The organism is Mesorhizobium sp. M7A.F.Ca.US.008.03.1.1 (genome assembly GCF_003997495.1).
Lineage (GTDB): Bacteria > Pseudomonadota > Alphaproteobacteria > Rhizobiales > Rhizobiaceae > Mesorhizobium.
Genome location: NZ_RZRU01000004.1, coordinates 169,148 through 359,497, shown reverse-complemented (window position 1 = coordinate 359,497; position 190,350 = coordinate 169,148). Strand labels below are relative to the sequence as shown.

The 190,350-nt window shown below is 62.0% G+C and carries 174 protein-coding genes, 2 tRNA genes and 1 pseudogene (1 of these 177 running past the window's edge); 82 read left to right on the top strand and 95 right to left on the bottom strand.

Features of this window, described 5'->3' with window-relative positions; genetic code table 11:
• On the bottom strand, nt 1-379 hold a 379-nt coding region (locus EOA16_RS09680; protein ID WP_164754191.1), incomplete at its 3' end, for an SOS response-associated peptidase.
• A gap of 128 nt (nt 380-507) precedes the next feature.
• On the opposite strand from EOA16_RS09680, the gene EOA16_RS09675 reads away from it, so the two are divergent.
• The 4 genes from EOA16_RS09675 (at nt 508) to EOA16_RS09660 (ending at nt 2,857) form a co-directional block, all read left to right on the top strand.
• Nucleotides 508-942 (top strand): NUDIX domain-containing protein, encoded by a 435-nt coding sequence (locus EOA16_RS09675; RefSeq protein ID WP_127257408.1) that lies wholly within the window; start codon nt 508-510, stop codon nt 940-942.
• Nucleotides 943-1,007: 65 nt separating this feature from the next.
• Nucleotides 1,008-1,385, top strand: coding sequence for a TIGR02301 family protein (locus tag EOA16_RS09670; RefSeq protein WP_127257407.1), 378 nt, complete (start codon nt 1,008-1,010; stop codon nt 1,383-1,385).
• Between the two features lie 355 nt (nt 1,386-1,740).
• Complete coding sequence (locus EOA16_RS09665; RefSeq protein WP_008874920.1) at nt 1,741-1,998, top strand: hypothetical protein; 258 nt, start codon at nt 1,741-1,743, stop codon at nt 1,996-1,998.
• Nucleotides 1,999-2,068: 70 nt separating this feature from the next.
• Nucleotides 2,069-2,857, top strand: a complete 789-nt coding sequence (locus EOA16_RS09660) for a hypothetical protein (protein WP_164754190.1) — start codon at nt 2,069-2,071, stop codon at nt 2,855-2,857.
• Between the two features lie 35 nt (nt 2,858-2,892).
• On the opposite strand, the gene EOA16_RS09655 is transcribed toward EOA16_RS09660, so the two are convergent.
• Complete coding sequence (locus EOA16_RS09655; RefSeq protein ID WP_245455894.1) at nt 2,893-4,224, bottom strand: dihydroorotase; 1,332 nt, start codon at nt 4,222-4,224, stop codon at nt 2,893-2,895.
• Nucleotides 4,225-4,299: 75 nt separating this feature from the next.
• Between EOA16_RS09655 and EOA16_RS09650 the strand changes: the two genes are divergently transcribed.
• The 3 genes from EOA16_RS09650 to EOA16_RS09640 all read left to right on the top strand — a co-directional run bounded on the left by EOA16_RS09650 (nt 4,300) and on the right by EOA16_RS09640 (nt 7,996).
• Nucleotides 4,300-5,157 carry a folate-binding protein YgfZ gene (locus EOA16_RS09650; RefSeq protein ID WP_127257404.1) on the top strand — a complete coding sequence of 286 codons (858 nt, stop codon included), beginning with the start codon at nt 4,300-4,302 and terminating at the stop codon, nt 5,155-5,157.
• Nucleotides 5,157-5,792 carry an HD family hydrolase gene (locus EOA16_RS09645; protein WP_127257402.1) on the top strand — a complete coding sequence of 212 codons (636 nt, stop codon included), beginning with the start codon at nt 5,157-5,159 and terminating at the stop codon, nt 5,790-5,792. Before EOA16_RS09650 ends, EOA16_RS09645 begins: the two co-directional genes overlap by 1 nt.
• Nucleotides 5,793-5,854: 62 nt before the next feature.
• Entirely contained in the window at nt 5,855-7,996 is a 2,142-nt protein-coding gene (locus EOA16_RS09640) for an EAL domain-containing protein (protein ID WP_127257400.1), read from the top strand.
• Nucleotides 7,997-8,008: 12 nt separating this feature from the next.
• Here EOA16_RS09640 and EOA16_RS09635 read toward each other — a convergent pair whose 3' ends face one another.
• Complete coding sequence (locus tag EOA16_RS09635) at nt 8,009-8,899, bottom strand: fatty acid desaturase family protein (RefSeq protein WP_127257442.1); 891 nt, start codon at nt 8,897-8,899, stop codon at nt 8,009-8,011.
• A gap of 111 nt (nt 8,900-9,010) precedes the next feature.
• Here EOA16_RS09635 and EOA16_RS09630 point away from each other — a divergent pair, with 111 nt between their 5' ends.
• A complete protein-coding gene (locus EOA16_RS09630) occupies nt 9,011-9,922 on the top strand; it encodes a LysR substrate-binding domain-containing protein (RefSeq protein ID WP_127257398.1) in 912 nt (303 codons plus the stop codon).
• Between the two features lie 18 nt (nt 9,923-9,940).
• On the opposite strand, the gene EOA16_RS09625 is transcribed toward EOA16_RS09630, so the two are convergent.
• From EOA16_RS09625 to rpoZ, 19 genes are all read right to left on the bottom strand, one after another.
• On the bottom strand, nt 9,941-10,213 hold the full coding sequence (locus tag EOA16_RS09625) for a DUF3303 family protein (RefSeq protein WP_127257396.1): 273 nt from the start codon (nt 10,211-10,213) through the stop codon (nt 9,941-9,943).
• 17 nt (nt 10,214-10,230) lie between these two features.
• On the bottom strand, nt 10,231-11,694 hold the full coding sequence (locus EOA16_RS09620) for a RimK family alpha-L-glutamate ligase (RefSeq protein WP_013532574.1): 1,464 nt from the start codon (nt 11,692-11,694) through the stop codon (nt 10,231-10,233).
• Nucleotides 11,694-12,797 carry a peptidase C39 family protein gene (locus EOA16_RS09615; RefSeq protein WP_127257394.1) on the bottom strand — a complete coding sequence of 368 codons (1,104 nt, stop codon included), beginning with the start codon at nt 12,795-12,797 and terminating at the stop codon, nt 11,694-11,696. The genes EOA16_RS09620 and EOA16_RS09615 overlap by 1 nt, the downstream gene beginning before the upstream one ends.
• A 310-nt stretch (nt 12,798-13,107) precedes the next feature.
• A complete protein-coding gene (locus EOA16_RS09610; RefSeq protein WP_127257393.1) occupies nt 13,108-13,899 on the bottom strand; it encodes an anti-sigma factor in 792 nt (263 codons plus the stop codon).
• The gene (locus tag EOA16_RS09605; RefSeq protein ID WP_013532577.1) at nt 13,896-14,414 is read right to left on the bottom strand and encodes an RNA polymerase sigma factor; all 519 of its coding nucleotides are present in this window, start codon (nt 14,412-14,414) and stop codon (nt 13,896-13,898) included. Before EOA16_RS09605 ends, EOA16_RS09610 begins: the two co-directional genes overlap by 4 nt.
• 161 nt (nt 14,415-14,575) lie before the next feature.
• The gene (locus EOA16_RS09600) at nt 14,576-17,359 is read right to left on the bottom strand and encodes a DUF2339 domain-containing protein (protein WP_127257391.1); all 2,784 of its coding nucleotides are present in this window, start codon (nt 17,357-17,359) and stop codon (nt 14,576-14,578) included.
• An 82-nt stretch (nt 17,360-17,441) separates the two neighbouring features.
• On the bottom strand, nt 17,442-17,960 hold the full coding sequence (locus EOA16_RS09595) for a PaaI family thioesterase (RefSeq protein ID WP_127257390.1): 519 nt from the start codon (nt 17,958-17,960) through the stop codon (nt 17,442-17,444).
• A complete protein-coding gene (gene recO, locus EOA16_RS09590; RefSeq protein ID WP_127257388.1) occupies nt 17,957-18,733 on the bottom strand; it encodes a DNA repair protein RecO in 777 nt (258 codons plus the stop codon). Before recO ends, EOA16_RS09595 begins: the two co-directional genes overlap by 4 nt.
• 133 nt (nt 18,734-18,866) lie before the next feature.
• Nucleotides 18,867-20,003 carry a porin gene (locus EOA16_RS09585; RefSeq protein ID WP_127257386.1) on the bottom strand — a complete coding sequence of 379 codons (1,137 nt, stop codon included), beginning with the start codon at nt 20,001-20,003 and terminating at the stop codon, nt 18,867-18,869.
• Nucleotides 20,004-20,253: 250 nt separating this feature from the next.
• A complete protein-coding gene (locus EOA16_RS33095; protein WP_245455893.1) occupies nt 20,254-20,952 on the bottom strand; it encodes a hypothetical protein in 699 nt (232 codons plus the stop codon).
• A 190-nt stretch (nt 20,953-21,142) separates the two neighbouring features.
• A complete protein-coding gene (gene era, locus EOA16_RS09575) occupies nt 21,143-22,069 on the bottom strand; it encodes a GTPase Era (protein ID WP_127257385.1) in 927 nt (308 codons plus the stop codon).
• The gene (rnc, locus tag EOA16_RS09570; RefSeq protein ID WP_127257441.1) at nt 22,066-22,821 is read right to left on the bottom strand and encodes a ribonuclease III; all 756 of its coding nucleotides are present in this window, start codon (nt 22,819-22,821) and stop codon (nt 22,066-22,068) included. Before rnc ends, era begins: the two co-directional genes overlap by 4 nt.
• Nucleotides 22,821-23,570: a signal peptidase I gene (gene lepB, locus EOA16_RS09565; RefSeq protein WP_013532585.1), complete on the bottom strand. Its 750-nt coding sequence runs from the start codon at nt 23,568-23,570 to the stop codon at nt 22,821-22,823. The genes rnc and lepB overlap by 1 nt, the downstream gene beginning before the upstream one ends.
• A gap of 78 nt (nt 23,571-23,648) precedes the next feature.
• Complete coding sequence (acpS, locus tag EOA16_RS09560; RefSeq protein ID WP_127257383.1) at nt 23,649-24,062, bottom strand: holo-ACP synthase; 414 nt, start codon at nt 24,060-24,062, stop codon at nt 23,649-23,651.
• Nucleotides 24,059-24,658, bottom strand: coding sequence for a DUF2062 domain-containing protein (locus EOA16_RS09555; RefSeq protein ID WP_127257382.1), 600 nt, complete (start codon nt 24,656-24,658; stop codon nt 24,059-24,061). Before EOA16_RS09555 ends, acpS begins: the two co-directional genes overlap by 4 nt.
• A gap of 255 nt (nt 24,659-24,913) precedes the next feature.
• The gene (locus tag EOA16_RS09550) at nt 24,914-25,315 is read right to left on the bottom strand and encodes a VOC family protein (protein ID WP_127257380.1); all 402 of its coding nucleotides are present in this window, start codon (nt 25,313-25,315) and stop codon (nt 24,914-24,916) included.
• Between the two features lie 47 nt (nt 25,316-25,362).
• A complete protein-coding gene (pyrE, locus tag EOA16_RS09545) occupies nt 25,363-25,941 on the bottom strand; it encodes an orotate phosphoribosyltransferase (protein ID WP_127257379.1) in 579 nt (192 codons plus the stop codon).
• Nucleotides 25,942-26,029: 88 nt separating this feature from the next.
• Entirely contained in the window at nt 26,030-28,258 is a 2,229-nt protein-coding gene (locus tag EOA16_RS09540) for a bifunctional (p)ppGpp synthetase/guanosine-3',5'-bis(diphosphate) 3'-pyrophosphohydrolase (RefSeq protein ID WP_013532590.1), read from the bottom strand.
• A 113-nt stretch (nt 28,259-28,371) separates the two neighbouring features.
• On the bottom strand, nt 28,372-28,773 hold the full coding sequence (gene rpoZ, locus EOA16_RS09535) for a DNA-directed RNA polymerase subunit omega (RefSeq protein WP_095086596.1): 402 nt from the start codon (nt 28,771-28,773) through the stop codon (nt 28,372-28,374).
• Nucleotides 28,774-29,096: 323 nt separating this feature from the next.
• Here rpoZ and EOA16_RS09530 point away from each other — a divergent pair, with 323 nt between their 5' ends.
• Nucleotides 29,097-29,678: an NYN domain-containing protein gene (locus EOA16_RS09530; protein ID WP_010915096.1), complete on the top strand. Its 582-nt coding sequence runs from the start codon at nt 29,097-29,099 to the stop codon at nt 29,676-29,678.
• 11 nt (nt 29,679-29,689) lie between these two features.
• Nucleotides 29,690-30,346, top strand: a complete 657-nt coding sequence (locus EOA16_RS09525) for a uracil-DNA glycosylase (protein ID WP_127257377.1) — start codon at nt 29,690-29,692, stop codon at nt 30,344-30,346.
• 42 nt (nt 30,347-30,388) lie between these two features.
• On the opposite strand, the gene EOA16_RS09520 is transcribed toward EOA16_RS09525, so the two are convergent.
• From EOA16_RS09520 to dapA, 3 genes are read right to left on the bottom strand one after another with little or no spacing between them, the layout of a single operon-like run.
• Nucleotides 30,389-31,099: a GH25 family lysozyme gene (locus tag EOA16_RS09520; RefSeq protein ID WP_127257376.1), complete on the bottom strand. Its 711-nt coding sequence runs from the start codon at nt 31,097-31,099 to the stop codon at nt 30,389-30,391.
• Nucleotides 31,100-31,114: 15 nt separating this feature from the next.
• Nucleotides 31,115-31,594, bottom strand: coding sequence for an SsrA-binding protein SmpB (gene smpB, locus EOA16_RS09515; RefSeq protein ID WP_013532594.1), 480 nt, complete (start codon nt 31,592-31,594; stop codon nt 31,115-31,117).
• Nucleotides 31,595-31,619: 25 nt separating this feature from the next.
• Nucleotides 31,620-32,501: a 4-hydroxy-tetrahydrodipicolinate synthase gene (gene dapA / locus EOA16_RS09510; protein WP_127257374.1), complete on the bottom strand. Its 882-nt coding sequence runs from the start codon at nt 32,499-32,501 to the stop codon at nt 31,620-31,622.
• Between the two features lie 247 nt (nt 32,502-32,748).
• Between dapA and EOA16_RS09505 the strand changes: the two genes are divergently transcribed.
• Nucleotides 32,749-34,800, top strand: coding sequence for a lytic transglycosylase domain-containing protein (locus tag EOA16_RS09505; protein ID WP_127257372.1), 2,052 nt, complete (start codon nt 32,749-32,751; stop codon nt 34,798-34,800).
• A 113-nt stretch (nt 34,801-34,913) separates the two neighbouring features.
• Nucleotides 34,914-35,813, top strand: coding sequence for an alpha/beta hydrolase (locus EOA16_RS09500; RefSeq protein WP_127257439.1), 900 nt, complete (start codon nt 34,914-34,916; stop codon nt 35,811-35,813).
• Between the two features lie 59 nt (nt 35,814-35,872).
• Here the strand turns inward: EOA16_RS09500 and EOA16_RS09495 are convergent, their stop codons facing one another.
• Both EOA16_RS09495 and EOA16_RS09490 read right to left on the bottom strand, forming a co-directional pair.
• A complete protein-coding gene (locus EOA16_RS09495; RefSeq protein ID WP_127257371.1) occupies nt 35,873-36,955 on the bottom strand; it encodes a site-specific integrase in 1,083 nt (360 codons plus the stop codon).
• Between the two features lie 238 nt (nt 36,956-37,193).
• The gene (locus EOA16_RS09490) at nt 37,194-38,360 is read right to left on the bottom strand and encodes a porin (RefSeq protein ID WP_127257369.1); all 1,167 of its coding nucleotides are present in this window, start codon (nt 38,358-38,360) and stop codon (nt 37,194-37,196) included.
• A gap of 450 nt (nt 38,361-38,810) precedes the next feature.
• Between EOA16_RS09490 and EOA16_RS09485 the strand changes: the two genes are divergently transcribed.
• Both EOA16_RS09485 and EOA16_RS09475 read left to right on the top strand, forming a co-directional pair.
• Nucleotides 38,811-38,901, top strand: a tRNA-Ser gene (locus EOA16_RS09485).
• A 597-nt stretch (nt 38,902-39,498) separates the two neighbouring features.
• Nucleotides 39,499-40,686, top strand: a complete 1,188-nt coding sequence (locus tag EOA16_RS09475) for a porin (RefSeq protein WP_127257438.1) — start codon at nt 39,499-39,501, stop codon at nt 40,684-40,686.
• Nucleotides 40,687-40,848: 162 nt separating this feature from the next.
• On the opposite strand, the gene EOA16_RS09470 is transcribed toward EOA16_RS09475, so the two are convergent.
• Nucleotides 40,849-42,528, bottom strand: a complete 1,680-nt coding sequence (locus EOA16_RS09470; protein ID WP_127257368.1) for a sulfotransferase — start codon at nt 42,526-42,528, stop codon at nt 40,849-40,851.
• A 107-nt stretch (nt 42,529-42,635) separates the two neighbouring features.
• Here EOA16_RS09470 and EOA16_RS09465 point away from each other — a divergent pair, with 107 nt between their 5' ends.
• Nucleotides 42,636-43,748: a pyridoxal phosphate-dependent aminotransferase gene (locus tag EOA16_RS09465; protein WP_127257366.1), complete on the top strand. Its 1,113-nt coding sequence runs from the start codon at nt 42,636-42,638 to the stop codon at nt 43,746-43,748.
• 34 nt (nt 43,749-43,782) lie between these two features.
• Here EOA16_RS09465 and EOA16_RS09460 read toward each other — a convergent pair whose 3' ends face one another.
• Nucleotides 43,783-44,775, bottom strand: coding sequence for a helix-turn-helix domain-containing GNAT family N-acetyltransferase (locus EOA16_RS09460; protein ID WP_127257365.1), 993 nt, complete (start codon nt 44,773-44,775; stop codon nt 43,783-43,785).
• Between the two features lie 163 nt (nt 44,776-44,938).
• On the opposite strand from EOA16_RS09460, the gene EOA16_RS09455 reads away from it, so the two are divergent.
• The 8 genes from EOA16_RS09455 (at nt 44,939) to EOA16_RS09420 (ending at nt 52,205) form a co-directional block, all read left to right on the top strand.
• On the top strand, nt 44,939-45,223 hold the full coding sequence (locus tag EOA16_RS09455; RefSeq protein WP_127257363.1) for an acylphosphatase: 285 nt from the start codon (nt 44,939-44,941) through the stop codon (nt 45,221-45,223).
• A gap of 71 nt (nt 45,224-45,294) precedes the next feature.
• On the top strand, nt 45,295-45,945 hold the full coding sequence (locus EOA16_RS09450; RefSeq protein ID WP_127257362.1) for a TetR/AcrR family transcriptional regulator: 651 nt from the start codon (nt 45,295-45,297) through the stop codon (nt 45,943-45,945).
• Between the two features lie 66 nt (nt 45,946-46,011).
• Complete coding sequence (locus tag EOA16_RS09445; protein ID WP_127257360.1) at nt 46,012-47,175, top strand: isovaleryl-CoA dehydrogenase; 1,164 nt, start codon at nt 46,012-46,014, stop codon at nt 47,173-47,175.
• A 1-nt stretch (nt 47,176) separates the two neighbouring features.
• Nucleotides 47,177-48,784, top strand: a complete 1,608-nt coding sequence (locus EOA16_RS09440; RefSeq protein WP_127257359.1) for a carboxyl transferase domain-containing protein — start codon at nt 47,177-47,179, stop codon at nt 48,782-48,784.
• Between the two features lie 195 nt (nt 48,785-48,979).
• On the top strand, nt 48,980-49,348 hold the full coding sequence (locus EOA16_RS09435) for a hypothetical protein (protein ID WP_127257357.1): 369 nt from the start codon (nt 48,980-48,982) through the stop codon (nt 49,346-49,348).
• Between the two features lie 39 nt (nt 49,349-49,387).
• A complete protein-coding gene (locus EOA16_RS09430; RefSeq protein ID WP_127257356.1) occupies nt 49,388-49,759 on the top strand; it encodes a hypothetical protein in 372 nt (123 codons plus the stop codon).
• Between the two features lie 39 nt (nt 49,760-49,798).
• The gene (locus tag EOA16_RS09425) at nt 49,799-50,173 is read left to right on the top strand and encodes a hypothetical protein (protein ID WP_164754189.1); all 375 of its coding nucleotides are present in this window, start codon (nt 49,799-49,801) and stop codon (nt 50,171-50,173) included.
• Nucleotides 50,174-50,222: 49 nt separating this feature from the next.
• Nucleotides 50,223-52,205, top strand: a complete 1,983-nt coding sequence (locus EOA16_RS09420) for an acetyl/propionyl/methylcrotonyl-CoA carboxylase subunit alpha (RefSeq protein WP_127257354.1) — start codon at nt 50,223-50,225, stop codon at nt 52,203-52,205.
• 77 nt (nt 52,206-52,282) lie between these two features.
• On the opposite strand, the gene EOA16_RS09415 is transcribed toward EOA16_RS09420, so the two are convergent.
• On the bottom strand, nt 52,283-53,404 hold the full coding sequence (locus EOA16_RS09415; protein ID WP_127257353.1) for an ABC transporter substrate-binding protein: 1,122 nt from the start codon (nt 53,402-53,404) through the stop codon (nt 52,283-52,285).
• A gap of 392 nt (nt 53,405-53,796) precedes the next feature.
• Entirely contained in the window at nt 53,797-54,063 is a 267-nt protein-coding gene (locus EOA16_RS09410) for a sel1 repeat family protein (protein ID WP_010915070.1), read from the bottom strand.
• 450 nt (nt 54,064-54,513) lie between these two features.
• On the opposite strand from EOA16_RS09410, the gene EOA16_RS09405 reads away from it, so the two are divergent.
• The 6 genes from EOA16_RS09405 (at nt 54,514) to EOA16_RS09380 (ending at nt 60,813) form a co-directional block, all read left to right on the top strand.
• Nucleotides 54,514-54,855, top strand: coding sequence for a DUF2147 domain-containing protein (locus EOA16_RS09405; RefSeq protein WP_127257351.1), 342 nt, complete (start codon nt 54,514-54,516; stop codon nt 54,853-54,855).
• 54 nt (nt 54,856-54,909) lie between these two features.
• Nucleotides 54,910-56,445 (top strand): recombinase family protein, encoded by a 1,536-nt coding sequence (locus EOA16_RS09400; RefSeq protein WP_127257350.1) that lies wholly within the window; start codon nt 54,910-54,912, stop codon nt 56,443-56,445.
• A 1,025-nt stretch (nt 56,446-57,470) separates the two neighbouring features.
• Nucleotides 57,471-58,388, top strand: a complete 918-nt coding sequence (locus EOA16_RS09395; RefSeq protein WP_127257348.1) for a ParB N-terminal domain-containing protein — start codon at nt 57,471-57,473, stop codon at nt 58,386-58,388.
• Nucleotides 58,389-58,839: 451 nt separating this feature from the next.
• The gene (locus tag EOA16_RS09390) at nt 58,840-59,415 is read left to right on the top strand and encodes a hypothetical protein (RefSeq protein WP_127257347.1); all 576 of its coding nucleotides are present in this window, start codon (nt 58,840-58,842) and stop codon (nt 59,413-59,415) included.
• Between the two features lie 31 nt (nt 59,416-59,446).
• The gene (locus tag EOA16_RS09385; protein ID WP_127257345.1) at nt 59,447-60,184 is read left to right on the top strand and encodes a hypothetical protein; all 738 of its coding nucleotides are present in this window, start codon (nt 59,447-59,449) and stop codon (nt 60,182-60,184) included.
• An 89-nt stretch (nt 60,185-60,273) separates the two neighbouring features.
• The gene (locus EOA16_RS09380) at nt 60,274-60,813 is read left to right on the top strand and encodes a hypothetical protein (protein WP_127257344.1); all 540 of its coding nucleotides are present in this window, start codon (nt 60,274-60,276) and stop codon (nt 60,811-60,813) included.
• 137 nt (nt 60,814-60,950) lie between these two features.
• Here EOA16_RS09380 and EOA16_RS09375 read toward each other — a convergent pair whose 3' ends face one another.
• Nucleotides 60,951-61,214: a hypothetical protein gene (locus EOA16_RS09375; protein WP_127257342.1), complete on the bottom strand. Its 264-nt coding sequence runs from the start codon at nt 61,212-61,214 to the stop codon at nt 60,951-60,953.
• Nucleotides 61,215-61,514: 300 nt separating this feature from the next.
• Between EOA16_RS09375 and EOA16_RS09370 the strand changes: the two genes are divergently transcribed.
• From EOA16_RS09370 to EOA16_RS09355, 3 genes are all read left to right on the top strand, one after another.
• Nucleotides 61,515-62,057 carry a hypothetical protein gene (locus tag EOA16_RS09370; protein ID WP_127257341.1) on the top strand — a complete coding sequence of 181 codons (543 nt, stop codon included), beginning with the start codon at nt 61,515-61,517 and terminating at the stop codon, nt 62,055-62,057.
• Complete coding sequence (locus EOA16_RS09365; RefSeq protein WP_127257339.1) at nt 62,047-62,610, top strand: hypothetical protein; 564 nt, start codon at nt 62,047-62,049, stop codon at nt 62,608-62,610. Before EOA16_RS09370 ends, EOA16_RS09365 begins: the two co-directional genes overlap by 11 nt.
• 451 nt (nt 62,611-63,061) lie before the next feature.
• Nucleotides 63,062-63,385 carry a helix-turn-helix transcriptional regulator gene (locus tag EOA16_RS09355; protein ID WP_127257338.1) on the top strand — a complete coding sequence of 108 codons (324 nt, stop codon included), beginning with the start codon at nt 63,062-63,064 and terminating at the stop codon, nt 63,383-63,385.
• 419 nt (nt 63,386-63,804) lie between these two features.
• Here the strand turns inward: EOA16_RS09355 and EOA16_RS09350 are convergent, their stop codons facing one another.
• From EOA16_RS09350 to EOA16_RS32855, 5 genes and pseudogenes are all read right to left on the bottom strand, one after another.
• Complete coding sequence (locus EOA16_RS09350) at nt 63,805-65,406, bottom strand: recombinase family protein (RefSeq protein ID WP_127257336.1); 1,602 nt, start codon at nt 65,404-65,406, stop codon at nt 63,805-63,807.
• 129 nt (nt 65,407-65,535) lie between these two features.
• Nucleotides 65,536-65,769 (bottom strand): annotated as a pseudogene (locus EOA16_RS33085) (SOS response-associated peptidase); the annotation flags it as partial.
• 147 nt (nt 65,770-65,916) lie between these two features.
• The gene (locus EOA16_RS33080; protein WP_127257335.1) at nt 65,917-66,141 is read right to left on the bottom strand and encodes a hypothetical protein; all 225 of its coding nucleotides are present in this window, start codon (nt 66,139-66,141) and stop codon (nt 65,917-65,919) included.
• Between the two features lie 337 nt (nt 66,142-66,478).
• A complete protein-coding gene (locus tag EOA16_RS32580) occupies nt 66,479-66,649 on the bottom strand; it encodes a hypothetical protein (protein ID WP_164754188.1) in 171 nt (56 codons plus the stop codon).
• Nucleotides 66,650-66,668: 19 nt separating this feature from the next.
• Nucleotides 66,669-66,839: a hypothetical protein gene (locus EOA16_RS32855; protein WP_206517323.1), complete on the bottom strand. Its 171-nt coding sequence runs from the start codon at nt 66,837-66,839 to the stop codon at nt 66,669-66,671.
• A gap of 461 nt (nt 66,840-67,300) precedes the next feature.
• On the opposite strand from EOA16_RS32855, the gene EOA16_RS09330 reads away from it, so the two are divergent.
• The 5 genes from EOA16_RS09330 (at nt 67,301) to EOA16_RS09315 (ending at nt 71,771) form a co-directional block, all read left to right on the top strand.
• Nucleotides 67,301-68,239, top strand: coding sequence for a DUF4145 domain-containing protein (locus EOA16_RS09330; protein ID WP_127257333.1), 939 nt, complete (start codon nt 67,301-67,303; stop codon nt 68,237-68,239).
• 447 nt (nt 68,240-68,686) lie between these two features.
• Nucleotides 68,687-68,839 (top strand): hypothetical protein, encoded by a 153-nt coding sequence (locus tag EOA16_RS32570; RefSeq protein ID WP_164754187.1) that lies wholly within the window; start codon nt 68,687-68,689, stop codon nt 68,837-68,839.
• Between the two features lie 40 nt (nt 68,840-68,879).
• A complete protein-coding gene (locus EOA16_RS09325) occupies nt 68,880-69,074 on the top strand; it encodes a hypothetical protein (RefSeq protein ID WP_127257332.1) in 195 nt (64 codons plus the stop codon).
• Between the two features lie 74 nt (nt 69,075-69,148).
• Nucleotides 69,149-70,654 (top strand): AMP nucleosidase, encoded by a 1,506-nt coding sequence (locus EOA16_RS09320; RefSeq protein WP_127257330.1) that lies wholly within the window; start codon nt 69,149-69,151, stop codon nt 70,652-70,654.
• 70 nt (nt 70,655-70,724) lie between these two features.
• Nucleotides 70,725-71,771 (top strand): endonuclease/exonuclease/phosphatase family protein, encoded by a 1,047-nt coding sequence (locus tag EOA16_RS09315; protein ID WP_127257328.1) that lies wholly within the window; start codon nt 70,725-70,727, stop codon nt 71,769-71,771.
• Nucleotides 71,772-71,775: 4 nt separating this feature from the next.
• Here the strand turns inward: EOA16_RS09315 and EOA16_RS09310 are convergent, their stop codons facing one another.
• From EOA16_RS09310 to EOA16_RS32565, 3 genes are all read right to left on the bottom strand, one after another.
• Nucleotides 71,776-72,375 carry a DUF922 domain-containing protein gene (locus tag EOA16_RS09310; RefSeq protein WP_127257327.1) on the bottom strand — a complete coding sequence of 200 codons (600 nt, stop codon included), beginning with the start codon at nt 72,373-72,375 and terminating at the stop codon, nt 71,776-71,778.
• Between the two features lie 122 nt (nt 72,376-72,497).
• Entirely contained in the window at nt 72,498-74,177 is a 1,680-nt protein-coding gene (locus EOA16_RS09305) for an electron transfer flavoprotein-ubiquinone oxidoreductase (protein ID WP_127257325.1), read from the bottom strand.
• A gap of 63 nt (nt 74,178-74,240) precedes the next feature.
• The gene (locus EOA16_RS32565) at nt 74,241-74,387 is read right to left on the bottom strand and encodes a hypothetical protein (RefSeq protein ID WP_164754186.1); all 147 of its coding nucleotides are present in this window, start codon (nt 74,385-74,387) and stop codon (nt 74,241-74,243) included.
• Nucleotides 74,388-74,397: 10 nt separating this feature from the next.
• Here EOA16_RS32565 and EOA16_RS09300 point away from each other — a divergent pair, with 10 nt between their 5' ends.
• From EOA16_RS09300 to EOA16_RS09290, 3 genes are all read left to right on the top strand, one after another.
• Nucleotides 74,398-75,042, top strand: a complete 645-nt coding sequence (locus tag EOA16_RS09300; protein ID WP_127257324.1) for a hypothetical protein — start codon at nt 74,398-74,400, stop codon at nt 75,040-75,042.
• Nucleotides 75,043-75,270: 228 nt separating this feature from the next.
• A complete protein-coding gene (locus EOA16_RS09295) occupies nt 75,271-76,149 on the top strand; it encodes a uracil-DNA glycosylase (protein WP_127257322.1) in 879 nt (292 codons plus the stop codon).
• Between the two features lie 54 nt (nt 76,150-76,203).
• A complete protein-coding gene (locus EOA16_RS09290) occupies nt 76,204-77,016 on the top strand; it encodes a helix-turn-helix transcriptional regulator (RefSeq protein ID WP_127257320.1) in 813 nt (270 codons plus the stop codon).
• Here EOA16_RS09290 and EOA16_RS09285 read toward each other — a convergent pair whose 3' ends face one another.
• Both EOA16_RS09285 and EOA16_RS09280 read right to left on the bottom strand, forming a co-directional pair.
• The gene (locus EOA16_RS09285) at nt 77,017-77,919 is read right to left on the bottom strand and encodes a DMT family transporter (protein WP_245455896.1); all 903 of its coding nucleotides are present in this window, start codon (nt 77,917-77,919) and stop codon (nt 77,017-77,019) included.
• Nucleotides 77,920-77,990: 71 nt separating this feature from the next.
• Complete coding sequence (locus tag EOA16_RS09280) at nt 77,991-80,297, bottom strand: xanthine dehydrogenase family protein molybdopterin-binding subunit (protein ID WP_127257317.1); 2,307 nt, start codon at nt 80,295-80,297, stop codon at nt 77,991-77,993.
• A gap of 156 nt (nt 80,298-80,453) precedes the next feature.
• Here EOA16_RS09280 and pepN point away from each other — a divergent pair, with 156 nt between their 5' ends.
• Both pepN and EOA16_RS09270 read left to right on the top strand, forming a co-directional pair.
• Nucleotides 80,454-83,099: an aminopeptidase N gene (gene pepN / locus EOA16_RS09275; protein WP_127257316.1), complete on the top strand. Its 2,646-nt coding sequence runs from the start codon at nt 80,454-80,456 to the stop codon at nt 83,097-83,099.
• 327 nt (nt 83,100-83,426) lie between these two features.
• Complete coding sequence (locus tag EOA16_RS09270) at nt 83,427-85,748, top strand: PAS domain-containing sensor histidine kinase (protein ID WP_127257314.1); 2,322 nt, start codon at nt 83,427-83,429, stop codon at nt 85,746-85,748.
• A gap of 125 nt (nt 85,749-85,873) precedes the next feature.
• Here the strand turns inward: EOA16_RS09270 and EOA16_RS09265 are convergent, their stop codons facing one another.
• The 3 genes from EOA16_RS09265 to EOA16_RS09255 all read right to left on the bottom strand — a co-directional run bounded on the left by EOA16_RS09265 (nt 85,874) and on the right by EOA16_RS09255 (nt 91,080).
• Nucleotides 85,874-88,822 carry a bifunctional [glutamine synthetase] adenylyltransferase/[glutamine synthetase]-adenylyl-L-tyrosine phosphorylase gene (locus EOA16_RS09265; protein ID WP_127257312.1) on the bottom strand — a complete coding sequence of 983 codons (2,949 nt, stop codon included), beginning with the start codon at nt 88,820-88,822 and terminating at the stop codon, nt 85,874-85,876.
• Nucleotides 88,822-90,300: a HAMP domain-containing sensor histidine kinase gene (locus EOA16_RS09260; RefSeq protein WP_127257311.1), complete on the bottom strand. Its 1,479-nt coding sequence runs from the start codon at nt 90,298-90,300 to the stop codon at nt 88,822-88,824. The genes EOA16_RS09265 and EOA16_RS09260 overlap by 1 nt, the downstream gene beginning before the upstream one ends.
• A gap of 105 nt (nt 90,301-90,405) precedes the next feature.
• On the bottom strand, nt 90,406-91,080 hold the full coding sequence (locus EOA16_RS09255) for a response regulator transcription factor (protein ID WP_023812818.1): 675 nt from the start codon (nt 91,078-91,080) through the stop codon (nt 90,406-90,408).
• A 34-nt stretch (nt 91,081-91,114) separates the two neighbouring features.
• Between EOA16_RS09255 and EOA16_RS33495 the strand changes: the two genes are divergently transcribed.
• Nucleotides 91,115-91,237 carry a hypothetical protein gene (locus tag EOA16_RS33495; protein WP_281035832.1) on the top strand — a complete coding sequence of 41 codons (123 nt, stop codon included), beginning with the start codon at nt 91,115-91,117 and terminating at the stop codon, nt 91,235-91,237.
• Between the two features lie 192 nt (nt 91,238-91,429).
• On the opposite strand, the gene EOA16_RS09250 is transcribed toward EOA16_RS33495, so the two are convergent.
• The gene (locus EOA16_RS09250) at nt 91,430-92,983 is read right to left on the bottom strand and encodes a Do family serine endopeptidase (RefSeq protein ID WP_127257309.1); all 1,554 of its coding nucleotides are present in this window, start codon (nt 92,981-92,983) and stop codon (nt 91,430-91,432) included.
• A gap of 199 nt (nt 92,984-93,182) precedes the next feature.
• On the opposite strand from EOA16_RS09250, the gene EOA16_RS09245 reads away from it, so the two are divergent.
• Both EOA16_RS09245 and EOA16_RS09240 read left to right on the top strand, forming a co-directional pair.
• Complete coding sequence (locus EOA16_RS09245) at nt 93,183-93,452, top strand: CopG family ribbon-helix-helix protein (protein ID WP_127257308.1); 270 nt, start codon at nt 93,183-93,185, stop codon at nt 93,450-93,452.
• The gene (locus tag EOA16_RS09240) at nt 93,449-93,757 is read left to right on the top strand and encodes a type II toxin-antitoxin system RelE/ParE family toxin (protein WP_127257306.1); all 309 of its coding nucleotides are present in this window, start codon (nt 93,449-93,451) and stop codon (nt 93,755-93,757) included. The genes EOA16_RS09245 and EOA16_RS09240 overlap by 4 nt, the downstream gene beginning before the upstream one ends.
• Here the strand turns inward: EOA16_RS09240 and EOA16_RS09235 are convergent.
• The 9 genes from EOA16_RS09235 to EOA16_RS09195 form a co-directional block, all read right to left on the bottom strand.
• Entirely contained in the window at nt 93,754-94,218 is a 465-nt protein-coding gene (locus EOA16_RS09235) for a cytochrome c-type biogenesis protein (protein WP_127257305.1), read from the bottom strand. The two genes, EOA16_RS09240 and EOA16_RS09235, sit on opposite strands and share 4 nt — an antisense overlap.
• Nucleotides 94,215-96,206, bottom strand: coding sequence for a heme lyase CcmF/NrfE family subunit (locus EOA16_RS09230; protein ID WP_127257303.1), 1,992 nt, complete (start codon nt 96,204-96,206; stop codon nt 94,215-94,217). Before EOA16_RS09230 ends, EOA16_RS09235 begins: the two co-directional genes overlap by 4 nt.
• Nucleotides 96,207-96,238: 32 nt before the next feature.
• Nucleotides 96,239-96,682, bottom strand: a complete 444-nt coding sequence (gene ccmE / locus EOA16_RS09225) for a cytochrome c maturation protein CcmE (RefSeq protein ID WP_127257301.1) — start codon at nt 96,680-96,682, stop codon at nt 96,239-96,241.
• 8 nt (nt 96,683-96,690) lie between these two features.
• Nucleotides 96,691-97,830: a c-type cytochrome biogenesis protein CcmI gene (ccmI, locus tag EOA16_RS09220; RefSeq protein WP_127257300.1), complete on the bottom strand. Its 1,140-nt coding sequence runs from the start codon at nt 97,828-97,830 to the stop codon at nt 96,691-96,693.
• Nucleotides 97,831-97,923: 93 nt separating this feature from the next.
• Entirely contained in the window at nt 97,924-98,361 is a 438-nt protein-coding gene (locus EOA16_RS09215) for a hypothetical protein (RefSeq protein WP_013532637.1), read from the bottom strand.
• A gap of 184 nt (nt 98,362-98,545) precedes the next feature.
• A complete protein-coding gene (locus tag EOA16_RS09210; protein WP_127257298.1) occupies nt 98,546-99,979 on the bottom strand; it encodes an ATP-binding protein in 1,434 nt (477 codons plus the stop codon).
• Complete coding sequence (locus tag EOA16_RS09205; protein ID WP_013532639.1) at nt 99,963-100,628, bottom strand: response regulator transcription factor; 666 nt, start codon at nt 100,626-100,628, stop codon at nt 99,963-99,965. The genes EOA16_RS09210 and EOA16_RS09205 overlap by 17 nt, the downstream gene beginning before the upstream one ends.
• A gap of 100 nt (nt 100,629-100,728) precedes the next feature.
• Nucleotides 100,729-101,031: a hypothetical protein gene (locus EOA16_RS09200; RefSeq protein ID WP_127257297.1), complete on the bottom strand. Its 303-nt coding sequence runs from the start codon at nt 101,029-101,031 to the stop codon at nt 100,729-100,731.
• A 175-nt stretch (nt 101,032-101,206) separates the two neighbouring features.
• On the bottom strand, nt 101,207-101,791 hold the full coding sequence (locus EOA16_RS09195) for a DUF3168 domain-containing protein (RefSeq protein WP_245455891.1): 585 nt from the start codon (nt 101,789-101,791) through the stop codon (nt 101,207-101,209).
• A gap of 116 nt (nt 101,792-101,907) precedes the next feature.
• Between EOA16_RS09195 and EOA16_RS09190 the strand changes: the two genes are divergently transcribed.
• Nucleotides 101,908-102,696, top strand: coding sequence for a fumarylacetoacetate hydrolase family protein (locus tag EOA16_RS09190; protein ID WP_127257295.1), 789 nt, complete (start codon nt 101,908-101,910; stop codon nt 102,694-102,696).
• Here EOA16_RS09190 and EOA16_RS09185 read toward each other — a convergent pair.
• The 5 genes from EOA16_RS09185 to EOA16_RS09165 form a co-directional block, all read right to left on the bottom strand.
• Nucleotides 102,693-103,496 carry an ABC transporter permease gene (locus EOA16_RS09185; protein WP_027162976.1) on the bottom strand — a complete coding sequence of 268 codons (804 nt, stop codon included), beginning with the start codon at nt 103,494-103,496 and terminating at the stop codon, nt 102,693-102,695. The two genes, EOA16_RS09190 and EOA16_RS09185, sit on opposite strands and share 4 nt — an antisense overlap.
• Nucleotides 103,496-104,329, bottom strand: a complete 834-nt coding sequence (locus EOA16_RS09180; RefSeq protein WP_013532644.1) for an ABC transporter permease — start codon at nt 104,327-104,329, stop codon at nt 103,496-103,498. Before EOA16_RS09180 ends, EOA16_RS09185 begins: the two co-directional genes overlap by 1 nt.
• A 25-nt stretch (nt 104,330-104,354) precedes the next feature.
• Nucleotides 104,355-105,470 carry an ABC transporter substrate-binding protein gene (locus EOA16_RS09175; protein ID WP_127257293.1) on the bottom strand — a complete coding sequence of 372 codons (1,116 nt, stop codon included), beginning with the start codon at nt 105,468-105,470 and terminating at the stop codon, nt 104,355-104,357.
• Between the two features lie 67 nt (nt 105,471-105,537).
• Nucleotides 105,538-106,632: an ABC transporter ATP-binding protein gene (locus tag EOA16_RS09170; protein WP_127257292.1), complete on the bottom strand. Its 1,095-nt coding sequence runs from the start codon at nt 106,630-106,632 to the stop codon at nt 105,538-105,540.
• A 120-nt stretch (nt 106,633-106,752) separates the two neighbouring features.
• Complete coding sequence (locus tag EOA16_RS09165; protein ID WP_127257290.1) at nt 106,753-107,649, bottom strand: LysR substrate-binding domain-containing protein; 897 nt, start codon at nt 107,647-107,649, stop codon at nt 106,753-106,755.
• A gap of 84 nt (nt 107,650-107,733) precedes the next feature.
• Between EOA16_RS09165 and EOA16_RS09160 the strand changes: the two genes are divergently transcribed.
• The 6 genes from EOA16_RS09160 (at nt 107,734) to EOA16_RS09135 (ending at nt 115,668) form a co-directional block, all read left to right on the top strand.
• Nucleotides 107,734-109,329, top strand: a complete 1,596-nt coding sequence (locus EOA16_RS09160; protein ID WP_164754184.1) for an amidohydrolase — start codon at nt 107,734-107,736, stop codon at nt 109,327-109,329.
• A 28-nt stretch (nt 109,330-109,357) separates the two neighbouring features.
• On the top strand, nt 109,358-110,290 hold the full coding sequence (locus EOA16_RS09155) for a dimethylarginine dimethylaminohydrolase family protein (protein ID WP_013532649.1): 933 nt from the start codon (nt 109,358-109,360) through the stop codon (nt 110,288-110,290).
• A 274-nt stretch (nt 110,291-110,564) separates the two neighbouring features.
• Nucleotides 110,565-112,004, top strand: coding sequence for an FAD-binding oxidoreductase (locus EOA16_RS09150; RefSeq protein ID WP_127257287.1), 1,440 nt, complete (start codon nt 110,565-110,567; stop codon nt 112,002-112,004).
• Between the two features lie 242 nt (nt 112,005-112,246).
• Complete coding sequence (locus tag EOA16_RS09145) at nt 112,247-114,400, top strand: penicillin-binding protein 1A (protein WP_127257286.1); 2,154 nt, start codon at nt 112,247-112,249, stop codon at nt 114,398-114,400.
• A 121-nt stretch (nt 114,401-114,521) separates the two neighbouring features.
• Nucleotides 114,522-115,106: a DUF1214 domain-containing protein gene (locus EOA16_RS09140; protein ID WP_127257284.1), complete on the top strand. Its 585-nt coding sequence runs from the start codon at nt 114,522-114,524 to the stop codon at nt 115,104-115,106.
• Complete coding sequence (locus EOA16_RS09135; protein WP_127257283.1) at nt 115,099-115,668, top strand: DUF1254 domain-containing protein; 570 nt, start codon at nt 115,099-115,101, stop codon at nt 115,666-115,668. Before EOA16_RS09140 ends, EOA16_RS09135 begins: the two co-directional genes overlap by 8 nt.
• Before the next feature lie 37 nt (nt 115,669-115,705).
• Here EOA16_RS09135 and EOA16_RS09130 read toward each other — a convergent pair whose 3' ends face one another.
• A complete protein-coding gene (locus EOA16_RS09130) occupies nt 115,706-115,894 on the bottom strand; it encodes a hypothetical protein (RefSeq protein ID WP_127257281.1) in 189 nt (62 codons plus the stop codon).
• A 209-nt stretch (nt 115,895-116,103) separates the two neighbouring features.
• On the opposite strand from EOA16_RS09130, the gene EOA16_RS09125 reads away from it, so the two are divergent.
• Nucleotides 116,104-117,141: a hypothetical protein gene (locus EOA16_RS09125; RefSeq protein WP_127257280.1), complete on the top strand. Its 1,038-nt coding sequence runs from the start codon at nt 116,104-116,106 to the stop codon at nt 117,139-117,141.
• Here the strand turns inward: EOA16_RS09125 and EOA16_RS09120 are convergent.
• The 3 genes from EOA16_RS09120 to EOA16_RS09110 form a co-directional block, all read right to left on the bottom strand.
• Nucleotides 117,119-117,466, bottom strand: coding sequence for a DUF1491 family protein (locus EOA16_RS09120; protein WP_127257278.1), 348 nt, complete (start codon nt 117,464-117,466; stop codon nt 117,119-117,121). The genes EOA16_RS09125 and EOA16_RS09120 overlap by 23 nt on opposite strands.
• A gap of 200 nt (nt 117,467-117,666) precedes the next feature.
• Entirely contained in the window at nt 117,667-118,464 is a 798-nt protein-coding gene (locus EOA16_RS09115) for a peptidoglycan-binding protein (protein ID WP_127257277.1), read from the bottom strand.
• Complete coding sequence (locus EOA16_RS09110; RefSeq protein ID WP_127257275.1) at nt 118,439-120,172, bottom strand: ATP-binding protein; 1,734 nt, start codon at nt 120,170-120,172, stop codon at nt 118,439-118,441. The genes EOA16_RS09115 and EOA16_RS09110 overlap by 26 nt, the downstream gene beginning before the upstream one ends.
• Before the next feature lie 535 nt (nt 120,173-120,707).
• Between EOA16_RS09110 and EOA16_RS09105 the strand changes: the two genes are divergently transcribed.
• Both EOA16_RS09105 and EOA16_RS09100 read left to right on the top strand, forming a co-directional pair.
• A complete protein-coding gene (locus EOA16_RS09105) occupies nt 120,708-121,061 on the top strand; it encodes a DUF5330 domain-containing protein (RefSeq protein WP_027035810.1) in 354 nt (117 codons plus the stop codon).
• A 101-nt stretch (nt 121,062-121,162) separates the two neighbouring features.
• Nucleotides 121,163-121,591, top strand: coding sequence for a SufE family protein (locus tag EOA16_RS09100; protein WP_127257435.1), 429 nt, complete (start codon nt 121,163-121,165; stop codon nt 121,589-121,591).
• A 188-nt stretch (nt 121,592-121,779) separates the two neighbouring features.
• Here the strand turns inward: EOA16_RS09100 and EOA16_RS09090 are convergent, their stop codons facing one another.
• Nucleotides 121,780-122,205 carry a MucR family transcriptional regulator gene (locus tag EOA16_RS09090; RefSeq protein WP_127257433.1) on the bottom strand — a complete coding sequence of 142 codons (426 nt, stop codon included), beginning with the start codon at nt 122,203-122,205 and terminating at the stop codon, nt 121,780-121,782.
• Nucleotides 122,206-122,650: 445 nt separating this feature from the next.
• Nucleotides 122,651-123,019 carry an SH3 domain-containing protein gene (locus tag EOA16_RS09085; protein WP_127257431.1) on the bottom strand — a complete coding sequence of 123 codons (369 nt, stop codon included), beginning with the start codon at nt 123,017-123,019 and terminating at the stop codon, nt 122,651-122,653.
• A 164-nt stretch (nt 123,020-123,183) separates the two neighbouring features.
• Between EOA16_RS09085 and EOA16_RS09080 the strand changes: the two genes are divergently transcribed.
• The 3 genes from EOA16_RS09080 to EOA16_RS09070 all read left to right on the top strand — a co-directional run bounded on the left by EOA16_RS09080 (nt 123,184) and on the right by EOA16_RS09070 (nt 126,495).
• Nucleotides 123,184-125,307 (top strand): S9 family peptidase, encoded by a 2,124-nt coding sequence (locus EOA16_RS09080; protein WP_127257272.1) that lies wholly within the window; start codon nt 123,184-123,186, stop codon nt 125,305-125,307.
• The gene (locus EOA16_RS09075; RefSeq protein WP_127257270.1) at nt 125,304-125,930 is read left to right on the top strand and encodes a LysE family translocator; all 627 of its coding nucleotides are present in this window, start codon (nt 125,304-125,306) and stop codon (nt 125,928-125,930) included. Before EOA16_RS09080 ends, EOA16_RS09075 begins: the two co-directional genes overlap by 4 nt.
• Before the next feature lie 157 nt (nt 125,931-126,087).
• Nucleotides 126,088-126,495: an SET domain-containing protein-lysine N-methyltransferase gene (locus EOA16_RS09070; RefSeq protein ID WP_127257269.1), complete on the top strand. Its 408-nt coding sequence runs from the start codon at nt 126,088-126,090 to the stop codon at nt 126,493-126,495.
• Here the strand turns inward: EOA16_RS09070 and EOA16_RS09065 are convergent.
• The 4 genes from EOA16_RS09065 to EOA16_RS09050 all read right to left on the bottom strand — a co-directional run bounded on the left by EOA16_RS09065 (nt 126,492) and on the right by EOA16_RS09050 (nt 129,632).
• Entirely contained in the window at nt 126,492-127,442 is a 951-nt protein-coding gene (locus tag EOA16_RS09065; protein ID WP_127257267.1) for a cytochrome c, read from the bottom strand. The genes EOA16_RS09070 and EOA16_RS09065 overlap by 4 nt on opposite strands.
• A 9-nt stretch (nt 127,443-127,451) precedes the next feature.
• Nucleotides 127,452-127,889, bottom strand: coding sequence for a cytochrome c (locus EOA16_RS09060; RefSeq protein WP_127257265.1), 438 nt, complete (start codon nt 127,887-127,889; stop codon nt 127,452-127,454).
• A 157-nt stretch (nt 127,890-128,046) separates the two neighbouring features.
• Complete coding sequence (locus tag EOA16_RS09055) at nt 128,047-128,646, bottom strand: superoxide dismutase (RefSeq protein WP_013532667.1); 600 nt, start codon at nt 128,644-128,646, stop codon at nt 128,047-128,049.
• Between the two features lie 107 nt (nt 128,647-128,753).
• Nucleotides 128,754-129,632, bottom strand: a complete 879-nt coding sequence (locus EOA16_RS09050) for a branched-chain amino acid aminotransferase (protein WP_164754182.1) — start codon at nt 129,630-129,632, stop codon at nt 128,754-128,756.
• 157 nt (nt 129,633-129,789) lie between these two features.
• Here EOA16_RS09050 and EOA16_RS09045 point away from each other — a divergent pair, with 157 nt between their 5' ends.
• Complete coding sequence (locus EOA16_RS09045; RefSeq protein ID WP_024505547.1) at nt 129,790-130,452, top strand: haloacid dehalogenase type II; 663 nt, start codon at nt 129,790-129,792, stop codon at nt 130,450-130,452.
• A gap of 168 nt (nt 130,453-130,620) precedes the next feature.
• Nucleotides 130,621-131,445 carry a L,D-transpeptidase gene (locus EOA16_RS09040; protein WP_127257262.1) on the top strand — a complete coding sequence of 275 codons (825 nt, stop codon included), beginning with the start codon at nt 130,621-130,623 and terminating at the stop codon, nt 131,443-131,445.
• 119 nt (nt 131,446-131,564) lie between these two features.
• Here the strand turns inward: EOA16_RS09040 and EOA16_RS09035 are convergent, their stop codons facing one another.
• Both EOA16_RS09035 and EOA16_RS09030 read right to left on the bottom strand, forming a co-directional pair.
• On the bottom strand, nt 131,565-132,407 hold the full coding sequence (locus tag EOA16_RS09035; RefSeq protein ID WP_127257260.1) for a hypothetical protein: 843 nt from the start codon (nt 132,405-132,407) through the stop codon (nt 131,565-131,567).
• A 160-nt stretch (nt 132,408-132,567) separates the two neighbouring features.
• A complete protein-coding gene (locus tag EOA16_RS09030; protein WP_127257258.1) occupies nt 132,568-134,115 on the bottom strand; it encodes a helicase HerA-like C-terminal domain-containing protein in 1,548 nt (515 codons plus the stop codon).
• A 308-nt stretch (nt 134,116-134,423) separates the two neighbouring features.
• Between EOA16_RS09030 and EOA16_RS09025 the strand changes: the two genes are divergently transcribed.
• From EOA16_RS09025 to EOA16_RS09015, 3 genes are all read left to right on the top strand, one after another.
• Nucleotides 134,424-135,866: a methylmalonyl-CoA mutase subunit beta gene (locus tag EOA16_RS09025; RefSeq protein ID WP_127257257.1), complete on the top strand. Its 1,443-nt coding sequence runs from the start codon at nt 134,424-134,426 to the stop codon at nt 135,864-135,866.
• Nucleotides 135,863-137,986, top strand: a complete 2,124-nt coding sequence (scpA, locus tag EOA16_RS09020; protein ID WP_127257255.1) for a methylmalonyl-CoA mutase — start codon at nt 135,863-135,865, stop codon at nt 137,984-137,986. The genes EOA16_RS09025 and scpA overlap by 4 nt, the downstream gene beginning before the upstream one ends.
• A 106-nt stretch (nt 137,987-138,092) precedes the next feature.
• Nucleotides 138,093-138,269 (top strand): AbrB/MazE/SpoVT family DNA-binding domain-containing protein, encoded by a 177-nt coding sequence (locus EOA16_RS09015; RefSeq protein ID WP_245455890.1) that lies wholly within the window; start codon nt 138,093-138,095, stop codon nt 138,267-138,269.
• Nucleotides 138,270-138,286: 17 nt separating this feature from the next.
• Here the strand turns inward: EOA16_RS09015 and greA are convergent, their stop codons facing one another.
• Nucleotides 138,287-138,760, bottom strand: coding sequence for a transcription elongation factor GreA (greA, locus tag EOA16_RS09010; protein WP_127257252.1), 474 nt, complete (start codon nt 138,758-138,760; stop codon nt 138,287-138,289).
• Between the two features lie 121 nt (nt 138,761-138,881).
• Between greA and EOA16_RS09005 the strand changes: the two genes are divergently transcribed.
• Nucleotides 138,882-140,258 (top strand): TIGR03808 family TAT-translocated repetitive protein, encoded by a 1,377-nt coding sequence (locus EOA16_RS09005; protein WP_127257251.1) that lies wholly within the window; start codon nt 138,882-138,884, stop codon nt 140,256-140,258.
• 7 nt (nt 140,259-140,265) lie between these two features.
• Here the strand turns inward: EOA16_RS09005 and EOA16_RS09000 are convergent, their stop codons facing one another.
• Together EOA16_RS09000 and EOA16_RS08995 are read right to left on the bottom strand one after the other, a co-directional pair.
• On the bottom strand, nt 140,266-141,270 hold the full coding sequence (locus tag EOA16_RS09000; protein WP_127257249.1) for an asparaginase: 1,005 nt from the start codon (nt 141,268-141,270) through the stop codon (nt 140,266-140,268).
• A 28-nt stretch (nt 141,271-141,298) separates the two neighbouring features.
• A complete protein-coding gene (locus EOA16_RS08995; RefSeq protein ID WP_127257248.1) occupies nt 141,299-142,471 on the bottom strand; it encodes an acetyl-CoA acetyltransferase in 1,173 nt (390 codons plus the stop codon).
• 200 nt (nt 142,472-142,671) lie between these two features.
• Here EOA16_RS08995 and betI point away from each other — a divergent pair, with 200 nt between their 5' ends.
• Genes betI through betB form a run of 5 tightly spaced genes read left to right on the top strand, consistent with a single transcriptional unit; the run spans nt 142,672 to nt 148,955 of the window.
• Nucleotides 142,672-143,262: a transcriptional regulator BetI gene (gene betI, locus EOA16_RS08990; RefSeq protein ID WP_127257246.1), complete on the top strand. Its 591-nt coding sequence runs from the start codon at nt 142,672-142,674 to the stop codon at nt 143,260-143,262.
• Nucleotides 143,259-144,788, top strand: a complete 1,530-nt coding sequence (betC, locus tag EOA16_RS08985; RefSeq protein ID WP_164754181.1) for a choline-sulfatase — start codon at nt 143,259-143,261, stop codon at nt 144,786-144,788. Before betI ends, betC begins: the two co-directional genes overlap by 4 nt.
• Nucleotides 144,788-145,789: a threonine/serine dehydratase gene (locus EOA16_RS08980; protein WP_127257244.1), complete on the top strand. Its 1,002-nt coding sequence runs from the start codon at nt 144,788-144,790 to the stop codon at nt 145,787-145,789. The genes betC and EOA16_RS08980 overlap by 1 nt, the downstream gene beginning before the upstream one ends.
• On the top strand, nt 145,782-147,434 hold the full coding sequence (gene betA, locus EOA16_RS08975) for a choline dehydrogenase (RefSeq protein ID WP_127257243.1): 1,653 nt from the start codon (nt 145,782-145,784) through the stop codon (nt 147,432-147,434). Before EOA16_RS08980 ends, betA begins: the two co-directional genes overlap by 8 nt.
• A 57-nt stretch (nt 147,435-147,491) precedes the next feature.
• On the top strand, nt 147,492-148,955 hold the full coding sequence (gene betB / locus EOA16_RS08970) for a betaine-aldehyde dehydrogenase (protein ID WP_127257241.1): 1,464 nt from the start codon (nt 147,492-147,494) through the stop codon (nt 148,953-148,955).
• A 9-nt stretch (nt 148,956-148,964) separates the two neighbouring features.
• Here betB and EOA16_RS08965 read toward each other — a convergent pair whose 3' ends face one another.
• Both EOA16_RS08965 and EOA16_RS08960 read right to left on the bottom strand, forming a co-directional pair.
• Nucleotides 148,965-151,205, bottom strand: coding sequence for a mannose-1-phosphate guanylyltransferase/mannose-6-phosphate isomerase (locus EOA16_RS08965; protein WP_127257240.1), 2,241 nt, complete (start codon nt 151,203-151,205; stop codon nt 148,965-148,967).
• Between the two features lie 11 nt (nt 151,206-151,216).
• Nucleotides 151,217-152,737: a phosphomannomutase/phosphoglucomutase gene (locus EOA16_RS08960; RefSeq protein WP_127257238.1), complete on the bottom strand. Its 1,521-nt coding sequence runs from the start codon at nt 152,735-152,737 to the stop codon at nt 151,217-151,219.
• Nucleotides 152,738-152,927: 190 nt separating this feature from the next.
• Between EOA16_RS08960 and EOA16_RS08955 the strand changes: the two genes are divergently transcribed.
• The 5 genes from EOA16_RS08955 to EOA16_RS08930 all read left to right on the top strand — a co-directional run bounded on the left by EOA16_RS08955 (nt 152,928) and on the right by EOA16_RS08930 (nt 155,316).
• Nucleotides 152,928-153,004: transfer RNA gene (locus tag EOA16_RS08955), tRNA-Pro, on the top strand.
• Between the two features lie 573 nt (nt 153,005-153,577).
• Nucleotides 153,578-153,868 (top strand): hypothetical protein, encoded by a 291-nt coding sequence (locus EOA16_RS08945; protein ID WP_127257235.1) that lies wholly within the window; start codon nt 153,578-153,580, stop codon nt 153,866-153,868.
• 213 nt (nt 153,869-154,081) lie between these two features.
• Nucleotides 154,082-154,297: a hypothetical protein gene (locus EOA16_RS08940; protein WP_127257234.1), complete on the top strand. Its 216-nt coding sequence runs from the start codon at nt 154,082-154,084 to the stop codon at nt 154,295-154,297.
• A gap of 6 nt (nt 154,298-154,303) precedes the next feature.
• Nucleotides 154,304-154,747, top strand: a complete 444-nt coding sequence (locus EOA16_RS33075) for a hypothetical protein (protein WP_245455889.1) — start codon at nt 154,304-154,306, stop codon at nt 154,745-154,747.
• Nucleotides 154,748-154,971: 224 nt separating this feature from the next.
• A complete protein-coding gene (locus EOA16_RS08930) occupies nt 154,972-155,316 on the top strand; it encodes a hypothetical protein (RefSeq protein WP_127257425.1) in 345 nt (114 codons plus the stop codon).
• A 33-nt stretch (nt 155,317-155,349) separates the two neighbouring features.
• Here the strand turns inward: EOA16_RS08930 and EOA16_RS08925 are convergent, their stop codons facing one another.
• The 4 genes from EOA16_RS08925 to EOA16_RS08910 all read right to left on the bottom strand — a co-directional run bounded on the left by EOA16_RS08925 (nt 155,350) and on the right by EOA16_RS08910 (nt 160,783).
• Entirely contained in the window at nt 155,350-156,969 is a 1,620-nt protein-coding gene (locus EOA16_RS08925) for an ABC transporter ATP-binding protein (protein ID WP_127257232.1), read from the bottom strand.
• 17 nt (nt 156,970-156,986) lie between these two features.
• Nucleotides 156,987-158,111, bottom strand: coding sequence for an ABC transporter permease subunit (locus EOA16_RS08920; RefSeq protein ID WP_127257230.1), 1,125 nt, complete (start codon nt 158,109-158,111; stop codon nt 156,987-156,989).
• Nucleotides 158,104-159,027 (bottom strand): ABC transporter permease subunit, encoded by a 924-nt coding sequence (locus EOA16_RS08915; protein ID WP_127257229.1) that lies wholly within the window; start codon nt 159,025-159,027, stop codon nt 158,104-158,106. Before EOA16_RS08915 ends, EOA16_RS08920 begins: the two co-directional genes overlap by 8 nt.
• A 163-nt stretch (nt 159,028-159,190) precedes the next feature.
• On the bottom strand, nt 159,191-160,783 hold the full coding sequence (locus tag EOA16_RS08910; protein WP_127257227.1) for a peptide ABC transporter substrate-binding protein: 1,593 nt from the start codon (nt 160,781-160,783) through the stop codon (nt 159,191-159,193).
• 368 nt (nt 160,784-161,151) lie between these two features.
• Here EOA16_RS08910 and EOA16_RS08905 point away from each other — a divergent pair, with 368 nt between their 5' ends.
• Together EOA16_RS08905 and EOA16_RS08900 are read left to right on the top strand one after the other, a co-directional pair.
• Entirely contained in the window at nt 161,152-161,607 is a 456-nt protein-coding gene (locus EOA16_RS08905; protein ID WP_164754179.1) for a TadE/TadG family type IV pilus assembly protein, read from the top strand.
• Complete coding sequence (locus tag EOA16_RS08900) at nt 161,608-163,389, top strand: TadG family pilus assembly protein (protein ID WP_127257226.1); 1,782 nt, start codon at nt 161,608-161,610, stop codon at nt 163,387-163,389.
• Between the two features lie 11 nt (nt 163,390-163,400).
• Here EOA16_RS08900 and EOA16_RS08895 read toward each other — a convergent pair whose 3' ends face one another.
• The 10 genes from EOA16_RS08895 to EOA16_RS08850 all read right to left on the bottom strand — a co-directional run bounded on the left by EOA16_RS08895 (nt 163,401) and on the right by EOA16_RS08850 (nt 179,620).
• Nucleotides 163,401-165,023: an alpha-glucosidase family protein gene (locus EOA16_RS08895; protein WP_127257224.1), complete on the bottom strand. Its 1,623-nt coding sequence runs from the start codon at nt 165,021-165,023 to the stop codon at nt 163,401-163,403.
• Nucleotides 165,010-167,019 carry a glycogen debranching protein GlgX gene (gene glgX, locus EOA16_RS08890; protein WP_127257223.1) on the bottom strand — a complete coding sequence of 670 codons (2,010 nt, stop codon included), beginning with the start codon at nt 167,017-167,019 and terminating at the stop codon, nt 165,010-165,012. Before glgX ends, EOA16_RS08895 begins: the two co-directional genes overlap by 14 nt.
• A gap of 151 nt (nt 167,020-167,170) precedes the next feature.
• Entirely contained in the window at nt 167,171-168,799 is a 1,629-nt protein-coding gene (locus EOA16_RS08885) for an alpha-D-glucose phosphate-specific phosphoglucomutase (RefSeq protein WP_127257221.1), read from the bottom strand.
• Between the two features lie 3 nt (nt 168,800-168,802).
• Complete coding sequence (gene glgA, locus EOA16_RS08880; protein WP_127257220.1) at nt 168,803-170,248, bottom strand: glycogen synthase GlgA; 1,446 nt, start codon at nt 170,246-170,248, stop codon at nt 168,803-168,805.
• 3 nt (nt 170,249-170,251) lie between these two features.
• The gene (glgC, locus tag EOA16_RS08875; protein ID WP_127257218.1) at nt 170,252-171,517 is read right to left on the bottom strand and encodes a glucose-1-phosphate adenylyltransferase; all 1,266 of its coding nucleotides are present in this window, start codon (nt 171,515-171,517) and stop codon (nt 170,252-170,254) included.
• 52 nt (nt 171,518-171,569) lie between these two features.
• Nucleotides 171,570-173,783: a 1,4-alpha-glucan branching protein GlgB gene (glgB, locus tag EOA16_RS08870; RefSeq protein WP_127257216.1), complete on the bottom strand. Its 2,214-nt coding sequence runs from the start codon at nt 173,781-173,783 to the stop codon at nt 171,570-171,572.
• Nucleotides 173,784-173,890: 107 nt separating this feature from the next.
• Nucleotides 173,891-176,359, bottom strand: a complete 2,469-nt coding sequence (locus tag EOA16_RS08865; RefSeq protein WP_127257215.1) for a glycogen/starch/alpha-glucan phosphorylase — start codon at nt 176,357-176,359, stop codon at nt 173,891-173,893.
• 238 nt (nt 176,360-176,597) lie between these two features.
• Nucleotides 176,598-177,407 carry an ATP-binding cassette domain-containing protein gene (locus tag EOA16_RS08860; protein WP_224696644.1) on the bottom strand — a complete coding sequence of 270 codons (810 nt, stop codon included), beginning with the start codon at nt 177,405-177,407 and terminating at the stop codon, nt 176,598-176,600.
• Nucleotides 177,383-178,444, bottom strand: a complete 1,062-nt coding sequence (locus EOA16_RS08855; RefSeq protein WP_023808510.1) for an ABC transporter permease — start codon at nt 178,442-178,444, stop codon at nt 177,383-177,385. The genes EOA16_RS08860 and EOA16_RS08855 overlap by 25 nt, the downstream gene beginning before the upstream one ends.
• 159 nt (nt 178,445-178,603) lie before the next feature.
• Nucleotides 178,604-179,620, bottom strand: a complete 1,017-nt coding sequence (locus EOA16_RS08850; protein WP_024503693.1) for a sugar ABC transporter substrate-binding protein — start codon at nt 179,618-179,620, stop codon at nt 178,604-178,606.
• Between the two features lie 228 nt (nt 179,621-179,848).
• Here EOA16_RS08850 and EOA16_RS08845 point away from each other — a divergent pair, with 228 nt between their 5' ends.
• The 4 genes from EOA16_RS08845 (at nt 179,849) to EOA16_RS08830 (ending at nt 183,844) form a co-directional block, all read left to right on the top strand.
• The gene (locus tag EOA16_RS08845) at nt 179,849-181,075 is read left to right on the top strand and encodes an ROK family transcriptional regulator (RefSeq protein ID WP_127257213.1); all 1,227 of its coding nucleotides are present in this window, start codon (nt 179,849-179,851) and stop codon (nt 181,073-181,075) included.
• A complete protein-coding gene (locus tag EOA16_RS08840; RefSeq protein WP_127257211.1) occupies nt 181,075-181,521 on the top strand; it encodes an RbsD/FucU domain-containing protein in 447 nt (148 codons plus the stop codon). Before EOA16_RS08845 ends, EOA16_RS08840 begins: the two co-directional genes overlap by 1 nt.
• Nucleotides 181,518-182,441, top strand: a complete 924-nt coding sequence (locus EOA16_RS08835) for a carbohydrate kinase (protein ID WP_127257209.1) — start codon at nt 181,518-181,520, stop codon at nt 182,439-182,441. Before EOA16_RS08840 ends, EOA16_RS08835 begins: the two co-directional genes overlap by 4 nt.
• Before the next feature lie 260 nt (nt 182,442-182,701).
• Complete coding sequence (locus EOA16_RS08830) at nt 182,702-183,844, top strand: DegT/DnrJ/EryC1/StrS aminotransferase family protein (RefSeq protein ID WP_127257208.1); 1,143 nt, start codon at nt 182,702-182,704, stop codon at nt 183,842-183,844.
• 14 nt (nt 183,845-183,858) lie between these two features.
• Here the strand turns inward: EOA16_RS08830 and cysQ are convergent, their stop codons facing one another.
• The 3 genes from cysQ to cysD are packed head-to-tail and all read right to left on the bottom strand — an operon-like array spanning nt 183,859 to nt 187,506.
• Nucleotides 183,859-184,650: a 3'(2'),5'-bisphosphate nucleotidase CysQ gene (gene cysQ / locus EOA16_RS08825; protein ID WP_164754193.1), complete on the bottom strand. Its 792-nt coding sequence runs from the start codon at nt 184,648-184,650 to the stop codon at nt 183,859-183,861.
• Between the two features lie 10 nt (nt 184,651-184,660).
• Nucleotides 184,661-186,598, bottom strand: a complete 1,938-nt coding sequence (gene cysN, locus EOA16_RS08820; RefSeq protein WP_164754178.1) for a sulfate adenylyltransferase subunit CysN — start codon at nt 186,596-186,598, stop codon at nt 184,661-184,663.
• A 2-nt stretch (nt 186,599-186,600) separates the two neighbouring features.
• The gene (cysD, locus tag EOA16_RS08815; protein ID WP_027035869.1) at nt 186,601-187,506 is read right to left on the bottom strand and encodes a sulfate adenylyltransferase subunit CysD; all 906 of its coding nucleotides are present in this window, start codon (nt 187,504-187,506) and stop codon (nt 186,601-186,603) included.
• 513 nt (nt 187,507-188,019) lie between these two features.
• Here cysD and EOA16_RS08810 point away from each other — a divergent pair.
• Together EOA16_RS08810 and EOA16_RS08805 are read left to right on the top strand one after the other, a co-directional pair.
• Nucleotides 188,020-189,345 (top strand): O-antigen ligase, encoded by a 1,326-nt coding sequence (locus tag EOA16_RS08810; RefSeq protein ID WP_127257422.1) that lies wholly within the window; start codon nt 188,020-188,022, stop codon nt 189,343-189,345.
• The gene (locus tag EOA16_RS08805) at nt 189,342-190,277 is read left to right on the top strand and encodes an NAD-dependent epimerase/dehydratase family protein (RefSeq protein ID WP_127257203.1); all 936 of its coding nucleotides are present in this window, start codon (nt 189,342-189,344) and stop codon (nt 190,275-190,277) included. Before EOA16_RS08810 ends, EOA16_RS08805 begins: the two co-directional genes overlap by 4 nt.
• Before the next feature lie 32 nt (nt 190,278-190,309).
• Here EOA16_RS08805 and EOA16_RS08800 read toward each other — a convergent pair whose 3' ends face one another.
• A protein-coding gene (locus EOA16_RS08800) for a sugar transferase (RefSeq protein ID WP_127257201.1) crosses the window boundary here: on the bottom strand, nt 190,310-190,350 show its 3' end. 499 nt of this gene lie beyond the right edge of the window; the window shows 41 of its 540 coding nt (coding positions 500-540); its start codon lies off the right edge, out of view; the stop codon is at nt 190,310-190,312.

Genomic DNA, 190,350 nt, shown 5'->3' with positions numbered 1-190,350 from the left:
GGCGTATCCAATAGGGCTGCCCCTTCTTGCCACCGGTTTGCCGCCATTCATAAAAGCCGGACGCCGGCACCAAAGCGCGGCGATGACGCATCGCCGCTTTGAACGAGGCCTTTTCGGCAGCGCCCTCAGAGCGCGCGTTGAACAGCAGTGGAAACTCCCTGGTATCCTTCACCCAAGTCGGGATCAGTCCCCAGCGCACCAGCATCGGCTGCCGGTCCGGCAGATTCGAGCCCGGCAACCGCGGAGGGCCGGCGATCGCCATCAGGATCGGCTGCGTCGGGGCGATGTTGTAGCGCGCCGGGAAATCTTCCAGTTCGGCCAAGCCTAGCAAGGCGGCAGTCTGGTCCGGCGTCGCGGTCAAGGCAAAACGTCCGCACATGGTCGATTGGCGCCCTTCGAATGGTTCAGCTTGAAAGTGGCGATGCAACCGACGTTGCGCAACCGCTAAAGCTTGCCCATGCTTGGGTGGTCCACAACAGACCTGCCTACACGCTTGATCGGAAACCCATGAACGAAGCGCGCAAGACACTTCCGGCAGTATCGGTCGCAGTCGTGCGGGCAGACACCGTGCTTCTGGTCAAGCGAGCCCGGCAACCCTCGCAAGGGCTCTATGCCTTCCCCGGTGGCAAGGTCGAACCCGGCGAGACGCTGGAGGCAGCGGCAGAGCGCGAACTTCTGGAAGAAACCGGTTTACGCGCCACAAATTATCGCCCGCTGCGGGAAATCCACATCGACGGCAAGGACGACAGCCACCCGGTCGATTATCGCCTCACGGTCTTCGGCGCCGCCTATGCCGGCGGCGAGGCGGTGGCCAACGACGACGCCGAGACGGCCGCCTTCTATACGCTCAGCGAGATGGCGGCACTGCCGCTCGCCGGCGCGGTGTTCGCGGTCGCCGAAGACTTGTTGGGCGCCGGCGGAACCCCCGGGGCGCGGTCCTGAAAATCGCCTTGCGGGCGACAAATTGTTTCGCCACAAAGGCTTATGCTATTTTGCCAAGAGCGCCTATGAACCGTCCATCCATGCTCCTCGCCATGTGTCTTGCCGTCAGCGCAGCCGTCTCGGCACGGCCGGTGTTCAGCGCCGAATCACCGTTCGAGCCGGGGCTGATGCGGCTGGCGGAGGTTCTGGGGTCGCTGCATTTCCTGCGCAATTTGTGCGGCGAGAAGGGCGACCAGTGGCGTGTCGAGATGACAAAACTGCTTGATTCGGAAAATCCGGACGCCGAGCGGCGCGCTCGCTTCATCGCCAGCTTCAATCGCGGCTACCGCTCCTTCGGCGGCACCTATACGCGGTGCACGCCGTCGGCGACCGAAGCCATCAGCCGCTACATGAAGGAAGGCGAGACGCTGTCGCGCGATATCGCCTCGCGTTACGGCAACTAGGCACCCGCTCATCAACAACTATCCGGATCATTGCTGGGCACAGCCGATATATCGGCTTGTGCCAGGCGACATCTTGGTGCAATCCTGATGTTGCACTTCTGCAACAGTATTAACGAAACCTTACCGCGCGAAAGCGGAATTAACTCAAACTGAAGGTTTTCGCCCCGCAGGCCGCCCCAATCGGCTAAGTTTGACTCGAGCTGAACGCAGCTTCGCACAAGGCAATCAAGCTTTGTAAAAGACGATCAAAAAAATGTCGTATTTACAAATACTTAATTGTCCCTGCGTGTGAAATGAACAGATCAGGCCTGGTCCACATCGATGGATCGCAGCTTGAAAGGGTGGACATTCGCTTATGGAACATGGTGTCAACGACATCGACGCGCTGGTCAGGGAAGAAAAACGCCTGACCGCCGTGGAAAGCCACAGCGAGGCCTGGGCGGAAGGTCTCTCCGCCGGGATAGAGCCCGAGATCATTGCCGAAGCAGCGCTCGAAACAGCCTTCGGCGAGATGTTGCGTGCCAATGGCGAGACCTCGGCCCTTGCCCTGCTCGACCGTATGCGTGAAAAGGTGATTGCTGGCGCCTTCGAACCTGAACGGCTGCGGCACTGAACCGACGTCCGGTTCTTTGACGGCAAAATGCCGCTCGGGCGTCATGCCCGGAAGCAGGGAGAAACGGGCAGTGAGTTTTTCGATGTCAGGCAAGCCGCGTGGCTTTGTCCTCTGCATCTCCTTCGCCGCTTGCTGTGCCGCGATCCCCCTGGTTGTGTGTCTCGCGAGCGGCCCCGCCTACGCGCTGAGCGAGATCAAGCGCGAAGAGCTCCCGCCAACAGTCACGCCGCCGGCGGACGATGACATGTCGCCTCCGGGAAGCACCGTGCCAATGCCCAACCCGGTCGGAACGCCGCCGCCGACCACTGAACCGGCTGCTCCCAATGAAGCCGAGCCGGACAGCCCGGCGGATGGCGGCGTGACCAGACCGCGCGTCGATCCGGACACGCCGGTGCCCGAGGTTGTCTACGATCTCGCCAAGCTGCCGGAGCCGGTACTGCGCATGCACGACCTGATCGTCGAAGCCTGCAAGGGCGGCGACATCGAAAAGCTGCGGCCCTTGATCGGCAAGGGCGACAGCGCCACGCAGATATCGCTGACCGACATAGACGGCGACGCCATCGCCTTCCTCAAGGGGCTCTCCGGCGACCCGGACGGCCAGGAGATCCTGGCCATCCTGGAGGAGGTGCTCGATGCCGGCTACGTCCACCTCGATGCCGGCACGCCACAAGAGCTCTATGTGTGGCCGTATTTCTTCGCCCTGCCGCTGGACAAGCTGGACGCCAAGCAGCGGGTCGAACTGTTCAAGATCGTCACCGCTGGCGATTTCGACGACATGAAGCAGTTCGGCGCCTATATTTTCTATCGCGTCGGTATCACCCCTAGCGGACAGTGGTCGTTCTTCGTCGCGGGGGATTGAGTGCGGCTCTTCCCACCCTACGGGGGGTGGGGAGCCTAGCGGGGCAAAGCCTCAGAAAACTCCACCGCCCTACCCTGGCTTGGCGTGGCGATCTCGCCTTCCCACATCACGCGGCGGCCGCGAATGACGGTGCCGACCGGCCAGCCGATCACTTCTCTCCCGTCATAAGGCGTCCAGCCGGCTTTCGAACCGGCCTGCGCATTGGTGATGGTCTGGCGCCGCTTCATATCGACGATGGTGAAGTCGGCGTCGTAGCCGGCAGCGATGCGGCCCTTTCTCGCCATGCCGAAGATGCGTTGCGGGCCGTGGCTCGAGAGGTCGACAAAGCGCTGCAAGGTCAGCCGGCCGGCATTGACGTGGTCGAGCATGAGCGGCACCAGAGTCTGAACGCCGGTCATTCCCGACGGTGAGGCCGGATAGGGCTTTGCCTTCTCGGCCAGCGTGTGCGGCGCGTGGTCGGAGCCGAGCACATCGACGATGCCTTGCGCAATGCCATGCCAGACGCCGTCGCGATGGCGCGCGGCACGCACCGGCGGGTTCATCTGGATCAGCGTGCCAAGCCGTGCATAGTCGTCGGCGTTCAGCGTCAAATGATGCGGCGTTGCCTCGCAGGTTGCGACATCCTTGTGCTGTTCGAGGAACAAGATCTCCTCGGCCGTCGAGATGTGGAGGACATGGATGCGGGCACGGGCGTTTCGCGCGATGCGTACCAGCCGTTCGGTACAGCGCAAGGCGGCGATTTCGTCGCGCCAGACCGGGTGCGATGACGGATCGCCCTCGATGCGCTCGCCAAGGCGCTCGCGCAGCCGGAATTCGTCTTCCGAATGAAAGGCGGCGCGCCGGCGCGTGTTTCGGAGGATCGACGCGACGCCCTCGTCATCCTCGACCAACAGGTCGCCAGTGGACGAGCCCATGAAAACCTTGATCCCGGCCGCACCTGGCAGCCGCTCGAGGTCTCCGACATCCCCGGCGTTTTCGCGCGTGCCGCCGATCCAGAAGGCAAAATCGCAATGCATGCGCCCCGTGCCGCGCCGGACCTTGTCGGCAAGCGCTGCTTCGCTGGTGGTCAGCGGATTGGTGTTGGGCATCTCGAACACAGCGGTGACGCCGCCAAGAACGGCCGCGCGCGAACCCGTTTCAAGGTCTTCCTTGTGTTCCAGTCCCGGCTCGCGAAAGTGCACCTGGCTGTCGATGACACCCGGCAGGATATGCAGGCCGCGGCAGTCGATCGTCTCGCCGGCCGAGGCCTGGCGGAGATCGCCGATGGCAGCGATGCGCCCGTCCTTCACCCCGATGTCGCGAGCCCCTTCGCCGTCATGGTTGACCACTGTGCCGCCTGTCAGGATGAGGTCGTAGATCATGGCCATGCTCTCTTGCGGGGGGAGTGCCAGCGGCTTACGTAAAGGCCGACCGTTTTGCAAGATCAGGTTGCTTTTCCGCCCATGCCCTTTGCCCAGCTCAAAGACCGCGCCCTCATTTCCGTATCAGGTCCGGATGCCGAGCATTTTTTGCAGAACATCCTGACCACCGATCTCGACGTCCTGGCTCCCGGCGAAGCCAAGCCCGGCGCGCTGCTGACGCCGCAAGGCAAGATCCTGTTCGATTTCCTGATCTCGCGCGACGGCGAGACTGCATCCCGGCTCGAATGCCGGGCCGACATATCGGAGGATTTCGTACGCCGGCTGACGCTCTACAAACTGCGCGCCAAGGTCGAGATTGCCAAATCCGATCAGGCGTTTGTCACCGTCGCATGGGGACATGAATCAGCATCCTCACAATCCGATTCAACGGTGGCCGACACGCGCTTTCGCAACGACGCCGTTGAGCGTTCCTACGGCGAAACAGCTGAGCGCAGCGATCTTGCCGCGTGGCAAGCCTTCCGCATTGCCAGCGGCATTGCCGAAAGCGGCAGCGACTACCAACTCGGAGACGCCTTTCCCCATGACGTGCTGCTGGACGAAACCGGCGGCGTCGGCTTCAAGAAGGGCTGCTATGTCGGCCAGGAGGTCGTCTCGCGCATGCAGCATCGCGGCACGGCCAGGCGGCGCGTGCTGATCGCATCGGCCGACAGGCCCCTACCCGCGCCCGGCACCGAGCTGACCGTCGCAGGCAGGCCGGTTGGCACGCTCGGCTCGACCGTCGACACGACCGGTCTGGCCATTGCGCGCATCGACCGGGTCAAGGCGGCGCTCGACGCCGGCCAGCCGATCATGGCCGGGGACGCCACTGTTTCACTCGCCATCCCGGTCTGGGCAAAATTCGCCTTCCCGCAGGAAGCCTTCGGCGCGGAGGAAGCCTGATGGCCGCCGACCGCGTCGGCGCGCCGGCTCGCGCCTGGCAGCGCATGCTGTCGGGCCGCCGGCTCGACCTGCTCGATCCCTCGCCGCTCGATATCGAGATTTCAGACATTGCGCATGGGCTCGCCCGGGTTGCCCGCTGGAACGGCCAGACCAGCGGCGAACATGCTTTTTCGGTCGCCCAGCACTCGCTGCTGGTCGAAGCGCTGTTCTGCGACCTGGTGCCCGAGGCTTCGGCCGACGCCCGGTTGGCGGCCCTGCTGCACGACGCCCCCGAATATGTCATCGGCGACATGATCTCGCCGTTCAAATCGGTGATGGGCGGAAGCTATAAGGACTGTGAATTGCGGTTGCAGCGCGCCATCCATCTGCGCTTCTCGCTGCCGCCGGAACCCGCCGCTGCGCTGCGCAAGGAGATCAAGCGCGCCGACCAGATCGCCGCTTATTTCGAGGCAACGCTGCTCGCCGGGTTTTCGACCGCCGAGGCGACCGAGTTCTTCGGCCGTCCGCGCGGCTTCAATGCCGACCGCTTCGATTTCACGCCGCGATCGGTGACCTGGGCGCAGAATGCGTTCCTGAAGCAGTTTTCCGCGATCGAGAAGGCGCGGCATCAGGTTTCGGCGACCGCAATCGGCTAAAACGCTAAATTAACCGGCGGCGGCCACAGTAGCGCGTTCGATCACGGTTCGCAGGCGCGCTCATGCCCGTCGCTGATGCCAAGGATGGTTCGGCCGTCCCGAAACGGGAGGCCGAAGGCATGGACCGCTCCCGCCACATGGAAGACGAGCTGCGGGAGCAGAACCAACGCTTTTCGGCTGCGGTCGAGAACATGTCGCACGGCCTGTGCATGTTCGACGCCAACGAGCGGATGATCATCTGCAACGGCAACTACCTAAACATCTTTTGCCTCGACGCCAAGGTGATACGTCCCGGCATCCGGTTCCTCGACATTCTGCGCCACAGCGTCGACATCGGCGTCGCCTCGCAAACCGCCGACGAACTCTACGCCATCCGCAAGCCCTATATCGACCAGGCGAAACCCTCGACCTACGAGGAGATGCTGTCGGATGGCCGCATCGTCAGCATCTCGCACCGCCCTCTGGCTCTGGGCGGCTGGGTTTCGATCTATGAAGACATCACCGAGCAGCGCCGCGCGCAACAGGATCTCAAGGAGCAGCACCGCCGCTTCGACGCAGCGCTCGCCAACATGTCGCAAGGCCTGCTGATGTATGACGCCGACGGCAAGATGATCGTGCGCAACGGGCGTTTTCTAGAACTCTACAACGTCACCGCGGCGGACTTCCCGCTTGGAACCACGCACCGCGACGCGCTCGAACGATTGCTGGAACTCGGTATCTATACGAAGATCGATGTCGACAGCGAAGTCGCCAAGACCGAGGCCTGCCTGGTGGCGAAAAAAATGCATTCAGCCTATCGGCATCTTACCGACGGCAGGACGGTTCTGGTCACCCGCCAGCCGATGAGCGGCGGCGGTTGGGTGGCGACCTTTGACGATGTTACGGAGCGCCGCCGCACCGAAGAGCGCATGACCCATCTTGCGCATCACGATATGCTGACGGGACTGCCCAACCGCTCGATGTTTCGCGAGCGGCTCGACCTTGCGCTGGAGGACACGGCGGCCACGCCGCTGGCGATCTTCTCGCTCGATCTCGATCGCTTCAAGGCGGTCAACGACACTTGGGGACATCCGGCCGGCGACTGGCTGCTGAAGAGCGTGGCCGAGCGGCTGCAGCGCTGCCTACATAATGAAAACGACGTCGTTGCCCGCTTCGGCGGCGATGAATTCGTCATCATCCAGTTCAATTTCAAGGGCATTGCCAATGCTGAAAAACTCGCGAAGCGTATCGTCGAGACAATCGGAAAACCGTTCCGCGACAAGAGCCGCGAGATGCATATCGGCATCAGCCTGGGCATCGCGGTTTCCCCCGACGACGGCGGAGATGCCGACACGCTGCTGAGGAACGCCGATACAGCGCTTTACCGGGCGAAGAGCGAAGGGCGCAATCTGTATCGCTTCTTCGAACCCGGAATGGACGCAATGGTACAGGCACGGCGTGCGCTGGAGGTCGACCTTGAGACCGCGCTGCCGCGCCAGGAGTTCGACCTCGATTTCCAACCCATCATGAACATCGCCTCCGGCGAGATCGTCGGCGCGGAAGCCTTGATGCGCTGGCATTCCCCAGAACGCGGCATGGTGGCGCCGGACAGCTTCATTCCGGTCGCCGAAGAAACCGGATTGATCGTGCCGCTTGGCGAATGGGCCCTGAGGAAAGCCTGCGCGGCGGCGGCACGCTGGCCCGCCGGCCTGCGCGTCGCGGTCAATGTCTCGGCCGTGCAACTTAAAAGCGGCAGCTTCGCCCGCAGCGTCATCTCGGCGCTGGCTTTCTCCGGCGTGCCAGCCGGTCGATTGGAACTGGAGATCACCGAAACCGTGCTGATGGATGAAAGCGAGGCGGTGCTAAGGACGCTGCGGCAGTTGCGCGAACTCGGCATCCGCATCGCGCTGGACGATTTCGGCACCGGCTATTCGTCGCTCGGCTACCTCAGGCGTTTTCCTGTCGACAAGATCAAGGTCGACCGTTCGTTCATCCACGACCTGGGCAATCGCGACACCGCGGCGATCGTGCGCACCGTCATCGGACTGGGTGCCGAGCTTGGCATCACTGTCACCGCCGAGGGTGTCGAGACCGAGGCGCAGCTCGACATCCTGCGCGGCAATGGCTGTACCGAGGCGCAGGGCTATCTGATCGGCGTGCCGTCAAATGCGGCCGATATTCAGCGTCTGTTGAAATCCCGAGTGCCGCACAGCCAGACTGGCTGAGGCCGGCCATCGTCAATGCAGCGTCTCGATGTACTTTTCGTGGAAGCTGACATAGCCCGGCTCGACCACCTTCAAATGCCGCTCGATCAGCGCATGAAACTGCGGCAGTTGATGAAACGGCACGCCGGGATAGGCGTGATGCTCGGCATGGAACGGCATGTTCCACGCCAGCTTGCGGACCAGCCAATTGGTGAGCGTGGTCCTGGTGTTCTCCAGCATGTTGGCGACGAACGGACAACGGCCGTGCTCGGCCAAGAGATAGAGGCGCAGAAACGGCTGGCCGAGCAAGGCCGGCAGTATCCAGACATAGAGAAGCACGGTGAGCCGGAAATAAACGGCCAGCAGAATGACCACGGCATAAAAGGCAATCATGGCGCGCGCCTCGATGCGCACCTTGTCGTGGCCTTTTAGCGGAACGTAGCTTTCCCGGCCGCGGTCCATCGCATTGGCATAAAGCGTCTTGAGGTGCCCCCACCACAACGGGATGCCAGAGACATGGACCAGATATTGCCGCCATGTCTCCGGTTTGGGGAAGGCCAGTTCAGGGTCGTTCTGCGGGTCCTGCGTGTATCGATGGTGGGCGAAGTGGAAGTAGCGAAACCAGTCCGCCGGCAGTGCGATCGCCAGGCTGCACACCCGTGCCACGGCATCGTTCAGCCATTGCGTTTCGAAAGCCGTACGATGAACCGTCTCGTGCAGCAGCGTGAACAGGAACACGATGAGGATACCTTGCGGCAGCATCAGCAGCGGCCAGTACGGCACCTTGGCGGCGATCAGCGATCCGAAGATCACGATCGCACCCCAATGGGCAGCAAGCTGAACGAGGCCCGCGACGTCCGATTTGGCGGTCAGGCGGTTGCGCTGTTCCTGCGTCAACGATGAAATTACGTCACGATGATCCACGGGCTTCGATCCAGGCTGGGATTTGATGAAATCCACTGTAGCCATGAAAAAACTTTCCAAAAACGATGATTTCTGCAATTTTGATAAGCTGAACTTATCTATCCGATAATCATGGTCACACTTCCATCTCTCAAAGGACTTCAGGCCTTCGAAGCAGCGGCGCGTGCAGGCAGCTTTGCCGCAGCGGCGGAAGAGCTTTCGGTGTCGGCCGCCGCCGTCAGCCAGCTCATCCGCGCCGTCGAGGAACAGATGGGCCGCAAGCTGTTCCACCGCGTCAACCGGCGCGTCGTCCTCACCGAGGCCGGCGTCGAGATGCTGCCCAGGCTGACCATGGCCTTCCAGGAGATCGGCAGCGTCGCGCGCCAGCTGGGCGGCGATGCGTTCCGCCCGCGCCTTGTGGTGTCGGTGCCGCCATCCATGGCCATGGGTTGGCTTTCGCAGCGTCTGGCGGGTTTTGTCGCAAGCCATGGCGCCGTCGACATATCGCTCAGAGGCGACGACGACCCGGTGCCGTTCGACCGTGAGTTGATCGACATCAGGCTCTCCTATGGGCCGCATTATCGCGAGCACCCGACCGAGGATATCGTCCAGGACGCGGTCTATCCCGTGTGTGTGCCCGGGCTGGCCGGCACGATCAAACCCGAAGGGCTCGCCAACCTGCCGCTCATCCACACTGGCTGGGGACCGACCGGTGCGTCCTTTCCGTCCTGGCACAACTGGTTCGAGGCGGCCGGCATCGAACCCGGCCGGGCAGCGCAGCGCGGCCTCTCGGCCAACTCATCGCGCGCCGCACTCGACCTTGCCATTTCGGGATTGGGCGTGGCGCTGGCGCAAGGGATCTACTGTGCCGAGGCGCTGGAAGATGGCCGGCTTGTCAGGCCCCTCGCCCAGGCACTGGAGCTGCGCCAGCCGTATTGCCTGACGATCCCTGAGCGCAGCGCCAGGCGCGATGTCGTGGGCGCGTTTCGCCAGTGGCTGATCGACGAGTGCAGGCGCGCAGTCGGCTCGCCGGCACTGCGTTGACGTAACACGCTGCAATGATCAGAGGTGCCCGCTCAATGCCTCTGCCATGTCCTTGTTTGTCGCCACTGGGATGATCTCGAATTCCACCAGATCCGCCCATTCGATGACCCAACGCTGCAGCAGCGTGACGTCATCGGCCTCCACCAGCAGGAAGCAGCGGCTCATGTCCGCCGCGATCCAGCTGTGGTGCACGAGAAGCTCGTCCGGCTTCAGGCGACCCCGGTCGCGAAAGCGACGGTAGATCTCCTTGCGATCGCAGCCGGTGAAATCCTCGATCACGATGAACAGCATCTTTTCCCCCGATCAAATTACCGCCCCGGCCGGTCCAGCCGCTCCAGGAACCACTGCGTCAGCCGCACCCAGACCTCGTCCTTCTCGCCGGAATCCTCCCAGCCATGGTCGAGGTTGGGATTGTCATTGACCTCGATGACGAAGACGCCGTCCTTGGTTTCCTTGAGGTCGACGCCATAGAGCCCATCACCGATGCAGCGCGCCGCCTTCACTGCCGTCTCGACGACATGCGCCGGCGTTTCCTTCAGCGTGAAGGTCTTGATACCGCCCTGGTCGGGCTTGCCGTTGGCCTTGTGGTTGACGATCTGCCAGTGCTTCTTGGCCATCAGATAGTGCACGGCAAACAGCGGCTGGCCGCCGAGCACGCCGACACGCCAGTCATATTCGGTCGGAATGAATTTCTGCGCGATCAGGAGGTCGGAATCTTCCAGCCATTCGGTGGCGAGCGTCTTCAGTTCCTCGAAGTTGGCGCATTTCTTGACGCCGCGCGAGAATGACGAATCCGGGATCTTCAGCACCAGCGGAAAGCCCAGTGTCTGCGCCGCCAGTTCGAGATCCGAGGTGCCGGCGATCATCACCGTCGGCGGCACCGGCACCTTGTTGTAGGCCATAAGCTCGTTGAGATAGACCTTGTTGGTGCAGCGGATCATCGACAGCGGATCGTCGATCACCGGCATGCCTTCCTGCTGGGCGCGGCGGGCGAAACGATAAGTGTGGTTGGAAATCGAAGTGGTCTCGCGGATGAACAGCGCATCGTAATTGGCGAGCTTGGCCAGGTCCCGCTTGGTGATCGGCTCGATTTCGACGCCCATCTTCTCGGCGATCTTGGCCCAATAGCGCAGCGACGAGATCTCCGAGGGTGGCAATTCCTCATGCGGGTCGACCAGCGTGGCGAAGGTGTAGCGCGCCGGCGTGCGGCCCTTGGTGTCGCGCCACTCGCGGTTGGTGTAGGTCTCCAGGCACTGGATGAAGCTTTTTTCCTCGTCCTCGGTCATGCGCGCCAGCGGATGGAAACCGATCTTGCGGATCGAGGCCCATTCGGCGCTGTCCTTGATGTGGACTTCGAGCGCCGGTGCGCGGAACCAGTCAAACAACAGCTTGGCGAAACGGTCCCAGATTTTCGACGGCCCGATGCCGAAGAAGATGCAGACCTTTTGCGGAAAGGCGCCGCCGAGATCCTTGCGGCATTTGTTGAGCGCCAGCTCCAGTTCCGGCAGCGCGTGCTCATAGAGCTTGCGCTCCGACAGGTCTATCATCGTCTCGACCGTCGGGATCACCTTGTGGCCGCGCGAGCTTGCCAGCAGCGACGCATAGTAGCCGCGGCTCTGGTAGGCGTAATTGTTCGACAGGTTGATGACCTTCGGCCGCTGGCCGCGAAACAATGACGGATGCGCGAGATAGTCGCGATTGGTGATGATCTTGTGCGGTGTCGCCACCTGATCGAGATCGCTCTGCCTGCCGGTAAGGATGACCCAGGTCATTATCTGTCACGCTTTCCCAGAGTGATGGCGGCACGCAATCCATCGCGACCGAACTGCGCCATGTTCATGAAGATGCCGTAAGGCACGGGAATGTTGGCTGCATCAAGGATGGTCTCCTGCCTTTCATCCTCGACCCAAGGGTCGTGGATCAGGATATGGTCGCCGTCATCGCCGATCGCCAGCACCCAGTGCGGCACCTTCTTGCCGAACATCAGGAATCCGCTGATCAGCACCAGCACCAGCTTTCCCCCAGCGATCGCAGCGCGGATATCGTCGATTGTGAATGCACGGTAATTCACCGGGATGCCGTAAAGTTCCGCGCGTCGGCGAAAGTCGACCTGGGCCAGTTCCATCACTCTGCGCTTGTCCTCACTACGCACCGATTGCAGGAACAGCGCGCCATAGAAGGAAACGTAGATCTCCACCGCGAGCCCGCTTTCGTAGCCCGAGACAGCGAGGCCGAATGGCTCGCACCCACCGGGACCCGACATCATGAAGACGGTCGTCGCTTCACGCCACAGGCGGATTTCCATGACCGGATCCGGCACGAAGCCGCGATCGAAATTGGCCATCGCCATCATCAGGCAGCACGGGCCGCAGGTGAATTCGCAGGTCTGCGGGTAGAACGGCACCTTGGTGGCGATCGGAATGTCGCCACGCAAGGTCTTTTCGTAGCGAAGTGCCGTTTCGCCATCCTCATAGTAGCCGGGCTCGCGGCCGATCTTGCGATAACCGGCCCGTTCGTAGATGCGGATCGCGCGGCTGTTGTCCTCGCGAACCTCGAGACGCAGCATCATGCGGTCGTGCTCGAAGGCGGCATCTTCGGCGGATCCGAGCAGCATGCGGCCGACACCCAGCCCGCCGAAAAACGGACTGGTCGCAATCGAGTAGAGGCGCGCCACGCCGCTGCCCTTGCGAAACAGCACGATCGCATAGCCGGCCACGCGGCCGTCGACTTCGGCGACCAGCGTCTCGGCGGTTTCACGCTCGATGAACAGTCGGAAGGAGCGGCGGGAAATACGGTCGCTTGAGAAAACAGCTTTCTCAATGGCGGCGAGATCATCGACGTCAGACGCGCGGGCCGTGCGGATCTCGGCAGGCATGCGGCTTCAGAAAACCTCGATTGATGGTGGAAATGGCCCTACTCGAACACGTCCTTGACGCCAACCAGGGCGTTGGGAAAACCGGCGTCCACCTGGGCGCACAAAGTCCGCTCCACCACCTTGAATCTTCGCCTCGTGTTTCCAAAAACCGTTTCCGATTTTCGGGGCGATGCGACGGCATTCATCAAGCGCTATCGCACCTCGATTAGGGCCGAATTGTGACAAATCCGACGCCGGCCCGACGGGCGCAAAAGGTCCTTCGGCCGGATCGGCATTCGCGGATCGACGGCACCGGTAAAAGCGATGCCGTTCAGCTTGCCAGCCCGTTCACAAGTTGCGTGTAGGCGCTCCTGGCGACCTCTGCCAGCCGCTCGCGCGGCAAGGAGCCGACCACGGCGCAGCCATAGCCCTTGTCCAGCCAGTAGACGGCCTCGGGTCCGTCTTGCGTGGCGGCGTAGGTGCCCTTGGCATTCTCCGTCGATTCCGTGGTGACGAACAGCGATATACGCTGCCCATTCCCGTCCTCGTAAAGCAGCATGGCGGCCTTGCTCTCGCCTGCCGGCAACAGCCGGCCGCCCACCAGCTGGAATCCGTCGGCGGTCAGGTCCGGCGCCACCAGCTTCAGCCCTACCCGGTTGGACAGCCAGGTCTGCAGATGGTCCTTGTCGCTGGCCGGCACCTCGACGGCATGCCGCTTTTCGGCGGCATAGATGACATGGGCCGCGATTGCCTGCTCAGCCAGCCGATCTTCCGCCGGATCCTCCAGGGCGATGCCGTCGATGCCGGCAAAATAGCCACCAAGTCCGCCTACGGCCAGAAGCACGGCGGCAGCAGCGGCAAACCACCAGCGTGAGCGTGGCACAACTGCCTTGACCGGCACCTCGCCAAGCACGACCTTGCGCAACCGCGCAGGCACGGCTTCGTCCAGCACGTCGGCGACGGCGGCGCGCAGCGCCGCCCGGTCGGCGGTGAAACGTGCGCTCTTGGCCTTCATCTCGGGATTGGCGTCGAGCCAGGCATCGTAGGCCGAGCGCTCATCGCTGGGCAGCTCGCCATCAAGCGCCATGTGGATGTCACGTTCGGAAAAGTCGCGGCGGATCATTTCTCGACGATCCTTATCGCGCGGCGGCGCGCCGTGTCGTCCAGCAATCCGCGCAATTCCTCACGCCCGCGCGCAATGCGCGACATCAGCGTGCCCGCAGGCACGCCCAGAATGTTGGCGGCTTCGGCATAGGAAAAACCTTCGATGGCAACCATGACAAGGGCTGCGCGGCGGTCGGGGCTGATCGCCTGCAATGCGTCGATGATCTCGCGCGAGGCGATGCTCTCCACCTGCTCGGCCGGCTGGGCAACAGCCTCGCCCGCCTCCAGCGGCAGCATTGCCGCCTCGCCGCGGCGGTTCACCTTGCGCATCTGGTCGATGAACAAATGATGCATGATCGTAAACAGCCACCTCCTGGGGCTTTCTCCCGTCTGCCAGTTGTCGAGCCGCACAAGTGCCCGCTCAAGGCAATCCTGGACGAGATCGTCGGCAGCGTCGCGGTCGCGCAAAAGCGAGCGTGCGTAGCGGCGCAGGCGCGGTATTTCGCCAAGGATTGCTGCCTTCTTTTCGTCCATGACCGCTGGTTTTCGAGGTCGCCCTGTTGATCCCAATTGAACGCGCCTTCCGGGCGCGGCGCAAGCGGCCAGCGCGAAGCGGTCCGCCGCCCCGGTCACCCAAGCAATGAGATAACGCTGGCTGATGCCGATTTATTCCCGGCCGGATCGAACTCCTGCCGTCATTGCTCGCCGACGGGTATTTTCGCCCTCGCCGCCCGTGTCAAAAGCCGCTGGTAGAACAGGCCGATGCCGATCAGCACGGCGCCAAGGCCGATGAACGACAGCGCCCTCAGCACGCCTTCCAACTCCGACATGTCGAAGATGAAGACTTTCAGTACGGCGATCGCGATCAGCGCGGCGGAGGCAATGCGCAGCACCTGGGATTTCAGCCAGACGCCGGCGGTGAGCAACGCCACGCCGATGACCAGCCAGAGTGCCGAGTAGGTGTAGGTTTCCAACTGGCCAAGCCCGCTCCACAGGCCGATGAACTCGCCCTTGAACAGGCGCCTCACCGACAGCGTGGCATAGGCGAAGGCAAGCACGGCAGCCACCACGGCCAGCATCTGCGCATACCATTTCGGCCGCTTGTCCCTGGCGTAGAGCGCCAGCCCGCCGGCGGCGACCGCCGGCAGGAGATAGGCGAGGAACAACAGGTTGAACACCGGGATCTGGCCGGTCGATTCGTCGGTAAGCAAAGGATTCAGCACCACGAAATGCCTGACAACGATGAAGGCGACCGAGGCCACGCCGGCGGCCATCGAACCATAGCGCAGCACCGAGCTTGGCGAGCGCATGTCGATGGCGACCAGGATGGCGCCGGCGCCGATGGCGATCAGAGTATAGATCGATTGTTCGGCGAGCGTCATGGCAGCCGTGTCGATGACGCCGCCGTGCATGGCGTGGCGCACCAGCATGGCGAGCGTGAGCAGCGCAAACAGCGCCGCAGCCGCTTCCATGGCAAGGCGCGGCCGGCCATTGCCAGCTACTGGCAGTGCGGGGGTGCGGGCGAGCTGCCAGGCGGCAAAGCCGAAGGCCAGTGCCGGCACGCCGTAGCCCGGCAGCAGCCAGTTGAACACCGGCGTCGTCGACAGGAACCCGGCGCCGACAATGGTCGGGTCGAAGGCGACGCGGCCAAGCACCGCGGTCACCGCGCCGACCGAAATCCAGCCGAGCACCGGATAGACGCGCCAGCGCGTGGCCAGCGCCGGCACGATGGCCGCCGCACCGAGCAGGATGGTGGTCCAGCCGGAATCGAAAGCCATATGCATGAGCAGGAGCCCGGCGATGGCCGCGCCGCCCAGGGCAAGCGACACCGCGACACCGCCCTTGAGCGGCGGTTCCTCGGCCCGCGCGATCCACTCGCCGCCGGCGGCGAAAATGACGACCTGCAGTGCCGCTGCGGCAGCGTAGACAAGGTCACGGTCGAGATTGCCGAAGGTGAACCAGAGTGCCAGCAGGATGACCAGCGGGACGACGACGCCCCACGCTGCCCATGAGGCCGCGCGGATTTGCATCCCGGCGGCAAACCTGCGCGCCGCCCAAAAGCCGGCGCCGATGAAGACCAGGCCGAGTACGATGCCGATGCGCAAGGTCAGCGCGTTGGACGTGGCCACCGGCAGTCCGTCGACGCCCAGGGCACCGCCCGGAAAATCGGAAGCGATCGAGGTTGGCGGGATGATACCGAGATAGATCAGCACCGTGACCAGTCCGGCCGCGTAGACGAGCGGCAGCGCCAGCGGGCGATAAAGCGCGACGGCCACCATCGCGGCAATCACCACGGCGCCCGGCAAGGCATAGCCGGCGGCGGCAAAGGCCGGGTCGACCGACAGGCCCAGCGCCGAGAATGCAACGAACAGGCCAGGCACGATGGACGGCCAGTCGAAAGCCCTGGCTGGCGCGGTTTCGTCGCCACGGCGAGCGAGCCAGACAAGGGCGAGCACGGCCAGCGTGACGGCGTCGACGAACAGGATGGCCGAGAGGTTCGCCCCCGGCGCATCGGTCATGTAGAGGATGGTCCAGACACCGGTGCCGAAAAAGGCGGCCGCCATCAGTAATTTCCAGTCTCGCATGCGGGCGATGACGCCGGTCGCGGCGAGCACGATCGCGAGATAGCCGAACAACGCCCAAGGATTGGGTGCCTGCGAGGCGACCAGCACCGGCGTCACCATGGCGCCGACGAGGCCGATGCCGGCCAGCGCCTGGCCATGGACAAGGGCTGCTGCGATCGTCGCCACGCCGATGATGCCGAGCAAAGTGAAGGCGAGTGCCGGGGCAATGAAGCCGTAAATGCCATGCGCGGCATAGACGGTGCCGAACAGGATGAAGGCACCGGCAGCAGTCAGGATCGCTGGGATATAAGCGCCGGCGGCCCCTTGCACCGGCACCTTGAAGCCGGTGCGGCGGATGAACTCGCCGCCGGCCACCAGCACCAGGCCGAGCACTCCGGCCATGGTCAGCCGCACGCCGGGGCCGAAAATGCCGGCCTCGATGGTGTAGCGGATCAGGAACAGGCCGCCCAGCGCCAGTGCGATGCCGCCAACCCAGACCGCCCAGCGGGTGCCGAGCGCGGTTTCGACATCGGACCGGCGGGCGGCTTTCGCCGCGGCAGCCGGCGCTGCAGATTCCGCTGCCTTCGGTGCCGACTCGCCTGGCGCCCATGGCCCGGACACGACCTCACCGATCGGGGCTTGCGCCTCTGGATCCGGCGCCTGTGCGGCGACCGGCTCGCTTATCGCTGGCGAGGGAATGTCGGCTGCTGCCGCAACGGGCGGAGCCACATCGGCGGGCGCGTCGACCGGCGCATCCTGTGCGGACGACTTGGCCACGGGCGGCACGGCGCCGGAAAGCACCAGGCTGCGCAGCGCGCCCAGCTCGCGCTCGACAAGGCCGATGCGGCTCTGCTGGCGCGAAATGATGACGAACAAGGCGATGATGGCGACAAGGCCGATCAGGCTTTCAAACATGGCGGTTCCCCCAAACCAGGCCAGTTTTCACTGACATTCGTCGTACTGACATTCAAATGCGGCGGCCAAACGGCCACAAAACTCAGCGCGCCGCCAGATTGGCGGCCGGAAAGATCGAGCATGTTTCGGTGCCGAAAGCCAGCAGCTTGCCGCCAGCATCCTTCAGCGTCGCTTCCGACACCGCCAACGTGCGGCCCTTGTGAATAACCCTGCCCTCGCAGACCACCTCGCCGGTCTTCGGCGTGATGGGCCGCGTCAAATTCACCTTGAACTCCGCCGTCGTATAGGCCTCGCCCTTGTCGAGCAGCGTCTGCACGGCACAGGCCAGTGCCGAATCGAGCAGCGTCGCCGCCCAGCCGCCATGCACGCTGCCCAGCGGATTGAGATGGCGCTCGCTCGGCATGCCACGAAAGACAGCGCGCCCTTCCGAGACTTCGGTGAGAGTGAAATTCAGCTGAAAGGAAATCGGCGGCGCCGGATACTTGCCGTCGACGATGCGCTGCAGCAATTCCAAACCAGTGTATTTCAGGATGTCGGCGTGCGGAATGGTGCCGAGGCCGAGCGGTGAGACCCGGCCAGGATAAAGTTCGACCTCGCTCATGTGATGATTTCTCTGGCTGCGTCCTCGCCAGCTATGGCCTTGCCGCGCGCGTGATGTTTGCGCAAGGCGGCGAGGAAGCCGGTACGAGCGTCCGGCGGCTCGATGCCGCGCGGCTCATAGACGTGACGGGTGAAAAAGAAGCCGGTCAGGCGGAAGGCGTCGTCGACATCAGCCGCATCGGCGCGCAGGCCGGAGCCGCGCTGCAGGAAGGCCGGCAGCGCCAGCATCTTGTCGCGCCATGGCAAACCGGCTTCGCGCGATACCGCGCGTCCCGACTTCGGCGAAACATAGGCCAGGTCCTGTCGCGTGCCGGTGGCGGCGCATTGGCTGAGATCGAGGCCGAAGCCGAGTTCGTCCAGCACCAGAAGCTCGAAGCGCGCCACCAGTTCTCCGGCAACGTCGGCGTCGTCGAGATGGACGATCATTACGGCAAGCGTTTCGTAAAGACCTTCATGTGCGTCGCGCTCTGGCAGCAGGCGCAGATGCGCGGCCATGGTCTGCAAGCCGTAGACGGCGACGGCGCTGTCCATCAACCGGGCCGCGTTCATCTCGATCGGTTCGGCCTGGAACGTGCCGAGATGTTCATCAAGGCGCGCACGCCACAACAGGTCGACGCGATTGCCGGGCTGGAGCACGGGCTGCTGCTTGCGCGAGCGGCCGCCGCGAACAAGGCCAAGATGACGGCCATGCGCGCGCGTCATCACCTCGAGGATGGCGCTGGTTTCGCCATGCTTGCGGGTGCCGAGAATGATTCCCTCGTCGCGCCATTCCATTTCAGGAGCTTTTCACCGATCGGGTGGCGAAATCAAGGTATGGGCTTGGCTCCTGGATAACTCTCACAACAATGCATAAAAAGCCGCCCGCAGCGATGTGCTGCGGGCGGGGCTGGTGAGGTCCGTCGGTCCGTTAGAAATTGCGCTGGAAGCGAACGATGCCGCCGACGCTGCTCTTCTTGTCGGCCTTGGTCCAGTTGTTGAAGTCGAAGTCGTCGAATTTTCCTGCATTGAGGTAATCGACTTCAGCCGTGATCGTGTAGCCGGGCACAATGGTGTAGGCAACGTTGGCCGCGACGCCGAGGTTCTTCCAGTCGTCATAGGAGACCTGGGCGTTGAACGAGGTCTTGTCGTTGAACTTGTAGGTGCCGCCGCCCCAGATCGCCCAGTTTCCGCCCCACGGCTTGTATTGGGTACGGCCTGTGCCGAAGTCGTTGATGTTGTCGTTGGTGCCGTAGCCGCCCATGACGAACAGCGTCAGTTCCTTGCTGACGTTGACGTCCAAACGGACCTTGCCGGACACTTCCTCGTAATTGCTGTCATAGGCCACGACGCCGGTGATCGCACCCCAGTCGCCCTTGTACTTCAAACCGCCGACGACATGCGGAACATAGCTGTCGATCGTGTTGACGCCGGTGCCTTCCTCGAGCGAGACCACGCCCGTGAAGCCGCTGCCTGCGTCGAAGTAGTAGCTGATGAGATTGGTATCCTTGACACCATAGGGGATGAGCGTGTCCTGGATGACATTGCCGGCATAACCGATGAATTGGTCGTATACCGTTTCGTCCTTACCGACGCGCAGGTCGCCGAGTTGGATCCAGGCGAAGTTGAGGGTGGTGGCCTTGTTGCCGGCCTGCCAGCCGGTGCCGTCACCGGTATAATCGCCGGAAGAGTTGCCGAACTGGAAGCGGGTCTCGGTAAAGGTCTTCAACGTGCCAAGTTCGGTTTCCTGGCCGGTATAAGTCCTCAGCGTGAAGCGCATGTTCTTGTAATAGGTGTCGTGCCTATCGCCATCCATGTGATCGGCCACGTTGTTGGCGCCATCGAGCGAGCCGGAATCGCCGACGCCCATGTCGTAGCGGAGATAGCCGCCGATGCGCAGGCAGGTCTCGGTGCCCGGAATATAGAAGTAGCCGGCGCCGTAGACGTCGCAGATCTTGACGTATTCGGCCGGTTCCGGTTCGGCGACGACGACAGCGTCGGCGGCGCGCGCGCCGCTGACCGCGATCAGGGCCGCGGCTGAGCCGAGAAGGAGGCTCTTGATGTTCATTTTCTGACCTCTCCAGTCATAGTTATAAATGGCTTCGGATTTGTGGCTGGCGGCAATGTTTTCCCGCCTCACCCCCACAACGAAAAAGGCTCACACCGCTCGCCCTTTTCAGCGGCGAACATACCCATCGATCATCTGCCTTCAATGACGATTTCCGAAATAATGCCAATTCCGTAAACAGATTAATGCTGTGTTGCACAAATAACACTTCCCATGACAACGAATGGCACGACTGGCACAACGTCATATATTAAATATATATGCTGATACTTTCGCGGCTAAATACACCTCTAAAATTATATATTTCTAAAATGATCGCATAATGCGGAATATCTACCTGATTTCGCCGAAATCGACCTGAATCTTGCCGCCCCCCTCTATCGTCAGATGAGGCACATCGCCAAACCCACTCTGACACCGAGGCGAAAAGCGGGATGACGCTTCCAAGCCTGTCTGCCTCTTCCAAAACGATCGAAATTCCCTGGAGCGCCGTCGCGTCGCTGATTGTGACAGCAGCCAACCGTTGGAAAACGATTCCTCCGTGACGCCTCTCAATCGACCTTGGCGACGCAGGCGACGTGATCGCCCGCCTCGATAGGCGGATTGGCACACATAGGTCCCTGGAAAGCATCACTTCGGCCAGAATGTCCCTGGTCCCGCCATGCGATGGCGGATGGTTCGGCGACAGGATCCGGGTTCTGGTTGGCTGGAGCGGCTTATCGTTCGGCGCTTCACGCCCGCGCGCGTGATCGGCAAGCACCGCATCGACTACGTGCCAGGATTTTTCAAACTCGACGAGGTTGATGCCGATGTGTCCGCCGACCGTGATCAGCGCTTTGCACATCATCGCTTCGACGGCGGGAAGGTCGGCGCAGAACGCTTCCCGGCTTTTGCCCTCGAAAAGCGTCCAGGCAATTACCAGATCACAGGCGGGATCGCCCTTTTTCATCTCATCTCGTCGCCAAGATAGAAGGCCTCAGCCGCCAATCTCGACCGGCCTGACCGCAAGATCACTCCTGCGTGGCGACCAGTCGGCTGACAAGCGCCGTGTCGATGTTCAATTGCTGACCATGGACCTGGAGCGATTTATTTGAACTCTCCGAAAACCGCTTGCCGCTGTCGCTACGCGGACCTTCGGTCTAGCGCGGAAACTCGAGCCCCATTTCGCGGTAGCGCTCGGGGTCGTCGCCCCAGTTCTCGCGCACCTTGACGAACAGGAACAGGTGCACCTTCTGTTCGAGGATGCCTGCTATCTCCATGCGCGCCGCCTGGCCGATGGCGCGGATGGTCTCGCCCTTGTGGCCGAGCACGATCTTCTTCTGGCTGTCGCGCTCGACATAGATGGTCTGGTCGATGCGCACCGAACCATCCGGCTTCTCTTCCCATTTCTCGGTCTCGATATGCGAGGAATAGGGCAATTCCTGATGCAGCCTGAGATAAAGCTTCTCGCGCGTAATCTCGGCCGCGAGCTGGCGCATCGGCAGGGCCGAGATCTGGTCTTCCGGATAGTACCAGGGACCGACCGGCAGAGCCTCGGCCAGATAATCGAGCACGTCCTTGCAGCCGGAACCAGTCAGCGCCGAAACCATGAAGGTGCGCTTGAACGGCACCCTTTCGTTCGCTGCCGCCGACAGAGCCAGCAGCGCTTCGTGCTTGACGCGGTCGACCTTGTTGAGGATCAGCACCATCGGCTGGCGCACATCCTTCAGCCGTTCGAGGATGGCGTCGGCGTCGCCCCTGATGCCGCGTTCGGCGTCGATCAAAAGCAGCACGATATCGGCGTCCTTGGCACCGCCCCAGGCGGTGGTCACCATCGCCGTGTCGAGCCGCCGCTTCGGCTTGAAAATGCCGGGCGTGTCGACGAAAACGATCTGCGCATTGTCATGCGTGGCGATGCCGCGCACGATGGCGCGGGTCGTCTGCACCTTGTGGGTAACGATCGACACCTTGGCGCCGACCAGTTGGTTGACCAGCGTCGACTTGCCCGCATTGGGCGCGCCGATCAGGGCGACGAAGCCGGAATGCGTCGGGGCAGCTTCCATTGCCGGCTCTTTGGTGGCGGTCATGCCGCGCTCCCTTCACTAGGGCGCCGCGCGCCTTCCGATTTTTGGGCCGATGTGGTGGCCCAGACGCCTTCGCGCAAAAGAAATGCCGAAGCCGCCGCTTCTTCGGCCACCCTGCGGGAGCCACCAGTACCGCTTATCGGCGCAAAGCCGCGGACCTGCAAGGATACGGTGAAGACGGGCTGGTGGTCCGGGCCTTCGCGTTTCTCGATCACATATTCGGGGCGCGCATCGCTGGCCTTGGCAATCCATTCCTGCAGATCGGATTTCGGATTGAGCGGCTTTGCGATCACCGTATGCGAGCGTGGTTCCCAGTAGCGCAGGACGAACCGCCGCGCGGCCTCGATGCCACCGTCGACGTAAACCGCCGCGATCAGGGCTTCTACCGCATCCGCCAGATAGTTTCCGCCCGAGCCACGCGACCGCATCTTCAAGGCAGAATCGGCGCGGACCAGATCCTCCAGCTGCATTTCGATGCCGATTTCGGAGCATGTCCGCGCATCGACCAGCGCATTGAAGCGCGGGGCGATTTCACCTTCCGGCGCATCAGGAAATTTCTCGAAAAGCATATCGGCGACGACAAGCCCGAGCACGCGATCGCCAAGGAATTCGAGACGCTGATTGTTGGTGGCCGCCTTGACCGCACTGGAATGCGTCAGGGCGGTCTCGAGCAAACGGACATCCTTGAAGACGTGGCCGGTCTTGGCCTTCACCAAACCGGCCAGAGTTTCGCCTGTCGGACGCTTCAAAGCCATCAATTGACGAAGTGGAACAGGCGCGAAGCGCGCATCAGCGACGGCCATTTCCAGATTTCGAGCGGGCTCGCCTTGCCGGCGATCGAGAAGAAAACAAGGTTGGCGCGGCCAACCAGATTTTCCGCGGGAACGTAGCCGACGGTGAAACGGCTGTCGGCGGAATTGTCCCGGTTGTCGCCCATCATGAAGTAGTGGCCGGGCGGCACGTCGAATTCGCGGGTGTTGTCGCCGATCGAATTCGAATTCAGGTCGAGCGTGTCGTAGCTGACGCCGTTGGGCAAGGTCTCACGATAGACATCAATCGGGCGCGATTCCTCGGTGATGTCGGGATTGTCGATCTGGCCTGTTTTCACGCGCGGCACGCCGACGCCGTTGATGAAAAGCTGACCGTCCTTGACCTGGATCTTGTCACCCGGCAGGCCGACAACGCGCTTGATATAGTCGACGGACGGATCAGGCGGGAACTTGAAAACCGCTACGTCGCCGCGCTTCGGCTCGGAGCCCCAGATGCGGCCCGAAAAAATATCGGGTCCGAAAGGCAGCGAATAGCGCGAATAGCCATAGGACCATTTGGTCACGAACAGATAGTCGCCTTCCAAAAGCGTCGGCCGCATCGATCCTGATGGGATCGAAAAAGGCTGGAACAGCAGCGTGCGGATGACCAGGGCGAGCAAAAGCGCCTGGACGATGACGCTGACGGTCTCGCCAAGCCCGCCGGATTTCTTCTCGGATTTTTCAGCCACGCTCATGTCGTCCTCGATTGTGCGTTGGATGGTATAGAGTCTCGGCGCGCGCTGGGCAACGTCAATGCCGGTCGTCAGAGGCAATCAATGTGGCGCTTCTTCGACGGGCAGCGCCTCGATGATCACAAAGGCTTGAGCGAGCGGGAAATCATCGGTGATGGTGAGGTGGATTGCCGCCCGATGGCCCTTTGGCAGGATTTTGTCCAGCCTGGCCTGCGCTCCTCCCGTCAGCGCCATGGTCGGCGCGCCACTGGACAGGTTGACGACCCCCATGTCGCGCCAGAACACCCCCTGCGCCAGGCCAGTGCCCAGCGCCTTGGCGCAGGCCTCCTTGGCAGCGAAGCGCTTGGCATAGGAGGCAGCACGCGCCCGCCGGTTTTCGGAGCGGGCCTGTTCGATCTCGGTGTAGATTCTCTGGATGAAACGCTGACCGTGACGCTCCAGCGATTTCTCGATGCGTCTGATGTCGATGAGGTCGCTGCCGATGCCGATGATCATCGCGCAGCGGAACCGATGCTTGCGCTGGGATGCGACGATTGCGCATGCCGGCTTGCGCGCTCGGCCAGACGTTTGCGCCGCTGTTCCCGGAAAGCGTTCATGCCCCAGCGCGTGATGGCGTAGAACAGCAGCCCGAAGACGAGCCCCAGCGGGACCGCGCCGATCAGCATCGGTTCAAGGACCGGTTTCCACAATTGCGCGAAGGAGAGGTTGTGCAGCATCTCGCCCAGATGTGCCGGCGGCCCATGCGTCGGCAAGCGGTCACGCAGGATGAGCTTGCCCGTTTCCCACGACGCGCCCCATAGCAATGGGAAGGTCAGCGGGTTGCCGAAAAAAACCGCGCCAAGCGCCGCCGCCACCAGATTGCCGGCGATCACCCAGCACAGGATGGCAGCGATGATGAAATGGAAACCGACGGGGAAGAATGAAGCGAAGACACCGGCCGCAACGCCGGCCGCCACCGCATGCGGTGTGGCCTTCAGCCGCAGGATGCGCTTGGAAAAATACTGAAGCGAGCGCGAAAACGAGCGGCGCGGCCAAAGGTAGGTACGCACCCGCTCATAAAGGCCATCAGGCTTGCGGCGTCGAAAAAGCACTCTGTTCCCGTTCCACAGCGCCCGCAACGGCACCTTCAGCCGGGCGTGGCAGCCACATCTTGCGCTTGACGATCACCCTATGGCAATCGCCACCTTATATAACGACGCGCTGGCGCAAGAACAACCAAACACCTTCTGTGCGCCGCGCTTGTTGCCGCCCTTCGGGGCGGCAGGTCTTGCTTCCAACATTGGACAATCGCGGCGAATTTAGGGAACAGGCAGTCGCATCGCCGAAAGGCGCAGCGTCGCAGGCGGCTACGGCAGATATTCGCTGACCTCGACCAGATTGCCGTCCGGGTCACGGAAATAAACCGACATCATCGGACCGCGGGCCCCGATACGTTCAACCGGGCCGAGTTCCACCGCCACACCATTGGCCGCGAGTCGGGCACGGACCTCATCCAGTGGCCGGTCGGTGATCAGGCAGAAATCACCTGATCCTGATGTCGGTGACTTCGCCTTGGGCTCGAAAGTGCGGCCGACCTCATGCACATTGATCTTATGGGTACCGAAAGCCAGCGCCGTCGGCCTATCCGCCGCGTCGATGCGCTGAAAACCCAGCACGCGCTGGTAAAACTCGCAGGTCTCTTCCAGCGAAGCGACCGTCAGCACGAAATGATCGATGCCGGCGATCATCTCCAGTTTGTCTTCACGCATGTCGTTTTCCCCAAAAACCGCCGCACACTTTTGGGCGACATGCCTCGTTAGATGTTGCGGCTGCCGGGCTTGATCGCCGGGATGGCGGCAAGGTCCGGCGGCAGCCGGTCGGCCGGATAGGCCGGGACCTCATACTCGGCAAGCGCGATGAGCGGCACGCCGACATCAGTCTTGCCGGCCGAACGGTCAATGATGCAGGCCGCGGCCACCACCTCGGCGCCAAGCTCGCGCAGGCACTCGATGGTCTCGCGGATCGACAGGCCGGTGGTGACGATGTCCTCGACGATGACGACACGCGAACCGCTGGCGATCTCGAAGCGGCGCAAGCGGAACTCGCCCCCTTCCCGCTCGACCCAGATCGCCGGGACGCGGAGATGACGCGAGGTCTCATAGGCCGGGATCAGCCCGCCGATCGCCGGGCCGACGACATAGTCGATCTTGCCGGGCACGCTTGCGCGGATCTTCTCCGCCAGCGCTTTGCACAGAAGCTCGGTCTTGTCGGCATGCATGAACACACGCGCCTTCTGCAGGAAGACCGGACTGCGCAGGCCCGAGGTCAAAATGAAATGCCCTTCCAGAACAGCACCCGCCTCGCGGAAAATGCCCAGCACTTCATCGGTGTTCATGTCTGCCTCTTTTTGATTGACCATGATCTCTGGACAAACGGTTCCCGTTTGTCCGAGAAAACCGGTCTCCGCTTTTCGGGGTCATGGTCTAGCCGTTCACGCGCCTCGCATCGCTGACGCTCGAATTGTCCTTGAGCTGCGACAGCAGCCGGTTGAGGTGCTTGAGATCCCAGACTTCGAGATCGATCAGCATTTCGGTGAAGTCGGGCGCGGTGCGCACCATCGACAGCGTATGGATGTTGGCATCGTTCGAGGCAACCACCTGCGCTATATCGGCGAGCGACCCCGGCGCGTTGATGGCGGTGACCGAGACGCGCGCCGGAAAGCGTTCCTTGGTGCGCTCGTCGATGTCCCAGCGCACGTCGATCCAGCGCTCGGGCTGATCGTCGAACGCCTGCAGCGCCGGCGACTGGATCGGATAGATGGTGATGCCGGTGCCCGGCTGAACGATGCCGACGATGCGGTCGCCGGGCACTGCCCCCTCAGGCGCGAAACGCACCGGCAGGTCGCCGCGCACGCCGCGGATCGGCACGGCGCCATCGCGCGGCTGGTCCTTGTCCTTGCGCGCGGCGCGACCCGGAATCTGGAACAGCATGCCGGCGGCATTGCGGATTTTCGACCAGCCCTCCTCGCGCGGCTTGGGGACGGCTGTGGTGACGCGCTCATCCTTGTAGTCGGGGAATACCGCCTTCATGACGTCGGTGGAGGCGAGTTCGCCACGCCCGACAGAGGCCAGCACATCCTCGATGTCCTTGCGCGCCAGCCGGTGCAGCACCTGCTTCAGGCTCTCCTTGGTGAAGGTCTTGCCGGCGCGCTCGAAGGCGCGTTCCAGGATGCGGATGCCGAGGCCCGAATACTGCTTGCGGATGGCGTTCTTGGTGGCCCGGCGGATGGCCGAGCGTGCCTTGCCGGTGACGACGACCGATTCCCACGCCGCCGGCGGCACCTGCGCCTTGGAGCGGATGATCTCGACCTCGTCGCCGTTCTTCAGTTCCGTCATCAGCGGCATGATGCGGCCGTTGACCTTGGCACCGACGCAGGTGTCGCCGACATCGGTGTGCACCGCGTAGGCGAAGTCGATCGGGGTCGCGCCACGCGGCAGCGCAATCAGCATGCCTTTCGGGGTGAAGCAGAACACCTGGTCCTGGAACAGCTCCAGCTTGGTGTTTTCGAGGAAATCCTCCGGATTGTCCCCCTCGGCAAGCTGCTCGATGGTGCGCCGGAGCCAGGCATAGGCGTTGGTCTCCTTCGAAATCGCGTGGGCGGCACCGTTGGTCTTGCCGCCGGTGTCCTTGTAGATCGAATGCGCGGCGACGCCGTATTCGGCGATCTTGTTCATCTCTCGGGTGCGGATCTGCAGCTCGACACGCTGGCGCGACGGGCCGACAATGGTGGTGTGGATCGACCGATAATCGTTCTGCTTCGGCGTCGAGATGTAGTCCTTGAAGCGGCCCGGCACCATCGACCACGCGGTGTGGATGGCGCCAAGCGCCCGGTAACAGTCCTCGACCGTGTCAACGACGACGCGGAAGCCGAAAATATCCGAGAGTTGCTCGAAGGACAGCGCCTTGGCCTCCATCTTGCGGAACACCGACCACGGCTTCTTCTGCCGGCTCTTCACGCTGGCGTTGATCGCATGCTTCTCGAACAGCGTGGACAGCGCCTTTTCGATGTCCGTCAGCACGCCCTTGTTGCGCTCGAAGATTTCGGCAAGCCGTGCGGTGACGGCGCGATAGGCTTCAGGATTGATGAAGCGGAAGGCGATCTCCTCCAGCTCCTCGCGCATGCCTTGCATGCCCATCCGCCCGGCCAGCGGCGCATAAATATCCATCGTCTCCTCGGCGATGCGCAGGCGCTTGGCCTCCGGCATGTGGTCGAGGGTGCGCATATTGTGCAAACGGTCGGCGAGCTTGACCAGCAGCACGCGGACATCTTCCGAAATCGCCAGCAGAAGCTTTCTCAGGTTTTCCGCTTGCTCGGCCTTCTTCGAGACGAGATCGAGCTTCTTCAGCTTGGTCAGGCCCTCGACAAGCTTGCCCATTTCGGGGCCGAACAGATCGTCGATCTCGGCCCGCGTGGCGGTCGTGTCCTCGATGGTGTCGTGCAGCAGGGCGACCGCGATCGTCGCCTCGTCCATATGCATTTCGGTGAGGATGGCGGCGACTTCGAGTGGATGCGAGAAATACGGATCGCCGGAAGCGCGCTTCTGGTGGCCATGCTTCTGCATGGCATAGACATAGGCCTTGTTGAGCAACGCCTCGTTGACGTCAGGCTTGTAGCGCTGGACGCGCTCGACAAGCTCATACTGACGCATCATGGGCGGAATCTCGCAGCGGTGAAATGGATCATGCGCCGCACTGCTGTACGGCGCATGTCATAGATAGCCACGAAACTGCCAGGACGGAAGGGCCGGATGCTTGATCCAGGCTCTTAGTAGTCGTCGCTCTTTTCCGGCGGCACCAGGCCCTCGATGCCGGCCAGGAGATCTTCCTCGGTCATGCGGTCGAAGGTGATGTTCTCCTCGGCGTCGTCGGCGTCGGTGGCAGCAACAGCGGCGCCGGTCTGATCGGCAATCGCCTCGCCGTCGGCCTCGGGCTCGTCGACCTCGACATGCTTCTGCAGCGAATGGATCAGATCTTCCTTGAGGTCGTCGGGCGACAGCGTCTCATCGGCGATCTCGCGCAGCGCCACGACCGGGTTCTTGTCGTTGTCACGCGGCACGGTGATCGGCGCGCCCTGGCTGATCTGCCGGGCACGATGGCCGGCCAGGAGCACCAACTCGAAGCGGTTGTCGACCTTGTCGATGCAATCTTCAACGGTTACGCGGGCCATGGATTGCCCCTTTCATGCGATGGATTTGATGGAAAACAGGCGCGGTCCATAACCCGAACGCCGCCAAAATACAAGCATCATGGCAATGGCTGGGTTGCATGGCGCCCAAACCTTGGTTCAAACATCCGATTTGGCAAAACCTGTCCGTGCTTATGTGTTCGGTCTCCCGATCACAATTGCTTGCAGTGCCGCACGCGCCCTTGGATTGCCGTGAAACTGGCGCTATCTCGGATGGCATGAGGTCAGCCGGTTTATTATGAGCCTGACCGAACGCTATCGCATTTCGTTTAGACGGGTGTTTATTTCGAGAAGGAATATTTTCCATGTTCGACCCTCGTGAAAAAATCGCCCTATTCATCGACGGCGCCAATCTCTACGCGACGTCGCGCGCACTCGGCTTCGACATCGACTACCGCAAGCTTCTGTCGAGCTTCCAGAAGCGCGGCTATCTGCTGCGCGCCTACTATTACACGGCACTGGTCGAGGATCAGGAATACTCCTCGATCCGTCCGCTGATCGACTGGCTCGACTATAACGGCTTCAAGGTGGTCACCAAACCGGCCAAGGAATTCACCGACTCGACCGGCCGCCGCAAGATCAAGGGCAATATGGACATCGAGCTCACCGTCGATGCGCTGGAACTCGCCGATGTCGTAGACCACTACGTCATCTTTTCCGGCGATGGCGATTTCCGAACACTGGTCGAGGCACTGCAGCGGCGCGGCCGCAAGGTGTCGATCGTCTCAACCATGGCCTCGCAGCCGCCGATGATCTCCGACGATCTGCGCCGCCAAGCCGACCATTTCATCGACCTGACGACGCTGAAGAACGAGGTTGGCCGTGACCCGTCCGAGCGCCCAGTGCGCCGGCCCGAGCCGGCCGAAGTCGACGAGGACGATTACTGAGGCCGGTCGCCTTGACCGCCCTTTCCGCCTCCGAACCCGGCCGCGATTGCCCGCTCTGCCCGCGGCTGCATGATTTCATCGCCGAATGGCGCCAGCGCGAGCCGTCCTGGTTCAATGCGCCGGTGCCGACTTTTTTACCTCCCGAAGGTGACGCGGCGGTTCAGTTGCTGATCGTCGGGCTGGCGCCTGGCCTTCGCGGTGCCAATCGAACGGGCCGCCCGTTCACCGGCGACTATGCCGGCGACCTGCTCTACTCGACGATGATTTCGCACGGTTTCGCGCGCGGAGAGTTCAAGGCCCGGCCAGATGACGGGCTGGAGCTGGTCGGCACGGCGATCACCAATGCGGTGCGCTGCGTGCCGCCGGAGAACAAACCGGTGGGCGCCGAGATTGCCACGTGCCGGACATTCCTGGTGCCGACGATCGCCCGGTTTCCCAATTTGCGCGCCGTGCTGGCACTGGGATCGATCGCGCATCAGTCGACGGTGCGGGCGCTGGGCGGGCGCGTCGCCGCTTACCCGTTCAAGCATGGCGGGCAGCTGCCGGCCGGCGGCGTGACTTTGTTTTCGAGCTATCATTGCTCGCGTTACAACACCAACACCGGCGTGCTGACCGAAGCGATGTTCGTCAGTGTTTTCAGCCAGATAGCGACGTTCCTGCGGACATAGAGGATGTTTCTGCGGAAATAGAGTTGGATGCCGGCAGACTTGTCAGCGTGACGGCGCAGACAGCGCGGTCAAAACGGCCGGCCCACCCTGCAGCACATTCAGATCGACGTCACCGCTGATGCCGTCGACGCGACCCCTGTTGTGGTACTGCCAGTAGACCCAGTCGCCGCGGCCCGGCTCCAGAAGCAATGAGCGAAGCCAGAGCGAACGGGCAGCGATGCGCCCGGCATAGGTCTGCGCTGCCTCATCAGTCAGATAGACAATCGCGGGTTTGCCGAACGTCGCCTCGACAGGGGCAAGGAAGGCGGCCAGTTCGGCGTTCAATTGTTCGGGCGTTGGCCGCTGCGGGCAGTTGCCGCCGAATTCGATGTCGACCACCGGGGGCAGCAAGGGTTGGTCGTGCGGCACCACCGAGATGAAATTCTTCGCCTGGTCGGCGCCAGGCCGGCAAAAGGTGAAAAAGTGATAGGCGCCGACGGCGAGACCGGCGGCGCGGGCCTCTTCCAGATTCCTCGCGAAGGCATCGTCGACATGATCGCCGCCTTCGGTCGCCTTGATGACTGCAAAGGCGACATCGTCGGCGGCAACACGCCGCCAATCGATCCGACCCTGATGATGGGAGACATCGATGCCCCTCACCGGATACTTGTTGCGGTCCGGCGAGAATGTCCTGAAATAGAGATAGCCGCCCGCAGCGACAAAACACACCAAAACCAGGCTGGCTAGACCGAAAAGTACAATCCGGTTCTTCAAACGAATAGCCCCAGCCTACCCACGCTCCTTCAGCAGTCGACCCTTCTCACGCGACCAGTCGCGCTGCTTCTCGGATTCGCGCTTGTCGTGCAGCTTCTTGCCGCGGCCGACGGCGAGCAGCAGCTTGGCGCGGCCCTGGTCGTTGAAATAAATTTTCAGCGGCACCAGCGTCATGCCTTCGCGGTCGACACTCTGCGACAGTTTTGCCATCTCGCGCTTATTGAGCAGCAGTTTGCGGCGACGTCGCGGCTCATGGTTGAAGCGATTGGCCTGCAGATATTCCGGCAGATAGGAATTGATCAGCCAGATCTCGCCGCCTTCGACCGAGGCGTAGCTGTCCTGGATGTTGGCCTGGCCCTGGCGCAGCGACTTGACCTCGGTGCCGGTCAGCACCAGACCGGCCTCGACCGTGTCGAGCACCTCGTAGGAAAACCGCGCCTTGCGGTTTTCCGAAACGGTCTTGTTGTTGGGATCGGCTTTTCTGACCTGGTTCATGATGCGGAGAGGTGGCGCCTCATCCCTAATTAATCAAGCCGGCGTGCTTCATAGCCGCATCGATCTTCTCGGCGGTCGACTGTTCGATCGTCACCAGCGGCGAACGCAGCACGTTTTCGACCTTACCCAGCTTCGACAGCGCGTATTTCGCGCCGGAGACGCCAGGCTCGATGAAGATCGCCTTGTGCAGCGGCAGCAGACGGTCCTGCAAGTCCAGCGCCTTGGCGCTATCGCCGGACAGCGTCGCCTCCTGGAATTCGGCACACAGTCGCGGCGCGACGTTCGATGTCACCGAAATGCAGCCGACGCCGCCATGCGCGTTGAAGCCAAGCGCCGAAGCGTCCTCGCCCGAGAGCTGGATGAAATCCTTGCCGCACGTGGCGCGCTGCTCGGAGACCCGTTCGACCTTGCCGGTGGCATCCTTGACGCCGACGATGTTCTTGAAGTCGTGTGCCAGCCGGCCCATCGTCTCCGGCATCATGTCGATGACCGAGCGCGGCGGGATGTTGTAGATGATGATCGGTAGCTTGGTCGCCCTGGCGACGGCAGCGAAGTGCTCGTAGAGGCCGCGTTGCGTCGGCCTGTTGTAATAGGGGGTGACGACCAGGGCGGCATCAGCGCCCGCCTTCTCGGCATATTGCACGAGGCCAACGGCTTCCTCGGTGTTGTTGGAACCGGCGCCGGCGACGACCGGAACGCGTCCCTTGGCAACCTCGATGCAGACCTTGACGACCTGGCGATGCTCGTCATGCGACAGCGTCGGCGACTCCCCGGTCGTGCCCACGGGAACCAGTCCTGTAGTGCCTTCCGCGAGTTGCCATTCGACGAGCGCGCGAAAGGCTTTCTCGTCGAAACGCCCGCTCTTTTCGAACGGTGTCACGAGCGCAGTAAGCGAGCCTCTCAGCATATCGTCCAACTCCTTGGCACTTCTGGTGTTTTGTTTCGGTGTTTGTGGTCGCGCCTTCTAGCCGAAAGCGAAGCGGCGCACCATAGTCTCGACATGGTTGCGCGGCAAGCATTGCCGTGGTGCCAGCAAGCGCAATTCGAACGGCCTCGCTAACTCTTTGTTTACGGGCTCTTCACGACCTAAGTTTAGGCTTCGAGGCATCTTCGCCAGCTTGTGGAATGCCAGGACAAGGAAAGACCTAAGGATCATGCCGGGCGGTCGGCCTCACCTTTTCGCGCTGCTTGGCGCCACGCTCTCGCTGATGCCGGGCATGGCGATCAGCGGTAGCGTGGACGTACGGGTCACCTCAGCCATTCCGCTTCCAGGCGCGGCAATTGCGCTGCCAGACCTGCAGGAAAGGACGCGACAGGCGCCCTTGCCGGACGTCGCCCCCCTGAAAAGCGGGCTGGATGCGTTGGCGGCGGGCGATAGTCCCCGCGCTCGTGGAGTGCGCGATGCCCTTCCGGCTCAGTCGCTCGACCAGCATATCCTAGCCTGGGCGATCGCGCTTTATGGCGGCGACAAGGTTCCTAGCGGCGATATCACTGCTGCGGCCAGGATGCTGCCCAACTGGCCGGGGACCGTCGCCCTGCGCAAGAACAGCGAGCGCGCGCTCTATCGCGAGAACCCTGCCCCCGACATCGTCATCAGTGCGTTCGATGGCAGCCAGCCGCAGACATTCGAAGGCGTGATGGTTCTCGCCCGCGCCTATGTGGGGTCGGGCAATACCAAGGCGGCGCGTTCCGTTCTGTCGCCCTTCTGGCGCACCGCGATCCTGGAGGCCAAGGACGAGGCGGCGCTGATCAAGGAATTCGGCAGCCTGATCCCGGCCGCCGACCACCGCTTTCGCATGGAGCGTATGTTCTATGCCGACCGTGTGAATTCCGCCCTGCGTGTCGCCGGCCTTGCCCGTGCCCAGCAGCTCGCCGATGCATGGGCGGCGGCCGACAAGGGCGACAAGAACGCGCCCAAGCTGCTGAAGGCCGTGCCGGCAATGCAACGTTCGGCCAGCTACTTCTTCGCGCAGGCCGAATATCTGCGCAAGCAGGAGGATTTTGCCGGCGCTGCAGCCATTGTGATGCAGGCGCCGACTGATCGCGAAGCTCTGGTCGATCCGGATGCCTGGTGGGTCGAGCGCCGGGTGCTGTCGCGCGAACTGGTAGACCAGGGCGACATGAAGACCGCGTACAAGATCGTCGCCACACACGCCGCCGAAAGTGCCACCAGTGCGGCGGACGCCGAATTCCACGCCGGCTGGTACGCGCTGCGTGGCCTGAACGACCCCAAGCTTGCCGCAACGCATTTCGCTCGCATCGCCGACCTTGCCCAAGGGCCGATGACGCTGTCGCGCGCTTATTACTGGCTCGGTCGTGCCGCCGAAGTCGGCGGCCCTGGCAACGCCAAGGATTATTTTGCGCGCGCCGCTGCCTACGGCACGACATTTTACGGCCAGCTTGCCGCCGAACGTGTCGGCCGGCAGGCGCTCAACATCGTCTATCCCTCGCCAAGTGCAGCCGACCGGCAGAATTTTGCCGGCCGCGAAGCAGTCAGCGCCATCAAGCGGCTGCAGGAGGCGGGCTACGACCGCTATGCCGAGACGCTCTATCGCGACCTTGCCGGGCAGTTGACCAGTCCGGGGGAACTGGCGCTGCTCGCTGTCCTTGCGGAAAAGCAAGGGAACCATTTCGTGGCGCTGAAAATCGGCAAGATCGCCGGGGCGCGCGGCATCGATGTCGGCGCATTGTCGCATCCGCTCGGCGTCATTCCCGATTCGGCTGACATTTCCGGCTCGGGCAAGGCGCTGGCCTATGCGATCGCCCGCCAGGAAAGCGAATTCAACATCGGCGCCGTATCGAGCGCCGGCGCACGCGGGCTGCTGCAACTGATGCCGGGAACCGCAAGGCAACTGGCGAAGAAGGCCGGGCTGCAGTTTTCGCAAACACGGCTGACCACCGATGCCGGCTACAACGCGACGCTTGGTTCGGCCTTCCTCGGCGAACAGCTCGACCGCTTCAACGGCTCCTACGTGCTGACCTTCGCCGGCTACAATGCCGGCCCCAACCGGGCCAGCCAGTGGGTGGCCAGATATGGCGACCCGCGCGGCAAAGACATCGACGCGGTCGTCGACTGGATCGAGCGGATTCCCTACACGGAAACAAGAAGCTACGTGCAGCGCGTGATGGAGAATTACGAGGTCTACAAGATGCGTATTTCCGGCAAATACGACATCGTCGGAGATCTGGTGAACGGGCGGAGTTGAGGAAGCTGCCGGCTCGAGAGGCAACTTCGGTGTCGCGCCTTCTATTTGACCCTCCGCGCCCTCGCCTTTAGCTGTCGGAAGGTGATCCGCTGGTGACGAGGAAACGAGTCTATATGTCGAACGACCAGGGCTTTTCCGACTTCTTCTACAGCGCATCGGATGAGCTGAAGCTCCATGCGCGCGTCTACGGCGAGGCCGATACCGGACCCTGGCCGGTTGTCTGCCTGCCTGGCCTGACCCGCAACGCCAGGGATTTTCACGAGCTGGCGCTCTATCTGTCGACGCGGGCTGCAAATCCGCGAAAGGTCATCGCCTTTGACTATCGCGGGCGCGGACAGTCGGCTTACGACCCCGACGTCAGAAATTACAATGTCGGCGTGGAGGCCGGCGACATCCTGGCCGGGCTGACGGCGCTGAACATCGGAGAGGCGGCCTTCATCGGCACCTCGCGTGGCGGGCTGATCATCCATGTGCTCGGGATGATGCGGCCAACCGTCCTGAAAGCCATTGTTTTCAACGACATCGGACCGGTGATCGAGATGGCCGGACTTGCCCATATCCAGTCTTATCTCAAGCGCGACCCGGCACCGAAAACCCGCACACAGGCGACCGCCGCCCAGCGCAGCGTGCATGGCGAAGATTTCTCCGCCCTTGCCGGCGCCGATTGGGATCGGATGGTATGGGCTCTCTACCGCGAAACGGATGGTGGGCTGGTGCCGGATTTCGATCCGAAGCTGGTGGATAGCGTTGCGAGCCTCGATCTGACGCAGCCTCTGCCTGATCTATGGCCTCAATTCGAGGCGTTGGCCGCCATCCCGTTGCTCGCCATACGTGGTGCCAATTCGAGATTGCTGTCCATAGACACGCTCAAGCAGATGCGAGCGCACCATTCCATGATGGAAGCGATCACAATCGAGGGCCAGGGCCATGCGCCATTCCTCGAAACCGGCGACTTGCCGGACGCTATCGCAGCTTTTCTTGATCGGGCCGAGCGAAAGAGTATCCAAACATAAACCCCAAGGCCAAACAAGGCCTTGGGGTCATCACAATAGTATAGATCAGGCTCGCCAGCCTACTTGGCTTTTGAACTTTTCCGAGGCGCTTTCTGCGATTCCTTTGCCGCGGCTGCTTCGTCCCTCTGTTTCCGCCCTGCCGAAGAAGTCGTCATAACGGGTGATGAAAACACGGAGCCTTCCGTGCTGCCAGCCGGCTGGGTCGATCGAGGCGTTTCCAGCACGATGACGCAGCCGTCGAGATCGTTGGTGGCCAGATGCGCGTAACGCATCGTCATCGACAGCGTCTGGTGGCCGAGCCACATCTGTACGCGCCTGATGTCGATGCCGCCCTGGACAAGACGCGAGGCGCAGGTATGGCGCAGTATGTGCGGCACCACCTGATCGTCGGCGCCGAGGCCGACTTCGGCCTTCGCGTCGTTCCAGATGGCACGAAACTGTGCCTGGCTGAGCTTGGTGAACGGTCCTTTGGGCCGGCGACCCTCAGTGGGAGGCAGCTTGATGACCTCCTTGACCCGCTCGGTCATTGGAATGGTGCGGCTACGGCCGGATTTGGTGATCCAGAAACTGACGCGATGCTCCTGGATATCGTTCCAGATCAGCCCAAGCGCCTCGCCGAGACGGCATCCGGTGTCGACCAGGAAGACGGAAAGCCTGTAGGCATCCTCGCTGCGGCTCTTGATGGCGGCGAACAGGCGCGCCTCTTCGTCCCTTTCGAGGAAGCGAATCCGACCCGCCCGCTCCTTCTGGCGGCGGAACTCGGGCAGGCTGTGGATATCTCCCATCTTGTGAGCCTTGCGCAGCAGTTTGCTGAGGGCAGCCATCTTTCGATTGATGGTTGCGTTGCTGTTGCCGCGCTGGCGCAAGGTGCCGATAAGGTTGTCCAGGGTACTTTGGTCAAAGGCGCTGAAACGCTCCCCAAGGAGAATCTCGTCTATTTCGCCGATGAACGAGCTGACATTATACTTATGCCGCCCATCATCCCACAATATGTCCCGATATGCTGAAAAAAGATCTCCGACCCGATGCGACTTTACTTCTCTGATCTTATTGTAGGTGTATCGAATCTTCGGACTTTGAGAAGAAAACATCGAAAAATGATCAGAGGACTCGCCCTCTTGAATCGCTTCGTTCGTCATCATTTGCCACACCCCCGAGTGGGATAGGTCAGCCCTACCCGCTTGGAAGCGTCCTTTCAAGAGATTTTAATCACGCAGTTGTGATTTCATCCGCCCATCAGCGGATCCCACGAAATCACCCCACGGATTTATTCAGCTACCGTTACCCCCATCCTTCTGTTTGCCTTGATCCAGTCACGAAACAAAAAACAGCCCGGGCGTGATGCGCCCGGGCTGGATTTCACCTGTAAGGAACCAGCCCTTAGAACGAGCGCTGGAAGCGGAGCATGCCGCCGATGTTGCTCTTCTTGTCGGCATTGGTCCAGTTGGAGAAGTCGGCCTCATCGAAATTGCCTGCGTTGAGGTAGTCAACTTCGGCCGTCACGGTGAAGCCCGGGACAACGTCATAGGCGATATTCGCAGCGATGCCGAGGTTCTTCCAGTCATCATACGAAATCTGGGCGTTGAACGAGGTCTTCTCGTTGAACTTGTAGGTGCCACCGCCCCACACCGCCCAGTTGCCGCCCCACTGCTTGTAGAAGCCGCGACCGCCAGCCGGGAGGGTATAGGTCGGGTCGTTGAGGTTGTCGTCGGTGCCATAGCCACCAATGATGAACAACGACAACTCGTTGGAAACGTTCACATCCAAGCGAACTTTGCCAGCGACTTCTTCGTAGTTGCTGTCATAGGCAACGACACCGGTGATCGCACCCCAGCCCTGGGTCCACTTCACGCCGCCGACAACATGCGGAACATAGCTGTCGATCGTGCCGACGCCATATGCACCAAAAGTGCCATCGCCCGAACCTTCTTCGAGCGAGAGCACGGCCGAGAAACCATTGCCTGCGTCGAAATAGTACTGGACGACGTTGGTGTCGAAGTCACCGTACGGAACCAGCGTATCCTGGATGACGTTGCCGGCGTAGCCGATGAACGTATTGAAGGCCGATTCGTCTTTACCGACGCGCAGACCGCCGAGCTGAATCCAGGCGAAGTTCAGCGAAGCGCCGCTGTTGCCAGCAGGATTACCATAGTAGGTGGCATAGTCGTTGGCGTTGTTGAAGTTGAAGCGGGTCTCGGTGTAGGTCTTCAAGCTACCGAGCTCGGTCTCCTGGCCGGTCCAGGTCTTCAACGTGAAGCGGGCCTTCTTGCGCCAGGTATCCTGTTCGTCACCCGAATTCACGTCACGGGACTTCGCACCATCGAACGAACCGACGTCACCACCACTGATGTCATAACGGACATAGCCGCCGATGCGCAGGCAGGTCTCGGTGCCGGGGATGTAGAAGTAGCCAGCGCCGTAGACGTCGCAAATCTTGACGTATTCAGCGGGTTCCGGCTCGGCGACGACGACGGCGTCGGCGGCGCGCGCACCGGAAACTGCGATCAGGGCCGCAGCGGAGCCGAGGAGAAGGCTCTTAATGTTCATTTTCTGACCTCCAGTCAAAAGTTAAAAAACGGGTCTGGGTATTCTTTGCTGAAGGACAGCGTTCCCTGCCCCATCCCCACTACCGAAAAAGATGCGCACCGCGCCGCTTCTTCGAAATCGACATTACCCATGGGGCGGCAGCGTTCAACCACGATCGTACCGGAGAAAGGGCTGGCTGGCTGCTATCCCCTGGCGTTGTTGCACAAATGACACGATTTGGCCTCACTCAGAAAGCTCTCGTTAACCATCAGGCCTGCCGCAACCCCTTGTTTGCCGCCGAATCCGGCGATGGACCGACGGAATCATGGCGAGTTCCCGAGTCGCTAGCCAGAAACAACCGCAGAACCGCCACATCCATGGAAGGTCGCCGTTCGGCGCCTTCTTATTTTTGCATATAATGATGCGGGCTTGTTGATTGTGCCGGCGCTTTTCTTTATCCAGCGGCGCAACGGAGAGGTGGCCGAGTGGTCGAAGGCGCTCCCCTGCTAAGGGAGTAGAGGTCAAAAGCTTCTCGTGGGTTCGAATCCCATCCTCTCCGCCATCCTGCTTCGCGCTCCGCGCTTCGCAGGACAAGTCCAGACCTCCGCTCGAAGCAGGATGCCCTCCGAAGCCTCGGCGAAGGAGGGCCTAAAACTCTAGCAAAAACAAGGTTTTCTGCTACGCGCTCCGCGCTTCGCAGGACAAGTCCAGACCTCTGCGCGAAGCAGGATGCCCTCCGAAGCATCGGCGAAGGAGGGCCTAAAACTCTAGCAAAAACAAGGTTTTCTGCTTCGCGCCCCGCGCTTCGTAGAACAAGTCCAGACCTCTGCGCGACCCTAGCAAAAGCAGGGGTTTGCAGGCCGCCTTCTCCGAGCCAGGATACCTCACGCCGGAAAATCCAGCCATACATCCAAGTTCATGCCATGGCGGATCGTCACCCATATCGCCTTCTCGAATCGAGCCAAGGCGACCTCATTCGAACGTTATCTCAAATCCGGCTTCGGACACGCTTTCGCCAACAATCGTCTTTGGTGATTGTTCGCGCGACGGCGGAAAATCCAACATATTTCCGAAAAACTTCTGTTATCCCAATTACTTAACGCATAAAATCGTGTCGCCGGTTCCGCATTTTCATTCGATTCTGACTGGAGGTCAGAAAATGAACATCAAGAGCCTTCTCCTCGGCTCCGCTGCGGCCCTGATCGCAGTTTCCGGTGCGCGCGCCGCCGACGCCGTCGTCGTCGCCGAGCCGGAACCCGCTGAATACGTCAAGATTTGCGACGTCTACGGCGCTGGCTACTTCTACATCCCCGGCACCGAGACCTGCCTGCGCATCGGCGGCTATGTCCGTTATGACATCGGCGCTGGCGACGTCGGCTCGTTCGATGGTGCTCGCAGCAACGACGTGCAGGACGGCAAGAACCAGGGAGCCTGGTACAAGAACACCCGCTTCACGCTCAAAACCTGGACCGGCCAGGAGACCGAACTCGGCACCTTGAAGACCTACACCGAGACCCGCTTCAATTTCGGCAACAGCAACGGTGATCCCGACTTTGGCCCGAACGATGCGCACAACAAGGACGTATCGCTGAACTTCGCCTGGATCCAACTTGGCGGTCTGCGCGTCGGTAAAGACGAATCGGCCTTCGATACGTTCATCGGCTACGCCGGCAATGTCATCCAGGATACGCTGGTTCCGTACGGTGACTTCGACACCAACGTCGTCCAGTACTATTTCGACGCAGGCAATGGTTTCTCGGCCGTGCTCTCGCTCGAAGAAGGCTCGGGCGCTGGCTCCGTCGACGATCTTGGCAACGGCAAGTATGGCGTTGGCACGATCGACAGCTATGTTCCGCATGTTGTCGGCGGCGTGAAGTGGACCCAGGGCTGGGGTGCGATCACCGGTGTCGTTGCCTATGACAGCAACTACGAAGAAGTCGCCGGCAAAGTTCGCTTGGATGTGAACGTTTCCAACGAGTTGTCGTTGTTCATCATGGGCGGCTATGGCACCGACGACAACCTCAACGACCCGACCTACGATCAGCCCGCGGGCGGCCGAGGCTTCTACAAGCAGTGGGGCGGCAACTGGGCAGTGTGGGGCGGTGGCACCTACAAGTTCAACGAGAAGACTTCGTTCAACCTTCAGGCGTCTGCTGATGACTGGAAGAACGTCGGCGTCGCAGCGAACGTTGCCTATGACATCGTCCCCGGCTTCACCGTCACGGCCGAAGTTGACTATCTTCATGCCGGCAAGTTCGATGAGGGCAGCACTGATAACGTCGCCTGGACTCCGGCCGACAAGAAGAACAGCGTCGGCGGCCTTCTACGCTTCCAGCGCTCGTTCTAACGGACCGAGCCTGGCTGAAAATCTAACCCGGCGGGCAACCGCCGGGTTTTTCAGCCGTCGCGCCTCTTTTAGATCTTCAGTGTCGACCTGCTCAATGGATGGACTGCCCAGATTGCCGGAGCAGGCGACGGGGTGTGCACTGACGATGCCTGGATTTCCAGATCAGATATGGGCCAAATCGCCCAGGGCCTCGATCAAGGGCTGGATCTCGCTTTCGTAATTCTTCCACTGCCTGACGGAAGACTTATAGATCGGCTGGCGCACCTGCCAATTGCTATAGGTGTTTACGGAGCCGCCCCTGTCAAAAAAGCGCAAGCAGATATCGTCCCAGGGTAGTCCGAGATAATCTATGAGACAGCGCGACTGCTGTTCTTGATTTTCAATCAACGTCTCGTACCGGTTTTCGAAGATACGGCCCGGGAAAATTTTGTCCCAATGCCGCATCAGGCGATCATACTCCCTGTAGTAAAGCCCCAGTGTCTCCAGATCGGCGCTGTAGCTATGCGCTTCATTAAATTGCAGGACAAAGCAAGAGATACAGTTGTCAATGGCGTCGCGGCGACAATGAATAATGCGGGCGTTGGGGAAAAGAATGCCAATCAGGCCGACCAGCTCGAAATTGTGAGGCATCTTGTCGATAATTCGAAGCGCATCGGGGGCCCGCTCGCGCAGATAGGCGAGATGTTCCGCAGCCAGCGCCCTGGACAGCTGTGGCGTCATCGATGCGATCGCCTCACCCGGGCTTATGCCGGATCCATACCTAAGATCGAGCCCATTCGATGTGCGCCTAAGCTTTGTTAACTCGCCAGCACCATGAACATAGGGATGGCTGGCGCAGATCTGCTCAGTCAGTGTCGTGCCCGAGCGAGGCATCCCGACTACGAACACGGGCACCTCCGAGACATTGCCAGAGGCAGCCCTTGAAGCCACCAAATCCGGTGTAAAGGCCTCGATCAGGGCGTCGACCCAACGACGATAGGATTGAAGATCGAACCTGCTGCCGCCGGCTTGATTTCCTTTTTTGAAGTGTTTCATCGCCTCCTTGTAGCGACCGAGGTCGTTGAGCAGCTTTCCGGCTGCGTGATGGAGCGCCGTCGCTCCCTTGGACCCGTGGTCAGGGTCTTGAAGCTCCGTCAGGATCGCAGCGAGTTCTGGTGGCTCTTCAGTGAATTTGTGCGTGCGTACAAGTGCATTGTAGGCAGCAGGTATCGCGATGCGCCGATCTATTGCCTCTTTGAGATGAACCGCGGCTTCGTCCATGCGGCCGAGGCTTGCCAGCGCACGAGGCAGCCCCAACCGGGCCATAGGATGATCTCGATCGACCCTGAGCGCCTTCTCAAAGAGAGGCAGCGCCATTTCCCCCTTGTCAAACGAATTGTATGCATCGCCCAAGGCGCAAAGCGCTTCCACCAGATCTGGCTTCAATGCCAGTGCGTGCTGAATGTGTTTGATCGCCGGTGTAAACTCGCTGAGCCTCAAATAGACTTGACCGAGGCTTAGGTGGTAGTAGGGATTTAGAGGCTCCTGCGCGATCGCGCGAGCAAAATACCGCAGGACCTTTTCGTCATCGTACCCGATCCCCAGCGTCCCAAGTATATAAAGGGCCAGCGGATGTTCAGGCGTTCTCGCCAGAACGCGATGACAGAGTTCTTCCGCCTCAGGCAATCGATTCTCTTGCTGGAATTCGAGCGCCTGCCTCAACATCATATCGGTGGCCTGAGGGCGAGACGGAGCTGCCTTTGCGGGCTTAAGTTTCGGTTGCCCAGTCTTCGGCGGTGCGCCCTTCGGCGCTGGTTGGGTATTAAGGTGCTTGGCCCAAGCGGGCGGCAATCGGTTGCTCATTCTATTCTGCTAACAAAACGGATCGGCGAAATCCAGTGCGGCATTGTCATCTTGCACCGAACATGCCTCCACGCTAGCAAGAAGGCCCTTTCAAGCGAGCTTCCACCATGCACCAACGCCCTCCCCTCATGCCGCTCATCGCAGCGCTTCCCTCGACGGTGCCGTTTGTCGGCCCCGAAGCCCAGGAGCGCGAGAGTGGCCGCGCTTTTCGCGCCCGCATCGGCGCCAATGAGAGCAGCTTTGGTCCCTCGCCGCGCGTCATCGCCCGGATGGCCGAGATTGCCGGCGACATGTGGATGTATTGCGATCCCGACAATCATGATCTGAAGGTCGCGGTGGCCGCGCATCACGGCGTAAAGGCCGAGAATGTCGTTGTCGGCGAAGGCATAGATGGCCTGCTCAGCCTGGTGGCACGCATGTATGTGGCACCCGGCGATGCTGTGGTCACCTCGCTCGGCGCCTATCCGACCTTCAACTTTCACATTGCCGGTGTCGGCGGACGGCTGGTGACGGTCGCTTACGAGAACGACAGGGAGAGCCTGGACGGCCTGCTGGCGGCGGTGCGCAGGGACAAGGCCCCGCTGGTCTATCTCTCCAACCCGGACAATCCGATGGGTAGCTGGTGGGAGGCGAGCGAGATCATCCGCTTCCTCGAAGCGCTGCCGGAAACCACCATGCTGGTGCTCGACGAGGCCTATGGCGAACTCGGGCCGGCCTCGGCGCTGCCGCCGATCGATATCTCCAGGCCAAACGTCATCCGCATGCGCACCTTCTCGAAGGCTTATGGGCTGGCGGGCATACGCTGCGGCTATGCGATCGCCGAGGCGCAGGTGATCCGCGACTTCGAGAAGATCCGCAACCATTATGGCGTCAGCCGCATGGCGCAGATCGCCGGCGTCGAGGCGCTCGCCGATCAGGACTATCTGCAAAGCGTGGTGGGGCGGGTCGCGGCCGGCCGCCGACGCATCGCCGGCATTGCCGAAGCGAACGGTCTGAAGCCACTGGCGTCGGCGACCAATTTCGTCACCATCGATTGCGGCGGCGATGGCGCCTTCGCGCTCAAAGTTCTGCAAGGCCTGCTGTCGCGCGACGTCTTCATCCGCAAGCCGATGGTGCCACGGCTCGACCGCTGCATCCGCGTCAGCGTCGGCCTCGATCACGAGCTCGACATTTTTGCCGAGGAGTTGCCTGGCGCGCTGGCAACAGCGCGGGGAAACTAGGATTGTCTGCAAGCAGACCGGCAGCAAAAACTGCCTACAAATCCATTTCCCAGGTCTGGCCGGTCAGATCCTTGCCGAAGCTGTGGTGGTGCTCCTGCGAGACCAGCCTGAAGCCGGCACGTTCATAGATCGCGCGCGCCGCAACGAGGATGTCGTTGGTCCACAGCACCAGCTTGGTGTAGCCGCAAGCCCGGGCCTGGTCCACGCATTCCGCGACCAGTCGTTTGCCGATGCCGAGGCCGCGCGCCGACGCCTCGACATGCAGCATTCTCAGCTTGGCCACTTTGTCGTCCTGATGAACCAGGAACACTGCGCCGACGGGCTGACCACCGCGCTCGGCGATCCAGCAGAAATCGCGGCCGGGCACGAAATTGCGAATGAAATCGGCGCCGATCTCGGCGAGCATTGCCTCGAACTCGATCGTCCAGCCATATTCCTCGGCATAGAGTTGGGCTTGGCGCTGCACGACCCAGCCGACATCGCCGACGCGATGCGGGCGCAACGTCACCTCGCTGCTTTCACGGGTGGGATCGCCCAGCAATTCCCCCGCCTTGCGCAAGGCGCTGCCCAGTTCATGCAACCTGTCGTCGGGGACGCTTTCGATCACCCGCGCCGTGTCCCGATCGGCCGCCGCCTGCAGTCTGGCAAGCGCTGCCTCGCCCTTTGCGGTCAGCGAGAGGACCCTTCGGCGCCGGTCAGCCGGGTCCGTTCGGGCCTCGGTCAGCCCCTGGCCCGCGAACTTGCGCAGGATCCGCGTCAGATAGGCGGCATCGACACGCAACTGTCTTGATATTTCGGAGGCCGCCGGGCCATTCTCCAGCCGAAAAGCTCCAGCCAGGAAACCTCGCTCGCCGGGGATTTCGGCGGAAGCGGGGCTGCTGCGGTGACCCAGTTCGAACAGTACGCGCGCCTCGGTCAACGTGAATGCACTTTGTGTCAGCGTCTCGTCGAGAAGGCCGACAGTGCGCGTGTAAAAGCGATTGAAGCGCCTGACATCGGCCACCAATGCGTTGCGCTCGTCCAGCATCCGCGTCCAGCTCCCAATAGGCAGCTCCATTTTCCAAAATTAGTGGACTAAGTCAATTAATTTCAAAGCCAGAAATCCGAGCTATTGCGTCGTGCGCGCAATTCTCATGTTGCATTCCCTGAGCCATGCACCAGATTCCAACGAGACAGGCTTGGAGAGATTCATGGCTGGTCATCGCAGGAAAGTGCAGGCGCGCGTCTACGGCAATGTGCAAGGCGTCGGCTTCAGAGTCTGGGCCCGGGATGAGGCCACAGGCCTTGGTCTTGCGGGCTGGGTTTGCAATGAAGCGGATGGGTCCGTAACGGCCCAGATCGCAGGTCTCGATGAAGCGGTCTCGACAATGATCGAGCACCTCTGGAAAGGGCCGGCCGGGGCTTCGGTTTCCAAGGTCGACGTCGAGGAGTTGGAGGCAGAGAACGCCTCTGTCGGGTTCATTATCGTTGCATGAAGGTGGATTTGGACCGGTCGCCTTGAATTAATTGAACGTTCGTTTTATTATTGCTCCGCAGAGGAGCTGACATGGCGCGCACCGCTGGGTCCGATGGCGAAAAGACAGAAGCGACTATCCGTGAGGCAGCGGTCAACCTCATCGCGCGCCTTGGTTACGAAGCGATGTCGATGCGCCAGCTTGCCGCCGAGGTCGGTGTCCAGGCAGCCGCGCTCTACCGCTACTTTCCAACCAAGGAAGAGCTTCTGTTCACGCTGATGCGCGAGCACATGGAAGATCTGGCCACAGCATGGGAAGCAGCCCGCCCGGCGAACGCAGATTCGGCGCAACTACTCTCGGCCTATGTGCGCAATCACATCGCCTTTCACATCGAGCGACGGCACGCCACGCATGTGTCGAACATGGAATTGCGCAGTCTGTCGCCCGAACGGCTGACACACATCCTACGCATGCGCACAGCTTACGAGAAGGAGCTGCGCGCCATCCTGCGCGACGGCGACGAGACGGGCGCCTTCAGCATCGACGACACCGGGCTGACGGCCATGGCGCTGATCCAGATGATGACCGGCGTCATCGTCTGGTTTCGGCCGGGCGAACGGCTGTCGATCGCTGAAGTGACCACGACATATCTTTCAATGACAATGCGGCTTGTCGGCGCGACGATCGACGCCTACAGCGCCGCGCGTCCCTTCGGACGCGCAAAGGACGCTGCAGCATTTTGATTTCGCGCATGATCCCTTTCCGAAGATCAAAGTCGATTTTCGGGGTCATGCGCAGGGAGGAGAAAAATGTACACAAACACGCTCAGCTTCGGGCATGACGAGGAGATCGAGGCGCTGCGCGAGATGGTGCGGCGCTTCGCCCAGGATCGCATCGCGCCGATCGCCGCCGACATCGATCGCTCGAATGAATTCCCGGCGCATCTGTGGGGCGAACTCGGCGCGCTCGGCTTGCTTGGCATCACCGCCGACCCCGATTTCGGCGGCAGCGGCATGGGCTATCTCGCCCATGTGATCGCTGTCGAGGAGATTTCACGCGCTTCGGCCTCGGTCGGCCTCTCCTACGGTGCCCACTCCAACCTCTGCGTCAACCAGATCAACCGCTGGGCTACAACGGCGCAGAAGGAAAAATTCCTGCCGCCACTGTGCTCGGGCGACCGCGTCGGCGCGCTGGCGATGTCGGAATCCGGCGCCGGCTCGGACGTCGTCTCGCTGAAGCTGCGCGCCGAAAAACGCAACGACCGCTATGTACTCAATGGCACCAAGATGTGGATCACCAACGGGCCGGATGCCGAGACCCTGGTGGTCTATGCCAAGACCGATCCGGAACTGAAATCGCGCGGCATCACCGCTTTCATCGTCGAGAAGGCGATGGCAGGGTTTTCCGTGGCGCAGAAGCTCGACAAGCTCGGCATGCGCGGCTCCAGCACCGGTGAACTGGTGTTTAGGGATGTCGAGGTGCCGTTCGACAATGTGCTGCACGAGGAAGGGCGAGGCGTCGAAGTGCTGATGTCGGGCCTCGATTATGAGCGCACGGTGCTTGCCGGCGGCCCGATCGGCCTGATGGCGGCGTGCCTCGACGTGGCGATCCCCTATGCGCACGAGCGCAAGCAGTTCGGCCAGGCGATCGGCGAGTTCCAGCTGGTGCAGGGCAAGCTGGCCGACATGTACACGACGATGAATGCCGCGCGCGCCTATGTCTATGCCGTCGCCGCCGCTTGCGATCGCGGCCAGACAACCCGCAAGGATGCCGCCGGCTGCGTGCTGTTTGCCGCCGAGAAGGCGACGCTGATGGCGCTCGACGCCATCCAGCTGCTTGGCGGCAATGGCTACATAAACGACTATCCGACCGGCCGCCTGCTGCGCGACGCCAAGCTCTACGAGATAGGCGCCGGCACCAGCGAAATCCGCCGCTGGCTGATCGGCCGCGAGATCATGGCGGAGGGGGTGTAGCATGGCCGTACTCCAAACTCAGATCTCCCCCTCCTCCCACACCTTCCGCGCCAATGCCGAGCGCATGCGGGCGCTGGTCGCCGACATTGCGGAGAAGGCTGCAACCGTCGAGCGCGGCGGTTCGGAGGAAGCGCGTGAGCGCCACGTTTCCCGTGGCAAGCTCCTGCCGCGCGAGCGCCTCGCGCAATTGCTGGATGTCGGCTCACCCTTCCTCGAGATCGGCCAGTTCGCGGCGTGGTCGATGTATGGCGAGGAGATCTCTTCGGCCGGCATGATCGCCGGCATCGGCCGCGTCGAAGGCACCGAGGTGATGGTCGTTGTCAACGACGCCACGGTGAAGGGCGGTACCTATTATCCGCTGACCGTGAAGAAGCATTTGCGGGCGCAGGAGATCGCGCTGCAGAACAATTTGCCTTGCATCTATCTCGTCGACAGCGGCGGCGCCAACCTGCCCAACCAGGACGAGGTGTTTCCCGACCGCGAGCATTTCGGCCGCATCTTCTACAACCAGGCCAACATGTCGGCATCAGGCATTCCGCAGATCGCCTGCGTCATGGGTTCCTGCACGGCGGGCGGCGCCTATGTGCCGGCGATGTCGGACGAGACGATCATGGTGCGCAACCAGGCGACCATCTTCCTCGGCGGCCCGCCGCTGGTGAAAGCGGCCACCGGCGAGGATGTCAGTGCCGAGGATCTTGGCGGTGCGGATGTGCACACCAGGCTTTCCGGTGTTGCCGACCACTATGCGCTGGACGACGACCATGCGCTCGCCATCTGCCGGCGCATCGTCAAAAATCTGAATCGGAACAAGATTGTGGGCCCGACCTTACAGGAATCGATTCCGCCGCTTCATCCGGCGGATGAACTTTATGGCATCGTACCGACCGACCTGCGCCAGCCCTATGACGCGCGCGAGGTCATCGCGCGCGTCGTCGACGGTTCCGAATTCGACGAGTTCAAGCAGAATTACGGCACCACGCTGATCACCGGCTTTGCCCATCTGCATGGCATGCCGGTCGGCATCATCGCCAACAACGGCGTGCTGTTTTCCGAAAGCGCGCTGAAGGGCGCGCACTTCATCGAACTGTGCTGCCAGCGCAAGATTCCATTGGTCTTCCTGCAGAACATCACCGGCTTCATGGTCGGTCGAAAATATGAAGCAGGCGGCATCGCCAAGGATGGCGCCAAGCTGGTGATGGCGGTTGCCACCGCCAGGGTGCCGAAGGTGACTGTCATCATCGGCGGTTCGTTCGGCGCCGGCAATTACGGCATGTGCGGCCGCGCCTATTCACCGCGCTTCCTGTGGATGTGGCCGAACGCCCGCATCTCGGTGATGGGCGGCGAGCAGGCGGCAACGGTGCTTGCCATGGTCAAGCGCGAAGGCATCGAGCGCAAGGGCGGGGAATGGAGCGCCGAGGAAGAGGCGAAATTCAAGAAGCCGATCCTGATGAAGTACGAGCATGAGGGTCATCCGCTCTATTCGTCCGCACGCCTCTGGGACGACGGCATCATCGACCCTGCGAAGACGCGCGACGTGCTGGCGCTCAGCCTGTCAGCTGCGCTCAACGCCGAAATCGAGGACACGCGCTTTGGCGTGTTTCGGATGTGAGAATGGACGGTCAACTTCGACGGCCAAACGGCGGAACTACACCGGCAGGCCGTTGCTGCCGAGCGAAAAGGCTGAACTGTATGGACCAACCGATTCATCAGCATAGGCGGCTTCGAATCTCAAACAGTGAACTGGCGGCGAGGCAAAATATTCGCTACTGCTTATCCAGCATGGGGCAATGGGGACGGGCTGGAAATGAAATTGAAATATTGCCAGGGAACGGCTGCTTCGATACTTTCTGCATTTCTAATATTAACGGCGACCGGCATCAGTTCGGCGGAATCGCTCGCAGGACGCAAGGGAGACGTGCGTTTTCCGCCGACCTTGGGTTCGGGCGAATGCAACGTTGCCTACAAGGGCTACGTCGCGGCGAGCGGTCATTCGGCCTACGCCACAACCTTTTATTCGCGTGTCGTCGACCTCTACATTGTCTGCGGGACGAAGCTCAACGCGCCTTCCCAGAAGGCGGCGGAAGAGACGGCGCTACGCAATTGCCAGGCCGGCTTGACACGGTGGAAGCTCAAGACCGCGAGTGGCGGCTGCGCAATCTCCTCATCGAAGTAGGCAACCAGCCGAGACTTTTTTGCGAATGGGGGAAGCAGAATGAAATCCGGGACCTGCAAACGAGCAGCCACCTCAATAGTGGCAGGCTTGCTGATGGTGGCGGCCCCCACCGCCGCCATGGCCGGATCGCTGGCAGGCAGCAAGGGGAACGTGCGCTACCCAGTGACCATTCCTGTAGGAACCACCGGGGGCTGTGGGAAGGCCTATGCAGCGTATCTCGCAGCCGCAGGCCATTCGGCTTTCGCGGCGACGCCGATCGTTCCGGCGACCGAGTACTTCGTTTGCGGCGTGAAGCTGAATGCATCGTCACAAAAGGCGGCGGCGGAACTGGCATTGAAATCCTGTCAGGCCAGCAAAAGCAAATACAAGGTTACCGTCGCCGGCGCCTGCAGCATCGCCGCGTCCAAATAGACCGGAAAGCGCCCGGTTTTTCTCGTTGGGGAAGACAAAATGAAATCCACGAATTCCAGGCGAACAGCCACGGCGATATTGGCCGGACTGCTGATGATCGCAGCGTGCGGCGCGGGCATGGCCGGCTCACTGACTGGAAGCGAGGGAGACAAGCGTTTCCCGCCGTACCTGCCGCGAAATCCCAAGGATCCCTGCACCAAGGCGTACAAGGCCTATGTAGCGGCCAGTGGTCATTCAGCGTACGCAACCACTCCCTACGCACGGATAATGTCGTCGTACATAGTTTGCGGGGGCCACCTCAACGCGCCATCTCAAAAGAGGGCCGAAGAGTTGGCGATGAAATCCTGTCAGTCCACCCGCGGGCACTACAAGGTCACGACGGGCGGCGGCTGCGAGATCGCGGCCTCCAAATAGGCTGGCGCCTGCCAGAATGGCGCCGCCCGAGGCAAAACCGGGAGGCTCCATGTTCGCCAAGATCCTGATCGCCAACCGCGGCGAGATCGCTTGCCGTATCATCCGTACCGCGCGCAAGATGGGTGTGCGTACTGTCGCCGTCTATTCGGATGCCGACGCGAGATCCCTGCATGTCGAGATGGCCGATGAGGCGGTGCATATCGGCGCCTCGCCCGTCGGCGAAAGCTATCTGCGCGGTGACAAGATCATCGCCGCGGCCTTGGCTGCGGGCGCACAAGCCATTCATCCCGGCTACGGCTTCCTGTCGGAAAATCCCGATTTCGTCGACCAGGTGGCGGCGGCGGGGCTCATTTTCATCGGGCCGTCGGCGGCCTCGATCCGTGCCATGGGGCTGAAGGACGCGGCCAAGCGGCGGATGGAAAAGGCCGGCGTGCCGGTCGTGCCGGGCTACCATGGCGAAGCGCAGGAGATCGTGCTGCTTGCCTCCAAGGCACGCGAGATCGGCTATCCCGTACTGATCAAGGCACGCGCCGGCGGCGGCGGCAAGGGGATGCGCCGGGTCGAACATCCCGACGAGTTTTCCGAAGCTCTGTCCAGTGCGCGGCGCGAGGCGAAAGCCGCCTTCGGCGACGACCGCGTGCTGGTCGAAAAATATGTCGACAAGCCGCGCCATATCGAGGTGCAGGTGTTCGGCGACAATTTCGGCAATGCGGTGCATCTCTACGAGCGCGACTGCTCGGCGCAGCGCCGCCACCAGAAGGTGATCGAGGAAGCGCCTGCCCCCGGCATGACCGAGGCGCTGCGCAAGGCAATGACGGATGCAGCGGTGAAAGCCGCCAAGGCGATCAATTATTCAGGCGCCGGCACCATCGAGTTCATCGTCAATGCCTCGCAAGGCCTGAAGGCCGACCGCTTCTGGTTCATGGAGATGAACACCCGCCTGCAGGTCGAGCACCCCGTCACCGAAATGGTTACCGGCACCGATCTGGTCGAGTGGCAGTTGCGGGTCGCCAGCGGCGAAAAGCTGCCCAAGACGCAAAGCGAGATCGCGCTCACCGGCCATGCCTTCGAGGCGCGCATCTATGCCGAGGATGCGGCAAAAGGGTTCCTGCCGGCGACCGGTACGCTGCATCATCTGAAATTTCCGGATGCAGCCCCCGAAGGCGCCGCGATGCGCATCGAGACAGGCGTGCGGGTGGGTGACGCCATCTCGCCCTATTACGACCCGATGATTGCCAAGCTGGTCGTCCACGCCGCGGACCGCCAGGCGGCACTCGAAGCTCTCGGTGCAGTGCTGTCGCGAACCGAGGTCGCCGGCTCGACCGTCAACACCGCCTTTCTTGCCGCTCTTGCCGCCGATCCGGATTTCTCCGCGGGCGATGTCGACACCAGCCTGATCGCCAGGCACCAGACGGCGCTGACCGAGGTCGCGCCGCCGACCGGCGAAACCATCGCTGCCGCGGCCGTTGCGGCCTCCGGCGCCGGAGCATCGCCGTCATCCAACGATCCGTGGTCGTCGCTTGCCGGCTATGCGCATTTCCACAGCGTGGCGCGGCGCACACGATTGAAGTTCGGCGAAGACGGAATCGTGGCGAAGGTTTCGGTGCGGCATGACGGGCGGTTCCAGGTGACGCTGGACAAGCCCTATGACGACACCAATTCGCATGATTTTCGCTCAACACCACGCCTCGCCCGCTGGCCAGGCCACATCACCGTGTTCGAAGGCGCCGTTGGCTACACTTTCGCCGTGCCGGACCCGCTGGCACGGGCCGATGATGCGGCGGCACGTGCCGGCAGCCTGCGTGCGCCGATGCCGGGACTGGTCAAGCTGGTGCGCGCGGGAAAGGGCGATGCAGTGATCAAGGGCCAACCGCTGCTGATCCTCGAGGCGATGAAGATGGAGCACACCATCGCCGCGCCGCATGACGGCGTGATCGCCGAGATTGCCGCCGAGGGCGCACAGGTGACCGACGGGACGGTGCTGGTACGGTTCGTCGAAGAACAAGCCGCCTCGACCGCTGCAGCCAGCTGACGGTTCGAAGGTAAACAAGAAAATGGCCGGGACGAACCCGGCCATTTCTCTACGCTATTCGGTCGCCAAGTCGGCGATTACTGCGCGATCGGCGCATATTTGCCGTCATGCCACTGGTTGATGTCGTAGCTGGCATCCTTGAGATCGCCCTTCTCGTCGAAGGTGACATCACCGACAACGGTGCTGATCGGCGTGCCGTTCTTCAGTGCTTCGGCAACCTTGGCCGGGTCGTCGCTGCCGGCACGCTTGATGCCTTCGGCGAATGCCTGGATGGTGGCGTATGAGAACAGCGTGAAGCCCTCCGGCACGAAACCGCCGGCCTTGATCTTCTCGACCGCTGCCTTGGCTTCCGGCTTTGCCTGCGGATCCGACGGGAAGACGAACATGGTGCCCTCGCCGGCCGGGCCAGCGACCTGCCAGAATTCCGGCGAGGCGATGGAGTCCGGCATGATCAGCTGGAATTTCAGGTTCTGTTCCGCCGACTGACGCAGGATCAGGCCAGCTTCAGGATGGTAGCCGCCGAAATAGACGACGTCGGCTTTCAAGTCCTTGAGCTTGGTGACGAGAGCTGAATAGTCCTTCTCGCCAGCGTTGATGCCGTCATAGTAGACCTCCTTGAGGCCGCCGGCATTCATCGTTGCCCTGACGGCGTCAGCCACGCCCTGTCCGTAGGCGCTCTTGTCGTGCAGGACGACGACATTCTTGCCGGCAAACTTCTTGGCGATCCATGGGCCGATGAAGGCACCCTGCGCATCGTCACGCGTATAAAGGCGCATGATCGTCGGCCAGCCGGCCTTGGCGGCCGCGTCGGTGAGCACCGGGTTGGAAGAAGCCGGGCTCATCATCAGCGCGCCGGCTTCGGCATAGACGGCCGAGGCCGGAATGCTGGAGCCGGAGCAGGCATGGCCGTCGATGAACTTGACGCCATCGGCGACGACGCGGTTGGCAACCGACACGGCCTGCTTGGGATCGCACTGGTCGTCTTCGATATCAAGCTTGATCATCGACCCATTGACGCCGCCGGCGGCGTTGATCGCGTCGGCAGCGGCCTGTGCGCCCTGCTTGAACTGATCGCCGATGGTGGCGAGCTGTCCAGTCATCGGGCCGATCACCGCAAAAGTGATGTCGTCGGCGAATGCGACCGGCGTGCTCATCATCAGGCCGAATATGGCCGCGTTCAAAATACTCAATTTTTTCATGATGGTAGAACTCCTCCACTCACGCGCGGCCGCCCCGGCCGCGCTTCTTCCAGAGAGGCCGGACAATTTCATCCTTCATTGGGCCTGTCTAGGCGCATTGGCGCCGCTCGATTGGGCCTGCAAGACGTCATCCACGCAAAAAGCCACGCCAGCCTTGTTCCGGCTGGTCGTGGCTTTTTTTGCCCGTCGAGCAATCTCCAGGCGCCCCCCGCCTAAAAATCCCGCTCAGCTTCCCTGTGTCGCGCACGACTGGGCCCTGCGGCCTGCCGCGTTCTCTTTCTTAACACCGTGACCGTCTTGCGCGGCCTTCGTTCCGTCGGGTCTGGCTGTCTGTGCAGTCTTGATCCCGGAGCTTCCCTGTCTTGGATAGGCCTGTCTGCGATTGGCAGATTTCAGTGCATGGTCATCCATTCGCGGGCTTCGCGAAGCGCCTTGGCGATCTCGACCTTCGACATGGCAGCCGACAGTTCCGAGCGCAGTTCCGCGGCGCGGGCCGAGCCCTTGATGGCGGCGATGTTGAACCATTTGTGGGCGGCAACGACATCGGTCTCGCAATCGCGGCCGGTCGCATACATCATGCCCAGTTCGAAAAGGATGTCGGCCTGGGCAGTTGCCCCCATGGCGCCGAAACCTGCTTCAAGCATTTCAAAACGTGCCATTTCAATCCCCTGTTTCCGGCCCCTGTCAGGCTCCCGAGAGCTGCCTTCTTTCGTGCTTGCCGGCTGCTCTTCCGATGCTTTCGAGAATGCCGTGCAGGCTTGAATCCGTCGTTAAATGGCGTGCTTAATTTGAGGAAAACAAAGCTAAAACAAGAGGTAAACGCGAAAATTCGTTAAGGATACAAAGCCAGCAATTCAGCCTGCTTGCGTCAAATTTGACGAAAATTTCCCAATACCAAGTCAAGACTTCGCTAACCACAGGAGACAAAGGCGATGCGCCGATCGTTTCATTTCCTTGGCCAGCAGTCGCATTCGGGACCCTTTCAAAATCCGAAAGTCTTCCGTTGCGGCACCGCTTTTGTTTTGCCGGGAGCTGGATTAGCTTACGTTTGCGTAAGCGGCAGACCGGCGAGGCGGAGCATCCGGCCGGACATCCAAAGGGAGGAAGACATGTTTCGAAAAGTGAGCCTGGCCCTTGCGGCCACATTGATGATGGCCGGCGCGGCCTGGGCCGATCCGATCGAGGGCAACTGGAAGACGCAGGCCGGGGATACCGCGGCCATCGCCGGCGGCGGCTCGTTTTCCATCACGCTCAAGTCCGGCAAATATGCCGGCAAGACCATCGGCTCGCTCAAGGCGACAGGCGACAACAAATATGCCGGCAACATCACCGATCCGGCAAACGACAAGACCTATTCGGGCAAGGCGACATTGTCGGGCACCTCTCTCAAGATGAGCGGCTGCGTGCTCGGCGGACTGATCTGCAAGAGCCAGACCTGGCATAGACTTTAATTCTGCATACTGATATCAGGCGGTCTCCAATGCACCAACGGAGACCGCCCAGCCATGCTACAGCCCCGAGACCTCAAGGGCCGCAACGCGATTTCCTATGCTCGCTGGAGTTCCGGCAAGCAGGCGCAGGGCGATAGCTCGGCCAGACAGACAAAGAAAGCCGTGGATTTCTGCGCCTACCATGGCCTGATCCTCGACAGTCAATTGGTAGACGATGGTGTGAGCGCATTCAAAGGCGCGAACCTTGAGGCCGAACTTGGCCAGTTCGTCAGGGACGTCCGGTCTGGCAAGATACCAAACGATGTGGTCCTGATCGTTGAAAACATTGACCGCATCACCCGCGTGAAGCCCACCCGAGCCATCCGCTACTTCCTCGACCTGTTGGACACAGGACTGACTTTAGTGACCCTGACGGACCAGCGCGTCCATACAAGCGAAGACTACGACGACAACTTCGCCAACCTCATGATGTCCCTCATGGCCATGCAGGCGGCCCACGAGTACAGCGCCAAGCTGTCATACCGTGTAGGAGATGCGTGGTCCCGCAAGGCCCAGAAGGCCCGTGAGGCAGTCGCCAGCGGTATTGGCCGGGTCAAGGTTGCGAAGCTCCCCTTCTGGATTGACCGGGAAACCTACAGCCTCAACGCCCGTGCCGACGACGCGCGGCTGATCTTCACGCTTGCCAAGGAAGGCCACGGGCAGCAGGCCATCACTCAGCTATTGAACACCAAGGGCATTCCGTCTCCCGCAGGGAACTCATGGGCTCAAGTTGTGGTCGGCGATGTCCTCCGCTCTCCAGCCGCCTATGGGTGCCTTGTCCTAAAGGGCGAGGAGGTGCCGGGCTACTTCCCTGCTCTGATCAGTGAGACGGAATGGCTGGCCGTCCGCCAGCGCACCAAGGCCCGGCAGCACAGCAGGCAGGTAGGTCGGACATCAAACCTGTTCTCCCGCATGGTCTATTGCGCACACTGCCACTCCTCAATGGCCCTCACGTCCTCCAAGAAAGGTGACGTGTCGTGGGGCTACTTCACCTGCACAGGGAAGACGTTCAAGCGCAGAGATTGCACCGCACCCAACTGGCGCTATGACCAATTCGAGCGGGAGATGCTTGATCGTATCGGCTTCTTGGCCGTTCCTATACCGCTGGACCATGCGGCCCCTGATCACCCCGAGGCCCTTGACGACGCTATAGCGGCCATAGAGTTCAAGCGTGAGAACGCGCTTGCCGGAGCCCTCGACGCTGAAACCGCCGAAACCCGTAAGGCTTTCTCGGGGAAGGCCGATGAACTCACCCGCCAGATTGAGGCCAAGCGTCGGGAGATCATAGCCATCCGCGAGAATGACGCGCGATACCGCGAGAGCGCGGCGGCTGTGTACGATTTCGAGAAGGATCAGGAAGAGATTAGGCGGCTGGCCGTGGAAGACCGGAAGGGTGCCCAGAAACTCATCTCCAATCTTGTGTCACGCATCGACCTTGAAAGCGACGACACCAGCGCCCGGTCTCGAAAAGGGTTGCGCCGCGCCTCAGTCACGATGCGGCGTGGTTACACTCACACCCTTGTTTTCGATGACACGGGAGAGCCGGGATAATTAGAGCCTCATATCGGGAGAGTAAGCCAAACATTAGCTACGACTAAAGTCGTCATACCGATAGGCGAACTTCCCTCGACACGGGAGGGCTGGGATAATTAGAGCCTCATATCGGGAGAGCAGGCCAAACATTAGCTACGACTAAAGTCGTCATACCGATAGGCGAACTTCCCTCGACACGGGAGGGCTGGGATAATTAGAGCCTCATATCGGGAGAGTAAGCCAAACATTAGCTTCGACTAAAGTCGTCATACCGATAGGCGAACGTCCCGCCATTATGGCCTCATAATAGACCTACGAACGGCCTGGTCCTCGCGCGTCCTCGTCCTTTCCCCCCTCTGTTCCCTGTTTTTGTCTCGGTGGTGCGTTCTGTTCCGCCGGGGCCCATTATCATATCTAGCGCCACGTTGCGCATCCCACACATCATCTAGGATAACATGACCTATACCGCAGACATCGCCGCTGCCGTTGACGCTATGCGCTCGGCTTCCAAAGTCCCCTCACTTGCCTCAACGTTCCCACTCGCCCGCCCCTGGCACCAGAGCCGACATGCTCCGCTACCCCTGAGGTACACCCGAACTGCCCGCCGCGCTGCCCATTGCGGAGCTATGGCTCCCGAGGGATGCTCTGTCAAAGACCTACAGCGTATCCGCGACAATCACCGGCTCAACATTGAGAGCATCAGGGGTGTCCTCACCACGCTTTGGGCCTTCCGGCTCCTCGGGTGGCTCCCATCGGACACAAACTATCTGGAGTATGAACAGATAGCGGAGTTCGTCACGACCGGCACCCGCCGCCCCAAGGACACGCAAGAACTCATGCCCGAGTGGTTCACCCGACGGTACTCAGTCGATCAACTCAAGGTCTTTCGGGACGGCAATGACGCATAGCGTCTCCTTGAGTCGCGGACGCGCCTTGTAGCGCCGCCACAGCATCCCGCCTTCCTATACCCATCAAATGCAATCGCCTGTCCTGAGTCACCTGTGACCCGAGGAGGGCCTATCCAATCCAGCAAAGGATTTTCCATGAGCAGTCTTATTGAAGCTACCGAGGCCCTCGCACATATTCGCGCGGCTCTCGACAAACACGGCTCCACGCCGCCTACCCCTACCACTGATCTCAGCCTCGACCGGAGAGAGATTTCCGTGATGGCCGAAATCTTCCAGCCCCGCGACCGGGACCGGATGTACGTGGCCGACAAGCGACACATTGCATCGCTGGCAGATGCCATCGGAAGGAACGCAAGTAGGCCTCACTATCTCGACCGCATCACGGTCTGGTGGGGTGGGGACCGCTGGTATGTTATTGACGGTCACCATCGTCTTGAAGCGTACGCTGCTCGCGCTGTCCGAGAGGCTATCCCCTGCCGTGCCTTCGCAGGGTCCCTTGACGACGCAATGGCCTTCTCAGGGCTGGCCAACTCCAAGGATCGTCTACCGATGAGCAAGACCGACAAGCTGAACTATGCTTGGCGTCTTGAGCTGCTTACCGATCTGTCTAAAACGAAGATTGCCCAGGCATCGTCCTGCGCCAAGCGCACCGTTGCGAACATGCGCATAGTCAAAGCCGCGCTTTTGTCCAACCCCGAGAACTGCCTCGAAGATCTGTTGGTGTGGGGATGGAAGCGGTGCGATGGACTGGCGCGTGGCATCACGTTTGACGCGTCGAATTATGACCACGACGAAGCAATCACGAAACGGGCAGATATCTATAGGGACCGTCTCTACAAGGCACTCGGCAACAAACCCCATACGGACCCCGAGGCGTTCGCCCTGGCGTTGCTTCGCTCGGATGAGCGGTTCCCGGCGGCACTCATGCAGACAGCAGCATGGCGTGACGCCTTCCACGACGCAGTGATCGCGTTGCGGGATGAGCAGGACACCGAGGCCTCTCTGGCTGCGGCCGCGTATCTCGACGGCAATGCCGCGCACGACGACTACTAAACCGCTCCGGGTGTGCATTTGCACGGTGTATGGGATGCACACCTTTAGCCCCTTGTGCATCTTCCCAACACCCCAGCTGCCGCCCGAGTTTCCTCGGGGGCTCTTTCTATCCAACCAAAGGAAACACCATGTGATGCAGCCCCAGCAGACCGTCAACAGCCTGCGTCCAAACCCCATGGCATCGTTCATGGACATCACATTGTCGGGCCTCAAGGGCTACGGCGCCTTCACGTAAACCCAAGGAAACCTCATGGCATCTCCCGCCACTCGGGGACACCCCCGCGACTGGCGTGTGGGCATTCAATCTCCTGACCACGGTCACCAGTTGCGGTGCCGTCAAGTCCTCAACGAAACGAAACCCTGCGATTGCCCCGGCTGCACCCGCAAACGCTCCGGGGTCTCCCGCTACTGTGGTCCTCACCGGGATGCCGCGAGTTCTCGGGGTGATCCCTTGGCCCGCCTACCGGCCCGGAACGAACTGGCCATCTTTAAGAAGGCTATCGGCATCTACATGCACACGGACCCCAAGTTCGCCGCGCGTGTGGCGTTCGACCTCAGGTCCCTTGAGCGGCGCATGGTCCTGCCTCAATCCTTCTGCCTCGGCGTAGCTGACCTGCACCCTAAGCTCCCCCAGATCGCCAAGGCCAAGGGTCTCCTGGCCAACTGGCAGCACAAGGACAAGCGCACCTATACCGAGGCAGTCATCCGCACTGTGGCCTTGATTGGGTGGATGCAAGTCTATTTCCATCCCGGTCCTGCCGGGGGCCTCTGGGTGAACCACCAGAGGTTCCTTGAGACCCGCGCGGGTGCCCTCATGGGTGACTTTCGCAAGACCATCGGCACCACCGCGCTCATCAAGAAGGCCTCGGGGGCAACCCATAGGCACCTTGGCCGCGACTTCGTCCGACACGCCCAACACATCTACGGCAAGGACTTCTGGTCCTCAGCCGTCTCCACCAACGACGGTCAATCCATGACCATCCTCGACTACACCAAGCGAGCCCTCAAGGCCGCTGGTCTGCTCTAGCTGCTCCGCAGCATTTAAGGAAACCAACCACATGTCTTACTCCTACGATGACGCAATGCTCCGTCTGCCCAACCCCATGGACAGCCGCTCTGGCTGGACCGAACGGTCCGACAACCCCAACTTTGCCAGCGGCTCCGCTGCCGGTCCTGCACCCGAGGGCAAAGTCTTTGTCCCCGGCATGGACACTTACGTTGATCTGGACATTGCCGAACAGCTTGGCCTCATCGCACCTCAGGGCAACCCGAGTGGTCGGAGCCCCGAAGTCAACCGCGCCGCCTTCGATCCTCGCGCAATCCCTGCCGGGGACGATCCACTTGAAGATGTCTCCATAGACGACCTGTCCGACGCGGACCTTGCCGCCCTCCAGCAGGAACTTGAGATCAAGAATGACGACGAAGCCCCGTCGCTGTCCGCAACCCTCGACACCATCGCCGAATGCTTCACCCCCGAGGCCTTCGTGGATAGCGTGGAGACCATGGTTGAGACGGGCGACTTCAACGACACGATTGCCCGGCTCTCCGAGGCCACCGGGGTGGATGCCGCCACTGCGTCGACTCTTGTCGAGACAACCGTGATGGAAGCCGCCCCCGTTGCGTGTGAACAGATCGGCGAGGACCGCTGGAATGCCATGCTTTATGCGGCCTCCCGAACCGACGACCGTTTGGCCCGTCGCATCGTCGCGGATGTGGTCACCGGGCGGCTGGACCCTACCCAACTGGCGAACGCCTATGACCTCTGGTTCCAGTCGCTGCCGGATGCAGAGGGCTGATCGATGCTGAACCTCACCGTCGCCCTGTACGTCGCATCGATATGCGGCCTCTGCCTCTACTCACTAATTTAACGAATGGAATAGCCACCATGGCCAAGAAACCCACGACCCGCGAGGAACTCCTCGCTCAACTCGAAACCCTCGACAACTCCACCGAGATCAACACACTCAACGCCGAGGTGTCTCGACTGACGGAGGAAAATGCCTCGCTGGTGTTACAGCGCCGGGAACTTGAGCGTCAGCTTAAGCAGGAAAGGGACGCCGTACAGATCATTCGGGACGCGCTGCGAACTGTGGACATCAAGACCCGTCCACTCAGCGCGGAACGCCCTGGCTACGCCGAGATGCAAGAGGCTGCCGCACGGGCCAGTCGCCTTGAATTGACCACGGTGCGGCTTGGCATTCAGAAGGGCACCCATGATCCCGCAACGGGCTTGCCCTATACCGCCGATACCAAGCCGCAGCGCGTCTTGATCGCCGGGACACCCAAGGTGACCGATACGGAACTGGCGTCTTTCTTCCCCTCCCTCAGTGGCCCCGAGGTAGACGTGACGGTCACCGCCGACACCGTGCTCGATGCCCATCTGTCGGAACACAAGACTGCCTTGGACCTTGCCACCGGCAACTAGGTCGTGCCGATCAAGATAAAGCTGTCCCGTCCTGCCCATCCTTCTTGTCTTAAGGGTCTCGAAGGAGGCAGGACGTGACGCCGCAATCCGTGGTCCCCATGCGTGTAACTTGCAGTTTGCGCATGGGCATGCGTCCATCAATCTCTCTGCGGTAGAGGCTTGGTCAACCCGGCCCGTTTTCTAAGAATATGGAATGCCCTGAGGATGACCTTGTCGTCTTCCCTGTCGGTCTCTTGTAAAATCTCTTCTGGGGAGGCTTCTTCGGCATGAAAGTCCCGTGCCGTTGACGGCATATTCTTCCAGCCCCACTGGCAGGCATCCCAATGGCTTTCGCAAGGGACGGTGCCTTGGGAAACAATCTGACCGTGGTTCCCAAAAAATACGATTTTGAAATTGGTCATAGCATCGGCTCTCTACAATGGCATGATTGCCGACGCCCATGTTTCACAAATCAACTCCCGAAAAAATAGGTCTTGTGCAGACGTCCTGATAGCGGAAAATCTACGCCAACGAAGGCGTTTGCGATGTAAGACCAGTAAGGGATAGTAACGGCGTTCTATCATCTTTCTCTCGTCCAAACGAAACGAAAATGCTAAACGTTTGACGGGGGTATCAAGATGAATGGGATTAGAGGCGCGCTTATCGACGCAGTGATAGCTGTGCTACCTCTTGCGATCGTGTTCTTCAGTGGTTGGGCGTACTTGTCCAGCTACATCGGCGAATTTGGAGTGGACGCTACAGAGGTGACTGTCCCTCTGCCAACTGTGTTGGTGTATGCATTCTCGCCCCTGAAATCCCCTAGAGTTTTGTTTTTCCTTGCTTTTTGCTTGGCTGCTTGGGTGGCCGCTGGATACTATTTAGGAACAAAAGAGTGCCGAAATCAGATTATGCTCGTCGCGTCATTGACGGCCCTCGCCATTTTTCTATTCGTGGTCAGGGATGCCGCCCAAGCCGAAGCAAGAGCCATGGCACACTTGGTGTGGACTGGGGACAAGGCGTTCTCGGTTCCCGTTATCATCGCGCCGCATCAAGATGAAGCTTATGACGCCTTTGAGAAGTGTCGAGACAGGCGGGGACTTCGCCAAATCATCGGATTACCTGATCGCATGTATCTATTATGCCGCGATAAATACTATCCATGCGAACGCGGCAGAATGTTCGTAGTCTCCAATGCTGGCGCCATAATTTATTCTGCCATAATGCGTCGCGAACCTGGAGCTGAGGAGAACGACTGTGAACAATAAGAATTTTTTTCTGGCTGTCGCATTCGTCCTTTTTCCCTTGAGTCAAGGAGCCGCGCAGCAGGCAACTACGGAGGCCAAAGTGATCGCTGGGGTCGTTGTTGTGGATGGCCCCTACGAGCTTGTGGGAGGAGGTAGCGGAGTTCTGGGCTACGTATTGTCGCGAGCGGGCGGGAGGGCAAACTTCCAACCCTGCACTGGCAAGGTCCAAATGGTCGACGATTCGGACCTGAAGCATTCGTCATCAGATTGTAAGGATGAGCCGGGGAAAAATCCCAATTCCTTCAATGTCGCGTGCGCTGAGGTCGAATCGCAGGTTGCTATAGTGACCGCGCAGGTTGGCCAAGAGGTCAGCAAAGTAGACCTAGGGACCGTGTTCCTGAAAGCGGCCAATGGCTATGCGCAGGGGGTCGCACCGCCCAAAGAAGCACCTTGGGTGCAATGGAACGACGCATTTTCGGCTCCTTTCACCGTATGTGGCGAAAAGTACGTTGTCCTCCCGAAAACAGGATTTGACCAGGCATGGATCGGCGTGATCAAGCCATCCTCACAGTAAGGTGCCATCCACGCTGCGCAAGTTGCCTCGTGTTGGTTCCAGCTAGCAGATTACTCCATGTCCGGCACGTCGCCCCCAACAGAGAGCGTCGTGGGCTCGCCGTATTCGCCAGGCGCCGGATTGGCTTCTCACGACCACGCAATGACACCGGCTTGTTTCCCTGCCAAGCCCCCCTTGGCGGTCCTTATTACCCGGTCCTCCGTCTGCTGCTCGGCGGCCCATAGACGGGCCGGAGGTCGCCGGTCTTATCGCGATCATAGGGGGTGACCACAATGAGGCCTTCTATTGACGCAGCAAATGCGCGTCTAAGGATGTTGGTCTCGCAGCTCGCGTAGTTACCCAATGCCGACATTTTGCGAAAGCGACGTAACGCGTCCTCGTGCCTAGAGCGGCGCGATTGAAGGCGGGCCGAGGAGCACTACCGCGAAAACCATGGGAAAGGACCAAAGTCATGATCGAAGAAATCACCGCCGAAATGAGCAGCGGCAACGTTTTTGCGGACCTGGGCTTCGACAATCCCGAAGAGGAATTGCTCAAGGCCAAGCTGGCCAGCGAAATCCGCGCCATTATCAAACGCCGCCGCCTGACCCAGGCGAAGTCGGCTGAGATGCTCGGGATGAAACAGCCCGACGTCTCCGCCATTGTCACCGGCCGCACGGGGAAGTTCTCAATCGGCCGCCTTGTCCGCTGTCTCGATCGGCTCGACTACAAGGTGGACGTCGTAGTGCGGCACAAGTCGCGCAAACCGGCGCAATCTGCTGCTGAGGCAGCTTAGGTTTGTGACAGGACTAGCCCGTCGACAGCTTCGTTCAGATTGCCAGGAACGAACGGGATGTGATCGTTCATCGGGCCGGGAAAGGTCGACGCGGAGGACAAGTAGAAATTAAGTCCGACACCCTTTTTTAGTCGAACCGCGTCGAGGCCAGTAGCTTTCCTGTCGGTCTTTCTCGCGTCGAAGGGTTGCCCGTAGGAGCGCTGCCGAGATCAACTCCGAGTAATTGGCGGGCATGCGCGACCGTTACATATCCGAATGTGTTATGCAGACGACGAAGGTAGTCCAAGAGCTGTTTAGTCCGAGTGGTGTCTATTCGGCGATGTACTGCGTATCCGGAACGCGAAGCGCAGGTGAGAGTTCAGTCTCTCTAGTACCTCGATAAGAATGGTTACCACAAAACCAAGTTCTCATGCGCTGGCTTAGCGTTCAGCCTGCTCTAAACGCGCCCTCGCTCTTTTCCGCGCCGCTGAGCGTGACTCTGATCGGGTAGTTGGGAACCCTGCCAACCCGTAGGCTTGGAGTATCGAACCAAATCGCGATCTGAACACACTAGCCGCAGGAAGGTCTGGGTCGGCATTGATGAGGGCAGAGGTAATATATCCAAAATTTGCGTTTAGCCTCCGGAGACCATCAAGAAGTTCCTCATTCGTAAATCCCCACTTAAATTTGCAGTGAGGATGTGCTGTCGCCCTTTTCATCCCCGCACGAACGGACTCAGATATAGTTGAAGGAAAGCCTGCCCGCGCATAGGCCCGCATTAACGAACCAAATCGGAACGTGAGCACACGAGCCACTGGAAGGTCTGGGTCTGCACTGATCATTTTAGCTGTGACATATCCGAACTTGGTATGAAGTCTTCGTATCCCGTCGATTAGATAGTCATCCGTATATCTGAGACCTTGCTGCCAAAGGCATTTATATCCAACGAGTTCGTAGCATGCTACGAGACTACCAAAGTGGTTAACATACGAACTCGAAGAAGCAGTGTATGAACAGGCATCAATTATTCCCTGAGAGAGCTTTCCCTTCTCCCTGAAAAGCCTCCTCAACCTATCGATCATGTCCGTCTTCGCATAGGCATTGCCGACTTTGCGTCTCATCTCCTGTTGGACCTTCGCGAATTGTTTTGGGTCAACAATCGGGTCCATTACCCGTGTTCTGATCCATAGGTCTGGAGGATTTGGTCTGGACGGTCCTTTCATCCGTCGCGTTCGTACGTTGTAGACGTAGTATCCTATCATCAACTCGCTTGTGAGCAGTGTTCTGACGCGGGTTTGGGTCCAAGCCTGACCGTTTGTTGCAGGGATACCTTCAGCGTTCAGTTCGCGCGCGATGGTTGTCGTTGTTCGATGCTGGTTGACGAACATCCGGAAAATGCGGCGCACGGTTGCGATTTCATCCGGTGGACCGGGCACGAAGACAACGCGATCTGTACTTAGGCCCTTTTGCTCGCCTAGCCCGAGGAGAAATCGATGCTCTCCATCTTCGCTGACCAACAGGCGCCTTATTCCATAAAGCACCCCACCGCCCTGTTTAAACCCAAGACGCGCTTGCTGTGTTTGCGCCCTTGAGACTTTTGTAGATAGTTCGCGGCTGTACTCACCGGCCATCACCCGCTTCAGGTTCTTAATGATCATCGAGACCATACTGCCGTCGTTCTCGAATGGTTCGCCGCAATACTCAACCGCAACCCCGGCGTCCCGGCAGATGAATTCGTAGTGGGCGGATTGGTCCGTATCCTGAAATCGGCCCCACCGGCTAACATCCAGAACCAAGATCGCTGAGTAAGAGTGTTCGCCAGTCACAACGTCAGCCAACAACTGCTTCAGGCCATCTCTTCCCTTCAAGGTTAAGCCACTTTTACCGGCATCGGCGTAGGTATCAACGATAGCGAACCCTCGTTTTTCGGCATACTCCCCGATGGCAGCCATCTGGTTCTCTAAAGAATACCGCTGATGTTCGGTCGACATGCGAATGTACTGCGCAGCCGGGACACGGACATCGCTTGTAAGCTCAGTCACTATAGTGCCTCCGCGCGAGCTGATCTCTAAAGCGGCAGGACGACGCTGATGACGACAAGCGCATATTACATCGACAACGTGCTTGAGCAAACGTTCTTAGCGGTCAACTCACGGGTGCTTGCCGCTAGCCAAGTTGGTAGTGCCGCAGTCGGCCTTGCCCTTCACCCGCTCGATTGGCGTCGGCATACGCCAAAGCTGACTGGCAAGCTCGCGTTGCCCGTCTGCCACATTGCGGACCACCGGACCGAGTTGATTGGGGTAAATGTCAATGGACGGCTCAAGGTTGCCCAAGATGTCTCGCAAGGTGCCGGTCCACTGGCGGATGGCCTCTTGCGATGTGGTGATGTTGTAGAGGTTGCACATGCTGGCGAACGTGCCTTGGATTTCCACAATTTTCTAGGACCCTGTTCACCACCGGTCTCCCCGGAGCGACACCTGTGTGCCCCCGAGCAAGACAAGAGCGATGATCACTTATCTGAGTATGATGCCATCCTGACAGGCTTAGGTTTCCTATTGCTTGTTCCCGAGGTCGATCCAAGCCTTGCGGATTTCTATCGTGACAATGGCACCGACCCCACTGATCATAAAAGCGAGGAACCCAAAGAGCCCCGCACCCCATAGCGATCCGAAAGTCATGTAGGCGAGAAACGCTGCGATAAGCGCCGCCCCTGCCGCTTCGTACCCGCTACTCTCTTTCAAACGCTCTATGAGATAAAACGCGCTTTCCTTATCCATCGGTTTCCTGCAGCCTCATTGTTCTGAGAGTGTGTGTTATGCACAAGAAAACTCAGGGGCCCCGCATTGACGCGCCGAGCGATTGTCGGCACATGTAACCAATCCGGTGCGGGAATTTCCGTGCAGGATAACGGTGCCGGTGGGGAACGCTGAGGTTTGGACGCCCAGCGTCCCCCTCCGACTAGCGCAGTGATCGCTACCTCCACCAGGTATGGAATCAAGGCTTCATTGGCGCGGTTTCGGTCTGCACTAACCCGGTGTAGGGCCACAACAGACTCGCTGACAAGAGTCCCAAGCGCAAACGAATCAGTATTTTTGGGTTTTCCCCAACCTGCAGTCACCTGCGTTTGAGCCGTTCCTGCTCCGTCTCGAAGACCAGACGGTTCCCCACGGCGCTGACGGCGAACGTCAGGAACCCGTAGAGTGCCCCATGCCAGTATGTCCCAAAGGCCATGTAGCCCAGGAATGCACCTATCGCCGCCATTGCCAGCGTCTCAGCTACAGCCATCGTGATCCTCTCCTTCGTTTCATTTCTTCCGCCAGAGTTCCCAAAGAGCCGTGCCTACAACGAAGCAGAGAACGGCGGGAACGTAGACATAGAAGACCGCCGCCGGCTTCGGCCCTCGCCATGTAAACCCCATGTAGGCCCAGACGCACATTGTGGCGACTATGCCGACGAAACCGATGAAGCGCTTCATCCCGCGGTATCGGGCAGGAGCTTCCCTTCCTCCCGAGCAGCCAACCTAAAGCACCTTCGGGACCTCCGAGGTGGTCGCCTGATCGGCCAGTGCTGCCATGCAGACCCTAACGGCCATGTTCCACTTAGGGCCACGCTGGGTCCACCCGAGGAGAACCTCGGCTGCAGCCTCCACGCTCCCGACGTGTAGCGGTGTCCCTCAGGGGTCCTCACGGGGACCTTGGGTTGGAACCAGTGGTCTGCCATCAACCCCCCACCTTCAGCGGAGTAAACTGAAAAGGGGCACCCAGTTTCCAGGGTACCCCTTCTTCATCAGAACAGCCGTCCGAGAAAAGCCATCCACGAAGCCAAGGTGCATTTGCACCCGAAGGCCAAGCGATAGGTCGTCCCATTCGGCTGGCTGGCTTCAATAGTGAGGAACACCGTCATCCGGGTTCTCCTCTATCCTGCGTGTGTCTCTTGATGAGCCGAACATCACGCATAAAGACCAGCAAGCAGGGTTTTTGGGTTTTTAAACAGCCACCCGGTGACCCCCACACGCCTCGGCTGTTCGCCGTCGTCGATACAGTTGGGCAGTCGATGCCCTTCCGTCAAGTGATCACGGCGCGGATTGCCTACACATCTGCAAAAGAGCAGAGTAATCACAAAGTGAGGGACCCAATGGCTACGCTCCCAAGAACACAGACCACTCAAATCACGAGTGGACTTCGGGACGCTCCCGTTGAAGGCGACTATACGCCAAAGTTCAGGAAGACGAAATTCAAATGCCCACGCTGCCCGGTGATCGCCGCACAGACGTGGACGGTCCCTTACAAGAAGGAGCACAAGCAATTCAATCAGAAGTTAGTGGCTCTCGACGAGCAGATTTCAGACTTAGGGATTTCACAGTGCGTGGCATGTGGAGGTCGTTCACTCTGGTTCGAAGGAACCTTGGTATACCCGAGCCAGTCGGGCGATCATCCGATTCCGCAAGATCTTCCTCCTCAGCTTCAAAAGGATTTCGAAGAGGCTGCAGCGGTCGCTGAGGCTAGTCCCAGGGCAGCGGCGGCTTTGCTTCGCATGTGCATCGAAGGCCTTTGTAAGTTTGCCGCCCAGAAAGACAACTTCAACGATGCGGTTTATGAACTGGAAAAGCAGGGCATTCCAACGCAGATAACCGTAGCTATGGATGTAGTACGAATGACTGGCAACGAGGCCCTACATGCTTTACGCCTGTACGGGACGGACGACGCGACGACGGTGTCGATTTTGTTCCGTCTCGCCAACTCCATTGTTCAATGGGCGATCACTGACAAGAAACAGCTTGAAGGATTAGTTGCGGAGATCGGCCCTGAGCGGTTCGCAAAGAACGCTGCAGCTAGGCAGAGGAACGCCGACAAGGCCGCTCGTACGGGAAGCTGACTGATAGGTTGCGGACCTTTCTGAGAAAAATTCGTATCCCCGAATGTTAGAGAGGGGTAGCCCCAGTCCCCCCGTGGGGGTCCACGCGGTGCGGAGATACTTTCGCAACTTTGTTTGAGAGGGTGTCTTCATCCGCCCCAAAATTGCCGGTCCCAAGCCGTGTTTCCAGCTATGCGTCCAACGCATTCCGTAAAATAAAAGCTAAGTCTGGCACAAGCTCTGATCGAGCGCATCCTTGCGACATGAGGACGGGGCCCCGACGGGCCCCGTTTTCGTTTGCCGACACATCCTGCACCGGTGATGCTCGAGACCCGTCGACGGCTATCCAAACCGACGCCGGTGCCGTCGAAACCCCGTCAATCATCTTGAACCGCAGATGAACGCCGGCATCAGAGCCGGTTCAGTTGCATCAGGGCATTCTCCGGCGTGTTGAAGGAGACCGACCCAATGCTTGCTCGCCGCTTCACCATCGTCTGCCTGCTGGTGAGCCTGTTTGGAATGTTCTTCGCCATCCTCGTCGCCGAAGCGGGCCGTCCGGCCCGCGCCTGGGACGAAGCCAGAACCTGCCGCCTCGCCTGCCCCACCCATCTTCGCAACTGAACAAAGAAACCAAGACCTCGAAAAGAAAAGCTGAAACACCATGAACCGCATCGCCGCCAACGCTCTCAAGACCCTTCGGCTTCTGCCGCGGGCGGCGCTTATCCTGGCGGTTCTGGCCGCTCCGGTCCTGGCCGTGCCGATGATGCGCGCCGACACCGGCTCGACGATCGACGCACCGGCGCTAAAGAAGTCCGGCGTCGGCTTCGTGCTCCTGGTAAGCCTGCAGCGCGGTTGAAGAAAAACGGCGCTTTGGCCGCCTTCGGTCGCGACACCCCTCCCAAGTGCCGATCCAAGTCTCTATATTGAGCCATGGAAAAGCGAATCTACCCACAAGCCATCGAATCTGTCGTCATGCCGGAGCCTTTTGGCCGGCAAAGTTTTGATAGCGCCGAAAAGGCAGTCAAGGCACTGCAGGCGCTTTACGATCGCAATACCAAGTTCCTGCGCGACTCCTTTGCAGAACTGGCGGCAGCAGGCGGTGACAATGGCAAGCGCTACCGGGCCTTCTATCCGGAGATCGGTGTCACCACCAACTCATTCACCCAGATCGACTCGCGTCAAGCCTATGGCCACATGCCGACGCCTGGGCATTTTTCCACCACCATCACCCAGCCGGGCCTGTTCGAAAGCTACCTGGTCGAGCAGTTGCGCCTGATCATGCGCAATCATGGGGTTGCGGTCACGGTGTCGGAATCGACCACACCCATCCCGCTGCATTTCGCGTTCCTTGAAGGCACCCATGTCGACGGGGCGACGGCAGAGCGCATCAAGCGGCCGATCCGCGACCTGTTCGATGTGCCGGATCTCGACGGCACCGACGACCAGATCGCCAACGGCACCTTCGAAGTCGCTTTCGGCGAGCCGAGGCCTCTGGCGCCCTTCACGGCGCAGCGCATCGACTATTCGCTGCACCGGCTGTCGCACTATACGGCGACCACGCCGCAGCATTTCCAGAACTTCGTGCTGTTCACCAACTATCAGTTCTACATCGACGAATTCGTCGCCCGCGCCCGCGACCTGATGGCCAATGGCGGCGGCGGATACACGGAGTTCGTCGAACCCGGCAATGTCATCACCAAGGCCGGGCAAAGCGCGCCCAGTGAAGGCGTCGCGGTCCCGCGCCTGCCGCAGATGCCGGCCTATCACCTGAAGAAATCGGGGCATGGCGGCATCACCATGGTCAATATCGGCGTCGGACCTTCCAACGCCAAGACGATCACCGACCATATCGCGGTGCTGAGGCCGCATGCCTGGGTGATGCTCGGCCACTGCGCCGGCCTGCGCAACACCCAGGCGCTTGGCGACTATGTGCTGGCGCATGCCTATGTGCGCGAGGACCACGTGCTGGACGACGATCTTCCGGTCTGGGTGCCGATCCCGCCGCTGGCCGAGATCCAGGTGGCGTTGCAGGAAGCCGTCGCCGAAGTCACCGGCCTTACCGGCTACGACCTGAAACGGATCATGCGCACCGGCACCGTCGCCACCATCGACAATCGCAACTGGGAACTGCGCGACCAGCGTGGGCCGGTACAACGTCTGTCGCAATCTCGCGCCATCGCACTCGACATGGAATCGGCGACCATCGCCGCCAATGGCTTCCGCTTCCGCGTTCCCTACGGCACGCTGCTGTGCGTTTCGGACAAACCGCTGCATGGCGAGTTGAAGCTGCCGGGCATGGCGACCGAATTCTACAAGCGCCAGGTGGCGCAGCACCTGACCATCGGCATCAGGGCGATGGAGAAGCTTGCGGAAATGCCGATGGAGCGGCTGCATTCGCGCAAGCTCAGAAGTTTTTCGGAGACGGCGTTCCAGTAGGCCGGTTTCACGCATCGCGTAGGCATTTCTCATCTTGATTGGGCCGCATTTCTGCCGATAAGCAGGCGGCATGGAGAGAACAAGCTTCGGGACAATGCTGATTTCGGTTGCATTCCTGGCAATGCTGGCCTGTTCGATCGCGCTGGTGGCCGGGTTTTTCGGAACGCTGCATCCAGCTTTCGATTCCTTCTCGCATTTCCGCGTCCACCTTGCCGTGCTGATGGCGCTTTGCGCACTGCCGCTGCTGGCCACGACATTTCGCCTGCAAGCGGCCGTGGCACTGCTTTTTGCCGTGGCGACCTTCGCCACCACTTCCGGTTCGCTGTCCGTCTCCCGCCTGTGGCCGGTTCAGGCCGCCTATGAAGCCAAGAACGAAGACCGCGCGATCTACAAGCTGCTGCAGATGAACCTGCGCTACGACAATCCGACGCCGAAGAAGGTGCTGTCGCTGATCGGTCGGACCAATCCCGACGTGATCACCCTCGACGAGGTATCGGCGATGTGGGCGACCGAGCTTGGCTATATCAGCAGCGCCTATCCATACCGGATCCTCTGTCCCTATCCCAACGGCGTATTCGGCGTCGCGCTGCTCTCGCGGCGGCCCTTTGCCGCCGGCACCGAGGCGCGTTGCGAAGGGCGCGGCGCCATGGCGACAGCGACCGTCGACTTCGGCGGCATCGACGTCGATGTCGCCGCGATCCATCTCAGCTGGCCGTGGCCACGCGAGCAGTACTGGCAGATCGGCGAGTTGACGGAGCCGCTTTCCGCGCTCGGCGAGACGGCCATCATGGCTGGCGACTGCAACGCTGTGCCATGGAGTGCCGCCGTGCGCCGCGTCGCCTCGCTCGGCGGGCTGACCGTGATGCCGTCCGCCGGACCGACCTGGATTCATATCAAGCTGCCGGATTTCCTGCGGCGCTTCGCCGGCCTGCCGATCGACCAGGTTTTCAGCAAAGGCGGTGTGACCATCCATTCCGCGACACGGCTGGAAGACATCGGCTCGGATCACCTGCCGGTCATGGTGGAGTTCTCGCTCAGGCTGAATCAGCAAAAGCCGCTCGATGAACATGAAACCGCGACCGCGGCCATTGTTCAGACCGGCAAGACGCCAGGCTGAAGGATCAGGGCCTGACCAAAGCGATGACGAGATGCTGGACATGGCCGCCATCGCGATGCTCGCGCGCATCGAAAGCGAGTTGCTTGGCCTCATATGCGGCATTGGTGGCCTTGATGCGCCGCTGTGCCTCGCGACGTGTCTTGTAGCAGGACCCGTCGTCGGCAATCCGGAGGCCGGAGATCGATCTTTCCGTGGCCCGCATCATCTCCCTGGCGATGCGGCCATGTGTTTCTTCATGGGCGCGGACGCCGGCGAAGAACCGCGTCCAGCGCTTCCGGAGCGTCGGCGTGGTGGCCGAGGCGACACGCGGAAACGTATAGAAAAGATTGAGCGTGCCGTTGGCACGCCGCAGGCGGCAGACGCCATTGTCCTGGCTGGTGTCCAGGTCCCAATCCACCGCGTAGCCGGTCAATGCGATGGCGTGCGTCATGAAGCCGTGCTTCGGCCCCTTGCGGTCCATCGCCTGCACCAGCGCCAGCCCCGTGTTCCCGGTGATGTCGTAGGTCCGCGTCTTGACCACCACCCTGGTGCCGGCAGAAGCTGCCGGCGCCAAACTGAACAGCGCACCGATCGCCACAAGGCATGCCAGAACCGCCAGGCGCATTGGCCATCTCCTTATCGTCAAGGAATGGAACCATAAGCGCGCGGCAGTTTCAACAGTCCTAATGTTTCACATGCCACGGGAGACCCGAGCCATCGTCGGGGCACGCTGTGGCCGGCGCGTGCCTACATGCCCTGGTAGACCGGGCCTTCGCCGCCTTGCGGCGGCACCCAGTTGATGTTCTGGTTCGGGTCCTTGATGTCGCATGTCTTGCAGTGGACGCAGTTCTGCGCGTTGATGACGAAGCGCACATCCTTGGCCGTGGGATCGGCGGCGGCATTGCCGTCCTTGTCGACCCACTCGTAAACCCCGGCCGGACAATAGCGTGTCGAGGGACCCGCAAAGATATCGTGCTCGGAACGCTTCTGCAGCTCCATGTCGCCGACAAGCAGGTGGACCGGCTCGTTTTCCTCGTGATTGGTGTTGGACAGGAACACCGAGGACAGCCTGTCGAAGGTCAGCACGCCATCGGGCTTCGGATAGGCGATCTTCTTGTGCCGGGCGGCAGGCTCGAGCGTGGCATAGTCGGCCTTGCCATGCTTCAGCGTGCCGAAGGGCGAGACACCGAAAAGCGTGTTCAGCCACATGTCGAGGCCGCCGAAGCCGACACCGACGATGGTGCCGAAGCGCGACCACAACGGCTTGACGTTGCGCACCTTCTTCAAATCCTTGCCGATGTCGGTCGCGCGCCAGGCTTCCTCGTAGGAAGCGAGTTCGTCGTTGGCGCGCCCGGCACCGATCGCCTCGGCGACATGCTCGGCCGCCAGCATGCCGGACAGCACGGCATTGTGCGAGCCCTTGATGCGCGGCACGTTGACGAAGCCCGCGGCACATCCCATCAGCGCACCACCAGGGAAGGACAGTTTCGGCACCGACTGCCAGCCGCCCTCGGTGATGGCGCGCGCGCCATAGCCCAGGCGCTTGGCGCCCTCGAAGGTCCCGCTGATTGCCGGATGGGTCTTGAAGCGCTGGAATTCCTCGAACGGCGACAGATAGGGGTTCTTGTAATTGAGGTGGAGGACGAAGCCGACCGCCACCTGATTGTCCTCGAGATGGTAGAGGAACGAGCCGCCGCCGGTCTTCAGGTCGAGCGGCCAGCCGAAGGAATGCTGGACCAGCCCCGGCCGGTGGTTCTCCGGCTTGACCTGCCAGAGTTCCTTCAGGCCGATGCCGTATTTGCCCGGTTCGCGGCCATCGGAAAGCTTGTATCTGGCGATCAGCTGCTTGGCGAGCGAGCCGCGAGCGCCCTCCCCGATCAGCACATATTTGCCCATCAGCGCCATGCCGGGTGCGAAACCCGGACCGTGCGTTCCGTCTTTCTCGACGCCCATGTCGCCGGTGACGACGCCGGTGACGGCGCCTTGCTCATTGTAGAGCAGGCCGGCAGCGGCAAAGCCCGGATAGATTTCGACGCCGAGCGCTTCGGCCTTGGTCGCCAGCCAGCGGCAGACATTGCCTAGGGAGACGATGTAGTTGCCGTGATTGTTCATCAGCGGCGGCATCAGCATGTTGGGCAGGCGAAACGAGCCGGCAGGACCAAGGACCAGGAAATGGTCCGCGGTGACCGGCGTCTTGAAGGGATGGCCGTCCTCGTCGCGCCAGCCCGGCAAGAGCCGGTCGATGCCGATCGGATCGACAACGGCGCCGGAAAGGATATGGGCGCCGACCTCACCGCCCTTCTCCAGGACGACGACCGAAAGCTCGGGATTGACCTGCTTGAGGCGGATGGCGGCGGCGAGGCCCGCCGGTCCGGCGCCGACGATAACCACGTCGAATTCCATGCTTTCGCGTTCGATGTCGCTCATCAACCCCTCCGCACTGGCTTATCCCATTCGGGTATCTTGCTGGCTCCCGCGCTGCATAGCGCATCAATTGACGACAGGAAACCGGCGCATACGTGACAATGCCGTTTTGGCCAAAAAGTCGCGCATTGCGACGCTGGAAGACTGCTTTTCGTCCGGCATTGCCTCCCGGGCGCGCGTTTTTAATTGTTCGACGGCTTGCTTATCGGCCATACTTCACGCCATGCGCATTCCTGGGCCAGCCGGCTTTTCATCGACGCGCTTTCTTTTCCCGTCCGGCCGGACCTGCCGGGCGCTCCTTTTGGCCCTTCTGATGCTGTCGCCGCATCACGCTGCCGCCGACGAAGTGAAGGTCTGGGCGGCAGGCGCCTACTCCTTCTCCGACGAGCTTGGCGGCTTCCGCATCACCGGCGCCTCGGGCATCGGGACGAAGGACGATCCGTTCGTCATCACCGAAGAGCTGAATTCGTCAACGCCGGTGACGCTGACGATCCGCACGACAAAGCCGATCCAGGCCTTCGGCAAGGCCGGCGAATTCGCCAACGGCATGATGTATATGCGCATCGAGGTGCTCAACAACAGCGGCCAGGCCTGGATCGAATTCCAGTTCGAATTGCAGGAGATCCTGAACCAGCCGAGCGTGTTCGGCGACGGGCTTTCCTTCGATCAGCGCAACAAGACGCCGGACAATATTTTGTCGAGCAATTTCGCCGATTTCGATCGCGATTTCGAACCCTATGACCGGCTGCTGTTCAGGAATGGCAGGGTCGACCCGCTGAAAACCGCCAGCTTCGAATTCCTGATGACCGACTACACGCCCAGATGGACCTTCTATCTGGTGCAGGATCCGCGCATACCGACGGGGTAAACACGATAGGAATTTTTTCTTGACTCGGTGCCCTCAGCTATGGTACATATTCGTCCATGGTGCTGATTTGCGCCAGAGACCCGCCGCACAGGCGGGTTTTTCGTTTGATGCTCCGTCAGCCAACGCGCCGGCGAAAAGCTCCGAAGGAACCCGTTAACCCGAGTTCGTTGCCCTGGTAGAGAAGCTGCCAGCCTTGCAAATTGCCGCCACGCGGACGAATGTGAATCGATGACTGCCGCTTCCCCAACCAACAGACCGGACATCGCAGACCTACTGGCGTTTTACGCCAGCGTGGGCGTCGACGAGGCGCTTGAAGACCAGCCGGTGAACCGGTTTGCCGAGGCTGCGCCAAAGCCGATGGAGCGTGCGCCGACGGCGGCGCCTTCGGGCGATAGCGCGGCACCGCAGCGTTCGGCCAGTATGTCTCGCTCTGAAACCGGCGATAGACCAAGTGCGCCGCCCGTTGCGCGGCCGTCTGCGACGACCGCGGTTCCCGACGAAGCGCAGGCGGCACTGGCTCGCCAATTGGCGACGACAGCAACGACGCTGGACGAGCTTCGCCAGCACATGGCGGCATTCGAGGGCTGCAATCTCAAGGCCACCGCCAAGAGCCTGGTATTCGCCGACGGAAACCCGGAAGCCGCCGTCATGCTGGTCGGCGAGGCACCCGGCCGCGACGAGGACATTGAGGGCCTGCCCTTCGTCGGCCGATCGGGCCGGCTGCTCGACCGCATGCTGGCAGCGATCGGGCTCGACCGCACCTCAGTCTATATCGCCAATGTCATCCCTTGGCGGCCGCCGGGCAATCGCACGCCGACACCGCACGAAACCGAGATCTGCCGGCCGTTCATCGAACGACAGATCGAACTGGTCAATCCGAAGGTGCTGATCAACCTTGGCGGCCCGTCAGCCAAGACCCTGCTCAACACCTCGGAAGGCATCTTGCGGCTGCGCGGCAACTGGCGCGTCCACACGACGGCGTCCGGCATCGCCATCCCGGCCATGCCGACGCTGCATCCGGCCTATCTCCTGCGAACCCCGTCGCACAAGAAGCTGGCGTGGCGGGATTTCCTCGAAGTCAAGGCGAAGCTGCGTGCGCTCACCTAGCGATAACCTCGCAGGTAATTGAAATGCCTTCATCACCTGCCTAACCATGCCCTCATGACAACAGCCCAAACCTCCGCCGGCAGCCTCATTCGCGAGTGGCGCACCCGCCGCCGCATGTCGCAGCTCGACCTCGCCATGGAGGCCGAGATCTCGCAGCGGCATCTGAGCTTCGTCGAAAGCGGCCGCGCCGCGCCCTCGCGCGACATGGTGCTGCATCTGGCCGAGCAATTGTCGATACCGCTGAGGCAACGCAATCAATTGCTGCTCGCCGCCGGCTTTGCCCCCAGCTTCGGCGAACGCTCGCTTGGCGACGCGGCATTGGCGCCAGCGAAGGCGGCGGTCGAAATCGTGCTCAAAGGCCACGAGCCTTTCCCGGCACTCGCCGTCGACCGCCACTGGAACCTGGTTTCGGCCAACGCTGCCATCGCTCCCTTCCTTGCCGATGTCAGCGAGGCTTCGCTGCTGACGCCGCCGCTCAACGTGCTTCGCCTCAGCCTGCATCCCGGCGGCATCGCGCCACGCATCGTCAATCTCGCGGAGTGGCGGACGCATCTGCTCGAGCGCCTGAAACACCAGAATGACGCGAGCGGCGACGCGGTGCTGATCGAACTCGAGCGTGAGCTGAGGACTTATCCGTCCGGCTTGAAAGGCAGCCGGCCGTCGCCGGTCGAGCCGAATGCCATCGTGCATCCGCTCAGGCTGGCGCATGGCGATCAAGTGCTGTCGTTCATCAGCACCATCACCGTCTTCGGCACGCCCCTCGACGTGACGCTTTCGGAACTGGCGATCGAATCGTTTTTCCCCGCCGATGAAAAGACGAGGACGGTGCTGGTGCGGTTGGCGAAGGAGCGAGCCGAGCTGTCGTAATCACCCTTCCGGCAAAGATGCCTTGCGCGTGCGGGTGCGCTCCAGGCCAAGCTGGCGTTCGCGCCAGATGATGAAAATGCCGGCGGCGACGACGATCAGGCCGCCGACAAGCATATGGGGCGTGGCGACGTCGCCGAAGACGAGATAGCCGACGACGACGCCGAGGATCATCGACGTATATTCGAACGGCGCCACGACCGAGGCTTCGGCATGGCGATAGGCCGCCGTCATCAGGATCTGCCCGAGGCCGCCGCAGAAGCCGGCGGCAACAAGGAGAGCCGCCTGGAGCGGCGTCAGCGCCTGCCAGCCGAATGGCAGCGACAGCAGCGACATGACGCTCGCCGTCACCGAAAACCACAGCACGATGGTCGCTGTGCGCTCGCTTTGCACGAGATTGCGCACCAAGAGCATGGCGACGGCCGAGATCGCTGCCGCGACAAGAGCGGCCATGACGCCAAGCACTTCCTGGTCGTCGAGCGCCTCGTCGGAACTCAGCAGCGTCAATTCCGGCCAGGAGATGATCAGCACGCCGACCAGGCCGACCGCGACCGCACTCCAGCGATAGACATGGATGGCCTCGCCCAGGAAGATGGAGCTGAACACCACCACCAGCAGCGGCTGCGCATAGTTCAGCGTGATCGCTTCCGGCAGCGGCAGCCGGGTCAACGCAAAAAAGCCGAGCCCCATGGCGCAGACGCCGATCAGGCCGCGGGCGATGTGGTTGAACGGACGCTTGGTGGTGAAGGCAGTGCCGAGTTCCTTCCTGAAGGCCAGGAAGGCGATGATCGGGAAGATGGCGAAGAAAGAGCGGAAGAAGACAATCTGGCCGGCCGGAACCGTGCCTGCGGCTTTGATGCAGGTCTGCATGCCGACGAAGACCGCCACCGACACGATCTTGAGCATGATGCCGGTAAGCGTGTCGTGCCCGCCAGCATCATCGCTGGCTGTGGCCGAGGGGCTGCCGGGGCCTGCTGTCACGCTCCCGACGCTTCCCGGATCGTCGCCCAGATACGCGCCGGCGTTGCCGGCATGTCGATGTGTTTGACGCCATAAGCGCGCCAGAGCGCGTCGGTCACCGCATTGAGTGCCGCCGGGGTCGAGCCGATGGTACCAGCCTCGCCCGCGCCCTTGATGCCGAGTGCATTGGTGGTCGAAGGCACGTTGCGGGTCTCGAAATGGAAGAACGGGAAATTGTCGGCGCGCGGCATGGCGTAATCCATGAAGCTCGCCGTCAAAAGCTGTCCGTCCTCGCCATAGATAGTGTCCTCGGTCAGGGCCTGGCCGACACCTTGCACGACGCCGCCATGCACCTGGCCGGCGAGCAGGATCGGGTTCACGGTGACGCCGAAATCGTCGACGATGGTGTAGCGGACGATCTCGGTGGCGCCTGTGTCGGGATCGATCTCGACCTCGCAGATATGAGTGCCGTTGGGATAGGTGCATTCGTCCTGCACGAACTCGCCAAAGCCCTTGAGATCGTCTGATGTCTTGGCGGCCTTGGCGATGGTGGAAAAATCAATCGAGCGATCGGTGCCGACGATGCGGGCAACGCCGTCGGCCAATTCGATGTCGCCAGCAGAAGCCTCCAGTTCGTCGGCTGCGATGCGCTTGATCTTGTTGGCCAGATCCTCGCCCGCGCGGGAAGCCGATACACCCCCCAGCGGAATGGAGCGCGAACCGCCGGTGCCGCCGCCGGCCTTCAATTCATCGGTATCGCCCTGGCGGACATGGATCTTGTCGATGTCGAGATTGAGCTTTTCCGACAGGAACTGCGCATAGGCGGTGGCGTGCCCCTGTCCGTTGGTCTGGGTGCCGATCTTCAGCGTCACCGTGCCATCGCCATTGAGTTCGACGAAGGCCGGTTCGGAGCCCGGAAAGGCACAGGCCTCGATATAGGTCGCCATGCCGAGGCCGCGGATTTTTCCGCCGGCCTTCGATTGCGCCAGCCGCTCAGGAAACGCTTTCCATTCGGATTGCTCAATGGCGCGCTCCATATGGCCTTCGAATTCACCGGTGTCATAGAGGCGGCCGGTTTGCGTCCGGTAGGGAAATTGCTCCGGCCGGATGAAGTTACGGCGGCGGATCTCCTCGACAGGCAGGCCGACATCATGGGCGCAGGCATCGACAAGCTTTTCCAGCAGGAAGGCTGCTTCCGGTCGGCCGGCACCGCGATAGGCATCGACCGGGCAGGTGTTGGTGTAGAGGCCGGTCACCGAGACGTCGAGCGCCTGGATATCGTAGACACCGGTCGACATGGTGACGCCGATATAGGGGATGAACGGACCGTATTGCGAGATATAGGCGCCGATGTTGGCGAGCAGGTTCACCTTCATACCGAGAAAGCGGCCGTCCTTGTCCAGCGCCATCTCGGCTGTGACGAAATTGTCGCGGCCTTGCGCGTCGGTCAGAAAGTGTTCCGTGCGGTCGCCGGCCCATTTCACCGGGCGGCCCAGCCGCTTTGCCGCTTCCAGCACCAGCGGGTATTCGCGGTAGACGAAGCTCTTCGGCCCGAAACCACCGCCGACATCAGGCGTGATGACGCGCAACTGGCCCTTCTTGATCTTGAACACGCTGGCCAGGATATACTGCATGGAGTGCACGCCTTGCGACCCGGTGGTCAGCACGAAGCGCTTCTCCTCGACGTTCCATTCGCCGATCGCGGAGCGCGGCTCCATGTAGTTGCACACCAGCCGGTTGTTGACGAACTCGATGCGGGTGACATGGGCGGCCTTGGCGAAAGCCGCTTCGGTCTTTTTCTTGTCGCCCATGTGGTAGCTGAAGGCGCGGTTGGAACCAAGCTCCGGCCAGACCAGCGGCGTGCCTTCGGCCAATGCCGTTGCCGTCCCGGAGGCCGCGTCTTCGCCGTCATAGTCGACGTCGATCAGTTCGGCGGCATCCTGCGCCAAGGCTCGGCTGTCGGCGACGACGAAGGCAACGGCATCGCCGACATAGTTGACGCGGTCGCGGCACAGGATCGGGATGTCGCGCGTCGGCGCCTTGGTGCCATCCGGCTGTTCCTGCATGACGCCGGACTTGAGATCGCCGAGATGGGCAAGGTCCTTGGCCGTAAGCACCAGATGGACGCCAGGTGCTGCCTTCGCCGCCTCGGTCGAACCGATGGTGAAGCTGGCCTTGGCGACCGGCGACCGCAGGACATAGCCATGCAGGACGCCAGCCGGCTGGATGTCGTCGGTATAGCGGCCCTGGCCCTGGATGAAGGCGGCATCCTCGCGCCGCAGCACGGATGCGCCCATGCCGAATTTCGGTGTGACGACGGTCATGGATGCCTCGTGATGATGACAGGAGAAGGAACGCCTGAAATAGGCATTGCCTCAGTTTTGTCGAGGGGCCGTTTCGTGTAAAGAGCGCGGACTTCAAATTTCTTGGACCAGCGGACACAATCCGCCGCCAACGCAATCGACAGGAAAACCCACGGAATGCGCACGGACACCGGCCAGGTCTTCAAGCTCGAAGACTATCGCCCCAACGACTACCTCATTCCGAAAACCGACCTTACCTTCCGCCTTTCGCCAGACGCAACGCGTGTCACCGCCGTACTCACGATAGAGCGCCGTGACGCCGTCTCCGTGTCGGCACCGTTGGTGCTCGACGGCGACGGGCTGACGCTCAAGCGCATCGAGATCGACGGCAAGAAGCTAAAACCGGCCGATCTGCTGGCGACGCCTGACCAGCTGACCATCCTCAAGCCGCCGGCGGCGCGCCGCTTCCAGTTGCTCATCGAGACCGAGGTGGCGCCGGCGGGCAACGAAGCCCTGATGGGCCTCTACCGCTCGAGCCATGTCTACTGCACGCAATGCGAGGCCGAGGGCTTTCGCCGCATCACCTATTTCCTCGATCGACCCGACATCCTGTCCGTCTACACGGTGCGCATAGAGGCAGTGCGTGACGAAGCGCCGCTGCTCCTGTCCAACGGCAACCCGGTCGACAGAGGTGACCTCGGCGACGGCTGGCACTATGCAGTGTGGCACGACCCTTTCCCCAAGCCATCCTATTTGTTCGCGCTGGTGGCCGGCAATCTCGGCCAGCTTGCAGACGGTTTCGTCACGCTATCGGGCCGCACGGTCGAACTCGGCATCTATGTAGAGCCCGGCAAGGAGAAGCTGGCCGGCTACGCGATGGATGCTCTGAAGCGGTCGATGAAATGGGACGAGGAGGCGTTCGGCCGCGAATACGATCTCGACGTCTTCAACATCGTCGCGGTGTCAGACTTCAACATGGGAGCGATGGAGAACAAGGGCCTCAACATCTTCAACGACAAATATGTGCTGGCCGACCGGGAGACAGCGACGGACGCCGATTTCGCCAATATCGAGGCGATCATAGCGCATGAGTATTTCCACAATTGGACAGGCAACAGAATCACTTGCCGCGACTGGTTCCAGCTCTGCCTGAAGGAAGGCCTGACGGTTTTCCGCGACCACGAATTCTCCGCCGACCAGCGTTCGCGCGCGGTCAAGCGCATCGCCGAAGTGCGCACCTTGCGCGCCCACCAGTTTCCCGAGGACCAAGGCCCGCTGGCGCATCCGGTGCGGCCGCGCCGTTACCGCGAGATCAACAATTTCTACACCGCGACGGTCTACGAGAAAGGCTCCGAAGTGGTGCGGATGATCCGCACAATTCTCGGTGCCGACGTCTTTCGCGCCGGCATGGACCTCTATTTCGAGCGGCACGACGGTGACGCGGCGACGATCGAGGATTTCATCAAGGTGTTCGAGGATGCGTCCGGCCGCGACCTGTCGCAGTTCGCGCTCTGGTATCATCAGGCGGGAACGCCGAACCTGACGATCAGTTCGACGCACAATCCGGCGGCGCAGGAGTTCACGCTCGAAATCGAGCAGTCGGTGCCGCCGACCCCCTCCGAAAGCCGCAAGCGGCTGATGCACATCCCGCTCGCTTTCGGCCTGATCGGCGCCGGCGGCAAGCCTGTGGAGTATAGCGGCGTCGAGGGCGCCAGCGTCGAGGACGGCGTCATCCATATCCGCAAGCGCCGTCACATGGTGCGGTTTTCAGGCGTCACTGAGCGCCCGGCCGTGTCGCTCAACCGCGGCTTTTCGGCGCCGGTGACATTGTCCGTCGAGCAGAAAGCCGACGACCAGTTCTTCCTTGCCCGCCACGACAGCGACGCCTTCTCGCGCTGGCAGGCCTTCAACACATTGCTGACCGATGCATTGATCTCAGCCTTCCGCGAGATCCTCGGCGGCAAGCAGCCGGCCTTTGCGCCGCGGCTGATCGAACTCGCCGGCAGCATCGCCGGCGACGAAGCACTGGAGCCGGCCTATCGGGCGCTGGCGCTGGCGCTGCCCGGCGAAGCCGACATTGCCCGCGACATCGGCAGGAACATCGACCCCGATGCCATCTATGCGGCCCGCGAGGCACTGGCGTTGGCGATCGGCACTGCGAACGGGGACGTTTTTTCGGGCCTCTACCGCGGCCTTGCCGACAGAGACGCGTTCAGCCCCGACGCGGCGAGTGCCGGACGACGCGCCTTGCGCAACACCTTGCTGGATTATCTGTCGCTGCAGCCGGGCGGAGCGGCACTCGCCGCCCGGCATTTCCAGTCGGCGACCAACATGACCGACCGCGCGGCAGCACTTGCCGCGCTCGCGCATCGTCACCACGGTTCGCCCGAGGCGGTCGAGGCGCTGGCGGCTTTCGAGGCGACCTATGGGTCCGACCCGCTGGTCATGGACAAATGGTTCCAGATCCAGGCCAGCGTTCCGGGGCCACAAACCGTCGACACCGTGAAGGCCCTGACCAATCACCCGGCCTTCTCGATGGGCAATCCTAATCGGGTGCGCTCGCTGATCGGCACCTTCTCCAGCGCCAACCAGACCGGCTTCCATCGTGCCGACGGCGAAGGCTACTGGTTCTTTGCTCAGACCGTGCTTGAGGTTGAAAAGCGCAACCCGCAAGTGGCGGCAAGGCTGGCGACGGCGCTCAGATCCTGGCGTTCACTCGAACCTTTGCGGCAAGCCAAAGCCAGGGAAGCGCTGCTGTCGATCGCCGGCGCCGAAAACCTGTCGGCGGATCTGCGGGATATCGTCGAGCGCACGCTGGCGTAGGGAGAGCGATCTCCCCTTGTGCCCGGCAGGGCAGAGGGGGGCGTAAAGGATCGCCGACGTTTGATTTTACTCACTCAAACTACGTCTCATGGCTTACGCGCAATGACCGACTGACAGGCCAGCGGGACAGCGCCCCCCTCTGTCCTGCCGGACATCTCCCCCACGAGGGGGGAGATCGACCATTTGAGCATTATTTTAGTCTATTTTTAATCTTTTTTGGCCGGACCACTGGACAAGGCGAATCACCTTTGATTCTTTACTGACGATTCGGAAGTGCGGCGTTTGCCGGATCACCAAGCAGCATAGGCAATTCGGGGAGTGCCATTTATGGCGAAGGCGGACGCGTGGGGCGCGCCCGGAGGGACGGTTTTTGCGCATCGCGAGACGCGCGGCGACGGTCTTGCCGGGAATACGCGGCTCATCGCCGAACCGGCCTACCGGCGGCTCCTGGCCGCCGAGCCGCTGCTGCGCCGATCGATACCCGTCCTCATCATCACCTTCCTGATCGTCATCGCGGCGCTGCGCGTGCTGTCGCTGATGAACGAGCGCGACGATGTCGAGCGCAGTGCCAAGGCGATCCTGACGCTGGCGGCGGGCCAGCTGGCCAGTTCGCTCGCCACCACCTCGGAAACGGTGCCCGGCGCCATACAGGATCTGCTGGAGACCACCAGCCGTCAGGGCGCGATGGGCCGCAGCCATGTGCTTGTCATCACCGACAGCGCTTTCAAGATCGTCGCGGTGACGCCTCGCTCCATGCCATGGCAGGGCCATTCGCTCGACGGCCTCGTCGAGGGCGGCCAGCCCTTGTTCATGTTCGGTGATCGTGCCGGCGTCATGGACGTCAACATCGACGGACGGGATTGGTACGCGGCGGTCAGCCTGGCGAATGGCGGAAAGGGTGCATCGGCGGCCCTGGTGCCGCAGGACGCGGTTTTCGATGCCTGGCGCAAGACTGTTTCGCTGAACGTCACCCTGTTCGTGCTGACGGCCGGTGTGCTGATCGTCATCCTCTATGCCTATTTCGGCCAGGCGGCACGTGCGCAGGCGGCTGACCGCATCTACCTCGAAGCGCATCAGCGCATCGACATGGCCTTGGTTCGCGGCCGCTGCGGCCTGTGGGACTGGGACATGGTGCGCGGCAAGATGTACTGGTCGCGCTCGATGTACGATATGCTCGGCTACAAGCCCTGCGACACGATGCTGTCCTTCGGCGAGGTCGATCAGATCATCCATCCCGAGGACGGCGACCTGTTCGAGCTCGCCAACAGAATCGTCGCACGTGAGATCGATCACATCGACCAGGTGTTCCGCATGCGCCATGCCGACGGCCAATGGGTATGGATGCGCGCGCGGGCACAGGTCATCGATCCGGAGGCCCCGGAGATCCAGCTGATCGGTATCGCCGTCGACGTCACCGAACAGCGTCATCTGGCGCTGCGTTCCGAGGCTGCCGACCTTCGCCTCAGAACGGCGATCGAGAACATCAACGAATCCTTCGTGCTGTGGGATTCGGCGCAGCGCCTGATCATGTGCAATTCCAAATACCAGCAGGACAACGGGCTTTCGGACCGCGACGTGATGCCGGGCACCGCGCGCGCGGCGCTGGAAGAACGCATGCTGGCCTTTGCTTCCGAACGGCGGCTTGCCCACACCAGCGGCCTGCAGGGCGGCGCCACTTTCGAGCGGCAGTTGGCCGATGGCCGCTGGCTGCAGGTCAACGAACTGAAGACCCGGGACGGCGGCATCGTCTCGGTCGGTTCCGACATCACCCAGATCAAGCTGCACCAGGAGAAGCTGGTCGACAGCGAGCGACGGCTGATGGCAACGATCCACGACCTCAGCCTCGCCCGCCGGGCCGAAGAGGAGCGTTCGCGCGAACTGGTCGACCTCAACCGCAAATACATGAAGGAAACCGAACGCGCCGAAGCGGCGAACCGGGCCAAATCCGAATTCCTGGCCAACATGTCGCATGAGTTGCGCACGCCGTTGAACGCGATCATCGGCTTCTCCGAACTGATGGAACAAGGGCTGTTCGGCCCGCTCGGATCGGAGCGTTACGAGGAATATGCCACCGACATCAACAGCAGCGGCAAATATCTCCTGGGCGTCATCAACGATATTCTCGACATGTCCAAGATCGAGGCTGGCCAGTTCTCGCTGGACCGGGAAGAGATCGACCTCGGCCCGCTGATCAGCGAAACCGTACGCGTCGTCTCGCTGCAGGCGGCGCAAAAGGCCATCACCGTGGAAACACGCATCGCCGACGCGCTGACGCTGGTCGCCGATCGCCGTGCGATCAAGCAGATCGTCATCAACCTCTTGTCCAATGCGGTGAAGTTCACCGGCCAGGGCGGCCACATATCGGTCAGGGCCCGCAACACATCCGGCGCGCTGGTGCTGACGATCGAGGACAATGGCTGCGGCATCCCCAAGGAGGCGCTGGGTAAGCTCGGACGGCCCTTCGAACAGGTGCAGAACCAGTTCTCCAAGAGCCATGCCGGGTCCGGCCTTGGCCTTGCCATCTCACGTTCGCTGGCCGAGCTTCAGGGCGGCGCGCTGAAGATCCGGTCGAGCGAAGGTGTCGGCACGATCGTGTCGGTGCGTATTCCGGTGAAGAAGGCGGTGCCGGCGATCAGGGTCGCGGCCTGAGGATTTCATCGCCATCCCAGCCTGACGCCATTTCCCTCCGGAACGGTCGCGAGGTGAGGTGAGACGATTGAGAGAGCACCAACAAGGTGCGGAAGAAGGTCGCAAAAGCTGACCCTGCTTCACGGTCATCCCGTACGAAGCAAAAGGTCGAAGTCTTTCCTGACCTTCTGCGACGTCTCCTTGAGGTGTGCTTCCAGCACACCGAAGTCCGGCAGGTCGGTCACCGCCAGAAGCAGATCCGAAAGTCCCGGCGGAACGTCGTCGCGTTCGAAGGCTCCGGTGAGGCACAGCCGCGTCATCTGGGTCAATGCCAGATAGAGTGCGTAGGCGTCGCCAAGCTCTTGCCTGATCCCGGCATCGGCGAAGCTGGGTGCAAGGCGCGACAGGATCTCGGCCGTGCCGGTAACACGCGGCCCGGCCCCGACCTGCCCGGTGATGACAGCCACCTGGGCGATGAATTCGAGATCGATCAGGCCGCCGGGGATCAGCTTGATGTCCCACAGGTCGCGCGGCGGCTTTTCCTTCTCGATCATGGTCCGCATGTCCGCGGACTCGGCCTTCACTTTTGCCGTATCGCGCGGCTGGTCCAGGACCGCCGCCACTTCCGCTTCAACCTCGCCGCACAGGCTGGCGTCACCGGCAATGGCGCGGGCGCGGGCCAGCGCCATGTGCTCCCAGGTCCAGGCCTCCTGGCGCTGGTATTTCTTGAAGGCATCGATATGGGTGGCCACGGGACCCTTGTTGCCGGATGGCCGCAGGCGCAGGTCGAGTTCGTAGAGCACGCCCTCCGCCGTCGGCGCCGACACGGCCGCGATCAGCCGCTGCGTCATGCGGGTGTAGTAATGCGAAGGCGCCAGCGGCTTGTCGCCATCGGACTCTTCGGCATCCGGCGCGTGGTCGTAGAGCAGGATCAGGTCGACATCCGATCCGGCGGTCAGCTCGCGGCTGCCGAGCTTGCCCATGCCGAGCAGCGAAACCACGCCGCCGGCAATGGTGCCGTGGCGCGCCGCGAACTCGGCCGTCACCGCCTGCAACGCAGCCTCGATGGTGAGATCCGCCAGATCGGAAAAGGCGCGGCCGGCGCGCGCCGGATCGATCGAGCCGGCGAGCAGCCGGACGCCGATCAGGAATTTGTGCTCGGAGGCAAAGATGCGCAGCCGGTCGAGCACGTCTTCATAGAGCCGGTCACCCTCGACAAAGGCGGAAAGTCGCGCCGACAGATAGGCGCGGTCCGGTAGCTCCGTCAGCAAGGCCGGGTCGAGCAGACCATCGAAGACATGCGGCCGGCGCGTGATGATCGCCGCCAGCCGGGGCGCGGCACCCATGATCGTCGCCAGGAGCTTCAGCAGGGCGGGATTGGACTGCAGCAGGGAAAACAGCTGGATGCCGGCCGGCAGGCCGGCGAGAAACTCGTCGAAGCGCATCAGCGCTTCGTCGGCCCGGCGCGTCTGGCCGAAGGAGCGCAGCAGCGCCGGCGTCAATTCCGTCAGCCGCTCGCGTGCCTCCGCCGACTGGGTGACACGATAGCGGCCGAAATGCCAGCCTCGGATGACGCGGCAGATGTCGCTTGGCCGCTGAAAGCCGAGGCCGTGCAAGGTCTGCAGCGTATCGGGATCGTCGACATCGCCGGTGAAGACGAGATTGCCGATGCCTGTCGAAAGTTCGGGTGCTGTTTCGAACAGTGCCGCGTAGTGGCGTTCGACCTGCTGCAGCGAGGCGCGGAACGCTTGGGAAAAGGCAGAGGCATCGGCAAAGGCGAGCATGCGGGCGATGCGCTCCAAGCCTTCATCATCCTCCGGCAGCGTGTGCGTCTGCTCGTCGGCAACCATCTGCACGGCATGTTCGACGCGGCGCAGGAACCAGTACTGGCGGGCCAGTGCGTCGCGCGCCTCAGCGGTGATCCAGCCGCGTGCGGCGAGCTGGCCGAGCATCGGCACGGTCTCGCGGCCACGCAATTCAGGGAAGCGTCCGCCGGCGATGAGCTGCTGGGTCTGGACGAAGAACTCGATCTCGCGAATGCCGCCGCGGCCGAGCTTGACGTTGTGGCCTTTTACCGCGATCTCGCCATGGCCCTTGTGGGCATGGATCTGGCGCTTGATCGAATGGACGTCGGCAATCGCCGCGTAGTCCATGTATTTGCGCCAGATATAGGGCTGGAGTTCCTTGAGGAAGGCAGCGCCCGCGGCCAGATCGCCGGCCACCGGGCGTGCCTTGATCATGGCGGCGCGCTCCCAGTTCTGGCCCCGCGCCTCATAGTAGCGCAGTGCAGCCTCAACCGGGATCGCCAGCGGTGTCGAACCGGGGTCGGGGCGCAGTCTCAGATCCGTGCGGAAGACATATCCATGCTCGGTGCGGTCCTGCAGGATGCGCACCAGGCGGCGCGTCAGGCGCGAAAACAATTCGGTGGCGTCGAGCGGGTCGACGACCGCTGGTGCTTCCGGATCGAAGAAAACCACCAGATCGATGTCCGAGGAGAAATTCAGCTCATGCGCGCCGAGCTTGCCCATGCCGAGCAGGACCCAGCCCGACTGTTTCGACGGATTGCCGACGTCCGGCAGTTTGAGTTTGCCCTGACTATCCGCATCGCGCAGCAGGAAGTCGACGGCCGCACGGGTGCAGGCGTCGGCGAGGTCGCTCAACCGCCGGACCGTCAGCGCCGTTTCGGCCTCGCCGGCAAGATCGGCCAACGCAATCAGGAAATGCGCCTCCGCCTTCCACTGGCGCAACTCCATCATCAGGCCGGATTCCGAAAGGGTCTCCGCCAAATGCGCCTGGTCGATGGCGGCGCCGATCGCTTTCAGCCGAGCCTCGACGGGCTGGTCGAACAGCCCATCCAGGATTTGCGGACGGCGACGTGCCATATCGCGCAGGAATGGCGACAGATCGAAGACGGCGGCGAGGAAATCCTGGCCCTCCCCTTTGCCGGCCATGAACTTGGCCAGCCGCGTCAAGCCTTCTTCACGTGCGGCGGAAGCGATCTCAGCCAGTTCCAGCCGCGCACGGTCTTTGTCGAGCGGGGCAAGCCTGGCAGCCGGCTTCAGCAGCCAATTTTTCGCCCTCGCAGCCGTGCTCATCAGTGATCCTCCCGTGCTGGGAAACTCATGACCACGGATAATCCAGGATTGCCAGGCAAGAGTTCAAGCCGGCCATTGTGGAATGTCATGACCGCCTTGGCGAGGCTGAGGCCAAGACCGGAACCCGGCTGCGAACGGCTCTTCTCCAGCCGCACGAAGCGTTCCGTGGCACGCGCGCGGTCGCCATCGTCTGGAATGCCGTGGCCATTGTCGGCAACCGACAGGCGGACGTCCGCACCGGCTCGCTCAAGCGTAACGCGCACCGCCGGCTGGGCGGTGGCGCCGGTCGAATATTTGATGGCGTTGTCGACGATGTTCGACAGCGCCTGGCCGATCAGTTCGCGGTTGCCGTTGACGGACACCGCCTCGCGCGCGTCTGCTTCCAGCGACACACCTGCCTCTTCCGCCACCGGCTCGTAGAGTTCAACGACATCGCGCACGGCCTCCGCCAGATCGACGCGGTTGGTGTTCTCCGAGGAGTAGCCAGCCTCCAGCCGGGAAATCATCAGGATGGCGTTGAAGGTTTTTATCAGCTGGTCCGACTCGGCAATGGTGCCTTCCAGCGCCTGCCGGTAGTCGGTGGGCTTTTGCTTGCCCGAAAGCGTCGCTTCGGCGCGGTTGCGGAGCCTGGTCAGCGGCGTCTTCAGATCATGCGCGATGTTGTCGGAAACCTGCTTCAAGCCTTCGTTGAGCGTGGCTATCCTGGCCAGCATGGCATTGAGATTTTCGGAGAGCCGGTCGAACTCGTCGCCAACCCCAGTCACCGGCAGCCTGCCCGACAGATCGCCGCCCATGATGCGACGGCTGGCTTCCGACACGCTGTCGATGCGCTTCAGCGCGGCGCGGCCGACAAAGAACCAGATCAGCAATCCGCCCAGCCCCATCATGCCGAGCGCCAGCATCAGCGCACGGCGGATGACCGCACGAAACCGTTCCGGCTCGCCGAGGTCGCGGCCGACCAGCATGATCATCTGGTTCGGCAGCCGCAGCACCAGCGCAATGGCGTTGTGGCCCTTTTCGCCCTGCGCCTGCGCATCGTTCTGCTCGGATTGGGTGGTGGCGCCCTGCTCGGCGGGAAGGTTGCGCAGGCGCTCCAGCTCCCCCTCGCCAAAGCGCTGATAAGAGAACGGATTGCTGGTCCAGCCTTCGTTCTCGAGAACACCCGGCTCCAGGCTCTGCACATTGCCGGTCAGGATCTGGCCGTTGGCGTCGGCGATCAGGTAAAGGTTGGCGCCGGGCTGGCGCGAGCGCTGTTCCACCACGCGCACCAGGATCGGCAGGCCACCGCGCTGATAGGCGCGGGCAAGGCCGAGCACTTCGTCATTGATGGTCTCCTGTGTCTGCGCGGTCAGCATTCGCGCCGACAGCGAGGTCATGTAGAAGACGAGCGCCACCGCGCAGAGCGCGAAGAGCAGGAAGTAGAGCGCCGAAAGCCGCGCTGCCGTCGTCTTCATGATGGCTGGCACGGAAAGAGCCATGCCGTCAGAGTGAAATGCAAGAGTATGGAATCAACATTTCACTCTAACCCATTGTTTTGCACATGATGTTTATCCAAAAAGTCTGCAACTTTTTGGCATCATGCTCTAGCCGCTCTTCAGCATATAGCCGGCGCCGCGAACCGTATGCAGGATGGGCTTGTCGAAGCCCTTCTCGATCTTGCCGCGCAGCCGGGAGACATGGACGTCGATGACATTGGTCTGCGGATCGAAATGGTAGTCCCAGACATTTTCCAGCAGCATGGTGCGCGTCACCACCTGGCCGGCATGCCGCATCAGATATTCGAGCAAGCGGAATTCACGCGGCTGCAGCGTTATCTCGCGTGACGCACGGCGGACCGAATGCGACAGCCTGTCGAGTTCGAGATCGCCGACGCGGTAGACGGTTTCCGCTTCCTTGGCGCTGGCGCGGCGGTTCAGCACCTCGACGCGGGCCAGAAGCTCGGAGAAGGCATAGGGCTTTGTCAGGTAATCGTCGCCGCCGGCGCGCAGACCCGTGACCCGGTCATCGACCTCGCCGAGCGCCGACAGGATCAGCACCGGCGTCGTGTTGCCCCTGGACCGGAGACCGGCAATGACCGACAGGCCGTCGCGACGCGGCATCATCCGGTCGATCACCATCACGTCGTAGTCGCCGGCGTCGGCGAGCGCAAAGCCGGTTTCGCCGTCACCGGCGACATGCGCGGTGTGACCGGCCTCGGCAAAGGCTTTCTGCAAGTAATCCGCAGCCTCGCGATCGTCTTCTATGACGAGAATCTTCATAGGGCTGTTATACGCGATTTCGCCGGAAGGTTGAGTGGCAGACATCTGCATTGTGGCCTTTGCCAAAGCGCATCGCGATCAAGATCGCTCAAGGCAGTGCGCGATAAAGCTGCTCGCTGCCGATGTCGTTGGCATCGGATCGCTGAAGCGCTTTTGAAAGTGTGCGGCAGCGGGCGATGGGAAGCCCGCTGCCGCCGGGGGAAGGCGCGATGACTGACTAACGCGCGCTCCTCCATGCTTTCCCGTACGGCGGCTTGGGGTGTTGAAACCGGCGCACTGGAAAAGTCCAACTTGCCGCCGGAACGCCCTCACCCACCTTGGAAAGGCCGAGAACGCTCCGGGACCGACCTCAGCCCTTGGCGACGGGCAGCGCGACGAAACGATTGGTGTCGTCGCGGGTGATCTGCATCAGCACTGCCTTGCGGCCGGATTTGACTGCTTCGGTCATCGCCTTGGTGACGTCGTCGGTGCCGTTCACTTCGGTCGAATTGACCGATGTGATGACGTCGCCCGGCTGGATGCCGCGATCGGCGGCATCGCTGTCGGGATCGACGTCGGTCACCACCAGTCCCTTGCCGTTTTCGGACTTGGTGACGGTCAGGCCGAGATCGGCCAGCGTGTCGGGCTTTGCCGGGGCGGCGGGCTGCGACTGGTCGACAGAGGCCTGCTTGTCGCTCGAGGGCAGTTTGCCGAGATCGACCTTGACCGTCTGGCTCTTGCCGTCGCGCCACACCGTGACATCGACCGACTTGCCGGGCGAGTAGGCGCCGATCAGGCGGGCCAGTTCCTTCGGCGAAGCGACGTCCTTGCCCTCGACCTGGGTGATCACGTCACCGGCCGTGATGCCGGCCTTCTTGCCGGGACCATCGTCCTGGGCGCTGGAAACCAGCGCGCCGTTGTTGGACTTCAGACCAAGCGACTCGGCAATGTCGGACGTAACCGGCTGGATTTCGACGCCGAGCCAGCCGCGCTGCACGGAACCGCTCTTCATCAAGTCCTGAACGACCTGCTTGGCGGTCGAAGCGGGAATGTCGAAGGCGATGCCGACACTGCCGCCGGACGGCGAGAAGATCGCGGTGTTGATGCCGACGACCTGACCGTTGAGGTTGAAGGTCGGGCCACCCGAATTGCCGCGGTTGACCGAGGCGTCGATCTGGATGAAGTCGTCGTAGGGGCCGGCGCCGATGTCGCGGCCGCGGGCGGAGACGATGCCTGCGGTGACGGTGCCGCCGAGGCCGAACGGATTGCCGACGGCCACCACCCAGTCGCCGACGCGAACCTTGGAGTCATCGGCGAAGTCGACATAGGTAAACTTGCCGACGCCGTCGACCTTGAGCACGGCGAGATCGGTGCGCGGGTCGGTGCCGATCAGCTTGGCGTCGAGTTCCTTGCCGTCATTCATCACCACGGTGAAGGCCGAGCCTTCCGAAACGACGTGGTTGTTGGTGACGAGATAGCCGTCATCCGAGATGAAGAAGCCCGATCCCTGGGCAACCGGCCGCGGCTGGCCGTTGTTGCGGTCGCGGTGGCTGAAGCGCCTGTTGCCGCCACCCTGGCCGTCCTGGTCACCAAAGCCACGGAATTCCTTGAAGAAGCGGCGCAGCTGCGGATTGTTCGGCAGGTTGTTCATGCCATCCTGGTCGTCGGACGGGTCGGAGCCGTCATCGGCGGCCGGGCTGATCTTGGCCTTGACCTTGACGCTGACAACAGCGGGAGAAACGCGCTCGACGACATCGGCGAAGCCAGGTACCTGCGGCGCCTCGACGCGCACGGCATCGGCCAGAACAGGGCTGGTTCCGCTGGTCATCGCGCCGACGCCGATCACACCGGCCACAGCGACAGATGCGACGGCAGCCAGGAGACGCTTGCGGGTGACGGAATATGAATTGGGGGCAATATTCATGGATTTCTTATCCTCTTTCAAACGGACGCTGCTTGATCGGCATCCTCAGGAAAAGAGAATTAGAGCGGCACACATTACAGCGCCATTTCCGACACATGAAACTTTGGTAATCTTTGCGGGGGTCAGCGGACGCACAAACCCCTTGGCTGCGATGTCCGATGTGCTATCTTGTACACAACTCAGCACAAGGCTTTCATAAATGGCAGCAAGCACCACCATGACCATCCGGGTCTCTTCCGAAACCAAGCTGAAGCTGGAGCGGATCGCCACCGACACCCGGCGTAGCAAATCATTCCTCGCCGCAGAGGCGGTCTCGGCCTACGTCGATCGCGAACTCGATATTATTGAAGGCATCAAACGCGGCATTGAAGATGCGGCGGCCGGCCGTGTCGTGCCTCACGACGATGCCATGGCGGAAATCGACGCGGTCATCGAATCGGCGGAAGCCAGGCGCTTGGGCAAGGCGTGAAGCGGTTCGTCGCCTGGTCGCGAGAAGCGCTGGACGATCTCAAGCAGCAAGTTGCCTTTATCGCTCAGGACAATCCTGCTGCCGCCCGACGCCTGGCGGATCGTATTCGTGAAATGGGCCGGGGCCTTGGTGATATGGCGACGGGCCGGCCAGGCCGAGTAACAGGCACCTATGAGAAGTTCGTCGGCCGCCTGCCCTACATCATTGCCTATGAGTTGCGCCCGATCGGTGGCCGTCAGAGCGTCGTTATCCTGCGCGTCATTCACACATCGCGGGACTGGCCCTCGGAGGAATGGCCGAGCTAATTGCCCAGTATCTTGTCCAGCGCCGCCTGCTCCTCAGTGGTCAGCGCATTGGTTGCCGTCGAGCGGCGCGACCGCGCGGTCAGCACGATGAAAACGCCGCCCACCAGCAACAGCAGGACAGGTGTGCCCCACAGCAACGCATTGCGCAGGTCGAAACGCGGCTTCAGCAATACGAACTCGCCGTAACGCGACACGACGTAATCCATCACCTGCTGGTCGGTATCGCCGGCGACGAGGCGCTGGCGCACAAGGACGCGCAGGTCGCGGGCAAGGTCGGCATCGGATTCGTCGATCGACTGGTTCTGGCAGACCATGCAGCGCAAGCCTTCCGACAGCGCCCGAGCCCGCGCCTCAAGCGCGGGATCAGGCAGCATCTCGTCAGGCTTCACCGCCAAGGCCGTGCCGGCAAAAAACAGCGCCAGCAGCAGGATAATGGAGGCCAGCGACAGCCGTGCGTTCATGGCAGGGTCGCGGATGGCAACGCGCTCGCCTGCTTGCGCCGCCGCGACGGCGCGCCGACGCGCAGGCGCCGGTCCATCAGCGACATCGCCGCGCCCGCCATCATCATCAGGCCGCCGCCCCAGATCAACGTCACCAGCGGCTTCCACCACAGACGCACGACGACGGACCCGTCCTTGCCCTCGTCGCCGAGCGAGATGTAGAGTTGGGAGAAGCCGATGGTCCTGATGCCGGATTCCGTCGTCGTCATCTGCCGCACCGGATAAAACCGCTTGGCCGAGCTGATTTCGCCGACAGGACTGCCGCTGACGCCGATCAATTCGAAGCGGCCGCGGTCCTCAGCGTAATTCGGTCCCTGGGCCGGATAGAGCCCGACGAAACGCAGTGTATGGCCGGACAGTTCGACGGTCTCGCCGGCATGCATCGACAGGATTTTTTCGGTGCCGAAGCAAAGTGTGCCGACGATGCCGAGCGTGGTCAGGCCGAGGCCGAGGTGAGCGAAGGCAGTGCCGAAGACCGAGCGCGGCAAGCCGAGCAAGCGCCGGACCATGACCCCTGTTGCGACGGTCCGAAAGCCGGATTTGACGGCGAGATCGGTGAGCGCGCCAAGGATCAGCCAGACGGCAAGGCCTACGCCAAGGGCTGCGAACACCGAGGCGCCGTCGAGGAACAGAGCGGTGACCAGCGTCGCCAGCAGCGCCGCTGCAAAGGCCACCATCAGGCGCTGCGCGACGGCGAAGACATCGCCGCGCTTCCAGGCCAGCAACGGCCCGAACGGAACCACGAGCAGCAGCGGCACCATCAGCGGTCCGAAGGTGAGATTGAAGAACGGCGCGCCGACCGAGATCTTGTCGGCTGAAAAGGCTTCGACGGCGAGCGGATAGAGTGTGCCGACGAGGACGGTCGCCGTCGCCGTCGTCAGGAACAGATTGTTGAGGACGAGCGCCCCTTCTCGGGAAATCGGGTGGAACAGGCCGCCGGTCGTCAATCGGGAAGCACGCAGCGCAAACAGCGCCAGCGAGCCGCCGATAAACAGCGTCAGGATGCACAGGATAAACACGCCCCGCGTCGGATCGGTGGCAAAGGCGTGCACAGAGGTCAGCACGCCTGAACGCACGAGGAAGGTGCCGAGCAGCGACAGCGAAAAGGTCAGGATGGCGAGCAGCAGCGTCCAGATCTTCAGCGCCGAGCGCTTTTCCATGACGATGGCCGAATGGAGCAGCGCGGTGCCCGCCAGCCACGGCATGAAGGATGCGTTCTCGACCGGATCCCAGAACCAGAAACCGCCCCAACCAAGTTCATAGTAGGCCCAGTACGATCCCATGGCGATGCCGCCGGTCAGGAACATCCAGGCGACCAGCGTCCACGGCCGTACCCAGCGCGCCCAGGACGCGTCGATGCGGCCTTCGATGAGGGCGGCGACCGAGAAGGAAAAGCAGATCGAGAAGCCGACATAGCCGAGATAGAGAAACGGCGGGTGGATGGCGAGGCCGAGATCCTGCAGGATCGGGTTGAGATCGCGGCCTTCGATGGGCGCCGGGTTGAGCCGGATGAACGGATTGGACGTGGCCAGGATGAACAGGAAGAAGGCGGCGCCGATGGCGCCTTGCACCGCAAGCACATTGGCGCGCAGCGTCGCCGGCAGGTTGGAGCCGAAAGCCGCGACAAGGGCGCCGAAAAAGGTCAGGATAAGGACCCAAAGCAGCATCGAGCCTTCATGATTGCCCCAGGTTCCGGTGATCTTGTAGATCAACGGCTGCAAGGAATGCGAGTTTTCCCACACGCTTGCCACCGAGAAATCGGAGCTTGCATAGGCACTCGCCAGTGCTGCGAAAGACAGCGCCGTCAAGGCAAAGCCGGTCACGGCGACAGGACCGCCGACGGCCATGAGGCGCTGGTTGTTCAGGCGGGCGCCTAACAACGGCACGACCGTCTGCACCAGCGAAAGCGCAAACGCCAGGACGAGGGCGAAATGTCCGGTTTCAACCATGCCCGTGATCCACTGTCGCTCTCCTGCCGGAGCTATTCACTCTTGCTCTCCTGCCAGACGCCCTTGGCCTTGAGGCCGTCCGCAACCTCCTTGGGCATGTAGCGCTCATCATGCTTGGCCAGCACGCTATCGGCAACAAAAACCCCGTCCGGGCCGAAAGTACCCTCGGTGATGACGCCCTGCTCTTCGCGGAAAAGGTCGGGCAGGATGCCGGTGTAGGTGACCTTGACCGATTTGTGCGTGTCGGTCACGGAAAAGCCCACGGTGGCCCCCTGCCCGCGCTGGATCGTGCCTTTTTCGACCAATCCACCCAACCGGATGCGCTGGCCAGGCTGGACACTGGCGGTGGTGAGATCGGCCGGCATATAGAAATAGGAGGCCTTCTGGCCAAGCGCGTAAAAAGTCAGCCCGGTCGCGGCACCCAGGAAGACCAGCCCGCCCGCGATCACCGACAATCGTTTCTGCTTGCGCGTCATGTCTTGTTCTACTCCGTCGCCGCAAGCCCAAGCGAAGCGGCAAAGGCGGTGAATTTCTTTGCCTGGTCACTGTCGGCTCCAAAGACGGCAATGGCGCGACCGAGCGCCTCACGCGCCTGATCGGCCTTGCCGAGCACGACATAGGAACGAACCAGCCGCATCCATCCCTCCGGGTCGCGCGGATTTTGCCGCAGTTTGTCGTCGAGGCCGGCGACCATCGTATTGATCATGGTCTCCCGATCCTGCGGCGACATCGAGGATGCGGCGTCGACATCGCCAGCATCGGGACCGTTGGTGGCGCCGCCGGAGGCGACGTCGGAGCTTCCGGATTTGGCGAGCGCCTGCTCGACGGCACCGCGCCATGGCGAGTCCGGCGGCAATCTGCCCAGCATCGCCTGCCATGCCGTGGTCGCTTCCTTGGCGCGCCCCTCCTGCGCCAGCGCCATGGCCAGGTAGAAACTCGCCTTCGCATTGGCCGGATCGAGCTTCAGGGCTGCCTCGAAAGCATCCTGGGCATCGGCCGAGACAATGCCGCCTGCCGCGCTGGCGATCGCTTCGCCGAGACCGGCCTGGCGAACGGCGCTGTCGCCATCGAGCCGAATGGCGTTGCGATAGGCTCCCGCCGCGTCGGAAAAGCGCTGCATGCGCAGATAGACCGGTGCGAGCACGTCCCAGCCCCTGCCGTCGGCAGGATTGGCGGCCAGGTGGGCTTCGGCCCGCGCCACCAGTTCGTCGACCGAACTGTCGGCGGGATTCTTGGCCAACCGCTCGCTGAGCGGTTGCGACGGCAGGTCGGGAGAGCCAAGCTTGACATAGAGCCCCCAACTGACCAGCGGCACCGCCAGCACGGCTATGGTTGCCACCAGCCTTGCCGTGACCGACGCTCGGCCCGCGGTTGCGCCGCCGGCGGCACCCGCATTGTCAAGGCGAAGGATGCGGCGAGCGATCTCGGTGCGGGCCTCGGCGGCTTCTGCCGGCTGGATCAAGCCACGCGCGGCGTCGCGGTCGAGCTCGGACAACTGGTCGCGATAGACTTCGAGATCATGTTCGCCGCTCGACGACGCGCCCTTCACGCTGGCGGCCAGCGGCAGCAGCACCGCCAGGCTTGCACCCAGCGTGAGAATGGCGGCTATGACCCAGAACAGCATGGTTCTTCCAATAACGGCAGAGCTCTGCCGTGCCAACAGATGCATGCTGCGACGCTTTGACGACGCCAGCCGCCAATCATCGGCAGACGGTCGTCAGGTCAGCGGCGTCCAGCTGCCATCGGCGTTGCGGCAAGCGGTTCCGCGCGCCGTGACTCCGGCGCCGCCGGAAAACACCGTCTGCGTGTACTGGCGGCAGTCCTGCGAACCGACGCGATAGGGCTGGGCCGGAACCACCTCGCCGTAGCGCGAAGCCTGGGCGCCCTTCCACGTCACCTTCTGGCCGCTGGTCGTGTATTCCAGCGCTTTGTACTCAGCCTCGAGCGCGCTGCGCTTCTCGGTCTCGCTGAGACCGTTGCCGATCGCCCCGCTGATGAGGCCGCCGCCCATCGCCGAAATGATCGTCGTGGTCACCTTGCCGCTGGAAGGAGGTGTCGAGGCCGGTGTCGCTGCCACGGTTGGACCCTTGCCGCTCAAGGTGGTGCAGCCGGAAACAGCCAGCAATGCGGAAACAAGAGCGACGCGAATCTTCATGCCAACAACCGGTTTTCTTGAGTTGGAGCCTGCCATGGATGCGCCGGGGGCCGCGTCATCGAGAAGTCGGCGTGGCCATAGTATTGATATTTGTCGGAAATTTGGCCGCTGGCCGCTGCGGGACCAATGGACATGCCGCCAATAACATCTCCCGTCCCTCTATGTCGATTGGCTCTGGTGAACATCACTGAAGGCTCCGCAATCGCACCACCGCCTTCAATCCGCCCATACCGGATCGTTCGAGCGCCAGAACGCCTCCATACTCGTTGACGAGGTCTGCGACAATGGCCAGGCCCAGACCTGTTCCGGGCTTTGTCTCGTCCAGACGCCGTCCGCGCTTCAGCGCCTCGCGCGCCTTGTCCTCGGGAATGCCCGGACCGTCATCCTCTATGCCGATCTCGAACAGGCCGGCCGGGTCGTCCTTGCCGGTCAAGGGCACGACCGAGACCTGCACCGCGCTCTTTGCCCATTTCATCGCGTTTTCAAGGAGATTGCCCAGCAGTTCCTCAAGGTCCTCGCGCTCGCCGGCGAAGACGATCTCGGCCGCCGGCAGCGACAGCGACAGATTTGTCTGCGGATTGAGCTTCTGCAGAACCCGCACCATGCGCTGCACCAGCGGCGTCACCGGCGTGCGGTAGACGACGCTGTCGCGTTGCGCCGCGACACGGGCGCGCTGGAGATAGTGCTCGACCTGCTTCTGCATGGAAGCGGCCTGTTCGGCGATCAGCTGTCCTTTGGCGCCGCCAAGCGCCCGGCCCTCGTTGAGCAGTACCGCCAGCGGCGTCTTCAGCGAATGGGCGAGATTGCCGACCTGGGTTCGAGACCGCTCGACGATGCGCCTGTTGTTTTCGATCAACGCATTGGTTTCGTTGGCAAGCGGTTCGATCTCGGCCGGGAAGCGGCCGTCGAGCCTCTGGGCGGTGCCCTCACGCACCATGGCGAGCGCGTTCCTGACCCGGCGCAGCGGCTGCAGGCCGAGCAGGATGGCGATCGCGTTGATGGCGATCATGCCGACGCCAAACAGGCTGAGATAGGTCAGCAGGCGGCGCTGAAAGGTAGCGATTTCCTGTTCGAGCTCGCTCTGGTTGCCCATGACGCGGAAACGCGCGGCCCGGTTCTTGGCGTCGAGAACGAATTCGCTCTCGAACACTTCGAGTTGCTCGCCGTCGATGCCATCGGCCGCGTAGCTGCGCTGGAAGCTGGCGTTGAACGGCACCTCGGCAACGCTCGGTGATGGGATCGTCGTGGTCATCGAGGACGAGTGGAGATCGCCATGCACGCCCTCCGAAGCAGGCTCAACCGACCAGTACCAGCCTGAATTCGGCTCCGAGAACCGAAGGTCGCCGAGATCTGGCGCGCCCGTCAGCGCACCGCTGTCGGAGATGCCGATCGAACCGATGAGGTTGAACAGATGCGCCGAAAGCAGGCTGTCGAAGCCGCGCTCGCTGGCCTGGCGGTATAGGGTGGTGATCAAGGTGAAGATGACAACGAGCGTCACGATCGCCCAGACCGTGGAAAAGGCGATGACGCGGAACGTCAGCGAACGCGGCCACAAACGCAGCGAAAGCGGCGTCCTTGCGGTTGGTTTGAGCGGTTCCGAGTTACGCCTCCGGCTCACGCATGCGGTAGCCCATGCCGCGCACGGTTTCGATCATGTCGATGCCCATCTTCTTGCGCAGCCGCCCGACAAACACCTCGATGGTGTTGGAATCGCGGTCGAAATCCTGATCGTAGAGATGCTCGACCAGTTCGGTCCGCGAGACGACCTCGCCCATATGGTGCATCAGATAGGCAAGCAGGCGGAATTCGTGCGACGTCAGTTTCAGCGGCACGCCGCCGACATCGGCCTTGGAGGCCTTGGTGTCGAGGCGCAGCGGCCCGCAGGTCAGTTCGGACGACGCATGGCCGGCAGCGCGCCGGATCAGAGCCCGTAACCTTGCCAGCACCTCCTCGATGTGGAACGGCTTGGTGACGTAGTCATCGGCGCCTGCATCGATGCCGGAGACCTTGTCGCTCCAGCGGTCGCGCGCCGTCAGGATCAGCACCGGCATCTTGCGGCCGCCGCGTCGCCAGCGCTCGACCACGCTGATGCCGTCCATCTGCGGCAGGCCGATATCGAGCACGACGGCGTCATAGGGTTCTGTGTCGCCGAGGAAATGGCCTTCCTCGCCGTCGAAGGCGCGGTCGACGACGTAGCCGGCATCGACCAGCGCATCCGATATCTGCCGATTGAGATCCTTGTCATCTTCGACGACGAGTACACGCATGCGGAGTTCGATACCTGTTGAGAGCTTTGTCAGATTGAAGACTGGGGCAGATATAGGCCGATTCCGGCGGCCTGGGAAACGTAGCCTAAGGTTGATTGGATCAGTTCAGAGGAACGACGATTTCGGAACGGCGCGGACGTTGTCCGTCCTTGCCCGGAACGAGCACGACGATGACACAGACAGGCTGACCGCCGCGCGTCGATTGGGAGGCCTTGGCCAGCGTTCCGCCATTCTGCTCGGCCACCTGTTGGCCGATGGCGTAGCAATCGGACGCCGCCAGTACGATCGGACTGGCCAGCTCGGGCGGCGCGATGACCGGCATCGCCATCGCCTGCGACGCGAACAGCCCGGCAGCACAAAGCGCCAGTGTCGCGGTTCGGAAGTGGGAACGAAGCGTTTTCATGACCGGCGTTGTAACGCATCGGTGCTGAACGTGAAATGAACGGTGAACGCCGCTGAAAACATCCTCGCCACACCCCTGCAACGCGAGACAGTCAACCTGGAATTTCACCACCTCGAACAGGTGAAATCCCGCGAAAGTCCAATCTAGACTCCGTTTTGGCTATATTGAAAGCGGATCAGGCATTTTCCTGCGTTATCGCGCGAAAACGCAGCAGCCCGTGATGCACGAGCAGATCCTCGTCGTGGCGGGCTTCGGCAAATTCCAGCGACAGCCGTGTCTGGCCGCGAGGGCCGATCACCAATGCTGCGTCGGCAAGGCGCGCCTGGATGGCGGCCATGATGGCCAGCGTTTCGGCGTCGCCATGGGCTTTCGACCAGACATGCAGCGTAATCAACTGATCGTCGGTGTTCTCGGTGCCCGTATCCCAGTCAAAAGCGGAGGTATGGCCCCAGGTCACGTACGGAAAAGCGGCATTGTCGGTTGGCCGTTCGAGCAATCCAGCGCCGCCCAGCAAGGCCGACAGCGATGCATCGCTTTTCAGCCTGAGAAACAGTGCCTGCTGTAAATCGCCTGGCGCGGTCATCGTTTTCCTCCAGTTCTTGCGCTGCCGACTATTGCTTTTCGGAAGCCTGTCCGCGCTTTGCGTGTTCTGACAGATATAGCCATTCGACGCGCGGAGGCGATGGCGATTCGTCATCGGAAGGATGGATGCCGATGATCTCGAAAGGGCGACTTTGCCAACGCCATCGTCGGCGGGCACCGCGCCGTGAACATGGACTCTCGATTCCTGGTCACATATTCTCGCTCCATACAGCGTCGCATGACGCGATGTTTCCTTGCCGGTTTTGATCCACGAAGCAATTTCGGAAGCTGATGATGCTCGATGCAGAAGAGACCAGGGCCGCGTCGCGGTTGTTGGTAGGCCACTGGGACAAGGGCACCCGTCTCGACGCCATACCCGAGAAGTTGCGCCCACAAACACGGCTCGAAGGCTACGCCATCCAGTCGCATGTCATGGATCGCCCGGTGGCCCCACTTTTCGGCTGGAAGATTGCCGCGACCAGTCTGGCCGGACAAAGGCACATCAACGTCGACGGCCCGATGGCCGGACGTCTCCTGGCCGAAAAAGCGGTGGAGGTCGGCGGGACCGTTTCCCTGGCGACGAGCAAGATGCGCGTGGCCGAGATCGAGTTCGCTTTCCGTTTCGGCAGCCTTCTGCCGCCTCGTCCGGCACCCTATGAAATCGCCGAGGTGATGGAAGCCGTGGCGACCTTGCACCCGGCGATCGAAATTCCGGACTCGCGCTATGACGATTTCTGCGCCGTCGGGGCGCCGCAGCTCATTGCGGACAATGCCTGCGCCAATCTGTTTGTCATCGGCGAGGCGGCAGAAGACGACTGGCGCGACGTGGATCTTGCAAAGCACCCTGTGGCCGCGTCCGTGTCCGGAAGGTCGCAACATAGCGGATCGGGAGCAGCCGTATTGGGCGATCCTCGCATCGCGCTTACCTGGATTGTCAATGAACTATCGGGGCTGGGCATAGCACTCCAGCCGGGACAGGTGGTGATTACGGGAACCTGCGTGACGCCGATAGGCGTCGAGGCCGGCGACGAAGTCACCGGCGATCTAGGCAGGTTTGGCCGTGTCTCCGTGCGGTTTGTCTAGGCTCCGCGCTGCCTGGCAACGAAACTGCGCACCGCCAGCACCAGCACGGTGATGATGATCAGGATCACCGACAGGGCAGCGATCGCCGGGTCGATGTTGTCGCGCAAGCCCATCCACATCAGCCGGGGCAGCGTGATGGCGTTGACCGAAGTGATAAACAAAGTGACCCCTATTTCTTCCCAGGACAGGACGAAGGAGAGCAGTGCGGCGGTAACGATACCGAACTTGATGTTGGGCATGATGATGCGGGTGGCGCGCTCCCAGACCGTGGCACCTAGCCCGCGTGCGGCAAGGTCGATGCGGCGGTCGAGCTGGCTGAGCGAGACCAGCATCAGCACGGTGGCGAAAGGGACGGTCATCACCGAATGGGCCATGGCGACGCCCAGCCAGGTGTCGTAGCCGAAGAACGCGCTGAAGCCCGAGATCGAGGTTAAAAGGAAGTAGAGCGTGATCGCCGAGACCACCGGCGGCACCACCATCGGCAGCAGCACGAAGCCGACGAGTGCCGCAGTGAAGCGCGGCTGAAACATCCAGACGCCGAGGCTGAAGCACAGTGCCAGTACCGTAGAAAAAGCGCTGCTGACGACACCGATGCGGATCGAGAGCAGGATCGATTGGAGCCAGCGCGGGTCCTCGATCAGCGCCCGGTAGTGGCGCAGCGACAGTTCGCCCGACGGCATCGCCAGCATGCGGCTCGGCGTCAGCGACACCGGGATGACGGCGAGCAGCGGCATCAGCAGGAACAATGCCACGAAGGCGGCGATGATCAGCGAAACGGGACCAGGGCGATAGGTCGGCATCAGATCAACTGCTTTGGTCTGACATAACGGAACAAAAGCGCCATCAGCGCACCGACGAACAGCACCAGCACGACGCTGATCGCTGCACCCAAGCCCCAGTCCGGGCTCTGGAATATCCTGAGATAGATCAACTCGGCAATCATGACGCTGCGGCCGCCGCCGAGGATCGCCGGCGTGACGAAGAAGCCGAGCGAGAAGACGAACACGATCATCGCCGCGCCGATGATGCCGGAGCGCGTCATCGGCACGAACACCGTCCAGAAGGTGCGCATGCGGCTGGAGCCGAGCCCGCGCGCCGCCAGGAGCACGCGGTCGTCGAGGCTGCGCATGGCCGATGCCAGCGGGAAGACGGCGAAGGGAATGAGGAAATGCGTCATGCCGACGATGACGCCGAATTCGTTGCGCACCAGCGCCAACGGTTCGGAAATGAAGCCGATCGCCTGCAGCCAGGTGTTGATCAGGCCGCGGTTGGACAACAACGCCACCCAGCCGAAGGCACGGGTCAGCACGGAAATCCAGAAGGGAACGAGAATGCAGAACTCGGCGATCAGGCGCTGTGCCGGGGTTCCACGCACCCAGACGACGGTGATGGCGTAGGCAGCGGCCACCGAAACCACGGTGACGACCGCGGCGATGCGCAGCGTGCGAATGAAGACCGACTGCACCAGATCATCGGTGAGTAGCGCCTCATACTGGCCGAGCCCCGGCGTCGGCAGCGTAAAGCTCCATTTGACGACGCCGAGGAACGGCCAGGCATAGGCCAGGACAAGAAACAGGAGCAGCGGCGCCATCAACAGCGCCGCGCCCATCCTGTCGGAGAGATAGGATCTCATGTCGACCCGACTATCCCAGCCCTGGTCAGGCCGAGATGATCTTGGTGTATTCGTCGAGCGCCGGCCCGTAGTTCTTGGCGTACCAGTCCATGTCGAGCGCGATCTGCTTTTTCATGTTCTCGGGATCGACCGGGTTGATGCGCTTCTTGTCGGCCGGGATCAGCGCGTCTGCCGCCGGGTTTGCAGGACCTTGGCCGAGCTTGTCGAACATGACCAACTGCTTTTCAGGGTCCTGGGCGCTGGCGATGAACTTCATCGCCGCGTCCTTGCCGCCGGGGTTGTTCTTGAGCACGGCCAGCGCGCCGGGCGAGATCAGGCCCTGGTCCCAGATGAACTTGATCTTGCCGCCCGAATCCTGCTCGATCAGTGAAGCGCGGGTCGACCAGACGATCGCCATCGAGGCCTCGCCGTTGAGCAGCACGCTCTGGCTTTCGGCGCCGCCACCCCAATAGGCAACGACATTTTCCTTGAAGGCGGCGATCTTGTCATGGGCGCGCTTGAGGTCGAGCGGGTAGAGCGACGCAGGCGCGATGCCGTCGGCCAGCAGCGCCGCTTCCCAGCTCGATACGCCCCATTTGTAGAGCGAGCGCTTGCCGGGGAATTTCTTCACGTCGAAGAAATCGGCCATGCCGGTCGGCGCGTCCTTGCCGTACTTCTCGGAATCATAGGCGATGACATAGGAGAAGAAATAGGTCGAGGCGGCGTATTCCCAGCCAAAGCCGGGCCGCATCTTCTTCTTGTCGACGATGTTGTAATCGATCGGCTCGAGAGCCCCTTGGGCGCCGAGCGTGATGGCCGAGAAGGGGTCTACGTCGACGAGATCCCAGGTCGGCGCGCCGCTCTTGAACTGCGCGGCGATGGCGCCTTCGGTCGGACCCGAACCGTCCATCTTGACGGTGATGCCGGTGTCCTTGGTGAAGGCCTGGCCATAGGCCGCATCGTAGGCGGTGATGGCATCGCCGCCCCAGTTGACCAGCACCAGTTCCTTGGCCTGCGCAAAGGCACCGGTCGAGCGCAGCAGCATCGGCGTGCCGGCCAGCACGAGTGCCGCCAGCTGCGTGAACTGCCGGCGCGAGATTTCGCCGCGACCCGCCCTGGCGGACAGGCTCTCGATGGCTTGTTTCTTGGTGTCGTTTGTCATGTCAGTTCCCCTTTTTTTGTCATTGATAGTACCGGAAAGCGGTATGCGCGTGTCTCCACACCGTTCGTCATTGTCCTCCATGCGGAAGGAGGAAACCCTTTTCCGCCGGCCAGGTGAGCCAGACGGAATTGCCCTTGCTAAGGGCGGCGGCGGCCACCTCGTTGGGCACCGAGACCGTGACCTTGGCGCCTTGCCGTGTCGTCAGGTCGAGCCGCGTTGCCGCGCCGAGATAGGTGGAGTTTGTCGCTGTCGCAGCGATGCCGTTTTCGCCGGCTGCCGCCTCGCCTGATATCGACATGTATTCAGGCCGGATCGCCAGGATTGCATCTCCGCGCACCGCCTCGGCCTTGCAGCGCATGGAGACCGTGCGGTCTTCGCAGAGGCCGGTCGAGCCATTGCCGGCGGGCTCGACGCCCTTCAGCGGCAGCATGTTGATCTCGCCGAGAAACTCGGCGACGAAACGGTTGTCCGGCCGGTCGTAGACCTCGTCGGGCGCTCCGACCTGCAGCAGTTTGCCGTGGTTGAAGATGGCGACGCGCGACGACAGCGCCAGTGCCTCGCTCTGGTCATGGGTGACGAAGACGAAGGTGGTGCCGGTCTCCTGGTGCAGCCGCTTCATTTCGGCCTGCATCTGGCCGCGCAGGCCCTTGTCCAGCGCCGAGAACGGCTCATCGAGCAACAGTACGCCCGGTTCGAACACCAGCGCGCGGGCCAGCGCCACGCGCTGCTGCTGGCCGCCCGACAGTTGCGCCGGTAGTTTTTTCTCGTGGCCCTTGAGGCCGACGCGCTCGATCATCTCGCCGACGCGGCGCTTGATGTCGGCGGCCGATTTCTTGCGCACCTTGAGTGGGAAGGCGATGTTGGCTTCGACGCTCATATGCGGAAACAGCGCGTAGCCCTGGAACACCATGCCGGCGGCGCGTTGCTCTGCCGGTCGGTCGGTGATGTCGACGCCGTCGCTGAACAGCTTGCCCTCGGTCGGCGGCACGAAGCCGGCAAGGATCATCAGGAAGGTGGTCTTGCCCGAACCGGACGGCCCGAGCAGGGTCAGGAACTCGCCACGACCGATATCGAGCGACAGATTGTCCAGCGCACGGAACGAGCCGAAGCTCTTGCCGATCCCGATTGCCTTGATCTCTGCGGCACGGCCGGGTTGCTGCATACTGCCCTTTCCCTAACGCTTGTCGAAATCGTAGGCAGGGTGCCGGCTCACCGCAACCGAATAGTTTTCGCGTGATCGGCAAATTCCATTCATCTATGGCGAGAGGCCGCCGCCCTGCCCTCAATATGGCAGAATGCGGTTCTCCAGGAGTTTCGACCGCAGCCATCCCGCGAACGCTTCCAGCACCGGATGCGAAACCTTGGCGTGTTCGGAGACCAGGAAATAGGAGCGCGGCGACTTGATCGCGATATCGAACGGCCTGACCAGCCGGCCCTCGCTCAGAGCCCGACGGCTGGTCAGTTCGTCGCCCATGGCGATGCCCTGGCCGGCAATCGCCGCCGAAAAGACAAGGTTCATGTCCGAAAAGAAGATGCCGCCCTCGATATCGGGGTTTTCCACCTTGGACAGCGCCAGCCAGCGCGCCCAATCCTCGGTGTCATCGAGATGCAGCAGGTTGGCGCGCAGCACGTCGGACGGCCGGGAGAAACCGCCGATCTTGTTGAGCAGCGTCGGGCTGCAGAGCGGCGTAAACGAGATTTCGCAGAGCGGTTCGACCGCCCGGTTCGGCCAATTGCCGACCCCAAACGCAATGAAGGCATCGGCATCGGCGTTGCTGACATCGTCGAGCCGGCGCGGCGTCAGGATGCGCAGCGCCACGTCAGGATACATCTGCCGGAACTCGCCGATATGGGTGCACAGGAACAGCGAGGCGAAGCCGGGCGTGCAGCTGACGGCGAACGAACCGCCGACGCCGGTGCCGGCATCGCGCGTCACCGCATCGCCAAGAACGGTGAGCGCCTTGCGCACGTCGCTGGCGTAGCGCTGGCCGCGCGGCGTCAGCGCCACGCCCTTGCCGATGCGTTCGAGCAGGTCGAAGCCGAGGTCGCGCTCCAGCAGGCGAAGCTGATGGCTGACAGCGCTGCGGGTCAGGTGCAACTCGTCGGCGGCGCGCCAGACGCTGCCGTGCCGGGCGAAGCTGTCGAGCGCGCGCAGCGCTTGTGTCGATGGTATGCGCAAGGAGCCTCAGGTGAACCGAATTTGCACGAACCGGGAAAACATATCACTTTTTAGCGAACCGCTTCACTGCTTTCTTCTCATGCCATGGAGAAACCGGTGGCCACCTCGGCGCAAGCAACCGCCCTTGCCTGTCTCGACGGCATCCAGCCGTTGTTGTCCGCGTGGACACGCACCATCTTCGATTTCGGCGAGACCGCGTGGCGGGAGTATCAATCCGCCGCCTGGTATGTCGAGCGACTGAAACTCGAAGGCTTTTCCGTCGAAGAAGGTTCCGGCGGCATGCCGACCGCCTTCTGCGCGCATTGGACCAACGGCCCCGGCCCGACCATCGGCATGTACGCCGAATACGACGCGGTCCCGGGCAATTGCCAGGATGCCGCTACGGTCGAGCGTCCGCGCCGGGGACTTGGCCACCAGGCCGGCGGCCACACCGACCCGCATTCCGGGCTGGGCATTTCGAGCCTCGGCGGGCTGCTGGCGACCAAGGCGGCGATGCAGCGCCACGGCATATCCGGCACGCTGCGCTTCACCGGCGAGCCGGCGGAAAAGGTGCGCGGGTCGAAGCCGATCCATGCCGCCAAGGGTTATTATGACGGCCTTGCCGGCATGATCTCCTTCCATCCGTTCTACATGATGCCGCTCTGCAACACGGCGCGCTGGGACACGCATTGCGGCGCGGCCTACGCGATGATCTATCGCTTCATCTGCGACCAACCGGAGCGCTGGGCGCTGGCTCCGGGTGCCGCACCCATTCCGCAAGCACATTCGGCGGCGCGCGCCCCCGGCGCCAACGACGCATTGATGATGATGTACATGGCCTCCAAGGCTCTGCGCGATTCCATGCTGCCGCACCAGGGCGGCTGGTCGATCAGCGAGGCGATCCTGACTGCCGGCCAGGCGACCGCCGACAATTTGCCGGCGGGGTTGGCCGAGATCCAGTACATGATCCGCGTGCCGACGCTTGCCATGGCCGAGCGGGTCACCGCGGTGCTCGACCGCAATGCCGAGGCGGCGGCAGCGATGAGTGGTTGCCGCATCGAGCGGCATTGGGTGTCGAAGTCACGACCGGGACTTGCCAATCATGCGATGGCCGAGATCGCCTATGAAGCACTGTCGACGGTCGGGCCGCCGCGCTGGGACGAAGACGCCAAAGCCGTCGCGCGCGAAATACAGGTCAATGCCGGGCGCTTGGCGAGCGACGAGCCGTTTATCGAAGAGCTGGAGCGCCTGATCGAGCCGCAGGCAGCGGAAGCGATCCTGCGCCGCGACCTGCCGCCCTCGCAGGTCAATTCGACCTCCGACGATTACACCGACATGAGTTGGCATACGCCGACGGCGCGCTTCTATGTCGCCCGCCCGGCGCTGCGTTCGGAAACCGGCTACCCCTATCCGTCATGGGCAATGAATGCGTTGGGCGGTATTCCCGCCACCATCGACCCGATGGTGGCTTGCGCCTCCCGCACGATTGCGCTCGCCGCCCTTCGCCTGCTGGAAGACCAGACCGCCCGCGATGCGGCGATGAATGAATTCGTCGCTCGCACCGGCGGCGGAATCGGCGGCTCTAACTGGATCGCCCCGCTCTGCGATTACGAACCACCCATCCATTTCCGTTGGCCGGAATATGTCACCACCCCGCGCGGACGGGACTGGTGGATACCGAGCATTCCCCAAGCCAAATGACCGCTGATCTGATCACAAGGAGCATCGCATGACCGTTCATGACCGCATTGTCGCCGAGCCATTTTCGCTGCAGCGCCGAAACCCCGCCGGCGGCACCAAGCCGCTGACCGCCTGGGGCTTCGCCAACGAGACCGACGTGCTGACCGACGTCCTGCTCGGTTCGCCCAATTTCCTGCGTCATCTGTCGACCAGCTCGCTGTCGCGAAAGCATCTGCGCGAGGCGCCCTGCAACGTCCAGATCGCGCAGGCACAGCATAAGGACCTTGTCGCCGCCTACGAGCATTTCGGCGTCAACATCCACTGGCACGAGCCGACGCCTGAGCTGCCGATGCAGGTCTATTCCCGCGATTCCAGCGTCATGACGCCCTACGGCGCCTTCATCACCGCCATGGCCAACTGGTGGCGGCGCGGCGAGAATTATGCCGCGATCCGCACCTACGAAAAGCTCGGCATCCCGATCTACGACATGGTCACGGCTGGTACGTTCGAGGGCGGCGACTTCAACGTCATCGAGGACGGCGTCGTGCTGATCGGCTGCGGCGGCGCCCGCACGCAGGAAGAAGGCGCGCGCCAGGTACAGGCCTGGTTCGATAAGGAAGGCTGGGAAACCCGCATCGCCTTCATCGACGAATATTACGTCCATATCGATCTGATGGTGGTGCCGATCGCCGAAAAACTGACCGCCGTCTGCCTTGCCTGCACCGAACCCGGCATTGTCGACTGGCTGAAGGGCAAGGGCCACGAAATCATCGACGTGCCGTTCCAGGACACGATGGCGCTCGGCTGCAACTTCATGTCGCTTGGAAAAGACCGGGTGATCGCGCCGACCTCCAGCCAGTCGCTGATCGGCCAGCTCAAGGCCCGCGGTTTCGAGGTCGCGGCCGTCGACATGAGCGAGATTTCGAAGACCGGCGGAGGCATCCACTGCATGGCGCAGGCGCTGAAGCGCGAACCGGCCTGAGGAGCGAGATAGCGCACGCTGCTTCGTTCACATTCGCATCGGCATGATCGGCATCCTGGCTGCCGAGTGTGCAAGGTCGCGCGTGCAAACCGGCTGAGATGGCGGCTGGCGGTACTATGTGGCCGAGCCAATGCAATTCACTGCATCGGCTGCGGACGCCCGCTTGGGTGCCGCAACGCTGGCCGATGCGAAACTTGCACGATAGCTAATATAAGCGCACAGTAAAAATGTTTTTTGGGAGAGGGACAGCTCATCTGCAAATCGGGAGGAAACCATGAACACCATGAGCCTCACCACGCTTGAACGCGGCAAAACGACAATCGACGCCGCAGCCCTGGAAGCATTTTCGGCACAATTGCGCGGCAAAGTGCTGAGCGAAGGCGATGCCGCTTACGACGAAGCACGAACTGTCTGGAATGCCACGGTCGACCGACGGCCCGGGCTGATCGTGTGCTGCGTCGGCGCTTCCGATGTCGTCAGTGCCGTGAATTTCGCCAGGGAGAACAGGCTTCTCGTCTCCGTGCGCGGCGGCGGCCACAACATTGCCGGAAGTGCGGTCTGCGACGGTGGCCTGATGATTGATCTGTCGTTGATGAAGTCGGTACGGGTCGATGTCTCGGCGCGGCGGGCATGGGTAGGGCCTGGCGCGACGCTTGCCGATGTCGACAAGGAAACGCAGGCCTTCGGGCTGGTGGTACCGACCGGCATCAACTCGACCACGGGCATATCCGGCCTGACACTGGGAGGCGGCTTCGGCTGGATCACCCGCAAATTCGGCCTGACCATCGACAGTCTTGCCTCCGCCGATGTGGTCACCGCCGACGGCAAATTGCTGCGCGCCAGCCAGACCGAAAATCCGGACTTGTTCTGGGCGCTGCGCGGCGGCGGCGGCAATTTCGGCGTCGTCACGGCATTCGAGTTCCATCTCCATGAGTTTGGACCGCAAGTGCTGGCGGGGCTTGTCGTTCATCCCTTCGCCGATGCCGAAAAGGTGCTGCGGGAATATCGCAAGGCGCTCGAAACCGCTCCTGACGAGTTGACCTGCTGGGTGGTCATGCGGCAGGCGCCGCCGCTGCCCTTCCTGCCCGCGGAGTGGCATGGCAAGGAGGTTCTGGTTCTGGCCATGTGCTATTGCGGCGACATAGACGCAGGCGAAAAGGCGACGCAAAAACTTCGAGCTATCGGCACGCCGATTGCCGACGTGGTTGGCCTTAACCCGTTCACCGGCTGGCAGCAGGCGTTCGATCCGCTGCTCACGCCCGGCGCCCGTAACTACTGGAAGAGCCATGACTTCACCGAGTTTTCCGAGGAGGCGGCTGCGGTCGTCACGGGGGCAATAGCCAAGCTGCCGGGACCCGAATGCGAAATATTTATCGGCCACGTCGGCGGCGCGGCAGGTCGAGTCAAGGCGGACGCAACGGCGTTTCCACAGCGCAGTTCGCATTTCGTCATGAACGTTCACGCCCGCTGGCGCGAACCGGCGATGGACAAAGCCTGCACCGACTGGGCTCGTGCAATCTACGAGGCGGCCAAACCTTATGCCGCCGGCACCGCCTATGTGAACTTCATGCCGGAGGACGAGGTCGACCGGGTCGAAGCGGCCTATGGTGGCAACCATCGACGGCTTCTGGAAATCAAGCAGCGCTACGACCCATTGAACCTGTTCCGCATGAACCAGAACTTGCGTCCGAAGGAAGGCCTGCGAGCTGCTTGAGGCGCGCCCGTGCTGCAGTCATAAAAAGCTCACGTCGCCGCTGGAGGCTCGGGCTTTTACTTTCACATGCTGTTGGCGTCAGGCTGTACTCCCGGCCCGACCCATCAGCAACAAACCCGATGCTGTGTCTTCGACGCCCTTGTGAGTGCTGAAAAAATGGAGGAATAGTCTTGCGGAATGCATCGCCCTGAATTTGCCCGTTTGCGGTTCTCAGGTCGTGCAATTGCCTAGCCGGATTTCGAATGGCCAGTCCTGAACCGCGCAAGAGAAGAGGTCCGATCGCCGCCCGGCTGCTGGCGCTCGACGCGTGGATCGATTCCTCGCTCTACGAGATCGGTTTCAAGGCGCGCCAGTTCTGGGAATCCGCGACGATCTTCTCGCGGCGCTTCCGCGTCAACGGCTGGCGCCGTGGCATCATCGAACTGTTGAGCGAAGGTTTTACGCTCGGCGCCGGCGGCATCGTGGTGATGCTGGCGCTGGCCATTCCGGCTTTCCAGGACACGGCCGGCGACTGGCGCGCCCAAGGCGACTTCGCCGTCACCTTCCTCGACCGCTACGGCAACGAGATCGGCCAGCGCGGCATCATCCAGCGCGATTCCGTGCCGGTCGATGAGATGCCCGATCACGTCATCAAGGCGGTGCTTGCCACCGAGGATCGCCGCTTCTTCGATCACTACGGCATCGACGTACTGGGCCTTTCACGGGCGATCTTCGAGAATGTGCGGGCGAATTCCGTCGTCCAGGGCGGCTCGAGCATCACCCAGCAGTTGGCCAAGAACCTGTTCCTCACCAATGAGCGCACGCTGGAGCGCAAGATCAAGGAAGCTTTCCTGTCGCTGTGGCTCGAGGCCAATCTGTCGAAGAAAGAGATCCTGCAGCTCTATCTCGATCGCGCCTATATGGGCGGCGGCACGTTCGGCATCGAGGCTGCCGCCGACTTCTATTTCGGCAAGAGCGTCAAGGACCTGAACCTGGCCGAGGCGGCGATGCTGGCCGGCCTGTTCAAGGCGCCGACCAAATATGCGCCGCACATCAACCTGCCGGCAGCGCGTGCGCGCGCCAATGTGGTGCTGTCCAACCTTGTCGATGCCGGCTTCATGACCGAGGGTCAGGTCCTGCAGGCAAGGCTGCACCCGGCCGATGTCGTTGACCGCGGCGAACAGAAAAGCCCTGACTATTACCTCGACTGGGCATTCGACGAGGTCAAGAAGATCGCCAAGCCGGGCCAGCACTCGCTCGTCGCCCACACGACCTTCGACGCCAACATCCAGAAGGCGGCGGAAGAATCGGTGGAGTTCCACCTGCGCCAGTTCGGCAAGGAGTATAACGTCACCGAGGGCGCGGTCGTGGTCATCGAGACCAACGGCGCCGTGCGCGCCATCGTCGGCGGCCGCGACTATGGTGCCAGCCAGTTCAACCGCGCCACCAAGGCGCTGCGCCAGACCGGCTCGTCATTCAAGCCCTATGTCTACGCAACGGCGATGGAACACGGCTTCACTCCCAACTCCATTATTTCCGGCGGCCCGATCAGTTGGGGCAGCTGGTCACCGCACAATTACAATGGCGGGTCGGCGGGTAACGTCACCTTGATCATGGCGATGGCCAAATCGATCAACACCGTGCCGGTGCGGCTGGCCAAGGACCATCTCGGCATCGGCCCGATCAAGGCCATGGCCGAGGCGATGGGTGTGGAATCACCGATCGAAGCACATAAGACGATGGTTCTCGGCACCTCGGGCATGACCGTGATGGACCAGGCGACGGGCTACAGCGTGTTCGCCGAAAATGGCTTTGTCGGCTCCCGGCACGGCATCAGCCAGCTCGTCACCCGCACTGGCGAGGTGGTCTATGATTTCGCCAAGGATGCGCCGCCGCCGCACCGGGTGCTGTCGGAGCAGGCGCTGAAATCGATGAACACCATGCTGGCGGCAGTGCCGGTGATGGGCACGGCGCGGCGGGCTCAGCTTCCCAACATCGTCGTCGCCGGCAAGACGGGCACGACGCAATCCTACCGCGACGCCTGGTTTGTCGGCTTCACCGGCAACTACACGGCGGCGGTATGGATGGGCAATGACGACTTCACGCCGACCAAGAACATGACGGGTGGCTCGCTGCCGGCGATGGTGTGGCAGCGCCTGATGGTCTACGCGCATCAGAACATCGACCTCAAGCCGATCCCGGGCATCGACAAGCCCTTCGTCGATGAGGAGATCGCTGCAAAGGCCGAGGAAGCACAGAAGAAGAGCGACGATCAGGCCGCGGCCGATGCAGCCGCCGAACGGCCGCCGGTGCTGTCCAGCCGCACGACTCAGACGCTGCGGGACATGACCGGGCTGTTCCAGTCGGCGCCCGTCCTCAGTACGCCTCAACCGCCGGAGACGCTGTCGGCGCTGTGATCTTTCCGACTGGGCAGGTCTTTCCGACTGGTCCGGGGCGGCAAATCCATCGGCCCGCTTGCCACGAGGCCCTGCGCCGCGATATCCCCGAGCGGCAACTCTTCGGTGTCCCCGGCCCCTCATGCTCAAAACTGCCTTCCTGACGCTGTTTTCGCTTGCCATAGCCATCGTCGGCGGTGGCGGCAGCGTTTGGTATGCGCTGAAAGTCCAAGATGGTGTTGGCGCCATCAGGATCGGCCAATGGACGGCCTTTCCCGATATCGGCACACCGTCCGCCGATCCCTATTCCAAGGCCCGCGTGGCGCGCGAGGGTGTGCTTGCGCTCGGCCGCGCCGAGGGGCTGTCCTTCGTCGCCGAGCGAGACGCGGCCGGCGCCGAGCTCAAGCGCGAATGCACTTACACAATCGAAGGTGGATTTCCGACGGCGCGGTTCTGGACGCTCTATGCCGCCGACCAGTCGCTCAGCGTGGTCGAGACCGGCAAATCCCGGCTGGCAGCGCTGCAATCCTACGGGGTGGTGCGCCAGGCCGACAATTCGGTGATCATTTCCGCTGGCCATCACCCGATGCCGGGCAATTGGCTGCTGACAGACGGCTTCGGCAGGATGTATTTCGTGCTGACCTTCTACGACACGCCGATCGCCAGCAGCACCGGCCTTTCGGACGTCTCGCTGCCGCATATCGTCAAGGTCGGCTGCGATGCGTAGCTTTTACGCTGCGATGCGCGGACTTCTGCATGCCGTCCTGCTCGGCCTGCTCGGCGCTGGCATCGTGCACATCGCCGTGCTGCTGCTGGTGCCCGAGTTTTCCGAACGCGATGCCTGGTCGCGGCTGTCCATGGCGTCGGATCTATACAAGATGACGCGACTCGATGCCGAGGCCGGTGGGGCGCCCGTGGTGAAATCCGTCGACCCCCTGTTTTACGCGACGGCCTGCCGGTTCGATCTGGGCGAAGGCATGGTCCGCGTCAAGGCACCTGGACATGTCCCGTTCTGGTCGGTGTCGGTCTATGACCGCAGCGGCCACAACATCTATTCCTTCAACGACCACACAGCGACCGGCGGCGTTCTGGATGCCGTCGTGCTGACGCCGGCGCAGATGATCGACGTGCGCAAGGATCTTCCAGAGGATCTTCAGCGGGCGATCTTCGTCGAAGCGCCGATGGAGGAAGGCATCTTCGTCATCCGCGCCTTCGTGCCCGACAGCAGCTGGAAGCCGATCGTGTCACACTTCTTCGAACAGAGTTCCTGCGAGTTGCAGGACTTCTAGACATGATCCCGGACCAGTGGTCGGTGGCCGCTGAAACTCAGTGGTGCGGGACCGGTTTTGTTCCTGGCGACCCCGCCTTGTCGGGATCCGCCGGCCGCACTTCGCCGGCATGCGACCGCTCATAACGGATGCCGGGAAAGATGATCACCGCCGCCGGCATTTCGGCGGTTTGCTTTGCTCTGGTGTTTGGTGCCGTACGCGGCACGAAAGACAGTACCATGCCCATGGTTCGCGCATTCCTCTCGGTTTCCCCGGAGCACAACGCAACGCCTCCAAATGTCATTAAGGCCGGCAGAGGGTTAACGGAACGCTAACGGATCGTCGCTAACTTGATCTTTGTCTTGAGGTCAGGACGTCCTGACCGGGGCGCTCGCGAAACCGGCACAGTCCCGGTCGAGCGCGGCCAAGTTTGTGTCGAGTACAGGCGTATCCTTCGTGTCATCTTCGGACTTCAGGCAAATCGCGGTACGAAAAGACTCGGGTAAGGCCGAAAGGCTGTTTCGCGCCGCGGTGTCGGCGTTCTGCTCGCTCACCCGCCCTTCACGCCGCGAGATCGGTCAACTCGAAGACCTGACGCTGCCACTGTTCAATGACGTGTCCGTCGAATCTCGCCGTTACGTGGCGGCCGCCCTTTCCGAATGCGAATACGCACCCGCCGCCCTAGTGCGCCGTCTTTGCGAGGAAGCGGTCGACATTGCCGCGCCGCTGCTCATCCGCTCACGCGCCGTCAGCGACATTGATCTCATCGCCCTGATCGGGCGGCATGGCCTGCCGCATGCGCGTGCCATCGCGCGCCGCAAGGGCTTGAACCCGACCATTGCTGATCTGATCAGGGCCCTCGAGAGGCCAACCCTGGTGCGCGCGCCGGACCCGGAAGCGAACGCCGCCGCGGCAGACAAGATCGCGCCAGCGAGCGCGGAAACCGCCTCCGGCGAGCCCGCCCGGGAACAGGCGCTCGGCGTCGCAGCGGAGAATGCACGGCGCAGGCTGCGCTCGATGATGCGCACCGGCGATGAGGCGACAGCGACGGGCGCCGACCCTTTCAAGGGCGTCGACACCTATGTGAAATTGCGCGAGACAGCTCTGACGGGAAACGCCGCGTTCTTCCAGACCGCGCTCGCCGATGCACTCGATATCGATTTCGAGATCGCGCGATCGCTCACCGCCAACCAGAATTATGCCTCGCTGCTTGCGGCACTGCGCTCGCTCGACCTCGGCGAAGACAGGGCCTTCCTGATCACGGTTGCCGTTTATCCCAGCCAGTTCCCGCATCCGCAGGCTATCCGGACTTTCCTCGACCGCTACCGGCTGCTGCATCGCGAGGCGGCCCAGGACAAGATGCGGTCGTGGAAAGCCGAGACCCTCTCGAGGGTGGTTCGCGACGCCGCACCGGCAAACAGCGATACCCGCATGGCATCGAACAGCGACGATGCGGCTGAGACCTCCGGCCTCAGGGCGTCTTCACGGAAATAAGCTCCTCGACGGGCACGGTGCCGGCCTCGATCTCGACCACCCAGATGTCGGGATCGAATCTTTTCTCCCTTTCCAGCCTGGCGTCGAGCATCGCGGCATCCTCGCCGGCTCCGAGCAGAGTGAAAAACCGGTCGTCGGGCTTGGCCGAATCGTAGCTTGTCTGCGGCGCCGGGCCGAACAGGGCGACCTCGCCCAGCCTGCCCCGCGCCAGCACGAAAACAGCGCCGGCCTCGGTCGCGCCGCGCTTGACCACGGCGGCAAATCCGCCGGCGCCGAAAACCCGGCGCAACAGGGCCGAGACCCACAGATCCGATGTGACACGCATGAGAAAACTCCGCGAATGCATGCCGCCCAAAAGTGGGTCCCGGTTTTGGAACAACGGCATGCATGAAAATAAGGCAGGCGGCTTCTCTAAAGTAGTTTGCCGTTTCAAGGAAACGCGATTCCGGACGAAAAACCGTTTCACACTTTTCCTGGAATTGCTTTGTCGATATTTCCGCCGCTGGGCGAGCCGTCGTTCAGCCGTCAGTTGGTCAGGCCGATCTCGCGCATCTTGACGTAGACGATCTCATCGGGCTCGCCGGTCTGCGGCAGCCCGAACAGCGACTGGAATTCCTTGATCGCCGCCTTGGTGCGCGTGCCGACGACACCATCCAGCTGCATGTCGTCATTGCCGAACGCCTTGAGCCCGGCCTGAATCTTGACGATGCGGGCATCGGGCGCTTGCGTCGCGGCATCCACCTGCCCGGAATTTGTCTGTCCTGAACCTGTCTGCAAAGACACCGGAACGGCGGCCGGCATATCCGGGCGCGGCTGCGGCCTGGGTACGACGGAAGCGGTCTTCGGCGTCGCGCCCAGTTGATCGAGCAGAAGCGCGTCGATCTCGCCGGACGTGTTGAGCCCGACCTTCTGCTGATAGTCCTGGATGGCCTTGCGGGTGTTGGGTCCGGAAATGCCGTCGACCGTTCCCGAATAGAAATCGAGATCCTTCAATATGCCTTGCACCTGCTCGACAACCGGATCGCCCTTGATCGGCGCCGGCGCACCGGATGGCCGCACGATGTTGAATGTCGTCTCCGGTTCGTCGGGCGTCGCGTGCGGAAAGCCCGCAATGCTGCGGGTCGCGAAAAATGCGCCGGCATGCGGGAAAGGCTGGTACCACAGGGCATTTGCGGAGACGTAGAACAGCGTCACCAGGAATGCCGTCGAGCCGCCCACCAGGACAGGATTGCGCGAGATCATGCCGCCGACGGCGACAGCGCCGTCCTGAAAGGCATTGCTGCGGCGCTTGACCGCCTTAGCCGGTTTTGCGGAGCGAGCCATCTCTGTCCCCTTTCGCCATCGCCACAGGCATGGTCAGCACGCCGGCCTTCTCCGCCTGATGTCCCTTCGGTCCGTTCACTGGCAGGCTGATGGTCACCGTGGTGCCCTCGCCCGGCATGCTTTCGATGGACATCGTGCCTTCGTGCAGCGCCACCAGGCCCTTGACCAGTGAAAGGCCAAGACCTGTCCCCTCGAAACGGCGGGTATAGTCGTTCTGGATCTGCATGAAGGGCTTGCCGAGATTGGCGAAATCCTCCTCGGCGATGCCGATGCCGGTGTCCCTGACCCAGAAATGCAGGCGCGAACCGATCCGCTTGGCACCTACGACGACGTCGCCGCCGTCGGGAGTGAACTTGATCGCGTTGGAGACCAGGTTGATGAGCATCTGCTGCACGGCGCGCCGATCGGCATTGATGTCGCCGGCGTCCGGCGCGATCTGCGCCTGCAGATCGATGTTCTTGGCCTGCGCCTGCAGTTGCATCATCGACTGGCACATGTCGACCGCTTCCGCGAAGCGGAACGGCTCGGGTTCGGTCGCATAGACGCCCGATTCAATCCTGGACACGTCGAGTATCGAGGTTACGACGGCGAGCAGATGCTGGCCCGAATCCCGTACCAAGCCGACATATTCCTTCTGGCGCGGATCCTTGAAGGCGCCGAACATCTCATGCAGCAGCATATCCGAGAAGCCGATAATGGCATTCAACGGCGTGCGCAGTTCGTGGCTGACCACTGCCAGGAAGCGCCCCTTCGCCACCTCGGCGGATGCGGCCGCCTCATTGGCCGCCGCGAGATCCTCGCGCAGCCGGGCGATCTCGTCATTCTCCCGCAGGACGAGCGTGAAGACGTCACCCTGTTCCTCACCACGCACCAGATCAAGCGAGAACGGCCGGTAATTATCGGCCGTCAGGCCATTGCCATTCTGAGGCAGCCGGATGCGCAATTCGAGCCGGCGCGACAGTGCGCCGTCACGCATGTCGGCCATTGCGCTGAGATAGGAAACGCGATCCGACAGATGGACGCGATCGAAGAGGCCGTTTCCGGACAGCAATTCGGGCGGCAGTTTCAAAAGCGTGCGGGCCTTTGGCGACGCGTCCAGGACCTCGCCATGACGGGCAATGCGCAAGACCACCGCATCGATGATGTCTTCGAGCCGGTCGGCAGTGTCGAGCACATCAGCCGCATCGGCCGTGTTTTGAAATGCCGATGCGCGCGGGATCAGTGTGAGCGTCCAGGCCAACGGCACCAGCCAGTGCCACGTCGCGATCTGCGCTCCTGCGAATGGGAACACGGTTCCGGCCAAAGGCTGAGCCAGGATGGCGACAGCGGCCGATACGGCTCCCCACAGTGCTGCACGCCGCGAGGTGCCTATCCACCAGGCTTCGAAAGGCAGCGCCACGACAAGCATGGCGACAGGCGAACTCAGCCCCCCTGCGGCGGCAATGAGACTGCCGAGAGAAATGCCGGCCAGCACCAGGGCGACCCAACTCGCTATCGCCATCTTGCCGGTCGCCGCCACCAGCAGGGCGACGAACCAGCACAGGCCAAAGGCGGCGAAGATGGCGGCCATTGTGACGGCGACGCCCATGCCTGAAGTGACCAGCGTGACCGCAGCGCCGGCGACAAAGAAAGGGGCGGCGAGCATGACGCCGATGAAGCGGCGCTGGCGCTCGCGGTCGCTCCGCCCAAGGATGGACGGATGGACCATACGTTCGCAACCGGCGGCAATCGCACCAGGCAATTCAACGTATCTGGCCTTGATTGAACTCAACTCAACGCACTCGCACTTGTCGTGGACAGCTCTGCTTTGCAGATGGTTCTGGTTGGCTTTGAAACTCGCATTCAGCGTTTAAGGAATGGATAAGGCAGGGCCGACCAAGGCCCGGCCTGCGGCAAATATCGGGATGCCGGCGGCAGAAAGCACGGGCAAATGCAGCCATAGTAAACGGAGAGTTATCCGGCGACGGCACCCATCGGCTGGGCGCACACGGCACCCGGACTCCGGGATTTCAGAAAAAATGCAGTAAAAGCATGGAGATAAATGGTTATCTCCTGTTAAGAAAACTTATTCAGATTTGAGACAAACCGATTGCACAACGGCTCGTTTCGAATTTGCCTAAAATTTGAGGAAAATTGTCGCTTTGCCCGCAAGCCGTCCTTTGCGCCTGTGTGCCAAGATCCTGCCTACAAAAGAGGTCATGCCATATGGATGCATGATCCGGTCACGACGAGAGGGCAAGGGCATGGTCTTCCTCATAAGAATGGCTTTCTGGTTTTCCCTGGTGCTGCTGGCGCTGCCGCTGGCTGTCGGCCCCGATGAATCGGGCCGCGAAAGCGTCGGACCGATCCAGGCCCTGTTTGCGGCACGCGAAGCGGTTGGCGACATCGCCGGCATTTGCGAACGCAAACCCGATGTCTGCGAGACCGGCAAGTCGGCGATGCACACCATCACCGCCCGCGCCAAGGAGACCGCCAAGATCGCGGCAGCGATGATGGACGACAAGTCCGCTGCCGGCCCCGACACGTCGACGATGACCGGCAGCCTGCCCGAAGAAATCGTCTTGCCCGAGACCGTCAACCTGCCGCCTCAGAATTAAGCCGTCTCGACGGCGCGCCGCGGGCTGTCTGGCCTCTCGACGCCCGCGGTGTCCTTGTTTTTTCCGTGACGCGGAGCCGCCGCGTGACTATATCCGGCATTATGGCCACGACGATCCAGACGATCCGCGACGATTTTTCGTTCCTTGAGGAATGGGAAGACCGCTATCGCTATGTCATCGAACTCGGCGAGGCGCTGCCGCCATTTCCCGACGAGCAGCGCAGCCCCGCCAACAAGGTGCCGGGATGCGTCAGCCAGGTCTGGTTGACCACTGAACGCGGAACTGGAGCCGACCCAGTCATCACCTTTACCGGCGATTCGGACGCTCACATCGTGCGTGGGCTGGTCGCGATCATGCTGGCGCTGTTTTCCGGCAGGACCGCCAGCGAAATCCAGAAGACCGATGCGGAAGCCACATTGAAAGAACTCGGCCTCGACGAACATCTGTCGCCGCAGCGCGCCAACGGCCTTCGCTCAATGGTCAAGCGCATCAAGCGCGACGCCGAGGCAGCGCTCAAACAGACCGCCTGACGCTTCCAGACCCGATTCGTGCGTCGCGGCTCGCAAAATCAAACGGCGCCCCAAAATCAAACGGCGCCCGAAGGCGCCGTTGATGTCGATCCGATCTGGCTTATTTTGACGCAATTCCCAAGGGAAAGCGCTATGCGCTTTTCCCGGGAAAACCGTTTCACACTTTTCTGGAATTGCTCTGGCAGCGATTACCGCGCTTTGCGCTTGCGGCCGAGACCCATCTTCTTGGCGAGCTGAGACCGGGCAGCCGCATAGTTGGGTGCAACCATCGGATAGGTAGGATCGAGGTTCCACTTTTCGCGATACTGATCCGGCGTCAGGTCATAGTGGGTCATCAGGTGGCGCTTCAGCGATTTGAACTTCTTGCCGTCTTCAAGGCAGACGATGTAGTCGTCATGAACCGACCGCTTCGGGTTAACCGCCGGCTTCTGCTTATCGGCAGGCGGCTGTTCGGCGGTTCCGCCCACACGCCGAAGCGCAGCATGGACATCGGATATCAGGTTCGGCAATTCGCCGACCGGCACGGGATTGTTGCTGACATAGGCGGCCACCACATCGGCGGTCAATTCGATCAGCGCATCGCTGTTTCTGGAAGGTGTTTCGACAATATCCATGGTCTTCTGGCCCCAACAAGAGTTACATCGATCTGCGCCCTTTTTTACAAACAGGGCATCGCACGAATTTTGTGCAGGTAGAGTTTCTACGATTCGTGTCGCGGGCACATCAATGAGCGTGCAGACCAAGTAAGTCAATTCTCCCCTCGCGCTATATTGAACGATATTGATCAATTATTCCGAGATCAGCTTCAATCTTTCGTGCATTGTGTAATTTATCGATATTTCGCGCTCCCAGCGGCGGGCGGCTGACGTAACGTCAGCGCGCCGTTACATTCGTGGCAACTCACGAAACGGGTTTTAATGTTTGATCTTGCTTCGCTATCGCTCGAGCAATATTGGTTGTTCACATTTGTCAACAAAACCACAGGTTGCCGTGGTCATACGCAAGCAATCAGGCGACATTCCTGTCATCCAACCGATGGGCTGATTGCCGCCGCGTCAATCAATGCGGGGTGATGTATTTTCCATAGGTCCAGCCGGTGACGAAATTGCCGTTCTGGGCCGGATCATGCCAGACTTCGCACCAGCGATAGCGAATCTTTTGTTCCTGCTTCCATGCCGGCTGGGTGGCGATGTCGAGCAGGTTTATTCCGCCGGTGCATCGCCCGGTCATCTGCAGAACGGTCCCGTTCGGATATCCCGCCTGCTTCTGGGATGTTCCCGAAGGGTACTTGCGTACATTGAGCGTGTCGCCGAACGGCACATTGGCCACTTGCCAAGCCGCGAATACGGTCGCATGAGACTGGCCGGCAAAGGCCAGAGTTAGCGAAGCAACGGCGAAAGCCGCAGCAGTGCGAGACCAAATAGTCATCATCTCTCCTCCCGGCTCATCTCCTGGAGCCGACACAACCCATACGCTCCGGCTCTTGAACCTGCCCTGATCGGCGTGTTCATTTGCCATTCAAGATATTTCTCCATTCGAGATGGTCCATTCAAGATACTGGCCCATTGAAGATACTGGCAAAGCGAGACGCAATGACCAAGACATCCATATTTCCGATCGTCAGCCCGCCAACGCCCGAGAAGCGGCCGGTTTCCGACACGCATCACGGCATCACGCGAACCGACGACTATGCCTGGCTGCGGGCCGACAACTGGCAGGAGATGTTCCGCGACCCGTCATTGCTCGATGCGGCGATCCGCACAGAACTCGAGGCGGAGAATACCTACCAGTCGAAGCTGATGGCCGACACGGTCGAACTGCAAAAGCAGCTTTTCAAGGAGATGAAGGGCCGTATCAAGGAAGACGATTCTTCCGTGCCGATGAAGGATGGACCCTATGCCTACGGCTCGTCCTTCAAGCTTGGCGGCGAGCAGCCGCGCTATTTCCGCATGCCGCGCGACGGCGGTGCCGAGCATATCCTGCTCGATGGCGACGCGGAGGCCGCGGGCAAGGCCTATTTCCGTCTTGGCGGCGTCGACCATTCGGCCGACCACGCAAGGCTGCTGTGGGCATTCGACGACAAGGGTTCCGAATTCTACACGCTTCGCGTTCGTGACCTTGCCGACGGCAGGGAGCTTGCGGACCAGATTCCCGACACCGGCGGTTCAGGTGTCTGGAACGCCGGCAATGACGGCTTCTTCTATACACGTCTCGACCCCAACCACCGCCCGTCGAAGGTGCTGTTCCATGCGCTTGGCGACAGCCCGCAAAGCGACCGGCTCATCTATGAAGAAACCGATCCCGGCTTCTTCATGAATGTCGACGGCACCCGCAACAACGAGTGGATCATGATCGGCATCAACGATCACGAGACCTCGGAATACCGCCTGATGCGCGCCGACGATCCGTTTGCCGAACCGAAACTGGTGTCGCCGCGCGAGATTGGCCTTCAGTACGAGCTGGAAGAAGGTGGCGATATCTTCTTCATCCTGACCAATGCCGACGGCGCCAAGGATTTCAAGATCATGACGGCACCAGCGAGCGATCCCGTGCGCGCCAACTGGCAGGAACTGGTGCCGCACGAGTCCGGCCGGCTGATCCTGTCGGTGATCGGCTTCAGGGACCACATGGTCCGGCTCGAACGCAAGGAAGGCCTGCCGCGCATTGTGGTGCGCGACCGTATTAGCGGCGAGGAGCATCTTCTGTCCCTCGACGAGGAGGCCTTCTCGCTCGGCCTGTCGGGTTCTTATGAGTACGACACCGAGATCATGCGCTTTTCCTACTCGTCGATGACGACGCCCGCGCAAGTGTTCGACTACAATATGCGCACCCGCGAGCGGGTGCTGCTGAAGACCCAGGAAGTGCCGTCCGGCCATGATGCGGACCACTATGTCACGCGGCGCCTGATGGCGCCGGCGAGCGACGGCGAACTGGTGCCGACATCGCTTTTGCACCATCGCGACACGCCGCTGGACGGATCCGCACCTTGCCTGCTTTACGGCTACGGCTCCTATGGCATCACCGTGCCGGCCGCCTTCAACACCAACTGGTTCTCGCTGGTCGACCGTGGCTTTGTCTTCGCCATCGCTCACGTTCGCGGTGGCAAGGACAAGGGCTATGGCTGGTACGATGACGGCAAGAGGGAGAACAAGATGAACACGTTCACCGATTTCATCGCCGTCGCGCGCCATCTGGTCACGGAGCGCTACACGGCGCATGACCGTATCATCGCGCAGGGCGGTTCGGCCGGCGGCATGCTGATGGGTGCCGTTGCCAATATGGCGCCGGATTGTTTTGGCGGCATCGTCGCCGAGGTTCCCTTCGTCGATGTGCTCACCACCATGCTCGATGCGACCCTGCCGCTGACGCCGCCGGAATGGCCCGAATGGGGCAACCCGATCGCCTCCGCCGACGACTACCGGACCATTGCCGCCTACTCGCCCTATGACAATGTCGCCGATCACGACTATCCGCCGATCCTGGCGCTGGCCGGGCTCACCGATCCGCGTGTCACCTATTGGGAACCGGCCAAATGGGTGGCACGGCTGCGCGATCGCAAGAGCGGCGACAATCCGGTTTTGTTCAAGATCAACATGGATTCCGGCCACGCCGGCGCTTCCGGCCGGTTTTCGCGGCTGGAAGAGATCGCCTACACCTATTCCTTCGCGCTGAAAGTGATGGGCAAGGCGCAGCTTACGGGAGCAACCAACAAATGATCGATCTCACCACCCTGATCGCTTACACTGCGGTCGTGCTCGGCTTCGTCTTCATTCCAGGTCCCGCCACCCTGCAGACGATCGCCCGGGCAACGAGTTCCGGAACCAGGGTCGGCATCGCGACGGGCGCCGGGATCGCTGCCGGCGATGTCTTTCACACCGTCATGGCGATGATCGGCATATCGGCGATCATAGCCGCGTCGGCGACGCTGTTCAGCGTCATAAAGTACATCGGCGCAGTCTACCTGATCTATCTCGGCGTCCGCGCGATCATGGAGAAAACACCAGCCAACCCGGCCGCCGGCGCGCTTGCGATCCCTGCCGGCAAGGCGTTTCGACAGGCTGTCCTGACCGAAGTGCTCAACCCCAAAACCGCTCTGTTCTTCCTCGCCTTCCTGCCTCAGTTCGTGCGGCCTGAAAACGGAACGGTGATGCTTCAGATGGCCGCGTTGGGGGCGATCTTCGTCGTACTGGGCCTTTCCAGCACGGTCGTCTTTGCCGTGAGCGCTGGCCGGCTCGGCACGTTCCTGAGCCGAAATCCGTCAGTGTTACGATGGCAGGGCAAAGTTGTCGGCGGCATCTACTGCGCTTTGGGCGTCCGTCTGGCGCTGCAGCAACGCTGACTCCAGACGATGATCGACGCGCCCTTTCCGGAGGGCTGGGTGATCAGGATTTTTGAAGTTCCCGTTGCTCATTTTCACTCGCAATTGCGATGACCGCGCGCTACCCAGTGCGCGGCTTTTCCCGGCCTGACAGCCTCCAATCGCGTAAAGGTCCAATATGCTGCTCGTCGACGTCTATCTCGACAAATCGTCCATCCAGGGAATCGGCGTCTTTGCCAAGAAGCACATTCCTCGCGGTACTCTGATCTGGAAGCTGGACCCAAGGTTCGATCGGCTCATCGAGGTCGAGACTTATGAGCGCGCGGCCGGCCCGGTGAAGAGCTATCTCGATCGCTACTCCTATCCCGACCGCCGCGATCCGAACTACATCGTCTTCGAAGCCGACGACGCGCGCTATATGAACCATGCCGACGAGCCGAACTGCGACGTCTCCTCACCCGAGGAGAGCTTTGCGCTGCGCGACATCGCGCCTGGCGAAGAGCTGACCTGCAACTACAACCATTTCTTCGAAACGGGCTTCGATTTTCTCGGCGACCGCCACCTGTCATCCGCAGGCTCGGTCTAGTTCGCCGTCTTCTTGCGGGCCGGATAGCCGTTTGGATGCGCCGGGATCGCCTTGAGATAGGCGGCGATGGCCGCACGGTCCTGCGGCGTCAGTTCGGCGATATTCCGCTGCACGTCTACCATGGCGCCGCCGACGGAATCGAAATCTGGCGTGAAGCCGGTTTCGAGATAGTTGGCGATGTCAGCCTCCGACCAGTTGCCTAGACCGCCCTCGCCCGACGTGATGTTTGGCACGACGCCGCTGCCTTCGGCGGCCACGGCCCCCGCCAGCCACTCGTTCTTCTTCGTGCCGCCGGAGAGATCGCGCGGCGTGTGGCATTCGCCGCAATGGCCTGGCCCCTCGACCAGGTAGCGGCCTGATATCACCGGATCGGGCGTGCCTTCGGGGAAGGCAACGACCGGCTGGTCACTGAGGTAGAGCAATTTCCACAGGCCGATGCCGCGACGGATGTTGAAGGGGAAATCGAGCGAATTGCCCTGCGCCTTGCCGGCGACTGCCGGCAGCGTCTTGAGGAAGGCATAGAGGTCGGCGATGTCGGCCGGATTCATGCGCGCGTAGGAGGCATAGGGAAACGCCGGATAGAAGTGCTCGCCCGACGGCGACACGCCCTTCAGCATGGCATTCGCGAGATCCTCGACCGACCATGCGCCGATGCCGTCCTTGGGGTCTTGCGAAATGTTGGGCGGCACGAAGGTTCCGAACGGCGTCTTGAGTTCGAGGCCCCCAACGAGCTGAAGCCGCGCGTCGCCCTGTGAGCCCGGCTTTGCATGGCAGGATGTGCAACCGCCGGCATAAAAGATGCGCTTGCCCCGGGCAGCGTCGCCAGGACCGAGCTTGGCCAGGGTTTCCCTGTCGAGCCTCACCGGCGCCGACAGGACCCACCCGGCAACCGCGCCGACGCCGCCCAGAATGACGACGGCGCCGACAAGTTTTTTCAGCCATGCCATGGCTGGTGATCAGCCCTTCTTGATTCTGTAGCCTTGATGGCAGGTGCCGCAATCGGAGCCGATAGCGCCGACTTGCGTCTTCAGCGCGTCGGCATCGGCGGGAGCCGCAGCGACCGCAGCCTTGACGTCGGCGAGATATTTGTCCTCGGCTGCCTTGAAGCCAGCCATGTCTTCCCAGATCTTCGGCGAGGCCGTGGTGTCGCCGGTGTCGCTGCCGGCCGGGAACAGCGCATCGGCATCGAATTTCTCGGCATTCGCCTGCAACGCCTGAAGTTGCGTCAGCACAGCCGCCGCATCAAAGGGTTCCTCGCCCTTGACCACTTTCGACAGGCCGCCGACAATCTTTCCGCGTTCCTTCATCAGTGCCTGCCGGTCGAGGATCGGGTCGGCAAAAGCCGCCGAGGCCGCGAGTGCGAGCATAGAGATGGCGATAACAAGCTTTCTCATTCAATTGGCTCCATGATGAAGGCATTTCGGGACAGGACGTTAACGGATGCTACAGAGGGAAAATTCCCTTCCCCCTGATGATTTTTGCCGGACCTTTGCTCTTACGGGAACGCAGAAAAGAAAAGCCCCGGGTGATACCGGGGCTTCTGGAAATCGATCACTTCGCCTTTTCGTACAATTCCAGCACGTGATCCCAATTGATCAGGCTGTCGACGAACGCTTCGAGATATTTCGGCCGGGCGTTGCGATAGTCGATGTAGTAGGAGTGCTCCCAGACATCGACGCCAAGGATCGGCGACGCGCCATGGACGAGCGGGTTTTCGCCGTTCGGCGTCTTGGAGATCGCCAGCTTGCCGTCCTTGACCGAAACCCAGGCCCAGCCGGAACCGAACTGGGTCGTGCCGGCGGCAATGAAGTCGGCCTTGAACTTGTCGTAGCCACCGAGATCGCTATCGACCGCCTTCTGCAAGGCGCCCGGCAGCTTGTTGCCGCCGCCGCCTTTCTTCATCCACTTCCAGAAATGGATGTGGTTGTAGTGCTGGGCGGCATTGTTGAAGAGGCCGGCATTCTTGCCGAACGACTGCTTGACCACCTCTTCGACCGACAGATCGCCCAAGCCGGCCTCGGCGGCGAGCTTGTTGCCGTTATCGACATACGCCTTGTGGTGCTTGTCGTGGTGATATTCCAGCGTCTCTTTCGACATGTAAGGCTGCAGGGCCTCATAGTCGTAAGGCAGAGCGGGCAATTCAAAGGCCATGGATAGTACTCCCTCGTGGAAAAATCCGGTGTTCGATACCGGAGTAAGATAGGTCTGGAATGGGTTGGGACAACTCCGGATGAAGCGTCGATCGCCTTTTTATCCGCTCAAGCAGCGGAAGTCGAATGCGCCCAAGCCCAATAGAGTTCGCGCGCCTTTTTGGCCACCGGCCCGGGTTGCAGATTGCGATCCTCAATACGCGTGACCGGCACCACCTTGGAATGGTTCCCGGTCGAAAAAATTTCGTCTGCTTCGAGGAAATCGCGCACCGACAGCGTCTTTTCCGTGGTCTTGAAGCCATATTCGCCGAGCAACGTTATCGTGCGCGAGCGGGTGATGCCGGACAGGAAGGTGCCGTTCGGCGCAGGCGTAAAGACGTGACCGTCCTTGACCAGGAAGATGTTCGAGGTTCCGGTCTCGGCGACGTTGCCCAGCATGTCGAGCACCATTGCGTTGTCGAAGCCGCGCAGCTTGGCTTCGAGAATGGCCCGACCGTTGTTAGGGTAAAGGCAGCCGGCCTTGGCGTTGGTCGGCATGGTTTCGATGGTCGGACGCCGGAACGGCGACACGGTCACCGAAAAGCCAGTCGCCGGAATCATCGGTGATTCATAGAGGCAAAGGCAGAAGCGGGTCGAGGCGGGATCGGCCGGCACGCCCATATAGCCGCCATGCTCGGCCCAGTACATCGGCCTGATGTAGACCGCCGTCTTGCCGTCGAACTTCTTCAACCCATCCCATGTCAGCCCGACGATCTTGTCGGCGGTCATGTTCGGCTTGAGGCCGAGCGCGATCGCCGAGGAATTCACCCTGGCGGCATGAAGATCGAGATCCGGCGCCACGCCTTCGAACCAGCGGCCGCCGTCAAACACGCTGGTGCCGAGCCACATGGCGTGGCTGCGCGGCCCCAGAATGGCGACGTTGCCCTCGTGCCAATCACCATCGACGAAAGTCCATGTCGTGGATTGCGCCGCAGCCGCCAGTGTCATCATGTCATCCCGTCTCGATCGGTCTCGTGTGACAGCCATTGGAAGATGCTTTGGCGGGCGCCGTCAACCGGCATCATGGAGTTTTGTTGAGGCCAGTGCCGGGGCGCAATACAATCAACGCTTGCACCTTGTCGCACCTGCCCTCAAAACTGTTGTCATGCAATACGCCGCCTATGTCTTCGACGCCTATGGCACGCTTTTCGACGTGCATGCCGCCGTGCGCCGTCATGCCGACCGGATCGGGCCGGACGGTCAGTTGCTGTCCGAGATCTGGCGCGCCAAGCAACTCGAATATTCCTGGGTGCGCACGCTGATGGGCGCCTATGCCGATTTCTGGCAACTGACCGAACAGGCGCTCGATTTCGCCTTGCGCAAGGTCCCCTCGGCCGACCCCGGTCTCAAGGCAATATTGCTGGATGCCTACTGGCGGCTGGATTGCTATCCGGAAGTGCCGGCCGTGCTCAAGGCGCTAAAGGCTTCGGGAGCGAGGCTGGCGATCCTGTCCAACGGCTCGCCCGAAATGCTGCAAGCCGCGGTCAAGTCCGCCGCGCTCGACCAGGTTCTGGACGATATCTATTCCGTCGATACGGTGCGGCGCTTCAAGACCGATCCGGCGGTCTACGACATGGTCGCCACCGGCTGGCGCCTGTACCCCGGCGCGGTTTCCTTCCAGTCGTCCAACCGCTGGGACATTGCAGGCGCCACCAAATTCGGCTTTCGCACGGTGTGGATCAACCGTTCCAACCAGCCCGAAGAATACCGGGACTTCCCGCCGGCCCTGATTCTGCCCTCACTCGAAGCTCTGGTGCCGGGCAGCTAAGACCTGTGGCTCTTGCGCCACAGTGGCGGCACAGTCACAGCTTCGCCTTTGTTTGTCCACCTTCAGGCCAGAATCGGAACCGCCTATCGCCCCAAGTGTTGTCAGCCACCCGCACAACGGTCGGCGCATTGACGCTTTGTTGTGACCTGAGACTTAAAGAAGGCAACCATGTCCAAAACCGAAATCGAATCTTTTCGCCTGAGCCGTCGCGGCTTTCTCAACGCCGCAGCCATTGGCGCCGCTTCGATCGCGGTTTCGGCATGCGCCACCACCGGGCCGGGACCGGTCGAGCCGCCGCCACCAACCTATGTCGAGCCGCCTCTGGCCGATTATGTGACGATGTACGCAGCAGTCAGCGACGGCGGCTTCGATTTGCCGGCCATCCCCGTCGACAAGATCGATCCGCAGTTCCTGCGTCAGATCGTTCCCGACCCGACGGGACAGAAGCCGGGAACCATAGTCGTCGACACCACCGGCCACTTCCTTTATCTGGTTCGTCCAGGCGGTCAGGCGATACGCTACGGTGTCGGCCTTGGCCGTGCCGGCTTCGAATGGTCCGGCGACGCCGTCGTTCAGTGGAAGCAGAAATGGCCGAAGTGGACGCCGCCGGACGAAATGATAGCCCGCCAGCCGGAACTGAAACCCTACAGCGCCGACAATGGCGGCATGCCCGGCGGCCTGAAGAACCCGCTCGGCGCACGCGCGCTCTATCTGTTCCAGGGCAATGTCGACACGCTCTATCGTCTGCACGGCTCGCCGGAGTGGCGGTCGATCGGCAAGTCGGTTTCGTCAGGCTGCGTGCGTCTGATGAACCAGGACATTATCGACCTCTATGACCGCGTGCCCTCGAAGACGCCGGTCGTCGTGACCAGCGACGCCAGCCAACCGATGGTGGCGACGGCCAATCGCCAGGCGATCCCGATCGACGCCGGCGTGCCGGACGGCTCGGTGCTGCTTGGACCGGTCAAGGCGATCACGAATTCGATTTTCTGAGCCAACAGTGTGCGGGCGGCGAGGCTTCGCCGCTTCCGGGCATCCGCCGTTCCGGAGCAGGCCAACATCGAGTCCAGGGGCCTGCCCGGCGTAGGCCGGGCGATAGAACCGCGGGCGGTTCACTGCGAGGTGGTGAACCCGCACTGCTTTTGTTCCATCTCGATCTGCTTGGTGATGCGGATGGCGTTCTGTGCGTAGGCCTCGGTCACCGAGCCGCTGTTCACGGTCTTGTCCTTCAGCGGGCTGACGGCGGCGCAGAGGTGGAAAACATGCTCCGTCTCGGACTTTGCGGCGCCGTTTTCCGGCGCGATCCAGTACACGACATCCTGACCGGCGGGGTGTGCCGCGTCCTTTGTCGCTGCAGCGACCGTGCTGGAGTCGGTGGCGATCTCCTGCGCCTGGGCGGCGACCTCGGGCGAACAGGCCGTGGTCGGCTGCCCCGCCTTGATCTGGGCTGCGCACGAGTTCATGTCCTGAGTGTACTGCTCGACCGATGGCGGCTGGTAGCTGACCCCGATCAGCGTCGCGAGCACGGCCAGCACGGCGCCGACGCCACCGGCGACCTTCTTGGTCTTCGGATCCATGTTTTTGTCGTTGAGTATCAGGAGAACCAGTGGGAGGAAGGCGATCAGCGTGATGATAGCGCCGAGCTGGTTTTGGACGAAGAATTTGAACGTTTCGGATTCGCGAGCCGGATCGTGCCTGTTGGCCGCCTTCCACAGCAAGCTGCCGGCGATTGCGAAGATCGCGATCCCGACCAGAATGCCGATCAGCAGCGGCAAGTTTCCCTGATCGAACTTATGTCGGTAGAGCAAAAAAATGCCGGCGATTTCGCCGCCAATGGCAACTATCCACGCAAGCGCGGCGAAAAGGCGCAGCCGCGTGGCGCCCGACTTCTGACCCTGCGTCGCCTGCCAATCCTTGGTAACGTCGCCCCCTGAAATCGGCTTGTCGTCGGTCATGACCGGATCTCCTCAATTTCGACATTTTTGCACGGCCGACGATAGACCGGAAGCCCAGCCTGCCTCACGCAGCGTCATTGCACAATTCTTCTTTGTCTGCCTTACCAACGCGGCGAACATCGCGAACGCCATGGCAGACACACCTGACGATGCAGCTCCCTTACCGCCCCCTCGACAAACTCCCCAATATCCCGCGCACGATCGCCCGGCCCACCGACGAGCCTACAGATCGAACCACCGACTTGATCGCCGCCTCGGCCACTGTCTGTCGGTTGGACGGTCGCGGCGCGGGTGCTCGTCTGCCTCCCGATTGCGGTGCCGGATCGTCATTGCCGAATCCCGGAATGGTCCAGCGCGAGCCGCCGCTGCCGGCCTGCTGGGCCTGCTCTTCGGCATCCTGCGCATCCTTGGCCCTTTTCTGCAGCATTTCGAAAGCCGATTCGCGATCGACGGCCTGATCGTACTGGCCGGCGACCGGGCTTTCCTGGATCAGCTTTTGACGCTCAGCGGCCGTTATGGGCCCAAGCCGCGAGGATGGTGGGCGGATCAGTGTCCGCTGCACCATGGACGGAACACCCTTGGCCTCCAACGTCGAGACCAGCGCCTCGCCAGTGGCAAGCTGTGTAATGGCGGTCATGCAGTCGAAATCGGGATTTGGCCGGAACGTCTCGGCTGCCGTCCGGACTGCCTGCTGCTCACGCGGCGTATAGGCGCGCAGCGCGTGCTGGACGCGATTGCCGAGCTGGGCCAGAACCTTTTCAGGGATATCCAAAGGGTTCTGCGTGACGAAATAGACGCCGACGCCTTTCGAGCGGATCAGGCGGACCACTTGTTCGACGCGATCGATCAGCACTTTAGGTGCTTCGTCGAACAGAAGATGCGCCTCGTCGAAGAAGAACACCAGCTTCGGCTTGTCGGGGTCGCCGACTTCCGGCAGCACCTCGAACAGTTCCGACATCAGCCATAGCAGGAAGGTCGCGTAGAGCCGCGGATTCATCATCAGCTTGTCGGCGGCAAGCACGCTGATGGCGCCGCGTCCGTCGCGGGTGGTGCGCATGATATCGGCGATACGCAATGCCGGTTCGCCGAAGAAGTTTGCGGCCCCCTGCTGTTCGAGGACCAGCAGCGTGCGCTGGATAGCCCCGACCGAGGGCTTCGTTACATTGCCGTAGCGTGAGCCGATCTCGTCGGAGCGCTCGGCGATGTTTGCCAGCAGTGCTTGCAGGTCCTTCATGTCGAGCAGCAGCAGACCTTCCTCGTCCGCAAGGCGGAAGGCGATGTTCATGATGCCTTCCTGCGCCTCGGTCAGGTTCATCAGGCGCGACAGCAACAACGGCCCCATTTCCGAGACCGTGGCGCGGATCGGATGACCCTGCTCGCCGAACAGGTCCCAGAAAATGACCGGAAATTCCTGGAAGTCGTAGGGGTCGAGCTTGACCTGTTCGGCCCGCTGGATCAGGAAATCCTGTGCCGTGCCGATCATGGCGATGCCGGACAGGTCACCCTTGATATCGGCGCAGAAGACCGGCACGCCGGCGTTGGAAAAACCTTCGGCCAGTATCTGCAAGGTGACGGTCTTGCCGGTGCCGGTGGCGCCGGTGACCAGACCGTGACGGTTCCCGTATTGCAACAACAACTGCTCGGCACGCTGAAAGCTGTCGTCGGGCTTGCGGCTGGCGCCGATGAAAATGCTGGTGTCGTCAGCCATATGTCCGGTCTCCGCAAACTGATGTGTTTAAAGCCAGTGGCCTTGCCGCAGGTATAGTGGCGCCATCGCATAGCGACAATGCCATTCGGGGAAGTCGGGGCAATCGTCCAAATCGGGCCATTCGTCCAAATTGGGTTTTTGGAGCTTGCGGATTTTGCCGCTGTTTGGCAATCGTCGTCCATGCGGACTGACCTATATCTGATGGATCGAATCCGGTCTCTGAAAGCGCATTGCATTGCGATATCGGACCGGGGACCGTAGACTGAACCACTCCCGGCTGGTGCGGCCGCATGAAACGAGGAGGACGGATGGGCGCCGGAGCCTTGATCCAGGACGTGGAACCCGAGAACGCCGAGCGTCAGCGATGGCTCGCCTTGGCGGAAAAGGCATTGGCAGGCGCTTCCTTCGAGGAAAAGCTGGTCTCGCACAGCGACGACAACATCCGTATCGAACCGCTCTACGACCGCAGCACTGCGGCGGAACCGATCGTGCGCGCAAACCCGAAATCGCCATGGATCGTCAGCCAGCGGGTCGACGATCCGGACATCGACCGCGCCAGAAACCAAGCGCTGGAGGATGTTGCACAGGGTGCCACGGGATTGTCGCTGGTCTTCGAAGGGGCGCCGAACGCGTTCGGCTACGGCTTGCCGAGAACGGCGGAAGCGTTGGAGGCGGTGCTGGACGGCATACCGCTCAACCGCATCCAGGTTCGCATCGACGCCCATCCCTGGAGCCGCGCCGTGGCCGACTGGCTGGTCGCGTTCCTGAGCAAGCGGCGGTCGGACCCGGCAAAACTCAACCTCTCCTTCGGCATCGATCCAGCGGCGATCTTCGCGGGAACCGGTCGGCTGCGTATGTCGATCGAGGCGCTGCAGGCCTCTATGCCGCAGTCGCTGGCGCATTTCTTCGCGATGGGCGTTCCGGGCGTGCTGCTGGAAGCTGACGGGCGCGTGTTCCACAATGCCGGCGCCACGGAAGCGCAGGAACTTGGCATCATGCTGGCTTCGGCTGTCTCCTATCTCAGAATGTTCGAGACGGCGCGCCAGCCGCTTGTCTATGCTGCGCCTCATATCGGTTTTGCGCTCAGCGTCGACCAGGACCAGTTGCTGTCGACGGCCAAGATGCGGGCACTGCGCAGGCTATGGGCGCGGGTGCAGGAGGCTTGTTCGATCCCGACATCCACCGCCAATATCCATGCCGAGACGTCGTTTCGCATGATGACGGCGATGGATCCGGAGACCAACATCCTGCGCACCACCATTGCATGCTTTGCCGCGGCATGCGGCGGCGCCGATTCGATCTCCATCCTGCCGCACACGATCGCGCATGGTCTCCCGGCTGGCTTTGCCCGTCGTGTTGCCCGCAACGCGCAGCTGATCATGGCCAATGAAAGCCATATCGATCATGTCACCGATCCCGCCTATGGTTCCGGCGCTGTCGAGGCGCTGACCGCGGAATTGTGCGAGCTGGCCTGGGCGGAATTGCAGACGATCGAAGCCGAGGGCGGTGTCCTGTCCAGCCTTCAGGACGGACACATCCAGAAGCGCGTCCACGCAGCGGCGGAGCAGCGCAATGCAGCCTACCGCACAGGCGAACGGGCCATCATCGGCACCACGCTCTATCCATCGAAAGACGAACGCCCGGTCGAGACGCTGGCGGCGGAACGGCGACCGGCCTTCACCGAAGGCGTTGCCGTCTGCGAGGCTCTATTTCCGGCCCGCATCGACCAATCGATCGGAGTCGGCTCTTGATCCCGGACTTCGGCCAAATCGGCTGGGTCCCGCCACGCCGCGCTCCCGTCGAGGTCAAAGGCCAGCGGACCACGCCGGAAGGGCTCGTCGCCAAGCATCTGTACAATCAAAGCGACCTCAAGGGGTTGCCGCATCTAGACACCTATCCCGGCCTGCCGCCCTTCGTGCGCGGCCCCTACCCGACCATGTATGTCCAGCAGCCCTGGACGATCCGGCAATATGCCGGTTTCTCGACCGCCGAAGATTCCAACGCTTTTTACCGACGCAACCTTGCCGCTGGCCAGAAGGGGCTGTCGGTCGCCTTCGATCTCGCCACGCATCGCGGCTATGACAGCGATCATCCGCGCGTTGCGGGTGACGTGGGCATGGCGGGCGTCGCCATCGATTCCATCCTCGACATGCGGCAGCTCTTCGACGGCATTCCGCTCGGCGAGATGACCGTGTCTATGACCATGAACGGCGCGGTGCTGCCGATCATGGCGCTCTACATCGTCGCGGCGGAAGAACAGGGCGTTGCGCAGAAGGATCTTGCCGGCACCATTCAGAACGACATTCTGAAGGAGTTCATGGTCCGCAACACCTACATCTATCCGCCGAAACCCTCGATGCGGATCGTGTCGGACATCTTCTCGTACACGTCGAAGAACATGCCGAAGTTCAATTCGATATCGATCTCCGGCTATCACATGCAGGAAGCCGGCGCGACGGCCGACCTTGAGCTCGCCTACACGATCGCCGACGGCATCGAGTATGCCCGCGCCGGCGTCGCGGCGGGCCTCGACATCGACCGCTTTGCGCCTCGCCTGTCCTTCTTCTGGGCCATCGGCATGAATTTCTTCATGGAAGTCGCCAAGCTGCGGGCCGCGCGCCTGTTGTGGGCGACCCTGATGCAGAAGAATTTTTCGCCCAAGGACGAGCGTTCGCTGTCGCTGCGCACCCATTGCCAGACTTCTGGCTGGTCGCTGACAGCGCAGGATCCCTACAACAATATTATCCGCACCATGATCGAGGCAATGGCTGCAACGCAGGGCCACACCCAGTCGCTGCACACCAATTCCTTCGACGAGGCCATGGCGCTGCCGACCGACCACTCGGCGCGGATCGCCCGCAATACCCAGCTCATCCTGAAAAAGGAATCGGGCACCACGCGCATCATCGACCCGTGGGGCGGTTCGGCCTATCTCGAACGACTGACGCATGATCTGGCGGCGCGCGCGCTTGCCCATATCGAGGAGGTCGAGGCGCTCGGCGGCATGGCCGCCGCGACCGAACAGGGCATTCCCAAGCTGCGCATCGAGGAAGCCGCCGCGCGCACGCAGGCGCGCATCGATTCCGGCGAGCAGATGCTGGTCGGCGTCAACGCCCATCGCCCCGAGACCGACATCGAGGTCGACGTGCTGAAGATCGACAATGCCGAGGTCAGGGCCCGGCAATTGTCGAAGCTGCAAAGGCTCAAGGGCACACGCGACGTCGGCGCGGTCGAGAGCGCGCTCGATGCGCTGACCCGTGCCGCGCAAGGCAATGAAAACCTGCTGGAGTTCGCCATCCGCGCCGCGCGCGCCAATGCCACGGTCGGCGAGATTTCATTCGCGTTGGAAAGAGCCTTTGGCCGCCACGTCGCCACGGTGCAGACCATTTCCGGCGTCTATCGCAAGGCTCTCGGCGATAATTCCGTCGTCGACGGCCTGCAGGACAAGCTTGAAGCCTTCGAGAAGAAAACCGGCGGCAAGCCGCGCATTCTCGTTGCCAAGATGGGACAGGACGGCCACGACCGTGGCCAGAAGGTCATCGCCACGGCCTTCGCCGATCTCGGCTTCGACGTCACCGTCGGCGCGATGTTCCAGACACCCGACGAGATCGCCAGGCTGGCGGTCGCACAGGACGTCCACATCGTCGGCGCCTCGTCGCTGGCGGCGGGACATCTGACGCTGATCCCCGAACTGCGCGACGCGCTGAAGAAGCTCGGCCGAGGCGACATGCTGATCGTGGCCGGCGGCGTCATCCCGCCGCAGGATTATGAAGCGGTGCTGCAAGCGGGTGCCGTGGAAATCTTTCCCCCCGGGACGGTTATTCCGGAGGCGGCCGACCGTCTTCTGGATCGCCTGCTGTCGGAAGGGTAAACGTTGCTGCATCAAGCAAAAGGTTGTGCCAAAATGAGGATTACAACCAAGGTGTACTGACCGTGAAGACGATCATTCATAAGCTCGACGATCAGAGGCGGTAATCGTGCCACGGGAACTGCTTGACAGCTTGAATCTTCAAGTGGGCGATCAGCTTCAAATCGTCGAAACCGACGACGGCATCATTCTAAGACCATTGAACAACAGCTTCGAGCGGCAGATGAGAGCCGCTCGTGACGTCATGGATAAATACGAAATCGGACTGAAAAAGCTCGCGAAGTAGATGCCACCAGCTGATTTTCATCCGTCCGAGAGCTTGACGATTTCCCATTCCTTGCCGTTGACGCTGGCCAAGTCGCCGACCTTCTTGCCGAACAGGGCCACGGCCATCGGCGAAACATGCGAAATGCTACCCTTGGTGGGATCAGCCTCGTCTTCGCCGACGATTTTCCAGTGCACCTTCCTGCCGTCATCGCCCTCGATCGTGACGCCCATGCCGAAGCGTACCAGGTCGCTGCCCGGCTCCGGTACGGAGAGTTCGGCGCTTTCACGCCGGGCGGTCCAATAGCGCAGGTCGCGCGACACGACCGCGATACGCTCGCGGTCGGCTTTGCGTTCGGCCTTCGCCAGGAGATCGCGCAGATCGGCCAGATTTTCCTCGATCTGCGCCAGGCCGCGTTCCGTCACCAGATTGCGATGCTGGCTGACCGGCCGCTCACCGACGCCGGCGATGGCGTTTTCGCTGTCTTCCTCGCGGGTGAAAGCTCTGCTCATTTCCTGAACTTAGGCGCGCAGAGGCTGCTCGACAAGCCATTGTCGTTTCCGTCGAGAGGAGAGGCAGACCGTCTGGCACGATTCCTGCGACGCCAAGGTTGAACGCTGGGATTCTGTGCCGATGTTGAACAGACGAACGCTGCTGACCGGAACCGCCGGCTTTGCCGTCATGGGCCTTGCACTCGGCAAGGCGGCCACTGCCAGTCTGACCGGCATCGAGAAAGCCTCGATGCGCGGCTCGATCAATGCCATCGACCTCGGCGTGCAGCCCGGCACATCAGACGATCAGAGCAAAGCCTTCGCCAAACTGCTGCGTGACGCAAACAGCCGCGACATGCCGATATTCCTGCCGCCCGGCACCTATGTCGTCTCCAATCTTTCGCTACCCGGCCGCGTGCGTCTTTCCGGGGTGCCGGGCGCGACGCGCATCGTTTACGGTGGTGACGGCCACCTGTTCATGACTGAGCAGGCCGACCATATCGAACTTAGCGGGCTGGTCTTCGATGGTTCGAACCGCACGATGGGCGATTACACGCAAGGGCTGCTCGATCTGCGCCGTATCGCGCACCTCGCCATCGACAATTGCCAGATCACCGGCAGCGGCAAGAACGGACTGGCGCTGGAGCATGCGGCGGGCCGGGTCGAGCGCTCGGACATATCGGGGGCTGCCGATGCCGGTATCTATTCGGTCGAGGCCGGCGGACTGTCGATCACGGGCAACACCGTCTCCGACTGCGCCAATGGCGGCATCCTCGTGCATCGCTGGCAGGCGGCGGAAGACGGCACCATGGTCACCGGCAACCGCGTCCAGCGCATCCAGGCGCGCAGCGGCGGAACCGGGCAGAACGGCAACGGCATCAATGCATTCCGGGCCGGCAATGTCGTCATCTCGGGCAACATCGTTTCGGACTGCGCCTTCTCGGCGATCCGGGCCAACAGCGCCAGCAACCTGCAGATATCGGGCAACACCTGTTCGCGCTCGGGCGAAACAGCAGTCTATTCCGAATTCTCGTTCGAAGGCGCCATCATCAGCAACAACATCGTCGACGGCGCCGCCAACGGCATCTCGATCGTCAATTTCAACGAAGGCGGCCGCATGGGCGTCTGCTCGGGCAACATCGTGCGCAATCTGTCGACCAGCGGCCCCTATCCCGCCGACTTACCGGGATTTGGCGTGGGCATCGGCGTCGAAGCCGACACCACCGTTTCCAACAACGTCATCGAGAACGCGCCGCTCTATGGCATGCAGATCGGCTGGGGGCCGTACCTGCGCAATGTCGTGGCCACCGGCAACATAATCCGCAAGGCAGGAACCGGCATCGTCGTATCCGTCGTCGAGGGCGCCGGTACGGCCATCATCTCCGACAATGTCATCGACGGCGCCCTGAACGGCGCCATTGTCGGCCAGCGCTGGGCCGAGCCGGCGACTGGCGATCTCGCCTCGTCAAACGGTAGCGGCTATGCGCATCTGACCGTCGAGCGCAATCACGTCAGTTGAGGCCGGTTTAGTTCAAGGCCGCGGTGGGCCTCAGCGCCCCGACCTTGGCACCGTTCCGGCTTTCGATCGGCGTGTTTGCCAGTTCGAGCAGCTTCGCCGCCAGGGCCTCGTCGGCACGAAACAGTTTGGCGAGGACGGCGGCAACCATGGCTTCGCCGGCGCGGCCGGCGCCATCATCGCATTTGAGCGCGATGCCGAGGCCAAGTTCCGGAATTGCGGCACAATGGACGCCTTCGGCGCCGCCCTTCGTGAAAATCCGCCCTGGTGCGGCCTCCATCAACGCGACGTCTTCGCGGCCGCTGCCGGCAACGAAGAAGGGCTCGGCCATGCAGGCGGAAAGCAGCCGCTTTGCAGCCTTGGCTCGCTCTGGGCCAAAACCTGATGTCGTGGCCATGCGCGCAAAGCCGAGCGCGAAGCTCCTGAGCGGCACCGCATAGGTTGGGATCGAACAGCCATCGATGGCACGCTGGTCCGCGCCATGGACAGCGCCCGTCACCGATTGCATGGCATCGCGGACCATCTCCTGCAGGCCGTGTCCCGGCTTGACATAGCCGCGATGGGCAATGCCGGCGTGGACGCATGTGCAGAGGAAGCCGGAATGCTTGCCGGAACAATTGTTGTGCAATGCGTTCGGCGAGCCGCCGGCGCGGGCGAGTGCAATCTCGGCGTCATGATTGGACGGCCAATGCGTGCCGCATTCGAGCGCTGATCCGTCCAGCCCGGCCTTGGCCAGCATGGATCGCGCCAGTTCGACATGTGCCGGTTCGCCCGAGTGGGACGCACAGGCCAGCGCCAGTTCGCGGTTGCCGAAACCATAGGCATCCGCCGCCCCGCTTTCGACCAGCGGCAAGGCCTGGATCGCCTTGACCGCCGAGCGCGGAAACACCGGCTTGGCCGTATCGCCGATCTCCCAGACCGGTTTGCCGTCGGCATCGAAGACCGCAACCGCGCCACGATGCGCGCTCTCGACGATCGCGCCGCGCAAGACTTCGATCAGAACCGGATTTGTCATGGCTACCCCGTAAAAATACGGGCTGCTTCTACCTGATCCGGTCTAATATGGAAACGTAGTTGGCGACCGCCGCACCGCCCATATTAAAGATGCCACCGAGTTTTGCACCGGGCACCTGGATGCCGCCGGCCTCGCCGACAAGCTGCATGGCGGTCAAGACATGCATGGACACGCCCGTGGCGCCGATCGGATGGCCCTTGGCCTTCAACCCGCCTGAGGGATTGACCGGCAGGCGGCCATCCTTGGCCGTCGTGCCGTCGAGCGCCAGTCTGGCGCCCTCTCCCGGCTTGGCCAGACCCATCGCCTCATATTCGATCAGCTCGGCAATGGTGAAGCAGTCATGCGTTTCGACGAAGGATAGATCGTCGAGCGTCACGCCGGCCGATTTCAGCGCCCGGGTCCAGGCCTGTTCGCAGCCTTCGAAGGTCAGGATGTCGCGCTTCGACTTCGACATCGGCAGGAAATCCTGCACATGCTCGTTGGCGCGGAAGGCAACGGCACGCCGCATCTTCAGCGCGGTCGCGGTATCGGCGAGGATAAGGGCAGCGGCACCGTCGGAGACCAGCGAGCAGTCGGTGCGCTTCAGGGGACCGGCAACGAATGGATTCTTCTCGCTCTCCTGGCGGCAGAACTCATAGCCGAAATCCTTGCGCATCTGCGCATAGGGATTGTCGACGCCGTTCTTGTGGTTCTTGGCGGCAATCATCGCCAGCGCGTCCGACTGGTCGCCATAACGCTGAAAATAGGCCTGCGCGATCTTGCCGAACACGCCGGCGAAACCCGCCGGTGTATCGCCGTCCTCGGGCAGATAGGACGCCTTGAGCAGGTTCTTGCCGATCTCTGGCCCCGGCGTCGTCGTCATCTGCTCGGCGCCGACCACCAGCACGATGCGGGCGGCATTGGCATCGATGGCGCGGATGCCTTGGCGGACCGCCGCCGATCCGGTGGCACAAGCGTTCTCGACGCGCGTCGCCGGCTTGAAGCGCAGCCGGTCGTCGGCCTGAAGCACCAGGCTTGCGGTGAAATCCTGCGCCGAAAAGCCGGCGTTGAAGTGGCCGAGCACGATCTCGTCGACCTCGTCCGGGCCGATGCCGGCATGGTCGAGCGCGTCCGTTGCCACCTTGACGATGAGGTTTTCGAGCGTTTCGCCCTCAAGCTTGCCGAAGCGCGAATGCGCCCAGCCAACGATGCATGCGGTCATGGCGGTCTCCATCCTTGACGCGAGCCTAGCAGGCGGGCTCACAGTGCGCTTTGCGTTTATTGTTCAAATATAAACAATCATCACCGCATCGGAAAGGGCCGGGACCAGACAATCGCTTGGTACAGGCAAATCCAGTGCCGATTTTTTTGTTGATTGACCCGTCAATAAAAAATAATCCTGCTTCAAAGGATCATAGCGAGATGCCGAAAGTCGGAATGGAGCCATTGCGCCGCAAGGCGCTCATCGACGCGACGATCTCGGCGATCGGCGAGCGCGGTTCGCTCGACGTGACCATGTCCGAGATCGCCGGACGCGCCGGCGTTTCCTCGGCTCTTGCCCATCATTATTTCGGCGCCAAGGACGAATTGCTGCTGGCGACGATGCGGCACATCCTGTCCGAGCTTACCGCCGATACGTTGCGCGCCCTTGGTTCGGCTGCCACCCCGCGTCAACGCGTTTCGGCGGTGGTGGCCGTCAACTTCTCCGACATCCAGTTCCAACCGGAAACCATCGCCGCCTGGCTTGCCTTCTATGTCGAGGCACAGAAGTCCCCGGCCCTGCGCCGGCTGCTCAGGGTCTATGCACGGCGACTGCATTCGAACCTGATGAGCGGGCTGACCGGCATCTTGCCCAGAACCGAAGCCGACCGCGTCGCCGAAGCGACGGCGGCGATGATCGACGGGCTCTACATCAGGCGCGCATTGAAGGACGGCGTGCCTGATGCCGCGACCGCGATCGCGCTGGTCGAGGACTATCTCGAAACCAAACTTGGGGAGCGGCTTAAACAGTGACAATTCAGCGACCTAATTTCCTGATCGTCATGGTCGACCAGCTCAACGGGACTTTTTTTCCCGATGGGCCAGCGGCCTTCCTGCATGCCCCGAACTTGAAAGCGCTCGCGGCGCGGTCGGCGCGCTTTGCCAACAACTACACGGCGTCGCCGCTCTGCGCGCCGGGCCGGGCCTCGTTCATGAGCGGGCAATTGCCGTCGCGCACCGGCGTCTATGACAATGCCGCCGAATTCGCTTCATCGATCCCGACCTTTGCCCATCATCTGCGCGCCGCCGGCTACTACACCTGCCTGTCGGGCAAGATGCATTTCGTCGGGCCGGATCAGTTGCACGGTTTCGAGGAACGGCTGACCACCGACATCTACCCGGCCGATTTCGGCTGGACGCCGGATTACCGCAAGCCCGGCGAGCGTATAGACTGGTGGTACCACAATCTGGGCTCGGTGACCGGCGCCGGCGTCGCCGAGATCACCAACCAGATGGAGTATGACGACGAGGTCGTGTTCCTCGCCACGCAGAAGCTCTATCAGCTTTCGCGCGAACAGGACGATGCGGAGCACCGGCCCTGGTGCCTGACCGTTTCGTTGTCGCACCCGCATGATCCCTATGTTGCGCGCAGGCAGTATTGGGATCTCTATGAGCATTGCCAGGCGCTGGATCCGGAAACCGGGTTCATCGCGCATGACGAGCAGGACGCGCATTCCCGGCGGCTGTACCACGCCAGCGACTATCCTTCTTTCGAGATCACGCCGGAGCAGGTGCTTCGTTCGCGGCGCGGCTATTTCGCCAACATCTCTTACGTCGACGACAAGCTCGGCGAGATCCTGGACGTTCTCGAGCGCACCCGCATGGCCGACGACACCATCATCCTGTTCTGCTCGGACCATGGCGACATGCTCGGCGAACGCGGCCTTTGGTTCAAGATGAGCTTCTTCGAGGGTTCGGCGCGGGTGCCGCTGATGATTGCCGGCAAGGGTGTTCGCGCCGGACGGATCGAGACACCGGTCTCCAATCTCGACGTGGCGCCGACGCTTTGCGACCTCGCCGGCATCGACATTGCTGCGATCGCGCCGTGGACCGACGGCCAGTCGCTGCTGCCGCTCACCGAAGGCATCAAGCGCGCCGCGCCTGTCTTGATGGAGTATGCCGCCGAAGGGTCCAACGCGCCCTTGGTGGCGATCCGTGACGGCAGATACAAATTCGTCCATTGCGAGCTCGATCCGCCGCAATTGTTCGATCTCGAATCCGATCCGCTCGAGCGAAACAATCTGGCCGACGATCTCGCCAATGCGGGCCTGGTGTCGGCATACATGGATAAGGTCCAGGCGCGCTGGGACATGGCCGGCTTCGACGCCGCCGTGCGCGAAAGCCAGGCGCGCCGCTGGGTCGTCTATCCGGCGCTGCGCAACGGCGCCTATTACCCCTGGGATTTCCAGCCGCTGCAAAAAGCGTCCGAGCGTTACATGCGCAATCACATGAACCTCGACAATCTCGAAGAGAGCAAAAGGTATCCGCGAGGCGAATGATGTCAGACCTTCTCGTCCCCTCCATCGACCACCTCAAGCAGGCCTATGCCGTCACATCCAGGGCAACGCAGATCACGCCGCTGCTGGAATCGACAGCACTGGCCAGGGAGACGGGGGCGGCCCGCGTCTTCATCAAGCCGGAATCGCTGCAATGGGCCGGCTCGTTCAAGGTGCGCGGCGCCTATTGGCGCCTGAAGCAGCTTTCAGCCGACGAAGCGAAGAAGGGCGTCGTCGCCTACTCCTCCGGCAATTTCGCGCAAGGACTGGCGGCCGCCGGCCAGGCGCTCGGCATTCCCGTCACCATCGTCATGCCGATCGACGCACCGGCCGCCAAGCGTGACGCCACAGCGGGCTATGGCGCCCGCGTCGTGCTGACCGACCATGGCGAGCGCGCGCGCGAGGAAGTCGCCGCCGCCAAGGCACGCGAGATCGCTGAAACCGAAGGCTTGGCCCTGCTGCATCCCTTCGACGATCCGGAGATCGTCGCCGGCCAGGCGGGCGCCGGCCTCGAGGCGCTCGACCAGCTCGCCGCCAAGAACGCCAGCGCCGACCTCTTGTTCTGCTCGGTCGGGGGTGGTGGGCTGATCGGCGGCGTTTCGCTCGCGTTCCACTATCTGTCGCCCGTCACTGAGATCATCGGCGTCGAGCCGGAGGGTTTCAATGGCATGGGCTCCTCGCTGGCACATGGCAGCATCGAGACGATGCCGATCGGGCCGAAATCGATCTGCGACGGTTTGATGTCGCGACGGCCGGGCGATGCTCCGTTTGCCGCGGTGCAGACGGCAGGTGTTCGCGGCATCACCGTCGATGATCAATCGGTGCGGCGCGCCATGCGGATCGCCTTCGAGCGCATGAAGCTGGTGCTCGAACCATCGGGGGCGGCATCGCTCGCGGCACTGCTCGGCGGCAAGGTGGATGTGAAGGACAAGACCGTCCTTGTTGTGGCTACCGGCGGCAATGTCTCGCTCGCCGATTTTATGGCGCATATGAACCATGCTTGAAGCAGATTTCGTCATCATCGGCTCCGGCTCGGCCGGCTCGGCCATGGCCTATCGCCTGTCCGAGGACGGCAGGCATTCGGTCATCGTCATCGAATTCGGTGGCACCGATATCGGACCGCTGATCCAGATGCCGTCGGCGCTGTCGATCCCGCTCAACATGAGCCTCTATGACTGGGGCTTTGCTAGCGAGCCGGAACCGCATCTCGGCGGCCGCGTGCTGGCGACACCGCGCGGCAAGGTCATCGGTGGCTCGTCCTCGATCAACGGCATGGTCTATGTGCGCGGCCACGCCCGCGACTTCGACCATTGGGCCGAAGAGGGTGCGGCCGGCTGGGGCTTCGCCGACGTGCTCCCCTATTTCAGGCGCATGGAGGACTCGGACGGCGGCGAGGATGGCTGGCGCGGGCACGGCGGGCCACTGCATGTGCAGCGCGGCTCGCGTAAAAATCCGCTCTACGGCGCCTTTGTCGAGGCCGGCCGCCAGGCCGGGTTCGAATTGACGGAGGACTATAACGGTTCCAAGCAGGAAGGGTTTGGGCCGATGGAGCAGACCATCAACGGCGGCCGCCGCTGGTCGGCGGCATCAGCCTATCTGAAGCCGGCGCTGAAGCGCAAAAATGTGAGTCTGGTCAGGGGCTTTGCGCGGCGGGTGATCATTGAGAATCAGCGCGCCATCGGCGTCGAGATCGAAGCTCACAAACAGATTCAGGTCGTTAAGGCGCGACGTGAGGTGATCGTCGCCGCGTCGTCGATCAATTCGCCCAAGATCCTGATGCTGTCCGGCATCGGCCCGGCCGAACATTTGCGCGAAAACGGCATTCCGGTGGTGGTCGACAGGCCCGGCGTCGGCCGCAATTTGCAAGATCATATGGAACTCTACATCCAGCAGGAATCATTGCTGCCGATCACGCTCAATTCGGTGCTGAATCCGTTCTCGAAAGCGCTCATCGGGGCGCAGTGGCTGTTCCTCAAGACCGGGCTTGGCGCCACCAACCATTTCGAAGCGGCGGCCTTCGTGCGCTCACGTGCAGGCGTCGACTACCCCGACATCCAGTACCATTTCATCCCTGCCGCCGTCCGCTATGACGGCAAGGCGGCGGCAAAGTCGCACGGCTTCCAGGCGCATGTCGGGCCAATGCGCTCGAAGTCGCGCGGCTCGGTGACGCTGCGCTCGCCGGACCCGAAATCGAAGCCGGTGATCCACTTCAACTACATGTCGCATCCAGACGACTGGGCGGAGTTCCGCCACTGCATCCGGCTGACGCGCGAGATTTTCGGCCAGTCGGCGTTCGACCTCTATCGGGGCAAGGAAATATCGCCGGGCAGCCACGTGCAGTCGGACGACGATCTCGACATCTTCATCAGGGATCACGCAGAGAGCGCCTACCATCCTTGCGGTACCTGCAAGATGGGCCGCGCCGACGACATGATGAGTGTCGTCGATCCGGAGTGCCGGGTCATCGGCGTCGAAGGATTGCGGGTCGCCGATTCCTCGATCTTCCCGCGCGTCACCAACGGCAATCTCAATGCACCCTCGATCATGACCGGCGAGAAGGCTTCCGACCACATTCTTGGCCGCACGCCGCTGGCGCCGTCCAACCAGGAACCATGGATCAATCCGCGCTGGCAGGCGTCGGACAGATAGAGCATGATCGTGCGACTGCACGATCCGCATGCCGCGAAAGACAATCTGGAGACTTCCATGCGCGCTCAGCCCACGGCATCGCACTATGTCAACGGACGCTACATCGAGGACGAAGGCGGCGCCCCGCTGCCGGTCATCTATCCGGCAACCGGCGAGATCATCGCCATGCTGCGTTCGGCGACGCCGAACGTGCTGGAGCTCGCCGTCGAGGCAGCTCGCGCCGCGCAGCCCGCCTGGGCGCGGCTGAAGCCGGTCGAGCGCGGGCGCATCCTGCGCCGCGCCGCCGACATATTGCGCGCCCGCAACGCCGACCTCGCCCGCATCGAGACGCTGGACACCGGCAAGGCGATCCAGGAAACGCTGGTGGCGGACGCCCCTTCGGCGGCGGACTGCCTTGAATATTTCGGCGGTGCGGTTGCCGCCTACAATGGCGAGTCGGTCGATCTCGGCGGACCCTTCGCCTACACAAGGCGGGAGGCCCTCGGCGTCTGTGTCGGCATCGGCGCCTGGAACTACCCGATCCAGATCGCCGGCTGGAAATCGGCACCGGCGCTCGCCATGGGCAATGCCATGGTGTTCAAGCCGTCGGAAAACACGCCGCTTTCGGCACTGGCGCTGGCCGAGATCTACAGCGAGGCAGGGCTGCCTGACGGACTGTTCAACGTGGTGCAGGGCTATGGCGATGTCGGCGCCGGCCTCGTCGGCCACGATGTCGTCGCCAAGGTCTCGGTGACCGGTTCGGTGCCGACCGGCCGCAAGGTGCTGTCGCTGGCTGGCTCAAAAATGAAGCACGCTACGATGGAGCTCGGCGGCAAGTCGCCGCTGATCGTCTTCGACGACGCCGACATCGAGAACGCCATCGGCGGCGCCATGCTCGGCAATTTCTATTCGACCGGGCAGATCTGCTCCAACGGCACGCGGGTCTTCGTGCAGAGCGGCATCCACGACCGTTTCGTCGACCGCCTGATAGAGCGGACCAAGAAAATCCGCATCGGCGACCCGCTCGATCCCGAAACCCAGATGGGGCCGCTGGTCTCCAAGGCGCAGCACGACAAGGTGGTCGGCTATATCGAGGTCGGCAAGCAGGACCGAGCTGTTCTCGCCTGCGGCGGCAACGTGCCTTCGTTGCAGGGTTTCCAGGGTGGCTTCTTCGTCGAGCCGACGGTGTTCACCGGCGTCACCGATGGCATGCGTATCGCCCGTGAAGAAATTTTCGGACCAGTGATGAGCGTGCTGAAATTCGACGGCGAGGATGAAGTGATCGACCGCGCCAACGACACCGAATTCGGTCTTGCTGCCGGCGTCTTCACGCGCGACCTGCCGCGCGCCCACCGCGTCATCGCCGAGCTGCAGGCCGGCACCTGCTGGATCAACGCCTACAATCTGACGCCGGTCGAAATCCCGTTCGGCGGCTTCAAACAGTCAGGCATCGGACGCGAGAATTCACTGGCAGCGCTGGCGCTGTATTCGCAGCTGAAGTCGATCTATGTCGAGACCGGGGACGTGGCGAGCCCGTACTGATCCAGCCCTCTACGCCTTCGGATCGGCCGTGCTGTCCAGATATTGCGTCAGCGCACAGACCAGATGATAAAAGATACTGGCGGGCACGTCCGATGCCAGCGAGCGGCCGCGCTCATCGATGCGGTCGATCCACAGGCCGAGCGGCGCCGGGTCGATATGCCAGCGGAACAGCCGGCCGACGCGCGCTTCGATTTCAGGCTTGAGATCGGGGCCGCCCGAACCGTCGAGCGCGATTGCGGCCTTGACCGCTTCGGCCTGCGGCCAACTGCGCGATATCAGGTCTAGCGGCAGGCCTTGCCTGGAGACGGCGCCATAGGCAAGCCCGGTGGCGCGGTTGAGGCCATTGGCGACGGCCGAGGCGTAGAGTTTCCTGGCAAAGCCGCTCAACTCGGCCTGTCCGCTACGCCCGGCGAAATCGACCAGCAGCGAGGCCCATTCGAAATGATGGCCGGGCTCGGTCCATGAGCCCTTCTCGCCGGCGGAGGGTTTCCATTCGGCATCGAAATACTCGCCAAGCGTCCAGCTTTCCGGATCGAAGAAATGACTGCGAAAGAGGTCGATAATGCGCGCCGCGCGGCGCAGATGGGCGCGCTCGCCTGTCGCCTGGTACCAGGCGAGAAAGGCCTCGAGCAGGTGCATATGCGGGTTGGAGCGGCGCTCGCCTTTACCGTCCGATGTCTCAAGGAAGCCGGTCATGCGGCTGTCTTCGAGATGCGCATCGAGAAAGGCGAAGGTTTCCTCGCCAAGGCGCAAGGCGTCGGCATTGCCAGACATATGCGCATGCGCCAGTGCCAGGAGGACGCAGGAATGATCGTAGGCATCCTCGGTGGCGTCGGCGACCGAACCGTCGACATTCAGCGTCCGAACCCAGCCGCCTTTGTCGGTGCGGCCCTTGCCGGCCATGAAGGCGATGCCGTGGCTGATCAGCCGGTCGGCCGGACCGTCCCAGCCGCGCGCCCGGGCGACGGCGAAGGCATAGACCTGCCTTGCCATGGTGCGCATGCGCTTGGGCTTCATCAACGGCGAAGCGTCCAGGCCAAGCGCTTCGTGAAAACCACCATGGCGTTCGTCGACGCCCGATGTCGACCACAGCGGCAAGGTCTCCTGAAACAGCCAGTGGTGCACGCGCCGCCGCCAGGCCCCGCTTTCGATGACGCGGTCATGCGCCGGCGTGAACCTGGTTTCCAGGCGACCCGATTTTTCAAGCTGCTCGACGATCTTCTTGACGTGTTGGCTGTGGCTGACGGGAGCGACGAAGGTGGCATCCGATGTCGAAACGATGGCGATGTCCTTCATGCCGATCGCCGACAGCAGGCGGCCGTCGCTGCGGATGTAGGAATTCTGGCAATCGATGGCGACGACATCGCCGATGATGACATTGCCCCGGTCGTCTGCGGGGCCGACATCGAGCAGCGACTGCCACGAGCCGAGATCGTTCCAGCGGAAGCCGGCCGGCACCATCGCGATGTCTTTTGCCCGCTCCATTATGGCGTAGTCGATCGAGTTCGACGGAATGGCGGCGTAGAGTTCTAGCGGCATGTAAAGGCCGGACAGGTCCGATGTCGCTGCCTTGTAGGCTGCTTCGGTGGCCTGCCAGATATCCGGCTGGAACGCTATGAAGGCGTCACGCATGGTGCTGGCGCGAAACAGGAAGATGCCGGTGTTCCAGTAGAAATTTCCGGCCTTGAGATAGCTCTGCGCAGTCGCAAGATCCGGCTTTTCGACGAAGCGCGACACGTCGAAGATGCCGCCGCTTTCGGCTGCGACCTCGATATATCCGTAGCCGGTCTCTGGCTGTGTCGGCTTGATGCCGAACACCACCAGCCGGCCGCTACGCGCTGCCTCGGTGCCGGCTTCGACGCTTTGCCAAAACCGGCGCGGGGTCGATATCTCATGGTCAGACGGCACCACCAGCACCAGGCTGTCGCCGAACTCGGACAGTGTGCGTAGCGTCGCCAGTGCGACGGCGGCGGCTGTATTGCGTCCGGTCGGCTCAAACAGCGGCCCGCCGCCGGCGAGGTCGAGGCCGGCAAGATCGGCGTGGACGCGATCGGCATGGCGCTCCGCGGCGATCAGGAAGATCGGCGTTTCGCCCTCCGGCCGGGCCGTCAGCCGACGCAAGGTCTTGGCCAGCATCGAGCCGTCGCCCGACAGGTCGTGGAACTGCTTGGGATTGTCCTCGCGCGACAGCGGCCACAACCGCGAGCCGACGCCGCCGCTCATGACAAAACTGACAATCCGCTCGGTCATTCAACTACCATTCAAAAGGTCTGGTTGTAGGCGCCCACCTCGGGGCTGCGGCGCAGCACGGCGTCGACAGCCTCGAACATCTCCCGTCGACGCTGCGAGGACACCGGGCTTTCGACGACCACGACCAGTTCCGGCTTGTTCGACGAGGCGCGCACCAACCCCCAGGTGCCGTCATCGGCGACGACGCGCACGCCGTTGACGGTGATGAGGTCTGCGATCTTCTGGCCAGCGAAGACCATTCCATCCCGCTTCATGGCCTGAAAGTCGGCAACCACCCGCTCGACAACGCCATACTTCATATCGTCCGCGCAGTGCGGCGACATGGTCGGCGTGCCGAAGGTCAGCGGCAGCGCGCGGTAGAGATCGGCCATCGAACTGCCGGGACTGCGATCCAGCATCTGGCAGATGGCGATGGCGGTGACCAAGCCGTCGTCGTAGCCGCGGCCGATCGGCGGGTTGAAGAAGAAATGGCCCGACTTTTCGAAACCGGCGACGGCGCCAAGCTCGGCGACGCGGCGCTTTATGTAGGAGTGGCCGGTCTTCCAGTAGTCGGTGATGGCGCCGTTCGCGCGCAGCACGCTGTCTGTGTTGAACAGGCCGGTCGACTTGACGTCGACGACGAAGGTCGAGCCCGGATGCAGGCTGGAGATATCGCGCGCCAGCATCACACCCACCTTGTCGGCAAAAATCTCATTGCCCTCATTGTCGACGACGCCGCAGCGATCACCGTCGCCATCGAAGCCAAGGCCGACATCGGCTCCAGTCTCCAGCACCTTCTCCCTGATGGCATGCAGCATCTGCATGTCCTCGGGATTGGGGTTGTAGCGCGGAAACGTATGGTCGAGTTCGACATCGAGCGGGATGACCTCGCAGCCGATGCGCTGCAGCGCTTGCGGCGCGAAAGCCCCGGCGGTGCCGTTGCCGCAGGCGACGACCACTTTCAGCTTTCGGGCGATGCGCTGGTCCTTGGTCAGATCGTCGAGATAAGTGGCGCGAAAATCGCGGACGAAATCGTAGGAGCCGCCGCCGACGAGATCGAAATCACCAGCCAGCACGATCGCCTTCAGCGCGCTCATCTGTTCCGGTCCGAAAGTCAGCGGCCGCGCCGCACCCATCTTGACGCCGGTCCAGCCATTCTCGTTATGCGAGGCGGTGACCATGGCGACCGAAGGCAAGTCCAGTGCGAACTGGGCAAAATAGGCCGTCGGCGACAACGCCAAGCCGATGTCCCTCACCCGTGCGCCCGCGGCCATCAGGCCCGACACCAGCGCCAGCTTGATCGACAGCGAATAGGAGCGGAAATCATGCCCGGTGACGATATCGGGACCGGCACCGACACGGCGGATCAGCGTGCCAAGCCCCATGCCAAGTGCCTGGACGCCGACCAGATTGAGCTCCGGCAGTTGCGCGGAGCCGGGATGGCCGAACCACCAGCGCGCATCATATTCGCGAAAGCCGGATGGCTTGATCAGCGCTTCGGTTTCGAATTTGAAACTGTTGGGCCGTGCGTCGCCAACGATGCTGAAGGACAAGACTGGAAAACTCCGAATGGCGGAAATTACGAGTTGTCGAGGGCGCGGCTTAGCACAGAAGGCTTTAAGCCACGTTTATCCCGTGAGGGAATCCGAGCCTTTCGGACTATGCTCGACGAAATGCGACAGAAGTGCTGCCATGCCGCTTGCAGGAACGAAGTGTGGCGGCTATAAGCCCGCGGTCTGGTCACGGAGTGTAGCGCAGCCTGGTAGCGCACCTCGTTCGGGACGAGGGGGTCGCAGGTTCAAATCCTGCCACTCCGACCAGAAAAAACAAGGAGTTAGCGCATCCCGACTTCGGCGCTCCACCTGCTCCTTGAGCGAGATTACTCGCGTCCCCCGCCAGTCGGATGAGCGAACGCCTATTCGCCGTGTCTCTGTGGCCGGTCGACAGCGATGCGTGTTGCACTGGACAGTGACCAGACGGCCTCAACCGGCCGCCTGATGCTTTCGTACGTGCGGACAGATTCCGGAAACATCCCGACTGGTACGCGCGTCCCGCTCAGCGGAGGCCAAAAAAGCTCAAGATCGCTATCACGATGACCACAGCTCCAACGAGCCAAATGATATTGTTCATGATCTCTCTCCTGTTGCCTGGGGAAGCCCGCGCCTCTGGCAGAGAACGCGGGCCGACCAGCCTTTGCCGACTGATCCGCAGCAGACACCAAATCGTGATCCCGGCTGCGAGAAATAAAACCATCAGGCACGCCTAATGTTCCGTCGTTTGACGAGATCCAGCGATGACCCGTGAACATTCGGGTCGATGCCGGACGCCCGGAACCAAAGCAATCAAGGGCAGTTATCCAACGAAGGGCTAATTAAGAACATGGAGAAATTGCAATGAAAACAATGATCATGTGCGCGTTGGCGCTTTCCATTGGACTGCCCGTTATGGCTTCGGCAGCCGAAGCCGATGTGGTTGTTAGAACCCATCATCGACATCACGGCAGCGTCAAGATCATCAACGAAGACGGCCAGCGCTTGCACCACCGCCGCCATGGTACTGTGGCGTTCTATGACCATGGGCGCCGGCATCATCACCGCGATACCGTTGTCGTGACAGGTTCCGTCTCCACCCATCGCCATCACCATCGGCACCATCCCGTGGTGATCGAAAACGACGGGTACTGACCACAGATCTCCGGCCCGATTCTTGATGGAGTCGGGCCACTTTTGGCACGCATCCCGATCATGCTTTGGCGGCGCCGTCGGCAAGATCATTGCGCCTCACGACCAGACTTAGGTCCGACCCCTGCCCGACCGAAGTCCAGGTTGGAAACGTCTGCCCTTGCCCCAAATTCGGGTGGCGGGAAAAAGTGATCAAGTGAAACTAAGAGCAGCAGCATGTCCAACCGTGAAGCCAAAAGATCCCATGCCCTGAGCATGCGCATGACAGAGATCAGGGCCAGGATGCAGGAAGCCCGGATTACCGAAGACGAGATGAAGACCTTCCAGAAGGTCGCGGCCATCATGGAGGGCGGCGAGGGCCGAATCGAGGTTGACGACCTGATTGCCGCGTCATTCCTCACCGACACGCTCCTGAACAACCAGAAACGTTAAGCGACCATGCCGACGATTAGCAGACTTTTTGATTCCCCCGCCGATGCGGCGCGGGTCGCCAGCGACTTGGTGACGGCCGGAATTCCTCGCGTACAGATCGCGATCATCGGGCCTTACAATGACGAGGCGGGATCTCTTCGGGTTTCCGCTTTGGGATCGTTACTTGGCGCTGCCGCCGGCGGGTTGGCCTGCCTGAGCGCCGTTGCGGCCTATGGCATCAATCCTGTTGCTGCGAGCGTATTGTCAACAGCGATGGCTGGCGCGGTCTGTGGCGGCGTTGCCGGCGGTCTGTTTGGGACATTCGCCATGGCCGCCATAAAGGCGGATGATAAGGAGGTTGCCGAAGGGGTCGTTCTGGTGACGGCGCACGTCGATGAAAATGACGCCGACATCGCTCAGACGGTGCTCGGGGGTTGCCCCCCGTCGACGTTCGTTGCCGAGGCAGCGTAGGAAAGGCCGCCCGACGTCGCCGGAACCGGTCCTCTCCGTTTGCCAGCGATTGAGCCCAACACTCGGCAGATAGCAATTCGAGTGACTGAGAATGTTCCTGCGTCGGCCGGACAGGCCGGCCCAGTGGCAGGTTCGTTCGCGGCCGCATATTTTGACGAAAAGGTCCGTCGCCTTTAGGGTCGATGGACCTGATGGAGTCAGTGAAACGGCGGGCCGAGTGCGACATGAATTTGAATTCAACCACAGCCCCGCCCTTGATTCTTGTGATGACGCTGGTTCTCGTCGCTGGCTGTTCATCGCTCGGCAGAACCGTCGATCCAGCGAAATACGATTCGATGACGTGCACCGACCTCAACAGTGCGATGGGAGACGTCGCCCGTGACATCTCGCAAACGGCAATCACGCGCGGCAAGGTCGCCAACACCAATGTTCCACGCTGGCTGCTCGGCGGCTCACGCGTGCAGACGGCGGTAGCCAACCGTGAAACAGCCAGGATTGACCGGCTTAAGCGGCAACAGGATGCCATTGCCGCTGTGCGAGCGCGCAAGTGCCCGAGGTCCGCGAATTGAGCGGACAGCCAATGCCTCGGTGCGGAGCCCGGTTCAGGCGCTCAGGCGAAATCGCGTCACGTCGATCGCGGCGGCCATCAGCGTCTGTGTGTAGACGTGCTGCGGATTGCTGAAGATCGCCTCGGTCGGTCCCTCCTCGACGATCTTGCCCTGCTTCATGACGATGATGTAGTCGGCCATGGCGCGCACCACCGACAGATCGTGGCTGATGAAGAGATAGGACAGTTCGTGGTCCGCCTGCAGCTTGCGCAGCAGTTCGACGATCTGTTTCTGCACAGAGCGATCGAGCGCAGAGGTCGGCTCATCCAATACCACCAGCCTGGGCTTGAGGATCATGGCGCGGGCAATGGCAATGCGCTGCCGCTGGCCGCCGGAGAATTCGTGCGGGTAGCGATTGCGCGCGTTGGGGTCGAGGCCGACCTCGCGCAAGGCCTCGACCGCGCGTTGATCACGCTGCTTGCCCGAAAGATCAGGCTCATGCACCAGAAGTCCTTCGGTGATGACCTGGCCGACGGTCATGCGCGGCGACAGCGAGCCGAACGGGTCCTGGAAGACGAGCTGCATCTGGCGCCGCAGCGGCCGCATCGCCTGCCGGTCGGCTTGGGAAATGTCGCGATCGCCGAAACGGATGAGCCCGTCGCTCGGCAACAGCCGCAGCAAGGCGCGGCCGAGGGTCGACTTGCCCGAGCCGGATTCACCAACGATGCCGATGGTCTGGTTGCGCTGCAGCCGGATGGAAATGTGATCGACGGCACGCAGCATCAGCGGTTCACCAGCAAGAAACCCGCCGCCGATCCTGAACGTCACTTCGACATTCCTGCCTTCGAGCAACACTGGAGCATTGGCGGGCGGCGGCGCCTTGCTGCCGGTCGGCTCGGCCGCCAGCAGCATTTTCGTGTAGGCATGCTGTGGGTTGACGAAGATGGCTTCGGCCTCGCCCTCCTCGACAACTTCGCCCTGGCGCATGACATAGACCCGATCGGCAAAGCGGCGGACGATGCCAAGATCGTGGGTGATGAAGACGATCGCCGTGCCGAGCTTGCGCTGCAATTCGGCCAGAAGCATCAGGATCTGCGCCTGTATGGTCACGTCGAGCGCCGTCGTCGGCTCGTCGGCGATGAGAATGTCGGGATCGTTGGCGAGCGCCATGGCGATCATGACGCGCTGGCGCTGGCCACCGGACATTTCGTGCGGATAGGATTTCATCCGCCGCTCGGGATCTGGAATATGCACCAGCCGCAAAAGCTTGAGCGCCTCTTCGTGCGCCTCTGCGGTGTTTAGGCCCCGATGCCGTCGGATCGGTTCGATCAACTGGTTGCCGATCGAATAGAGCGGATCGAGCGAGGTCATCGGCTCCTGGAAGATCATGCTGATCTTGGCGCCGCGGACCTTGTTGAGTTCGGATTTGCTCAGAGTCAGAAGGTTGCGGCCGCGATAGTCGACACTGCCTGTCGCTTCGCCATTCGATGCCAGCAGGCTCATCGCCGCCATCATCGTCTGGCTCTTGCCGGATCCGGATTCGCCAACCACGGCAACGGTCTCGCCCGCATTGACGTGGATGTTGATGCCCTTGACCGCCTCGACGGCGCCGTCAAGCGTGCGGAAGCGGACGCGCAGGTCCTTGACGCTGAGGATCGTTTCGGAAGCAGCCATCTTAGCGATCCCCATCTTTATCGATCTCTTGGGTCCAGTGCGTCGCGCAGGCCGTCGCCGACGAAGTTCAGCGCGAACAGCGTCGAGACGAGGAAGAAGGCGGGAAACAGGAGCAGCCAGTTGGCGGTGCCGATGTTCTTGGCGCCAACCGAGATCAGCACGCCCCAGCTGGTCATCGGCTCCTGCACGCCGAGCCCGAGAAACGACAGGAAGCTTTCCAGGATGATGACCTGCGGCACCAGCAGCGTCATGTAGATGACCACCGGGCCGAGCAGGTTGGGGATGACGTGGCGCAGCAGGATGCCGCGCTGGCCGACACCCATGGCTTCCGCCGCCTGGACATATTCCTGGCGGCGGATCGACAGCGCCTGGCCGCGCACGATGCGCGCCATGTCGAGCCACAGCACGGCGCCGACCGCCAGGAACATCAGCACGAAGTTGCGGCCGAAGAACACCACCAGCATGATGACGAAGAAGATGAAAGGCAAGGAATAGAGCACGTCGACGATGCGCATCATCACCTCGTCGACCTTGCCTCCGGCAAAACCGGCAGCGGCCCCGTAGACCACGCCGATGACCACCGCCACGACGCCCGCGAGCAGGCCGATGGCCAGCGATATGCGCCCGGCCATCAGCGTGCGCGACAACAGGTCCCGGCCGGTGTTGTCGGTGCCGAACAGGAAATATTGCTGCTTGATCGAGGCGCTCATCGTCACTTCGAGACCGTCGGGCGACTTGCTCTCGATCCTGGTGCCGTCAAAGGCATCGGAGCGGTCGAGATAGCGGATGTTGCGGTCGTCGATCGGCCTGGTTGACTTGACGGTGACGAAGACTTGGTTGCCTTCCTGCCGCCATTCCTTGATGTCGACCCGCATGCGCTTGATCGCTTCGGTGAGCGCCGTCTCGATCATGTCGGCCTTCGGATAGGCTGACAGGCTTGGCGGCATGCGCACGTAGTCGGCATAGATGGTGGTGTATTGATGCGGCACGAACCACGGCCCGAACACGCTGATGACACCGATCAGGGCAAGGTAATACAGGCTGAACATGGCGGCGCGATTGGCCTTGAGCCGCGCCCAGGCATCCCCCCAGAGCGAACGGCCGATGACGGTGGAGGCGGCTGTGGCTGCGATGTCAGTCATAGCGCACCCTCGGATCGACGACCGCGTACATGACGTCGACGATCAGGTTGAAGACAATGGTAAAGATGGCGATCACCACCACCGTTCCCATCACCAGCGTGTAATCACGGTTGAGCGCGGCATCGACGAAATAGCGGCCGACGCCCGGAATGGAGAAGATCGTCTCGACGATGACCGAGCCGGTCAGCAATGCCGCCGCCGCCGGACCGGTGAAGGAGACGATCGGCAGGATGGCACCGCGCAGCGCGTGCTTGACCACCACCGACCAGTCGGACAGGCCGAGCGCGCGCGCCGTGCGGATGTGGTGGGACCGCAAGGATTCGATCATCGAGCCACGCATCAGCCGGGCGACGATCGCGATCTGCGGCAGAGCGATCGTCAGCACCGGACCGACCTTGTTGATGAAAGCGCCATCGCCCCACCCACCGATCGGCAGCAGCCTCCAGGTCAGCCCGAACAGGAGCTGGATCACCGGCGCGATGACGAAGGTTGGGATGGTGCTGCCGGCCGTCGCCAGCGCGATCACCGTATAGTCGCCAAGCTTGTTTTGGTTAAGCGCCGCAATGGTGCCGAGCACCGAACCGAGCAGCAGCGCCAGGACGAGCGCCGAGGCGCCGAGCTGAACCGAAATGGGCAGCCCCTTGGCGAACAGTTCGGTGACGGTGAAATCCGGCATGTTGTAGCTCGGACCGAAATTGCCGCGCAACAGATTGCCGAGATAGTGGACGAATTGCAGCCAGAGCGGATCGTTGAGCCCGAACTGGGCTTCGAGATTGGCCCTGATCTCGGGACTAAGCCCCCGCTCCTGGTTGAATGGACCGCCCGGCGCGATGCGCATCAGGAAAAACGCCATTGTCACGATGACGAACAGCGTTGGAATGGCGGTCAGAAGCCGCCGTAATACGTATCGCAGCATCGGTGCCCCGCTTGATCCAGAGCCGCGCGCTCGAGTTGGACGGCCGCGCTCCAGCTTTCAAATCTTCGCACCGACATTGCCGAAATCGAATTCCGATACCCGGGCCGGTGCGATGGCAAACCATCGCCACCGCGCCTGGAGGGCGCGGTGGCTTTGGCCAGGGTTAGTCCTTGCTGACGAAGCGCGACGGATGGATGTCCATCACGTTGTCATCGAAGCCATGCAGCTTCGAGGAAACGATATCGTGGAAGCTGTAGTAGAGAAGCGGAATGTTGCCGACGTCATCGACAAGGATGCGCTCGGCCTCGGTGAGGTCCTTCATGCGCTCTTCTGGCTTGCCGCCAGCAGCCGCGGCCTTGTCCATGGCTGCTTCATATGCAGGGCTGACGTAGCTCGAATAGTTGTTTCCGCTGGCTTTGCGGGTAATGCCGAGGAAGGTCTCGGGATCCTTGTAGTCGGCGATCCAGGCGGCACGCGCCACGTCGTAGTTGCCCTTCTGCTCGAGGAAGGAGTAGTGGGTTTTGGTGTCGGTGTTGAGCAGCGTGATCTCGACGCCAAGCGGCTTCAACTGTTCCTGGATGGCAACCGCGGTGTTCTTGTGGTTTTCCGAGGTGTTGTAGCGGATTTCCATCTTCAGCGGATGCTCGGGCGTATAGCCGAGTTTCTCGAGGATCTTCTTGGCGGCGTCCTCACGGTCGATCTGCGGCATGTCGGCATATTTGGCCATTGCCGGCGTGTAGCCCGCAATGCCCGGAGGCACCATCGAATAGCCAGGCAGCATCGAGTTCTGCCAGACTTTCTCGGCGAGAAAGTCGCGGTCGATCGCCATCGAGATGGCGTTGCGCAGCTCGACATTGTCCCACGGCGCCTTGTCGGTCTTGATCGCATAGTAATAGGTGCCGAGATACGGTCCGACGCGGACCTGATCGCCGAACTTGGTCTTGAGGTCAGCGAGCTGTTCGGTCGGCAGGTCGCCGTAGCTGTCGAGTTCGCCGGCTTCGAAGCGCTTCATCGCCGATGAACGGTCTTCGGTCGGGATATAGTTGACGACGTCCATCTTGACGGTCGCGGCGTCCCAGAATTTCGGATTCTTGACCAGCTTCATGTGGTCGTTGGGAATCCACTCGGCCAGTGTGTAGGCGCCGTTCGAAACGAGATTGCCCGCCTTGATCCAGTCGGCGCCGAGCTTTTCGATCGAGGCCTTGTTGACCGGATAGGTGGCCTGGTGGGTCAACATCTCCAGGAAGTAAGGCGTCGGCGCCTTCAGCGTCACTTCCAGGGTGTTGGCGTCGATTGCCTTGACGCCCATATCCTCGGGCTTGCCTTTCTTGGTGTTGACTTCCTCGGCGTTCTTCACGGGATAGAGCATCGAAGCGTATTCGGCAGCGGTGGCCGGATCTTCCAGCCGACGGAACGAATAGACGAAGTCATCCGCCGTCACCGGGCTGCCATCCGACCAGAGACCGTCCTTGCGCAGCTTGAAGGTGTAGACAGTGCCGTCGTCGGACACCGTCCAGCTTTCGGCCGCGCCCGGAATGAGGTTCGTTTTCTGGTCATGCATGACCAGGCCCTGGAACAGGTCGCGTATGACATCGGCTTCGTAAACGGTCGAGGTCTTGTGAGGATCGACTGTCTCCGCTTCGGCGGCGCTGCCTCTGTTGTAGACGGTCTCGGCGAAAGCCGGTGTGTAGAACGTGCCGGCCGCCAAAGCCATCGTCGTGGCGAACACCGTCGCCTTCAGCATGTTTTTCAGCATGAAGTTCTCCCTGTCGGCGCTGCCGTCGGCGCGCCTTTTAAGTGTTGACGCCCCGGAGCCGATATCTGACCCCTTTGAGCGCGCCGCTGGTTCCCGTCCTGCGGCTCGTGCCCAGACACTAACGCGGAGAATTTTTATTTCAACAGACTCTGTGGGTCACCCAAAGTAAGGCGGACGAAAGCTATGGCGTGGCCGCTGAAACACCAGCCGAACCCAAAAGCTTGACGTGGTTTCTTCACCTCGATCCTTTTTTTCATCGCGAATCGGAGCCGCGCCAGTTTGCCGGAATGTCTTAATGCGTTCTTAAGCAACCACAGGTTACATTATGATTGCCTTCTATACAGTTCGATCTCAGAAGCGTGGCGGCTATGAGCAACGGAGCAAGTAAATTGCCCAAAATCTCTCAATTGGTGCGAAGATTCCAAGAAGAACGTGGAACTTCCGCGGTTGAATTCGCCTTGCTCTCGCCGATCTTCATCCTTCTGCTACTCGGAATGGTTGCATACGGTATATATTTCGGCGCCGCAAACTCGATCCAGCAGATAGCGGCGGATGCGGCCCGCACGGCGATTGCCGGGCTGAACCAGACCGAGCGCCAGACGCTCGTGGCCAGCTTCGTCACCAACAATGCCGGTGGATATCCCTTCGTGGATGTCAGCAAGTTGACCTACCAGGCCAACGACAGCACGGCCGATGGGAGCCAGTTCGTGGTGGCCATCCAGTACGACGCCCGCAACCTGCCGATCTGGAACCTTTTCCCGGGCATAGCCATGCCCGGAACCACGATCAAGCGCCAGTCAACGATCAGGGTCGGGGGCATCTGAATGCTGCTGCATGCGTGCAACAAGATCGGTCGGCTTGCCCGGTTGATGCTGAGTGACAGGAAAGCGAACTTCACCGTCATGGCAGCATTGAGCGCGCCGGTGGCGCTGGCGCTTGCCGCGGTGGCAATCGACGAAGCCTCGATCTACACCGAGCGCCGCGAAGCCCAGGCAATGGTGGACCTGGCGGCGATCACCGCCGCCTCGAACATGACCAATGTCAACACAGCGGTTGTCACCACGCTGACCGACAACGGCATGCCAGGGGTTGTCGTTCAAAGCTCGGGACAGACGATCGAGCCGGCGGTCGGCAAAACCGTCGTAACGGTCACGCCCGGGCGATATGTGGCATCCGGCGCCAATGTGGGCCAGCGTTTCCAGGCCAGCATAACCCCCTACAATGCGGTCCGTGTCACCCTGAAGAAGGTCCCTGCCCGCTATTTCGCGAGTTCGCTGATCCCCACTCCCGTCATCGGCACCCAAGCCACCGCCAGCATGACGCCGCAGGCGACGTTCTCGGTCGGATCGAGGCTCGCCAGCCTCGATGGCGGTATCCTCAACGCGCTTCTCGGCGGACTTCTCGGCAGCAACATCTCGCTCAGCGTCATGGACTACAACGCGCTGATCTCAGCGGATGTGAGCGTTCTCTCCTTCGTGGACGGCCTTGCCACACAGCTGAACCTGACCGGCGTGTCGTATTCGGATGTGCTGGCATCGAAGGCGACCGTCGGCCAGATCGCCACGGCCATGGCCAATGTGCCCGGGCTTGGCAACACGGCCAAGGTCGCCCTGCAGACGATCGCGTCCAAGTCGACCAGTACGGTCCAGATTCCGCTCAGTCATCTGGTCGATCTCGGCTCCGTCGGCAAGTTGGGCCTCGGCCAAAAGCCGGCCGGCCTTGGCGTCGACGCGAGCGCCTTGGGAATGCTGACGGCCGCCGCCGGACTGGCAAACGGTTCGAAGCAGGTCGACGTCGCCCTCGGCGCCACCATTCCGGGGGTGCTGTCGACCACGCTCGCCATCGCCATCGGCGAACCTCCGCAGTCCTCGCCATGGCTGGCAGTTGGAGAAGCAGGCACCGTAGTGCGCACCGCGCAAACGCGCATCAAGCTGCTGGTCACGGTCGGCGTCGGCAATCCAAACCTGGGCGGGGGTATCAGCCTGCTGTCGGTCAAGCTGCCGCTGAATGTCGAAGTGGCCTACGCCGAGGCCAAGCTGACCGACATCAGCTGCCCGACCGGCCCCGACAGCCTGAAGGTTACCATTGCCGCGAAGCCCGGCGTCGCCGCGGTAAACCTTGCCGCCAGCGATGCCGATAACAGCCCCACCGCCTTCGCCGATTTCAGCAACCCGCAGTCGTTCTCCGACGCCAACATAGCGGATGTCAGCCTCAATCTGTTGCTGCTAAAAATCCCGCTAATACTGGTGAAGGGGTCGGCGGGTGCCGACATCACCAACGTCAGCCCGACCAACCTGGTCTTCAACAAAACCGAGATCGCCGCCAAAACCATCAAGACGACGCCGACACGGGACCTGACTCAGACGCTGACAACATCACTGGTCGACAAGTTGTCGCTCTCCGTCAACGCGCTGGGTATCCTCGGGCTTGACGTAACCGCCCTGCTCGGCGCAGTGAAACCTGCGGTGACGACGCTCTTGAAAACCGTGACCGCACCAGTCGACACATTGCTTTACAATCTGCTCGAAACGCTCGGCGTGCATCTCGGCGAGGCCGATGTACGGGTCACAGGCGCGGTTTGCGGACGTGCCGTGCTGGTGCAGTAACGGTCGCGATATCAGTCGAGCCTGCCAAAAAAGACTCCAAGCGATGGCAGCAAAAGCTCGGCCCCGACGACCGCGGCATCGCCATCAAGCTGCGCAACCGCTCCGATGTCCCCGGGCAACGGCCAACTGGCCGGTCCCCCGGCGAAATTGAAGACACAGAGCAGTCTTTCGCCGCCGCCCTCGCGAATGAAAGCAAGCAGGTCACCCTCGGCGTCGAGAAAGCGGATCGAGCCTGATACCAGCGCCTCATGCTCCCCGCGCAAGGCCAGCGCAGCCCGATAGGACGCGAGCACCGAGGCCGTGTCGGCATTCTGGACATCGACCGCGCGGGCGCGATGGCTGGCCGGGATCGGCAGCCACGGCTTGCCAGTGGAGAAGCCCGCGTTGTCGGCGCCGGCTTCCCAGACCATCGGCGTGCGACACCCATCCCTGCCCTTGACGCCCGGCCAGAAGCGGATGCCAACGGGATCGCGCAGATCCTCATAGCCCAGCTCCGCCTCCTCCAGACCCAACTCCTCGCCCTCATAGAGGCAGATCGAGCCGCGCAGGCAGGTGAGCAGCATGATCGAGAATCTTGCGACCGCATCGGGATCGCTGTCAGGCCTTGTCCAGCGGCTGACATGGCGCACCACGTCATGGTTGGAGAACGCCCAGCAGACCCAGCCGTCCGCAACTGCACTTTCAAAGGCCTGGACACAGCCACGCACATGCGCGGCCGAGAACTGCGGACCGAGCAGGTCGAAGGTGTAGCACATGTGGAGCTTGTCGCCGCCTGAGGTATAGGCCGCGAGCGTCTGCAGCGAGCGGCCTTCATCGCCGATTTCGCCAACCGCCGCCCGATCCTCGTACTCATCGAGCAAGGCTCTGAAGCGACGGAGGAATGCCAGGTTTTCCGGTTGCGTCTTGTCGAACAGATGCTCCTGGTAGAGGTAGGTGTTGGTCTCGCCGTTGGTGCCGGCGACGCTCGACGCCAGGGGCGGATTGCTGCGCAGCCAGCGGTCGTGGACATAGTAGTTGACCGTATCGAGCCGAAAACCGTCGACGCCGCGCTCCAGCCAGAAGCGCACCGTGTCGAGAAGCGCGTCCTGGACCTCCGGATTGTGGAAATTCAGATCGGGCTGCGAGGCAAGGAAATTGTGCATGTAATATTGCCGGCGGGTCGAATCCCATTCCCAGGCAGGGCCACCGAAGACGGAGAGCCAGTTGTTGGGCGCGCCGCCATCGGGCTTGGTATCGGCCCAGACATACCAGTCGGCCTTGGGGTTATCGCGGCTGGCGCGGCTTTCGACGAACCAGTCGTGCCTGTCGGATGAATGCGACAGCACCTGGTCGATGACGATCTTCAGGCCGAGACGATGCGCCTCGGCGACCAGCGCATCGAAATCCTCGAGCGTGCCGAACATCGGATCGACATCGCAGTAGTCCGACACGTCGTAGCCCATATCGGCCATCGGCGACTTGAAGAAAGGCGACAGCCAAACGGCGTCGACACCAAGCGAGGCGACATGGGCGAGCCTCGACGTGATACCGGCGAGATCGCCGCTGCCATCGCCGGTCGTGTCCTGGAAGGAGCGCGGATAGATCTGGTAGATGACGCAACCGCGCCACCATCCGGTCTTGTCACTCGCCGCCATTGCGCTGCTCCCTTGTGCCGGCCTGCGCTCGTTCGATCATGAAGATCATCGTCCGCCCGGATATTGGCCGCGAGATATCCGCCGCATCCGGCGCTTCGGTAGCTGGAGCCCAGAAGAATCCGTCTCTTTCAGGCAAGGTGAACATGCAGGCCCGGCGATCGCCGTTGATAAGCACCGCAAGACGGCGGTCGTCCTCGGCGGCCAGGATCATGACCAGGCGGTGCCGCTGCGAATCCTGCCAACTCTGTTCATCGAGCGGCGCGCCTGTCTCGGTCAGCCATGCGACGTCCGGTATCTCCGAACCTGCCGGTGGCTGGCCAGTGAGGAAGCTTGTGTCGGAAAGCGCCGGCATCGACCGGCGCAGCCTCGAGAGTTCCGCCGTGTAGCGCTTCAGCGCCTGGTCGCGGCCGGCCCAGTCGAGCCAGGTGATCTCGTTGTCCTGCGCATAGGCGTTGTTGTTGCCCTGCTGGGTGCGGCCGAATTCGTCGCCGGCCGTCAGCATGATGGTGCCGCGTGAGGCAAACAGCGTGGCGAGCAAGGCATGCTGATCGTTGAGGCGAGCCGCCGACACGGCCGGGTCGTTTGCATCCCCTTCCACGCCGTTGTTCCAGGACAGGTTTTCATTGTGGCCGTCGCGGTTCTGCTCGCCATTGGTTTCGTTGTGCTTGCGCTGGTAGCGCGCGATATCGGCGAGCGTCATGCCATCATGGGCGGCGATGAAATTAACCGTGCGGCTGGCGCCTTGGCTGTTCGCGGCAAACACATCGGACGAACCGGCGAGCCGGGTCGCCAGGGCGCCGACCATGCCGGCGTCGCCGCGCCAGAAGCGTCTGACATCGTCGCGATACTTGTCATTCCATTCGAGGAAGGGCGGCGGGAAATTGCCGAGCTGATAGCCGTCCGGACCGATGTCCCACGGCTCGGCGATCAACACGCGATCGGCCAGCAGCGCATCGTCGCGCATCGCCCTCAGCAGCGGCGCCTCGGCATCGAATGTGCCCTCGACCCGCCCCAGAATGGGAGCGAGGTCGAAGCGGAAGCCATCGACGCCGGCATCCCTGACGAAATGGCGAAGCGTGTCGAGGACCATTTCCCTAGCGACAGGATGGTCGCAAGCGACCGTGTTGCCGGTGCCGGTGTCGTTGGCCAGCCTGCCGTCTGATGTGTGCCGGTAGTAGGCCTGATTGTCGAGGCCGCGCAGCGACAACGTGGGCCCAAGCCTGTCGCTCTCGCCGGTGTGGTTGAAGACGAGGTCGAGGATGACGCCGATACCGGCCTGGCGCAGCACAGCGACCGTGTTTCGCAATTCCATGATGCCGCCCGGCGCCAGGCGCGGATCGAGGGCCATGAACGTCACGGGATTGTAGCCCCAGGCGTTGCGCAGCCCGAGCGGCGGCAAATGCCGCTCGTCGATCGAGGCGGTCACCGGCATCAGTTCGACCGCGCCAACGCCGAGTTTTTTCAGGTGCTCGATAATCACCGGATGAGCGAGAGCGGCAATGGTACCACGCAATTTTTCCGGAACATCCGGATGCAGCATGGTGAAAGCGCGCACCGGCACTTCGTATATCAGGCCCCCCGGCTGGAATAGCGGCGGCGCAGCCTGCACCGGCTTCTGCAGCGCAGCGGCAATCGCCTTCGGCATCAGCGGCGCTGTATCGGCCCCCTCGCTCCGGCGTTGAGCCAGCCGCCAGTCATAGGTGTAGGACCTGTCGATCTCGACGGCATAAGGATCGGTCAGGAGCTTGGCGGGATCGAACCACAGCCCGCGCTCCGGCGCGTAGTCGCCATCGGCGCGAAAGCCGTAGCGGATGCCCTGGCCAAGGCCCGCGACGAACAGCGCATGGACGCCCTCGCCTTCCGGCTGCAGCTCGAGCCGTTCGATTTCCCGCTTGCCCTGCTCGTCGAAGATCGAGACCCAAAGCCGACAGGCGGCCTGCGACCACACGGCAAAGCGGATTCCTTCGCTGGTGATGGTGGCACCGAGTGGGGTCATGCGCGCGTTCTCCACCCTCCCCCCCGTGGGGAGGGTCGCGAACGAAGTGAGCGGGCTGGGGGGCGGCGCGGGGAAAGCGCTTTATGAGCACCCCGATCCGCTACGCGGATCGACCCTCCCCACAAGGGGGAGGGTGAAGCCACAGCCACTCTCAAGTAATCACGCTTGGCTTGGGGCGGCCGGTATGGCTGTGAATCCGGGCAATATCATCGGCCGCGGCAATCAGATCGGCAAGGGCGGCCTGGGTATCGAGATCGTGCCTCGACTTGTCCGGCTCGTAGCGCTCGATATAAACGCGCAACGTCGCGCCCGACGTGCCGGTGCCGGACAGCCGGAAGACCACGCGCGAACCACCTTCAAACAGCACCCTGATGCCCTGGTGCTCGCTGGTCGAGCCATCGACCGGATCGTGATAGGCAAAATCGTCGGCGCTGGCGATTGTCATGCCGCGCACGCTGGTGCCCGGCAATGAGCCGAGTTTGGCGCGCAGTTCGTCGACCAGCGCGTTCGCCCGGTCGCTCTCGACCTCTTCATAATCGTGCCGCGAATAGTAGTTGCGACCGTAGGTCGCCCAGTGCTCGGTGACGATCTGCTTGCAGCTTTCGCCGCGCGCGGCAAGGATGTTGAGCCACAAAAGCACCGCCCACAGGCCGTCCTTTTCGCGGACATGGTTGGAGCCAGTGCCGGCACTCTCCTCGCCGCAGATCGTCGCCATATCGGCATCCAGCAGATTGCCGAAGAACTTCCAACCGGTCGGCGTCTCATAGATGCCGATGCCGAGTTTTTCAGCAACACGATCGGCCGCGCCGCTGGTCGGCATCGAGCGGGCTATGCCCTTCAGCCCGGCCTTGTAACCGGGCGCCAGGCGGGCGTTGGCGGCGAGCATGGCGACTGAATCCGACGGGGTGACGAAAATGCCCTTGCCGATGATCAAATTACGGTCGCCGTCGCCATCCGAGGCGGCGCCGAAATCCGGCGCATCCGGCCCCATCATCTCGTCGTAGAGGTGTTTGGCGTGGACAAGATTCGGGTCCGGATGGTGCCCGCCGAAATCCGGCAGCGGCTTGAAATTGCGGCAGGTGCCGTTGGGCGCGCCAAGCCGGTTTTCCAGGATTTCCTTGGCGTAGGGCCCGGTCACCGCGTGCATGGCGTCAAAGCGCATGCGGAAACCCGACTTGAACAGTTTGCGCAAGGCGTCGAAATCGAACAGGCTTTCCATCAGCTCGGCATAGTCGGCGACCGGGTCGATGATCTCGACCGTCATGCCGGCGGCCTTGACCGCGCCTATCGTGTCGATGTCGATCGGATCGATGTCGGCGGTTCTGAAGCTCGAAATCGTCTTGGTCTTTTCGAAGATCGCGTCCGTCAGCTTTTCCGGCGCCGGGCCGCCATTGCCGGCATTGTATTTGATGCCGAAATCCTCATGCGGGCCGCCCGGATTGTGACTGGCCGACAGAATGATGCCGCCGAAGGTCTTGTATTTACGGATGACATGCGAGGCGGCCGGCGTCGACAGGATGCCGCCCTGCCCGACCATCACCTTGCCGAAGCCGTTGGCGGCTGCCATGGCGATGGCCTTCTGGATGACTTCGCGGTTGTAGAAACGGCCATCGCCGCCGATCACCAGGGTCTTGCCCTGGAAACCGTCGAGCGCGTCGAAGATCGACTGGATGAAATTCTCGGCATAGTGCTCCTGCTGAAAGACAGGCACCTTCTTGCGCAGGCCCGACGTGCCAGGCTTCTGATCGGGGTAGGGTTTGGTGGGGACGGTCCGTATCATGCTTCAGGCAACCCTTTTCGAAAGCAGCGAGCGATAGAGTTCAACGTATTTGTCCGCGCTCTTGTCCCACGACACGTCGGCCTTCATGCCCTGGCGCTGCAGCGATTCCCAGACGGCCGGACTGGCGTGTGCGTCGACGAGGCGGCGGATGGCGTGCAGCAAGGCACCGCCATTGTTGGGCGCGAACTGGAAGCCGGTGGCGACGCCGGCCGAAACGGCGGCCTCATTGGCATCGATGACCGTATCGGCCAGGCCGCCGGTGCGGGCAACCACCGGCACGCAGCCATAGCGCAGGCCGTAAAGCTGCGTCAGCCCGCACGGTTCGAAGCGCGAGGGGATGACGATGGCGTCGCAGCCGCCTTGCATGATGTGCGATAGCCCCTCATCGTAGCCGACGACGACGCCGATGCGGCCGCGATGTCTGGCGGCGGCGGCAAGCAGCGCACCTTCGAGACCGGCGTCGCCCGAGCCCAGGATGGCCAGGCGCGAGCCCGTGGCAACGATGCCGTCGATCACCTGCGCCAGTATGTCCATGCCCTTTTGCCAGGTCAGGCGGCTGACGACGCAGACGATCGGGCTGTCGTCGCGATCGAGGCTGAAACGCTCCTCGACAGCGGCCCTGTTGGGCGCCCGCGCCTTCAGCGTCCCGGCCGTGTAGGGGGAGACCAGATGCTTGTCGGTTTCGGGATCCCAGATCCCGGTGTCGATACCGTTGACGATCCCGTAGAGATCGCTGGAGCGCATGTTGATGAGGCCGTCGAGGCCCATGCCGAATTCAGCCGAGCGGATCTCCTGCGCGTATGTCGGGCTCACCGTGGTGATCGCCCAGGCGGCCTGCAGGCCCGCCTTGAGGAAGCCGACGCCGCCATAATATTCGACGCCGTCGAGCGCCATCGCCGCGGCCGGCAAGCCAAGCTCGCCGAAAATGCCGGCGCCGAACTGGCCCTGGAAGGCGAGATTGTGGACGGTCATCATCGACGGCACGCCGACCGCCTTGCCGTAACGCATATAGGCCAGCGTCATCGCCGATTGCCAGTCGTGAGCATGGACGATGTCGGGCTGGTAGCCTGAGATGGCGCCGCCGGCGATGTCGCCGCCGACCTGGCTTAGTGCTGCGAAGCGCCGCCAATTATCTGGCCAGTCAACGCCGGTCGCATTGCCATAAGGGCCGCCCGGACGGTCGAACAGATGCGGCGCGTCGAGCACGAACAGCTCGAGCCCGGCGAGCTGGACGGAATGGACAGAGGCCTTGCCGCCCTGTAGCAAGGGATATTGCAGCACCGCCCGCTTTTTCTTGAAGGCGGACATGACGGTCGGAAACCCGGGAATGAGAGTGCGCATGGTGACGCCCTTGGCCGCCAGCGCAATGGGCAACGCGCCGGTCACGTCGGCAAGCCCACCGGTCTTGATGAGTGGGAAAATTTCCGGCGTGACCGACAGAACCTGCATGCGTTAGAGCCCCAGCTTGTCGATCATGTCCTGCGTAACCAGGCAGATGCCTTTTTCGGAAACGCGGAAGCGCTTGGCGTCGAGAATGGGGTCTTCGCCGACCACCAGCCCTTCCGGTATCCTAACACCATGGTCGATGACCACGCGCTTCAACTTTGCGTTCCGGCCGACATGAACGTCGGGCAGCATCACCACTTCTTCGAGCGTCGAATAGGAATTGATGCGCGCGCCAGTGAAGATCAGGCTTTTTTTCAGCGAAGCCCCCGAGACGATGCAGTCGCCCGAGACAAGCGAGGAGATGGCCGAACCGCGGCGGCCGTCCTCGTCATGCACGAACTTTGCCGGCGGCTTCAATTCGGCATAGGTCCAGATCGGCCAGTCGCGGTCGTAGAGGTCGAGCTCCGGGGTGATATCGGTCAGGTCGATATTGGCTTCCCAATAGGCGTCGACCGTTCCGACGTCGCGCCAGTAGGCCTCGTTCTCGGCGGTCGAGCGGACGCAGGATTTGGCGAAGCGGTGCGCGATCGCCTTACCGTGCTGGACGATATAGGGGATGATGTCCTTGCCGAAGTCGCGGCTGGAGCCCGGCTCGGCCGCATCGCGGCGCAACTGCTCCATCAGGAACTTGGTCTTGAAGACGTAGATGCCCATCGAGGCCAGGGCAAACTCTGGCTTGTCGGGAATGCCGGGCGGATCGGCGGGCTTTTCGACGAAGGCGATGATATTGTCCTTGCCATCGACATGCATGACGCCGAAGCCGGTGGCTTCCATGCGCGGCACTTCGAGGCAGCCGACGGTGACATCGGCATTGGCGTCGACGTGCTGGCGAAGCATCATCTCGTAGTCCATCTTGTAGATGTGATCGCCGGCCAGGATGACCATGTATTCGGGCCCATAGGCCTCGATGATGTCGATGTTCTGATAGACGGCGTCGGCGGTGCCCTCATACCACTGCGTTTCCGAGACGCGCTGGCTGGCCGGCAGGATGTCGAAACTCTCGTTGCGCTCGGGCCGCAGGAAGTTCCAGCCGCGCTGCAGATGGCGGATCAGCGAGTGCGCCTTGTACTGGGTGGCGACGCCGAGGCGTCGAATGCCGGAGTTAAGCGCGTTGGAGAGCGCGAAGTCGATGATGCGAGTCTTGCCGCCGAAATAGACGGCCGGCTTGGCGCGCCGGTCGGTCAGTTCCCTGAGGCGGCTGCCGCGGCCGCCGGCCAATACATAGGCCATGGCATCGCGCGCCAGCGGCTGGGTCCGTTTCAAGTCTGCCATTTCTACCCTCCCAAGTTACTCGATCTCGACATGTTACTCAGTGTCGATGGGTTCAGTCGGCGACGAGCTCGAGCATGATCGTGGACAGCGGCGGCAAGAGCATCGTCGCGGAGACGCTTCCTTCTTCCGCCCGCGCCTCGACCATGCCGCCATTGCCCTTGCCGGAACCGCCATATTCAGAAGCGTCGGTGTTGATGATTTCGCGCCATTTGCCGGCCGTCGGCAACGGCACGCGATAATTGTCGCGCGGCACCGGCGTGAAATTGGAAATGACGGCCACCGGGCTGCCGCCCGGCGCGTTGCGCAGCCAGGCAAAAACCGAATTCTGGCTGTCGTCGACGATCAGCCAGGAGAACCCCTCCGGTTCGCAGTCGCGGCCATGCAGCGCCGGACGCGAACGGTAGAGATAGTTGAGATCGCGCACTGTCTGCCAGACGCCGCGATGCGGCCGGAACTCCAGCAGGTTCCAGTCGAGTGCGCGCGCCTCGCTCCATTCGCGGCGCTGCGCGAACTCCTGCCCCATGAACAGCAGCTTCTTGCCGGGATACCCCCACATGAAGGCGTAGTAGGCGCGCAATGTCGCGAATTTCTGCCAGTCGTCGCCCGCCATCTTGCCGAGCAGCGTGCCTTTGCCGTGCACGACCTCGTCATGCGAGAGCGGCAGCACGAAATTTTCCGAGAAGGCGTAGGTCAGGCCGAAGGTGAGGTCGTTGTGGTGGTGCTTGCGGAAGATGGGCTCCTTGGAGAAATACTCCAGCGTGTCGTGCATGAAGCCCATATTCCACTTGAAGCCGAAGCCCAGCCCGCCTTCATGCACCGGCGCCGAGACCTTCGGCCATGAGGTCGATTCCTCGGCGACGGTCATGACGCCCGGATGGTGGCCGTAGACCTCCTTGTTCATCTTCTGCAGGAAGCTGACCGCCTCGAGGTTCTCGCGGCCGCCCTTCTCGTTGGGGATCCATTCGCCGGCCTTGCGCGAATAGTCGAGGTAGAGCATCGAGGCGACCGCGTCGACGCGCAAACCGTCGACATGGTATTTCTCGGCCCAGAACAGCGCGTTGTTGACGAGGAACGAAACCACCTCGCGGCGGCCGAAATTGTAGATCGCGGTGTTCCAGTCGGGATGAAAACCCTTGCGTGGATCGGCATGCTCATAGAGCGCGGTGCCGTCGAAATTGGCCAGGCCATGCGCGTCGACCGGGAAATGCGCCGGCACCCAGTCGAGGATGACACCGACGCCGGCGCGGTGGGCGCCATCGACGAAACGAGCAAAGCCGTCGGGGTCGCCGAAGCGGGCCGAGGGCGCGTAGAGGCCGGTCGTCTGGTAGCCCCAGGACGGGTCATAGGGGTGTTCGGAGATCGGCATGAATTCGATATGGGTGAAACCGGTCTCGACCACATAGGGGATCAGCCGGTCGGCCAACTCGTCCCATGACAGGAAGGTACCGTCGTCGTGAAGCTGCCAGGAGCCGGCATGGACCTCGTAGATCGAGATGGCTTCGCGCCGGTGATCGGCATTGCGCCAGAAACTGCGATGCGCCTCGTCGCCCCACTCATGCGCCGGCGGCACGGCCACGACCGAAGCGGTGGCCGGACGCAGTTCGGATTTGAAGGCGAACGGGTCGGCCTTCAGCGGCAATCTCACGCCATCGGGGCCGATGATCTCGTATTTGTAGGGTCGTCCGGCACCGATGTCGGGCACGAACAGTTCCCAGATGCCGGTGTCGCGGCGATCACGCATCGTATGCCGGCGACCGTCCCACTCGTTGAAATCGCCGACCACCGAGACGCGCCGCGCATTGGGAGCCCAGACGGCGAAATGCACTCCGGAAGCGCCTTCATGATCGATGACATGGGCGCCGAGCTTGTCGAACAACCTTAGGTGCGAGCCTTGGGCGATGTAGTAGTCGTCCATCGGGCCAAGCACCGGACCGAACGAATAAGGATCGGTCAGCCACCAGTCGCCGCCGGCATTGCGCGCGTGATAGCGCAGCGGCTGCCGCTTCCTGATCGAGAGCTTGCCTTCGAAAAAGCCGCCATCGTCGCGCCTGGACAATTCACCCGCGATGATGCCGGTCAGCGTATAGGCGGTGACGAATTCGGCATTCGGAACAAAGCAGCGGGCAAACAGGCTTTTGCCAACCTCATGGACGCCAAGAACCGCGAACGGGTCGCCGTGCGTACCGGCAACAATCGCCGCAACATCGCTGGCTGGCGCCAGTCCGTCCGGCCCGCTTGTCGCAGCGGTCGCGCGCGGCTTCTTCATCAGGCAGCGTCCCTCCCCGGGCACCAAATGTTTGTTTTCAGGGCTATGAGCTTGGCACTCCAATTCATAGCCCGGGACCACATTGTTCGCGGCCTCATGCAATCACATCAGACAGGCACGTTCCAGATTTCTTTCGCATATTGGCGGATCGTGCGATCGGAGGAGAACCAGCCGACGCGCGCAACGTTGCGGATCGCCCTGGCGTACCAGTCGGGACTGTTGCGCCAGACCGCATCGACCTCGCGCTGGGCGGCGGCATAGGCATCGAAATCGGCGGCAACCATGAACCAGTCGCTGTTGTAGAGACCGTTGATGAGATCGCGGTAACGATCCGGATCGTCCGGCGAGAAGACGCCTGACGAAACAGCGGCAACCGCTTGCGCCAGCTCGGGTGATCCCTCGATGACGGCGCGCGGATCGTAGCCATTGTTGCGCCGCTCGGCGACCTCGGCGGTGGTCAGGCCGAAGATGAAGATGTTGTCGTCGCCGACGCATTCCTTGATCTCGACATTGGCGCCGTCGAGCGTGCCGATGGTCAACGCGCCGTTCAGCGCGAACTTCATGTTGCCGGTTCCCGACGCTTCCATGCCGGCGGTCGAGATCTGCTCGGACAGATCGGCAGCCGGCATCATGATCTCGGCCAGGCTGACATTGTAGTTCGGCACGAACACCACCTTCAGCAGACCGCGCACGGCCGGATCGCGGTTGATGACCTTGGCGACGTCATTGGCGAGTTTGATGATCAGCTTGGCATTGTGGTAGCTGGGCGCCGCTTTGCCGCCGAAGAATTTTACACGCGGCATCCAGTCACGCTCCGGATGCGAGCGGATCTGGTCGTAGAGGGCGATCGCCTCGAGGATGTTCAGAAGCTGGCGCTTGTATTCGTGGATGCGCTTGATCTGGATATCGAACAGCGCCGAGGGATCGACCTTGATGCCGAGCCGATCGGCGACGAGGTTGGCCAGCCGCGCCTTGTTGGCGCGCTTGACGGCGGCGAACTTGTCGCGAAAGGCGGCATCGTCGGCGAAGACATCGAGATCCTTGATGGCATCTATGTCGTCGAGAAAACGGTCGCCGATCGCCTCACGGGCGAGCGACGTCAGCCCGGGATTGCACTGGATCAGCCAGCGCCGCGGCGTGATGCCGTTGGTCTTGTTGTTGATGCGATCGGGATAGAGCTTGTGCAGATCGGCGAACACCGTCTCTTTCATCAGGTCGGTGTGAAGCGCCGAAACGCCGTTGATCGAGTGCGAGCCGACAAAGGCCAGATTGCCCATGCGCACCCGGCGGTCGCCGTTTTCCTGGATCAGCGAGATGCGGCTGATCTGCTCGTCCGAGAACTGGTTGGAGGCACGCGCCTCCAGAAGCACCTCGGCGTTGATGGCGTAGACGATCTGCATGTGGCGCGGCAAAAGCCGCTCGAACAGCGGCACCGGCCAGCTTTCCAGCGCTTCGGGCAGCAGCGTGTGGTTGGTGTAGCCGAAGGTGCGCTTGGTGATATCCCAGGCGAGGTCGAAATCCATGCCGTGAACATCCATCAACAGGCGCATCAGCTCGGGCACAGCGATGGCCGGATGGGTGTCGTTGAGGTGGATCGCAGCCTTGTCGGGCAGCGACTTCAGGTCGCCATATTGGCTGAGATGGCGCTGGACGATGTCCTGCAGCGAGGCGGTGGAGAAAAAGTACTCTTGCCTGAGCCGCAGTTCCTGCCCGGCCTTGTGGGAATCGGCGGGATAGAGCACACGCGACAAGGCATCGGCCTTGTTGCTTTCGGCAAGCGCGCCGATGTGGTCGCCGGCATTGAACTTGTCGAGCAGGATCGGATCGACCGGCATGCCCGACCACAGCCGCAGCGTGTTGACGCGATTGGCCCGCCAGCCGACGACGGGCGTGTCATAGGCGACGGCCAGGACATGCTCGGTCGGCTTCCAGACATGGCGCTCGAGGCGCCCGTCCTTCGAGGTGATCGATTCTACCGAACCGCCGAAACCGACCTCGAACGAGCGCTCACGGCGTTCGAATTCCCACGGATTGCCGTGATCGAGCCATGTCTCAGGCAGTTCGACCTGCCAGCCGTCGTGAATCTCCTGGCGGAACATCCCGTTGGCATAGCGGATGCCGTAGCCATGCGCGGGAATGTCGACAGTCGCCATGCTTTCCATGAAGCAGGCCGCAAGCCGCCCGAGGCCGCCATTGCCAAGTGCGGCATCCGGCTCGAGTGCGGCGATGAGATCGAGATCGACGCCCAGCGACGACAGCGCCGCGCGCATGTTGTCCATCAGGCCCAGATTGGAGAAGGCATCGCGCATCAGGCGGCCGATGAGGAATTCCAGCGACAGATAGTAGACGCGCTTTTCCTTCTGGTCGTAGGCCTCTTTCGTCGCCTGCATCCAGCGATCGACGATCCGGTCGCGCACGACCTTGATCGAGGCGGTCAGCCAGTCGTACTGGGTCGCGACGGTGGTATCCTTGCCGACCCTGTATTTGAGGGCCACCAAGACTTCACGTGCGAGTGTCTTTGGATCAGGATTTTCGAGCAATGGAGGAAGGGGTTCGGATGTCATCGCGCTCGTCATGATGCCTCTCGTGCGGTTGCCATGATCATACCGGCTTTCATCGCTCCTCCCAGCCCATGCTAGCCGATACCGCTATATATTCAATCGATTTAAACATGCCCGAACCGGCTTGCCCCCTGCGGCAATTTGGCAGTTCGGAAGTGTGACGCGCCACGACGGTCCGCGCGACGCGCTTCAAATTCCTGTTTCGTGCATGTCGTTGTTCCCAAAACCGCTACGCACTTTTGGGCGACCTGCATCAGGCCGCCAGTGCTGCTTCGGGCGGAACCTTTGCTCCGGTCATGAAGGCCACGGCATCGGACATCGTATATTGCTTGGGATCGATGACGCAGAGGCGACGGCCCAGCCGATGGATGTGAATGCGGTCGGCCACTTCGAAGACGTGCGGCATGTTGTGCGAGATCAGCACGATCGGGAGGCCGCGCTTCTTGACGTCGAGGATCAGTTCGAGCACGCGGCGGCTTTCCTTGACGCCAAGGGCGGCTGTCGGCTCGTCCATGATCACCACACGACTGCCAAAGGCGGCCGCGCGCGCTACCGCAACGCCCTGCCTTTGGCCACCCGAGAGAGTCTCCACAGCCTGGCTGATGTTCTGGATGGTCATCAGGCCAAGTTCGGTAAGCTTGTCGCGGGCGCGCTTTTCCATCGCCGGACGGTCAAGCATACGAAGCCAGTCGCCCAGAAAGCCCGGTTTGCGGATTTCGCGGCCAAGGAACATGTTGTCGGCGATCGACAGCGCCGGCGACAGCGCCAAATTCTGGTAGACGGTCTCGATACCGGCTTCGCGGGCCTCCATCGGCGATTTGAAGGCGACGGGTTTGCCTTCGAGCCGGATCTCGCCTTCATCGGGCACGGCCGCGCCGGAAATCGCCTTGATGAGCGACGACTTGCCGGCGCCGTTGTCGCCGATGACGGCGAGGATTTCGCCGGGATAAAGGTCGAAGTCGGCATTGTCGAGGGCGGTGACACGGCCATAGCGCTTGACCAGGCCACGCGCGGTGAGGATGGGTTCCTGGGTCATGGTCATGCCGAAACCTTTCTGATCCATTGGTCGACTGCCACGGCGCCGATGATCAGCACACCGGTGAGCAGCACCTTCCATTGCGGATCGGCGCCAAGCATGTTGAGGCCCATGGAGACGACGCCGACGATCATCGCGCCGAACAGCGTGCCCAGGATCGAGCCGCGTCCGCCGAAGAGGGAAATGCCGCCGATCACCGTCGCGGTGATCGCCTGCAGATTGTAGTCGGTGACGGCGGCTGACGGCGAGATCGAACCGTTGCGGCCGATGGAGACCCAGGCAGCGAAAGCGGCGATCAGCCCGGCAAGGGTGTAGACCGTCATCAGCACCTTCTTGGTCTGGATGCCCGACAGCTTCGCCGCCTCCTGATCATCGCCAACGGCGTAGACATGGCGGCCCCATGCCGTGTGATTGAGCACGTACCACAGGACCATAACGAGCACGACCGTGGCAATGACACCGAGCGTCAGCACCGCCGTGCCGACCTTGAAACTGATGGCAAAGAGATGCAGCAACGGCGCCTGGGTGTCGACGTCGGTGTCGCGGATCGTCTCGTTGGCCGAATAAATGAAGTTCGTGGCCATGACGATGTTCCAGGTGCCAAGCGTCACGATGAAGGGTGGCAGCTTCATGTAGGCGACAAGCACCCCATTGAGCAGACCGCAGGCCGCGCCGGCGGCAAGCCCGATCGCCACTGCGAGCGCGCTCGGCATGCCGTAGCTGACAGCGCAATTGCCCATGATCACCGCTGAAATCACCATGATCACGCCAATCGACAGGTCGATGCCTGCGGTCAGGATGACCAATGTCTGCGCAGCGCCCAGAATGCCGATGATGGCGATCTGCTGCAGGATAAGCGTCAGCGTGTAGGACGAAAAGAACCGTCCTCCGATGGTGATGCCGAAGACGATGATCGCCAGAACCAGCACGATCAGCGGCACCGCGGCCGGCGTTGAATGCAGGAAATGCTGGATGCGCTTGACGGCCGATTTGTGCTCGTCAAAAGCGGCAACGCTTGTGTCGCTGCTCGAGAGAACCTTCTCGAATTCCTGAGCTTGAGCCATGTTTACTCCCCGTAGGCTTCAGCCAAACGCCGACGCCAGTCCACGCCTTTCCGGTCTGTTGCCGGGATTGTTCGCGGTCACGCGAGCCATCGTCCACCCGAAGCGGCCGGGGATCAAGCCCCGACCGCTCAGGTTCCCTGGATGCCTGTCAGACCGACATCAGCCCCAGCACTTGGCGAGGCCTTCCTTGGTGTCGATGGACTTCACGCCGGTGGCCGGCTTGTCGGTCACCAGGTTGACGCCGGTGTCGAAGAAGTTCTTGCCTTCGGTCGGCTTCGGCTTGGTTCCGTCCTTGGCAAAAGCGGCGATCGCCTCGATGCCGAGTGCTGCCATCTGCAGCGGATATTGCTGCGACGTGGCGCCGATGACACCTTCGGCCACCGACTTCACGCCAGGGCAGCCGCCGTCGACGGAAACGATCAGCACCTGGCTTTCGAGGCCGACAGCCTTTAGCGCCTGGTAGGCGCCGACAGCGGCGGGCTCGTTGATGGTGTGGATGACGTTGATGGTGTTGTCCTTCTGCAGGAGGTTCTCCATCGCCTTGCGGCCGCCCTCTTCGTTGCCGTTGGTGACGTCGTGGCCGACGATGCGCGGATCGGTCTCGTCGCCGATCTTGTTGGGATCCTTCACGTCGATGCCGTAGCCCATCATGAAGCCCTGGTCGCGCAGCACATCGACGGTCGGCTGCGAAGGGGTCAGATCGAGGAAGCCGATCTTGGCGTCCTTCGCCTTGTCGCCCAGCGTGGCGGCTGCCCAGGCGCCGATCAGCTTGCCGGCTTCGAGATTGTCCGTCGCGAAGGTCGCGTCGGCCGCATCGATTGGATCGAGTGGCGTGTCGAGCGCGATCACCAGCAGGCCGGCGTCACGCGCCTTCTTCACGGTCGGCACGATACCTTTGGTGTCGGATGCGGTGATCAGGATCCCCTTGGCGCCGTCGGCTATGCAGCTTTCGATCGCCGCGACCTGGCTCTCGCTGTCGCCGTCGATCTTGCCGGCATAGGTCTTGAGGTCGACGCCGAGTTCCTTGGCCTTCGCGGTGGCGCCTTCCTTCATCTTGACGAAGAAGGGATTGGTGTCGGTCTTGGTGATCAGGCAGGCGCCGACACCGGCCGCGGATGCGGACGAGGCAAACGCCATCAGGCCCAGGGCCGCGGCGGCAAACACGGTCGATTTCAACAGTTTTGTATTGGTCACGATCTTCCTCCCAGTGGAACCATTCCGATGCCGGCCAACCGGCACCTGCAGCGCATCCAACGAAATTCTCCCAGCGTGGACGCTGTCTCAACAGACACCAGGCCGAAGCCTCTGTCAATAATTAAATCACTCTTATTTATTATTGACAGCCTTGCTTCGTTCACCCATTCTGACCCAAAAGCATTGAGGGGAAACGACGGGAGGAACAGGGTGGAAACGGCCATTGCGAGGCACGGTTCGCCCGAGGTGAATGACAGTCTCATTCACCGCGGCACCAACCAGAGCGGCATGCGCGACCACAATGAGCGGTTGGTGCTGTCGTTGGTGCGCCAGCACGGCAGCCTGGCAAAATCCGACATCGCCCGCATGACCGGACTTTCGGCGCAGACGGTTTCGGTCATCATGCGCGAGCTGGAGGAAGAAAGCCTCCTGCTGCGCCAGGCGCCGTTGCGCGGCAAGATCGGCCAGCCCTCCATCCCGATGGCGCTCAATCCCGAAGGCGCTTTCTTCATCGGCCTGAAGATCGGCCGCCGCAGCGCGGAACTGGTGCTGATCGATTTTCTCGGCAATGTGCGCTCGATGCTGCAGCATTCCTACCGCTACCCGGCGCCGCGCGAAACGGTGGAATTCGTCAACAACGGCATGAAGACGATGCGCGGCGCGCTGACGCCGGCACAGGACAAGCGCATCGCCGGGCTCGGCATCGCCATGCCGTTCGAATTGTGGAACTGGGCCGATACCGCCGGCGCCCCGCGCGACGTCATGGACGAATGGCGCCACCGCGACATCCGGGCCGACATCCAGGCGCAATGCGATTTCCCGGTCTATTTGCAGAACGATGCGACTTCGGCCTGCGGCGCCGAACTCGTCTTCGGCCAGGCGGGGGCGGCGCGTGACTTCGTCTATTTCTACATCGGCGCCTTTGCCGGTGGCGGCATCGTGCTGAATGGCCGGCTTTTCGGCGGCCCGACCGGCAATGCCGGCGCGCTGGGTTCGATGCCGGTGCCCGGACCGGACGGCAAGCCGACCCAGCTGATCGATGTGGCGTCCATCGCCATGCTCGAGAAGGCGCTCAACGCGCGCGGCGTCGAGGCTTCGCATCTGTGGACCTCGCCGGAAGACTGGGGCGAGATCGGATCCGAACTGGAGGACTGGATCGCCAGCGCTTCGCAAGCCCTCGCCTACGCCATCGTCGCCGCATCCTCGGTCATCGATTTCGAGGCGGCGGTGATCGACGGATGGATGCCGAAGGCGGTGCGCCGCCGGCTGGTCGACGCCATCATCGCGGCCATCGCCGCGATCGACGGCGAAGGTTTGAAGCTGCCCGCCGTTCGCGAGGGAACCGTCGGCATTCATGCCCGGGCGCTCGGCGGCGCCAGCCTGCCACTTTCCGAACGCTTCCTGATCGGCTCGACGACGATTTCCAGGAGCGCCTGATGCTGATCGGAATCCCGGCGCTGCTCGGTCCGGAGCTTCTGGCGATTCTGCGCGGCATGGGCCATGGCGACGAAATCGCCCTTGTCGACGGAAACTATCCGGCGGAACAGCAGGCAACCCGGCTGGTACGCGCCGACGGTCACCACCTCATCCCGGTGCTCGACGCGATCTTGAGCGTGCTGCCGGTGGACGACGCCGTGCCGGAGGCGCTGTTTCGCGCCTCGGTCAAGGGCGACCCTTCGCTTGCCGATCCCGTCCACCGTGAGATCGAGGCGATCTGCGCCCAACATGCGCCGGGCCGCAAGGTGGTTGCGCTGGCCGGCGCCGACTTCTATGCACGGGTCAAATCGGCGCATGCCATCGTCGCGACAAGCGAGCCGCGGCTCTACGCCAACATCATCATCCGCAAGGGCGTGATCTATCCGCCGGAGACCAGGAAGCCATGATCCTCTGCTGCGGCGAAGCCCTGATCGACATGCTGCCGCGCACAACGACAGGGGGCGAGCCGGCTTTTGCGCCTTATGTCGGCGGCGCCGTGTTCAACACGGCGATCGCACTTGGTCGGCTCGGCGCGCCGGCCGGCTTCTTTTCCGGCCTGTCGTCGGATCTGTTCGGCGGCCAGTTCCGGGATGCGCTTGGGGCGAGTAAGGTCAGTTCCACCTATGCACACACCTCGCCTCGGCCAACGACGCTGGCCTTCGTCAAGCTCACCGACGGCCAGGCGACCTACACCTTCTATGACGAGAACACCGCCGGCCGCCTGCTGACCATCGACGATTTGCCGCAACTCGGCAACGAGATCGAGGCCATGCTGTTTGGCGCCATCAGCCTGATCTCCGAGCCCGCCGGAAGTGCCTATGAAGAATTCATGCGGCGTGAGCATGAAAGCCGCGTCATGATGCTCGACCCCAACATCCGGCCGAACTTCATCCCGGACAAGGCCAAGCACCTGAAGCGCATTCGCGCCATGATGGCGATGGCCGACATCGTGAAACTGTCGGACGAGGACCTGAACTGGTTCGGCGAATCCGGCTCGCACGAGGATGTCATCGGCAACTGGCTGGATCGCGGCCCGAAGCTGATCGTCGTCACACATGGCAGCGAAGGCGCCGTCGGCTACAGCAAGGAGCACGCCGTCACGGTGATGCCGGAAAAGATCGAGGTGGTCGACACGGTCGGCGCCGGCGACACGTTTAATGCCGGCATCCTCGCCTCCTTGCATGAGCAAGGCTTGCTGACGAAAGCGGCGATTTCCGGCCTGTCGAAAGACGCCATCCACAAGGCGCTGGCGCTCGGCGCCAAGGCTGCAGCGGTGACCGTGTCACGGGCCGGCGCCAATCCGCCCTGGCGGCACGAGATCGCCTGAGCAACGCTCAATTTAAGTTGAGCCAGTCGATCACTTTATGTTTCGCAGGACCGATCCTACAGATTATAAGGGCAGGATCGTGCCTGACGAAGCCCGGATTTGCGGCATCTCGCGAAGACACGCCGGAAAAGACAGGTAACAGACTGCGACACCTAGGCAATTCGCGGTCCTGCCTGCCCGGCTTTCTCGTCAGGCGCAACTCTGGTACCAGCGAGCCGTTATCTGGCTAAACCGTCTGGTTAAACCGTTTTGAGGCCGACATGCAGTTCATCGATCTTGGCGCGCAGCGCGAACGAATCCGCGACCGGCTGAAGGCCGCGATCGACCGTGTCGTCGACGAGGGCCGCTATATTCTTGGCCCGCAAGTCACCGAATTCGAGAGTAAGCTTGCCGCCTATATCGGCACAAAGCATGTCGTGGCCTGCGCCAACGGCACCGACGCGCTGCTGTTGCCGCTGTTTGCGGCCGGCGTCGGCCCGGGTGACGCGGTGTTCGTGCCGAGCTTTACTTTCGCCGCCACCGCCGAAGTGGTGGCGCTGGCCAAGGCCGAGCCTGTGTTCGTCGATGTCGACCCACACACCTACAACATCGACATTGCCAGCCTCGAAGCGGCCATCGCCATGATCAAGAAGGAAGGAAGGCTGAAGCCGAAGGCTATTATTCCTGTCGATCTGTTCGGCCTTGCCGCGGACTACGAGGCGATCATGGCGATCGCCAACCGCGAAGGGCTGATGGTGATCGAGGATGCCGCCCAGTCGATGGGCGGCTCGCTCGACGGCAAGATGTGCGGTGCTTTCGGCCATGTCGGATCGACCAGCTTCTATCCGGCCAAGCCGCTTGGCTGTTACGGCGACGGCGGCGCGATGTTCACCAATGACGATGCGCTGGCCGAACAGCTTCGCTCCTTCGCCTTCCATGGCAAGGGCGAGACGCAGTACGACAATGTCCGCGTCGGCATCAACTCGCGGCTCGACACGCTGCAGGCGGCGATCCTGATTGAGAAGCTGGCCATCCTAGAAGACGAGATGGTCGCCCGCCAAATGGTGGCAAAGCGCTATGCCGATGGGCTTGGCGACGTCGTTACCGCCGCCCGCAATCTGGACGGCAGCCGTTCGGCCTGGGCGCAGTACGCCATCGAGACGCCGAAGCGCGACGGGCTGAAGGCGCATCTCGGCGAAAAGGGCATTCCGTCGGTCATCTATTATGTGAAGCCGCTGCATGCCCAGGTCGCTTATCACGACTACCCGCGCACGCCGACCGGCCTTGCCGTGTCGGAAGACCTGCCGAAGCGGATCCTGTGCCTGCCGATGCACCCTTATCTCAGCGAAGCCGATCAGGACCGGATCATCGAGACGATCCGCAACTATATCGGCTCGAATTCGGCGCAAGCCGCGGCAGAGTAAGCCGCGGACCCTTTTCAGGCGGGGCTGACCCCTGCCCTGCCGCTGGCAATGAAATGCGGATTGGCGAAGTCCTCGTCGTCGCTTTGCCTGCGCTTGCCATAAACCAGAGGTTGGCCGTCGAGCGTGCGCGTCATGCCGCCGGCGGCGCGCAGGACAGCGTCGCCTGCCGCCGTGTCCCATTCCATGGTGCGGCCGAAGCGCGGATAGACATCAGCCTCGGCACTGGCGAGAAGGCAGAATTTCAAGGACGAACCGACCGAAATGATTTCGGCGGCACCGAGGTCGCGAATATAGGCCTCGGTTTCCGGCGTGTTGTGGGAACGGCTGGCGACGACGGCCAGCGGCGTCGCGGCCGCTCTCACCGAGATCGGCCGGCGGCCGACGATCTGGTAGTCGCTATCGATTTCGAGAGATTCCGCCCTGCCCGGCAGACCGGAAAAGAAGCGGCCGGTGCAGGGCGCAAAGACGACGCCGACTTCCGGCACGCCATTGCGAACCAGCGCAATGTTGACGGTGAAATCGGTGCGGCGGTTGACGAATTCCTTGGTGCCGTCGAGCGGATCGATCAGGAAGAAAGCCCCGTCCAAGTCGGGCGGCACGATGCCGGCGGATGCTTCCTCCTCGGCCACGCAGGGAATATCGGGAAATGCGGCGCGCAGTCCGGCGAGAATGATCTTCTCGCTCTCGCGGTCCGCCTCGGTCACCGGCGAGGCGTCGGACTTGCGGTCGACCGCACAGCCGGCGTGGAACACACGCATCACCTCGCGTCCGGCCGCCAGGGCCAGCCGCTCGAAGATTTCAAGCATCAGCCTGTCGTCAGATGCCGCCGCCACTATCGTATTGGTCTTCGGCAATGTCGCGCTCGTTCAGCCAGTGTTCCAGGGCGTCTACCATCTCTTCGGCCGATTTGCCGAGTGTCTGCAGATGGATTTCCGGGGTTTCCGGCGCTTCATAAGGGGAATCGACGCCGGTGAAATTCTTGATCTCGCCATTCAGTGCGCGCGCATAGAGGCCCTTTGGATCACGCCTGGCGCATTCCTCGAAGGGCGTGTCGACGAACACCTCGACGAATTCTCCGTCGGCCATCAATTCGCGCGCCATGCGCCGCTCGGCGCTGAACGGCGAAATGAACGAAACAATGACGATCAACCCGGCATCGGCCATCAAACGCGCCACTTCGGCGACGCGGCGGATGTTCTCGACGCGATCGGCGTCGGTGAAACCAAGATCGCGGTTGAGACCGTGACGAACGTTATCGCCGTCCAGAATGTAGGTATGACGGCCGGTGGCGAACAGCTTCTTTTCGAACAGGTTGGCGATGGTCGATTTGCCGGATCCCGATAGCCCGGTGAACCAGAACACGGCGGGCCGCTGGTTCTTCATGTCGGCGCGCACGCGCTTGCCGACATCGAGCGACTGCCAATGAATGTTTTCGGCACGGCGCAACGAGTGCAGGATCATGCCGGCGCCGACCGTGGCGTTGGAGATGCGGTCGATGAGGATGAAGGCGCCGGTGGTGCGGTTTTCGGCGAAGGGATCGAAGGCGATCGGCGTCCGCGTCGAGATGTTGCAGATGCCGACTTCGTTCATTTCGAGAGACTTGGCCGCTTCATGGGCAAAGTCGTTGACATTGATCCGATATTTCAGGTCGGTGACGGTGGCGCTGGTCTGGTCGGTCTCGGTGCGCAGGATGTAAGAGCGGCCGGGCAACAGCGCATGCTCGTCGAACCAGACGATGTTGGCGGCGAACTGGTCGGCGACCTGCGGCCGTGCGGCCGGCGAAACCAGCATGTTGCCGCGTGAGATTTCGACTTCGTCGTCGAGGACGAGCGTGACGGCCTGGCCCGCGGCCGCCTGGGCGAGATCGCCACCATAGGAGACGATCCGCTTGACGCGCGAGGATTTGCCGGACTTGGCGACAACGACCTCGTCGCCGGGTGCAACCGAGCCGGAGGCGACCGTGCCGGCAAAGCCGCGAAAGTCGAGATTGGGACGATTGACATACTGGACCGGGAAACGGAACGGCAGTTCGACCATCGCTTCGTCGACCGACACGGTTTCGAGATGCTCTATCAGCGTCGGACCGGAATACCATTCCATGCTTTCCGACCGACGGCTGACATTGTCGCCATAACGGGCCGACATCGGGATCGGCACAATGGTCTGGAAGCCGAGATCGCGCGAGAATTGCCCGTAGTCTTCGACGATCCGGTCGAAAACCGTCTGATCGAAATTGACAAGATCGATCTTGTTGACGGCCAGCACGACGTGGCGAATGCCGAGCAGCGAGGCGATGATCGAATGCCGCCTTGTCTGACGAAGCACACCCTGTCTGGCATCGATCAGCACGATCGCCAGGTCGGCGGTCGAGGCGCCGGTGGCCATGTTGCGGGTGTATTGCTCGTGGCCAGGTGTGTCGGCGACGATGAATTTGCGCTTCGGCGTGGCAAAGAAACGGTAGGCGACGTCGATGGTGATGCCTTGCTCGCGCTCAGCCTCCAGACCGTCGACCAGCAGCGCGAAATCGATGTCGTCGCCCGTCGTGCCATGCTTGCGCGAATCGCGTTCGAGCGCGGCGAGCTGGTCCTCGAAAATCTGCTTGGTGTCGGACAGCAGGCGACCGATCAGCGTCGACTTGCCGTCATCGACCGAGCCGCAGGTCAGGAAGCGCAGCAGCGACTTCTTCTCCTGCGCCGCCAGATACTCGCGAACGCCGTCGGTGGGTGCGAGGCTCTTTGCCATGATGTGGCGCATGGTCAAAAGTACCCCTCGCGCTTCTTCTTTTCCATCGAGCCGGCTTCATCGCGGTCGATCAGGCGACCTTGCCGTTCGGACGTGCGCGCAGTCAGCATTTCGCCGACGATGGCTTCCAGCGTGTCGGCATCCGATTCGATGGCGCCGGTCAGCGGATAGCAGCCAAGCGTGCGGAACCGCACCAGCCGGTTCTCCACTGTCTCGCCGGGGCGCAGTTTCATGCGCTCGTCGTCCCGCAGGATCAGCATGCCGTCGCGTTCCACCACCGGCCGTTCCTTGGCGAAATAGAGCGGCACGATCGGGATGCTCTCCTGCAGGATGTATTGCCAGATATCGAGTTCGGTCCAGTTCGACAGCGGAAAGACGCGGATCGATTCACCCGATGCGATGCGGGTGTTGAATATCTTCCACATTTCGGGGCGCTGGTTCTTCGGATCCCACACATGCTGGGCGTTGCGGAAGGAAAAGATGCGCTCCTTGGCGCGCGATTTCTCCTCGTCGCGACGAGCGCCGCCAAAGGCCGCATCGAAACCGTATTTGTCGAGCGCCTGGCGCAGCGCCACGGTCTTCATGACATGGGTGTGCGTGTTCGAACCATGGTCGAACGGATTGATGTTGTCGCGCACGCCGTCTTCGTTGACATGAACCAGGAGATCGAAGCCAAGTTTCTGCGCCATCTGATCGCGAAAGGCGATCATCTCGCGGAACTTCCACGTCGTGTCGACGTGAAGAAAGGGGAACGGCGGCTTTGCGGGATAAAACGCCTTCATCGCCAGATGCATCAACACGGATGAATCCTTGCCGACCGAATAGAGCATGACCGGCTTGGCAAAGGCGGCCGCAACCTCGCGGAATATATGGATGGACTCGGCTTCAAGCCGCTGAAGATGCGTAAGCGCTGTTGTCATGGACCGTGGGCGTTCTTTCGTATCTTCCAACAGAAGACCTTGCCTCAATCATCGAGCTTTTTGCGCCCGGTTCGAGCCTTGCTTCTGGACAATCTTTCTCGTGCCGGCGTTCTAGCAGACTTTCTCGTGCCGGCGTTCTAGCAGATCGCCATTGTCAAGAACAATGCAAGACTGGCCCGGCCGCACATTGGTTCGAGAATGAATTTTCCACAGATGCCGCCAAACCCGGAAATTCCTGCCCGCAAGCTCAACAGTCGAGAAAACGCGAGGAAAATATTGCTTGAATGGACCGGCTACGGCTTTCAAGGCACTTCCCTGGTCGACCGTCGCCTGCCGCCGATTTTCGGTGACAATCCACCCGATCCACTATCGAAAATGGGGGGCAGCCGCTATACCAGCCTCGGCAGCGGGCAAGCGCATCATATGGCATGGGCAATTTCGAGGCGAGCGCATTCACCTTCGCTAAACAAGATCCGCCGCACGAAAACTTGCCGAAAACAGCGAGCCAGAAAATTGAGCCGGCTTTCATCCCTCACACAGCAATTCTCGCCTTTGCGGATCAACAACTACTTTTCCATCCTTTGCTTCTTTTTTCCGCCGGTCCTGGGCTCGGTGGTCAGCTTTGTGTTCAATGGCGGAGGCCTTTCGTCCGCCCTGCTGATTGCTTTAGGGAAAAGGCGCTTCAACGCCGACCGGCCCATGATCTGGATGACGGTCGCGATCTATGCCTACTGCGCCGCCAATCTCCTGGCGTCCATCGTCAACAACTCGTTCGTCCGGGATGCGCCCCATCTTATCCCGCTCGTCACCTTCCTGTTTTTTCCCGTGTCCTATTCGACCTGGAGCATCACGCAGAAAACCACGCTTGCCCGCATCGTCGTGCTTTCCAGCATGGCCGCCTGCTTTGTCGCGCTGCTCATGGCCGTCATCCAGCAATATTGGATTGGCGTCAGGGCCGAGGGAGGAGCCGGAAATCCGATCGTCTTCGCAACCGTCGTCTGCCTTGCCGTGGTGATGTGTGTGGCTGGCGCCTTGTCCAGTATTGAGCAAGCCCGGACACCCCTCTTCTACGCGACACTGGCCGGGACGATCGCCGTCATCTATTCCGGCTCGCGTATCGCCTGGCTGGCACTGCTGATCGCCGGCATCGCCGTCATGCTGATCAACCGGCACAGGCTCAGAGGCAGGAATGCCGTTCGCCTGCTGTTGCTGCTGGCGGCGGTCGGCGTCGTGATTGCCGCTTCCAGCTTCCAGGCGATATCCGGGCGCGTCGATTTTTTGCGCTCCGATTGGGGTGCGCTTGGAGCCAGCGGCAACTACGACAGCTCGTTGGGAATACGTGTTGCGCTTTGGGAGATCGGCCTCAAAGCATTCCATGACATGCCACTGTTCGGGCACGGTGTGGGTGCAACCCAGCTTCTGATCAAGCAGGGCTTTCATGAGCAGTTCGCGATGGACACAGGCTTCAACCATTTCCACAACGGCTTCCTGACCGCCTTGGTGCAAGCAGGAATTCTGGGCGCCGTGACGCTGGCAGCGATCTTTATCGTTGCTGCTGGAAATGCCGCCCGGGTCCTGCGAAACAGTAGCGATCCGAACGAGCGGTTCGGCGCCACCATGATTGTCGTCGTGGTAATAACCTATCTCACGGCCGGAATGACAGGCATCCTGGTCGGCCATGACATTCTGGACTCGGTGCTGATGGTTTTCCTGGTGAGCGGAACATATCTCGCCTCCGGACGCCATGTTCCCTTGTTGGAAGAGCAGGCACTTGCACCAGTGATGGATGAGCGAGCACTTCCATCAGTCACGAAAGAGCTGTTTCGGGCAAGGCCATGAAGGTTCTGGTCACGGGCGCGACAGGTTTCATCGGGCGTCTTGTCGTGCGCCACCTTCGCGAAGCCGGTGCCGAGCTTCGCCTCGCCTCCCGCCATCCCGAGAGGCTTGGTTCGGAGAACGAGACTGTGCCGATGCCCGGCTTCGATGCGCCTGCCGCCGCCTTCCTGGAACTGACCCGGCATATGACTGACGTCGTCCATTGCGCCGGCTTCAACAATGATCAGGGAAAAGCAACCGAAGCCGATTATCAGGCGGCCAATGTGGAACTGAGCGCAAGGCTGGCGCATGCAGCGGCCGCCCAGATAAGCGGACGTTTCATTCATCTCTCCTCGATCCGAGCGGTGATCGGCGCGCGCGTCAGCGCAACGATCGACGAGGACACGCTTCCTGCCCCACAATGCGCCTATGGACGCTCGAAGCGCGAAGGCGAGATCAAGGTTTTGGACGCCTACGCGTTGCACGGCCGCTCCGACGCCGCCGTGTTGCGCCTGCCTCCGGTTTATGGAAGCGGCATGAGGGGAAATCTGGCAACGCTGATGCGCCTTGCCGATACGCCGCTGCCGCTGCCGACGGGTGCCTTGACCGGAATCCGCTCGCTGATGTCTTCCGAGGCCGCGGTGCGAGCTGTGTCGCACCTGCTCAGCCATTCCGGACCGCTTCGCCCGATCTATGTCGGCGCCGATGTGCCGCCGGTCGCCGTCGAGGCCATCATCGCCGCCTTTCGCAGAGGTTTGGGACGGCCTGTGCGCCTGATGGCTGTGCCGCCCGGCCTGATACGGCCGGTCGTGGCCGCACTCGGCAAGCGGGCGTTTTGGGACAGTCTGACCGCGACACAGATATGCGACCCCGCCCTGCTGGTATCGCAGGGGTGGACGCCTGAAGCCGACCCGCTGGAGCGGCTGGCCGAGCTGGCGCGGCTCGGTAAGTCGTAGCTTCCTATCCCACTTTTGGGATCGTGGTTTGTTCAGCCTCGGTAGAGCGTTCCGAGCAGGATCCGAAGGTCAA

What these genes read in the sequence shown, in the direction of transcription:
- EOA16_RS09600 (WP_127257391.1), bottom strand. Translation starts at nt 17,359, where the DNA reads ATGTTTGAAAGCCTGATCGGCCTTGTCGCCATCATCGCCTTGTTCGTC.
- smpB (WP_013532594.1), bottom strand. Translation starts at nt 31,594, where the DNA reads ATGAACCAGGTCAGAAAAGCCGATCCCAACAACAAGACCGTTTCGGAA.
- EOA16_RS32855 (WP_206517323.1), bottom strand. Translation starts at nt 66,839, where the DNA reads ATGAAGCGCTTCATCGGTTTCGTCGGCATAGTCGCCACAATGTGCGTC.
- lepB (WP_013532585.1), bottom strand. Translation starts at nt 23,570, where the DNA reads ATGAGCGTGGCTGAAAAATCCGAGAAGAAATCCGGCGGGCTTGGCGAG.
- EOA16_RS32565 (WP_164754186.1), bottom strand. Translation starts at nt 74,387, where the DNA reads ATGGCCGATAAGCAAGCCGTCGAACAATTAAAAACGCGCGCCCGGGAG.
- EOA16_RS09205 (WP_013532639.1), bottom strand. Translation starts at nt 100,628, where the DNA reads ATGCGTGTACTCGTCGTCGAAGATGACAAGGATCTCAATCGGCAGATA.
- EOA16_RS09175 (WP_127257293.1), bottom strand. Translation starts at nt 105,470, where the DNA reads ATGACAAACGACACCAAGAAACAAGCCATCGAGAGCCTGTCCGCCAGG.
- EOA16_RS09540 (WP_013532590.1), bottom strand. Translation starts at nt 28,258, where the DNA reads ATGATGCGTCAGTATGAGCTTGTCGAGCGCGTCCAGCGCTACAAGCCT.
- EOA16_RS09180 (WP_013532644.1), bottom strand. Translation starts at nt 104,329, where the DNA reads ATGAGATCCTATCTCTCCGACAGGATGGGCGCGGCGCTGTTGATGGCG.
- EOA16_RS09255 (WP_023812818.1), bottom strand. Translation starts at nt 91,080, where the DNA reads ATGAAGATTCTCGTCATAGAAGACGATCGCGAGGCTGCGGATTACTTG.
- EOA16_RS09425 (WP_164754189.1), top strand. Translation starts at nt 49,799, where the DNA reads ATGAAATCCACGAATTCCAGGCGAACAGCCACGGCGATATTGGCCGGA.
- rnc (WP_127257441.1), bottom strand. Translation starts at nt 22,821, where the DNA reads ATGGCTTTGAAGCGTCCGACAGGCGAAACTCTGGCCGGTTTGGTGAAG.
- glgC (WP_127257218.1), bottom strand. Translation starts at nt 171,517, where the DNA reads ATGGCAGACTTGAAACGGACCCAGCCGCTGGCGCGCGATGCCATGGCC.
- EOA16_RS09065 (WP_127257267.1), bottom strand. Translation starts at nt 127,442, where the DNA reads ATGGCATGGCTGAAAAAACTTGTCGGCGCCGTCGTCATTCTGGGCGGC.
- EOA16_RS09005 (WP_127257251.1), top strand. Translation starts at nt 138,882, where the DNA reads ATGTTGAACAGACGAACGCTGCTGACCGGAACCGCCGGCTTTGCCGTC.
- pepN (WP_127257316.1), top strand. Translation starts at nt 80,454, where the DNA reads ATGCGCACGGACACCGGCCAGGTCTTCAAGCTCGAAGACTATCGCCCC.
- EOA16_RS09100 (WP_127257435.1), top strand. Translation starts at nt 121,163, where the DNA reads ATGGCCACGACGATCCAGACGATCCGCGACGATTTTTCGTTCCTTGAG.
- recO (WP_127257388.1), bottom strand. Translation starts at nt 18,733, where the DNA reads ATGGAATGGCGCGACGAGGGAATCATTCTCGGCACCCGCAAGCATGGC.
- EOA16_RS09445 (WP_127257360.1), top strand. Translation starts at nt 46,012, where the DNA reads ATGTACACAAACACGCTCAGCTTCGGGCATGACGAGGAGATCGAGGCG.
- EOA16_RS09405 (WP_127257351.1), top strand. Translation starts at nt 54,514, where the DNA reads ATGTTTCGAAAAGTGAGCCTGGCCCTTGCGGCCACATTGATGATGGCC.
- EOA16_RS09030 (WP_127257258.1), bottom strand. Translation starts at nt 134,115, where the DNA reads ATGGCTGACGACACCAGCATTTTCATCGGCGCCAGCCGCAAGCCCGAC.
- EOA16_RS09325 (WP_127257332.1), top strand. Translation starts at nt 68,880, where the DNA reads ATGAACCGCATCGCCGCCAACGCTCTCAAGACCCTTCGGCTTCTGCCG.
- EOA16_RS09035 (WP_127257260.1), bottom strand. Translation starts at nt 132,407, where the DNA reads ATGACCGACGACAAGCCGATTTCAGGGGGCGACGTTACCAAGGATTGG.
- EOA16_RS09620 (WP_013532574.1), bottom strand. Translation starts at nt 11,694, where the DNA reads ATGACCTGGGTCATCCTTACCGGCAGGCAGAGCGATCTCGATCAGGTG.
- EOA16_RS09475 (WP_127257438.1), top strand. Translation starts at nt 39,499, where the DNA reads ATGAACATCAAGAGCCTTCTCCTCGGCTCCGCTGCGGCCCTGATCGCA.
- EOA16_RS09430 (WP_127257356.1), top strand. Translation starts at nt 49,388, where the DNA reads ATGAAATCCGGGACCTGCAAACGAGCAGCCACCTCAATAGTGGCAGGC.
- EOA16_RS08895 (WP_127257224.1), bottom strand. Translation starts at nt 165,023, where the DNA reads ATGGCGGCGAGTGACAAGACCGGATGGTGGCGCGGTTGCGTCATCTAC.
- EOA16_RS08915 (WP_127257229.1), bottom strand. Translation starts at nt 159,027, where the DNA reads ATGCTGCGATACGTATTACGGCGGCTTCTGACCGCCATTCCAACGCTG.
- EOA16_RS09060 (WP_127257265.1), bottom strand. Translation starts at nt 127,889, where the DNA reads ATGAGAAAGCTTGTTATCGCCATCTCTATGCTCGCACTCGCGGCCTCG.
- EOA16_RS09130 (WP_127257281.1), bottom strand. Translation starts at nt 115,894, where the DNA reads ATGGGCATGGTACTGTCTTTCGTGCCGCGTACGGCACCAAACACCAGA.
- EOA16_RS09460 (WP_127257365.1), bottom strand. Translation starts at nt 44,775, where the DNA reads ATGCTGGACGAGCGCAACGCATTGGTGGCCGATGTCAGGCGCTTCAAT.
- EOA16_RS33075 (WP_245455889.1), top strand. Translation starts at nt 154,304, where the DNA reads ATGCCGACGATTAGCAGACTTTTTGATTCCCCCGCCGATGCGGCGCGG.
- EOA16_RS09670 (WP_127257407.1), top strand. Translation starts at nt 1,008, where the DNA reads ATGAACCGTCCATCCATGCTCCTCGCCATGTGTCTTGCCGTCAGCGCA.
- EOA16_RS09610 (WP_127257393.1), bottom strand. Translation starts at nt 13,899, where the DNA reads ATGATCCGCCGCGACTTTTCCGAACGTGACATCCACATGGCGCTTGAT.
- EOA16_RS08840 (WP_127257211.1), top strand. Translation starts at nt 181,075, where the DNA reads ATGCTGATCGGAATCCCGGCGCTGCTCGGTCCGGAGCTTCTGGCGATT.
- EOA16_RS09090 (WP_127257433.1), bottom strand. Translation starts at nt 122,205, where the DNA reads ATGGATATTGTCGAAACACCTTCCAGAAACAGCGATGCGCTGATCGAA.
- EOA16_RS09550 (WP_127257380.1), bottom strand. Translation starts at nt 25,315, where the DNA reads ATGCGTGAAGACAAACTGGAGATGATCGCCGGCATCGATCATTTCGTG.
- era (WP_127257385.1), bottom strand. Translation starts at nt 22,069, where the DNA reads ATGACCGCCACCAAAGAGCCGGCAATGGAAGCTGCCCCGACGCATTCC.
- EOA16_RS09440 (WP_127257359.1), top strand. Translation starts at nt 47,177, where the DNA reads ATGGCCGTACTCCAAACTCAGATCTCCCCCTCCTCCCACACCTTCCGC.
- EOA16_RS08980 (WP_127257244.1), top strand. Translation starts at nt 144,788, where the DNA reads ATGTCAGACCTTCTCGTCCCCTCCATCGACCACCTCAAGCAGGCCTAT.
- greA (WP_127257252.1), bottom strand. Translation starts at nt 138,760, where the DNA reads ATGAGCAGAGCTTTCACCCGCGAGGAAGACAGCGAAAACGCCATCGCC.
- EOA16_RS08865 (WP_127257215.1), bottom strand. Translation starts at nt 176,359, where the DNA reads ATGACGAGCGCGATGACATCCGAACCCCTTCCTCCATTGCTCGAAAAT.
- EOA16_RS08855 (WP_023808510.1), bottom strand. Translation starts at nt 178,444, where the DNA reads ATGGCTCAAGCTCAGGAATTCGAGAAGGTTCTCTCGAGCAGCGACACA.
- EOA16_RS08940 (WP_127257234.1), top strand. Translation starts at nt 154,082, where the DNA reads ATGTCCAACCGTGAAGCCAAAAGATCCCATGCCCTGAGCATGCGCATG.
- EOA16_RS09080 (WP_127257272.1), top strand. Translation starts at nt 123,184, where the DNA reads ATGACCAAGACATCCATATTTCCGATCGTCAGCCCGCCAACGCCCGAG.
- EOA16_RS09495 (WP_127257371.1), bottom strand. Translation starts at nt 36,955, where the DNA reads ATGATGACGAACGAAGCGATTCAAGAGGGCGAGTCCTCTGATCATTTT.
- EOA16_RS09500 (WP_127257439.1), top strand. Translation starts at nt 34,914, where the DNA reads ATGTCGAACGACCAGGGCTTTTCCGACTTCTTCTACAGCGCATCGGAT.
- EOA16_RS09300 (WP_127257324.1), top strand. Translation starts at nt 74,398, where the DNA reads ATGCGCATTCCTGGGCCAGCCGGCTTTTCATCGACGCGCTTTCTTTTC.
- EOA16_RS09070 (WP_127257269.1), top strand. Translation starts at nt 126,088, where the DNA reads ATGCTGCTCGTCGACGTCTATCTCGACAAATCGTCCATCCAGGGAATC.
- EOA16_RS09375 (WP_127257342.1), bottom strand. Translation starts at nt 61,214, where the DNA reads ATGACCAATTTCAAAATCGTATTTTTTGGGAACCACGGTCAGATTGTT.
- EOA16_RS09505 (WP_127257372.1), top strand. Translation starts at nt 32,749, where the DNA reads ATGCCGGGCGGTCGGCCTCACCTTTTCGCGCTGCTTGGCGCCACGCTC.
- EOA16_RS09190 (WP_127257295.1), top strand. Translation starts at nt 101,908, where the DNA reads ATGCTCGATGCAGAAGAGACCAGGGCCGCGTCGCGGTTGTTGGTAGGC.
- EOA16_RS08945 (WP_127257235.1), top strand. Translation starts at nt 153,578, where the DNA reads ATGAAAACAATGATCATGTGCGCGTTGGCGCTTTCCATTGGACTGCCC.
- EOA16_RS09310 (WP_127257327.1), bottom strand. Translation starts at nt 72,375, where the DNA reads ATGCGCCTGGCGGTTCTGGCATGCCTTGTGGCGATCGGTGCGCTGTTC.
- EOA16_RS09025 (WP_127257257.1), top strand. Translation starts at nt 134,424, where the DNA reads ATGGGCGCCGGAGCCTTGATCCAGGACGTGGAACCCGAGAACGCCGAG.
- EOA16_RS09450 (WP_127257362.1), top strand. Translation starts at nt 45,295, where the DNA reads ATGGCGCGCACCGCTGGGTCCGATGGCGAAAAGACAGAAGCGACTATC.
- EOA16_RS09135 (WP_127257283.1), top strand. Translation starts at nt 115,099, where the DNA reads ATGCGTAGCTTTTACGCTGCGATGCGCGGACTTCTGCATGCCGTCCTG.
- EOA16_RS09290 (WP_127257320.1), top strand. Translation starts at nt 76,204, where the DNA reads ATGACAACAGCCCAAACCTCCGCCGGCAGCCTCATTCGCGAGTGGCGC.
- cysQ (WP_164754193.1), bottom strand. Translation starts at nt 184,650, where the DNA reads ATGCTTGAAATCTTCGAGCGGCTGGCCCTGGCGGCCGGACGCGAGGTG.
- EOA16_RS33080 (WP_127257335.1), bottom strand. Translation starts at nt 66,141, where the DNA reads ATGGATAAGGAAAGCGCGTTTTATCTCATAGAGCGTTTGAAAGAGAGT.
- EOA16_RS09650 (WP_127257404.1), top strand. Translation starts at nt 4,300, where the DNA reads ATGCCCTTTGCCCAGCTCAAAGACCGCGCCCTCATTTCCGTATCAGGT.
- EOA16_RS32580 (WP_164754188.1), bottom strand. Translation starts at nt 66,649, where the DNA reads ATGGCTGTAGCTGAGACGCTGGCAATGGCGGCGATAGGTGCATTCCTG.
- glgB (WP_127257216.1), bottom strand. Translation starts at nt 173,783, where the DNA reads ATGAAGAAGCCGCGCGCGACCGCTGCGACAAGCGGGCCGGACGGACTG.
- EOA16_RS09245 (WP_127257308.1), top strand. Translation starts at nt 93,183, where the DNA reads ATGGCAGCAAGCACCACCATGACCATCCGGGTCTCTTCCGAAACCAAG.
- dapA (WP_127257374.1), bottom strand. Translation starts at nt 32,501, where the DNA reads ATGCTGAGAGGCTCGCTTACTGCGCTCGTGACACCGTTCGAAAAGAGC.
- EOA16_RS09410 (WP_010915070.1), bottom strand. Translation starts at nt 54,063, where the DNA reads ATGGCACGTTTTGAAATGCTTGAAGCAGGTTTCGGCGCCATGGGGGCA.
- betI (WP_127257246.1), top strand. Translation starts at nt 142,672, where the DNA reads ATGCCGAAAGTCGGAATGGAGCCATTGCGCCGCAAGGCGCTCATCGAC.
- EOA16_RS08925 (WP_127257232.1), bottom strand. Translation starts at nt 156,969, where the DNA reads ATGGCTGCTTCCGAAACGATCCTCAGCGTCAAGGACCTGCGCGTCCGC.
- glgX (WP_127257223.1), bottom strand. Translation starts at nt 167,019, where the DNA reads ATGACCCCACTCGGTGCCACCATCACCAGCGAAGGAATCCGCTTTGCC.
- EOA16_RS09050 (WP_164754182.1), bottom strand. Translation starts at nt 129,632, where the DNA reads ATGACACTGGCGGCTGCGGCGCAATCCACGACATGGACTTTCGTCGAT.
- EOA16_RS09305 (WP_127257325.1), bottom strand. Translation starts at nt 74,177, where the DNA reads ATGAGCGACATCGAACGCGAAAGCATGGAATTCGACGTGGTTATCGTC.
- EOA16_RS09585 (WP_127257386.1), bottom strand. Translation starts at nt 20,003, where the DNA reads ATGAACATCAAGAGCCTCCTTCTCGGCTCAGCCGCGGCCCTGATCGCG.
- EOA16_RS08920 (WP_127257230.1), bottom strand. Translation starts at nt 158,111, where the DNA reads ATGACTGACATCGCAGCCACAGCCGCCTCCACCGTCATCGGCCGTTCG.
- EOA16_RS09045 (WP_024505547.1), top strand. Translation starts at nt 129,790, where the DNA reads ATGCAATACGCCGCCTATGTCTTCGACGCCTATGGCACGCTTTTCGAC.
- EOA16_RS09265 (WP_127257312.1), bottom strand. Translation starts at nt 88,822, where the DNA reads ATGAGCACGGCTGCGAGGGCGAAAAATTGGCTGCTGAAGCCGGCTGCC.
- EOA16_RS09330 (WP_127257333.1), top strand. Translation starts at nt 67,301, where the DNA reads ATGAGCCGAACATCACGCATAAAGACCAGCAAGCAGGGTTTTTGGGTT.
- EOA16_RS09470 (WP_127257368.1), bottom strand. Translation starts at nt 42,528, where the DNA reads ATGAGCAACCGATTGCCGCCCGCTTGGGCCAAGCACCTTAATACCCAA.
- EOA16_RS33095 (WP_245455893.1), bottom strand. Translation starts at nt 20,952, where the DNA reads ATGAAAAAGGGCGATCCCGCCTGTGATCTGGTAATTGCCTGGACGCTT.
- pyrE (WP_127257379.1), bottom strand. Translation starts at nt 25,941, where the DNA reads ATGAACACCGATGAAGTGCTGGGCATTTTCCGCGAGGCGGGTGCTGTT.
- EOA16_RS09075 (WP_127257270.1), top strand. Translation starts at nt 125,304, where the DNA reads ATGATCGATCTCACCACCCTGATCGCTTACACTGCGGTCGTGCTCGGC.
- EOA16_RS09455 (WP_127257363.1), top strand. Translation starts at nt 44,939, where the DNA reads ATGGCTGGTCATCGCAGGAAAGTGCAGGCGCGCGTCTACGGCAATGTG.
- EOA16_RS09145 (WP_127257286.1), top strand. Translation starts at nt 112,247, where the DNA reads ATGGCCAGTCCTGAACCGCGCAAGAGAAGAGGTCCGATCGCCGCCCGG.
- EOA16_RS09110 (WP_127257275.1), bottom strand. Translation starts at nt 120,172, where the DNA reads ATGGTCCATCCGTCCATCCTTGGGCGGAGCGACCGCGAGCGCCAGCGC.
- EOA16_RS09150 (WP_127257287.1), top strand. Translation starts at nt 110,565, where the DNA reads ATGAACACCATGAGCCTCACCACGCTTGAACGCGGCAAAACGACAATC.
- EOA16_RS09605 (WP_013532577.1), bottom strand. Translation starts at nt 14,414, where the DNA reads ATGGACGAAAAGAAGGCAGCAATCCTTGGCGAAATACCGCGCCTGCGC.
- EOA16_RS09435 (WP_127257357.1), top strand. Translation starts at nt 48,980, where the DNA reads ATGAAATTGAAATATTGCCAGGGAACGGCTGCTTCGATACTTTCTGCA.
- EOA16_RS08995 (WP_127257248.1), bottom strand. Translation starts at nt 142,471, where the DNA reads ATGACCGCATGCATCGTTGGCTGGGCGCATTCGCGCTTCGGCAAGCTT.
- acpS (WP_127257383.1), bottom strand. Translation starts at nt 24,062, where the DNA reads ATGATCATCGGCATCGGCAGCGACCTCATCGACATCAGACGCATCGAG.
- EOA16_RS09385 (WP_127257345.1), top strand. Translation starts at nt 59,447, where the DNA reads ATGTCTTACTCCTACGATGACGCAATGCTCCGTCTGCCCAACCCCATG.
- EOA16_RS09270 (WP_127257314.1), top strand. Translation starts at nt 83,427, where the DNA reads ATGGCGAAGGCGGACGCGTGGGGCGCGCCCGGAGGGACGGTTTTTGCG.
- EOA16_RS08910 (WP_127257227.1), bottom strand. Translation starts at nt 160,783, where the DNA reads ATGCTGAAAAACATGCTGAAGGCGACGGTGTTCGCCACGACGATGGCT.
- glgA (WP_127257220.1), bottom strand. Translation starts at nt 170,248, where the DNA reads ATGCAGGTTCTGTCGGTCACGCCGGAAATTTTCCCACTCATCAAGACC.
- EOA16_RS09675 (WP_127257408.1), top strand. Translation starts at nt 508, where the DNA reads ATGAACGAAGCGCGCAAGACACTTCCGGCAGTATCGGTCGCAGTCGTG.
- EOA16_RS09490 (WP_127257369.1), bottom strand. Translation starts at nt 38,360, where the DNA reads ATGAACATTAAGAGCCTTCTCCTCGGCTCCGCTGCGGCCCTGATCGCA.
- betA (WP_127257243.1), top strand. Translation starts at nt 145,782, where the DNA reads ATGCTTGAAGCAGATTTCGTCATCATCGGCTCCGGCTCGGCCGGCTCG.
- EOA16_RS09250 (WP_127257309.1), bottom strand. Translation starts at nt 92,983, where the DNA reads ATGAATATTGCCCCCAATTCATATTCCGTCACCCGCAAGCGTCTCCTG.
- EOA16_RS09415 (WP_127257353.1), bottom strand. Translation starts at nt 53,404, where the DNA reads ATGAAAAAATTGAGTATTTTGAACGCGGCCATATTCGGCCTGATGATG.
- EOA16_RS09170 (WP_127257292.1), bottom strand. Translation starts at nt 106,632, where the DNA reads ATGCAGCAACCCGGCCGTGCCGCAGAGATCAAGGCAATCGGGATCGGC.
- EOA16_RS08830 (WP_127257208.1), top strand. Translation starts at nt 182,702, where the DNA reads ATGCAGTTCATCGATCTTGGCGCGCAGCGCGAACGAATCCGCGACCGG.
- EOA16_RS08805 (WP_127257203.1), top strand. Translation starts at nt 189,342, where the DNA reads ATGAAGGTTCTGGTCACGGGCGCGACAGGTTTCATCGGGCGTCTTGTC.
- EOA16_RS09665 (WP_008874920.1), top strand. Translation starts at nt 1,741, where the DNA reads ATGGAACATGGTGTCAACGACATCGACGCGCTGGTCAGGGAAGAAAAA.
- EOA16_RS09200 (WP_127257297.1), bottom strand. Translation starts at nt 101,031, where the DNA reads ATGAAAACGCTTCGTTCCCACTTCCGAACCGCGACACTGGCGCTTTGT.
- EOA16_RS09320 (WP_127257330.1), top strand. Translation starts at nt 69,149, where the DNA reads ATGGAAAAGCGAATCTACCCACAAGCCATCGAATCTGTCGTCATGCCG.
- EOA16_RS09000 (WP_127257249.1), bottom strand. Translation starts at nt 141,270, where the DNA reads ATGACAAATCCGGTTCTGATCGAAGTCTTGCGCGGCGCGATCGTCGAG.
- EOA16_RS09625 (WP_127257396.1), bottom strand. Translation starts at nt 10,213, where the DNA reads ATGCTGTTCATCGTGATCGAGGATTTCACCGGCTGCGATCGCAAGGAG.
- EOA16_RS08900 (WP_127257226.1), top strand. Translation starts at nt 161,608, where the DNA reads ATGCTGCTGCATGCGTGCAACAAGATCGGTCGGCTTGCCCGGTTGATG.
- EOA16_RS09105 (WP_027035810.1), top strand. Translation starts at nt 120,708, where the DNA reads ATGGTCTTCCTCATAAGAATGGCTTTCTGGTTTTCCCTGGTGCTGCTG.
- EOA16_RS09235 (WP_127257305.1), bottom strand. Translation starts at nt 94,218, where the DNA reads ATGAACGCACGGCTGTCGCTGGCCTCCATTATCCTGCTGCTGGCGCTG.
- EOA16_RS09315 (WP_127257328.1), top strand. Translation starts at nt 70,725, where the DNA reads ATGGAGAGAACAAGCTTCGGGACAATGCTGATTTCGGTTGCATTCCTG.
- EOA16_RS09155 (WP_013532649.1), top strand. Translation starts at nt 109,358, where the DNA reads ATGACCGTTCATGACCGCATTGTCGCCGAGCCATTTTCGCTGCAGCGC.
- EOA16_RS09355 (WP_127257338.1), top strand. Translation starts at nt 63,062, where the DNA reads ATGATCGAAGAAATCACCGCCGAAATGAGCAGCGGCAACGTTTTTGCG.
- cysN (WP_164754178.1), bottom strand. Translation starts at nt 186,598, where the DNA reads ATGCGCCACATCATGGCAAAGAGCCTCGCACCCACCGACGGCGTTCGC.
- EOA16_RS09140 (WP_127257284.1), top strand. Translation starts at nt 114,522, where the DNA reads ATGCTCAAAACTGCCTTCCTGACGCTGTTTTCGCTTGCCATAGCCATC.
- EOA16_RS09595 (WP_127257390.1), bottom strand. Translation starts at nt 17,960, where the DNA reads ATGAGCGAGGTCGAACTTTATCCTGGCCGGGTCTCACCGCTCGGCCTC.
- betB (WP_127257241.1), top strand. Translation starts at nt 147,492, where the DNA reads ATGCGCGCTCAGCCCACGGCATCGCACTATGTCAACGGACGCTACATC.
- EOA16_RS08860 (WP_224696644.1), bottom strand. Translation starts at nt 177,407, where the DNA reads ATGGATCAGAAAGGTTTCGGCATGACCATGACCCAGGAACCCATCCTC.
- EOA16_RS08835 (WP_127257209.1), top strand. Translation starts at nt 181,518, where the DNA reads ATGATCCTCTGCTGCGGCGAAGCCCTGATCGACATGCTGCCGCGCACA.
- EOA16_RS09055 (WP_013532667.1), bottom strand. Translation starts at nt 128,646, where the DNA reads ATGGCCTTTGAATTGCCCGCTCTGCCTTACGACTATGAGGCCCTGCAG.
- EOA16_RS09645 (WP_127257402.1), top strand. Translation starts at nt 5,157, where the DNA reads ATGGCCGCCGACCGCGTCGGCGCGCCGGCTCGCGCCTGGCAGCGCATG.
- EOA16_RS08885 (WP_127257221.1), bottom strand. Translation starts at nt 168,799, where the DNA reads ATGATACGGACCGTCCCCACCAAACCCTACCCCGATCAGAAGCCTGGC.
- EOA16_RS09215 (WP_013532637.1), bottom strand. Translation starts at nt 98,361, where the DNA reads ATGAAGATTCGCGTCGCTCTTGTTTCCGCATTGCTGGCTGTTTCCGGC.
- EOA16_RS09120 (WP_127257278.1), bottom strand. Translation starts at nt 117,466, where the DNA reads ATGCGTGTCACATCGGATCTGTGGGTCTCGGCCCTGTTGCGCCGGGTT.
- EOA16_RS09185 (WP_027162976.1), bottom strand. Translation starts at nt 103,496, where the DNA reads ATGCCGACCTATCGCCCTGGTCCCGTTTCGCTGATCATCGCCGCCTTC.
- EOA16_RS09260 (WP_127257311.1), bottom strand. Translation starts at nt 90,300, where the DNA reads ATGGCTCTTTCCGTGCCAGCCATCATGAAGACGACGGCAGCGCGGCTT.
- EOA16_RS09420 (WP_127257354.1), top strand. Translation starts at nt 50,223, where the DNA reads ATGTTCGCCAAGATCCTGATCGCCAACCGCGGCGAGATCGCTTGCCGT.
- EOA16_RS08930 (WP_127257425.1), top strand. Translation starts at nt 154,972, where the DNA reads ATGAATTTGAATTCAACCACAGCCCCGCCCTTGATTCTTGTGATGACG.
- EOA16_RS09230 (WP_127257303.1), bottom strand. Translation starts at nt 96,206, where the DNA reads ATGGTTGAAACCGGACATTTCGCCCTCGTCCTGGCGTTTGCGCTTTCG.
- EOA16_RS09655 (WP_245455894.1), bottom strand. Translation starts at nt 4,224, where the DNA reads ATGGCCATGATCTACGACCTCATCCTGACAGGCGGCACAGTGGTCAAC.
- EOA16_RS09615 (WP_127257394.1), bottom strand. Translation starts at nt 12,797, where the DNA reads ATGCCTGCCGAGATCCGCACGGCCCGCGCGTCTGACGTCGATGATCTC.
- EOA16_RS09465 (WP_127257366.1), top strand. Translation starts at nt 42,636, where the DNA reads ATGCACCAACGCCCTCCCCTCATGCCGCTCATCGCAGCGCTTCCCTCG.
- EOA16_RS09085 (WP_127257431.1), bottom strand. Translation starts at nt 123,019, where the DNA reads ATGACTATTTGGTCTCGCACTGCTGCGGCTTTCGCCGTTGCTTCGCTA.
- rpoZ (WP_095086596.1), bottom strand. Translation starts at nt 28,773, where the DNA reads ATGGCCCGCGTAACCGTTGAAGATTGCATCGACAAGGTCGACAACCGC.
- EOA16_RS09640 (WP_127257400.1), top strand. Translation starts at nt 5,855, where the DNA reads ATGCCCGTCGCTGATGCCAAGGATGGTTCGGCCGTCCCGAAACGGGAG.
- EOA16_RS09395 (WP_127257348.1), top strand. Translation starts at nt 57,471, where the DNA reads ATGAGCAGTCTTATTGAAGCTACCGAGGCCCTCGCACATATTCGCGCG.
- EOA16_RS09160 (WP_164754184.1), top strand. Translation starts at nt 107,734, where the DNA reads ATGGAGAAACCGGTGGCCACCTCGGCGCAAGCAACCGCCCTTGCCTGT.
- EOA16_RS09400 (WP_127257350.1), top strand. Translation starts at nt 54,910, where the DNA reads ATGCTACAGCCCCGAGACCTCAAGGGCCGCAACGCGATTTCCTATGCT.
- EOA16_RS09040 (WP_127257262.1), top strand. Translation starts at nt 130,621, where the DNA reads ATGTCCAAAACCGAAATCGAATCTTTTCGCCTGAGCCGTCGCGGCTTT.
- EOA16_RS09280 (WP_127257317.1), bottom strand. Translation starts at nt 80,297, where the DNA reads ATGACCGTCGTCACACCGAAATTCGGCATGGGCGCATCCGTGCTGCGG.
- EOA16_RS09285 (WP_245455896.1), bottom strand. Translation starts at nt 77,919, where the DNA reads ATGCTCAAGATCGTGTCGGTGGCGGTCTTCGTCGGCATGCAGACCTGC.
- EOA16_RS09380 (WP_127257344.1), top strand. Translation starts at nt 60,274, where the DNA reads ATGGCCAAGAAACCCACGACCCGCGAGGAACTCCTCGCTCAACTCGAA.
- EOA16_RS08905 (WP_164754179.1), top strand. Translation starts at nt 161,152, where the DNA reads ATGAGCAACGGAGCAAGTAAATTGCCCAAAATCTCTCAATTGGTGCGA.
- EOA16_RS09530 (WP_010915096.1), top strand. Translation starts at nt 29,097, where the DNA reads ATGTTCGACCCTCGTGAAAAAATCGCCCTATTCATCGACGGCGCCAAT.
- cysD (WP_027035869.1), bottom strand. Translation starts at nt 187,506, where the DNA reads ATGACAACAGCGCTTACGCATCTTCAGCGGCTTGAAGCCGAGTCCATC.
- EOA16_RS32570 (WP_164754187.1), top strand. Translation starts at nt 68,687, where the DNA reads ATGCTTGCTCGCCGCTTCACCATCGTCTGCCTGCTGGTGAGCCTGTTT.
- EOA16_RS09630 (WP_127257398.1), top strand. Translation starts at nt 9,011, where the DNA reads ATGGTCACACTTCCATCTCTCAAAGGACTTCAGGCCTTCGAAGCAGCG.
- ccmE (WP_127257301.1), bottom strand. Translation starts at nt 96,682, where the DNA reads ATGACGCGCAAGCAGAAACGATTGTCGGTGATCGCGGGCGGGCTGGTC.
- EOA16_RS08965 (WP_127257240.1), bottom strand. Translation starts at nt 151,205, where the DNA reads ATGACCGAGCGGATTGTCAGTTTTGTCATGAGCGGCGGCGTCGGCTCG.
- EOA16_RS09115 (WP_127257277.1), bottom strand. Translation starts at nt 118,464, where the DNA reads ATGGCTCGCTCCGCAAAACCGGCTAAGGCGGTCAAGCGCCGCAGCAAT.
- EOA16_RS09295 (WP_127257322.1), top strand. Translation starts at nt 75,271, where the DNA reads ATGACTGCCGCTTCCCCAACCAACAGACCGGACATCGCAGACCTACTG.
- ccmI (WP_127257300.1), bottom strand. Translation starts at nt 97,830, where the DNA reads ATGCTGTTCTGGGTCATAGCCGCCATTCTCACGCTGGGTGCAAGCCTG.